The sequence below is a fragment of the Pseudomonas sp. E1MeOHC2 genome (assembly GCF_058745025.1).
Genome location: NZ_CP196675.1, coordinates 4,055,749 through 4,286,434, shown reverse-complemented (window position 1 = coordinate 4,286,434; position 230,686 = coordinate 4,055,749). Strand labels below are relative to the sequence as shown.

Annotated in this window: 192 protein-coding genes, 3 tRNA genes, 3 rRNA genes and 7 pseudogenes (2 of these 205 running past the window's edge); 101 read left to right on the top strand and 104 right to left on the bottom strand. The window is 61.9% G+C overall.

Annotated features, from left to right (window positions below):
• The 3 genes in view from ACSSU5_RS19410 to ACSSU5_RS19400 are tightly spaced (at most 49 nt apart) and all read right to left on the bottom strand, a layout consistent with a single transcriptional unit that may run on beyond the window.
• Nucleotides 1-869, bottom strand: the 5' portion of a protein-coding gene (locus ACSSU5_RS19410) for a PepSY-associated TM helix domain-containing protein (RefSeq protein WP_492559535.1). Its footprint begins 652 nt before the window's first position; only the first 869 of its 1,521 coding nucleotides appear in the window; the start codon lies at nt 867-869; its stop codon lies beyond the left edge, outside the window.
• Nucleotides 866-1,153, bottom strand: coding sequence for an iron transporter (locus ACSSU5_RS19405; RefSeq protein ID WP_264309414.1), 288 nt, complete (start codon nt 1,151-1,153; stop codon nt 866-868). The genes ACSSU5_RS19410 and ACSSU5_RS19405 overlap by 4 nt, the downstream gene beginning before the upstream one ends.
• A gap of 49 nt (nt 1,154-1,202) precedes the next feature.
• Complete coding sequence (locus tag ACSSU5_RS19400; RefSeq protein WP_492559534.1) at nt 1,203-3,443, bottom strand: TonB-dependent siderophore receptor; 2,241 nt, start codon at nt 3,441-3,443, stop codon at nt 1,203-1,205.
• A 239-nt stretch (nt 3,444-3,682) separates the two neighbouring features.
• On the opposite strand from ACSSU5_RS19400, the gene ACSSU5_RS19395 reads away from it, so the two are divergent.
• Complete coding sequence (locus tag ACSSU5_RS19395) at nt 3,683-4,966, top strand: arsenic transporter (RefSeq protein WP_264309416.1); 1,284 nt, start codon at nt 3,683-3,685, stop codon at nt 4,964-4,966.
• A 110-nt stretch (nt 4,967-5,076) separates the two neighbouring features.
• On the opposite strand, the pseudogene ACSSU5_RS19390 reads toward ACSSU5_RS19395, so the two are convergent.
• A pseudogene (locus tag ACSSU5_RS19390) lies at nt 5,077-5,990 on the bottom strand (DinB/UmuC family translesion DNA polymerase); the annotation flags it as partial.
• Between the two features lie 304 nt (nt 5,991-6,294).
• Here ACSSU5_RS19390 and antA point away from each other — a divergent pair.
• From antA to ACSSU5_RS19340, 10 genes and pseudogenes are all read left to right on the top strand, one after another.
• A complete protein-coding gene (antA, locus tag ACSSU5_RS19385; protein ID WP_264309418.1) occupies nt 6,295-7,698 on the top strand; it encodes an anthranilate 1,2-dioxygenase large subunit in 1,404 nt (467 codons plus the stop codon).
• Nucleotides 7,699-7,702: 4 nt separating this feature from the next.
• Nucleotides 7,703-8,193, top strand: a pseudogene (gene antB, locus ACSSU5_RS19380) (anthranilate 1,2-dioxygenase small subunit).
• A 19-nt stretch (nt 8,194-8,212) separates the two neighbouring features.
• Nucleotides 8,213-9,232: an anthranilate 1,2-dioxygenase electron transfer component AntC gene (gene antC, locus ACSSU5_RS19375; protein WP_264313946.1), complete on the top strand. Its 1,020-nt coding sequence runs from the start codon at nt 8,213-8,215 to the stop codon at nt 9,230-9,232.
• Between the two features lie 125 nt (nt 9,233-9,357).
• On the top strand, nt 9,358-10,302 hold the full coding sequence (locus ACSSU5_RS19370; protein ID WP_492559533.1) for a PDR/VanB family oxidoreductase: 945 nt from the start codon (nt 9,358-9,360) through the stop codon (nt 10,300-10,302).
• A gap of 21 nt (nt 10,303-10,323) precedes the next feature.
• Complete coding sequence (locus ACSSU5_RS19365; protein WP_492559532.1) at nt 10,324-11,670, top strand: aromatic ring-hydroxylating dioxygenase subunit alpha; 1,347 nt, start codon at nt 10,324-10,326, stop codon at nt 11,668-11,670.
• Nucleotides 11,660-12,193, top strand: coding sequence for an aromatic-ring-hydroxylating dioxygenase subunit beta (locus ACSSU5_RS19360; protein ID WP_492559531.1), 534 nt, complete (start codon nt 11,660-11,662; stop codon nt 12,191-12,193). Before ACSSU5_RS19365 ends, ACSSU5_RS19360 begins: the two co-directional genes overlap by 11 nt.
• Nucleotides 12,193-12,783 (top strand): cysteine hydrolase family protein, encoded by a 591-nt coding sequence (locus ACSSU5_RS19355; RefSeq protein ID WP_264309423.1) that lies wholly within the window; start codon nt 12,193-12,195, stop codon nt 12,781-12,783. Before ACSSU5_RS19360 ends, ACSSU5_RS19355 begins: the two co-directional genes overlap by 1 nt.
• Nucleotides 12,780-13,580, top strand: coding sequence for an SDR family oxidoreductase (locus ACSSU5_RS19350; protein ID WP_492559530.1), 801 nt, complete (start codon nt 12,780-12,782; stop codon nt 13,578-13,580). Before ACSSU5_RS19355 ends, ACSSU5_RS19350 begins: the two co-directional genes overlap by 4 nt.
• Before the next feature lie 15 nt (nt 13,581-13,595).
• On the top strand, nt 13,596-14,831 hold the full coding sequence (locus tag ACSSU5_RS19345; RefSeq protein WP_492559529.1) for a dienelactone hydrolase family protein: 1,236 nt from the start codon (nt 13,596-13,598) through the stop codon (nt 14,829-14,831).
• Between the two features lie 104 nt (nt 14,832-14,935).
• A complete protein-coding gene (locus ACSSU5_RS19340; protein WP_492559528.1) occupies nt 14,936-16,402 on the top strand; it encodes an aldehyde dehydrogenase family protein in 1,467 nt (488 codons plus the stop codon).
• Between the two features lie 50 nt (nt 16,403-16,452).
• On the opposite strand, the gene ACSSU5_RS19335 is transcribed toward ACSSU5_RS19340, so the two are convergent.
• Together ACSSU5_RS19335 and ACSSU5_RS19330 are read right to left on the bottom strand one after the other, a co-directional pair.
• A complete protein-coding gene (locus ACSSU5_RS19335; protein ID WP_413470136.1) occupies nt 16,453-17,208 on the bottom strand; it encodes a methyl-accepting chemotaxis protein in 756 nt (251 codons plus the stop codon).
• Between the two features lie 102 nt (nt 17,209-17,310).
• Nucleotides 17,311-17,733: pseudogene (locus ACSSU5_RS19330) on the bottom strand (HAMP domain-containing protein); the annotation flags it as partial.
• Nucleotides 17,734-19,517: 1,784 nt separating this feature from the next.
• On the opposite strand from ACSSU5_RS19330, the gene ACSSU5_RS19325 reads away from it, so the two are divergent.
• The 9 genes and pseudogenes from ACSSU5_RS19325 to ACSSU5_RS19285 all read left to right on the top strand — a co-directional run.
• Nucleotides 19,518-20,489, top strand: a complete 972-nt coding sequence (locus ACSSU5_RS19325) for a response regulator transcription factor (RefSeq protein WP_492559527.1) — start codon at nt 19,518-19,520, stop codon at nt 20,487-20,489.
• Nucleotides 20,490-20,618: 129 nt separating this feature from the next.
• A complete protein-coding gene (locus tag ACSSU5_RS19320) occupies nt 20,619-21,791 on the top strand; it encodes an MFS transporter (protein ID WP_492559526.1) in 1,173 nt (390 codons plus the stop codon).
• 223 nt (nt 21,792-22,014) lie between these two features.
• Entirely contained in the window at nt 22,015-22,890 is an 876-nt protein-coding gene (locus ACSSU5_RS19315) for a transporter (RefSeq protein WP_264309430.1), read from the top strand.
• Nucleotides 22,891-23,004: 114 nt separating this feature from the next.
• Nucleotides 23,005-24,117 carry a class II histone deacetylase gene (locus ACSSU5_RS19310; protein WP_492559525.1) on the top strand — a complete coding sequence of 371 codons (1,113 nt, stop codon included), beginning with the start codon at nt 23,005-23,007 and terminating at the stop codon, nt 24,115-24,117.
• Between the two features lie 179 nt (nt 24,118-24,296).
• A complete protein-coding gene (locus tag ACSSU5_RS19305; RefSeq protein ID WP_264309432.1) occupies nt 24,297-25,190 on the top strand; it encodes a LysR family transcriptional regulator in 894 nt (297 codons plus the stop codon).
• A 559-nt stretch (nt 25,191-25,749) separates the two neighbouring features.
• Complete coding sequence (locus ACSSU5_RS19300; RefSeq protein WP_492559524.1) at nt 25,750-27,159, top strand: APC family permease; 1,410 nt, start codon at nt 25,750-25,752, stop codon at nt 27,157-27,159.
• Nucleotides 27,160-27,256: 97 nt separating this feature from the next.
• The gene (locus ACSSU5_RS19295) at nt 27,257-28,603 is read left to right on the top strand and encodes an aspartate aminotransferase family protein (protein ID WP_264309434.1); all 1,347 of its coding nucleotides are present in this window, start codon (nt 27,257-27,259) and stop codon (nt 28,601-28,603) included.
• Nucleotides 28,604-29,126: 523 nt separating this feature from the next.
• Nucleotides 29,127-30,137: an AraC family transcriptional regulator gene (locus ACSSU5_RS19290; protein ID WP_492559523.1), complete on the top strand. Its 1,011-nt coding sequence runs from the start codon at nt 29,127-29,129 to the stop codon at nt 30,135-30,137.
• Between the two features lie 128 nt (nt 30,138-30,265).
• Nucleotides 30,266-30,346, top strand: a pseudogene (locus tag ACSSU5_RS19285) (sulfonate ABC transporter ATP-binding protein); the annotation flags it as partial.
• 70 nt (nt 30,347-30,416) lie between these two features.
• Here the strand turns inward: ACSSU5_RS19285 and ACSSU5_RS19280 are convergent.
• A pseudogene (locus ACSSU5_RS19280) lies at nt 30,417-30,534 on the bottom strand (Y-family DNA polymerase); the annotation flags it as partial.
• A gap of 136 nt (nt 30,535-30,670) precedes the next feature.
• Here ACSSU5_RS19280 and ACSSU5_RS19275 point away from each other — a divergent pair.
• Nucleotides 30,671-31,873 carry an MFS transporter gene (locus ACSSU5_RS19275; protein ID WP_492561341.1) on the top strand — a complete coding sequence of 401 codons (1,203 nt, stop codon included), beginning with the start codon at nt 30,671-30,673 and terminating at the stop codon, nt 31,871-31,873.
• Nucleotides 31,874-31,886: 13 nt separating this feature from the next.
• Here the strand turns inward: ACSSU5_RS19275 and ACSSU5_RS19270 are convergent, their stop codons facing one another.
• Nucleotides 31,887-32,315, bottom strand: a complete 429-nt coding sequence (locus tag ACSSU5_RS19270) for a LexA family protein (RefSeq protein ID WP_492559522.1) — start codon at nt 32,313-32,315, stop codon at nt 31,887-31,889.
• A 102-nt stretch (nt 32,316-32,417) separates the two neighbouring features.
• On the opposite strand from ACSSU5_RS19270, the gene ACSSU5_RS19265 reads away from it, so the two are divergent.
• Nucleotides 32,418-33,122 carry an SOS response-associated peptidase family protein gene (locus tag ACSSU5_RS19265; RefSeq protein ID WP_492559521.1) on the top strand — a complete coding sequence of 235 codons (705 nt, stop codon included), beginning with the start codon at nt 32,418-32,420 and terminating at the stop codon, nt 33,120-33,122.
• A 32-nt stretch (nt 33,123-33,154) separates the two neighbouring features.
• Here ACSSU5_RS19265 and ACSSU5_RS19260 read toward each other — a convergent pair whose 3' ends face one another.
• The 6 genes from ACSSU5_RS19260 to ACSSU5_RS19235 all read right to left on the bottom strand — a co-directional run bounded on the left by ACSSU5_RS19260 (nt 33,155) and on the right by ACSSU5_RS19235 (nt 40,480).
• Complete coding sequence (locus tag ACSSU5_RS19260; protein ID WP_492559520.1) at nt 33,155-34,969, bottom strand: ABC transporter ATP-binding protein/permease; 1,815 nt, start codon at nt 34,967-34,969, stop codon at nt 33,155-33,157.
• A 330-nt stretch (nt 34,970-35,299) separates the two neighbouring features.
• A 5S ribosomal RNA gene (gene rrf, locus ACSSU5_RS19255) occupies nt 35,300-35,415 on the bottom strand.
• A 135-nt stretch (nt 35,416-35,550) separates the two neighbouring features.
• Nucleotides 35,551-38,443 (bottom strand): 23S ribosomal RNA (locus ACSSU5_RS19250).
• 237 nt (nt 38,444-38,680) lie between these two features.
• Nucleotides 38,681-38,756 (bottom strand) — tRNA-Ala (locus tag ACSSU5_RS19245).
• A gap of 23 nt (nt 38,757-38,779) precedes the next feature.
• A tRNA-Ile gene (locus ACSSU5_RS19240) sits at nt 38,780-38,856 on the bottom strand.
• Between the two features lie 87 nt (nt 38,857-38,943).
• Nucleotides 38,944-40,480 (bottom strand): 16S ribosomal RNA (locus tag ACSSU5_RS19235).
• The 16S, 23S and 5S rRNA genes sit together here with 2 tRNA genes alongside, the layout of an rRNA operon.
• A 573-nt stretch (nt 40,481-41,053) precedes the next feature.
• Between ACSSU5_RS19235 and rhtA the strand changes: the two genes are divergently transcribed.
• Nucleotides 41,054-41,941, top strand: coding sequence for a threonine/homoserine exporter RhtA (gene rhtA, locus ACSSU5_RS19230; protein ID WP_264309440.1), 888 nt, complete (start codon nt 41,054-41,056; stop codon nt 41,939-41,941).
• A 190-nt stretch (nt 41,942-42,131) separates the two neighbouring features.
• Nucleotides 42,132-42,413 carry a hypothetical protein gene (locus tag ACSSU5_RS19225; protein WP_264309441.1) on the top strand — a complete coding sequence of 94 codons (282 nt, stop codon included), beginning with the start codon at nt 42,132-42,134 and terminating at the stop codon, nt 42,411-42,413.
• Nucleotides 42,414-42,471: 58 nt separating this feature from the next.
• Here the strand turns inward: ACSSU5_RS19225 and ACSSU5_RS19220 are convergent, their stop codons facing one another.
• Nucleotides 42,472-44,283 (bottom strand): aminopeptidase P family protein, encoded by a 1,812-nt coding sequence (locus ACSSU5_RS19220; RefSeq protein WP_492559519.1) that lies wholly within the window; start codon nt 44,281-44,283, stop codon nt 42,472-42,474.
• A 226-nt stretch (nt 44,284-44,509) separates the two neighbouring features.
• Between ACSSU5_RS19220 and ACSSU5_RS19215 the strand changes: the two genes are divergently transcribed.
• Together ACSSU5_RS19215 and ACSSU5_RS19210 are read left to right on the top strand one after the other, a co-directional pair.
• Nucleotides 44,510-45,622, top strand: a complete 1,113-nt coding sequence (locus ACSSU5_RS19215) for a DUF3182 family protein (protein WP_492559518.1) — start codon at nt 44,510-44,512, stop codon at nt 45,620-45,622.
• The gene (locus ACSSU5_RS19210) at nt 45,606-46,376 is read left to right on the top strand and encodes an alpha/beta hydrolase family protein (RefSeq protein WP_492559517.1); all 771 of its coding nucleotides are present in this window, start codon (nt 45,606-45,608) and stop codon (nt 46,374-46,376) included. The genes ACSSU5_RS19215 and ACSSU5_RS19210 overlap by 17 nt, the downstream gene beginning before the upstream one ends.
• Here the strand turns inward: ACSSU5_RS19210 and ACSSU5_RS19205 are convergent.
• Both ACSSU5_RS19205 and ACSSU5_RS19200 read right to left on the bottom strand, forming a co-directional pair.
• On the bottom strand, nt 46,355-46,735 hold the full coding sequence (locus tag ACSSU5_RS19205) for an antibiotic biosynthesis monooxygenase (protein ID WP_492559516.1): 381 nt from the start codon (nt 46,733-46,735) through the stop codon (nt 46,355-46,357). The two genes, ACSSU5_RS19210 and ACSSU5_RS19205, sit on opposite strands and share 22 nt — an antisense overlap.
• A gap of 110 nt (nt 46,736-46,845) precedes the next feature.
• Nucleotides 46,846-47,829 carry a GlxA family transcriptional regulator gene (locus ACSSU5_RS19200; protein WP_492559515.1) on the bottom strand — a complete coding sequence of 328 codons (984 nt, stop codon included), beginning with the start codon at nt 47,827-47,829 and terminating at the stop codon, nt 46,846-46,848.
• Nucleotides 47,830-47,911: 82 nt separating this feature from the next.
• Between ACSSU5_RS19200 and ACSSU5_RS19195 the strand changes: the two genes are divergently transcribed.
• Entirely contained in the window at nt 47,912-48,460 is a 549-nt protein-coding gene (locus ACSSU5_RS19195; protein WP_492559514.1) for a cysteine hydrolase family protein, read from the top strand.
• 23 nt (nt 48,461-48,483) lie between these two features.
• On the opposite strand, the gene ACSSU5_RS19190 is transcribed toward ACSSU5_RS19195, so the two are convergent.
• Entirely contained in the window at nt 48,484-49,047 is a 564-nt protein-coding gene (locus tag ACSSU5_RS19190) for a helix-turn-helix domain-containing protein (RefSeq protein ID WP_264309448.1), read from the bottom strand.
• 83 nt (nt 49,048-49,130) lie between these two features.
• Here ACSSU5_RS19190 and ACSSU5_RS19185 point away from each other — a divergent pair, with 83 nt between their 5' ends.
• The 7 genes from ACSSU5_RS19185 (at nt 49,131) to ACSSU5_RS19155 (ending at nt 56,289) form a co-directional block, all read left to right on the top strand.
• Entirely contained in the window at nt 49,131-50,081 is a 951-nt protein-coding gene (locus ACSSU5_RS19185; protein ID WP_492559513.1) for a DMT family transporter, read from the top strand.
• 150 nt (nt 50,082-50,231) lie between these two features.
• The gene (locus ACSSU5_RS19180) at nt 50,232-53,147 is read left to right on the top strand and encodes a monovalent cation/H+ antiporter subunit A (RefSeq protein WP_264309450.1); all 2,916 of its coding nucleotides are present in this window, start codon (nt 50,232-50,234) and stop codon (nt 53,145-53,147) included.
• Nucleotides 53,147-53,491, top strand: coding sequence for a Na+/H+ antiporter subunit C (locus ACSSU5_RS19175; protein WP_003250128.1), 345 nt, complete (start codon nt 53,147-53,149; stop codon nt 53,489-53,491). Before ACSSU5_RS19180 ends, ACSSU5_RS19175 begins: the two co-directional genes overlap by 1 nt.
• Complete coding sequence (locus ACSSU5_RS19170) at nt 53,488-55,167, top strand: monovalent cation/H+ antiporter subunit D (RefSeq protein ID WP_264309451.1); 1,680 nt, start codon at nt 53,488-53,490, stop codon at nt 55,165-55,167. The genes ACSSU5_RS19175 and ACSSU5_RS19170 overlap by 4 nt, the downstream gene beginning before the upstream one ends.
• The gene (locus ACSSU5_RS19165; RefSeq protein WP_492559512.1) at nt 55,164-55,652 is read left to right on the top strand and encodes a Na+/H+ antiporter subunit E; all 489 of its coding nucleotides are present in this window, start codon (nt 55,164-55,166) and stop codon (nt 55,650-55,652) included. The genes ACSSU5_RS19170 and ACSSU5_RS19165 overlap by 4 nt, the downstream gene beginning before the upstream one ends.
• On the top strand, nt 55,649-55,927 hold the full coding sequence (locus ACSSU5_RS19160; RefSeq protein ID WP_492559511.1) for a K+/H+ antiporter subunit F: 279 nt from the start codon (nt 55,649-55,651) through the stop codon (nt 55,925-55,927). Before ACSSU5_RS19165 ends, ACSSU5_RS19160 begins: the two co-directional genes overlap by 4 nt.
• Entirely contained in the window at nt 55,924-56,289 is a 366-nt protein-coding gene (locus ACSSU5_RS19155) for a Na+/H+ antiporter subunit G (RefSeq protein ID WP_264309453.1), read from the top strand. The genes ACSSU5_RS19160 and ACSSU5_RS19155 overlap by 4 nt, the downstream gene beginning before the upstream one ends.
• A gap of 12 nt (nt 56,290-56,301) precedes the next feature.
• On the opposite strand, the gene ACSSU5_RS19150 is transcribed toward ACSSU5_RS19155, so the two are convergent.
• The 13 genes from ACSSU5_RS19150 to ACSSU5_RS19090 form a co-directional block, all read right to left on the bottom strand.
• Nucleotides 56,302-56,514 (bottom strand): hypothetical protein, encoded by a 213-nt coding sequence (locus ACSSU5_RS19150; protein ID WP_264309454.1) that lies wholly within the window; start codon nt 56,512-56,514, stop codon nt 56,302-56,304.
• A complete protein-coding gene (locus tag ACSSU5_RS19145) occupies nt 56,511-56,981 on the bottom strand; it encodes a hypothetical protein (protein ID WP_033700299.1) in 471 nt (156 codons plus the stop codon). Before ACSSU5_RS19145 ends, ACSSU5_RS19150 begins: the two co-directional genes overlap by 4 nt.
• Nucleotides 56,982-57,355: 374 nt before the next feature.
• Complete coding sequence (locus ACSSU5_RS19140) at nt 57,356-57,550, bottom strand: hypothetical protein (RefSeq protein ID WP_033700301.1); 195 nt, start codon at nt 57,548-57,550, stop codon at nt 57,356-57,358.
• 184 nt (nt 57,551-57,734) lie between these two features.
• On the bottom strand, nt 57,735-58,139 hold the full coding sequence (locus ACSSU5_RS19135; protein WP_264309455.1) for a TraR/DksA family transcriptional regulator: 405 nt from the start codon (nt 58,137-58,139) through the stop codon (nt 57,735-57,737).
• A gap of 332 nt (nt 58,140-58,471) precedes the next feature.
• Nucleotides 58,472-59,245: an enoyl-CoA hydratase gene (locus ACSSU5_RS19130; protein WP_264309456.1), complete on the bottom strand. Its 774-nt coding sequence runs from the start codon at nt 59,243-59,245 to the stop codon at nt 58,472-58,474.
• Between the two features lie 13 nt (nt 59,246-59,258).
• Entirely contained in the window at nt 59,259-60,386 is a 1,128-nt protein-coding gene (locus ACSSU5_RS19125) for an acyl-CoA dehydrogenase (RefSeq protein WP_264309457.1), read from the bottom strand.
• 8 nt (nt 60,387-60,394) lie between these two features.
• Nucleotides 60,395-61,588, bottom strand: coding sequence for an acetyl-CoA C-acyltransferase (locus tag ACSSU5_RS19120; RefSeq protein ID WP_492559510.1), 1,194 nt, complete (start codon nt 61,586-61,588; stop codon nt 60,395-60,397).
• Between the two features lie 12 nt (nt 61,589-61,600).
• Complete coding sequence (locus ACSSU5_RS19115; RefSeq protein WP_264309459.1) at nt 61,601-62,368, bottom strand: SDR family NAD(P)-dependent oxidoreductase; 768 nt, start codon at nt 62,366-62,368, stop codon at nt 61,601-61,603.
• A gap of 12 nt (nt 62,369-62,380) precedes the next feature.
• Complete coding sequence (locus tag ACSSU5_RS19110; RefSeq protein WP_492559509.1) at nt 62,381-64,027, bottom strand: acyl-CoA synthetase; 1,647 nt, start codon at nt 64,025-64,027, stop codon at nt 62,381-62,383.
• A 122-nt stretch (nt 64,028-64,149) separates the two neighbouring features.
• Nucleotides 64,150-68,592 (bottom strand): NEL-type E3 ubiquitin ligase domain-containing protein, encoded by a 4,443-nt coding sequence (locus tag ACSSU5_RS19105; RefSeq protein WP_492559508.1) that lies wholly within the window; start codon nt 68,590-68,592, stop codon nt 64,150-64,152.
• An 83-nt stretch (nt 68,593-68,675) separates the two neighbouring features.
• The gene (locus tag ACSSU5_RS19100) at nt 68,676-73,172 is read right to left on the bottom strand and encodes an NEL-type E3 ubiquitin ligase domain-containing protein (protein ID WP_492559507.1); all 4,497 of its coding nucleotides are present in this window, start codon (nt 73,170-73,172) and stop codon (nt 68,676-68,678) included.
• An 80-nt stretch (nt 73,173-73,252) separates the two neighbouring features.
• Complete coding sequence (locus ACSSU5_RS19095; RefSeq protein WP_264309463.1) at nt 73,253-74,275, bottom strand: AraC family transcriptional regulator; 1,023 nt, start codon at nt 74,273-74,275, stop codon at nt 73,253-73,255.
• Between the two features lie 57 nt (nt 74,276-74,332).
• Nucleotides 74,333-75,196: a LysR substrate-binding domain-containing protein gene (locus ACSSU5_RS19090; RefSeq protein WP_264309464.1), complete on the bottom strand. Its 864-nt coding sequence runs from the start codon at nt 75,194-75,196 to the stop codon at nt 74,333-74,335.
• A 112-nt stretch (nt 75,197-75,308) separates the two neighbouring features.
• Here ACSSU5_RS19090 and ACSSU5_RS19085 point away from each other — a divergent pair, with 112 nt between their 5' ends.
• The 3 genes from ACSSU5_RS19085 (at nt 75,309) to panB (ending at nt 78,263) form a co-directional block, all read left to right on the top strand.
• On the top strand, nt 75,309-76,415 hold the full coding sequence (locus ACSSU5_RS19085) for a 2-aminoethylphosphonate--pyruvate transaminase (protein ID WP_492559506.1): 1,107 nt from the start codon (nt 75,309-75,311) through the stop codon (nt 76,413-76,415).
• A 34-nt stretch (nt 76,416-76,449) separates the two neighbouring features.
• A complete protein-coding gene (gene phnX, locus ACSSU5_RS19080; RefSeq protein WP_492559505.1) occupies nt 76,450-77,277 on the top strand; it encodes a phosphonoacetaldehyde hydrolase in 828 nt (275 codons plus the stop codon).
• 170 nt (nt 77,278-77,447) lie between these two features.
• Entirely contained in the window at nt 77,448-78,263 is an 816-nt protein-coding gene (gene panB / locus ACSSU5_RS19075) for a 3-methyl-2-oxobutanoate hydroxymethyltransferase (protein WP_264309467.1), read from the top strand.
• On the opposite strand, the gene ACSSU5_RS19070 is transcribed toward panB, so the two are convergent.
• Both ACSSU5_RS19070 and ACSSU5_RS19065 read right to left on the bottom strand, forming a co-directional pair.
• On the bottom strand, nt 78,251-79,660 hold the full coding sequence (locus tag ACSSU5_RS19070; RefSeq protein WP_492559504.1) for an aminotransferase-like domain-containing protein: 1,410 nt from the start codon (nt 79,658-79,660) through the stop codon (nt 78,251-78,253). The genes panB and ACSSU5_RS19070 overlap by 13 nt on opposite strands.
• Nucleotides 79,661-79,739: 79 nt before the next feature.
• Nucleotides 79,740-80,804 carry an AI-2E family transporter gene (locus ACSSU5_RS19065; RefSeq protein ID WP_264309469.1) on the bottom strand — a complete coding sequence of 355 codons (1,065 nt, stop codon included), beginning with the start codon at nt 80,802-80,804 and terminating at the stop codon, nt 79,740-79,742.
• A 131-nt stretch (nt 80,805-80,935) separates the two neighbouring features.
• On the opposite strand from ACSSU5_RS19065, the gene trhP reads away from it, so the two are divergent.
• From trhP to ACSSU5_RS19040, 5 genes are all read left to right on the top strand, one after another.
• Nucleotides 80,936-82,270, top strand: a complete 1,335-nt coding sequence (trhP, locus tag ACSSU5_RS19060; RefSeq protein WP_492559503.1) for a prephenate-dependent tRNA uridine(34) hydroxylase TrhP — start codon at nt 80,936-80,938, stop codon at nt 82,268-82,270.
• 81 nt (nt 82,271-82,351) lie between these two features.
• Entirely contained in the window at nt 82,352-84,040 is a 1,689-nt protein-coding gene (locus tag ACSSU5_RS19055; RefSeq protein WP_492561340.1) for a copper resistance system multicopper oxidase, read from the top strand.
• Entirely contained in the window at nt 84,033-84,902 is an 870-nt protein-coding gene (locus tag ACSSU5_RS19050; RefSeq protein ID WP_492559502.1) for a copper resistance protein B, read from the top strand. Before ACSSU5_RS19055 ends, ACSSU5_RS19050 begins: the two co-directional genes overlap by 8 nt.
• A gap of 14 nt (nt 84,903-84,916) precedes the next feature.
• Nucleotides 84,917-85,345 (top strand): DUF411 domain-containing protein, encoded by a 429-nt coding sequence (locus tag ACSSU5_RS19045; RefSeq protein ID WP_264309473.1) that lies wholly within the window; start codon nt 84,917-84,919, stop codon nt 85,343-85,345.
• On the top strand, nt 85,345-85,782 hold the full coding sequence (locus tag ACSSU5_RS19040; RefSeq protein WP_264309474.1) for a YqaA family protein: 438 nt from the start codon (nt 85,345-85,347) through the stop codon (nt 85,780-85,782). The genes ACSSU5_RS19045 and ACSSU5_RS19040 overlap by 1 nt, the downstream gene beginning before the upstream one ends.
• 42 nt (nt 85,783-85,824) lie before the next feature.
• On the opposite strand, the gene zapE is transcribed toward ACSSU5_RS19040, so the two are convergent.
• From zapE to ACSSU5_RS19020, 4 genes are all read right to left on the bottom strand, one after another.
• On the bottom strand, nt 85,825-86,931 hold the full coding sequence (zapE, locus tag ACSSU5_RS19035; RefSeq protein WP_492559501.1) for a cell division protein ZapE: 1,107 nt from the start codon (nt 86,929-86,931) through the stop codon (nt 85,825-85,827).
• A 58-nt stretch (nt 86,932-86,989) separates the two neighbouring features.
• On the bottom strand, nt 86,990-88,138 hold the full coding sequence (locus ACSSU5_RS19030) for a PQQ-dependent sugar dehydrogenase (RefSeq protein ID WP_492559500.1): 1,149 nt from the start codon (nt 88,136-88,138) through the stop codon (nt 86,990-86,992).
• A 22-nt stretch (nt 88,139-88,160) separates the two neighbouring features.
• Nucleotides 88,161-88,478: a hypothetical protein gene (locus ACSSU5_RS19025; protein ID WP_264309477.1), complete on the bottom strand. Its 318-nt coding sequence runs from the start codon at nt 88,476-88,478 to the stop codon at nt 88,161-88,163.
• Nucleotides 88,479-88,625: 147 nt separating this feature from the next.
• Complete coding sequence (locus ACSSU5_RS19020) at nt 88,626-89,705, bottom strand: extracellular solute-binding protein (protein WP_264309478.1); 1,080 nt, start codon at nt 89,703-89,705, stop codon at nt 88,626-88,628.
• 189 nt (nt 89,706-89,894) lie between these two features.
• Here ACSSU5_RS19020 and ACSSU5_RS19015 point away from each other — a divergent pair, with 189 nt between their 5' ends.
• Nucleotides 89,895-90,380: an LEA/WHy family protein gene (locus ACSSU5_RS19015; RefSeq protein ID WP_264309479.1), complete on the top strand. Its 486-nt coding sequence runs from the start codon at nt 89,895-89,897 to the stop codon at nt 90,378-90,380.
• A 9-nt stretch (nt 90,381-90,389) separates the two neighbouring features.
• Here ACSSU5_RS19015 and ACSSU5_RS19010 read toward each other — a convergent pair whose 3' ends face one another.
• Complete coding sequence (locus ACSSU5_RS19010) at nt 90,390-90,653, bottom strand: hypothetical protein (RefSeq protein WP_027596578.1); 264 nt, start codon at nt 90,651-90,653, stop codon at nt 90,390-90,392.
• A 126-nt stretch (nt 90,654-90,779) separates the two neighbouring features.
• Between ACSSU5_RS19010 and ACSSU5_RS19005 the strand changes: the two genes are divergently transcribed.
• Nucleotides 90,780-91,100: an ElaB/YgaM/YqjD family protein gene (locus ACSSU5_RS19005; RefSeq protein ID WP_264309480.1), complete on the top strand. Its 321-nt coding sequence runs from the start codon at nt 90,780-90,782 to the stop codon at nt 91,098-91,100.
• Nucleotides 91,101-91,135: 35 nt separating this feature from the next.
• Here ACSSU5_RS19005 and ACSSU5_RS19000 read toward each other — a convergent pair whose 3' ends face one another.
• On the bottom strand, nt 91,136-91,753 hold the full coding sequence (locus ACSSU5_RS19000; protein ID WP_027596580.1) for a MiaE family protein: 618 nt from the start codon (nt 91,751-91,753) through the stop codon (nt 91,136-91,138).
• A 154-nt stretch (nt 91,754-91,907) separates the two neighbouring features.
• On the opposite strand from ACSSU5_RS19000, the gene ACSSU5_RS18995 reads away from it, so the two are divergent.
• The gene (locus tag ACSSU5_RS18995) at nt 91,908-92,771 is read left to right on the top strand and encodes a universal stress protein (RefSeq protein WP_264309481.1); all 864 of its coding nucleotides are present in this window, start codon (nt 91,908-91,910) and stop codon (nt 92,769-92,771) included.
• Between the two features lie 95 nt (nt 92,772-92,866).
• Here the strand turns inward: ACSSU5_RS18995 and ACSSU5_RS18990 are convergent, their stop codons facing one another.
• The 7 genes from ACSSU5_RS18990 to fepB form a co-directional block, all read right to left on the bottom strand.
• Nucleotides 92,867-93,070: a formate dehydrogenase subunit delta gene (locus ACSSU5_RS18990; protein WP_264309482.1), complete on the bottom strand. Its 204-nt coding sequence runs from the start codon at nt 93,068-93,070 to the stop codon at nt 92,867-92,869.
• Nucleotides 93,067-95,946 carry a formate dehydrogenase subunit alpha gene (gene fdhF, locus ACSSU5_RS18985; RefSeq protein WP_492559499.1) on the bottom strand — a complete coding sequence of 960 codons (2,880 nt, stop codon included), beginning with the start codon at nt 95,944-95,946 and terminating at the stop codon, nt 93,067-93,069. The genes ACSSU5_RS18990 and fdhF overlap by 4 nt, the downstream gene beginning before the upstream one ends.
• On the bottom strand, nt 95,943-97,502 hold the full coding sequence (locus ACSSU5_RS18980) for a formate dehydrogenase beta subunit (RefSeq protein ID WP_492559498.1): 1,560 nt from the start codon (nt 97,500-97,502) through the stop codon (nt 95,943-95,945). The genes fdhF and ACSSU5_RS18980 overlap by 4 nt, the downstream gene beginning before the upstream one ends.
• Nucleotides 97,496-97,978 carry a formate dehydrogenase subunit gamma gene (locus tag ACSSU5_RS18975; RefSeq protein ID WP_264309485.1) on the bottom strand — a complete coding sequence of 161 codons (483 nt, stop codon included), beginning with the start codon at nt 97,976-97,978 and terminating at the stop codon, nt 97,496-97,498. The genes ACSSU5_RS18980 and ACSSU5_RS18975 overlap by 7 nt, the downstream gene beginning before the upstream one ends.
• 266 nt (nt 97,979-98,244) lie before the next feature.
• Nucleotides 98,245-99,291 (bottom strand): FecCD family ABC transporter permease, encoded by a 1,047-nt coding sequence (locus tag ACSSU5_RS18970; protein ID WP_492559497.1) that lies wholly within the window; start codon nt 99,289-99,291, stop codon nt 98,245-98,247.
• Nucleotides 99,279-100,271: a FecCD family ABC transporter permease gene (locus tag ACSSU5_RS18965; protein ID WP_264309487.1), complete on the bottom strand. Its 993-nt coding sequence runs from the start codon at nt 100,269-100,271 to the stop codon at nt 99,279-99,281. Before ACSSU5_RS18965 ends, ACSSU5_RS18970 begins: the two co-directional genes overlap by 13 nt.
• 53 nt (nt 100,272-100,324) lie before the next feature.
• The gene (gene fepB, locus ACSSU5_RS18960; protein ID WP_413470137.1) at nt 100,325-101,218 is read right to left on the bottom strand and encodes a Fe2+-enterobactin ABC transporter substrate-binding protein; all 894 of its coding nucleotides are present in this window, start codon (nt 101,216-101,218) and stop codon (nt 100,325-100,327) included.
• Nucleotides 101,219-101,329: 111 nt separating this feature from the next.
• Here fepB and ACSSU5_RS18955 point away from each other — a divergent pair, with 111 nt between their 5' ends.
• Nucleotides 101,330-102,127 carry an ABC transporter ATP-binding protein gene (locus ACSSU5_RS18955; RefSeq protein WP_264309488.1) on the top strand — a complete coding sequence of 266 codons (798 nt, stop codon included), beginning with the start codon at nt 101,330-101,332 and terminating at the stop codon, nt 102,125-102,127.
• 252 nt (nt 102,128-102,379) lie between these two features.
• Here the strand turns inward: ACSSU5_RS18955 and ACSSU5_RS18950 are convergent, their stop codons facing one another.
• A complete protein-coding gene (locus ACSSU5_RS18950; RefSeq protein WP_264309489.1) occupies nt 102,380-103,201 on the bottom strand; it encodes an IclR family transcriptional regulator in 822 nt (273 codons plus the stop codon).
• 220 nt (nt 103,202-103,421) lie between these two features.
• Here ACSSU5_RS18950 and ACSSU5_RS18945 point away from each other — a divergent pair, with 220 nt between their 5' ends.
• Entirely contained in the window at nt 103,422-105,506 is a 2,085-nt protein-coding gene (locus ACSSU5_RS18945) for a TonB-dependent receptor (protein WP_492559496.1), read from the top strand.
• Between the two features lie 64 nt (nt 105,507-105,570).
• Nucleotides 105,571-106,878 carry an NtaA/DmoA family FMN-dependent monooxygenase gene (locus tag ACSSU5_RS18940; RefSeq protein WP_492559495.1) on the top strand — a complete coding sequence of 436 codons (1,308 nt, stop codon included), beginning with the start codon at nt 105,571-105,573 and terminating at the stop codon, nt 106,876-106,878.
• 147 nt (nt 106,879-107,025) lie between these two features.
• On the opposite strand, the gene sfnG is transcribed toward ACSSU5_RS18940, so the two are convergent.
• Complete coding sequence (sfnG, locus tag ACSSU5_RS18935) at nt 107,026-108,120, bottom strand: dimethylsulfone monooxygenase SfnG (protein WP_264309492.1); 1,095 nt, start codon at nt 108,118-108,120, stop codon at nt 107,026-107,028.
• Nucleotides 108,121-108,374: 254 nt separating this feature from the next.
• Here sfnG and ACSSU5_RS18930 point away from each other — a divergent pair, with 254 nt between their 5' ends.
• The gene (locus ACSSU5_RS18930) at nt 108,375-110,324 is read left to right on the top strand and encodes an acetate--CoA ligase (protein ID WP_492561339.1); all 1,950 of its coding nucleotides are present in this window, start codon (nt 108,375-108,377) and stop codon (nt 110,322-110,324) included.
• A 79-nt stretch (nt 110,325-110,403) separates the two neighbouring features.
• On the opposite strand, the gene ACSSU5_RS18925 is transcribed toward ACSSU5_RS18930, so the two are convergent.
• From ACSSU5_RS18925 to fabG, 3 genes are read right to left on the bottom strand one after another with little or no spacing between them, the layout of a single operon-like run.
• A complete protein-coding gene (locus ACSSU5_RS18925; protein WP_492559494.1) occupies nt 110,404-111,714 on the bottom strand; it encodes an aspartate aminotransferase family protein in 1,311 nt (436 codons plus the stop codon).
• An 11-nt stretch (nt 111,715-111,725) separates the two neighbouring features.
• Nucleotides 111,726-113,276, bottom strand: a complete 1,551-nt coding sequence (locus ACSSU5_RS18920) for an APC family permease (RefSeq protein ID WP_264309494.1) — start codon at nt 113,274-113,276, stop codon at nt 111,726-111,728.
• Between the two features lie 40 nt (nt 113,277-113,316).
• Nucleotides 113,317-114,090, bottom strand: a complete 774-nt coding sequence (fabG, locus tag ACSSU5_RS18915; RefSeq protein ID WP_264309495.1) for a 3-oxoacyl-ACP reductase FabG — start codon at nt 114,088-114,090, stop codon at nt 113,317-113,319.
• Nucleotides 114,091-114,319: 229 nt separating this feature from the next.
• Between fabG and ACSSU5_RS18910 the strand changes: the two genes are divergently transcribed.
• Both ACSSU5_RS18910 and qhpR read left to right on the top strand, forming a co-directional pair.
• Nucleotides 114,320-115,330 (top strand): phosphotransferase enzyme family protein, encoded by a 1,011-nt coding sequence (locus ACSSU5_RS18910; RefSeq protein ID WP_492559493.1) that lies wholly within the window; start codon nt 114,320-114,322, stop codon nt 115,328-115,330.
• A 195-nt stretch (nt 115,331-115,525) separates the two neighbouring features.
• Entirely contained in the window at nt 115,526-116,608 is a 1,083-nt protein-coding gene (gene qhpR, locus ACSSU5_RS18905; RefSeq protein WP_264309497.1) for an AraC-like transcriptional regulator QhpR, read from the top strand.
• Nucleotides 116,609-116,635: 27 nt separating this feature from the next.
• On the opposite strand, the gene ACSSU5_RS18900 is transcribed toward qhpR, so the two are convergent.
• From ACSSU5_RS18900 to ACSSU5_RS18890, 3 genes are all read right to left on the bottom strand, one after another.
• Nucleotides 116,636-116,923 (bottom strand): DUF3077 domain-containing protein, encoded by a 288-nt coding sequence (locus ACSSU5_RS18900; RefSeq protein ID WP_264309498.1) that lies wholly within the window; start codon nt 116,921-116,923, stop codon nt 116,636-116,638.
• 224 nt (nt 116,924-117,147) lie between these two features.
• The gene (locus ACSSU5_RS18895) at nt 117,148-118,083 is read right to left on the bottom strand and encodes an IS110 family transposase (protein ID WP_492559492.1); all 936 of its coding nucleotides are present in this window, start codon (nt 118,081-118,083) and stop codon (nt 117,148-117,150) included.
• A 263-nt stretch (nt 118,084-118,346) separates the two neighbouring features.
• Nucleotides 118,347-118,604, bottom strand: a complete 258-nt coding sequence (locus ACSSU5_RS18890) for a hypothetical protein (protein WP_264309499.1) — start codon at nt 118,602-118,604, stop codon at nt 118,347-118,349.
• 417 nt (nt 118,605-119,021) lie between these two features.
• On the opposite strand from ACSSU5_RS18890, the gene ACSSU5_RS18885 reads away from it, so the two are divergent.
• The 9 genes from ACSSU5_RS18885 to ACSSU5_RS18845 all read left to right on the top strand — a co-directional run bounded on the left by ACSSU5_RS18885 (nt 119,022) and on the right by ACSSU5_RS18845 (nt 127,884).
• A complete protein-coding gene (locus tag ACSSU5_RS18885) occupies nt 119,022-119,369 on the top strand; it encodes a metalloregulator ArsR/SmtB family transcription factor (protein ID WP_492559491.1) in 348 nt (115 codons plus the stop codon).
• 26 nt (nt 119,370-119,395) lie between these two features.
• Nucleotides 119,396-119,866 (top strand): arsenate reductase ArsC, encoded by a 471-nt coding sequence (locus tag ACSSU5_RS18880; RefSeq protein ID WP_492559490.1) that lies wholly within the window; start codon nt 119,396-119,398, stop codon nt 119,864-119,866.
• A 194-nt stretch (nt 119,867-120,060) separates the two neighbouring features.
• Nucleotides 120,061-120,762 (top strand): arsenical resistance protein ArsH, encoded by a 702-nt coding sequence (gene arsH, locus ACSSU5_RS18875; RefSeq protein WP_027596595.1) that lies wholly within the window; start codon nt 120,061-120,063, stop codon nt 120,760-120,762.
• Nucleotides 120,763-120,977: 215 nt separating this feature from the next.
• Nucleotides 120,978-121,415, top strand: coding sequence for an acetyltransferase (locus ACSSU5_RS18870; RefSeq protein ID WP_492559489.1), 438 nt, complete (start codon nt 120,978-120,980; stop codon nt 121,413-121,415).
• A 418-nt stretch (nt 121,416-121,833) separates the two neighbouring features.
• Entirely contained in the window at nt 121,834-122,475 is a 642-nt protein-coding gene (locus ACSSU5_RS18865; RefSeq protein WP_492559488.1) for an ankyrin repeat domain-containing protein, read from the top strand.
• A 163-nt stretch (nt 122,476-122,638) separates the two neighbouring features.
• Nucleotides 122,639-123,400, top strand: a complete 762-nt coding sequence (locus tag ACSSU5_RS18860) for an SDR family NAD(P)-dependent oxidoreductase (protein WP_492559487.1) — start codon at nt 122,639-122,641, stop codon at nt 123,398-123,400.
• 276 nt (nt 123,401-123,676) lie between these two features.
• Complete coding sequence (gene dusA, locus ACSSU5_RS18855) at nt 123,677-124,687, top strand: tRNA dihydrouridine(20/20a) synthase DusA (protein ID WP_492559486.1); 1,011 nt, start codon at nt 123,677-123,679, stop codon at nt 124,685-124,687.
• 233 nt (nt 124,688-124,920) lie between these two features.
• Complete coding sequence (tal, locus tag ACSSU5_RS18850; RefSeq protein ID WP_492559485.1) at nt 124,921-125,847, top strand: transaldolase; 927 nt, start codon at nt 124,921-124,923, stop codon at nt 125,845-125,847.
• 171 nt (nt 125,848-126,018) lie between these two features.
• Nucleotides 126,019-127,884, top strand: a complete 1,866-nt coding sequence (locus ACSSU5_RS18845) for an alkaline phosphatase D family protein (protein WP_492559484.1) — start codon at nt 126,019-126,021, stop codon at nt 127,882-127,884.
• Between the two features lie 119 nt (nt 127,885-128,003).
• On the opposite strand, the gene rssC is transcribed toward ACSSU5_RS18845, so the two are convergent.
• Together rssC and rssB are read right to left on the bottom strand one after the other, a co-directional pair.
• A complete protein-coding gene (gene rssC / locus ACSSU5_RS18840; protein WP_016500715.1) occupies nt 128,004-128,486 on the bottom strand; it encodes an anti-sigma factor antagonist RssC in 483 nt (160 codons plus the stop codon).
• Nucleotides 128,483-129,667 carry a two-component system response regulator RssB gene (rssB, locus tag ACSSU5_RS18835; RefSeq protein WP_027596602.1) on the bottom strand — a complete coding sequence of 395 codons (1,185 nt, stop codon included), beginning with the start codon at nt 129,665-129,667 and terminating at the stop codon, nt 128,483-128,485. Before rssB ends, rssC begins: the two co-directional genes overlap by 4 nt.
• Before the next feature lie 270 nt (nt 129,668-129,937).
• On the opposite strand from rssB, the gene ACSSU5_RS18830 reads away from it, so the two are divergent.
• A complete protein-coding gene (locus tag ACSSU5_RS18830) occupies nt 129,938-130,237 on the top strand; it encodes a PilZ domain-containing protein (protein WP_492559483.1) in 300 nt (99 codons plus the stop codon).
• 36 nt (nt 130,238-130,273) lie between these two features.
• Here the strand turns inward: ACSSU5_RS18830 and ACSSU5_RS18825 are convergent, their stop codons facing one another.
• Nucleotides 130,274-130,981 (bottom strand): MlaA family lipoprotein, encoded by a 708-nt coding sequence (locus tag ACSSU5_RS18825; RefSeq protein WP_264309510.1) that lies wholly within the window; start codon nt 130,979-130,981, stop codon nt 130,274-130,276.
• Between the two features lie 190 nt (nt 130,982-131,171).
• Here ACSSU5_RS18825 and pcrP point away from each other — a divergent pair, with 190 nt between their 5' ends.
• Nucleotides 131,172-131,735: an HAD superfamily inactivated hydrolase PcrP gene (pcrP, locus tag ACSSU5_RS18820; protein ID WP_264309511.1), complete on the top strand. Its 564-nt coding sequence runs from the start codon at nt 131,172-131,174 to the stop codon at nt 131,733-131,735.
• Between the two features lie 122 nt (nt 131,736-131,857).
• Entirely contained in the window at nt 131,858-132,121 is a 264-nt protein-coding gene (locus ACSSU5_RS18815) for a DUF4404 family protein (protein ID WP_003248815.1), read from the top strand.
• Between the two features lie 139 nt (nt 132,122-132,260).
• Here ACSSU5_RS18815 and queF read toward each other — a convergent pair whose 3' ends face one another.
• Nucleotides 132,261-133,091 (bottom strand): NADPH-dependent 7-cyano-7-deazaguanine reductase QueF, encoded by an 831-nt coding sequence (gene queF / locus ACSSU5_RS18810; protein WP_264309512.1) that lies wholly within the window; start codon nt 133,089-133,091, stop codon nt 132,261-132,263.
• A 67-nt stretch (nt 133,092-133,158) separates the two neighbouring features.
• Nucleotides 133,159-133,665, bottom strand: a complete 507-nt coding sequence (locus ACSSU5_RS18805) for a cupredoxin domain-containing protein (protein ID WP_492559482.1) — start codon at nt 133,663-133,665, stop codon at nt 133,159-133,161.
• Between the two features lie 162 nt (nt 133,666-133,827).
• On the opposite strand from ACSSU5_RS18805, the gene cinR reads away from it, so the two are divergent.
• Together cinR and ACSSU5_RS18795 are read left to right on the top strand one after the other, a co-directional pair.
• Nucleotides 133,828-134,508: a two-component system response regulator CinR gene (gene cinR / locus ACSSU5_RS18800; protein WP_492559481.1), complete on the top strand. Its 681-nt coding sequence runs from the start codon at nt 133,828-133,830 to the stop codon at nt 134,506-134,508.
• Nucleotides 134,505-135,857 (top strand): heavy metal sensor histidine kinase, encoded by a 1,353-nt coding sequence (locus ACSSU5_RS18795; RefSeq protein ID WP_492559480.1) that lies wholly within the window; start codon nt 134,505-134,507, stop codon nt 135,855-135,857. Before cinR ends, ACSSU5_RS18795 begins: the two co-directional genes overlap by 4 nt.
• Before the next feature lie 38 nt (nt 135,858-135,895).
• Here the strand turns inward: ACSSU5_RS18795 and ACSSU5_RS18790 are convergent, their stop codons facing one another.
• From ACSSU5_RS18790 to ACSSU5_RS18780, 3 genes are read right to left on the bottom strand one after another with little or no spacing between them, the layout of a single operon-like run.
• Nucleotides 135,896-137,137, bottom strand: coding sequence for a lipoprotein-releasing ABC transporter permease subunit (locus ACSSU5_RS18790; protein WP_264309516.1), 1,242 nt, complete (start codon nt 137,135-137,137; stop codon nt 135,896-135,898).
• A 56-nt stretch (nt 137,138-137,193) separates the two neighbouring features.
• Nucleotides 137,194-137,877, bottom strand: coding sequence for a lipoprotein-releasing ABC transporter ATP-binding protein LolD (gene lolD / locus ACSSU5_RS18785; RefSeq protein ID WP_172960376.1), 684 nt, complete (start codon nt 137,875-137,877; stop codon nt 137,194-137,196).
• A gap of 7 nt (nt 137,878-137,884) precedes the next feature.
• Entirely contained in the window at nt 137,885-139,135 is a 1,251-nt protein-coding gene (locus tag ACSSU5_RS18780; protein WP_264309517.1) for a lipoprotein-releasing ABC transporter permease subunit, read from the bottom strand.
• Between the two features lie 93 nt (nt 139,136-139,228).
• Between ACSSU5_RS18780 and ACSSU5_RS18775 the strand changes: the two genes are divergently transcribed.
• On the top strand, nt 139,229-139,813 hold the full coding sequence (locus ACSSU5_RS18775) for a PilZ domain-containing protein (RefSeq protein ID WP_264309518.1): 585 nt from the start codon (nt 139,229-139,231) through the stop codon (nt 139,811-139,813).
• A 30-nt stretch (nt 139,814-139,843) separates the two neighbouring features.
• A complete protein-coding gene (locus tag ACSSU5_RS18770; protein WP_264309519.1) occupies nt 139,844-140,560 on the top strand; it encodes a glycerophosphodiester phosphodiesterase in 717 nt (238 codons plus the stop codon).
• Nucleotides 140,561-140,608: 48 nt separating this feature from the next.
• Here the strand turns inward: ACSSU5_RS18770 and sthA are convergent, their stop codons facing one another.
• From sthA to ACSSU5_RS18755, 3 genes are all read right to left on the bottom strand, one after another.
• Nucleotides 140,609-142,003 carry a Si-specific NAD(P)(+) transhydrogenase gene (gene sthA, locus ACSSU5_RS18765; protein ID WP_264309520.1) on the bottom strand — a complete coding sequence of 465 codons (1,395 nt, stop codon included), beginning with the start codon at nt 142,001-142,003 and terminating at the stop codon, nt 140,609-140,611.
• A 201-nt stretch (nt 142,004-142,204) separates the two neighbouring features.
• A complete protein-coding gene (locus ACSSU5_RS18760; protein WP_492559479.1) occupies nt 142,205-143,203 on the bottom strand; it encodes an FAD:protein FMN transferase in 999 nt (332 codons plus the stop codon).
• Nucleotides 143,204-143,400: 197 nt separating this feature from the next.
• Entirely contained in the window at nt 143,401-144,864 is a 1,464-nt protein-coding gene (locus tag ACSSU5_RS18755; RefSeq protein WP_492559478.1) for a glyceraldehyde-3-phosphate dehydrogenase, read from the bottom strand.
• A 167-nt stretch (nt 144,865-145,031) separates the two neighbouring features.
• Between ACSSU5_RS18755 and mfd the strand changes: the two genes are divergently transcribed.
• From mfd to ACSSU5_RS18740, 3 genes are read left to right on the top strand one after another with little or no spacing between them, the layout of a single operon-like run.
• The gene (mfd, locus tag ACSSU5_RS18750) at nt 145,032-148,481 is read left to right on the top strand and encodes a transcription-repair coupling factor (RefSeq protein WP_492559477.1); all 3,450 of its coding nucleotides are present in this window, start codon (nt 145,032-145,034) and stop codon (nt 148,479-148,481) included.
• A gap of 9 nt (nt 148,482-148,490) precedes the next feature.
• Complete coding sequence (locus ACSSU5_RS18745) at nt 148,491-149,063, top strand: peptidoglycan binding protein CsiV (RefSeq protein ID WP_264309524.1); 573 nt, start codon at nt 148,491-148,493, stop codon at nt 149,061-149,063.
• Between the two features lies 1 nt (nt 149,064).
• Nucleotides 149,065-152,412 carry a DEAD/DEAH box helicase gene (locus tag ACSSU5_RS18740; protein ID WP_492559476.1) on the top strand — a complete coding sequence of 1,116 codons (3,348 nt, stop codon included), beginning with the start codon at nt 149,065-149,067 and terminating at the stop codon, nt 152,410-152,412.
• A gap of 113 nt (nt 152,413-152,525) precedes the next feature.
• Here ACSSU5_RS18740 and nagZ read toward each other — a convergent pair whose 3' ends face one another.
• From nagZ to ACSSU5_RS18725, 3 genes are read right to left on the bottom strand one after another with little or no spacing between them, the layout of a single operon-like run.
• Nucleotides 152,526-153,524 (bottom strand): beta-N-acetylhexosaminidase, encoded by a 999-nt coding sequence (gene nagZ / locus ACSSU5_RS18735; RefSeq protein ID WP_264313949.1) that lies wholly within the window; start codon nt 153,522-153,524, stop codon nt 152,526-152,528.
• 22 nt (nt 153,525-153,546) lie between these two features.
• Nucleotides 153,547-154,071, bottom strand: coding sequence for a L,D-transpeptidase (locus ACSSU5_RS18730; protein WP_264309526.1), 525 nt, complete (start codon nt 154,069-154,071; stop codon nt 153,547-153,549).
• Between the two features lie 40 nt (nt 154,072-154,111).
• Nucleotides 154,112-154,825, bottom strand: a complete 714-nt coding sequence (locus ACSSU5_RS18725) for a TetR/AcrR family transcriptional regulator (protein ID WP_264309527.1) — start codon at nt 154,823-154,825, stop codon at nt 154,112-154,114.
• Between the two features lie 206 nt (nt 154,826-155,031).
• Here ACSSU5_RS18725 and lexA point away from each other — a divergent pair, with 206 nt between their 5' ends.
• On the top strand, nt 155,032-155,640 hold the full coding sequence (lexA, locus tag ACSSU5_RS18720) for a transcriptional repressor LexA (protein ID WP_264309528.1): 609 nt from the start codon (nt 155,032-155,034) through the stop codon (nt 155,638-155,640).
• 13 nt (nt 155,641-155,653) lie between these two features.
• Nucleotides 155,654-156,130: an SOS-induced cell division inhibitor SulA gene (sulA, locus tag ACSSU5_RS18715; RefSeq protein ID WP_264309529.1), complete on the top strand. Its 477-nt coding sequence runs from the start codon at nt 155,654-155,656 to the stop codon at nt 156,128-156,130.
• Nucleotides 156,131-156,180: 50 nt separating this feature from the next.
• On the opposite strand, the gene ACSSU5_RS18710 is transcribed toward sulA, so the two are convergent.
• The 7 genes from ACSSU5_RS18710 to ACSSU5_RS18680 form a co-directional block, all read right to left on the bottom strand.
• Nucleotides 156,181-156,414, bottom strand: a complete 234-nt coding sequence (locus ACSSU5_RS18710) for a hypothetical protein (RefSeq protein ID WP_004376430.1) — start codon at nt 156,412-156,414, stop codon at nt 156,181-156,183.
• Between the two features lie 50 nt (nt 156,415-156,464).
• Nucleotides 156,465-156,980 (bottom strand): DUF6586 family protein, encoded by a 516-nt coding sequence (locus ACSSU5_RS18705; RefSeq protein ID WP_492559475.1) that lies wholly within the window; start codon nt 156,978-156,980, stop codon nt 156,465-156,467.
• A gap of 204 nt (nt 156,981-157,184) precedes the next feature.
• Nucleotides 157,185-159,794 (bottom strand): type I DNA topoisomerase, encoded by a 2,610-nt coding sequence (gene topA / locus ACSSU5_RS18700; RefSeq protein ID WP_264309531.1) that lies wholly within the window; start codon nt 159,792-159,794, stop codon nt 157,185-157,187.
• 100 nt (nt 159,795-159,894) lie between these two features.
• On the bottom strand, nt 159,895-160,146 hold the full coding sequence (locus tag ACSSU5_RS18695) for a DUF1653 domain-containing protein (RefSeq protein WP_264309532.1): 252 nt from the start codon (nt 160,144-160,146) through the stop codon (nt 159,895-159,897).
• Nucleotides 160,147-160,224: 78 nt separating this feature from the next.
• Complete coding sequence (gene fadA, locus ACSSU5_RS18690; protein ID WP_492559474.1) at nt 160,225-161,400, bottom strand: acetyl-CoA C-acyltransferase FadA; 1,176 nt, start codon at nt 161,398-161,400, stop codon at nt 160,225-160,227.
• Between the two features lie 21 nt (nt 161,401-161,421).
• Complete coding sequence (gene fadB / locus ACSSU5_RS18685) at nt 161,422-163,569, bottom strand: fatty acid oxidation complex subunit alpha FadB (protein WP_264309534.1); 2,148 nt, start codon at nt 163,567-163,569, stop codon at nt 161,422-161,424.
• A 495-nt stretch (nt 163,570-164,064) separates the two neighbouring features.
• Nucleotides 164,065-164,502: a hypothetical protein gene (locus tag ACSSU5_RS18680; protein WP_264309535.1), complete on the bottom strand. Its 438-nt coding sequence runs from the start codon at nt 164,500-164,502 to the stop codon at nt 164,065-164,067.
• Nucleotides 164,503-164,612: 110 nt separating this feature from the next.
• On the opposite strand from ACSSU5_RS18680, the gene ACSSU5_RS18675 reads away from it, so the two are divergent.
• Nucleotides 164,613-165,053, top strand: coding sequence for a universal stress protein (locus tag ACSSU5_RS18675; RefSeq protein ID WP_264309536.1), 441 nt, complete (start codon nt 164,613-164,615; stop codon nt 165,051-165,053).
• A gap of 128 nt (nt 165,054-165,181) precedes the next feature.
• On the opposite strand, the gene ACSSU5_RS18670 is transcribed toward ACSSU5_RS18675, so the two are convergent.
• Nucleotides 165,182-167,110 (bottom strand): ATP-binding cassette domain-containing protein, encoded by a 1,929-nt coding sequence (locus ACSSU5_RS18670; RefSeq protein WP_264309537.1) that lies wholly within the window; start codon nt 167,108-167,110, stop codon nt 165,182-165,184.
• 221 nt (nt 167,111-167,331) lie between these two features.
• On the opposite strand from ACSSU5_RS18670, the gene ACSSU5_RS18665 reads away from it, so the two are divergent.
• Complete coding sequence (locus ACSSU5_RS18665; RefSeq protein ID WP_492559473.1) at nt 167,332-169,260, top strand: transglycosylase SLT domain-containing protein; 1,929 nt, start codon at nt 167,332-167,334, stop codon at nt 169,258-169,260.
• A gap of 124 nt (nt 169,261-169,384) precedes the next feature.
• Here the strand turns inward: ACSSU5_RS18665 and ACSSU5_RS18660 are convergent, their stop codons facing one another.
• Both ACSSU5_RS18660 and ACSSU5_RS18655 read right to left on the bottom strand, forming a co-directional pair.
• On the bottom strand, nt 169,385-170,185 hold the full coding sequence (locus ACSSU5_RS18660; protein ID WP_264309539.1) for an MOSC domain-containing protein: 801 nt from the start codon (nt 170,183-170,185) through the stop codon (nt 169,385-169,387).
• Nucleotides 170,186-170,240: 55 nt separating this feature from the next.
• Nucleotides 170,241-171,176: a chemotaxis protein CheV gene (locus ACSSU5_RS18655; RefSeq protein WP_264309540.1), complete on the bottom strand. Its 936-nt coding sequence runs from the start codon at nt 171,174-171,176 to the stop codon at nt 170,241-170,243.
• A gap of 349 nt (nt 171,177-171,525) precedes the next feature.
• On the opposite strand from ACSSU5_RS18655, the gene ACSSU5_RS18650 reads away from it, so the two are divergent.
• The 3 genes from ACSSU5_RS18650 (at nt 171,526) to ACSSU5_RS18640 (ending at nt 173,957) form a co-directional block, all read left to right on the top strand.
• Entirely contained in the window at nt 171,526-172,026 is a 501-nt protein-coding gene (locus tag ACSSU5_RS18650; RefSeq protein ID WP_492559472.1) for a histidine kinase, read from the top strand.
• A gap of 385 nt (nt 172,027-172,411) precedes the next feature.
• A complete protein-coding gene (locus tag ACSSU5_RS18645; RefSeq protein ID WP_264309542.1) occupies nt 172,412-173,308 on the top strand; it encodes a sensor histidine kinase in 897 nt (298 codons plus the stop codon).
• The gene (locus ACSSU5_RS18640; protein WP_264309543.1) at nt 173,298-173,957 is read left to right on the top strand and encodes a response regulator; all 660 of its coding nucleotides are present in this window, start codon (nt 173,298-173,300) and stop codon (nt 173,955-173,957) included. The genes ACSSU5_RS18645 and ACSSU5_RS18640 overlap by 11 nt, the downstream gene beginning before the upstream one ends.
• Here ACSSU5_RS18640 and yegS read toward each other — a convergent pair.
• Complete coding sequence (gene yegS / locus ACSSU5_RS18635; protein WP_492559471.1) at nt 173,941-174,828, bottom strand: lipid kinase YegS; 888 nt, start codon at nt 174,826-174,828, stop codon at nt 173,941-173,943. The genes ACSSU5_RS18640 and yegS overlap by 17 nt on opposite strands.
• 298 nt (nt 174,829-175,126) lie before the next feature.
• Here yegS and ACSSU5_RS18630 point away from each other — a divergent pair, with 298 nt between their 5' ends.
• Nucleotides 175,127-176,374 carry a glycosyltransferase family 4 protein gene (locus tag ACSSU5_RS18630; RefSeq protein ID WP_264309545.1) on the top strand — a complete coding sequence of 416 codons (1,248 nt, stop codon included), beginning with the start codon at nt 175,127-175,129 and terminating at the stop codon, nt 176,372-176,374.
• Here the strand turns inward: ACSSU5_RS18630 and ACSSU5_RS18625 are convergent.
• Nucleotides 176,363-177,550: a molybdopterin molybdotransferase MoeA gene (locus ACSSU5_RS18625; RefSeq protein ID WP_492561338.1), complete on the bottom strand. Its 1,188-nt coding sequence runs from the start codon at nt 177,548-177,550 to the stop codon at nt 176,363-176,365. The two genes, ACSSU5_RS18630 and ACSSU5_RS18625, sit on opposite strands and share 12 nt — an antisense overlap.
• A gap of 22 nt (nt 177,551-177,572) precedes the next feature.
• Nucleotides 177,573-178,112 carry a molybdenum cofactor biosynthesis protein B gene (gene moaB, locus ACSSU5_RS18620; protein WP_264309546.1) on the bottom strand — a complete coding sequence of 180 codons (540 nt, stop codon included), beginning with the start codon at nt 178,110-178,112 and terminating at the stop codon, nt 177,573-177,575.
• Nucleotides 178,113-178,300: 188 nt separating this feature from the next.
• Here moaB and ACSSU5_RS18615 point away from each other — a divergent pair, with 188 nt between their 5' ends.
• Nucleotides 178,301-178,522: a YgdI/YgdR family lipoprotein gene (locus ACSSU5_RS18615; RefSeq protein ID WP_027596642.1), complete on the top strand. Its 222-nt coding sequence runs from the start codon at nt 178,301-178,303 to the stop codon at nt 178,520-178,522.
• Between the two features lie 81 nt (nt 178,523-178,603).
• A tRNA-Pro gene (locus ACSSU5_RS18610) sits at nt 178,604-178,680 on the top strand.
• 58 nt (nt 178,681-178,738) lie between these two features.
• Here ACSSU5_RS18610 and mqo read toward each other — a convergent pair.
• The 4 genes and pseudogenes from mqo to ACSSU5_RS18590 all read right to left on the bottom strand — a co-directional run bounded on the left by mqo (nt 178,739) and on the right by ACSSU5_RS18590 (nt 184,158).
• Complete coding sequence (gene mqo / locus ACSSU5_RS18605; protein WP_492559470.1) at nt 178,739-180,307, bottom strand: malate dehydrogenase (quinone); 1,569 nt, start codon at nt 180,305-180,307, stop codon at nt 178,739-178,741.
• A 276-nt stretch (nt 180,308-180,583) separates the two neighbouring features.
• Nucleotides 180,584-181,297: a methyl-accepting chemotaxis protein gene (locus ACSSU5_RS18600; protein WP_492561337.1), complete on the bottom strand. Its 714-nt coding sequence runs from the start codon at nt 181,295-181,297 to the stop codon at nt 180,584-180,586.
• Between the two features lie 171 nt (nt 181,298-181,468).
• Nucleotides 181,469-181,627: pseudogene (locus ACSSU5_RS18595) on the bottom strand (HAMP domain-containing protein); the annotation flags it as partial.
• Nucleotides 181,628-182,394: 767 nt separating this feature from the next.
• Entirely contained in the window at nt 182,395-184,158 is a 1,764-nt protein-coding gene (locus tag ACSSU5_RS18590; RefSeq protein ID WP_492559469.1) for an ABC transporter transmembrane domain-containing protein, read from the bottom strand.
• 211 nt (nt 184,159-184,369) lie between these two features.
• Between ACSSU5_RS18590 and ACSSU5_RS18585 the strand changes: the two genes are divergently transcribed.
• Nucleotides 184,370-184,546: a PA1571 family protein gene (locus ACSSU5_RS18585; protein ID WP_264309550.1), complete on the top strand. Its 177-nt coding sequence runs from the start codon at nt 184,370-184,372 to the stop codon at nt 184,544-184,546.
• 289 nt (nt 184,547-184,835) lie between these two features.
• Nucleotides 184,836-185,770: pseudogene (locus tag ACSSU5_RS18580) on the top strand (IS110 family transposase).
• Between the two features lie 178 nt (nt 185,771-185,948).
• Here ACSSU5_RS18580 and pdxB read toward each other — a convergent pair.
• From pdxB to rlmM, 3 genes are all read right to left on the bottom strand, one after another.
• Nucleotides 185,949-187,091 carry a 4-phosphoerythronate dehydrogenase PdxB gene (gene pdxB / locus ACSSU5_RS18575; protein ID WP_264309551.1) on the bottom strand — a complete coding sequence of 381 codons (1,143 nt, stop codon included), beginning with the start codon at nt 187,089-187,091 and terminating at the stop codon, nt 185,949-185,951.
• A 60-nt stretch (nt 187,092-187,151) separates the two neighbouring features.
• Nucleotides 187,152-187,394, bottom strand: a complete 243-nt coding sequence (gene tusA, locus ACSSU5_RS18570) for a sulfurtransferase TusA (RefSeq protein WP_016500764.1) — start codon at nt 187,392-187,394, stop codon at nt 187,152-187,154.
• A 74-nt stretch (nt 187,395-187,468) separates the two neighbouring features.
• Nucleotides 187,469-188,533 carry a 23S rRNA (cytidine(2498)-2'-O)-methyltransferase RlmM gene (gene rlmM / locus ACSSU5_RS18565; RefSeq protein ID WP_492559468.1) on the bottom strand — a complete coding sequence of 355 codons (1,065 nt, stop codon included), beginning with the start codon at nt 188,531-188,533 and terminating at the stop codon, nt 187,469-187,471.
• A gap of 223 nt (nt 188,534-188,756) precedes the next feature.
• Here rlmM and acnA point away from each other — a divergent pair, with 223 nt between their 5' ends.
• Nucleotides 188,757-191,501, top strand: a complete 2,745-nt coding sequence (gene acnA / locus ACSSU5_RS18560; RefSeq protein WP_492559467.1) for an aconitate hydratase AcnA — start codon at nt 188,757-188,759, stop codon at nt 191,499-191,501.
• A gap of 301 nt (nt 191,502-191,802) precedes the next feature.
• Nucleotides 191,803-193,368, top strand: a complete 1,566-nt coding sequence (locus tag ACSSU5_RS18555) for a methyl-accepting chemotaxis protein (protein ID WP_264309554.1) — start codon at nt 191,803-191,805, stop codon at nt 193,366-193,368.
• Between the two features lie 79 nt (nt 193,369-193,447).
• Here the strand turns inward: ACSSU5_RS18555 and ACSSU5_RS18550 are convergent, their stop codons facing one another.
• The 5 genes from ACSSU5_RS18550 to ACSSU5_RS18530 form a co-directional block, all read right to left on the bottom strand.
• A complete protein-coding gene (locus ACSSU5_RS18550) occupies nt 193,448-194,332 on the bottom strand; it encodes a pseudouridine synthase (protein ID WP_264309555.1) in 885 nt (294 codons plus the stop codon).
• A gap of 51 nt (nt 194,333-194,383) precedes the next feature.
• Nucleotides 194,384-194,692 (bottom strand): transcriptional regulator, encoded by a 309-nt coding sequence (locus ACSSU5_RS18545; protein ID WP_264309556.1) that lies wholly within the window; start codon nt 194,690-194,692, stop codon nt 194,384-194,386.
• A gap of 72 nt (nt 194,693-194,764) precedes the next feature.
• Entirely contained in the window at nt 194,765-195,196 is a 432-nt protein-coding gene (locus ACSSU5_RS18540) for a D-Ala-D-Ala carboxypeptidase family metallohydrolase (protein ID WP_492559466.1), read from the bottom strand.
• Nucleotides 195,197-195,307: 111 nt separating this feature from the next.
• A complete protein-coding gene (locus ACSSU5_RS18535) occupies nt 195,308-195,544 on the bottom strand; it encodes a glutaredoxin family protein (RefSeq protein ID WP_264309558.1) in 237 nt (78 codons plus the stop codon).
• Nucleotides 195,545-195,616: 72 nt separating this feature from the next.
• Nucleotides 195,617-196,825 (bottom strand): ammonium transporter, encoded by a 1,209-nt coding sequence (locus ACSSU5_RS18530; RefSeq protein WP_492559465.1) that lies wholly within the window; start codon nt 196,823-196,825, stop codon nt 195,617-195,619.
• A gap of 312 nt (nt 196,826-197,137) precedes the next feature.
• On the opposite strand from ACSSU5_RS18530, the gene ACSSU5_RS18525 reads away from it, so the two are divergent.
• The 11 genes from ACSSU5_RS18525 (at nt 197,138) to dacB (ending at nt 210,325) form a co-directional block, all read left to right on the top strand.
• Nucleotides 197,138-197,452, top strand: a complete 315-nt coding sequence (locus ACSSU5_RS18525; protein ID WP_264309560.1) for an ElaB/YgaM/YqjD family protein — start codon at nt 197,138-197,140, stop codon at nt 197,450-197,452.
• A 9-nt stretch (nt 197,453-197,461) separates the two neighbouring features.
• Nucleotides 197,462-197,836, top strand: coding sequence for a phage holin family protein (locus ACSSU5_RS18520; protein ID WP_264309561.1), 375 nt, complete (start codon nt 197,462-197,464; stop codon nt 197,834-197,836).
• Nucleotides 197,833-198,162 (top strand): hypothetical protein, encoded by a 330-nt coding sequence (locus ACSSU5_RS18515; protein WP_264309562.1) that lies wholly within the window; start codon nt 197,833-197,835, stop codon nt 198,160-198,162. The genes ACSSU5_RS18520 and ACSSU5_RS18515 overlap by 4 nt, the downstream gene beginning before the upstream one ends.
• Nucleotides 198,163-198,267: 105 nt before the next feature.
• Entirely contained in the window at nt 198,268-199,599 is a 1,332-nt protein-coding gene (locus ACSSU5_RS18510) for a deoxyguanosinetriphosphate triphosphohydrolase (RefSeq protein ID WP_264309563.1), read from the top strand.
• 282 nt (nt 199,600-199,881) lie between these two features.
• The gene (locus ACSSU5_RS18505; protein ID WP_492559464.1) at nt 199,882-200,499 is read left to right on the top strand and encodes a response regulator; all 618 of its coding nucleotides are present in this window, start codon (nt 199,882-199,884) and stop codon (nt 200,497-200,499) included.
• An 8-nt stretch (nt 200,500-200,507) separates the two neighbouring features.
• A complete protein-coding gene (locus ACSSU5_RS18500; RefSeq protein WP_492559463.1) occupies nt 200,508-204,140 on the top strand; it encodes an ATP-binding protein in 3,633 nt (1,210 codons plus the stop codon).
• 81 nt (nt 204,141-204,221) lie between these two features.
• Nucleotides 204,222-204,719, top strand: coding sequence for a sigma-70 family RNA polymerase sigma factor (locus ACSSU5_RS18495; RefSeq protein ID WP_264309616.1), 498 nt, complete (start codon nt 204,222-204,224; stop codon nt 204,717-204,719).
• Nucleotides 204,716-205,693, top strand: coding sequence for a DUF4880 domain-containing protein (locus ACSSU5_RS18490; protein ID WP_264309617.1), 978 nt, complete (start codon nt 204,716-204,718; stop codon nt 205,691-205,693). Before ACSSU5_RS18495 ends, ACSSU5_RS18490 begins: the two co-directional genes overlap by 4 nt.
• A gap of 106 nt (nt 205,694-205,799) precedes the next feature.
• Nucleotides 205,800-208,244, top strand: coding sequence for a TonB-dependent siderophore receptor (locus tag ACSSU5_RS18485; protein ID WP_492559462.1), 2,445 nt, complete (start codon nt 205,800-205,802; stop codon nt 208,242-208,244).
• A 75-nt stretch (nt 208,245-208,319) separates the two neighbouring features.
• On the top strand, nt 208,320-208,664 hold the full coding sequence (locus ACSSU5_RS18480) for a YggL family protein (protein WP_492559461.1): 345 nt from the start codon (nt 208,320-208,322) through the stop codon (nt 208,662-208,664).
• Nucleotides 208,665-208,861: 197 nt separating this feature from the next.
• Nucleotides 208,862-210,325 (top strand): D-alanyl-D-alanine carboxypeptidase/D-alanyl-D-alanine endopeptidase, encoded by a 1,464-nt coding sequence (gene dacB / locus ACSSU5_RS18475; RefSeq protein WP_492559460.1) that lies wholly within the window; start codon nt 208,862-208,864, stop codon nt 210,323-210,325.
• Nucleotides 210,326-210,511: 186 nt separating this feature from the next.
• On the opposite strand, the gene ACSSU5_RS18470 is transcribed toward dacB, so the two are convergent.
• Both ACSSU5_RS18470 and rlmKL read right to left on the bottom strand, forming a co-directional pair.
• On the bottom strand, nt 210,512-212,917 hold the full coding sequence (locus tag ACSSU5_RS18470; RefSeq protein ID WP_492559459.1) for a sensor domain-containing diguanylate cyclase: 2,406 nt from the start codon (nt 212,915-212,917) through the stop codon (nt 210,512-210,514).
• A 94-nt stretch (nt 212,918-213,011) separates the two neighbouring features.
• Nucleotides 213,012-215,204, bottom strand: a complete 2,193-nt coding sequence (gene rlmKL, locus ACSSU5_RS18465; RefSeq protein WP_264309622.1) for a bifunctional 23S rRNA (guanine(2069)-N(7))-methyltransferase RlmK/23S rRNA (guanine(2445)-N(2))-methyltransferase RlmL — start codon at nt 215,202-215,204, stop codon at nt 213,012-213,014.
• Nucleotides 215,205-215,765: 561 nt separating this feature from the next.
• On the opposite strand from rlmKL, the gene rmf reads away from it, so the two are divergent.
• Complete coding sequence (rmf, locus tag ACSSU5_RS18460) at nt 215,766-215,981, top strand: ribosome modulation factor (RefSeq protein ID WP_003248687.1); 216 nt, start codon at nt 215,766-215,768, stop codon at nt 215,979-215,981.
• 94 nt (nt 215,982-216,075) lie between these two features.
• Here rmf and ACSSU5_RS18455 read toward each other — a convergent pair whose 3' ends face one another.
• On the bottom strand, nt 216,076-217,098 hold the full coding sequence (locus ACSSU5_RS18455; protein ID WP_492559458.1) for a quinone-dependent dihydroorotate dehydrogenase: 1,023 nt from the start codon (nt 217,096-217,098) through the stop codon (nt 216,076-216,078).
• Between the two features lie 139 nt (nt 217,099-217,237).
• Between ACSSU5_RS18455 and ACSSU5_RS18450 the strand changes: the two genes are divergently transcribed.
• From ACSSU5_RS18450 to cobA, 5 genes are all read left to right on the top strand, one after another.
• Nucleotides 217,238-218,452, top strand: coding sequence for a CmpA/NrtA family ABC transporter substrate-binding protein (locus ACSSU5_RS18450; protein ID WP_492559457.1), 1,215 nt, complete (start codon nt 217,238-217,240; stop codon nt 218,450-218,452).
• A gap of 11 nt (nt 218,453-218,463) precedes the next feature.
• Entirely contained in the window at nt 218,464-219,039 is a 576-nt protein-coding gene (locus ACSSU5_RS18445) for an ANTAR domain-containing response regulator (RefSeq protein WP_264309625.1), read from the top strand.
• A gap of 213 nt (nt 219,040-219,252) precedes the next feature.
• A complete protein-coding gene (locus ACSSU5_RS18440; RefSeq protein ID WP_492559456.1) occupies nt 219,253-220,464 on the top strand; it encodes a nitrate/nitrite transporter in 1,212 nt (403 codons plus the stop codon).
• 9 nt (nt 220,465-220,473) lie between these two features.
• A complete protein-coding gene (locus ACSSU5_RS18435; protein WP_264309627.1) occupies nt 220,474-222,144 on the top strand; it encodes a bifunctional protein-serine/threonine kinase/phosphatase in 1,671 nt (556 codons plus the stop codon).
• A gap of 27 nt (nt 222,145-222,171) precedes the next feature.
• Nucleotides 222,172-222,915 (top strand): uroporphyrinogen-III C-methyltransferase, encoded by a 744-nt coding sequence (gene cobA / locus ACSSU5_RS18430; protein WP_492559455.1) that lies wholly within the window; start codon nt 222,172-222,174, stop codon nt 222,913-222,915.
• A 69-nt stretch (nt 222,916-222,984) separates the two neighbouring features.
• On the opposite strand, the gene ACSSU5_RS18425 is transcribed toward cobA, so the two are convergent.
• The 8 genes from ACSSU5_RS18425 to ppsA all read right to left on the bottom strand — a co-directional run.
• Nucleotides 222,985-224,022 carry an OmpA family protein gene (locus tag ACSSU5_RS18425; RefSeq protein ID WP_264309629.1) on the bottom strand — a complete coding sequence of 346 codons (1,038 nt, stop codon included), beginning with the start codon at nt 224,020-224,022 and terminating at the stop codon, nt 222,985-222,987.
• A gap of 111 nt (nt 224,023-224,133) precedes the next feature.
• Entirely contained in the window at nt 224,134-224,700 is a 567-nt protein-coding gene (sigX, locus tag ACSSU5_RS18420) for an RNA polymerase sigma factor SigX (protein ID WP_264309630.1), read from the bottom strand.
• Between the two features lie 112 nt (nt 224,701-224,812).
• A complete protein-coding gene (locus ACSSU5_RS18415; RefSeq protein ID WP_264309631.1) occupies nt 224,813-225,637 on the bottom strand; it encodes a mechanosensitive ion channel family protein in 825 nt (274 codons plus the stop codon).
• A 2-nt stretch (nt 225,638-225,639) separates the two neighbouring features.
• Complete coding sequence (locus tag ACSSU5_RS18410; RefSeq protein ID WP_033700486.1) at nt 225,640-225,903, bottom strand: hypothetical protein; 264 nt, start codon at nt 225,901-225,903, stop codon at nt 225,640-225,642.
• A 205-nt stretch (nt 225,904-226,108) separates the two neighbouring features.
• Complete coding sequence (locus tag ACSSU5_RS18405; protein WP_492559454.1) at nt 226,109-227,104, bottom strand: zinc transporter ZntB; 996 nt, start codon at nt 227,102-227,104, stop codon at nt 226,109-226,111.
• Nucleotides 227,105-227,131: 27 nt separating this feature from the next.
• Nucleotides 227,132-227,623, bottom strand: coding sequence for a ribonuclease E activity regulator RraA (gene rraA / locus ACSSU5_RS18400; protein ID WP_264309633.1), 492 nt, complete (start codon nt 227,621-227,623; stop codon nt 227,132-227,134).
• 220 nt (nt 227,624-227,843) lie between these two features.
• The gene (locus ACSSU5_RS18395; protein ID WP_492559453.1) at nt 227,844-228,836 is read right to left on the bottom strand and encodes an alpha/beta fold hydrolase; all 993 of its coding nucleotides are present in this window, start codon (nt 228,834-228,836) and stop codon (nt 227,844-227,846) included.
• A 102-nt stretch (nt 228,837-228,938) separates the two neighbouring features.
• Nucleotides 228,939-230,686, bottom strand: partial view of a phosphoenolpyruvate synthase gene (gene ppsA / locus ACSSU5_RS18390; RefSeq protein WP_264309635.1) — the 3' portion only. Its footprint extends 628 nt past the window's final position; the window shows 1,748 of its 2,376 coding nt (coding positions 629-2,376); its start codon lies beyond the right edge, outside the window; its stop codon occupies nt 228,939-228,941.

Below are 230,686 nucleotides of genomic sequence, written 5' to 3'. Positions count from 1 at the left end.
GCGAGGGCGATACGGTTACCCAGCTCGGGGCGGATCTCGATGCGCGCACCGGCCGTGTTGGGGTTGCGGATGTTGAGGCCGCCAAGCGGCCCCAGCCGGGCCTCGGCCTGGGCCAGCAGCGGTGCCACATCCACCAGCTCGCCCGGTTGCCTGGCCTGGTGCCGTGGCTGCTCCAGGCGGGCATTGCCTTGCGCCTGGAAGTAAGCGCGGGTGTCGCCCTCGAACAACGCATCGACCCCTGCCGGGATGTAGATGAGCATGAAAATCACCAGCCCGGTGTAAGTGATCATCAGGTGGAACGGCAGCAACAGCACGGCGCTGGCATTGTGAAAGTCCAGCCACGAGCGCTGGCCCTTGTTGGGCCTGAAGGTAAAGAACTCCTTGAAGATCTTCTTGTGAATCACGATGCCGGTGACCAGTGCAGCCAGCATCACCAGCGCCAGCGCACCGACCACGAAGATGCCCCAGTTGCGCGGCAGGTCGAGGGTGAAATGGAAGCGGAAAAAGAAGTTGCCGCCGACGCTGTCACGCACCTCGATGGCCTCGCCGGTGCGTGGGTCGAGCTGCACGCCACCGCCATGGCGACGCTCGCCGGTGGACACGCGCAAGCCTGGCGAGCGCTCGGTGGGCAGGCTGATGCCCCAGTTGCCGGCCTGCGGTTCGTGGGCCTGCAGGTAGGCAACGGCCCGGCGCGCGGCATCGGCCTGAGACACCTCTGTTGCCGGGATCTCCGGCTGCATCCAGTGATCGAGTTCCTTGTCGAACACTGCCAGGGTACCGGTGACGAAGATGGCGAACAGCAGCCAGCCGAAAATCAGCCCGCCCCAGGTGTGCAGCCAGGACATCGATTGGGTGAAGGTGTTCTTCATGCCAGCCACCCCAGTGCCTGCGGCCAGAAGCCGATCAATGCCAGCGGTGCGGCGAGGGCCAGCGGCGCCCAGGCGCGCACGGCGTCTCGGCTGGCAAAGGCCCAGAGGATTGCGCCGGTGTAGAAGATGAAGGCTGGCAGGGTCGCGACGATCACCGCGTCGGCGGGCGACAGCGGCAACAGCCGCGCCAGGCAGGCACTGGCGGCGTAGCTGAACGCGTAGCCGCCGAGCAGTGCGGCCGTGCTGCGGGAGAGGATCTGCAGCCAGGCGGGGGCTTGGATCATCGGGTATCCCTCAAGGATCATGGTTGGGGCTGCTGTGCAGCCCCAAGACTCAGAAGGAAATGTTCAAGGAAGCAAACACCGCACGACCCGGCTGGTTGTAGGTGTTGGCCCCCGAGCTGCTGGCATTGCCACCGCGCAGGATCTGCTTGTCGAACACGTTGTTCACACCCACCCGCACGTCATAGTTGGCGTTGAACTTGTAGCCCGTGCTCACGTCCACCAGGCCGTAGGCTTCCACGTCCTGCTGCGCATCCTGGTCGTAGTTTTGCTGGGTGCGGTAGTTGTAGGTCGGCGACTTCTGCTTGCCGAAATAAGTGCCTGCCACCTGGAACGACAGCTTGTCGGTGGCGCGCCAATCGAGGGTGGTATTGACCGTGTACTCCGGGATCACCGACAGCGGCTCGCCTGTCTCGCGGCTGTCGTTGTCGAGCATCCAGGTCAGGTTGGTGTTCCAGTCCAGGGTTGGGGTCAGCTCGATGAAGAAGTTGCCCTCGATACCTTCCACGCGTGCTTCGCCGGCGTTCTCCCACTGGGTCACGCGGCGGCCGCTGTTGATGGTGTAGAGCACATCGGTGTCGCCGATGATCTTGTTCTTGTAATCGTTGCGGAAGTAGGTGGCGCTGGTACGCCAGGTGCCACGGTCGTACAGCAGCCCGATCTCTTTGTTGACGCTGATTTCAGGCTTGAGGTCGGCGTTGCCCTGCAGGTAGCAACCACCGGAGTTGCCCTGCTGCACGCTGCACCCGTTACCACGGCTGTAGAGCAGGTAATTGGGGTTGGACTGGTACAGGTTCGGCACCTTGTAGGCCCGAGCGATACCGCCCTTGACCGACAACGCATCGGTCAGCTTGTGCGACAGGTTCAAGCTAGGGCTGAAGTTGTCACCGAACGTCTCGTGGTGGTCAAAGCGCAGGCCCGGGGTGACAGTGGTGTCACCGACAATGATGTTGTCTTCGACGAACAGCGCGTAGCTCTTGGCGGTCATCTTCGAGTTGCTGCGGTCAAAGCCATTGATCGCGTCATTGCCACCGCCGCTCGGGTCGAAGCTCTGCGGGCGGAACGAGCCCTGATCATTGAGCGACTCGTACAGGTATTCACCGCCCAGGGTCAGCACATGTTCGGTGCTGCCCATGGCGAATGGCAGGTTCACTTCGCTGCTCAGGCGGGTATTGCGCAGCCGCGACATGGCCGCGCCGCTATCGTTGATCGCGCCTTCCGGGCCACCGGCCAGGCCCTCGTTAAGGCGCCAGTTGCGCACGTATTCATAGGCCAGCGTGGTCTTGCTGGTGCCCCAGGCGAAATCACCCAGGTGGGTCAGGTCGTAGGTGTTGCGCTGCATCACGTTGGTCTCGTGGCCATACAGGCTGGAGATCAGATCGACATTGCTGCCACCGTTGCTGTTCATGGTGTCGCCAGCATAAATGTTGCCTTGGCGGCTGTAGCCGGCGCTGGCTTCGAGGCGGTGCTCGTCATTGAGCTTCCAGCTCAACAGGCCGTTGATGTCCTTGTTGCGCACGCCTTCGCGGCCGGCCGACAGGGCACTGTTGGCATGGCTGGCGTTGATGTCCAGGTCGTCGGCGTCGGTCTTGGCCAGGCCACCGTACAAGCGGAACCCCAGGTTTTCGGTGAGGCCGCCGCCAAGGTTGAAGTTGGCACGGCGGCTGGCGCCCTCGGCGCTGTCTTCGGGCATCTGCGTGTACAGGCTGACGCTGCCTTTGAGTTCATCGGTCGGGCGCTTGGTGATGATGTTGACCACCCCCCCCATGGCACCTGAGCCGTAGCGTGCGGCGGCCGGGCCACGCAGGATCTCGATGCGCTCGACCGCTTCGGCCGGCACCCAGTTGGTTTCACCACGGGTGTCGCGGTCGCCGTTCCAGCCGTAGCGCACGGCGTTACGTGCGCTGGAGGGCTTGCCGTCGATGAGGATCAAGGTGTTTTCCGGCCCCATGCCGCGCAGGTCGATCTGCCGGTTGTTGCCGCGTGCGCCGCTGGCACTGTTGCCGGTCAGGTTGACCCCGGGCTCGCGACGGATCAGTTCAGACAGGTCATTGGCTGGGGGATGACGCTTGATGTCTTCTTCGGTGATGATCGACGAACCCAGGGCCTGCCGCGCTTCGCGCTCGGCGGTGACGAGGGTGTTCTGGATGACCAGGGCCTTTTCAGGCGCAGCCACTTCCAGCATTTCACCCGCGCGTGGCTCTTCGGCCTGAGCGGCGGTCGCGACCATGGCCGGCGACGCCAGCGCGACGAACGCCAGGGCCAGGCTGTTGGGTGAAGTTCTGGATTGCATCGGTACATCTCCTGCGATTCATGAGCAAAAAGGCACATCCCTGCCAGGAAGCCGGAGAGCCCTCGCCCACCGGCCTCACAAACACAAAGTGGGGCCAACAGGGTTGGTAAATATAGTGATTCTCAAATGAGTTTAAATCTTATTTACGAAACTTACATGTTTGTAACGGAACTTTGCTGAAACGCCCGCGCGTGCCCTACTCTGTCGCGGCTTGTTTGCCACTTCGAGACCCTGTGTTCATGCTCCCAGCCGCATTGATTTTCCTGTTTACCCTCACCCTGGTCATCTGGCAGCCCAAAGGCCTGGGCGTTGGCTGGAGCGCCACTTTCGGTGCTGTGCTCGCCCTGCTGTGCGGGGTGGTATCGCTGCACGACATCCCCACGGTCTGGGCCATCATCTGGAACGCCACGGCCACGTTCATAGCCCTCATCATCATCAGCCTGCTGCTGGACGAGGCCGGCTTCTTCGAGTGGGCGGCGCTGCATGTGGCGCGCTGGGCGCGGGGTGACGGGCGCCGCCTGTTCGCCTTCATGGTGTTACTGGGGGCAGCCGTGTCGGCGCTGTTCGCCAATGACGGTGCGGCATTGATCCTCACTCCGATCGTCATGTCGATGCTGCTGGCGCTGCGCTTCTCGCCTGCCGCGACCCTGGCCTTCGTCATGGGCGCGGGCTTCATCGCCGACACCGCCAGCCTGCCACTGGTGGTGTCGAACCTGGTGAACATTGTCTCGGCGGACTACTTCGACCTGGGTTTCAATGCCTATGCCTCGGTCATGGTGCCGGTGAACCTGGTGGCGGTAGCGGCCACGCTGTTGGTCTTGCGGCTGTACTTCGGCCGCGACATCCCGCTGCGCTACGCCACTGACGAGCTCAAGATGCCGGCCCTGGCGATCCGCGACCGCGCTACCTTCCGTGTCGGTTGGGTTGTGCTGTTGGCGTTACTGGCCAGCCTGTTCGTGCTCGAGCCTTTGGGCATCCCGGTCAGTGCCGTGGCTGCGGCCTGCGCGGCCGTTCTGTTCGCCGTCGCCGCCCGTGGTCATGTGATTTCCACACGCCGCGTGCTGCGTGAAGCGCCGTGGCAGATTGTGGTGTTTTCACTGGGGATGTACCTGGTGGTCTACGGGTTGCGCAATGCCGGCTTGACCGACTCGCTCGGCAGTGTGCTGAACTGGCTGGCCGGGCATGGCGTGTGGGCGGCTTCGCTGGGTACCGGCCTGATTGCCGCGCTGTTGTCGTCGGTGATGAACAACCTGCCCAGCGTGCTGATCGGTGCGCTGTCGATTCATGCCAGCGAGGCGCAGGGTGTAGTGCGCGAAGCGATGATCTATGCCAACGTCATTGGCTGTGACCTGGGGCCCAAGATCACCCCGATCGGTAGCCTGGCAACGCTGTTGTGGCTGCATGTGCTGGCGCGTAAAGGGGTCAGCATCGGCTGGGGGTACTACTTCAAGGTTGGGGTGCTGCTGACGGTGCCGGTGTTGCTGGTGACGTTGGCGGCTTTGGCGGTGCGGTTGAGTATCTAGGCGCGTCGGGCCTGTGGGGTTTACCTGCGATAATTTGGACACACCCTGCCAGGGCTACGCCCTGGTTCGTGGGTGAATCCGCCCCCACAAGAGGGGTGCTGTATGGCTGCTCAGCGATTGACCCGCCACAACCCGTCCATCTGCGTCGTAAAGCCTGCGCTCATCAACTCCCGGCGCATCGCCCATTGCGCTGCCGCCGGTACTGCCGCACTGCGTAGCGTGCCCCTGCCCCAGCGTGCATTCACACCGTCGATCACGGCCATCACCCGCTCGGCCTGCACCGTCTGCGACGGCGCAAACAAATCGCCAGTGAACTCCCCGCGCTGGCACAGTTCCAGCAGCAACACCTCCGCCTTGCTGTAGCGAAAACCCTGCCGATACACCCGCTCCACCGCCTCCAGGGCCATGCGTGTGAGCAGCCGCACGTCATCTGTCGGGTACGGCAACTGCACCACCACGCCATTGGCGTACTTGGCTTCGTCCGGGTTGAACATGCCGGTACGGATGCTGACACGCATCTTGCTCGCCAGTGAACGCTGGCCACGCAGCTTCTCCGCGGCACGCATCACGTAGGTGGCCACCGCTTCCTTGATCGGTGCCTGCTCGGTCAGGCGCTTGCCGAACATACGGCTGCAGCAGATTTCCTGGCGTGGCGGCTCGATGTCCTGCAGTTGCAGGTACGGGCTACCCGCCAGTTCGCGTGCGGTCTTTTCCACCACCACGCTGAACGCCTTGCGCAACAAGCCCGGTGCGGCGCGGGACAGGTCCCAGGCCGTGCGGATGCCCATGCCCTGCAGGTGCGCGGTGAGGCGTTTGCCGATGCCCAGACTTCGGACACGTCGCACTTCTTCAGCACCCACTCGCAATGCGACGCAACGCGCAGGTCGACCACCCCGCCGCTGTGAACGGCCCAGCGCTTGACCGCGTGGTTGGCCAGCTTGGCCAGGGTCTTGGTGCCGGCGATGCCGACGCCCACGGGGATGCCGGTGTGCTTGAGCACCCGTTCACGGATGCAGCGGCCCAGTTGAATCCACAGCCATTAGCTGCCATTCGTAAATAGCAGTTAATGCCCAAAGCGAACAAACAGCAGGGCGCTAAGGACCGCAACTGACTAACCTCGTACCGTCCACGCAGGGTCAGTGTCGAAGCCGTCGCCGAATACCTGCCTCTGTATCCTGCCGCTCCGCTTCGTATTCGTGTGTCTCCACTATACGAAGCCCCCTGTCCTTCCTAAGCGGACTTAACTCAGCAACAAACAGGATAGACCCGGATTCACCCTCTCCTTCTAAATAGACCCCATGCATAGCCACACAATGAGGATCATAAAAATGGGTCGCATGCGAGATATTGAGCAGTGGAAAGAATACGTCGAGAGCTGCCTGGATTTTCGAGGCGAGGAAGGTATCTATCGGGTAGCGCGTGACATGTTCACCGAGCCTGAACTGTTCGACCTCGAGATGGAGCTCATCTTTGAGAAGAACTGGATTTACGCGTGCCACGAAAGCGAAGTTGCGAATAAACATGACTTCGTAACGATGCGGGCAGGTCGCCAACCGTTGATCATCACCCGAGACGGCGAAGGGCAGTTAAATGCGCTGATCAACGCGTGTCAGCATCGCGGCACCACATTGACGCGGGTTGGCAAAGGTAATCAATCAACGTTCACCTGCCCCTTTCATGCTTGGTGTTACAAGAGTGACGGCAGACTGGTTAAAGTCAAAGCGCCCAATGAATATGGGGATGACTTCGACAAAGCCACTCGCGGTTTGAAAAAAGCACGAATTGAAAGCTACAAGGGCTTCATTTTCGTGAGTCTCGACGTGAACGGCACCGACACTTTGGAAGACTATCTGGGTGATGCGAAAGTCTTTTTCGACATGATGGTCGCTCAATCGCCAACGGGAGAGTTGGAAGTTCTGCCAGGTAAATCTGCCTACACCTACGACGGCAACTGGAAGTTGCAGAATGAAAACGGCCTTGACGGTTATCACGTCAGTACCGTGCATTACAACTATGTTTCAACCGTTCAACATCGCCAGCAAGTCAATGCATCGAAGGGACTTGCGTCGAGCGAAACGTTGGATTACAGCAAACTGGGCGCCGGCGATAAAGAAACGGACGATGGCTGGTTCGCATTCAACAATGGCCACAGTGTACTGTTCAGTGACATGCCCAACCCGGAAGTTCGCCCAGGTTACGCGACGATCATGCCACGCCTCGTCGAAGAGTACGGCCAAGACAAGGCCGAGTGGATGATGCACCGCCTCAGGAACTTGAACGTTTACCCCAGCATGTTCTTTCTTGACCAGATCAGTTCTCAACTCAGGATTATTCGACCTATCGCCTGGGACAAGACTGAAGTCAACAGCTTCTGTCTGGGCGTCAAGGGCGAGTCCGATGCGGATCGGGAAAACAGGATTCGACAATTCGAAGACTTCTTCAACGTTTCAGGAATGGGAACACCTGATGACCTGGTGGAGTTTCGTGAAGCCCAGCGCGGCTTTCAGGCCCGCCTGGAACGCTGGAGCGATATCTCGCGCGGACGTGACAAATGGGTCACAGGTCCGACCCGCAATACCGAAACCATTGGTATTTCACCAGCGATGATCGGGGCAGAGTTCACCCACGAAGGCCTGTATGTGAATCAACATGGCAACTGGCAGAAGTTTCTGCTCAATGGCCTTGCACGCAAGGCCGCCGAAGCCGAATCGCTCAAACTCAAAGAGGTCTAAGCAGATGAGTGCAGAACTTCAGTACCGGGTCGAACAATTCCTGTACAAAAATCAGAACTTTGCGATGCCCAGGAGTGGGATGCCTATCTGACGCTGTTCAGCGAAGAAAGCGAATTTCATTTGCCGCAGTGGGATTCGGAACACGTATTTACCCAAGACCCCAAAAGAGAAATGTCGCTGATTTATTACCCCAACCGCGGTGGCCTTGAAGACCGAGTCTTCCGACTGCGCACGGGCAAAGCGGCTTCAGCCACGCCGATGCCGCGCACGTTACATATGATCAGTAATGTTCGCATCAAAGCGTTGGGTGGCGGCGTCCTGGAAGTGCTGACGAACTGGCATACGCTCTATTATCGCCATGCCACCTCCGAGCAGTTCTACGGAAGAGCAACTTACACGTTACAACCGAACGGTGACAGTTGGTTGATCTCCAGAAAACATACCGTGTTGCTCAACGACACGATCAATTCGGTCCTGGATTTCTATCACCTCTGATTCATTGAACGAAAGGTTAATCATGTACAAGGTCGCGTTGAACTTCGCCGATGGCAAAACGCTTTTTTGCCCCGTTCTGCCTAACGAAATTTTATTGGACGCTGCATTGAAAAGCGGAATCAAGATCCCCCTTGATTGCCGCGAGGGCGTTTGCGCGACCTGTCAGGGACGCTGCGAGTCTGGCAGTTACACGCAAGACTACGTTGATGAGGAGGCGCTGTCTGAGCAGGACTTGGCAGAACGCAGGATTCTGTCGTGCCAGACCCGTGTCCAGTCAGACGCGTCTTTCTATTTCGATTTTGATTCGAGCCTGTGCAACAGCGAAGGAACCACGGAGATCATCACGACGGTCAAAGAAGTGGTTCACGTTTCGGCCGGCACTGCCATTCTGCGGACCACGGTTGAAGGCGACACTTCTCTGAACTACCTGCCCGGTCAATATGCAAGGTTGCAGATACCTGGCACGGAACATCGCCGTTCCTATTCTTTCGCCTGCGCACCCGGCACGCAAACACTTGAGTTTCTGGTGCGTCTGCTGCCGGACGGGGTGATGAGCAACTACCTGCGTGAGCACTGCAAGCCCGGCGACACAATCGCCATGGAAGCACCTTTGGGAGCGTTTTATCTCAGGCACATCGACCGCCCAATCGTGATGATGGCTGGAGGTACGGGCCTCTCAGCCTTCCTGGGCATGCTTGATCAACTGGCGGAAAAGGGAGGGGCCGGGTTTCCGGTCCACCTCTATTACGGCGTGCGAACAGAACAGGACCTGTGCGAACTGCCACGTCTGGCGGCCTATACACGCACCGTCGAGAAGTTTGAATTCACGCCTGTTCTCAGTGAGTCAGACGGCGACTGGCAGGGAAAGTGCGGGTTTATTACCGATCACCTCGCACTCTATGAAGCCACCGACATGCCATTCGATATGTACATTTGCGGTCCACCGCCAATGGTTGAATCGATTAAACAGTGGCATCAAAAGAGCGGCCAGACATCAGCACGCATCTACCTCGAAAAGTTCACGGAAAGTAATACGTAAACGCCAACCGGCGCCCTGGCGGGAGTGCCCTGTGTTTAGGCACGTCGCTCGATAAGAGCAATGAGCCGATATCAATTGCCTCGTTCAGACGCGCCGTTATTGTCATAAGCGTACAGAGTGTATCTATGTCTACCTTATCGTTGATTATCAAAGATCTGGAGCGTCTGACCCCGCGTATACGTCGGTTGGTACTGGCCGCACCTGATCAATCATCCTTGCCCACCTTCACGCCCGGCGCTCATCTGGAATTGCATATTCCAGGTGAAAAGAAACAAAAGCGGGCCTATTCGATCGTTAACGCGTCTGCCGAAGATCATTACGAGATCGCTGTGCAGCTGGATGAGCAGAGCACAGGCGGTTCAAAGTGGGTCCATGATTTGACCATTGGGCAAGTGGTTGAGGTCGAACGGCCTCGCAATCACTTTCCACTGGTCAGTGACGCAAAGCACTCTCTCTTGATTGCTGGCGGCATCGGTATTACGCCCATGCTGAGTATGGCTCGCGCTCTGGCGCAATCGAACCAGAACTTCACGTTGCACTACGCTGGCCGCGATGCCGCGCACATGGCCTACCTCGAAGAAGTGCAGTGTTTTGGCGATAGCCATTGCTGGATCAGTGGGGGTGACAGCAGCAAGCGCTTTCCCGCCGCTACCGTGCTGGCTCACCCCACCGAGGGGGCGCACTTATACATCTGCGGGCCGAACGCGATGATCACATCGGTGCTTCAAGTCGCGCGCGAGTCGGGATGGCCGGAAGAACAGCTTCATTACGAGTTGTTCTCGGGAGCCCTTCAGGAAGAAGGCGATCAAGGATTTGAAGTCGAACTGACCGTTAGCGGCGTATCACTTCAAGTCGCACCTGACCAAACCCTGCTTGACGCAATGATCGATGCGGGCCTGGACCCGCTCTTCGATTGCCGTAGAGGCGACTGCGGCGTTTGCGTCACTCAGGTGATTTCAGGCGAGGCCGACCATCGCGATATTTGTCTCTCGGCACGTGAGCACGCCGACGGAGCATTTTGTACGTGCGTATCTCGTGCCCGTTCTCAAAAACTGGTCCTAGAACTCTAATAACTATCAGGAGAGAAAGTGATGATTCCGACTAACGAACAAATCTCGGACCTGGTCCGGGACGACAGCGTGCACAAGAGTGTTTACACCGACCCTGTCTTGTTCAAACTCGAGATGGAGCGCATCTACGGCCATGCGTGGATTTACGTAGGTCATGAAAGTCAGGTCAAGAACCCGGGTGACTACCACACCACCCGAATTGGTGATCAGGATGTCGTCATGGTTCGTGCGGCCGACGGCAAGATAAACGTGCATTACAACCGTTGCCCTCACAAAGGCGCAAAACTCGTCGCAGACGGCGACGGTAACGTAGGCAAGTTTTTCCGGTGCCCCTATCACGCCTGGACATTCAAGCTCGACGGCAAGCATTTGTCCGCGCCCTTGAAGAGTGGCTTCGAAGGCACTTGTTACGACCCCAAGCACCCTGACTTTTCCATGGTGAGCGTGGCGCGTGTCGACAGTTACAGGGGGTTTGTTTTCGCCAGCCAGGCCTCTTACGGGGAAGATCTGAAAACCTTTCTCGGTGGTGTGGTCAGTTCGATAGATAACATGTGTGATCGCTCACCGGTCGGTGAACTTGAAGTGGCTGGCGGCATATTCCGCGTCCAGCAACGTTCCAACTGGAAGGTTTTCTACGAAAATCTCCACGACACCATGCACGCCCGAGTCACGCATGAATCGTCTGTGGATGCCGCTCGCGGTGAAGCAGAGGCCATCGGGGAAATGCCGTTCGAACTGTTAATCATGGACGGCAACGGCGAGCCCTACGATTTCTGGGAAAAGCTGGAACTGAGGGCCTATCACAACGGCCACGGCTACATGGAGGCGATCTTCGATCCGGGTGCGGCAGAGCGGGACGAAGTGTCACGCGCACATTTCGAATGCCTGAGCGAAGCGTACGGCGCTGATCGTGCTCGCGAAATCATGGGCATGAACCGGCATAACACCGTGATCTACGGCAGCGGTTCTCCGCACACCGTGTTCATGCAGTTCCGGGTGATCCGGCCGTTGTCGGTGAATAAAACCATGGTCGAAATTCAGACGTTCCGATGCAAGGGCGCACCCGATGTGGTCTTTGATCGCGCACTGACCTACGCCAACGTCATTAACTCGCCGTCCTCGAATGTGATGCCTGACGATGTGGAAGTGTATGCCCGTTGCCAGGAAGGGAACATGACTCGCGGCGGAGACTGGATCAGCATGCATCGCTACGCCGGCACCGACACCCTCCTTGAAGACGGCGCAGTCTCCATCAACGGAACCAGCGAACTTCCGATGCGCAATCAGTTTGCCGCGTGGAAAAAGTTCATGACCGGAACCCTCATCGCCAAGGAGAGCAACTATAAGGAGAACAACCATGTTGCTTGATCGCACATTCAATGTGAACACCACCCAACTGACGTCGATCATCGTTGATGAAGCCTCCGTGCGGTCTATCGAACAATTCATTTACAAGGAAGCTCGGCTGCTGGATTCCTGGCGTTTCTGGGAGTGGGACAAATTGTTCACCGATGACGGCATGTACTGGGTGCCTCATAAACACCATCAGGAAAATCCCTTCGACCATATTTCGCTGTTTTGGGAAAACCGCATGCTTCGGGAAACCCGTATTCGTCGGGTCGAGAATGCGCGTAACTGGTCTCAGCAGCCGCAAACTCAAACGGCACATCTGGTGGGGAATGTGTGCATTGAAGGGCGGGATGAAGATCAGGCTCTGGTCGTCAGTGCGAGTTTCCAAGCCACCGAATGGCGCCTGGATCAACGCCAACTCGCGGGACGTTACACCTACAAACTGATGGGCAATAAGGATGAAGGCTGGAAAATCAAACTCAAGCGAGTCGACCTGGTGAACTGCAATGACGTGTTCGCTAACCTAGAGGTATTCATCTGATGGACCGGCCAGTGGTCATGGCGCTCCATTATCAAAATGACGTACTTCATGATGATGGGCGCATCAAGGTCGGCCTGGATGATTGCGAAGACAGAGACCGGCTGATCAAAGCAGCGAGCGCGTTACTTCGTGCGGCCCGCAAGAACGACTGGCCGATCATTCATGTACGCGTTGCCTACCGGGGGAATTATTCCGACCTGATTGCCAACGCGCCCATTCTGGAAAACGTCAAACGCATAGGCGCCGTCATCGAAGGGGCGTGGGGCGCCGAGTTTTACGATGCTCTCGCCCCTTTTGAGAATGGCAAGGAATATGTGATCACCCACAAGCGCATCAGTGCCCTCCATGGCACCCATGCCGAAGTGCTGTTGCACGCGTTGAATGCTCGGACGCTGATCATCGCAGGTGTCGCCACACACTCTGTTGTGGAAAGCACTGTCCGGCACGCCGTCGACTGCGGCTTCAACGTCATTGTGCCGAGCGACGCTTGCTCGGCCGCTGACCCAGACGCTCATCAGGCCTCGTTAAAGAGCATGGCACTGATCGCCACCATCACACGCGTCGCTGAACTGACAGAGGTCATGAAATGAGCCTTGAAGGCAAAGTCGCAATCGTAACGGGCAGCACACAAGGGCTGGGACTCGATATCGCCCGGGTCATGATTGCCCAGGGTGCGGAAGTCATGCTTGTCGGTCGCAGCGGCGTCGCGGGTCGCCAACTTGCCGAATCACTCGGTCCATTGGCTGCGTTTACCCAATGTGACGTCGAAAACGACGAGGACATCGATGCCTGCATCGACAACACGCTCCGCCTGTTCGGAAAGATAGACATTCTGGTCAACAACGCCTGCATCTACGACGATCAAGGTCTCCAGTCCACGCGTGAGGCGTGGCACAAGAGCCTAAATGTCAACGTTGTGTCCGCCGCCATGTTCGTTCAGAAAGTGGCGCCTCTGCTCCCGCCAGGTAGCACGATCATCAATATCACCAGCACCGGCGGGAAGTTCGGGGCAGCCGGAAGAGCGCTTTACCCAGCGTCCAAAGCAGCCATGTTACAGCTGACGAAAAACTTCGCCGTCAGCCTGGCCGACCTGGGGATTCGTGTGCTCAGCGTCTCGCCTGCCTGGACATGGTCACCCAGTGTCGCCCTGCTGACAGATAACGATATCACGCTGGCAGACAAGGTCGGTGCCGAGTTCCATCCGCTCGGGCGCGTAGGCCGTGGAGATGAAGTTGGCAATGTGGTGGCGTTTCTATGCTCGGTCGGCGCTTCCTGGATGACGGGTGTCGATGTCCCGGTCGACGGCGGCTTCTCGATTCTCGGCCCTGATAGGGGGCTTTCTCCGCGTGTCTGGTTCCAGCGTCATACCGATTCCAAATCAGCCTAACAAGAGGAATAAACAATGGGCGAATTTATCGATGTTCAAACGCGGGACAACGCGCAGACATTTCGCGCATACCTGGCGGTTCCAGCGAGTGGCAGCGGCCCCGGTCTGGTGATGGGGCAGGAGATCTTCGGCATCAACGCAAACATGCGCGCCGTCGCAGACCACTATGCAGAAGAAGGCTACGTCGTTCTGGTCCCTGATCTGTTCTGGAGAATGGAGCGGAACGTGGACCTAGGCTACACCCAGGAAGACTTCGCGAAAGCCATCGACCTGTTCCAGCGCATGGACGTGGACCTGGCCGTCAACGATATCGCCGCCTGCTTCGCCCGGCTCGAAACGATGAGTCAGGTCAAAGGTAACGGCCTGGGCTACGTCGGGTTCTGCATGGGCGGAAAGCTGGCCTACCTGACGGCAACACGGACCAACGCTGCCTGCTCCGTGGGCTACTACGGCATGGGGATTGAAAACTATCTGGATGAGGTCGCCCAGATCGAAGGTCGTCTCGTGCTGCACTTCGCTGAAAACGATGATTACTGTGATGTGAACGCGCGTGATCAGATCTCGGCCGCCCTGAAAGGCAACACCAGCGCCGAGATGTACGTCTACCCCGGTGTCGGTCATGCGTTCGCCAGGGCCGGAAGCAACCACTTCGACAAGCCCGCTGCACTGATGGCTCACGAGCGAACCATTGCGGCCTTGAAGCGCGAGATCGGTCCGCATTTCAATCTTTCAGACCTGTGGGACGAGCACGTCAAGCACGAGTTCGAAACCCGCGACGTCCCCGCGACAATGGCCACGATGGTCGCTGAACCCTATGTCAATCACATCCCGACCATGACCGGGGGCGTCGGAAGCAAGCAGCTCAGCCGCTTCTATCAACATCACTTCGTTCACGGCAATCCACCTGACATGAAGCTCACTCCGCTCTCGCGCACGGTGGGTGCCCTTCAGATTGTCGATGAATTCATCATGAGTTTTACCCACACCACCGAAATCGACTGGCTGCTCCCGAACGTCGCCCCGACCGGCAAATATGTTGAGATACCCATGCTGGGCGTCGTGAGATTTCGTGGTGACAAGCTCTACCACGAACACATCTACTGGGACCAGGCCAGCATACTGGTTCAGGTCGGTCTGTTGAACCCTGAGGGGCTGCCTGTCGCCGGCGTCGTTACCGCTCAGAAGCTGCTCGACGAAACGCTTCCTTCCAACACGATGATGAACAACTGGAAGAACAGCGAACCGGTCTGACCTGACCGGTTACGCTCCGCCGCCTCATCGACCTTGATAACAAGAACACCGTGGCTTATGCCCGGCATTAAAAACAGGCACTTTAAAAACATAGGTAGCGTGCAATGAGTGACTTGACCACGAGCAACCTGAAAACCTACTACCCGTACATCAATGGCAAGTCTTGGGAAAGCGACAATCAACCCGAGCAGATCGTACTTAACCCCTACAACCAGTCAGCGATTGCGCGCGTCAAGCTGGCAACGGCTGCCGACATCGACGCTGCGATTGCCGTCGCGCAAGAAGCTCAGAAAGCCTGGGGCAAAACGCTCGCCAAAGAGCGTGAAGCCATTCTGTGCCGTGCGGCAGACATCATTGAACGGCGCCGTAGCGACATCGCAAAAATCCTCATCGAAGAAGGCGGCAATGTCTTCGGCAAGGCCATGTTCGAATGCGATTACATGATCAGTACCTTCCGCATCGCTGCCGGCCAGGCGCGTGATGTTCGTGGGGAAACGATGCCGGCAGACGCACCTGGCCGCATCTCGATGTCTTTCCGTCAGCCGCTCGGCGTCATCGCAGGCGTAGGCCCGTTCAACGCTCCACTGCTGTTGAACGGGAAAAAGCTCGCCCCGGCATTGGCAGCCGGTAACGCCTTCCTGCTCAAACCGGCTCCGCAGACGCCACTCATCGGGCTTCTGTTCGCCGAAATTCTGGAAGAAGCAGGTGTACCACCCGGCGTGTTCAACGTGCTGCCTACCACCAACGAAGCGCTCGGGGATAAGTTCTTTTCCGATAAACGCGTCAAGATGGTCACGTTCACCGGCTCAGCGAAAGTCGGGCAATACCTGTCCGAACTTGCTGGGAAATTCCAGAAGCGCATCGTGCTGGAGTTGGGCGGCAAGAGCCCGATCGTGGTGCTTCAGGACGCTGATCTGGAATACGCCGTGCGTGCGGCAGCCTTTGGCATTTTCTTCAACCAGGGCCAGGTCTGCATGGCCAACTCGCGCATCATCGTCGAAGCACCTTTGTATGACCGTTTTTGCACGGCGTTCGCCGAGAAAGTTCGTGGCATCCGCACCGGCGATCCAACGGATGTCTCGACCATCGTTGGGCCGCTCATCAACCCTCGCCAGTGCGAATTCATACGTGGCCAGATCGACGACGCGCTGAGCAAAGGCGCGAAGCTTTTGACCGGCGGCGATTACCAAGGCAATGTTTTCCAGCCCTCGGTGCTCACGGATGTCACCCCGACAATGAATGTCTACAACGAGGAAACCTTCGGTCCTCTGGTGTCCATCTACAAAGCCAGGGATTACGAACACGCGGTCGAGCTGGCGAACGATACGTCCTATGGTCTTTCATCGGGCATCGTGACCAACGACTTGCAGAAGGCGTTCGACTTCGCGCTGCGCATAGAAGCGGGGTCGGTTCACATCAACGACAACTCGTTTGACGACGATCCCAATGCCCCTTTCGGTGGCTTCAAGGACAGCGGTTATGGCAAGGAGAACGGTCGATACTCCGTGCATGACATGACCGAACTCAAATGGGTCACGCTCCAACTGGGCGAGCGGGCATTCCCTATTTGATACCGGACAGTTTTCAACGCCCCATCAGCCATTGGTGGGGCGTTGATCCATCAGACCCTGAATTGCTGCATGACCCCACCTTGATAATCGGCCAGCTCATTGAGCTGTTCACTCACTTGTGCCGACTGCTGTGCCTGCCCTGACAGTGACTCGGTCACGTCACGAATCGCCTCGACGTTGCGATTGATCTCCGCCGCTACACTGCTTTGTTCTTCAGCGGCGCTGGCGATCTGCAGGTTCATTTCAGTGATGAGAATGACCGCCTCACCGATACGCTCCAGCGCGTTTGCGGCTTGTTGGGCTTGAACCACATTGTGCTGCGCAAGGTCATGACTGCTGTGCATGGCCTGACTGACATCACGGGTTCCCGATTGCAGGTTTTCGATCACCTGACGGATTTCTTCGACAGAGTCCTGGGTGCGGCGTGCGAGGTTGCGGACCTCATCGGCGACAACGGCAAAACCGCGCCCCGCTTCACCGGCACGCGCAGCCTCGATGGCCGCGTTGAGGGCTAGCAGATTGGTCTGCCCGGCGATGGCGCAAATCACTTCGAGCACCGAGCCGATCTGGTCGCTGCTCTTTGCCAGATTCTCCAATTTCTGCATCGCCAGATTCAGATCCTCAGCCAAGGCATCGATCGCAGTTGTGGTCTGGAAGATCACTTCCAGGCCCTGCTTGCTGGCCTGATCGGCATACCCCGCCGCCTCGCAGGCCTGGGCTGCACTATTCGCGGACGCACTCGCCGCAGCGGACATCTCATGCAGAGCGGTCGCGACCTGGTCGATCCTGCCGAACTGCTGCTGCATCCCTTCACTGGTCAGTCGAGCGATCTGCGCTGACTGATCGGCGGTCTGGCGAGCGTCCTGTACCGAGCCCTGAACTTGTGCGATGACGGGCTGCAACTTGTCGAGAAAGCGATTAAACGCATGGGCCAGGCGCCCTAACTCATCACGGCGCGAATAGCTCAGTCGACGGGTCAGATCGCCCTCACCCTCAGCGATGTCTTCAAGCATGGCGGCCAGACTGAGCAAGGGCCGGGTCACGCCACGTGCGGTCAGCCAGATCAAAAGTATCCCGAAGACAGCGGCCAGGGTGCCTGATCCGAGTTCCAGCACAGAACCGCGCAAACGTGCGGCGTCCAGTTCCGCTCGCAACACATCGACGGGGGCCAGAAGCACTTTTTGCGGCACACTCAGCAACACCCCCCACGCCTTGCTGCCTGCAATCGGCTCCAACGGTTCGAGCACTGTGATATGCCGACTGTCCTTGAATGTGTGGGACTGGGTCTGACCCAGCCTCTGGAGAATCTCCTGAGCCTTGTCAGGTTGCATCTGTTGCAACGCGTTACCCAGCTTGCTCGCGTCCTGACTGTTGCCCGCGATCAGCCCCGACGGACTGAGGATGCTGATTTGGCCTTCCCCGCCATACAGCTTACGGCTATCGGCCACCGCATTTCTCTGCAAACTGTTGAGGCTCACATCCAAGCCGAGTACTGCGATGATGTGGCCGTTCTCGATCAGCGGAAAAGTGATGCTGGTGACCAACTCTCGATCGTCTGTAGTGCCGTCGAAGTAAGGGTCCAGCACACATAACTTGTGGCTGACACGAGAACAGGTGAAGAACGTATTGAACGGGCTGCTACCGGGGCCAGGCGAAATGTCGGCGAGCAGTTTTTCGTCCCCCAGCATCGCCTGCAGCGTGCCGTTTTTTTGATGGACCCAATACTGCGCAAAACGGCCCAGTTCGTTGCTGCCCATTGCCTCTTGGCCGACAAAATCAATATCGTGGCCGTCCAGTGCATTAGGCTCGAAAATGACAAACAGCCCGTGCAACTCGGGCCTTTTTTCCAGAGACGTGCGCAGGACCGCGGAGAGCTGGGTGCGTAACGCACTGTGCGTTATCTCTCCTCGGGCTGCGCGCTCTCGCAGGTCGAGCAGAAAACGCGCGACCCCCTCGCCATACTCATAGGTGCGCATGAACGACTTCTGGATCTGCAACGCCTGAAACTTGCCCTCGGCCTGCAATTTTTGCTCTGCGGCCTCGGCCAGCATCTGGCTGCTCGACGCCATGACATCTGCCGTGCTGAGATCACTACGGTAGAGGGACAGGCTGACCAATAAAGCTACGACGGCTATCAAACAGAGGCTGGCGAGCAATGTGATTTTGCTTTTTATAGTCATAGAACTGATGCGCATGGGCACGCCCTTCTGTCAGTTGGCGTTAGGAGGAGGCGGGTGGCGCTCGCCACCCGCCGAAGATCAGAACATCGTGGTGAGGATCAACTGTGCGCAGAGGTTTCTGTCGTTATTACCGACCGAGTACCACCGCTCTCCGCATTTTTATCCGGCAGAAGCGTGCTCTCATGACACTTTGGACCACACGTCGAGACGGCCTGCAAGTGAACATAAGAGACTTGATACATTGAAACGAGAACAGTCACCCATAGGCATACGCGAGAACGGGTTGCACACGTCTCAGGCGTGCAACCCAAACCCTTGAATGATTCAGATGAGAACTGTTCGAAGCGACAACGCCTGCCAATAAATTCAACAACACAACTTCTTCTTATCGCACACCGATTCAATATGACCCCACCATCTCTGTCTATCCACTTTGTAGTTGAATCTAGTCCTTATAGTCAGTCTGGCTTGTCTTGTTACACATATAAACAATAGCCATTTTATGGAACGTGCTTTATTGGAGCAGCAACAGGTGTGACTGACGCAATCATTTGCCAAGCCTCTACCAGACTTTATGTCTGCGATATCTAAACTTTTCGGATACTGCAAATATTGCAAAAGTTAATGAGTTCATCAAACGAATTGCATTCGGTTCGTTTAGCGCCATAAAGGTGCATGCTTCGCTTCAAGGGCGTCTGGCACAGCGTCTGATCGTGCGGCTCCAGGAGGACGATCTGGAATACGCCGTGTGTGAAAAACGAAATGTCGATGTACGCTCCGAACATGAAGCGCTGGCGCCACATCCTGCATCTGTAGGATGGTAATTCGCCCATTCTGGCGACCATAATCCGATCAGGCCCTGCCCCGTTCATCGAATACCCGGCCTGAATAACCTGTGACGAAAAATAATAAGAACGTCCCACAGAGGAATCCCCATGAACCGCGATGAACACGTTGGCCTGTTGCAGGCTTTCAGCAGCCTGACTCTGGATTTTCAGCGCCTGGCGCAGCACGAGGATATAGAGCACTTCCACCAACGCGCCCTGGAACGGATCAGCCAACTGATTGCTTTCGACAGCGCATGGTGGGGGCGCGCAGCGATGATCGATGGTTTGCCGGAAGAGCACAGCCCCCATTTCTACAACTTGCCACCGAGCTACCTGTCGGATTGGCATTCTATCCGCCACCTCGACGTGACAGTGGAACGGGTCCACAAGACGCCAGGTCAGGCCGTGATTGTGGACATGCGCGATCCCTCCAATGGCCCGGGCCTAAACTGGCTGGGCGAGCGCTATGGCATTGGTCAATGGATGTGCGTGGTGTACGTTGACCCACAAACCAATCTCAGCGATCACCTTGCCCTTTACCGCAGCCCCAACGCACCTCGGTTCAACGAACTGGACTGCCAAATCCTCAACAACTTGATGTTGCATCTGGTAGCCGCCGTGTCGGCAAATCAGATCCGCACTTTAGTGGCCATGCGCGAGACCTTGACCAGCCCGCGCAACCTGGCCCTGGCAGTGTGTGACCCGCGCGGGGTATTGCAATGTGCCGAAGGCGGATTCGTCGACCTGCTACTCAAGGAATGGCCGCGTTGGAGCGGCCCCACCCTCCCCGTTACGCTGGATGAGTGTGGCCATGTAGGTAAGCTGGTGCATATCGAAGCGTTGCCCGTGGGCAACCAGTTCCTGCTGGCTGCGCGAATCAACCGTGGGCTTCCTCAGCTCAGCCCCAGAGAAAACGACGTCGCCCAAGGGTTTGGCGAAGGCAGGACCTATAAAGAAATCGCCCGGGATCTAGGTTTATCACCCAATACCGTGCGCCACCATATTCGGGCCATCTACGGCAAGCTCGGGGTAAAGGACAAGGCGCGCATCGCGCACTTGTTACATGCCCCTCCTGACTGATCACCTCTCTTTATTCAGCTTCTTTTTGTGCTGTCACTTTGACGGCCACGGGCGCGTATTGCCCATTTTTTAACCGCTGCATACAGGCGATCCAATCGCCTAAACAAAAACTTGTCCCGGAGCAGCTTCATGACCTCTTCAATCAACACCGTGCACCCACAGCAAACCACTCATACCCGCCACTGGTCTCTGCTGGCCGCTATCGTCCTGGTTGCGGCCCTCACACCGTCCATACTGCTGACCGCCCCTGCAGTGGCCGCGCAACTTGCCAGTCAGTGGGGTCTGAATCCAGCCCAGATTGGCAACCTCTTCATGGCAGAACTGGGGGCCATGGGCCTTGCCGGGGTGCCCGCATTTTGGTGGCTCAAGCGCGTTGACTTGCGCAAAGCCGCTTTCATTTCAGGCCTGGTGTTCATCATCGGTAATCTAATTTCCGCAGTCATCGCGGATTACAACACATTGATGGCATTGCGATTCTTCACCGCACTCGGCGGTGGCTCGTTGATGATCATATGCATGTCCACCGCGGCTTCACTGCCCAATGCGAACAGGGTCTACGGGCTCTGGTTGCTGGGTCAGCTGATGGTGGGCGCTATTGGCTTGCAGGTTCTTCCAATACTGTTCCAGCACTATGGCCTGGCGGCGTGTTACATCGCTCTGGCTGCTTTGATGGCGGTGGTATTGCCTCTGGTACGCGCCTTCCCTGCCAGCATTTCCAGCACCAAGATAATCTCCACTCCCGAATTGAACAAAAGCAAGGTCACCCTGGGGTTGCTGGCCATTTTCTGTTTCTACCTCAGCTTGAGCGGCGTATGGACGTTCATTGGCTCGATCGGCTCTTCGGCTTCGCTCAACGCTCAGGACACCGGAGAAATTCTGGCCATCGCCACCGTGATGGGCATCATTGGCGCCGGCTGTGCCGCAGTGATCGGCGACCGGTTACCGCGATCGTTGTTGCTGATCATCGGCTATGCAGTAATGGCCGCAGCGGTTTTGATGTTGCAGGGGCAACCCGACCTGCTCCGCTTCACCATCGCAGCCCTCGCATTCAAGTTCACCTGGACATTCGTCGTGCCACTGCTACTTGCCCGCATCAACGAACTGGCACCCAGCGGTAGCTTGATGAACGCAGCCAACCTGGTGATCGCCAGTGCCGTTGCCATTGGTCCAGGCATTGCCGGACATCTGATACAAAACAGTGGCGGTTACTACTCGACGCTCGTCAGCGCGACCGTTCTGACGCTGTTTTCGCTTGCGCTGATTCTCATCAGCCGCTCGAAAAAAGGTCAGGATAATGCGTGATTCTGCCCATGACACGGGCCTGACCGATAACGAAATCGCTCGCGACCCGGGTTCATCGCTCCATACCGTGCGGCACGCGCCTCCCGACTGACTCCTTCTCTTTCTTCACGTTCTTTTTGTGCTGTCGCTCTGACGGTCACGGGCGCGTATTGCCCATTTTTCAACTGCCGAGTACAGGCGATGCCATCACCGAAACAACAACTAAAACACGAGAGGCCTTTATATGAAGCACAAAAGCTTGCGCAACCTGACCCTGGTTTTAGGAGGCGCCCTGCTCTGCCTGGACAGCCAGGCTGCTGAACTCAACGCCCGGGATTTCTTCGGCGCGCCGTCTGGCACGATGCTGAGCGCGCTGTATTTTCCTGCCATCCGCAACAATGAGTTCCATGGTAAGGCTGACAGCACCGGCAAGGCCGATCTGAACATCAACGCCGTGGTCTATCGCCAGGTGCTATACACCGACGCCTGCGGCATGTTGTGCACTCCGCAATTCATTCTTCCGTTCGTTGATATCAATGCGCGCTTGCCAGGCGCCAGCGACCATACAAGCGAAAGGGGTTTTGGCGATCCACAGTTTGGTGGCACGTTGTTTTTCATCAACGATCCGGCTTCCCGGACTTACAGCGGCCTGCTGACGTTGATCACTTTGCCTGTGGGCGAGTACCACAGCCAGAACCCGGATGTTTCGCCCGGCGCCAATCGGTGGGGGACCACCTTCCTTTACAACTACACCCAAGGCGTTGGTGAAAAGTGGGTATTGGAAGCCAACCTCGAAGCCCAGATCTACGGCAAGAATGACGACTACTACGGCAGTGATCTTGAACAGCGTCCGCTGTATCGCCTGCAAGCCTTCGCATCCTATGACTTCACCCAGAGCACCTATGGCGCGGTTCGGCTGATACAGGCCGATGGCGGCGAGTTGCGCATCAACAATCAGCGCATCGACGGCACCCACAGGCGCTACACCCAGGTCGGTTTTGAAGTCGGGCACTGGCTCGACCGGCAGAACCAGGTGATGTTCAGCCTTTCGCAAAATGTGGCGGCAACCAACAACTACGCGGGCACCGAAGGCCTGTTACGTCTGGTTCATGTGTTTTGAATCAGCGTCCTGAAGTGCGGGCATGAGCACTCGAACACGCGACTTCCTGCACTGACTTCATTGATATCCACGCATTGATTCACTCACTTTTGCCTCGTTTAACTGGAGAGTCCGATGAAACGAAATACCGCGTTTTTTTCTGATGAATTGAGCTTTTGGCACACTCAGAGCGCTCATGTTCTGTGTGTGCCTGTTGGCGGCTGGATTCAGCCATCGGCAAGCACTGCTCATGCCGAATCGCCGGAAAGCAAGCGGCGCCTGAAAAGCCTGGTGGATGTGTCCGGGCTCGGCCAGCACTTGCTCCAGCGCAGTGCAGCCCCGGCCAGTGAGGAGGATCTGTTACGGGTCCATACCGCCGAGTATCTGCAGCGCTTCAAAGCCATGAGCGACGCCGGTGGCGGCTACCTTGGACCTGAAGCGCCTATCGGGCCGGGGAGTTACGAAATCGCTAAACTTTCCGCCGGCTTGGCAATGGCTGCGGTGGACGCCGTGCTGAGCGGCGAGGTGGACAACGCCTACTCGCTGTCGCGACCACCGGGGCATCATGCTCTCGCGGATGGCGACATGGGCGTTTGCTTTTTGGCCAATATCGCCATCGCCATCGAGGCTGCAAAGGCTCACCGAGGATTGGGCAGAGTGGCTGTGATCGACTGGGACGTGCACCACGGTAATGGCACCCAATCGATTTTCGAAAACCGTGGTGACGTGCTGACCATTTCACTGCATCAAGACGGCTGCTTCCCGCATGGGTACAGCGGCGAGGAGGATCGCGGTCTTGGAGAAGGTTTGGGAGCGAACATCAACATTCCCCTGCCAGCGGGCAGTGGTCACGGCGCTTACATGCACGCGATGGAACGCATCGTTCTCCCGGCTCTGGAGCGCTTCAAGCCCGAGCTGATCATCGTTGCCTGCGGCTTCGACGCCAGCGCTGTCGATCCCATGGCGCGCATGTTGCTGCACAGTGAATCGTTCCGCCTGATGACCCGAGCAGTCCGTCAAGCCGCCGAGCACCTATGCGATGGCCGGATGGTCCTGGTGCATGAGGGGGGTTATGCCGAAGTCTACGTACCGTTTTGTGGGCTGGCGACGATTGAAGAGATGTCAGGCGTGCGCACTGAAGTCGACGACCCCATGTTGGAGGCTATTGAGTTGCAGCAACCCAGGAAGGTAACGTTGACCTTTCAGCGTCAATGGATAGACCAACTGGCGCAGGCTGTTTTAGCGTAAACCGGCGGCGCCGCCAGTCTCGGTCGCCAAGTCCCGAAAGCGGATGATACCGGTACCGACTGAGCGGCACCCGTTGCAAACCAACGCCACGAACTCAGCGACGCGCAGTCGCTGGGTAACGTGCCGGTGCGATTCTCGCTTGGAGAACAAGCGACTCCCATAGGTGCGAAGCACAGACCATGGACACAAAGAAATTACTGCTTGCGGTCAGACTGGCCGAAACCCTGCACTTCGGCAAAGCGGCAGAAATTGAAAACATGGCGCAGTCAGGACTGAGCGCGCAGATCGCCAAACTCGAAAGTGAACTGGGGTTCCGACTGTTCGAGCGGGCCAATCGCCGGGTGACGCTTACACAAGCCGGTGAGATTTTCCTAGATAAGGCGCGCGTGATCATTGCGGATATGCACCACTCGATTGAGGCGTGCAAAGCACTGGCGGACAAAAAACGGGCCGTTCTCAAAGTCGGTTTGTTCAGCGATCAAGCAGCAGAATACACACACCCCATGTTTGCACTTTTCCAACGACTCAATCCGGACGTTCGGTTGGTGTTTGTCGAATTGCAAATGACCAATCAGGTTCAATCCTTGGTGAGCGGCAATGTTGATGTGGTGTTGATGCGCATTCCAATGTATGACGACAGGCTGGAATATATCGAGCTGTTCAAGGAACCGAGAGTGGCCGTAGTGCCCTCTACACACGACCTTGCGACCGCCCAGTCACTCAAGGTCTCAGACCTGCTCGACAAACCGTTCGCGATTCCCGCCGAGGGCGCGCCTGCGGATCTGATTTCATACTGGAGCTTTGCCGACATCAGAAACAGCCCGAGCGAGGTGGCTGCCAACGTCAAAACCATTTCCGAGGTCATCTTCGCAGTGGCCTACGGAGGCGCGTTCGATACGTTCCCCTCATCGTTAACCAAGGCTTACAACCATCCCGGCATTCGGTACGTCCCGATTGAAGACGCCTCCTACAGTACGATGTCGCTTGCCACGCTTGAAGGCAACCGCAGCCCCGGGATCAGAGCGTTACGGTACTGCGCCTCTCAGGTCTTCAACATCGTCTCGCTTGCCTGAAGCGTTAGGCGTCTTCAACCCTCTGGTTGCCCCTGCCAGCACCAGACCTGACCCGCGTTTTTTTGATCTGAATTCGTGATTGATCGATCAGGGTTTGTGCGTTGAACCCCTATTCAGGCAGTCACATACTCAACCTGCCAGTTAACAAAATCTCCGTGTAAGTGCTGAAACGTTAGCGACGCCCACCCTGTCGATGCAAGGTGCACTCAGGATTTACGTTGCGTCGAATGCCGAACCTATTGACGAACACACGCAGGCGCTCAAATAAAAATAATAGGTAGCGAAACATGAAAAAATCCAAATTCTTTCCTTCTGCCGTAGACCCACTACCGAACGCACTTTACCTATTGATCCTGTCACCTGAACGATGACCGGCATCGCCGGTAGTTGGCGTCAGGCATCGTAGCAGTGAACTCAAATATCCCGCTATAGAGTGCCTGCTGTCGTTCATGCCCAGCGTTTTAAGGTCAAGCAATAGCGCTACTTAAAAGGCGTACTCAGGAACACTTCTAGTGATCGAGTGATCTTGAGGTCCTCGCTCATTCGCCAGGAGAAAGACATGCAAAACCATGAACAGACGCAGCACCTGAAAACAGGTTCTCTGGGAGTATCCGACATTGTATTTTTTGTGGTCGCCGCGGCTGCGCCACTTGGCGCCACGCTCGGCGGTTCACCCGCAGTCTTTGTCATAGCCGGCCGAAGCGCGCCAAGTCTTTACTTGTGCGCATCCGTCATATTGATTCTTTTCGCCATCGGCTTTGCCGCTATGAGCCGTTACATCGTCAGCGCGGGCGGATTTGCCAAACTGGTCGAAGTGGGCATCGGCCAACGAGCCGGATACGCAGGGTCCGGCATCGCGATCCTTGCTTATGTCTGCATGCTCAGCGGGATCTACGGCGCCTTTGCTGCCTTCAATTCAGACTTGATAAAAAATTTCCTGGCCATTGAGGTGAGTTGGCAAATCAGTGCGTTTTTTGCCATTGTCATCGTCGCAGCATTTGGCTACTTGGATGTCAACGTATCCGCCAGAATTCTGGGTTGCCTGATGATTCTGGAAGTGTTGATACTTGTTGTGTTCGATATCGCGGTCTTGCTTAAAGCCCCGTCAGCGGACATGACCTTCTCGAACTTTATCCCGCAAGATTTCAGCACACCCGGACTGGGCGTTGCACTGATGTTCGCGTTTGCCTGTTTTGTCGGTTTCGAGTCCACCACCATTTACGGGGAAGAAGCTAAAAACCCGAACCGAACGATCCCAATTGCAACCTACATCGCCATCGCGCTGATCGGCATTTTCTACACGCTGACCACCTGGTGTCTGGGCATCGCTTACACGGGCAGCGATATACAAGCGGCAGCCACAGGTGATCTGGTCAACTTTGTTTTCAACATGAACACACGCTATGTCGGCCTGTGGTCCACTGAGTGGATGCAAGTGCTGGCCGTGACCAGCCTGTTTGCGGTTCTGCTCTCCTTTCACAACGCGCTGTGCCGCTATCTCTACTCACTGGCGCGCTCGAAATTCCTGTTTCGGTCGCTGGGCCGGGTTCATCCAAAACACTGCAGTCCTTACTACGCAAGTTTGGCGGTTAGCCTGGTCTCTCTGGCCATCGTGCTCGCCTTCATGCTGACCGGCGCAGACCCGATGAGCAATCTCTACATGTGGATGGTTGCCCTTGGCACGCTGGCGATCCTTGTCTTGCAGGCCATGGGGGCCATTGCAGTCCTTGCCTACTTTAAAAAGAAACAGGTCGGCTTTTTCTGGCAAGGATTCGTTGCGCCTGTAGTGGGAGGAGCCGGCCTGATTGTTGTGGTGGTGCTCGCACTGACCAACTTCAAGGAATTGAGCGGCTCTCAATCCGAGATGGTCAGCTTCTTGCCATGGCTGGTGCCCGTCGCAGCCATCCTCGGGATCATCAACGGGAAATGGCAAGCAGACCAGGCAATGCCCAATGAAAGCCCGGCATGACATGCACAGGCCTACCTCTTGATTAACCTAAGTGCTGGCGCCGTTAAACGCCAGCACGCTACACAGACTGTTGTCTGATTTCAATGCGGGAGTCACCATGAAACTTGACTATCAACAATCCATCAAAAATTTTTCAGAAGCCTTCTATCGGTCAAAAGCAGAAACCACAAAAGGCAAAGATGTTATTCCAGGGGGGTTCAGCCGGCGTACATTCGCTTTCGGCCCGCATGCCATCTTCGTGGAGAAAGGTGAGAAACAATACATCCACACCATTGACGGAAGAAAACTGCTAGACCTTAACAACAACTTTTCAACCAACGTGTTGGGCCATAACCATCCCGACATCATCAAAGCAATTGTCGACATGCTGCCCAACGGTTTTTCTTTCGGCAACCCTAGCGATCATGAGCTGGAGCTGGCCAAACTGATTTGCGACAGGATTGAATCCATCGAGCAGGTTAAGTTCTCGTGTTCGGCTAGCGAGTCATGCCTGAGCGCTGTGCGAATCGCCAGGGGTTATACAGGCCGTCGAAAAATCGCCAAGTTCGAGGGCGGCTATCATGGTTTTACTGATGACCTTGCGATTTCGGCGCACCCCAATCCAGATAACTTCCCGGGCCCGGATTTCAATCCAAAGGCATTGCCGGATTCGGACGGCATTCCCAATCACGTCAGTGACAATGTCATTGTGTTGATTCAAAACAACTTCGAAGCCTGCGAGAAAATCCTTCGTGGCAATTCGGAAGACATTGCCTGCGTCATCATGGAGCTTCAAGCCTGCGCGGGGGGGATCATCGAACTGGACAAAACCTTTGTACAGAAAATCCGCGCACTGACCAAAGAGCTGGGTATATTGCTCATCGTCGATGAAACGGTCACGTTGCGCGCCGCCTACAACGGCCTGCAAAGCGTGTACGAAATCAAGCCCGACTTGACGGTCCTGGGCAAGATGATTGGCGGTGGTCTGCCCATTGGCGCAGTCGGTGGCAGCCGGGAAGTCTTCCAGGTTCTCGAAAACAATCAGGTCATGATTTCAGGCACTCACCATGGCCATCCATTGGCCTGTGCTGCGGGCATTGCTTGCATGAAAGCCATGGACCAGAAAGCCTATGCCAAGCTGAACGAGATGGCTTACAAAATCAAAACCGAACTCAATACCTGGGCGGCAGAACACCGCTACCCCTTCAGCATTTTTGGTTCGTTTTCGGTGTTCGCCTTTGCATTTACCCACGCGCTGGGCCAGACCATCACGACGCATCGTGATTACTGGCACAAGATTGACGATAACAACATGGGTATTTACGCCTTGGAAATGGCCACGCGTGGATACTTTCCGGTGCACAGAGGCCAGGTCGGGCTGACATTGCCGATGACGGAAGACGATGTTGTTGGTTACATCGAAACGACAAAGGAAGTTGTGCGTCTTATCTACAGCGCTGAGTAATACTGCCTGGGTCAACGTTGCACTCAGGCTCACCTTGAAATACTTGGGTGCAACGCGTTGAAAAACCCCGGAAGAAAACGTGTCCGAACGCGCAAGCGTGTCTGAACGCACCCGAAGGACAGTCTAGCGTGTCGCGCATATGTCAAAGTTCATTGTGAGGCATCTGAAAATACCCACATCAATTAAACGCCTCATCATTACTTCAAAGCGCTCTTATAAGCAGAGCGACCTTGGAAACGAACCGCCGCTTAAGAGAGGCCCTGGTTATGAGTAGCATTGTGGCGAGGACGGTTTTCATGGGTTTTTAAGTAACGTTTTTGATGCGCGCTGTTCTTTCGCGCTAACGATGGGTGCAGCTCACATGCACGTTTTGTCACTTAATATCTTTAAATATCCGAAAAATCAGTTGTACATATCCGAATAATTTGGAGTGCCCGCGCCGCGAGTGTTTGGCGCGGTTATTGAGTGAATCCGTATAGGCGCCGAAGAGCGCCACTGTGCTACGCAACCGTGGAGCCTTGCTATGAATCCTCATTCCGCTGTCCCGAGGGACATCAGAATCAGCAGCTATGACATCGCTGGCGCACATGCCTGGATGGAAGAAATGTGTGGCCCTCACACGCTCAACAGCTCTCAGCCTTGCCGGGTTTCGTTCCGCCACAGTGCGCGCGTGTTTGGTTCTTGTTCCACGACCGTTGGGACCATGGAGTACGGCGCCGACGTCTGCGTTGGTCTTGAAGGGGCTAAGCACTTGGACAGCTATAGCCTGAGCCTGCCTCTGGTTGGCGAACAGGAACTGCTTCATCTGGGGGGGCGTGTTCAGTCCAATCCAAATGTCGGCTTGATTGTTGACCCTTTTCACCGTCAAGAGCTGTCGATGACCGGCAACTGCAAGAAACTGTCGGTCGTCATTCCTCGTGTGACCATGAGGCAGGCGCTCGAAGACATTTTGTCGCATCCCGTTCAGGCTCCGATCAGTTTTGATCCCGTGATGGACGCGCAGGCAGGGGCGAGTGCTTCTTGGTGGCGTCTTATTGGGCATTTCGTGACTGAGCTGGAGCAAGGCGGCGCATTATTCGATCAGACCCTGTTCTCGCAAAATATTGAACTGGCGTTGGTCAGAGGGCTGATACTTGCACAGCAGAGTAATTACAGCGATGAAATACAACAGAGTTTGATTGGCCGGTTGCCGTCCTACTTAGTGCACGCCAGAGACTTCATACATACCCATGCACGGGAAGATTTCAGGCTAGAGCATATTGAAAAAGTAGCCGGCGTATCACGCTTCAAGCTCTTCGATGGATTTAAAAAACACATGGGTATGTCGCCCATGGCCTATCTTAAAAAATACCGCTTGGCTGAAGTTCGCAAGCAGATTCTGAAAGGCGGTCATGGAAGCAGCATTTCCGGCTTGGCTACCGAATGGGGATTCGGTCATTTGGGCCGTTTCTCGAGCGAATACCGAAAACTCTTCAATGAAACCCCAAGCGCGACGATGCACCGCAATGAGCACAACAGGGCGCATATGAGTTGAGTAGTCGGTGATGCCACTAACACTACGAGGTGCCATGTTCACTATCGTGGAGGCATTCGCTTCCATCGGTCGATTACATTGAAACTGTGCAACTAATTCATCCGCGAGTGGAGACGTCAGAGGCCGGCACCACTTTGCTACGCAGCCTGGCCGGACTTGACAGCATAGACAGCGGGCAGTTGCTGGTGCCGAAGGCGCGGGCGGCCGTATCATTACTATTGGCCCCCTAAGAAAAGCGTGCGGACTGTAAACGATTTACTAACGAATGGAATCCCTCTGATCGTTGTTGCTGAGCACGACGATGGGCGTACGCAACAGGTCGGGGCGGAACACACGCTCACAACTGGCGTAAAAAACTGTTGCAATCGATCAGGGCGAAAACGGGAGAAGGGTTCATCGGCCGGCATCATGGATGCTGTATTTATGTACAGTTAATCACGCCGATACGCCGCTGCCGCTACCCGCTCATCCGATTTGCATCCTGGGCCCAGGCTCCTACAGTTTCGAACGTAGCCACCATGCCGAGGCCAGCGATGCGCAGCGCCGAAAAAACCCAGCACATAGCCACCGCCAAGGCCTTGCAGAAGATCCCCCGCAGTGTATGGGCGCTGGGCTTCGTGTCGATGTTCATGGACATTTCCTCGGAGATGATCCACGCCCTGCTGCCGCTGTACATGGTCACCGTGCTCGGTACTTCGATGATGGCGGTGGGCGTGATCGAAGGCATCGCCGAGGCGACGGCATCGATCACCAAGGTATTTTCCGGCGCGCTGAGTGACCGGCTGGGCAAGCGCAAGCTGCTGACAGTACTGGGTTATGGCCTGAGCGCGCTGACCAAGCCGGTGTTCCCCTTGGCCTCGGGCCTGGACGGGTTGATCGCGGCGCGTTTCGTCGACCGCATGGGCAAGGGCATCCGGGGTGCGCCGCGGGATGCGCTGGTGGCCGATGTGACACCGCCCGAGTTGCGCGGCGCAGCGTTTGGCCTGCGCCAGGCACTGGACACGGTCGGTGCCTTTATTGGGCCGTTGCTGGCGATCCTGTTGATGTGGCTCACGGCCAGCCATTTCCAGACGGTGTTCTGGGTTGCGGTGATCCCTGCATGCCTGGCGGTCGTCACCCTCGTGGCGTTTGTCCGCGAGCCCGAAGCCACGCCGGCGACACGACCTGTGCGCTCACCGCTGGCAATGGGTGAACTGATGCGGCTTGGCGCTGGCTACTGGCGACTGATCGCCCTGGCCATGGTATTTACCCTGGCGCGCTTCAGTGAGGCCTTCCTGCTGCTACGTGCCCAGGACATGGGCCTGGCCGCAGTATGGGCACCGGCCGTGCTGGTGGTGATGGCCCTGGCCTATTCGCTGTCGGCCTACCCCGCCGGGGTGCTGTCGGACAGGCTCGGTCGGCGTGGCGTGCTGATGACCGGGCTGGGGCTGCTGGTGGTGGCTGACCTGCTGTTGGCCCTGTGGCCGAGCTGGGCCGGGCTGGCGCTGGGGGTGGTGGCCTGGGGGCTGCACCTGGGTTTCACCCAGGGCGTGTTTGCCGCGTTGATCGCCGACAGCGCCCCGGCCAACCTGCGCGGTACCGCGTTTGGCCTGTTCCACCTGCTAACCGGCGTTGCGCTGCTGGCCGCGAGTGTGGTGGCGGGGCTGTTGTGGGATGGGGTCGGGTTCCAGGCTACGTTCTTGCTCGGCGCGGCGTTCGCAGGGGCCACCCTTGTCGGGGTTGGCCTGCTGCGCTGAACGGCCCTAGTGACTATTTCAGATCATGACTGCGCACGCTGAAAGTCACCACGCCCCAGATCGTCAACTCGTCGCCTTCCAGGATGTATCGTGGGGGGTAACGCGGATTCTCCGAGCGCAACGCCACCTGCCCGCCAAAGCGGTGCAGCCGCTTGCACAGCGGTTCGCCATTGACCGCAGCGATCACGATCTGGCCATGCCGCGCTTCGAGGGAGCGGTCCACCAGCACCAGGTCGCCATCGAAGATCCCGGCACCCTGCATGCTGTCACCGTCTATCCTGACCAGATACATGTGCGGGGCCCTCAGGTTGAACAGTTCATCCAGTGAGATGGGCTGCTCCATGTGGTCCGCCGCCGGCGACGGGAAGCCTGCCGGAATACGGAACAGATAACGCGGCACAGCGCCGCTACCGAAGGTGATGGGGCCCAGAATGGAAGTCATGGCACGGCCTTGAATTTAACTGTATATAGATACAGTATCGGTCCGCTGAGTATCAGGTCAATTTCGGCGTAGGTTATTTCGACAAGTGGGGGGGTACATGCCATGTGTGGACGCTTCGCCCAGTACCAGGGTCTGGCCGTTTACCTGCGTGAACTGAACGCCGAACAGGACGTGATCAGCGGCTACGACAACCTGCCGATCGGCCGCTACAACGTTGCCCCTGGTAGCCAGGTATTGATCTTGCACACTGCCGACGACGGCCTGCGCATCGACCCCTGCCACTGGGGCTGGGCACCTTTCTGGGCCACGCGCAAACACCCGGCGCCAATCAACGCGCGGGTCGAGACAGTGACCACAGGCAAGTTCTTCAAGGCCCTTTGGCCTCAGGGACGGGCGTTGGTAATGGCAGATGGCTGGTACGAATGGGTGGCCGACCCACACGATGCCAAGCGCAAGCAGCCGTACTTCATCCGCTTGAAAAGCCAGGCGCCGATGTTCATGGCCGCGTTGGCCGAGGTGCACACGGGGATGGCGCCTAACGAGGGCGATGGCTTCGTGATCATCACTGCGGCCAGCGACCAGGGCATGGTCGACATCCATGACCGCCGGCCTATGGTGCTGGGGCCGGTGGATGCTCGCGAATGGATTGACGCTGATGTACCTGCCGAACACGCCGAACGCCTCGCGCGGGAGCGATGCCTGCCGGTGGAGGCGTTCGAGTGGTTTGCGGTGGGCAAGGAGGTAGGAAATGTGCGCAACGATGGGGCCGAGTTGATCCTGATGCAGGATCCCGAGCATCAGCCTTGACGTTGTATCGCCATTCCCCGCCCCCCCAGCCGCTAAACCGGAACGTGCACCGGTTGCTGCTCCATCACTGACCAGCCGCCATGCCCGTCCACCTCCAGCCGATGAGTATGGAACGCTGCCAACGTACTGCGGTGGCCGACGCTGACCAGCAAGGTGTTTGGCATCTCACTGCGCAACAGCGCATACAGCGTATGCTCCAACCCTTCGTCCATAGCCGAGGTGGACTCGTCGAGAAACACCACCTGGGGCTGGTTGAACAGCACGCGGGCAAACGCCAGGCGTTGTTGCTCACCGACCGAGAGTATGTGCGACCAGTCACAACTGACATCCAGGCGCTCGGCAAGGTGGGCCAGGTTGACCTGGCGCAAGGCCTGCTGCATGCGCGCTTGGTCCTCTGGCACGCTTGCCGAGGGGTAGGCGATGACGGTGCACAGATCGCCCAACGGCAGATACGGCCGCTGCGACAGGAACAGCGCCTGGTGCCCAATGGGCCGCCTGACCTCACCTTCAGCATAGGGCCACAGCCCCGCCAGCGCACGCAACAAGGTGGTCTTACCGCTCCCCGAGGGCCCTTTGATCAACAACGCCTGACCGGCTCGCAAGCTTAGGGCGAGGTCGGCGATAAGGGGGTGGCCATCGGGGCGCAGTACCTGCAAACGGGTGATATCCAAAGCGTGTGCCTGCTCCTCGGTCGTGACGCGCGGTAGCGAACTGGCCTGTTCATTGGCATCAAGGAAGCCAGTCAAACGATCGAGGGTGGCACGGTATTGGGCGAACGCGTCGTAAGACTCGCGGAAGAAAGACAACGAATCCTGCACTTGGCCAAACGCCTGGGAAGTCTGCATGACGTCGCCAAGCTTGATAGCGCCGCTGAAGAAACGCGGCGCCTGGAGGATGAAAGGGAAGACCACGGCGACCTGGCTGATGCCAAGGTTGAAGCCGCTGAACTTCAGGTTCCGGAAGACCAGTGCCCAGGCGTTGACGATCAGTGCGCCAAAGCGGCCCATCAACGTGCCCCGCTCGACCTCGGCCCCCTGGTAGAAGGCAATGTTCTCGGCATTTTCGCGCAGACGCATCAGGGCGTAACGGAAGTTAGCGGTGAGTTTTTCGTTGAGGAAGTTCAGGCGAATCAATGGGCGCCCGAGCCGAAAGGCGATCCAGGTCGCGACGATCACATACAGGTACACGGCAAAGACCATCGCCCGTGGAATCTCGAACCCAGCCACTGCCAGCGGTGCCGACAACCCCCAAAGGATGCCCGTGAAGGCCACCAGCGACACCAGCGCGCTGACCGCGCCAAGCGCAAGCGACACAGAGTTGGTGACAAAAGCGTTTACGTCCAGCTCGATGCGCTGGTCGGGGTTATCCACCGGTTCGGCGAGGAACTGGCCACGGTAATAGGCATCGCCATGCATCCAGTCGCGGGTCAGGCGCTCGGTGAGCCAGACTCGCCAGCGAATGCTGAAGGCCTGTGTCACGTAGAACGTAAACAACGAGCGCAACACATGAAGGGTGGCCAACACCGCAAACACCCCGAGCAAGTACCAGAAGGCGGTCTGGTCGAGACCTTGCAGGGCGCTGTAGAAGCCGTTGTACCAGAACGAAAACAGCACGTTCATGCGCACCGAGAACAGCGTCATCACCAGTAACAGGGTAAATACCAACAACGGCCGCCAGCTACGCCTGAAGCTGAAGTACGACCCGGCCAGTTGCCAGAATTGGCTGCCCCAGCGTGTAAAACGTACGGCCAGTGTCGCGGCTGCTGCGAAGCAGGCCAAGGTGATGAACGAGGCGATTGCCAGCCAACTCAGGCTCTCTTGCAAAGCCTGGTGCCAGTTCATTTCCATGATGGATATCCATGCTGAGTATTTCCACGAGGGTAGCATTGCCCCGTGATTCATCAGGCATAGATGACGCATCTTTCATTAGGCTCTGTACGAAAAGTTTTGTGGGAGCGGGCTTGCCCCGCGATGGAGTGCGAAGCGCTCCTGTACCCGATATCAAATAGTGTCAAAGACGCCGCGAATTCAGGCTTTGCTGCCGCGTTGCGGCAGATCGCGGGGCAAGCCCGCTCCCACAACGATGGATGAATGCCGCCCGGTGGCGCGATTGCTATCGCACGCCAGAAAAGACAAAACCCCTACCTGCTCGCGCAGATAGGGGTTTTGCGAAATGAATCTTGACGATGACCTACTCTCACATGGGGAAACCCCACACTACCATCGGCGATGCATCGTTTCACTACTGAGTTCGGGATGGGATCAGGTGGTTCCAATGCTCTATGGTCGTCAAGAAATTCTGTAGCCAGAATGTCCAGATGGACAGCCCAGCGAATTCGGATATGCGATATTTGTGGTTACGAACTTTCGGTTATTTCGTCTTCACCACCACAATTCGGCGTCTTACGCTCAAATTGCTTGGGTGTTATATGGTCAAGCCTCACGGGCAATTAGTATTGGTTAGCTCAACGCCTCACAGCGCTTACACACCCAACCTATCAACGTCGTAGTCTTCGACGGCCCTTTAGGGGATTCAAGATCCCAGTGAGATCTCATCTTGAGGCAAGTTTCCCGCTTAGATGCTTTCAGCGGTTATCTCTTCCGAACATAGCTACCCGGCAATGCCACTGGCGTGACAACCGGAACACCAGAGGTTCGTCCACTCCGGTCCTCTCGTACTAGGAGCAGCCCCTCTCAAATCTCAAACGTCCACGGCAGATAGGGACCGAACTGTCTCACGACGTTCTAAACCCAGCTCGCGTACCACTTTAAATGGCGAACAGCCATACCCTTGGGACCGGCTTCAGCCCCAGGATGTGATGAGCCGACATCGAGGTGCCAAACACCGCCGTCGATATGAACTCTTGGGCGGTATCAGCCTGTTATCCCCGGAGTACCTTTTATCCGTTGAGCGATGGCCCTTCCATACAGAACCACCGGATCACTAAGACCTACTTTCGTACCTGCTCGACGTGTTTGTCTCGCAGTCAAGCGCGCTTTTGCCTTTATACTCTACGACCGATTTCCGACCGGTCTGAGCGCACCTTCGTACTCCTCCGTTACTCTTTGGGAGGAGACCGCCCCAGTCAAACTACCCACCATACACTGTCCTCGATCCGGATAACGGACCTGAGTTAGAACCTCAAAGTTGCCAGGGTGGTATTTCAAGGATGGCTCCATGAGAACTGGCGTCCCCACTTCAAAGCCTCCCACCTATCCTACACAAGCAAATTCAAAGTCCAGTGCAAAGCTATAGTAAAGGTTCACGGGGTCTTTCCGTCTAGCCGCGGATACACTGCATCTTCACAGCGATTTCAATTTCACTGAGTCTCGGGTGGAGACAGCGCCGCCATCGTTACGCCATTCGTGCAGGTCGGAACTTACCCGACAAGGAATTTCGCTACCTTAGGACCGTTATAGTTACGGCCGCCGTTTACCGGGGCTTCGATCAAGAGCTTCGCTTGCGCTAACCCCATCAATTAACCTTCCGGCACCGGGCAGGCGTCACACCCTATACGTCCACTTTCGTGTTTGCAGAGTGCTGTGTTTTTAATAAACAGTCGCAGCGGCCTGGTATCTTCGACCGGCATGGGCTTACGGAGCAAGTCCTTAACCCTCGCCGGCGCACCTTCTCCCGAAGTTACGGTGCCATTTTGCCTAGTTCCTTCACCCGAGTTCTCTCAAGCGCCTTGGTATTCTCTACCTAACCACCTGTGTCGGTTTGGGGTACGGTTCCCAGTTATCTGAAGCTTAGGAGCTTTTCTTGGAAGCATGGCATCAACCACTTCGTCGCCTAAAGGCAACTCGTCATCAGCTCTCGGCCTTGAGATCCCGGATTTGCCTAAGATCTCAGCCTACCACCTTAAACTTGGACAACCAACGCCAAGCTGGCCTAGCCTTCTCCGTCCCTCCATCGCAATAACTGGAAGTACAGGAATATTAACCTGTTTTCCATCGACTACGCTTTTCAGCCTCGCCTTAGGGACCGACTAACCCTGCGTCGATTAACGTTGCGCAGGAAACCTTGGTCTTTCGGCGTGGGAGTTTTTCACTCCCATTGTCGTTACTCATGTCAGCATTCGCACTTCTGATACCTCCAGCAAGCTTCTCAACTCACCTTCACAGGCTTACAGAACGCTCCTCTACCGCATCACCAAAAGGTGATACCCGTAGCTTCGGTGCATGGTTTGAGCCCCGTTACATCTTCCGCGCAGGCCGACTCGACTAGTGAGCTATTACGCTTTCTTTAAAGGGTGGCTGCTTCTAAGCCAACCTCCTAGCTGTCTAAGCCTTCCCACATCGTTTCCCACTTAACCATGACTTTGGGACCTTAGCTGACGGTCTGGGTTGTTTCCCTTTTCACGACGGACGTTAGCACCCGCCGTGTGTCTCCCATGCTCGGCACTTGTAGGTATTCGGAGTTTGCATCGGTTTGGTAAGTCGGGATGACCCCCTAGCCGAAACAGTGCTCTACCCCCTACAGTGATACATGAGGCGCTACCTAAATAGCTTTCGAGGAGAACCAGCTATCTCCGAGCTTGATTAGCCTTTCACTCCGATCCACAGGTCATCCGCTAACTTTTCAACGGTAGTCGGTTCGGTCCTCCAGTCAGTGTTACCTAACCTTCAACCTGCCCATGGATAGATCGCCCGGTTTCGGGTCTATACCCAGCGACTAAACGCCCTATTAAGACTCGCTTTCGCTACGCCTCCCCTATTCGGTTAAGCTCGCCACTGAATATAAGTCGCTGACCCATTATACAAAAGGTACGCAGTCACCTAACAAAGTAGGCTCCCACTGCTTGTACGCATACGGTTTCAGGATCTATTTCACTCCCCTCTCCGGGGTTCTTTTCGCCTTTCCCTCACGGTACTAGTTCACTATCGGTCAGTCAGTAGTATTTAGCCTTGGAGGATGGTCCCCCCATATTCAGACAAAGTTTCTCGTGCTCCGTCCTACTCGATTTCATTGATAAGAGATTTTCGTGTACGGGGCTATCACCCACTATGGCCGCACTTTCCAGAGCGTTCCACTAATCTCAAACCAACTTAAGGGCTGGTCCCCGTTCGCTCGCCACTACTAAGGGAATCTCGGTTGATTTCTTTTCCTCAGGGTACTTAGATGTTTCAGTTCCCCTGGTTCGCCTCTTGCACCTATGTATTCAGTACAAGATACTCAGCTTATGCTGAGTGGGTTCCCCCATTCAGAGATCTCTGGATCACAGTCTGTTTGCCGACTCCCCAAAGCTTATCGCAGGCTACCACGTCTTTCATCGCCTCTGACTGCCAAGGCATCCACCGTATGCGCTTCTTCACTTGACCATATAACCCCAAGCAATCTGGTTATACTGTGAAGACGACATTCGCCGAAAATTCGTTTTGCTCTTTCGAGCCCACAAATTTTACCTTAGCCTGATCCACTACCAGTGAAAGTAGTGTTCAGTCTATTTCTATCACATATCCGAATTTTTAAAGAACGATCTGACAAAAGTCAGAAATCAACATTCATCACCGAATGTTCATTTCTAAGTTCTGACAAGCTACTGCATACTGCGGAAGTGGTGGAGCCAAGCGGGATCGAACCGCTGACCTCCTGCGTGCAAGGCAGGCGCTCTCCCAGCTGAGCTATGGCCCCGTAGTCTAGGCTGCACCATGTAATGGTAGGTCTGGGCAGATTTGAACTGCCGACCTCACCCTTATCAGGGGTGCGCTCTAACCAACTGAGCTACAGACCTATAACAGGGTCGCGTTACAGCATCGTCTTTATACAAGTGAATCAAGCAATTCGTGTGGGAGCTCATCAGCAGGCTGATGTCGTCGATTAAGGAGGTGATCCAGCCGCAGGTTCCCCTACGGCTACCTTGTTACGACTTCACCCCAGTCATGAATCACACCGTGGTAACCGTCCTCCCGAAGGTTAGACTAGCTACTTCTGGTGCAACCCACTCCCATGGTGTGACGGGCGGTGTGTACAAGGCCCGGGAACGTATTCACCGCGACATTCTGATTCGCGATTACTAGCGATTCCGACTTCACGCAGTCGAGTTGCAGACTGCGATCCGGACTACGATCGGTTTTGTGAGATTAGCTCCACCTCGCGGCTTGGCAACCCTCTGTACCGACCATTGTAGCACGTGTGTAGCCCAGGCCGTAAGGGCCATGATGACTTGACGTCATCCCCACCTTCCTCCGGTTTGTCACCGGCAGTCTCCTTAGAGTGCCCACCATAACGTGCTGGTAACTAAGGACAAGGGTTGCGCTCGTTACGGGACTTAACCCAACATCTCACGACACGAGCTGACGACAGCCATGCAGCACCTGTGTCAGAGTTCCCGAAGGCACCAATCTATCTCTAGAAAGTTCTCTGCATGTCAAGGCCTGGTAAGGTTCTTCGCGTTGCTTCGAATTAAACCACATGCTCCACCGCTTGTGCGGGCCCCCGTCAATTCATTTGAGTTTTAACCTTGCGGCCGTACTCCCCAGGCGGTCAACTTAATGCGTTAGCTGCGCCACTAAAATCTCAAGGATTCCAACGGCTAGTTGACATCGTTTACGGCGTGGACTACCAGGGTATCTAATCCTGTTTGCTCCCCACGCTTTCGCACCTCAGTGTCAGTATCAGTCCAGGTGGTCGCCTTCGCCACTGGTGTTCCTTCCTATATCTACGCATTTCACCGCTACACAGGAAATTCCACCACCCTCTACCGTACTCTAGCTTGCCAGTTTTGGATGCAGTTCCCAGGTTGAGCCCGGGGCTTTCACATTCAACTTAACAAACCACCTACGCGCGCTTTACGCCCAGTAATTCCGATTAACGCTTGCACCCTCTGTATTACCGCGGCTGCTGGCACAGAGTTAGCCGGTGCTTATTCTGTCGGTAACGTCAAAACAGCAAGGTATTCGCTTACTGCCCTTCCTCCCAACTTAAAGTGCTTTACAATCCGAAGACCTTCTTCACACACGCGGCATGGCTGGATCAGGCTTTCGCCCATTGTCCAATATTCCCCACTGCTGCCTCCCGTAGGAGTCTGGACCGTGTCTCAGTTCCAGTGTGACTGATCATCCTCTCAGACCAGTTACGGATCGTCGCCTTGGTGAGCCATTACCCCACCAACTAGCTAATCCGACCTAGGCTCATCTGATAGCGCAAGGCCCGAAGGTCCCCTGCTTTCTCCCGTAGGACGTATGCGGTATTAGCGTTCCTTTCGAAACGTTGTCCCCCACTACCAGGCAGATTCCTAGGCATTACTCACCCGTCCGCCGCTGAATCGAAGAGCAAGCTCTTCTCATCCGCTCGACTTGCATGTGTTAGGCCTGCCGCCAGCGTTCAATCTGAGCCATGATCAAACTCTTCAGTTCAATACTGCTTGGGTTTTTAAGAAACCCTAAACTTGGCTCAGCAATCTCAAATGACTATGTGATTTCTCGCATGGTCACTTGTGATGCTGATAATCTTTGTGACTATCAGCCCATACTCACAAGCACCCACACGAATTGCTTGATTCAATTTGTTAAAGAGCGTTTGGTTAAGAGCTTTTCGTCTCAACCGAGGCGCGCATTCTACGCTTTCCTCAGAGCCTGTCAAGCGTTTATTTTGAAGTTTTTCGCGAGAATCTCGTTTAGCTTCAAACACTTAACTCGCTGCGATCTCTCGTAGCGGGAGGCGAATTCTACAGCGTTTAGAAGCGCTGTCAACCACCATTTCAACCGCTGACGATCTTTCGATCGAAGCACTTCCATCATCACCTGAATCGATTAACTCTTTGATACTCAAGGAGTTTCTCGTTCCAAACACGCTGGAAGTGGGGCGCATTATAAGGGGATTCGAAACCCCGTCAACCTTTAATTTAAAGAAAGTGACACCTTGCCCTCCACCCCCGCAATTGCGCACTATAGTGCACACCAAGCCCGTTCAAGGATCGCCGCCCAGAAATGAACACCCAACCCCGCAGCCTGGCCGCCACCCTCTTCCCCATTGGCCTGCTGCTCATCGCCATGGCATCTATACAGTCCGGTGCGTCACTGGCCAAAAGCATGTTCCCCATCATCGGCGCCCAGGGTACTACCGCGCTGCGCCTGATCTTCGCCAGCATTATCATGCTACTGATCCTGCGCCCATGGCGTGTCCGTATGACCGCCAACACCCTGCGCAATGTCGTCATCTATGGCATGGCACTCGGCGGCATGAACTTCCTCTTCTATATGTCGCTGCAGACAGTGCCTATCGGCATTGCCGTGGCACTGGAGTTCACTGGCCCTCTCGCCGTGGCGATCTGCTCCTCTCGCCGCCCCATCGACTTTGTCTGGATCGCCCTGGCGATTGCCGGCTTGCTGCTGTTGCTGCCGGCAGGCCATGGCGGGCAAGCGCTCGACCCGGTAGGCGCCGCCTATGCCTTGGGTGCAGGCGTGTGCTGGGCGCTCTACATCCTGTTCGGCCAACGCGCCGGAGCCGAGCACGGCATCCAGAGCGCCGCACTCGGGGTAGTGGTCGCCGCACTCTTCGTAGCGCCTATCGGCGTGATCCACGCCGGCAGCGCATTGCTCACCCCCGCCGTGATCCCATTGGCCCTGGCTGTCGCGGTACTCTCCACCGCCCTGCCCTACAGCCTGGAAATGGTTGCCCTGACACGCATGCCAGCGCGCACCTTCGGTACGCTGATGAGTATCGAACCGGCGTTTGGCGCGCTCTCTGGCCTGCTGTTCCTCGGCGAGGTACTGAGTGCCACCCAATGGCTGGCGATTCTGGCCATCATCGTCGCGTCAGTGGGCACCACACTGTCCATGCGCCAAGCGCCCACCCCAGCAGTCGCCGCCGACTGATATGAGAAATATTTTCATTTGAGACGGGAATAGTGATTGTAGCGGCCCGCCTCGCTGATTAAGCTGTCACAGAATCAACATCTTTACGCTATCTACTGGACCGAACACGGACGCTGGGGAAACTTCAGGACGAACCGAAGCGATAACGACAGGGCCAGACAGCTGATCCGCCCTGCATTTAAGGACAGGAATGAAACGTATTTTGCTCATCCTGGCCATCTTGGCTATTGCTGGATGTGCCGCCACGGCCAAGACTGAGGTCAAAAGGGGTAAGAAAGGCCTGCATATCAGTTGCTCTGGCCTTTCCTCGTCGTGGGACAACTGCTACAGCAAGGCCAAGACGTCCTGCAGCACACGTGGCTACAAGGTCATTGCGCGCTCGGGCGACACAGATGAAGAAGCAGGCGACTATCTGTTCGGCATCAATCCGGCTGGCTACACCAGCCGCAGCATGATCGTCATCTGCAAGTGATGACCTCACGCAACTGAAAAAGGGCAGCGCGAACGCTGCCCTTTTTGTTTGCTGACAATCACAAAGGCGCGGTACGTGCCTGCAACCAGGTCAGGGCTTCGCCTTTCAGCAAAGGCGCAAGACGCTCACGCACCATAGCGTGGTAACCGTTCAGCCAGTCCAGTTCCTCCTTGGCGAGCAACTCGGGCAGCAGGCAGCGCGTGTCGATCGGGCAAAGGGTCAAGGTCTCGAAGTTCAGGAAATCACCGAAAGCACTCTTGCCCGCCTCGCGGCTAACCACCAGGTTCTCGATACGAACGCCCCACTCCCGTGGCCGGTAAGTGCCCGGCTCGATCGAACTGATCATGCCTGCCTGCATCGCAGTCTGCGGCGTGGGCGCCGCTTGATAGGCGATCACCTGCGGCCCCTCATGCACGTTCATGAAGTAGCCCACCCCATGACCGGTACCGTGCCCATAATCCACCTGATCCGCCCAGATCGGCGCCCGGGCAATGGCATCGAGCAGTGGCGAGAGAATCCCGCGCGGGAAGGTGGCGCGCGACAGCGCAATCATGCCCTTGAGCACGCGCGTGCAATCCTGCTTCTGCGCATACGTCGGGTTACCGACCGGCACCATCCGGGTAATGTCCGTGGTGCCCCCCAGGTACTGCCCACCCGAATCAATCAGCAGCAAACCGTCACCTTCGATGGTCGCATGCGACTGCTCGGTGGCGCGGTAGTGAGGCATCGCACCGTTGCCGTTGAAGGCCGCAATGGTCGAGAAGCTTAGCGACACGAAGTCTGGACGACGCGCACGCGCTGCGCTGAGTTGCTCATCGACCGTCAACTCGGTGATGGTCTCTCGGCCCAGGCTTGCTTCAAACCAGGCGAAGAACTCGCACAAGGCGGCGCCATCCTGCTCCATGGCCCGGCGAATGTGCACAAGATCTTCCACACGCTTGCACGACTTGCTCAGGGTGGTGGGGTTGACCCCCTCGACCAGTTCGACGCCAGGGCCCAGGTTTTCCAGCAGGCCGCAGGTAACCCGCGCGGGGTCAACCAGCAGCCGGGCTCCTGACGGCACCGCACCCAGGGCGCTGCCTATCTCGGCATAGTCACGCACCTCGATGCCGTCAACCGCAAGCACGTGACGCAGATGATCATCGACCTTGTCCCGCCCCACGAACACCGTCGCCTGCTGCTGACTGATCAGGGCGAAGGAAACAAAGACCGGGTTGTAGGACACGTCGCTGCCGCGCAGATTGAACAGCCAGGCGATGTCATCCAGGGTGGCGATGAAGTGCCAGTCGGCGCCCTTGGCCTGCAAGCTTTCGCGTAGCTGGGCGAGCTTGTCTGCCCGGTTCTGCGTGGCATGCGGTGGCAAGTGTTGATAAACCGGGTTGCTCGGCAGCGACGGGCGGCCCTCCCCCCAAACCTCGCCAAGCAAGTCCTTGTCGGTAATCAGCCTCACCTCCCGGGCCTTCAGGCGCTCCCCCAGCAGTCGCGCCGACGCCAAGGCCATGACCGCACCGTCTACCGCAACAGCGCCCTTGGGTTCGATGTGCTCACCCAGCCACTCCAGCGCGCCCGGCTTGCCGGGCAGCAGCTTCATCAGTTGGATGCCACTGCCTGCCAGCTCGTTCTCGGCCTGCTCCCAGTAGCGGCTGTCGACCCAGAGCCCGGCAAAGCCTGCCGTGACCACCAAGGTGCCGACCGACCCGTAGAAACCGGACAGCCATTGACGCCCCTGCCAGAAGCCGGGCAGGTATTCGGAAAGATGCGGGTCTGCCGATGGCACCAGCAGCGCGTCGATGCCCTCTGCGGCCATTGCCTGGCGCACGCGCGCCAGGCGCTCCGGCACACGTTGCTCAATCGAGGTCTGAACGTTCATGCGCACTCCTGCGAAAACATCTCTGCTAATCCAGACTGTGGATAATGGAACAGCCATCAGAGCCCTGCAATCGCGGCGACCGGCTAGCCGCAGCCAATGCCCGGCACGCCCTCTGCAATCAAGACATTTCCTACAGCAGAACCAGGACCACCGATCACATCCTGATGAACTTCCACAAAGCGCTGGCTTCACACACAGTACATTCATAGCAGACAGGCCAACCAACATGCCCGCTGCCTGCGACTCGAAAACCGGCGTGGTGCTGCTTGACACCCGCGAACACACACCTGACCACGAACATGCCGTTCACCTCAAGCTCGCCGATGGCCTGGCTCAGTTGCTCGGCTGCCCACACATAGAACCTGCCCAGCCTGCCACGGCTACAGACCGCTACTACTATTTACCGACCGAAACGCTAGTCGACCCACAGCGCCATGCCGCCATGGGCATTCGTACCGAGCAAGACCTGTTCGGCGGACTGGTCGCTTACCCCTACATGGCAACCAAGGCGATCTCCCATCCGCTGCCGGCCGACGCCAGCTTCCCGCCAGGCTGGACCGACGCCTTCGCCCTGCAGGCCAGCGATGCGCTGCTGCGTGGCTACACCGTGTTCAGCAAAACCGATGCCCGCAACGCCGCACGCTTGCTGCTGCGCGATGGCCCGCTGCGCGTCAAGCCCGTGCTGGCTTGTGCCGGTCGCGGACAACAGGTCATCGACACGGCGGATGCGCTGGAGCCTTTGCTCGCCGACATGGATGACCAGGCCCTGGCCGTCTGGGGGCTGGTGCTCGAAGAAGACCTGAGCGAGGTACAGACCTTCAGCGTCGGTCAGGTCCGGGTCGCCGGCCTGACCTGCAGCTATCACGGCACCCAGCAGCTGACGCACGACCACCAGGGCACGGAAGTCTACGGCGGCTCAGACCTGGTCGTGGTACGCGGTGATTACCAGGCACTGCTGCAGTTGCCGATGGAAGACCACCTGCGCCTGGCGATCAACCAGGCAATGGCCTACGAACGGGCGGCCGAGCAGCACTTCCCGGGCTTTGTGGCATCACGGCGCAACTATGACATCGCTCGCGGCACGACCGCTCAAGGCCACCTGCGCAGCGGCGTGCTTGAGCAATCCTGGCGCCTGGGGGGCGCCAGCAGTGCAGAACTCCTTGCCCTGCAAGCCTTCGCCGATGAGCCAACGCTGCAACGGGTTCGCGCTTCCACCCATGAAGTGTTCGGTACGCCCGACTTGCCCACTGACGCCACCCTCTTCTACCAAGGAATCGACAGTGAACTCGGACAATTCAGCAAATTTGCGCGGATTCGCGAACATGACCATTCAGAGTGAGACCATAGAGCTGCACGTCGAAAATGACAGCATCGTCGGCACCCTGGTCAGCCCTGGCAGCAAGATGCCAGGCATGCTCTTCGTCCACGGCTGGGGCGGCAGCCAGCAGCGCGATCTGGCCCGTGCCCGGCATATCACCGGGCTTGGCTGCGTGTGCATGACCTTCGACCTGCGCGGGCACGAGAAAACCGAGAGCCAACGCCTTACCGTCACGCGCGCACAGAACCTCAATGATTTGCTGGCAGCCTATGACCGCCTGGCCAGCCATCCGTCCGTGGACAGCAGTGCCATTGCCATCATCGGCAGCAGTTACGGTGGCTACCTTGCCACCTTGCTGACCCGGCTGCGGCCCGTGAAGTGGCTGGCACTGCGGGTGCCGGCCATGTATTGGGACGACGAGTGGGACAGGCCCAAGCAAACCCTCGACCGGCAGCGGCTGAACGCCTATCGCCAGCGCCAGCTTGGCCCGGCGGACAACCGCGCCCTGGCCGCCTGCGCCGAATTCGGCGGCGATGTGTTACTGGTGGAGTCCGAACACGACGATTATGTGCCCCACAGCACACTGATGAGCTACCGCTCGGCATTCATCAGCGCCCACTCGCTGACCCATCGCATCGTCGACGGCGCCGACCACGCGCTGTCCAGCGAAGAAAACCAAAAAGCCTACAGTTCAATCCTCGCCGCCTGGATCAGCGAGATGGTCGTCGGTGCACGCCTGGACCGCTACCCGCACTACGCGCCCTGGTATGCCTGAGGCTCGCCGACCTGGCAGTGCAAGCCGCCATCGGCACCGCGCACGAGGCTGCGCAGTGCTTGGTAGGCGGCAAAGTTGACGCCACGTGCCTGGTGCTGGCACAGCAGGTCGAGGAAGGGTTCCTCGACGAAGCTCGCCGCCGCCGCCGCCCATGCCTGGCGCGATTGCCATTGCAGACACTGCAATACCCGGCTGCCATCGTCGCTGGCCTGGATACTCACGCCCTGCAAGCCTTCACAGCGCGCTGCCAATTGCTCGCTGCGCGCCACCAGCGCCTGGGCCAACGCCACTTGGCGCATGGCCGGCACTTCATACTCGATCATCTGGGTAAACCACAGAGAATGAGGCATTGCCCTCATGAACAGTCTCCTTGCTCTGGACGCTATCTGCGTGATGGTGAGCAGGGTAAGACCTCAAGTTAAGTCAAGGTCAAGTGGTTTTTCCGCCACCCGACACGCCCAGCCTTGGCCTAAGCTGAAACCGCGAAGCGGCGTCGGTAGTCACTGGGGGTCATACCGGTGATGCGCTGAAACACCTTTCGAAACGCTCCCGGGTCCTGATAGCCGACACCCCAGGCAATCTGCTCGACACTGCGCCGGGTAAATTCCAGCAACCGACAGGCGCGCCCTACCCTGACTTGCTGGCAATACTCAGTCGGCCGCAAACCGGTGGCAGCGCGAAAGCGCCGCAGAAAGGTCCGCTCTTCCAGACCTGCACACGAAGCCATGGCTGCCAGGTCCGCGTCCTGCCCACCGCTGCCCTGCAACCAGTGCTGCACCTTGAGCACCGCCTCGTCGCCATGGTCGAGGCGGGGGTGGAACAACGCCCCAGGCAACGGCGCTATTACCGGCTCGACCGCCAGGTAACGAGCGGTCTCGCGGGCCACTGTCGCCCCCAGAAACCGCTCAAGCAGGCGTAACCCCAAGTCGGTCCAGGCCATCAACCCGGCTGAGGTCATGATGTCACCGTCGTCCAGTAGCGGTTGGTTGGTCTCCACCCGCACCTTGGGGAACCGCTGCGCAAGTGCTTGTACGTAGTTCCAGTGGGTACAGGCCGGGCGCCCGTCGAGCAGCCCGCTGGCCGCGATGAAAAACACGCCGATGCACACCGACGCCAGCACCGTGCCGCGCCCATGTAACTGGCTTAACGACGCGCGATGGCGCGCGAGCAGTTCCGCGTGCGGTGCCGCCTCCAGGCTCGGCGGAATGATCAGCACACGCAACTCAGGGGCGACATCGGCTTGGCTATCCTCAACCCGCTGCAGCAACCCGGCATCATCGAGCTGCCAGTGGCTGACGCGAATCTGCGGCAACTCGACAGCGCCCAGCTCGGCGGCAACCCGGTTGGCCACCGTGAACAGGTCGGCCAGGCCATGCACGGCCGCACGCTGCGCCCCAGGGTAGAGCAGCAGGCCGATGTCCAGGCTGGAAGGGTTGTCAGTTTTTGCCCTCATTGTGTCGGTCGTGCCAATCCTCAGGTCGATGCGCACAGCCTATAACTATCGTCAGCCAACGACTACTGCCGCAGGAGGCAACATGAGCAAGCAAGCGCTGATCATCATCGACATCCAGAATGACTATTTCCCAGGCGGCAAATGGGCCCTCGACGGCGCAGACCAGGCAGCCGACAACGCCGCCCGGCTATTGGCTGCCGCCCGCGAACGAGGCGATCTGGTGGTGCATGTACGGCATGAATTCGAAAGCGCCGATGCGCCGTTCTTCGCACCGAACTCACCCGGCGCGGCCATCCATGCCAAGGTCGAACCCCGGGCCGGCGAGCCGGTGGTGCTCAAGCACAAGGTCAATGCGTTTCTCGGCACCGACCTCAAGCAGACGCTGGACCAGCAGGGCGTTCAAGCCCTGACCATCGTCGGCAGCATGAGCCACATGTGCATCGACGCGGCCACCCGCGCCGCCGCCGATTATGGCTACGAGGTGACCGTGGCTCACGATGCCTGCGCGACCTTGCCCCTGGAATTCGCTGGCAAACAGGTGCCAGCGGCCCATGTGCACGACTCGGCGATGGCCGCCCTGGCGTTTGCCTATGCCAAGGTGGTCAAGACCGATGAGCTGCTGGGCGGCTGATTGAAGCAGCCCCTGGCAGGCGATCAGATCACCACGTTGCGAACAAAGCGCACAGCCACGGCGCCATCGTTGCGATAGGCATAGCGGCAGTTGCTCGGAAACACATGGAACTGGCCGACCTGCAGGCGATGCTCGGCCTCTTCGATGACCAGCGTGAGCTGGCCTTCGGCGACGTAGATCTGCTCGCTCCAGCCATCTGCATCGGCCTCGCTGACATAACACTCGCCCGGTGCCAAGGTCCATTCCCAAAGCTCGACCTCACGCCGGGCGGTGCTGCTCCCCAGCAGCACCGCCCGGCTTTGCGGATGTTCACCGGCCCAGGCCAGCTCATCGATGCGGCTCGGGTCGCGTTGCTCGGGTGCCTGGATCAAGGTACTGAATGCCACGCCCAAGGCTTCTGCAATCAGGTCGAGGGTGGTGAGGCTGACATTCTTCTCACCCGCCTCAATCGCCACCAGCATCCGCCGGCTGACACCAGAGCGCTCGGCCAAGGCTGACTGGCTCATACCCGCAGCGTGACGCAGGCTGCGCACATTAAGGCTGACATGCTGCAACACCGATGCTCGGTGTGTGGAATTTTTGTGCACTCTATTGCTCGCTGGTCGTGGCTGCGCAGTATACTGCCCACTTTGCGCAGATTGTGCGCCGCCCCTTCCGAGTGTGCAAGACCATGAGCCAACCCATCAGCAAGCCAAGCACCGCCGTTTCCTTTCGCCTGAGCAAGGCCGAACTGGTACTGGTCTTCATTACCATGCTGTGGGGCGGCACCTTTTTGCTGGTGCATAACGTGATGACGGTAAGCGGCCCGATGTTCTTCGTCGGCCTGCGCTTCGCTGCGGCGGCGTTGTTCGTGGGGGTGGTCTCGGCGCGTGCGCTGCCTGGGCTGACACTCACCGAGCTCAAGGCCGGTGTGCTGATCGGCGTATCGATCATGCTGGGCTACGGGTTGCAAACCATGGGCCTGCAGACCATCAGCAGCAGCCAGTCAGCGTTCATCACCGCCTTGTATGTGCCCTTCGTACCGGTGCTGCAATGGCTGGTGCTCGGCCGACGCCCCGGCCTGATGCCGAGCATTGGCATCTGCCTGGCATTCCTTGGCCTGATGCTGCTGGCAGGGCCAGAGGGTGGCACCTTGCACTTCAGCGAAGGCGAGCTGGTGACCTTGGTCTGCGCCATCGCCATCGCTGGCGAAATCATCCTGATCAGCCGTTATGCCGGACAGGTCGACGTTCGCCGCGTAACCGTGGTGCAGCTGGCGACCGCCTCGTTGCTGTCATTCCTGATGATCGTACCAACCCAGGAACGCATTCCCGATTTTTCCTGGCTGCTGCTGGCTAGCGCCCTGGGGCTTGGCGCCATGAGCGCAGTGATCCAGGTGGCAATGAACTGGGCACAGAAGTCGGTTTCACCCACCCGTGCCACCCTGATCTACGCCGGTGAGCCTGTGTGGGCCGGGATCGTCGGGCGCCTCGCCGGCGAGCGCCTGCCTGGCGTCGCGCTGATCGGCGGGCTGCTGATCGTCATCGCCGTGGTGGTCAGCGAACTGAAGGTGCGCCGCCTGCGCGAAAACACCGAAGCGCACGAAGCGCTGGACGAACGCGAGCAGCAGGCCGGGCTGTAAAGCGGCCAACTGCAGCTATGCTTTGTAAAAAACTGTTATAAAAAAATACCTTGTCACACCGTATTTGTACGATTCTGCGACAGCTTGCGTGTTGGTGATCAACTGCTCGGCACGTATGATCCTTGGCAAACCTCTCCAGAATAGAACGCTATGTCCTTGATAGTGCTATTGCTTCTGCCGTTCGTGGGCAGTTGCCTGGCAGCCGTGCTGCCGCACAACGCACGAAACGCCGAGTCCATACTCGCCGGGCTTGTCGCCCTGGTCGGTACGGTCCAGGTAGCACTCCTGTACCCCCAAGTCGCCCACGGTGGCGTGATTCGCGAGGAATTCCTCTGGCTGCCCAGCCTGGGGTTGAACCTCGTATTACGCATGGACGGCTTCGCCTGGCTGTTCTCACTGCTGGTACTGGGCATCGGCACACTGGTGTCGCTGTATGCGCGCTACTACATGTCGCCCCAGGACCCGGTGCCGCGCTTCTTCGCCTTTTTCCTGGCGTTCATGGGCGCCATGCTGGGCCTGGTGATCTCTGGCAACCTGATCCAGCTGGTGTTCTTCTGGGAGCTGACCAGCGTGTTCTCCTTCCTGCTGATCGGTTACTGGCACCACCGCGCCGACGCCCGTCGCGGCGCTTACATGGCGCTGATGGTCACCGGTGCCGGTGGCCTGTGCCTGCTGGTCGGTGCCCTGCTGCTGGGCCACGTGGTCGGCAGCTACGACCTGGACAAGGTCCTGGCCGCTGGCGACCTTGTTCGCCAGCACGCGCTGTATCCGGTGCTGTTGCCCCTGATCCTGGTGGGCGCCCTGAGCAAGAGTGCGCAGTTTCCCTTCCAGTTCTGGCTGCCCCACGCGATGGCGGCGCCGACCCCGGTGTCCGCCTACCTGCACTCGGCAACCATGGTCAAGGCGGGGGTGTTCCTGCTGGCGCGGCTTTGGCCGGTGCTGTCTGGCAGTGAGGAGTGGTTCTGGATCGTGGGGGGCGCTGGCGCTATCACGCTGCTGCTCGGCGCTTTTGCCGCGATGTTCCAGAACGACCTCAAAGGCCTGCTGGCCTACTCCACCATCAGCCACCTGGGCCTGATCACCTTGCTGCTGGGCCTGAACAGCCCGCTGGCGGCTGTGGCCGCCGTGTTCCACATCCTCAACCATGCCACCTTCAAGGCCTCGCTGTTCATGGCCGCCGGCATCATCGACCACGAAAGCGGTACGCGCGATATCCGCCGACTTAGCGGCCTGATCCGCCTGGTGCCCTACACCGCCACCCTGGCCATGGTGGCCAGTGCCTCGATGGCGGGCGTGCCATTGATGAACGGTTTCCTGTCCAAGGAGATGTTCTTCGCCGAAACAGTGTTCATCAGCTCTACGGCCTGGGTCGAAGCCGCCCTCCCGGTGATCGCCACGCTGGCCGGTACCTTCAGCGTGGCCTACGCCCTGCGCTTCACCGTCGATGTCTTCTTCGGGCCAACCGCCCAAGACCTGCCCCACACACCTCACGAACCACCCCGCTGGATGCGCGCACCGGTCGAACTGCTGGTGCTCACCTGCCTGGTGGTCGGCATCTTCCCCGCCCAGTCGGTCGGCCCGTTGCTGGCCGCTGCGGCCTTGCCGGTGGTAGGCGGTACGCTCCCGGAATACAGCCTGGCCATCTGGCACGGCTGGAACGCGCCGCTGATCATGAGCCTGGTGGCCATGAGCGGCGGGATCGTGCTGTACCTGCTGCTGCGCAAGCAACTGCGCATGGGCCGCTTCCCCTACCCGCCGCTGATCGAGCGGTTCAACGGCAAGCGCCTGTTCGAGCATGGCCTGGTTCGCCTGATGTTGCTGGCCCGGCGCACCGAAGGCTGGCTGACCACGCGCCGTCTGCAATCGCAACTGTTCATGCTGGTGCTGGCGGCCTTCCTGGCTGGCCTCACCCCCATGCTGTACAGCGGCCTGACCTGGGGAGAGCGCCCGAAAATCCCAGGCTCCGGCGTGTTCGTCGCACTCTGGCTGATCGCGATCGCCTGCGCCATCGGCGCCGCCTACCAAGCCAAGTACCACCGCCTGGCTGCCTTGATCATGGTCAGCGTCTGCGGCCTGATGACCTGCATCACCTTCGTCTGGTTCTCGGCGCCCGACCTGGCGCTGACCCAACTGGTCGTGGAGGTGGTCACCACCGTACTGATCCTCCTCGGCCTGCGCTGGCTGCCACGCCGTATCGAAGGTGTATCACCGCTGCCGGGTAGCCTGGAGCGCGCCCGCATGCGCCGCCTGCGCGACCTGTTGCTGGCAGTTCTGGTGGGCGGTGGCATGGCCGTGCTGTCCTACGCCATGCTCACCCGGCCGACCCCCAACGTCATTTCCTCGTTCTACCTGAGCCGCGCTCTGCCTCAGGGGGGTGGCACCAATGTGGTCAATGTGATGCTGGTCGACTTCCGTGGCTTCGACACCCTCGGTGAAATCACCGTGCTGGTCGCCGTGGCCCTGACCGTATTCGCCCTGCTGCGACGCTTCCGCCCGCCCAAGGAGAGCATGCAACTGCCCGCCCAGCAGCGCCAGCTGGCGCCCGACGTGGTCACTGACCTGATCAACCCGCGCCATGCCACAGACACTGCCCTGGGCTTCATGATGGTGCCCGCGGTGCTGGTGCGGCTGTTGCTGCCGATCGCCCTGCTGGTATCGATGTACCTGTTCATGCGCGGCCACAACCAGCCTGGCGGCGGCTTTGTCGCCGGCCTGGTGATGTCGGTGGCGTTCATCCTGCAGTACATGGTGGCCGGCACCCAATGGGTCGAAGCACAAATGAGCCTGCGGCCGCTGCGCTGGATGGGCACCGGCCTGCTGTGCGCGACCCTGACCGGGGTAGGCGCCATGCTGCTGGGTTACCCCTTCCTGACCACGCACACAGCGCACCTGCACGTGCCCGTGCTCGGGGATGTGCACGTGGCCAGCGCGCTGTTCTTCGATATCGGCGTGTACACCGTGGTGGTCGGTTCGACCCTGCTGATCCTCACCGCCCTGGCGCACCAGTCGGTGCGCGCCTACCGCCCGGGCAACCCGGCGAAATCCAGCCAAGCAGGAGCCGCCTGATGGAAGAAGTCATTGCAGTCGCCATCGGTGTACTGGCCGCCTCCGGGGTCTGGTTGATCCTGCGCCCACGGACCTACCAGGTGATCATGGGCCTGTGCCTGCTGTCCTATGGGGTCAACCTGTTCATCTTCAGCATGGGCAGCCTGTTCATCGGCAAGGAGCCCATCATCAAGGACGGCGTGACCCAGGACCTGCTGCACTACACCGACCCGCTGCCCCAGGCCCTGGTACTGACCGCCATCGTCATCAGTTTCGCCATGACCGCACTGTTCCTGGTGGTGCTGCTGGCCTCACGGGGGCTGACCGGTACCGACCACGTGGATGGCCGGGAGCGTGACGAATGAGTGGTATGAGTCAACTGATCGTCGCCCCCATCCTGCTGCCACTCATCACGGCGGCAATCATGCTGTTGCTGGGCGAGAAACACCGGCGGATCAAGGCGCAGCTGAACCTGCTGTCCACCTTTGCCGGCCTGGCCATCGCGGTCAGCCTGCTGCTGTGGGTCCGCACCCAGGGCCAGGCCGAATCGATCGGCGTCTATTTGCCGGGTAACTGGCCTGCACCGTTCGGCATCGTGCTGGTGGTAGACCACCTGTCTGCGTTACTGCTGACCCTGACCGGCATCATCGGCTTCAGTGCCCTGCTGTTTGCCCGGGCCCGCTGGGACAGCGCCGGCGCCAGCTTCCACGCGCTGTTCCAAATCCAGTTGATGGGCCTGTACGGTGCATTCCTGACTGCCGACCTGTTCAACCTGTTCGTGTTCTTCGAGGTACTGCTGGCAGCGTCCTACGGCTTGCTGCTGCATGGCTCGGGCCGGGCAAGGGTCAAGGCAGGCCTGCACTACATTGCCATCAACCTGTTCGCTTCGTCGTTGTTCCTGGTGGGCGCGGCGATGCTCTATGGCGTGACGGGCACCTTGAACATGGCCGACCTTGCGCTGAAGATCCCGCTGGTGCCGGAGGCCGACCGTGGCTTGCTGCATGCGGGCGCCGCGATACTGGCCATGGCGTTTCTGGCCAAGGCCGGTATATGGCCGCTCAACTTCTGGCTGGTACCGGCGTACGCGTCGGCCAGTGCACCGGTTGCCGCGCTTTTTGCCATCATGACCAAGGTCGGCCTGTATGCCGTGCTGCGCCTGTGGACGCTGCTGTTCTCCGGGCAAGCCGGCGCCTCGGCACACTTCGGTGGCGAGTGGCTGGTTTACGGCGGCCTGGTCACACTGGCCGTGGCAGCGGTGTCGATACTGGCCGCACAGCGCCTGGAGCGCATGGCTGCCCTGAGCATTCTGGTTTCCGCCGGCACCCTGCTCGCGGCCGTCGGTTTTGCCCAGCCAGCGCTGACCGGCGCGGCATTGTTCTACCTGGTCAACTCGACGCTGGCGTTGTGTGCCCTGTTCCTGCTCGCCGAGCTGATCGAGCGCTCGCGCTCGGCCAACGAAGCGCCGCTGGACGATGAAGAAGATGCCATGCCTTCGCCGCTAGAGTCACTGCACCCGCCCAAAGGCATCAACCTCGATGACGAGCAAAAGGCCGTGATCGGCCAGATCATCCCATGGACCATGGCCTTCCTTGGCCTGAGCTTCATCGCCTGTGCGTTGCTGATCATTGGCATGCCGCCGCTTTCGGGCTTTGTCGGTAAACTCAACCTGATCAGTGCGCTGCTCAACCCGCTGGGGCTGGGTATAGCGCCAGAGCAACCGCTGACAGCTGCAGGCTGGGGCCTGGTGGCACTGCTTATCCTGTCCGGCATGGCGTCGCTGATCGCGTTCGGCCGCGTGGGCATCCAGCGTTTCTGGAAGCCCGAAGAGCGCCCCTCGCCGCTACTGCGTCGCTATGAGTGCCTGCCGATCGTCATCCTGCTTGGCCTGTGCATTATGCTCAGCCTCAAGGCCGAGCCGTTGCTGCGCTACACCCAGGACACGGCCGCCAGCCTGCAGGTGCCCGACACCTACATCAAGGCGGTGATGGCCGCCCGGCCGATCCCTGGCCCGACCTCCCTCGCGGTGGAGGCGCTGCCATGAACCGTCTGTTTCCCGCCCCACTGCTGTCGGTCTCGCTGTTCGGCCTGTGGTTGCTGTTGAACCTCTCGGTCAGCCCCGGCAACCTGCTGCTCGGTGCCATCCTCGGCATCTTTGCGCCACTGCTGATGGCACCGCTGCGCCCCCAGCACGCCTATGTGCGGCGCCCCTGGGTGGTTGCCAAGCTCATTGCCCGGGTAGGTCTCGATGTGATCGTGTCCAACCTGCTGGTAGCCCGTGGCGTTCTGCGTGCCGGCAAGCAGCCGCCGCGCTCGGCGTTCGTGCACATTCCGCTGACGCTGCGCGATGCCCATGGTTTGGCCGCGCTGTCGATGATCACTACCGTTGTACCGGGTACGGTCTGGTCGGAACTGGCCCTGGACCGCAGCGTGCTGCTGCTGCATGTGTTCGACCTGGAGGATGAAGCCGCCTTCATCGAGCACTTCAAGGACACCTATGAACGCCCGCTGATGGAGATTTTCCAATGACAGGCCTGCTCGCCAACGCTGTACTCGCCAGCCTGTTCATCTTCGCCCTGGCAATAGCCCTGGCGCTGATCCGGCTGTTCCGCGGCCCATCCGCCCAGGACCGGGTCCTGGCGCTGGACTACCTGTACATCCTGGCCATGCTGACGATGCTGGTGCTGGGGATCCGCTATGCCAGCGACACTTACTTCGAAGGTGCGCTGCTGATTGCGTTGTTCGGCTTTGTCGGCTCGTTCGCCTTGGCCAAGTTCCTGCTACGTGGTGAGGTGATCGAATGACCGAAACGCTAGAACTGCCCTTCTGGCTGGAGCTGGTCACCGCCGCGCTGCTGCTGATCGGCAGCCTGTTCGCCTTGATAGGTGCCGTGGGCCTGCTGCGCCTGAAAGACTACTTCCAGCGCATGCACCCACCCGCGCTGGCTTCGACCATTGGCGCATGGTGTGTTGCCCTGGCCTCGATCATTTACTTTTCGTGGCTCAAGGACGCCCCCATCCTGCACGCCTGGCTGATCCCGATTCTGCTGTCGATCACGGTACCGGTCACCACGCTGTTGCTGGCCAGGGCTGCGCTGTTTCGCAAGCGGATGTCAAAAGAGGCGGTTCCCGACGAAGTCAGCAGCGGCGGAGATCGCGGCCACTGACCGCTTGCAGCTTCAACCTTGGCTGAGGCGCTGCAACTCGCGCCGAACCATGGCGGCGTACGGTGGCGGGCTGAGTTGATACAGCTCACCTGCCACCCAGGTCAGCCAAGCCCCTTGCAAGTCTTCACGCCGAGCCAACAGCCGCCCGGCTTGCGCTACAGCATCCGCCTGGTGCTGCTGATGGAACTCGGCACGCGAAACCGGCGTTTTGCTGCAGTCCGTCATTCACTGGCCTTGAACGTGGTCAGCTCACCCTTGCGCCATTTCGCGACTTTGCCGGTCACTGCCTTGAGCAGCTTGCCCAGCCCTTCCTGTACTTGCTGTTGCGCGGCAAACACCAACATCACGCCATGGCCTTCACGCAACACGATGCCCTCGCCTTCTGGCACCGAAACAAAGGCATAGTCGCCTACGCCGTAGACGTTGAGCTTGATATCACGAAAGCGCATTTCAAGCTTGCCACCTTCGCGGCTAGGCAATACTGCGGCGCGAAAGTGATCGCCTACCTTCAGTTCCAAACGTTGTTTGTCATCGACCACCAATGCGCTCTCGGTGTCGATTTCGGCCATGTACAAGCCTTCTGGACTCTGTTCGGTAACATAGATAAAGCGGCCCTGGAACAGCTGGGCCAATTTACCGCGCAGATCGCCAAGGGCGAACAGGGCGTGGGTATCAAGTGTGCTGACTGCCAATGAAGTGATCCTCAACCGGTTACATCCCGCCCCCACACACGCTCGGTGAGGCACGGCCATTACGTATCGATAGGCGAAAAGAATATTAAAGCGATGCGCTGATGTCTGTGCAGGCTGGCGATGCAGCATGCAGGATTCTTTACTCTGGCTTGCCAGATCTGGCTTCAATACAGGTTTTCGGCAAACACCCACACGGGAAGCGTAATGCCTGACAACAAACCCGCCAGAAAAGATGCGAGAGGCAGTTGCAGAGCGCTCGACAGAACGGGCTCTGAAATCCATCAGCGCATTTCTGGGGAAGGAATATGCACGAAAACACCGAAATCCGTCGAGAGGCAAAAAACATTTCTTACCTTGCCAACGCCAGTGCGCCGTCAGGCGGCCAGCCCTTTCCTGAGTTGCTGCAACCAAGCCGCCTGGCACTCCACGGCCTCATCACGCGTGGCGAACGCAGTGCCACGGCGCTCGCCATTGACCAGCACCACCCAGCAAATACGCTTGCCCAGCGCCTGCAAGGTGGCAGGAACACCAGAGCCAATCATCACGGCTACATCGACTCGGCTATTCATCACTCCCTCCGGAATTTAATTAGCACCCTAACGATAAAGCCATGATACGCCTGCCCGCTGGCAGGAAACAGCGCATCTCGGTACAGCAGTGTTACGCCACAAGCAACAAATTCCGGAGCGTACTCAGCAAAAAACGCAAAAAGCCCCTGGGATTTCTCCGTGGGGCTTGGCGTACTGCGCTCGGTCAGATCTGCCGCTGGTGGCGGTCGAGCTGCTCGTGGCGTTCCTGGGCTTCGATGCAGTACTTGGTGGTCGGGCTGATCAGCAAACGCTTCAGGCCAATCGGCTCACCACTGTCATCGCACCAGCCGAAGCTTTCGTCGGTGATACGGTCCAGCGCCATTTCCAGCTGTGGCAGCAAACGCTGATCGCGGTCGATGGCATTGACCAACCAGCTACGCTCTTCTTCTACCGAAGCCACGTCAGCAGGGTCCGACGGAGTGTCCAGGCCCTCGATGGTGGCACGGCTCAACTCGATGCGCTCATGGGTTTCGACTTTCATCGACTGCAGCAGGCCGGAGAAGAAGGCGAGCTGATCAGCGTTCATGTAGTCATCGGCCGACATGGCCAGCAACTGTTCCTTGGTCATCGATTTCTCTATGAAAAATGTGCATTTGGGCGATTCGGGTGCCGCCGACGCCAGTGCATCGGCAGCGGAATTCTTCAAGCGCCAACCGGCACTCTTTTACAGGGGGCGGCAGTCTAAGGCGCCACGTCGCGTGGAGCAACTGCAATCGGATGCGAATTTGATTCACTTTGCCCAGAATCCGCTGGTCGGTGCTCTGGTGGCAGGACTTGGGGTTGCGTCTGGGCTGACAGGTGCATGTCTTGGGTTATGCAGCGCCTATGAGATCGAGCGCCGCGCGGGCGGCGCTCGATCTCATAGGCGCCATCCAGCTCACGCCATACCTACAGCCGGGATCAACGATCCTTGAACTGCGCCTCACGCTTGGCGATAAAGGCGCTCATGCCTTCCTTCTGGTCTTCAGTAGCAAAGGCCGCATGGAACACCCGACGCTCAAAGCGCACCCCCTCGCTGAGGGTAACCTCAAAGGCCCGATTGACACTCTCCTTGACCATCATGCTCACCGGAATCGACTTGCTGGCAATGGTCGCCGCCACCTTCAGCGCCTCTTCAACCAGCTCAGCCTGCGGCACCACACGCGCCACCAGCCCAGCCCGCTCGGCCTCCTCGGCCCCCATCAAGCGGCCCGTCAGGCACAGTTCCATCGCCTTGGCCTTGCCCACGGCACGGGTCAGCCGCTGGGTACCACCCATGCCCGGCAATACCCCAAGGTTGATCTCAGGCTGGCCAAACCTGGCATTGTCAGCCGCCAGAATGAAGTCGCACATCATCGCCAACTCACACCCCCCACCCAGGGCAAAACCCGACACCGCAGCAATGATCGGTTTGCGTCGATTGGCAATCCGGTCAGCGTCACTGAACAGGTCGTCAACGTAGATTTGAGGGTACTTGAGATCGGCCATTTCCTTGATATCAGCACCTGCGGCAAAGGCCTTGGCCGAGCCGGTCAGTACCACGCAGCCGATATTCGGGTCGCGTTCGAGCTGGTCCAGGGCCTGGTTGATCTCGCCGACAATCTGCGCGTTGAGCGCATTGAGTGCCTGAGGCCGGTTAAGGGTGATCAGGCCGACCTTGCCGTGGATGTCCAACAGGATGGTTTCGAATGCCATGCAGACTGCTCCTTCAAAGATTGCGCGCAATGACCATGCGCTGAATGTCGCTGGTGCCTTCGTAAATCTGGCAGACCCGAACGTCGCGGTAGATCCGCTCCAGCGGGAAGTCACTCAGATAGCCATAACCACCTAGGGTCTGCAAGGCGTCCGAACAGACCTTTTCGGCCATTTCCGAGGCGAACAGCTTGGCCATCGACGCCTCCGTCAAGGCCGGCCGCCCGGCATCACGCAGCGCAGCAGCGTGCAACACCATCTGCCGGGCCACGGCAATACGCGTGGCCATGTCGGCCAGGCGGAAGGCAACGGCCTGGTGCTCGATCAACGGCTTGCCAAAGCTCTGCCGCTCCTTGGCATAGTCGCGGGCCACCTCGAAGGCCGCACGCGCCATACCGACCGACTGCGACGCAATACCGATGCGGCCACCTTCGAGGTTGGCCAGGGCGATCTTGTAACCCTGCCCTTCTTCGCCCAGGCGATTGGCAACAGGCACCCGCACATTGTCGAAGACGATCTGGCAGGTGTCCGAGGCATGCTGCCCGAGTTTGTCCTCGACCCTGGCTACCTGATAGCCCGGCGAGTCGGTCGGCACGATGAACGCCGTGATGCCCCGCTTGCCGGCCTGCGGGTCGGTGACGGCAAAGACAATGACCACGCCGGCATTCTGCCCGGAGGTGATGAACTGCTTGCTGCCGTTGAGCACATAGTGGTCGCCATCCAGACGCGCGCGGGTCTTCAGGCTGCTGGCATCGGAGCCGGCCTGCGGCTCGGTCAGGGCAAAGGCCCCGATCATCGAACCGCTGGCCAGCGGGGCAAGAAACTGCTGCTTCTGCTGCTCGGTGCCAAACTTCAGGATGGGCACGCAACCCACCGAGTTGTGCACGCTCATGATGGTCGAACAAGCACCATCGCCTGCGGCAATTTCTTCCAGGGCCATGGCGTACGCCACATAGCCCGTGTCGCTGCCACCGTACTGTTCCGGCACCAGCATGCCGAACAGGCCCAGGGCGGCCATCTCGTCAATGGCTTCCCGCGGGAACCGGTGTTCCTTGTCCCACTGCTCGGCGAACGGGCGCAGGCGCTCCTGGGCAAAGTCACGCACGGCGTCGGCGATCTGTTGTTGCTCATCAGTTACCAGCATGGCTCACCTCAGTACAGGCATTCGACGGCCATGGCCGTAGCCTCGCCACCGCCAATGCAGATGGCCGCCACGCCGCGGCGCAGGTTGTTCTGGCGCAGGGCCGACAGCAAAGTCACCAAAATGCGTGCGCCCGAGGCGCCGATCGGGTGGCCCAAGGCACAGGCACCGCCATGGATATTGACCTTGTCGTGTGGCAGGTCGAGGTGCTTCATGGCTGCCAGGGTCACCACGGCAAACGCTTCGTTGATCTCGAACAAGTCCACCTCGGCCAGGTTCCAGCCGGTACGTTTCATCAGTTTGTCGATGGCCCCGATCGGCGCCGTGGGGAACAGCGCGGGCGCATCGGCGAAGGCGGCGTGCCCATGGATCACGGCCAAAGGTTTCAAACCGCGCTTTTCGGCTTCGCTGCGGCGCATCAGCACCAGCGCAGCAGCGCCGTCGGAAATAGAGCTAGCGTTGGCGGCCGTCACCGTACCGCCTTCACGGAAGGCCGGTTTAAGCTGCGGGATCTTGTCCAGGCGCGCCTTGGGCGGTTGTTCATCATCCTTGATAACGCGTTTTTCCTTGCCTTCAGTGACCTCTACCGGAACGATCTCGGCACTGAAGCGGCCCTGCTTGATAGCGTCCTGAGCACGCGTCAGCGAGCTGATGGCAAAGGCATCCTGGGCTTCGCGGCTAAAGGCGCCAGCCTGCGCACAATCCTCGGCAAAGGTGCCCATCAGGCGGCCCTTGTCGTAAGCGTCCTCAAGGCCGTCCATGAACATGTGATCAATGATCTTGCCGTGCCCCATGCGGTAGCCGCCGCGGGCCTTGTCCAGCAGGTAGGGCGCGTTGGTCATGCTCTCCATGCCACCCGCCACCACCACGTCGGCGCTGCCGGCCAGCAGCAGGTCATGGGCCATGATTGCGGCCTGCATGCCCGAGCCACACATCTTGTTCAAGGTGGTGCAGGTGGTGTGTTTGTCCAGGCCTGCGCCCAGCGCTGCCTGGCGCGCAGGGGCCTGGCCCAGGCCTGCCGGCAGCACGCAACCGAACAGTACCTGTTCGACGCAGGTAGCTTCGATGCCAGCGCGCTCGACGGCGGCGCGGATTGCCGCGGCACCCAGCTGCGGCGCGGTGAGGCTCTTGAGGTCGCCCTGCAGGCCGCCCATGGGCGTGCGCACGGCGCTGACGATGACAATCGGGTCGTTGGCGAGGGTCATGTTCATTACTCCTTACTTGGCAGCCATGCGCAGCGCGCCGTCGAGGCGGATCACCTCGCCGTTGAGCATGCTGTTCTCGATGATGTGGCGGGCCAGTGCGGCGTATTCCTGAGGGCGGCCCAGGCGCGGCGGGAATGGCACCCCGGCGGCCAGCGAGTCACGCACTTCCTGAGTCATGCCGGCCATCATCGGGGTCTCGAAAATACCCGGGGCGATGGTCATCACGCGGATGCCGAAACGCGCCAGCTCACGGGCGGTTGGCAGCGTGAGGCTGGCAATGGCGCCCTTGGACGCCGCGTAGGCGGCCTGGCCGATCTGCCCGTCATAGGCGGCAATGGACGCGGTATTGATGATTACCCCCCGCTCACCGCCCTCGTCCGCCGGCCCCTCGGCCATCGCCGCCGCTGTCAGGCGCAGCAGGTTGAAGCTGCCGATCAGGTTGACGTTGATGACTTTGGCGAAACTGGCGAGGCCATGCGGGCCTTGCTTGCCCAGGACTTTCTCGGCGCCGACGATACCGGCGCAGTTGACCAAGCCATGCAGGCTGCCAAAAGCGCTGACGGCGGCGTCGACCGCAGCCTTGGCGGCCTGCTCGTCGCTGATGTCGGCGACCGCGAAGCGGGCGTTTTCGCCCAGTTCACGTGCCTTGGCTTCGACCGCCTGGGCATTGAGGTCGACCAGCATGACCTTGGCACCGGCCTCGATCAGCATCTGTGCGGTGGCGGCACCCAGCCCGGATGCGGCGCCACTGACGATAAAGTGTTTGTTGGCTATTTGCATGGTGTCGTTCCTTTAGGCACTGGCGTGAGCGGCCAGTTGCGCCTGTTGTTTGGCGATTTCCTGGTTGCGCAGGATGAAGCGTTGCAGCTTGCCGCTCGGGGTCTTGGGCAGCTCGCTGACGAATTCGATTTCGCGGGGGTAGGCATGCGCGTACAAGCGCTTGCGCACATGCTGGCGCAGGGTTTCTTCCAGCTCGGGGGTGCCCTCCACGCCTTTGGCCAGTACGACGAACGCTTTGATCAGCTCGGTGCGCTCAGGGTCGGGCTTGCCAACCACGGCCGCCTCGATCACCGCCGGATGCTCGATCAGCGCGCTCTCCACATCGAAGGGGCCAACGCGGTAACCGGAGGTGGTGATCACATCATCGCTGCGGCCGACAAAGCTGATGCTGCCGTCGGCATTGAGCTCAACGGTGTCGCCACTGAGGTAGTACTTGCCCACAAAAGCTTTGGTAGGCACACCGTGGTAACCGCCAAACCAGCACAGCGGCGATTGCTCGCGGTCCACGGCCAGGATGCCGGGTTGCCCGGCCGGCAATTCCGCGCCTTGTTCATCCAGCACGACGATGCGGTGACCGGGAATGGCGAACCCGGCCGAGCCCAGGTGTACCGGGTGCTTGAGGCCATGGTGATTGCACAGCACCATGCCCAGCTCGGTCTGGCCGTAATGGTCGTGAATGGTCACACCCAGCTCGTCCGCGAACCAGCGAATCACCTCTGGGTTGAGGGGTTCGCCCGCGCTGCTGACGACCCGCAGGCGGCCTTTGATCGGCGCGGAGAACTCACTGCCAGCCGCGATCAACAGGCGGTAGGCGGTCGGTGAGCCGGCCAGGTTGGTGATCCCCAGCTTGTCGATGACCCGCGCGCAGCTTTCGACACTGAACGGGCCATCATAGAACGTCGTGGCATGGCCCAGCGACAGCGGGCCAGTAACGGCGTAATAGAGGCCATAAGCCCAGCCCGGGTCGGCCAGGTTCCAGAAGTTGTCCTCAGGAAGCAGGTCGATGGCATCGCGCATGTAGCCCTGGAAGGCGACAATGGCGCGCAGCGGCACTTCGAGGGGTTTGGCCGGGCCGGTGGTACCGGAGGTGAACATCAGCAGGAAGGGGTCATCGCCCGTGCGCATGACCGGCGGGCACTGCTCGTCGGCATTGTCCAGGCTCCGCTGGAAGTCCAGCTCGCCGGCGCGGGCCTGCACGCTGATGATCGTCGGGCAGCCCTGCACTTCATCCAGCTTGGCGCGGTTCTGGCTGTCGGTGACCACCACCTTGGCCCCGGACTGTTCCAGGCGATGTTCGATGGCCTTGGGCCCGAACGCAGTAAACAGCGGCTGATAGACAGCACCCAGGCGCCAGGTGGCGAGAATAGTCACCAGTAATTCGGGCGTGCGCGGCATCAGGCCTGCGACCCGGTCTCCCGCGCCCACGCCCTGTGCCTTGAGTACACAGGCAAAACGGACAGCCTGGGCCTTGAGCTGATCGAAGCTGTAACGCGTGTCGTTGCCATCGCGGTCCACATGGATCAGCGCCAGCGTGTCATTACCGGCGTGCCGATCGCAGCATTCGACACAAGCATTGAGGGCGGCAAGGTTGCCGAGCAGCGCCGTGCTAGCGGCCTGGGCAGGGTCGAACGCTCGAATGGTCTCGGCGTAATCGTGCATCGTCGGACTCCTGGTTTCTTGTTTTTGGAGTTGAGCCATCAGTCCGACGATGTTCGCGCCGCTCAAGCGCGGCGGCAATGGCCAAAGCTGTCAATCTGGATGACCGGTTTGGCCGCCCTTGCTCACCCATCCGCGCGCTCGGCTGCACGCAAGTAGGACTGGGTCAGTCCGTTGATCAGGCGCTCCACATCACTGCCTTGCTGTTCGTGCAGGCGGCTTAGCTGCTCGGCGAGCGCTGTCGGCGACAAGCCAGGCCGTTGAGCCTGTAGCCCAAGCGTACGCTGAGCGTAATCCGCACTGATCGCATCGAACATCCGGCCATGCTGCTGACGCAGAAAACGCCGCCAGAACTCGCGTTGGCCTAGGCTCTCGGTAAGGTTTTCGACAGTCTGCGCGCGGGTAACCCGTCGGAACGCTTCCTCTATCCCGGCCTGCGTCACTTCGCCAGCCTCGGGGTAGCGCATGGCAAAGGGCTGGTTGGGCAGCGTCAAGCGGCTGCGAAGCTGCACCCGGTAAGCCAACCCCAGTGCCAGCTGATCGAAATGCTCACCTGCGGCCATGCGCCGGAGACAGTCCTGATAAGCCACCCTTTCAAGCTGATCCAGGCGGAACAACTGTCGGCCCAGTTCCAACAACTCGCCCCTGCTTTGCGGGTTCACCGCGCGGGCTTCAGCCTGCGCCTCCCTTACCACTACTTGCAGATCACTGAAGCGACTGGCAACCGAGTCCAGGCATGACAACGGCAAGCCGGCCTGCTCAAAGGCTCGTCGGCAGAGCACCGGATCGCCGTCCAGCGCTTCGAGCAACGACCATACGCCTTCCACCAGTGCCGCACGCCCCTCACCGCCCTCAATGTAGTCAGCAGTGCGTTCCAAGCGCGCCAGTATCGTGAACAATCCGCTACTACCGGGTTGCTCCAGCAACCGTAGCCACAGCGCCTCCCGCGTCAACTGGGCCGCAGCATCCGCATGCCCGACCCAGAGCGCCCGAACCCTGGGCAGGTCAAGGAGCGCCGCAGTCTCAGGCAGGTGCCTGTGCTCTTCGATGACATCGAGTGCATACATCCTCTGTAGCTGCATGGCCGACAGTGGGTTGCGCTCAATCAGAATGGCGCGTCGAAACGCATAGGGCATCTGCTGGATCTCGCGCGGCACAGTGCGCAGTTGGTTATCGCGCAGGTCAGCACGTTCCAGCAAGCCACAAAGCTCCAAGCGTTGCGGCCAGGCCCCCAATCGGCAATGACGCAGGTTCAGGCTGCTCAGCCGAGAAAGCTGATGGAACCTCAATTCAAGCGCCTCCAATCGGTTGTAACTGAGGTCAAGATGGACAAGGTTGGGCAGGCTGTGCAGCATTCCGACTGCCTGGGCATCGAGGCGGATCTGATTATGTGACAGCACAAGCGCTTGTACATTCGGTAGATGTGCAATGCCCGCTGGCAGGCGCAGCAACTGATTCTGGCTTAGGTTCAAGCGTGTCAGGGCTGTGAATGGGCGTAAAAAATCGGCCGGAATATCTGTGACCCGCGTATCCATCACGTTCAGCACCGTGATGCGATGAAAATCGATATGCGGCGGTAACGACGGCAGCGTGCGCAGGTGCACGCCGCTCAGCGACAAGGTCCGCTGCCCTGCCCGCCCGTCGACTGCTAGGGCGGTTTCGCCTTGCAACTGCCATGCGCGCAGGATGCTGTCTGCCGTCAACCTGCGCGCGGCTTGCCGCCCATCCTGCAGCTCGGCACCGACCCAGCGGTTCAGGTGCTGCACCAGCTGGTCAAGATCGTCCTGCAACTCCGCCAATTGCTCAAACACTGGTCGCGGTTCTTGCCGCAAACGCGCCTGTTCTTCATCGAGCCCCTGCTCATCCAGGCCCGGGTAGAGCGCACGCAGCTGGTCGCGAATGATCGTCTGCTCATCCCTGGAAGTGCCCGCAGGGTGGTCACTGAGTGGGTACCCAACGCGCCCGTCATCCAGGCGACGCCCTGGATTGAACCAGGCCCCCTGCTCTGGCCATCCAAGCAAACGCGCGATCCCCCAATGAGAACCAGGTAACCGTTGCACGAGTTGCACGCGTAGCTGGTTCGCCGAAGCGCGCTCTGCCAGTTGCATCGCTGCCAGTTGCTTTGACGTCAGCACGGCAAGGATTGCCTCGAATATGCAGCCAGGGTCGCCAAGCGTAACTGCTTGCTGTTCACCCAGCCCGTTGTAGACCTTGAACTCGCCCTCGTGGCGGACCAGTATCCTTTCCGCCTCACTTTGCCCACCGCTGCCGAGGTGTTTGATCGAACGCCCCTCCCACGCGCCGTCGCGCAAATCGATATCGAGCTGTTCCAGTTCGAAGCTATCCAGCAATGCAAGGGCCAACTCGCCTGTCACCTCGCTGTAAGCCGTACTCAGGTAAAGCCCAGCGAGCGCTCGGTTCAAACGCGCCAGGCGCAAGAGCGATCGCGCGTTCTTTGCACACGGCAATGGCAGGCGTTGTTCGACCTGCGCCCGCTCGCGCTCAAGCTCACTCGCCTGGCCGACAACTTCGTTCACGTAGGCCGAAGGCAGGCCAGGAAAGTCGCGCTTGACCAATAGGCTCAGCGGGTCTTCGGCAAGCGGCTGTTCTGTCAGCTGGGTAAACAACTGCGGGCGTAACTCAGCCTCATGCGCCAGTATTTGTGCCAGACCCTTGCCAACCCCTGGGCAGCCTTCACTCCAGGCCAACAGTTCACTGTCGGTAGGCATCAATGTCTTCAAACGGACACGTTTGAAGAACGTTTCGATACGTGCATGGGCCTGGAACGCACGCAGGGTTTGCCCCAGGCTCACCGGGGCCGGTCGATTCTCAACCAGAACACCGCGCAGCTCGTCCTCATCGACGCCGGCCACCTGCAGTATCTGCGCGGCCTGACGCGCGTCGATGGGGGGATGCTGCGGCCATAGCACATCGAGCATACGCTCAGGCGCTTTCCAAGCCTGCGGTTGCTCGCGCATCAATCGCCAGCCGCGCTCGCCGTTGTGCAGCACGACGGGGCCATATCCACCCCCCGCTGCGCGGCGCAGCCGGTAGGGGCCATCAGGGCCTGATCGATGCACTTCGTGGTAGCGCCCGTCCAAACGGATCCAGCGACGATCAGCTACACCATAACGACCATCCTCGAGCAGATCGATGGCGCCTGGCAAGGATCGATAATGCTCTGCATCGTAGTGCCAAAGACGACTGCGCCCGCGTCCCAGGCTCACAGGCTCCAGGCCTGCGACAAACGTGCTGCGCAGTACGCTGACCCCAACCACCACCGCCGCGGTGGCAGCCAGGGTCTCGGCCACCCCAAGCAAATGCTCCAGTGCTTCGTGCTGGTGCCCCCTGGACCAGTCGCTGATCCCTTCGAACACATCCGAGCAGGTCTGGACAACCAACTGACCCAATAACAAGGCCCCCACCACCGGAATAAAAAACCCGGCCAGGTTCACCAAGTCCAGGCCTGCAGCCTTCCACGCTGCGTGCCTGGCGCGCACGGCCTGGGTATCGGCCTCGGCAGTGGGTACCAACAACAAGCGGGCATCATCTTTGACCCGTTGCACTTGCTGGGTTGCCAGCGCCTTAAAAATACCCGCTTGCGGTGTTGCACCTTGGAATTCAAGGTCCGCTTGCTTGTCCTGCAGACGCTTGCCAAGGGTAGTGACGAAAGCTGCGCGGTGCTCAAGGCTGATCAGCTGGGTGAAGTACTGGCGGTAAGCCGCGCCTCGCAGCAGCAACGCCATGGCCCTGTTCATGGCTGCAGCAGTGTCGAACACTCGCAGTGCCTGCTGGGGATCACTGGGCAGGTAAAGTACCAGCCCTCGGTCTTTCCCGGCCGTGTCGCGCAACTGGACCAGCACGCCATCGGCCACCGGTTGCCCAAGGGCCTTGAGCGGCCTGGGTTCACCCTTGAGGCCTAATTGTCGATGCGCTTGACCGTGGTCTGCCACCTCACGCAAGGCAATCTGTACATCAACGTTGATGTTGCCCTGCAACGCGGCCACCTCAGTCGCCAGTTTCAGCCCTGAACGTTTGTCCTCCGCCAGCATCGCCAGGGTGGCGGGCTGGAAGATCCGCTCCAGCTCATCCTGATAGCCCTGGCCAACATCCAGCCTGCGGCAGGCCTTGATCAACACCTCAAGCGACGCATTCAACGGTTGATCGCTGCCTGGCAACACCAGCCCCGAGCCCTGGTAGTAGCTTGCGCCTTCGGCAAAGTTGCGCATTAGCCGCAACAGCCCGTTTTCACGGGTCTGGCTGTACTCGTAGGTCTGCTGCAAGGTGCCTGGCAATGTGCCGATGCGCGGTGCCACCTGCAGCCATTCGAGCTGGGCAAAGGCCTGCCCGTCAGGCACGGGTGCATCCAGTAACTGCTCCAGATGCTTTTCGGCAAACTGCTGGAGCGGCAGCAGTTCAAGCGTGAGCCCACGCAAGCGCGCCTGGCTGGCATGGTGCGCGTTGAGGCTGGTACGCAGGGTGTTGATCTGGCCCTTTGAAGCTCGTTTTAGCCATTGAGGCAAACGGGCGCCGATGAATGCGTCGTGGTCAGTTGTGACAGTAGGCATGGAGGGCTCTTTGGATATCCGATTGAGCCAACCATGTTGCAGACGCGCCAAGTCCAGGCGCAGAGGGAACTGGACCACGCGGCCTAGGGACGACCTTGCAACGGCAGGCTCAACTCATCCTCGGTAAGCCGTAACGCAAGTGCTTCGAAGGCTTGCTCGGTTTCCCGCTTAAGCGCCTCGCAGCGTTGTACATACGCGCCACTGCCAAGGGATTCCTTCTCTTGGTCAAGGGCATCCAACTGCCTGTCGAAGGTGTCGGAAATGCTCGCGTATGGCTCGGGATACCTGGCACGCAGGTACGGCATCCAGAAGTCTCGCTGACTGATGTAGCGAGCCCGCTCATCACCCGCTTCGACGGTCAGGACTGCTGTGTATACCCGATCGAGGTCACCTTGCGAGACGCCGGCAAGCGGACGGAACTGCATGGCCCGGGGCTGGCCAAGCAAGTTCAGGCGGCCCGCCAGGCCCGTACGGTAAGCCAGACTGACCTCGACTTCGTCTACGTCACGCCCCTCGACCGACCGGCCCAGGAAGTCGGCACGGGCGAAGCGCTCCACTTCGTCAAGACGGAACATGCGTTGCGCCAATAACAAGCGGGCGTCACGGGTGGCGATCGGGTCGCCCCCGAACGTCACCTGCAACACCCTCATGCGGACTTCGAGCTGGCTGAAACAATGCGCCACACTGTCAACGCAGGTCCGCGGGTCAGCCGCCCGCTCAAACAGTTCTTCACGAATCTGAGTACTGTTGGTGGCAGCGTCCAGCATCTCCCACACCCTTCGCGACAGGTCTTCGCGCACCAGACGAAAATCGGCGCTGTTGGTCAGTTCTGCCAATAGCAGGAAGAACTGCGTATGGTCAGGCTCTTGCCTCAAGGCATCCCACTGAGCCGATCTGTGTGGCTGATGCTGTTCATCCAGTGCCCCCAGCCAGGTGGCCCTGGCGCGGAGGATATCGGCCTCTTCCCCCTGCAGATGGGCACTAACCGGCTGAACCGCATACAAGCGCTCGCGCTCGGCCACCGTCAGCGGATTACCCTCGACAAGCACCACCTGACGCAAAGCCTGCGGTGCATCGAGCAATGCCTGGGGCAAACTGGAAATCTGGTTGTTTCGCAAGTCGGCATGCTCCAGCAGGCCGCACCACTCAAGGCCCTCCGGCACTGTTTGCAGGCCTGCACGGTACAGCTGGATTTCGCGCAGGTGGGGCAGCCGGTTAAAGCGCAAGCTGATCGAGCCCAAAGGGTTGCCACTCAAATCCAGCGTGTGCAGGTTGGTAAGCTCGGTCAAGGCGCTCGCAGAAGGCTCGGACATGCGGATCTGGTTGCCGGCCAGGTGCAAATGGCGCAACCGTGGCAAGCTGCTGAGTGCTTGCGGCAACGCACGCAAGGCATTTCTGCTCAAGTCCAGGCGCAGCAACCGCGCAAAACAGTTCAAAAACCCTTCCGGCAGGGTTTGCAGGCGCAACCCCACCAGCACCAAGTCCGTGATATGACCAAAATCAGTACCTGGCGGTATAGAAGGCAGGCTGCCTGCTGGCACGTTCAGAATGTTCAGCTGTAAGCCACCTTGCTCCCCATTTTGATGAACGACCCGTTCACCCTCGAGGCGCCAGGCACGTCGAAACGCATTGGCCACCGCCCGCCTGTGCCCACGTTCAGCATCGGCAACAGCCTCTGTCCAGCGCCCCAGGTTTTCGTCAAGCCGACGGTATTCTTGCTCCTGATACAGCAGGTTGGCATAGGCGGAGTCCGAATTGTTCACCAGCACCTGCAGGAAACGCTCGACCGCATGCTCATCGAATGAGGGATACAAACTGCGAATCCGTCGCCGCAGCATCTGCCTCTGCGCCCCCGCGGAAGCACCCCGGCCACTGAGCAAGTAGCCCACTCGCCCATCGGGCAACCGGTGCAAGGGCGAACCGACTGGCTTGGCTTCACGCCGGCCAAGCAGGCGTAACAATTTCAGCCGATCGCGGGGCAGCCAGCCCTGTATGGACGTACGGATGCGCGCGATCGCACCTTCACCTGTCCATCCCTGTTGCTGCAGGAATGCGGGCGGCAGGCAGGCAGCCAGTACCTCGAACACTCCCTGCGGGTGCGCGACTTCGGTCTCACTGGCACGGCCCATATCGTCGAAAAGTTCAAACCCACCTTCGCGCCAGACCATCACCGTGGCAAGCGGCCCGTCACCTTGATCAGGAAACAGCCGGTCCAGCACCGGCCCGTGGCTTGAGCCATCACGCAGGACCAGGTTCACCTCGCCCGGCGCCAAGCCTCGGCGGCGTAATAGGGCGAACGCCAGGGTAACCGCGTCGGCATGGTAGCTGCTGCGCAGGTAAAGTGCCTCACGCGCCCGGACCAATCGGGCCTCCTGCAGCAGCCCGCGCGCCTGCTCGGCCAATGCCAGCGGCACGCGAGACTCATTTAGCATGCGCTGGCGTGTTTCAGCGCTGGCCATGTTGAGCAGGTCCAGTGCATAGGCGTCCGGCAGCCCTGTAAAACTCTTTTTCAGCGTGGCCAACAGCGGATCATGCGCCAGGTAGCGCTTTGCAAAATGCTCCAGCATCGGCCCTCTTAACTGCTCGGCCGCGGCCTGAATCGTCGGCGTCTGCGCCGAGACGTTCTGCCCTTGCAGGGCTAGCTTGTCTACACACCACTGAAAGGCTTCAGTATCGTCGCTCCCGGCCCCGAGCTGGGCGAAGAACACCTCGATTCTGTCGTCGATGGCAAAACGCTGCAGGGTGTCGCGCAGCCTGACAGGCAGCGGGCGACCTTCTACCAGCAGGCCACGCAGGTGCGCCCCATCGACGCCCGCAACCGTCAGGATGTGCGTGATCCGTTCTGCGCCCAGTGTTGCCGCGTCAGGCCACAAACGTTTGAGCAGCACGTCCGTATCCTGCCACTCCAATGGCCGCTCGTAGCTGAGCCGCCAGGCACGCTCCGCGTTGTTTTCAAGCGAAGGGCCAAATACGCCCGGTCCGTCACGGTGCAGCAACCGCCAAGTACCCGCCGCATCACGCCTGACCCGGTAAAGCTGCCCCTCGCACCGCCACCCATATTCCTGACCATCACTGAGCAGCCCATTGTCGAGTTCGGTCATCGGCGGCACGGTTGAGCGCAGCAGGTACGGCTGCAAGTCGTAGCGCCATAAACGTTGCGTGCCCGCCTCGGTAGTGACCGGTTCCAGTGCTTCGACAAACGCGCTGCGCAGTGCCTGCATGCCCGCCGCAACCGCAGCGCCACCCGCCAGTGTCGAGGCGACCTGAAGCAGGTGCTCCAGCGCCTCGTGCTGGTGCCCCTGCGCCCAGTCGCTGGCGCCCTCGAATACCTGGCCCAGCATTTGCCGGGCCAGATCAGCCAACAGCAGTGTGCCAACGACCGGCACAAAGAGCCCCGCCAAATTCAGCAGCCCCAGCCCAGCCGACGCCAGCGTACGCAACCGCTCGGCGGCGAACCCGGCGTCCGCCTGCGCCGTCGGCACAGCCAGGAACGCCGCATCGGCCTTGATGCGCTGCACATGACCGGCCGCCAAGTGGGCAAATACCTCACCGGTCGTAGTGGTCCGCTCGGGTTCGAGGTCCGGTTGGTCGTCCTGCAGGCGTTTGCCCAGTTTCACCTGATAAACCGCTTGCCCGTCGAGCGCAATGCGACGGGCAAGCGCCTGGCGAAACGGTGCATGGTCCATGGCGGCGGCCAGGGCTTGGTTCGCCGCTGGCCAATCAGCGAAACGGCGCAACGGCTGCTGTGACTCATCGGGTAGGTACAGCAGCACGGCCAACAAGCGTTTCGGGTTGAAGATCAGCCCGGAGATACCCCATGGCGTTCCAACCAGCTCGAATGCGATCGCCCCGTCCACCCGCTGCCCCAGTATCTGCAGAGCCCCCATGTTCAGCTCGTGGTCAGAAGGCAACTCCGGGCGCTTGCCTTGGCCAACCTGACGCAGCATCCGCAGGTCGCTGGCTGAAAGCTGTCCCTTGATGCCCGCCATTTCGACTGCGACCGCCAGTTCCAGGCGCTTGTCTGTGGCCAACTTACGCTGGAAGGCAGACGTCAAAGCCTGGTCAAGATGAGCCTGGTACGCTTTGCCGACGTCAGTACTGCGGCACAGGTTCACGACAGCATCGATTTGCTGGGTAAGGACCTGCTCGGGTTCGCCAGGCGCCGTTGTAGCGTCGATCAACGCGGTGCCTGCAAAGTACGGCTCACCTTTCTTGAAGTTCTGTAACAGCTTCTGCAAGGCCGGCACCGTCACAAAATAGGACTCGAACTCACGCACCTGTCCCTGAACCACCTTCAAGCGTCGTCGCTCTTCACGCCAGTTGACCTTGGGCAAATCGAGATCCAGCGCCAGCTGCTTTTTAATCGCTTGCTCAAGGTGCTGCGCAGCAAACCGCTCAAGCGGCATCAATTGTTGCCAAGCCGCGTTCATGTGCTTCTGGCTCTGTAAATGCGCCGTCATGCAAACGCGCAAGGCGTCCAGCGGCTTTCGTCCGGCACGCTTCAACCAGGTGGGCAATTGCTCGGCAATGAAGTCATTGGCTGGGTGCAGCAGTTTTGGGTGGATCGTCGCTTCGGGCACGGTCGAAGTCCTCAAGGCCTGTTCTGGCCTGCCACCCTGCGCCAGTGCCGTGCGGCCCGGCAGCCGGAAGCGCTCGCCCCTCAGTGCCCCGAACCGCGCGACTGAATCAATGCCCGGTAGTGCCCTGGGTTACAGCCGAACCACTTGCGAAACGCCTTGTAGAACGAACTGCTGTCGGCGAACCCCAGGCGCTCGGCGATTTCGCCCATGGCCGCCTCGTGCTGGCTTAACCAGGTAATTGCCAGCTCACGGCGCACGCTGTCCTTCAACCCTTGGTAGTTCTGCCCTTCTTCGGCCAGACGCCGGCGCAGGGTCGAGGGCGACAGGCACAACTGCCGCGCCAGGTTGTCAGCATCTGGCCAATGCCCCGGGGCCAATTGCATCAGATCAGTGCGGATACGCCGCCCCAAACTGGCAGGGTCGCGGTACTTGACCAGGATGTTGCCCGGTGCCTCGGCAAGGAAGCGCTGTAGTTCCTCTTCGCTGCGCCGCAGCGGCAGCTCCAGGCATTCGGCGGCGATGATCATGCGCGTACGCGGGCGCTCGAACTGCAGGTTTTCCGAAAACATCACCCGGTAGTCGTCGCAGAACGGTGGCTCGGCACAGCGCAGGTCGATGGCCAGAATCGGAATACGCCGCCCGGCCAGCCAGCAGGCCACACCATGCACGATCATCCAGAAGGTGAAATAGGTAAACGCGCGACGCGGTTCGTCACGCGGCTCGTTGATGACGATCTCGGCCAAACCTTCCTGGCGCACCAGGGCCGGTTGCAAGTCTTCGAGCATCAGTGCCAGAAACGTCAACGCGGTTTCCAGGCCCGTGCCCAAGCTTGGCTGGCCCATGCTTGCCCGGCACATGAACGCCAGGCTGCCGCTGCGCAGGCCGCGCGGGTCCATGGCGAAGAACTCGTCGTTGCAGCGCCGCGCCAGCAAACGCCAGAGCCGGGCATAGGACTCGGCGCTCACACGTGCAGCAGGCAGGTGCAACTGGTCGGCGGCAATGCCAGCGCGCGCCAGCAAGCCGTTATCGGGCTCACCAGCAGGGCACGTCTGCAACAGCGCTTCGCGCACCAGCTGCATGGAAATGGTGTCTTTTTCGCTCATCGACGGTCCTGTCGGCTTGGTGTCGGCCATCATAGGTCGCCCTGTTCAAAACAGCCATCACAGCCCCGCCGCCAGGCTCAGGAATGCCTGGATCAACCGCAGTTCGCGACGGCGCTCCAGGCAGCCGATCATGTGCTGGTTGACCAGGCCAGCGCCAGCCAGTGGCCGTGCGACCACCCTGGGGTCATTGGCAACTTCAGTGGACGAAACAACGCCAATGCCCAGCTCCGAGGCTACCGCTTCAGTCACCGCCTCACGGCTGTCCAGCTCCAACAACACCCGGGGTTGCACGCCCGCCGTGGCACAGGCCGTGTCAAACGTACGCCGGGTGGTGGAACTCGGCTCACGCAGCACCATGATGTGCTGGTGCAACTCGGCCAGCGGCAAGTCGCCTTCGCCACTGGCCCAGGCATGCCCCGCCGGCAGTAATGCGCATAAACGCGACTCGCAGAGGTTTTGCAAATGCAGGCCCTTGCGCGGTTCGATCTCGGTCAGTACAGCCACATCGGCATGTTCGCTGAGCAGCGCAGCCAAGGTTTCCTGGGCATTGCCCAAACGCAAGTTGACGGTAATGCCCGGGTAGCGCTCGCGTAACTGGGCGAGCATCGGCATGACCCGGTGCGGGCCGTCGGCGGCCACCTCCAGGCGCCCGGTCAGCAACTGCCGGTTGGCCTCAAGCATCGCCTGGGCTTCTTCGGCCAGGCCGAACATCGCCCGGGTAATAGCTGCCAGGCGGGTGCCCTCCTCGGTCAGCTCGACCCGCCGTGCGGTGCGCCGCAGCAAGGTGATCTGGTAGTGCTCCTCCAGCGCCTTCACGTGCCCGGTCACTGCGGGCTGGCTGATGAACAGGCGCTCGGCCGCCCGCGTGAAGCTGCCCTCACGGGCGACAGCATCGAAAGCACGTAACTGGAACAGGTTCATATGTATCGGCCTGACTTATAGCTCAGATAACAACAAACAATTTGATTGATGACAGCGCCAATTGCAACCTAGGCCCCGTAGTTTCACTCCACCGCTTGTGAGGAACCACGGAATGAGCAACGCGCCTATCCTGCTGACCCCCGGCCCCCTGACCACATCAATCCGCACCCGCCAAGCCATGCTGGTGGACTGGGGCTCCTGGGACCGCGATTTCAACCAACTCACTGCCAGCGTTTGCGAACAACTGCTGGCCATCCTCGACGCCAGCGCCAGCCACCACTGCGTGCCCCTGCAAGGCAGCGGCACCTTCGCCGTGGAAGCGGCCATCGGCACCTTGGTACCGCGTGACGGCAAGGTGCTGGTGCTGATCAACGGCGCCTATGGCCAACGACTGGCGAAAATCTGCAAGGTGCTGGGCCGCACCTACAGCACCTTTGAAACCGCCGAGGACCAGCCGACCACCGCCGCCGACGTGGACCGGCTGCTGGCGGCCAACCCTGCCGTCACCCACGTGGCGCTGATCCACTGCGAAACCAGTACGGGCATCCTCAACCCGCTGCCTGAGATCGCCCAGGTGATCAAGCGCCATGGCAAGCGCCTGATCATCGATGCCATGAGCTCGTTCGGCGCACTGCCGATCGACGCCCGCGAGGTGCCCTTCGAGGCGCTGATCGCCGCCTCCGGCAAATGCCTGGAAGGCGTCCCCGGCATGGGCTTCGTCTTCGCCGAAAAAACCGCGCTGGCCGCCGCCGAAGGCAACGCCCATTCGTTGGCCATGGACCTGCACGACCAGCACGCCTACATGGCCAAGACCGGCCAATGGCGCTTCACCCCGCCCACCCACGTGGTCGCGGCGCTGCACGAAGCACTGCAGCAGTACAACGAGGAAGGTGGCCTGCCTGCCCGCCACCAGCGCTATGCCGACAACTGCAAGACCCTGCTCGATGGCATGGCCGCCATCGGCCTGCGCAGCTTCCTGCCCGCCGAAATCCAGGCGCCGATCATCGTCACCTTCCATGCCCCGGACGATGCCCGCTACCAGTTCAAGGACTTCTACGAACGGGTCAAGGCCAAGGGGTTCATCCTCTACCCAGGCAAGCTGACCCAGGTCGAGACTTTCCGCGTCGGCTGCATCGGTGTGGTCGGGCCAGACGGCATGCAGGCCGCTGTGAATGCCGTGGCCGACGTGCTGCGGGAAATGGAAGTGCTGGACATCTGACCCTTTGCCCACCCGACTTCAGGAAATAGCGCACATGAACTACAGCAACCCTACCCAGCTGCAAGCCGCCATCCTTGACTGGGCCGGCACCGTGGTCGACTTCGGCTCGTTCGCCCCGACGCAGATCTTCGTCGAGGCCTTCGCCGAGTTCGACGTCCAGGTTTCCATCGAAGAAGCCCGCGGCCCGATGGGCATGGGCAAGTGGGACCACATCCGCACCCTGTGCGACGTGCCGGAAATCGCCGAGCGCTACCGCAAGGTGTTCGGCCGCACCCCGACCGACGATGACGTCACCGCCCTCTACAACCGCTTCATGCCCCTGCAGATCGAGAAGATCGCTGTGCATTCGGCGCTGATCCCTGGCGCCCTGGACACCCTCACCGGCCTGCGCCAGGGCGGCCTGAAGATTGGTTCGTGCTCGGGCTACCCGAAGGTGGTGATGGACAAGGTGGTGGAACTGGCAGCGCAAAACGGCTATGTCGCCGACCATGTGGTGGCCACCGACGAAACCCCGAATGGCCGCCCGTGGCCGGCCCAGGCCTTGGCCAACGTCATTGCCCTGGGCATCGATGACGTGGCCGCCTGCGTGAAGGTCGACGACACCGTACCGGGCATCCTCGAAGGCCGCCGCGCGGGCATGTGGACCGTTGCCCTGGTGTGTTCCGGCAATGCCCTGGGGCTGACCTGGGAAGGTTACCGGGCGCTCAGTGCCGAGAAGCTGGAGAGCGAGCGCAAGCGCATTCATACGCTGTTCGCCAGCTCACGCCCGCATTACCTGATCGACACCATCAACGAATTGCCCGAGGTGATTGCCGACATCAACCGGCGCCTGGCCAGGGGCGAGATGCCGCAAGCCTGCTGACCGTCGCGTTTGTTTCCGGGGGCTGCATTGCAGCCCCATCGTCGCTATATGCCCTGCGCAAAGCTCATCTGGGTTGCTTTTCAGCGCCCTTCTGTACATTGAGTTGTGCCTGCGAAACTCAATAATCGGCCCTCCCCTTTCCTGACGGTTCCACCTCCAAGGAAACACCGATGAGCACGCATACCCGCAACAAACGACTGACGGTGCCACAGCTGGTGGCAATGAAAGGCCGGCAGAAGATTGTTTCCCTGACCGCCTATTCCAGCGCTATCGCCAAGGTGATCGACCCCCTGGTCGATTTCATGCTGGTCGGTGACTCCACTGCCATGGTCGGCTACGGCCGCCCTTCCACCCTGGGCATGCGCCTGGACGAGACCATTGCCCATACCCGTGCCGTGGTCGACAGCACGCGCCTGGCCTGCGTGATCGCTGACATGCCGTTCGGCAGCTACCAGGAGTCCCATGAACAGGCCTTTCGCAACTGCGCCCAGGTGCTCGCCAGTACCGGCTGCGACGCCGTAAAGCTGGAAGCCAACCAGGCGTTGGCGAGTACCGTGGCGTTTCTGGTCGCACGCGGCATACCGGTCATGGCGCACATCGGCCTGATGCCGCAGTTCGTCAATGTCATGGGCGGCTACAAGGCCCAAGGGCTGAGCCCGGACAGTGGCGCTGCATTGCGTGCCGATGCCCGCGCCAACCTCGAAGCCGGCGCTTTCAGCCTGGTACTGGAAGGCGTGGCCGAGCCCGTGGCCCGGGCCATCACCGAGGCCAGCGACAAGCCGACCATCGGCATTGGTGCCTCACCCGCTTGCGATGGCCAGGTGCTGGTCACCGAAGACCTGCTTGGGCTGGGCGGCGAACATGTGCCTCGCTTCGTCAAGCAGTATGCCGACGTCGGCCAGGTGATCCGCGAGGCCTGCGCCCGCTATGCAGAGGACGTGCGCAGCGGCAGCTTCCCCGAGATGCACCACTGCTACGGGGCCTGAGCCTCATCCTGAATCGCCTTGACCAGGCGTTGCAGCGCCTGGCCAATGTCCTTGCTCCAGTCCAGCGTGTAGCACAGCCGCAGGTGGTTACGCCAAAGGCCGTGCTGGCTGAAGATTTCCCCCGGCGCGATGACGATACGCTGCGCCAACAGCCGCTCGAAGACCCGGCGCATGTCCACCGGTCGGGTCGCCTCCAGCCACAGGCTCGCCCCACCCTGCGGCTCGACCACGCGCAAGCTGCCCTGGCCGTGGGCCTCCAGCAACGCTTTCATCTGCAGCATGCGATTGCTCAGCAAGGGGCGCAGCAGCTGAAGGTGCTGCTCGACCCGCCGCGAAGTGAACAACTTGGCGATTGCCTTCTGGCGAATCGGTGACAACCGAAAGCCACGCTCCAGAAACAGCTGTTGCAAACGTTCGGTGTGACGCCTGCACAGCAGGTAGCCATAGGGCGCTTCAGCACCGATCACCTTGTCGAAGGTGGAAAACACCAGCAACCGGTCGAGCTCGGCGAAATCCCGATAGCGCGGCGCCGCCGCGTGGAAGCAGAACTCGCCATAGCCATCGTTCTCGAACAACCACACCGCGTGCTCGGCCAGCCAGCGGCAGATCTGTTGTTTGTCCTCAGCGGGCATCAAGCCGCCCTGAGGCACGTTGGCCGCCGAAGACAGCACCGCCAGGCGAACCGGCTCGTCGCAGAGCACCTGATGCAGCTGCTGCAGGTCGAACCGGCCGTCGTCACCCAAGGGCACTTCGATGATGGTCATGCGCGCGGCCTGCAACTGCCTCAGAACCGCCCAACTGCAGGGCGACTCGACCAGCGCGACCTGGCCTTCGAGGTCCAGCGCACGCAAAGACAGCTCAAGGACGCTACGCAGATCCGAACCGATGAACACGTGCTCGGCTTGCCAGCAACGCTGCGCCGAGCGGGTGTAACGGCCTGCCAGCACGCTGCGCAACTCAGGCTCACCGAACGGCTGGTACAGCGGCGCAGGTGCACGCGGGTATTGGCGCGCCAGCTCCCGTTCGAGCATCAGCAACGGCTGCTCCAGCGACAACAGCATCGCCGGTGCATCGCTGCCAAGGGCCAACATCCCAGGCTGGCGCGCACTGGAAAACACGGTGTCGAGCAAGCTCGACGCGCACTCCCTGCGCAAGGGAGCGCTACGGATGACGGTGAAGTAACCCAGTTTCGGCCGCGCACGCACCCGCCCTTCATCCTCGAGCAGCGCATACGCATACTTGGTGCTGGATACCGAAACGCCCAACTGCCGGGCCAGCTGGCGTAGCGACGGCATGCGCTGCTCGACGTTCGAAGGCGCCGCCTCGATGCAGCCAAGCAGGTAGCGGTAGACCGCCTGGTAAGTGAAGCCGGGTTTGTCGGTCTTGCGGGTATCCATACTCAGGCATCGTCGGCAGAAAACTGCCACAGGGTAAACGAAAGCCCCGGTACAGCGTCCAGCAAGAACGACCCAGGCGCTATTGCGGCAACTGTACCTGCGGCTTGGTGTCGGCAAAGATCGCCCAGCTCGACACGAACAACGCCGCGATCAACGGCCCGATCACGAACCCGTTGAGCCCGAACACCGCCAACCCGCCCAAGGTGGAAACCAGGATCAGGTAGTCTGGCATGCGCGTGTCCTTGCCCACCAGAATCGGCCGCAGCACGTTGTCCACCAGGCCGATCACCAGCACCCCGAACGCGGTCAGGATCACCCCCGGCAAAATGGCCCCGGTCAGCAGGAAGTACGCCGCCACCGGCGCCCAGATAATCCCCGCCCCTACCGCCGGCAACAGCGACAGAAACGCCATCAACACCGACCACACCAACGCGCTCGGAATATCCAGCACCCAGAAGATCAAGCCGCCGAGCGCGCCCTGGGTAATGGCAACCAGTACGTTGCCCTTGACCGTCGCCCGGACCACACGGTTGAACTTCAATTGCAACCGGCGCTTCTGGTGCTCGGGCAATGGCACGGCCAGCCGGACTTTGCGGGCAACCTCCGCGCCTTCGCGCAAAAAGAAAAACAGCAGGTACATCATGATGCCGAAGCTGATCAGGAACTCGAACGTGCCCTGGCCAAAATTGAAGGCCTGGCTGGCCAGCACCTGGCTGCCCTGCGTGGCCCACTTGGTGATCTTGTCGCGCAGCCCGTCCAGGTTGCCCATGCCCATGTTGTCCAGGCTGTGTTGCGCGAAAGCCGGCAGCATGTCCTTGCCGCGCTCGACGTAGCCGGCGATGTCCAGTTGCCCACTCTCGATGCGCTGGTACAGCGTGGCGCCCTCCTGCACCAGCAAGGCACTGGTGATGATCACCGGCAGCACTGCCACCAGCAGGCAGATCAGCAACGTGGTGAACGCCGCCAGATTGCGCCGCCGTCCGAAGCGGATCAGCAAATCGCGCTGCAAAGGGGCAAAGAGGATGCCCAGTATCACCGCCCAGAAGATCGCACCGTAATACGGCAGCAGGATCCAGACGAAAGCGATGGTCACCAGCGTCAGCAATGCTGCCAGGGCTTTGTTCTGGAGGGCGGTTTGGTTCATGGCGTTTCCTCGCGGGTTCTTGGACATTAGTGCCCGCCGCTTCGCCAAAAGTGCCGCGCCTGCGTTGATTCAGATCAATACGGTACTCCCGGCGCGTGCTTAGCATCCGTGCCTTTTGCCCCGGTGCGCTCATGAACCTTCCCGCCAAGCCCGAACTGCTGGCCCCTGCCGGCTCCCTGAAGAGCATGCGTTATGCCTTTGCCTATGGCGCCGACGCGGTCTACGCCGGCCAGCCGCGCTACAGCTTGCGGGTGCGCAACAATGAATTCGACCACGCCAACCTGGCGCTGGGCATCCAGGAGGCGCATGCCCTGGGCAAGCATTTTTACGTGGTGGTCAACATCGCCCCGCACAATGCCAAGCTCAAGACCTTCCTCAAAGACCTCGCCCCGGTGATCGAGATGGCACCGGATGCACTGATCATGTCCGACCCCGGCCTGATCATGCTGGTGCGCCAGCACTATCCGCACATGCCAGTGCACCTGTCGGTGCAGGCCAACACGGTCAACTGGGCCAGCGTGCAGTTCTGGCAACAGCAGGGGCTGAGCCGGGTGATCCTGTCGCGCGAACTGTCGCTGGAGGAGATCGAAGAAATCCGCCAGCAGGTGCCGGACATGGAGCTGGAAGTGTTCGTCCATGGCGCCCTGTGCATGGCCTACTCTGGCCGCTGCCTGCTCTCGGGCTACCTCAACAAGCGCGACGCCAACCAAGGCAGCTGCACCAATGCCTGCCGCTGGAAGTACGACGCCACGCCGGCCAGCGAGAATGCCACCGGCGACATCGTGCGCGAAGTGCAGCCGACCCTGGGCCTTGGCGCCCCTACCGAGCAAGTCTTTCTACTGCAGGAAAGCAACCGTCCAGACCAAGCGATGCCGGCGTTCGAGGACGAGCACGGCACCTACATCATGAATGCCAAGGACCTGCGCGCCATCCAGCACGTCGAGCGCCTGGCCAGCATGGGTGTGCACTCGCTGAAGATCGAAGGCCGCACCAAGTCGCACTTCTACTGCGCCCGCGCGGTGCAATCCTACCGCCAGGCCATCGATGACGCCGTGGCGGGTCGGCCTTTCGACCGTGCCCTGATGGACAACCTCGAATCCCTGGCCCAGCGCGGTTATACCGAAGGCTTCCTGCGCCGGCATGTGCACGACGAATACCAGAATTACCAGCGTGGCAACTCGCAGTCCGAGCGCCAGCAGTTCGTCGGCGAGCTGACCGGCGCGCGCGTGGATGGCCTGGCCGAGGTCAAGGTGAAGAACCGCTTCGCCGTGGGCGACCACCTGGAGCTGATGACCCCGCGCGGTAATTACCATTTCGACCTGCACCGCCTGTGCGGTCGCCAGCAGCAAGCCATCGAAGTGGCGCCGGGGGATGGCCATGTGGTGTACCTGCCCATCCCTGAACAGGTCCCCCTGGAGTACGGCCTGCTGATGCGCGACCTGGGCCACGACGAGGCCGCTGCCTGACAACGCTGTAATGCGCACCTCAGCTGGCTGACAGCCAGCAAAGCCCAACATCGTGGTTCTCTCGCATGAGGCCACGCCATGTTGCGCAACCCCTCCCGTCGTACCTTCGTCAAAGGCCTGGGCGCCGCCACCACGCTGGTGGGCCTGGGGCTGTGGCGGCCATTGGCCCAGGCCGCCGATGGCCGCGACCTGGTCGGCCAGCACTTCGAGCTGTTCATCGGCCAGACCCCCGTGAACATCACCGGCCGCCCGCGCACCGCGCTGACCGTCAACAACAGCCTGCCCGGCCCGCTGCTGCGTTGGCGCGAAGGCGACACCGTGACCCTGCGCGTGCGCAATCACCTGGCGCAGGCCACCTCGATCCATTGGCACGGGATCATCCTGCCCGCCAACATGGACGGCGTGCCGGGCCTGAGCTTCGCCGGTATCGAGCCCGGTGGGGATTATCTGTACCAGTTCACCCTGCGCCAGAGCGGCACCTACTGGTACCACAGCCACTCCGGGCTGCAGGAACAGGCCGGGGTGTATGGGGCGATTGTCATTGAGCCCCGCGTACCCGAGGCGCATACGTATCAGCGTGACCATGTGCTGTTACTTAGCGACTGGTCGGACCAGACCCCTGAACAGCTGCTGGCGACCCTGAAGAAGCAGTCTGACGCCTTCAATTACCACAAGCGCACGCTCGGTGACTTCATCGACGACGTGGCCGACAACGGCTGGGGCACTACCGTCGCCGAGCGCATGCGCTGGGCACGCATGCGCATGAGCCCCACGGACCTGGCCGATGTCAGCGCAGCCAGCTACACCTACCTGCTCAACGGCCAGCCGCCGGACGGCAACTTCACTTGCCTGTTCCAGCCGGGCGAAACCGTGCGCCTGCGGCTGATCAATGCCTCAGCCATGACCTATTTCGACTTTCGCATCCCCGGCCTGAAACTGACGGTGATCGCCGCCGACGGCCTGCCGGTAACAGCCGTGACCGTGGACGAACTGCGCATCGCCGTGGCCGAAACCTACGACGTGCTGGTGACCGTCGGCGACCTGCCCGCCTACACCCTGTATGCCCAGAGCATGGACCGCAGCGGCTACGCGCGCGGCACCCTGGCCCGCGCCAACGGCTTGCGGGCGCCCGTGCCGCAACCTGACCCTCGGCCCGTGCTGAGCATGGCCGACATGGGCCACGGCGCCATGGCGGGCATGGACCACGGCAACATGGCCGGCATGGATCATTCCGCCATGGCGGCCATGCAACAACACCCGCCCAGCGAAACCGACAACCCGCTGGTGGACATGCAGACCATGGCGCCACGCCCCAACATCGCCGACCCTGGCATCGGCCTGCGTGACAACGGCAGGCGGGTGCTGACCTACGCCGACCTGCGCAGCCCCTACCCCGACCCCGATGGCCGCGAGCCCTCGCGCGACATCGAGCTGCACCTCACCGGCCACATGGAGCGCTTTGCCTGGTCGTTCGACGGGGTCAAGTTCAGCGATGCCGAACCACTGCGCCTGGCCTACGGCGAGCGGGTGCGCATCACCCTGGTCAACGACACCATGATGACCCACCCCATCCATCTGCATGGCATGTGGAGCGACCTGGAAGACGAGCACGGGCGTTTTCTGGTGCGCAAACACACCGTCGACATCCCGCCTGGCAGCCGCCGCACCTACCGGGTCACTGCCGACGCCCTGGGCCGCTGGGCCTACCACTGCCATTTGCTCTACCACATGGAGACCGGCATGTTCCGCGAGGTACGCGTCGATGAATGAGCTCAACAACCGCCGCCTCCTCACCGGCGTGGCCCTGCTGGCGCTGCTCGCCAGTGAGCGTGCCATGGCCGCCGGCATGCAGCACATGGGCCACGGCGCCATGCCCATGGACCACAGCCAGATGAACCACAGCACGCCGCCTGCGCAGCAACCGCGCACGCCACTGCCGGTGATCAGCGACGCCGACCGCCGCGCAGCCTTCCCGCCGCTGCCAGGGCACCAGGTGCACGACCGTGCGCTGAACGGCGCGGTGATCGTCGACCAGCTGGAATACCAGCACTTCGACGGCAGCAGCGCGATGAACTGGAACGCCAGCGCCTGGGTGGGCGGCGATATCGACCGCCTGTGGCTGCGCAGCGAAGGTGAACGCGAGCAGGGCAAGACGCACAAGGCCGAACTGCAGGCGCTCTGGGGCCACGCCATCAGCCCCTGGTGGGAACTGGTCGGCGGCCTGCGCCAGGACTTCAAGCCGGCCAGCGGGCAGGCCTGGGCAGCCTTCGGCATCCAGGGCACGCCGCTGTATGGCGTTGAGCTGGAGGCCACCGCCTATGTCGGCGAGCGGCAACAGACCGCGCTGCGCCTGGAAGCCGCTTACGCTATGCTGCTGACCAACCGCTGGATACTCGAACCCACCCTGGAAGCCAACCTGTTCGGCCGCAACGATGCGCGTCGTGAGCAAGGCACGGGGCTGGCCGACAGCGAGATCGGCCTGCGCCTGCGCTATGAGATCAGCCGTGGTTTTGCGCCCTACGTCGGGGTCAGCTTCAACCGCTTGCACGGCGTGCGCGCCGACCAGGCCCGCGAAGACGGCGATGACACCCGCCAGACCCGCCTGGTGGCCGGTATCCGCCTGCGATTTTAAAGGAGTGTTTCACCATGCTGCGCAAACACCTGCTCACCTTCGGCCTGCTGGCCGTCACCGGCCTGGCCCAGGCCGCCGAGACCATCGACGTCTACCGCGACCCCAATTGCGGCTGCTGCAAGGCCTGGATCAGCCACTTGCGCGACAATGGCTTTACCGTCAACGACCACGTCGAACCCAACATGAGCGCCGTCAAGCAACGCCTGGGCGTGGCGCCACGCCTGGCCTCGTGCCACACCGGGGTCATCGACGGCAAGTTCGTCGAAGGCCACGTGCCGGCCGAACAGGTCCGCTTGCTGGCCAAGCGCGATGACCTCAAGGGCCTGGCCGTACCCGGCATGCCCATGGGCTCGCCGGGCATGGAAATGGGTGACCACAAAGACGCCTATCAGGTCATCGGAGTGACCCAGGATGGCAAGGACACCGTGGTCGCCAACTACTGATGCTCAGCGAATGGGCGCTGTTCCTCAGCGCCTTCGGCGCCGCCACCCTGCTGCCACTGCAATCGGAGGCCGTACTGGTCGGCTTGCTGCTGCGCCAGCCCGACGCCTGGGCCACCTTGTTGCTGGTGGCCACCCTGGGCAATGTGCTCGGTTCGGTGGTCAACTGGCTATTGGGCCGGGCCATCGAGCACCTGCGTGACAAGCGTTGGTTCCCGTTCAGCGCCAGCCAGCTCGAACGCGCCCAGCAGCGCTACCAGCGCTGGGGGCAGTGGTCGCTGCTATTGAGCTGGATGCCCGTGATCGGCGACCCGCTGACCCTGATCGCGGGGATCATGCGGGAGCCGTTCTGGCGCTTCTTGCTGCTGGTGACCCTGGCCAAGGCAGGCCGTTACGCCGTGGTGGCGATGATCACCCTGGGCTGGTTTCACGCCTGGTAACACCTCTGCCGTTTCAGGGGCTCAACTCAGATCACTGTGGGGCTAACCGAAGCGCTGCAACTGCATCTCGCGCAAGCGGCTCAGGGTGCGTTGGTACGGGAACGCCAGGTACCCTTGGGTATAAAGCGCGTCAAGCGGCACCTGCGCCTCCAGGTACAACGCCACCCGCCGGTCGTAGCACTCGTCGACCAGGGCGATGAACCGGCGCACGGCATCGTCCTTGGGCGACAGCGCCGGCAGTTCACGGTCCCCAGCCGCGACCCGCGCCGCACCATCCTCGGTACCACGGGCGATGCGGCCGGCCCGTTGTTCGCCGCCCAGCGCAGGCACGCCCTCCAGCAGAATCGACGGGAAACGGTCACACAGGGCCATGAACTCCATCGCCGCCAGGGGCTGCTCGCAGAGGTCGGCAAAACGGCACCAGATGGCCTGTTCACTACGCCGGATGACCGCTATCTGCCGTGAGCCAATGGCCAATGGCTGATCGCTACCGGGGTCCGCCGGGCTGAGTTGGCGGAACACCTCACCAAGTGCCCCTTGCGCACCGGGTTCAGCCACCCAGTACCGCTGCCGCTCAGCGCCCGGGTGCAGGCGATGGTCCTGCTCGCCAGCCACGGGCAGCACCTGCATGTGCCGTTCGATGGCGCCAATCGCGGGCAGGAAGCGGTCACGGTTGAAGCCATCGCGGTAGAGCTGGTCTGGCGGCTGGTTGGAGGTGGCGACGATCACCACGCCCTGATCGAACAGCACCTGGAACAGGCGGCCGAGGATGATCGCATCACCGATGTCATTGACGAACAATTCGTCGAAGCACAGCACGCGTATCTCCCGGGCCAGCTCACGGGCCAGGGCCAGCAGCGGGTCAGCGGTGCCGTTGAGCTGGAACAGCCGCTGGTGCACCCAAGCCATGAAATGGTGAAAGTGCTGGCGCCGGCTGGGGTGCTGCAGGCAGCGGTGGAACTGGTCCATCAGCCAGGTCTTGCCCCGGCCGACCGGGCCCCACAGGTAGATGCCCTGGGCTGGGCGGCCATGTTCAATCGCCTCGAAACAGGCCTGCAACGCGTTGACTGCGCGGGCCTGAGCGGGGTCATGGACATAGCCGTGGTCGGCCAGGGCTTGTTGGTAGAGGGTTTGCGGGTCTGAGGTCATGCGGCATTATCGGTAGCGGCTCTAGCGCCGGCAAGCCGACCCTGCCCCGGTCGGTGCATCAATCTGCGCCCAGCCCCACTTTCAACACCGCCCCGTCCTTGTCATCGGTCAACACGTACAGATACCCATCCGGCCCCACCCGCACATCACGGATACGGGCCTTGAGGTCCCCCAGCAAGCGCTCTTCGTGCACGACCTTGTCGCCATCGAGCTGCAGACGGATCAACTCCTGGGTAGCCAGTGCACCAATGAACAGGTTGTGGTCCCAGCCCTTGAATGTCGGGCTGTCGTAGAACGCCATGCCGCTGATGCCGGGGGACTTTTCCCAGACATGGTGCGGGTCGACCATGCCGTCCACATGCTTGCCCTTGGCCTCCGGGATCGGCAACAACGAGTAGTTGATGCCGTGGGTGGCGACCGGCCAGCCGTAGTTCTTGCCGGGCTGTGGAATGTTGATCTCGTCGCCGCCACGCGGGCCGTGTTCGTGGGTCCAGAGCTTGCCGGTCCAAGGGTTGAGCGCCGCACCCTGCTGATTGCGGTGGCCAAATGACCAGATCTCGGGCCGCACGTTGTCCTTGCCGACAAAGGGGTTGTCCTTGGGCACTTCGCCGTCGGGCAGGATACGCACGATCTTGCCTTGCAGCTTGTCGAGATCCTGGGCAGTCGGGCGCTGGTTGTTCTCGCCCAGGGCGACGAACAGATAACCGTCCCGGTCGAACACCAGGCGCGAACCGAAGTGGTTGCCCACCGACAGCTTGGGCTGTTGGCGGAAGATCACGGTGAAGTTTTCCAGCCGCGCACGGTCCTCGGACAACTGGCCGCGACCGACCGCCGTGCCGGCCTTGCCGTCATTGCCCGCCTCGGCATAAGACAGGTAAACAGTACGATCCTGGCCGAACTCCGGCGACAACACCACGTCCAGCAAACCGCCCTGCCCTTCGGCCCAGACCTGAGGTACACCACTGATGGGCGGGCCGACCTTACCTTCGGCGTTCACCACCCGCAGGTTGCCGGGGCGCTCGGTGACCAGCATGTCCTTGCCGCCCGGCAGAAAAGCCAGTGCCCAAGGGTTGCGCAAGCCATCGGCTACGGTGCTGACGGTCAACTGCCCCTGCTCGCTGGGGAACTGCTGTTCGGAGGCCGCGTGCGCCAACAAAGGCAGCAGCGCGGCAGCGGTCAGGGTGGTCAGCCAGGTAGCTCTGGTCATGCAGGATTCCTTTCGAGGGGGCTCATGGCGCGCGTGGGTTATCGCGCGGTGGCCGGGTGGGTTCCAGATGGGGGGCTTGCTGTTGGCGACGCAGATTGTCGCCGTTGCCAATGCCGCGGTTGTCCAGCGTCGGCGTGCGCTGGTAGGGGTCGGTCGAAGGCCCCCGCACCGGCGGTGTGGCCGGCATGCTGCCTTGGCGGCTATTGGGGTTGGCACGCTGGATCGGGCTGTTGTACGGGTTGTTGTTGCTGGCAGCGAGCTGCAATGGCGCAACAGGCGCGGCGTGCGCGGGCAGGCACAACGCCAGGCCGATGGCCAGGATTGGTAGGGTCAGGTTCATGCTTCACCTCCTGTACGAAATGCCGCGCCTTGTGCGTTGGATAGCCTAAGGCGCGAGGGGTTCGCGGCAAAAGTGTGAAAGCGGCTGGAGATAATTCCTGATGTTTCAGTATGGACCCTAGGGGGCTGCTACGCAGCCCCGGCAGGCTCACTGGCCGCTGCGAAAAGCCATCCACAGACGGTTGCGTTGGCGCAGGTCGGCCAGCGCCATGCTGCGGTCGGCATACAGGCGTTCACGCACCTGGGCGGGGGGATAGATGTCCGGGTCGTTGCGCACAGCATCGTCCACCAAGGGAGTGGCCGCTTCGTTGGCATTGGCGAAGAACAGCGTGTTGGTCAGTGCGGCGACCGAGTCCGGCCTGAGCATGAAGGCGATGAACGCCCGGGCCGCTTCGGGGTGCGGCGCATCCTTGGGGATGACCAGGTTGTCCTGCCAGACCAGGGTGCCTTCCTGGGGAATGCGGTAGATCAGCTCGAAGGGTTTGCCAGCCCGGCGGGCCTGATCGGCGGCCATGGCCGCATCGCCGTTGTACGTCAACGCCAGGCACACACTGCCATTGGCCAGGTCACTGATCTGGCGGCCGTTGGCGACGTAGCGGATGGAAGGCTGCAGCTGGTTCAGCAGCTTTTGCGCCGCGTCCAGGTCGGCCTTGTTTTGGCTGTAAGGGTCTTTGCCCAGGTAGTTCAAGGTCAGGCCGATCACTTCCTGTGGCGAGTCAGGCATGGCGATGCCGCAGTCCTTCAGGCGGCTGGCGTATTCCGGTTTGAACAACAGGTCGAGGCTATCGAGCGGCACATCCCCCAGGCGCTGGCGTACTGCCTCAACGTTCACCCCAAGGCCCAGGGTGCCCCAGGTATAAGGCACTGCGTAGCGGTTGCCAGGGTCGGCTTCGGCGAGTTTGGCCAGCAGGTCCTTGTCGAGGTTGGCATAGCCCGGCATGGCCTGGGCATCGAGCGGCTGCAGGGCATTGGCCTTGAGTGCCCGGGCCAGAACGGTCGATGACGGCACCACCACGTCATAGCCGCTACCCCCGGTCAGCAGCTTGGTTTCCAGCACCTCGGTGGTGTCGAAGGTGTCGTAGCGTACCTTGTAGCCGGTTTCCCGTTGAAAACGCTGAAGGGTTTGCGGGGCGACATAGTCGGCCCAACTGTAGAGGTTGACGACCTTTTCCTCGGCTTGCAGCGGCAAGGCCAGAAACACGGACAGCAGGCACAGCGATCGACGCATGACGAACACCTCGACAAGGGGAGCTGTCCGTCACTGTAGCCCAAGGGTTTCAGGATGCGGCAATCCGTAAGCCATGCTCCAGGTCAGTGTGTAGGTGCGCCCTTGATAGCCATACCGATACGGCCACTTTCAACGCCGGTGAGCATTTGCCACACTGGTCGTTGAATTCTCCTGCCAAGGTTGCACCCCATGACTGCCTGTTTGCGCCGCTGTACCCGCTGGTTCCTGGTACTGCTGATGGCTTACGGCCTCAGTGCCTGCGCGTTGTTCCAGGCACGCGACCCACTCAACATCAGCGTGATTGGCATCGAGCCGCTGCCTGGGCAGGAGCTGGAACTGCGCATGGCGGTGAAAATACGCGTGCAAAACCCCAACGAAACCCCGATCGACTACAACGGCATTGCGCTCGACCTGCAGGTGAATGGCCAGCCGCTGGCCGCCGGTGTGAGTGATCAGCAGGGCCATATAGGCCGTTTCGACGAGGCGGTGCTCGTGGTGCCGGTGAGCGTTACCGCGTTCTCCTTCCTGCGCCAGGCCTATGGCCTGGGCCAGCGCAATTCGCTGCAAGGGCTACCCTATGTACTGCGCGGCAAACTGGCCGGTGGGTTACTGGGCACCGTACGCTTCACCGATGAGGGTACGCTGGACCTGCCCAAGGCAGCCGGCACTTACTGATAGAGGGCCTCAGCGATTGCTGTTGGCGGCGGCCATCATCTTGTTGACTTCACTGCGCACCATGCTGGCGTATTCAGGCGGCGACATGGCCTCAAGCTCAGCCCGTACCCATTCCGCCCACTTGCCTTTGCGCCGTGGCTTTTCGGAGATAAGGCGGGCGGCTTCGCCCTTGGCCTTGCCCAGGTTGCTCTGCCACAGTTCGAACAACCGCGCCTTCTCTGCCTCGATCTGCGCCCGTTCCTCGAAGCTCTTGTTGGCCAGATTGAAACTCATGAAGGTACCTGCCTGTTGAAAATGGCCGCTATCTTACACCGTAGCGACGCGTCTTCGGAAAGCCGGCGCAACTTTCCCGACGCAGCGGCATCCATTGTTCACCCCCCCATTGACGAGGATGAGTTCATGGCCCGAAAAAACGCCGCACAAGCTGCCAGCGATCAGATCAAGGATCAGGTCTTCAGCGAACTGCAGTCTTTGATCGAAGAATCCGAGAAGCTGCTCAACGACAGCGCTGCCCTGGTGGGCGAAGAGGCTGAAACACTACGCGCGCAAGTCGGCCTCAAGCTGCGCCAGGCGCGCGAGGCTGCGAGCAACGTGCGTAGCAAGGCGCAACCCGTGGTGGAAGCCACCCAGGAGTACATCGGCGGCCACCCTTGGCAGACCGTGGCAGTGTCCGCAGGCTTCGGCCTGGTGATTGGTCTGTTGCTGGGCCGCCGTTACTAGGTACGGCTAACGGCTGTAGTGCCGCCTGATACGTTTCAGGCGGCCTGCGCCATTGGAATGCCACTGTGAAAGCGCAGTTCCTGGTCCGGTGACTGGATCAGTTCGGCTTCTGCCTCGCGTACCAGTTCAACCCTGCGGGCGATGTCCGCTTCTTCGCCATACTGATGGGCCAGCTTCAGATAGCCCTGGTAGTGGCGCGCCTCACTCTTCAACAGCCCGTGGTAGAAAGTGCCCAGCTCTTCATCCAGGTGCGGCACCAATGCGGCAAAACGCTCGCAACTGCGTGCTTCGATGAACGCCCCCACCACCAAGGTATCGACCAGCTTGACCGGCTCGTGGGCGCGCACCAGGCGGCGCAGCCCGGAGGCATAACGCCCCGCCGACACCGGCCGCAGCGGTACGCCCCGGCGCTTCATCAGGCGCAGCACCTGCTCATGGTGCACCAGCTCTTCACGGGCCAGGCGCGACATCATGTTGATCAGGTCCAGGTGCGTGTTGTACTTGGCGATCAGGCTCAGGGCGGTGCTGGCGGCCTTGAACTCGCAGTTCTTGTGGTCGATCAGCAGGGTTTCCTGGTCGGCAAGTGCCGCTTCGATCCAGGCATCTGGGGTCGGGCAGCCAAGAAAGGCGTCGATTTCGGGGATCAAGGACATAAGCGTGCAACCAGACAGAACAGGCAGGGCCGGCGATTATACCGGCGGCAACCGGCAGCGCCAGTGACTATGCTTGATGTACATCAAGCGGCGACGGGTGAGACGCCGACTATAGTCAGGCATTGGTCGCCATCTTTGAAGGGAGCTCACGCCCATGCAAGACGTCCGCAGCATCCTCGTCGTCCTCGACCCCGCACATGCCCACAGCCGGGCCTTGACCCGTGCCAAGCTGATCGCGGGCGTGACCGGCGCGCGCCTGCACCTGTTGATGTGTGACAAAAAGCAGGATCACAGTGCGTTGCTCAGCCTGCTGAGCAGCCAGTTGCACGATGACGGATACGACAACGTCACCCATGAGGCAGCCTGGCGTGACAACCTGCACGACACCATCATCTATGTGCAGCAGGCCGAGGGCTGCGAGCTGGTGATCAAAGAGCATCGGCCGGACAACCCGCTGAAAAAGGCCCTGCTGACGCCCAGCGACTGGAAGCTGTTGCGCTTGTGCCCCAGCGCCGTACTCATGGTGAAAAGCGAGCGGCCGTGGACGGGTGGGGTGATTCTGGCGGCCGTGGATGTCGGCAACCAGGATGACGACCACCGCCTGTTGCACGCGAGCATCATCGACCATGGCTATGCCATTGCGGGGCTGGCCAAAGGTGAGCTGCATGTCATCAGTGCACACCCCTCCCCCATGCTGTCGGCGTCGGACCCGGCCTACCAGCTCAGCGAAACCATCGCCGAGCGCTACCGCGAAGCCTGCAACGCGTTCAAGGCCGAGTACGACATCAGCGATGAGCGCCTGCATGTCGCCGAGGGCCCGGCAGATGTGCTGATTCCGTTTACCGAGAAAAAATACGACGCGGTGGTGACGGTGATCGGCACAGTGGCTCGCACGGGTATTTCCGGGGCCTTGATTGGCAATACCGCAGAAGTGGTGCTCGATTCGCTCGAAGGTGATGTGCTGGTGCTCAAGAGCGACCAAGCGATTGCCCACCTGACGGAGCTGGCCCGGGGTTAGATGTAGCACAGCATCGCCATGTACCTGTAGAAGCGGCCTTGCCGGGGCCCCGGCAAGGCCGCTCCTACAGGTTCAGCGCCAAGCTACACGTCACCTCAAGCCAGCGCTTCGCGCACCTTCGGGTCCAACCCCTCCCCTGCATTGGCCTCGATCCATTCCAGCAACTGCCGGCGCATCGCCGGCGTCCAGAAGCTTTGCATGTGCTGCCTCACCCCTTGCACCGCCAACTGCCGGTTCGGTTCGCTGTCAAAATAGTGGGCAATCTGGTTGGCCATCTTGACCAGGTTGTCACTGCTCATCGGCGCACCTCGGCTTTCTCTTGCTGTTCGGCAGTACGGCGCTCCTTGAGCAGGCGGCGCTGTTCGTCACTGAAGTCCTGGTAGCGTTTCTGCCATTCAGACGGGTGGAACACTTTCACCACTTCCACCGCCGTGACCTTGTACTCAGGGCAGTTGGTGGCCCAGTCGGAGTTGTCGGTGGTGATCACGTTGGCCCCCGACTCGGGGAAGTGGAACGTGGTATACACCACCCCCGGCGCCACCCGTGCACTGACCTTGGCACGCAGCACCGTCTGCCCGGCGCGGCTGCCGATACCCACCCAGTCGCCATCGCGGATACCACGGCTTTCAGCATCGGTCGGGTGCAGCTCCAGGCGGTCGGCGTCATGCCAGGCGACGTTGCCGGTGCGGCGGGTCTGGGCGCCGACGTTGTACTGACTGAGGATACGCCCGGTGGTCAGCAGCAGCGGGTAGCGGCTGTTGACCTTCTCGTCGGTGGGCACGTAGCCGGTGAGCATGAAGCGCCCCTTGCCGCGCACGAACTGATCGATATGCATGGTCGGCGTGCCATCGGGCGCTGCATCGTTGCACGGCCACTGCAGGCTGCCATGGCGGTCGAGTTCGGCGTAGCTGACGCGGTGGAAGGTCGGTGTCAAGCGCGCGATCTCGTCCATGATCTCGGCCGGGTGGCGGTACTGCATCGGGTAGCCCAAGGCGTTGGCCAAGGCCACTGTCGCTTCCCAGTCCGCCTTGCCGGCCAACGGTTCCATGACCTTGCGCACCCGCGAGATCCGGCGCTCGGCGTTGGTGAAGGTGCCGTCCTTTTCAAGGAACGAGCTGCCCGGCAGGAACACATGGGCGAACTTGGCCGTCTCGTTAAGGAAGATGTCCTGCACCACCACACACTCCATGGCCAGCAAGGCGGCCGTAACGTGCTGGGTGTTGGGGTCGCTCTGGGCGATGTCCTCGCCTTGGCAGTACAGCGCCTTGAAGCTGCCATCCAGGGCCGCCTCGAACATGTTGGGAATACGCAGGCCCGGATCAGGCTGCAAGGTCACGCCCCAGGCTCGCTCGAACTCGGCGCGCACGCCTTCATTGGAGATATGCCGGTAGCCGGGCAGCTCATGCGGGAACGAGCCCATGTCGCACGAGCCCTGCACGTTGTTCTGCCCACGCAGCGGGTTCACCCCTACCCCTTCACGGCCAATGTTGCCGGTGGCCATGGCCAGGTTGGCGATGCCCATCACGGCGGTGCTGCCCTGGCTGTGCTCGGTGACACCCAGGCCGTAGTAGATGGCCGCGTTGCCACCGGTGGCGTACAGCCGCGCTGCTGCGCGGATCTGCTCGGCAGGCACGCCACAGACTGGGCCGAGCACTTCTGGTGCGTTTTCTGGCAGGCTGACGAAGTCGCGCCAGCGGGCGAAGTCCTCGGTCTCGCAGCGGGCGTCGATAAAGCGCTGGGCCAGCAAACCCTCGTTGACGATCACATGGGCCAAGGCGTTGAGCATGGCCACGTTGGTGCCTGGGCGCAGTTGCAGGTGCAGTTCGGCACGGGCGTGGGGCGAGTCAACCAGGTCGATGCGCCGTGGGTCGATGACAATCAACCGCGCACCCTGGCGCAGGCGGCGCTTGAGCTGCGAGCCAAACACCGGGTGGGCATCGGTGGGGTTGGCACCGATCACCAGAACCACATCGGCCTGCATCACCGAATCGAAGCTCTGCGTGCCCGCCGACTCCCCGAGGGTCTGCTTGAGGCCATAGCCCGTGGGCGAATGGCACACCCGTGCGCAGGTGTCGACGTTGTTGTTGCCAAACGCCGTGCGCACCAGTTTCTGCACCAGGTAGGCTTCTTCGTTGGTGCAGCGGCTGGAGGTGATGCCGCCGATCGAATCACGCCCGTACTTGAGCTGGATGCGGCGGAACTCGCTGGCAGCGTAGGTCACCGCTTCGTCCCAGCTGACTTCCTGCCACGGGTCTTCGAGGCGCTTGCGGATCATGGGTTTGGTGATGCGGTCCGGGTGGGTGGCATAGCCCCAGGCGAAGCGGCCTTTGACGCAGGCGTGGCCGTGGTTGGCGCCGCCGTTCTTGTCCGGGACCATGCGCACCAGCTGGTCGCCCTTCATTTCGGCGCGGAACGAGCAACCGACACCACAGTAGGCGCAGGTGGTAATGACCGCACGTTCGGGTTGGCCGAGCTGCACCAGGCTTTTTTCGGTCAGGGTCGCGGTCGGGCAGGCCTGCACGCAAGCGCCGCACGACACGCACTCCGAGGCCAGGAAGTTGTCCCCCCCGGCGGCCGCTACCCGCGAGTCGAAGCCGCGCCCGGTGATGGTCAGGGCGAAGGTGCCCTGGATGTCTTCACAGGCGCGCACGCAGCGGCTGCAGACGATGCACTTGCTCGGCTCATAGTCAAAATACGGGTTGGAAACGTCTTTCTTCTCGGCCAGGTGATTGGCGCCGTCGTAGCCGTAGCGGACCTCGCGCAGGCCAACCTGGCCGGCGACGGTCTGCAGCTCGCAGTTGCCGTTGGCCGAGCAGGTCAGGCAGTCGAGCGGGTGATCGGAGATGTACAGTTCCATTACATTGCGCCGCAGCCCCGCCAAGCGCGGGGTTTCGGTACGCACCACCATGCCTTCGCTGACCGGGGTGGTGCACGACGCGGGGTAGCCGCGCATGCCTTCGATTTCCACCATGCACATGCGGCACGAGCCGAACGCTTCAAGGCTGTCGGTGGCGCACAGTTTGGGAATACTGGTGCCGAGCATGGCGGCGGCGCGCATGACCGAGGTACCGGCAGGCACGCTGATGGCTCGGCCATCGATGTTCAGGCTGACCTGCACCTCACTGTCGCGTGCAGGGGTGCCAAGGTCGATCTCGGGGTCGAAGAAATTGATCACTGCGCGGCCTCCGTGTGGGTCAGCCCGAAATCGGCGGGGAAGTACTTGAGCGCGCTGGCCACCGGATAGGCGGTCATCCCGCCCATGGCGCACAGCGAGCCGTACTGCATCGTGTCGCACAGGTCGCGCAGCAGCAGGGCCTGGTCGTGGCGTTCGGTGAAATCGGTGGTGGCGATCAGCCGGTCCACTACCTCCATGCCACGGGTCGAGCCGATGCGGCACGGGGTGCATTTGCCGCAGGATTCCTCGGCGCAGAACTGCAGGGCAAAGCGCGCCATGCTGGCCATGTTCAGGGTGTCGTCGGCCACCACTACACCGCCGTGGCCGAGCATCGCGCCGATGGCGGCGAAGGCTTCATAGTCCAGCGGCGTGTCGAAGTGGCTGGGCGGCACCCAGGCGCCGAGCGGGCCACCGACTTGCGCGGCCTTCAGCGTTCGGCCGCTGGCGGTACCGCCACCGTAGCCTTCCACCAGCTCGCGCAGGGTCAAGCCGAACGCACGCTCCACCAGGCCACCGTGGCGGACATTGCCCGCCAGCTGGAAGGGCATGGTGCCCAGCGAACGGCCCATGCCGAAATCGCGGTAGAACGCCGCGCCCTTGGCCAAAATGATCGGCACCGAAGCCAGGGTGAGCACGTTGTGCACCAGGGTCGGCAAGCCAAACAGGCCCTGCAGGGCCGGCAGTGGTGGCTTGGCACGGACGATCCCGCGCTTGCCTTCGATGGACTCCAGCAGCGCGGTTTCTTCGCCACAGATATAAGCGCCAGCGCCGACCCGGACTTCCAGGTCGAACGCCTTGCCGCTGCCGACCACGTTCACACCGAGGTAACCGGCGTCACGGGCAATGGCAAAGGCCTGGTCGAGCACGCGAATGGCGTCCGGGTATTCCGAGCGCACGTAGATGTAGCCTTTGTCGGCCCCCACGGCGAGGCCGGCGATGATCATGCCTTCGATGAGCAGGAAGGGGTCACCCTCCATCAGCATGCGGTCGGCGAACGTACCGGAGTCGCCTTCGTCGGCGTTGCAAACCACGTACTTCTGCCCGCCCCCGGCATCGCGCACGGTGCGCCACTTGATACCCGCCGGGAACGCAGCACCACCCCGGCCACGCAGGCCAGAATCGAGTACCGCAGCGACCACCTCGGCACCGTCCAGCGCCACGGCGTGCTCCAGCCCTGCAAACCCGCCGTGGGCGCGGTAGTCGTCCAGCGACAACGGCCGGGTCACGCCAGCGCGGGCGAACAGCAGGCGTTGCTGGGACTTCAGATAAGGGATCTCTTCAACCGGCCCCAAGGCCAGCGGATGGTCGTGGGGTTGGGCTGCCAACGCATCGAGCAGCGCCGGCACATCGTCCGGGCTGACCGGGCCGAAACCCTGGCGCCCTTGTGCGCTTTCGCATTCGATCAGCGGCTCCAGCCAGTACAGGCCACGCGAACTGGTGCGCTGGATATCGACCGCCAACTGCCGGCGCTCGGCCTCGCGCTGCACGGCCTCGGCAACCTGGTCGGCACCCACGGCACGGGCCACCGAATCGCAGGGGATGTACACCTTCAGCATGCTTCGCCCTCCAAACAACCGTTCACCAGGGCACGCAGGCGCTCAGGGGTGAGGCGCGCGTGCAGTTGGCCGTCCAGTTCCAGCGCGGGCGAGCAGGCGCAGGCGCCCAGGCAATACACCGGGCGCAGGCTGATGGCGCCGTCGGCGCTGGTACCATGGTCGTCCAGCGCCAGCTGATCACGCAGTTGCGCGGCCAGGGCTTCGGCGCCACGGCTCTGGCACGACTCGGCCCGGCACAGGCGCAGGGTATGGCGTGCCGGCGCCGTGGTGCGGAAATCGTGGTAGAAGCTGATCACCCCGCGCACCTCGGCCAGGCTGAGGTTCAGGGCATGGGCAATTTCGGGGACAGCGGCATCGGGGACGAAGCCGATGGCTTGCTGGATAGCGTGAAGGATCGGCAGCAACGCGCCGGGGGTGTCCTTTTCACGGGCCAGGATGCTGTGGATCAAAGGCAGGTGGAGCAGTTCATCAGGCATACAGCGGACCTCGGCATCACGGACCCTGCCTGCGCTGTGGTTGGGGCAGGTGTCCGGCGTGTTCTGCTGCGGCGTGCCGGCCACGTCACGGTTGCGTGGTGTCGGCAGCCTCCTTGCCCAGGGCCGTGCGTCTACGCGCACTGGTCCGAGAGCATCCTGCAAGCATGGCACTTGTGGCGCCGGAGGGTTGCATGCGAACGACCAGGCGCATCCTGAAACCGACCAGCTGGCGATTCATGATTGCCAGAGGTGATCGGGGGCCGCGCCTACACTGACCGCTTACGTTGAGCAGTGATCAACCATAGCAGGTACCCACCACCCAGCACCCCAGTCACCAGCCCGACCGGCAACTGCGCCGTGGCCGCCAGGCGCTGGCTCAGCCAGTCGGCGACCAACAGCAAGGCCGCCCCCATCAAGGCGGCGCACACCAGCGGCGCGCCTGCCGTACGCGTCAGCCGCCGGGCCAATTGCGGCCCCGCCAGGGCAATGAACGCAATCGGCCCGGCAGCGGCAGTGGCAATGGCCGTCAGCCCCACAGCGGCGAGCACCAGCACCAGGCGCGAACGCCCCACCGCTACCCCCAGCTGGCTGGCCGTGTTATCGCCCATTTCCAGCAGCGCCAGTTCACGGCCATGCAGCAGTGCTAACGGCAGTATCAGCACCAGGCCCAATGCTGCAGGGACGACATGCGCCCAGGTCCGGGTGTTGAGCGAGCCGGCCAGCCACAACTGGGCAAACAGCGCCTGATCAAGGTCGCCTGTAACTAACAACAGTTGGTTCAAGCCGGACAGCGTGGCGCCCATGCCAATCCCCACCAGCACCAACCGGTAGCCCTCGCTGCCATGCCCCCGGCGCGCCAGGAGTAAAACCAGCAGCGCCGTGAGCATGCCCGCCGCCACCGCCGCCAACGCCGTGGCCAACGGGCCTGCGTCGAACAAGATGATCTGCACGATGGCACCGCTCGCCGCGCCGGTGGTAAAGCCGATGACATCGGGCGAGCCCAGGGCATTGCGGGCAATCGACTGGAAGATCGCCCCGGCCATGCCCAGCGCCGCACCCACCAACAGGCCGGTGAGCACCCGTGGCAGGCGCACCCGCGTGACGATGCGCTGGGTCATGTCGTTGTCCCCCTGCCCCAGCAGGCTGGCCAGCACCTGCCCGGCGCCTATCGGCAGGCTGCCAGTACCCAGCAGCACAATCGCCAACCCCAGCACCAACAGCAACAACGCACTGCCGACCAGCACCGCCCGGGGGCTGAAACGCACACTGCACGGCCCACACCTGAGCACCCGTGGAGTAGTCAGAGCTGACATAAACGAAACCTGCTTATCAACACGATGAATGCCGGCCCACCCAGCAACAACGCCAGGGTCCCGGCCGCCAGTTCTGCCGGCGCGACGAGCACGCGGCCCAGCAGGTCGGCGCCCAGCAGCAGCAATGCTGCAATCAGCGCCGCATAGGGCAGCATGCGCCGGTAGTCCGGGCCGACCAACAAGCGCGCAAGGTGCGGGGCGACCAAGCCGATGAAACCAATCGGCCCCGCGATAGCCGTAGCGCTGCCGGCCAACAGCATCAGCGCGACGCAGGCAAGCGCCCAGGTCAGGCGCACGTTCACCCCCAACGCCCGGCCCAGGTCCCGGCCCAGTGCCAGGGCGTTGAGCTGCGGCATGAGCGCCGCCGCCAGGACCAATCCCAGGGCAATGGCCAGGGTTGGCCACAACAATGCAGCGGTACTGCTGCCGGCCAGCGAGCCTGCGGCCCAATGGCGGAAGTGGTCATAGACTTGCGGTGGGGTGTTGAGCACGACGATACCGGTCAGCGACGCCAGCAGCATCGTCAGCCCGGCCCCGGCCAGTACCAGGCGCACGGGGTTGCTGTCATTGGCGCCGGCCTGGCCCAGCAGGAACACCGCGATGCCGGCAACACCGGCGCCCAGGAAGGCCAGCAAGATGTACTGCCCGACCTGCGTCAGGCCAAACAGCGCGACCCCCAGGATGACCGCCAGCGCAGCGCCAGCATTGACGCCCAACAACCCTGGCTCGGCCAGCGGGTTGCGCGTCAGGGCCTGCATCAAGGTGCCCGCCGCCCCCAGTGCCAGCCCCGCCAACAGGGCCACCAAGGTACGCGGCACCCGCAACTCACGCACGATCAGGTGCTGATCATTCTGCAGGTCGGGCTGGTACAGGGCGTCGAACACCACATTCATGGCAATCGGGTGCGAGCCGATCAACAAGCTGGCCAACGCTGCCACAAGCAACACCAGCACGCCCACCAGCAGGCCCTGGCGCGGCATGCCACGCACCCAGCCAGCAGCCCCTACGGGTTGGGTCGTCAGGTTATGCATGATCAGCGGAAGTAGCCGGCGACGGTATCGAGCATCTGCCGCCCGGAGTAGTAGTCGATGCGAAACGAGCTAGGCCCCAGCGGGTAAACCCGCTGATGCTGCACCGCCGGCAGGTTGGCCAACACCGGGTCGCTGCGAAACGCCTGGGCATCGCTGTCATCGGCACTCAGCAGGAACACGTCGGCATCGCCAATCGCGGCGGCGAGGTTCTCGCGGGAAATGAACTGGAACTCGGTGGAGCGGATCACCTGCCCGGCCATCGCCTCGGGCAGCTCGCGCACCTGGAAACCGAGCGCCGTGAGCAGCCGCGCCTGCGGGCTGATGGCACGCCCAATGGAGTAACTGCCCCCGATGTTGTAGCCGACCAGCATCACTGGCCGCGGCGAAGGGTGCAGGCGCGCAGCGGTTTCACGGGTGTAGTCATCGAAACGCTGGATCACCTCCTGCGCTTGGCGTTGCAGCCCGGTTTGCGCGCCCAGCTCGGTGGCCAGCGCCTGCCAGGACTGATTGGAATAGTTCACGACCAGCGTGGCGATGCCCTGGGCGCGGAGCTCGGCCAGGTGTGGCGCGGCACTGTCGGCCCCGGTGGCGGATACCACCAGCAGGTCTGGCGCACTGGCCACCACCGCTTCGATGTCGAACTGCAGGTTGCGGTACAGCACCTGCACATCGCGCTGGTCCGCCACCGTCGCCCATTGCGAGAAGTAGCCCTTGCCATCGGTCAGGCGGCTGGGCGTGGCCGCCGCGCTGGCCACCAGCGGCGCATTCATCGCCAAAAGGATGCCGGTAACACTCGGCGTGGTGGACACAATGCGCGTGGGCGCGGCCGCCACCCAAGGGCCAAACAGCATCAGGGCAACTGCGGTCAGTGCTGCGCAAACACGTAAAGGCTTCATCGACTGGCTTCGCTCGAAGGGAATCAAGGTGCGCATGATAATACTTCTCATGCAGTTAATTCCATCATGTAGAATCCATTCCGCAAATTACAGACTTGCCAAGGACCTTCGATGAGCTCTCGCCTGCATGCCCGTGCATTGACCCTGCGCCGCGACACCCGAACGCTGTCGCACGACCTGTCGCTGGAAATCGAGGATGGCGCCTTTACCGTCATCGTCGGCCCCAACGCATGCGGTAAATCGACCCTGCTGGCGGCACTGGCGCGGTTGCTGGCCCCCAGCTGCGGCCACGTATTGCTCGATGGCCAGGACATCCAGCAACGCCCCGCCAAAGACGTCGCCCGGCGCCTGGCCTTGCTGCCCCAGAGCGCCACAGCGCCCGATGGCATCAGTGTCGCCGAGCTGGTCGCACGCGGCCGCTACCCCCATCAGAGCCTGTGGCGGCAGTGGTCGAAGGCCGATGAATACGCCGTGCAGCAGGCGATGCGCGCGACGGGTATCGAAGCGCTTGCCGAACGCCCGCTACAGGCATTGTCGGGCGGCCAGCGCCAGCGTGTGTGGATTGCCATGGTGTTGGCCCAGGACACGCCGATCCTGCTGCTCGACGAGCCCACCACCTACCTGGACATCGCGCACCAGTTCGAGCTGCTGGAGCTGCTGCGCGAACTGAACCAACAAGGCCGCACCATCGTGGCCGTATTGCACGACCTCAACCAGGCCTGCCGCTACGCAAGCCACCTGGTAGCCATGCGCGACGGCGCGATCGTGGCACAGGGTGCGCCAAACGAAATCTTCACTGAAGCGCTGGTGCAGCGCGTGTTCGGGCTTTCGGCGCTGATCATCGAAGACCCGGTCAGCGGCACCCCGCTGCTAGTGCCGCGCGGGCGGAGTGAGCCTGCGTTGGCATAAGCGGTGCCTGTAGGAGTTCACTGGCATTGTGGGAGCAACCGTCTTGTTCGAATCTCTAAAGACGGCACGACCCTGTGGGAGCGGGCTTGCCCCGCGAACACCGGCGAAGCCGGTGCCATGCACCGCGTAGCCCCATTCGCGGGACAAGCCCGCTCCCACAATGCCCCATGTCAATGCCCCATGGCTTTAGAACATTGAGCAAGGCAGTTGCTCCTACACGACCCCCGCTAAATCAATAAATGATGGTGTGCTCTAAGCAGGCGGCAGCACCGGCGCCGGGGCGCCGAGCATGCGGCCACCGGTGGCCTGGTTGACCAGCCCGGCCTCATGGAACAGCGCCTGGCGGTCTTCAGGCGCGCGCAACTGCCCAAGGTCAGTGACCGTGGTCATCGCGCAGACGATTTCCTGCTGCGCATCGAACACCGGTGCGGCCTGCCCGGTCACGCTCGACAGCAAGTGGCTGGTCAGCTCGGCCCAGCAATGCTGACGAATCTGCTCCAGCACCTTGGCACTGGGTGGGGTGCCGCGAAAATGCGCCGGCTGCAACTTGCGCGCGGCATCGATCGTGGCCTTGGGCAGAAATGCCTGGAACACCAAGCCGCACGCCGTATTGTCGATCGGCAGGATGTCGCCCAGGGCCAAGGGGTTGATCGAGAAATACGCACTGCGGTACCAGCGCACCAGGGTCGGGCCACGATCAGTCCAGATCGCCACCCCGCCGCTGGCCGCATGCCGTTGCGCCAGGGCCTTCATGTGCTGGGCGGCGATGTCCACCGCATCCACCCGTTTCAGGGCGCCAATGCCGATACTCAGGGCCGCCGGGCCGAGGTCGTACAGCGCGCTGGCCGGGTCCTGCCTGGCCAGCCCTTCTTTGACCAGGCTCTGCAGATAGCGATGCGCCGTGGAACCACCGGTGCCGGTACGGCGGGCGACCTCGCCCAGGCTCAATTCACTCTCGGCATTGGCCAGCACATTCAGAAACCGCGCAGCAATCGACACCGACTGGATGGTGCCAGATCGCTTCTCGCCGGGGCTCTCCGGCTCCGCATCGGCAGGGGACTGCAAAGTGTTCAACGGGGCTATCTCCTCATTTCTGATTATCTGGCCAGACGGCGGCGCCGCGCCCGGCAAGCGCGGCTGCCCATCATACCGTCAGCGGCCCTTGGCAGGTGCGAATGCACGCGCAGGGTGACGCCACCATACCACTTCGAGGAATAGATTCTTTATTGCGGAACGAGATGGCACCGTGATACCTTCCATCGCAAACGAGGATCGTTCTCATTTGGAGGTTGTCTTGAAGTACCCCGCGCAACGCTCGATCAGCCATGGATTCGGTGTGCTGACCCTGTCTACCCTACTCGCCGCCCCACCCGTCCTGGCCGAACAGACGCCAACCGCCGCCAACCCGCAGCTGGTACTGGCCCCGGTGCTGGTGAGTGGCGAGAAGGTCGAACGCGACCTCAAGAACACCGCCTCGTCGGTATCGGTGAAAAACGCCAACGAGATCGACACCCTCAAGACCGGCAGCGCCTCGGTGCACGAAGTGCTCAACGATGTGCCCAACGTGATCTACACCGACTCGGTCGGCGCGCCGATTATCCGGGGCCAGGACAGCCAGGGCCCGAACAACGGCGCCAACGTGTTCTGGGGCGGCACGGTACCGCGGGCCACCATCAACCTCGACGGGCACTACCTGAACTACAACGAGATGTACTTCGGCGCCCCGTCGGTATGGGATGTCGACAGCATCGAGGTCTACCGGGGCCCACAGACCACCAGCCAGGGCGCCAACGCCATTGCCGGGGCCATCGTGGTCAAGACCAAAGACCCGACCTTCAGCCCCGAAGCGGCCTACCAGGCGGAGCTCGGCAGCTACCACGCCCGGCGCAGCTCGCTGGCGGTCTCCGGGCCGTTGACCGACAACCTGGCCGGCCGCCTGGCCCTGGATTACTCCGCCCGCGACACCTTCATCGACTACACCAACCCGTCCTTTGCCAGCCACGGCACCGACCAGGACTTCCGCTCGCTGAACCTGCGCGGCAAATTGCTGTGGCTGCCCGAAGCGGTACCCGGCCTGGGCCTGAAGTACACCTTCGCCCACGGTGATTCCAACCGCCCCACCCAGGAAGCCGCCTCGTACCCGTTTCACAAGCTGAACCACACCGGCGCCACCATGCCCAGCTGGCATCAGCAGACCAACACGCACATCGTTGATGTCGACTACGAACTGGACAACGGCATGAAGCTGTTCAACCAGACCCAATACTCGCTGTCCAACGTGCACCGCGTGCTAGGCGTGGCCAACAGCGGCGATGCCGATGTCCGCCAAAAGAACTTCTCCAACGAAACCCGCGTCACCTTCGGCGAGCAGCAAGACACCCTCAGCGGCATCGCCGGCCTGTACCTGGCTCGCACTGACTCTGATGAAATCCTGTACTACGGCGGCATCTCCGACTTCGACGACACCAAACGCAACCTGGGCGTATTCGGCGAACTCAGCTACCGCCTGAGCGACCGCTGGACCCTGACCACGGCCTTGCGCTTCCAGCAAGACCAGGTCCAGCGCAAGGGCACCTCGCCTTTCGCCACCGATGGCCTGGACTACGACAAAACCTTCAACGCCTTCCTGCCCAAGGTATCTCTGGCCTACGCCCTGACCCCGGAATGGACCGTGGGCGGCATGGTCAGCCGCGGCTACAACCCCGGTGGCGTGTCGCTGAACATGAGCAGCAAGCGCTTCGAGCAGTTCGACGACGAACGCATGTGGAACTACGAGCTGTTCGCCCGCGCCAGCCTGCTGGACGACCGCCTGCACCTGAACGGCAACCTGTTCTACATGGACATGCAGGACGCGCAATACAACATCCCCGTGGTGCTGGCTTCGGGCCTGACCCAGTCCTACACCATCAACGCCGAAAAGGCCCACGCTTACGGGGTCGAGCTGTCGGCAGACTACCGGGTACTGGAAAACCTGACCCTCAAGGCCAGCGCCGGCGCCCTGCAAACCCGCATCGACGATATCGACGCCAACAGCCGCTACGCGCACAACGAGTTTGCCCGCTCGCCCGGCTACACCGTCAGCTTCGGCCCGAGCTGGGACATTACCGACCGCCTCAACTTCAACGCCCAAGTGCGCCACATCGATGGCTACTACTCGGATATCGCCAACACCAAAAGCTATGCAATCGACGGCTACACCGTGGCCGATGCTCGCATGAGCTACCGCTTCAACGACCAGTTCCAGGTGTACACCTACGTCAAGAACGTCTTCGACGAGCGCACCGCGACCTACATGCAGACCAACCGGGGCATCGGCGGGATCGAAGCCAGCATGACCGAGCCACGCACCCTTGGCGTCGGCGTCAAAGGCGCGTTCTAAGCCCCCCGCTGGCCGGCAGAGGCCGGCCAGCGCTTATTTGCCAGCCACTGGAGAACTGACCCTGATGACTCACCAACAAGGCCTGCACATCGGCATGTCGCTGGCCCCGACCTGGCTCAGCGGCGAGGGCTGGCGGCGCCCGGACAGCCGCGTCGAAAGCCTGTTCAGCAGCGATTTCGCCCTCGACATCGCGCGCCGCTCGGAGGCCGCACACCTGGACTTCGTATTCCGCCCCGACGTCAGTTGCGTGGTGGCCGACGCGCTGGAAAGCGGCTCGGGCTTTACCAGCCTCGACCCCACCGTGCTGCTGGCCGCGCTCACCCGCGAGACCCGCCGCATCGGCCTGGTGTCAACGGTTTCGACCACGTTTTTCCCACCGTACTTGGTCGCTCGCCAACTGCAATCACTGAACTGGCTGAGCAACGGCCGCGTGGGCTGGAACATCGTCACCGCGCTGCAAGGCCACGAAAACTTCGGCCTGCCCGCCATGCCCAGTGCCGAAGAGCGCTACGCCCGTGCGGCGGAGTTTACCGAGGTGGTGCAGCGGCTATGGCGCAGCTTTCCCAATCAGGCGCTGTTGATCGACCGCGAGCACGGCCGCTATGCCGACCCGGCGCAGGTCCAGCCGATCGCTCACCACGGCGACTTCCTGCAGGTGCAGGGGCCGCTGAACATTCCGGAACAGGGCGCGCGCATTCCGCTGATCCAGGCGGGCGCATCCGACAGTGGCCGCGACTTTGCCGCCCGGGTCGCCGACATCGTCTTCGCCCCTACGCCCGACCAGGCCGCCGCCGCCGAGCTGCGCCGTGACCTTTCGCAACGCGCTGAGCGCCACGGCCGCAACGCAGCGGACGTCCGCCTGCTGCCGGGGCTCAGCCTGTTTCTGGCGCCTACCCGCAAGGAGGCGCGCGAACTGTTCATGGACACCCATGCGCGGGTCGACAAGGCGCGCAAATATGCCGCCATCGAGAAGATGATCGGCATCGACCTGGCGGCCTGGCCAAGCGACCGGCGCATCCACGCCACCGACCTGCCACCGCTGCAACTGCTGCCCGGTGCCAGCCGCACGCATGTGAGCTTGTTGCGGCGCTTGATCGAACGCGAATCGCTGCTGCCCAGCGAACTGCTGATGCGCCCGGAAGTGCTCTCGGCTGCGCACTGGCAGGTGATTGGCACGGTCGATGACGCCGTCGAGGAAATTGCCGACTGGGCCGAGGCGGGTGTGATGGATGGGTTTATTGCGGCACCGGGGGGATCGTTCGGCTCGGTGTACTGCTTCCTCGATGAAGTGGTGCCGAGGCTGGTGGAGCGTGGGCTGTTCCGCGCGCAGTACCAGGGCACGACCTTTGCCGAGCACCTTCAGCGCTATTAAACCGCCCCTCCCGAATAGGAGCAGCACATAACCTATTGATTTAGCCGGGCTGTGTGGGAGCGGGCTTGCCCCGCGAACACCGGCGAAGCCGGTGCCATGCACCGCGTGTTCGCATTCGCGGGGCAAGCCCGCTCCCACACAACAGCCTCAAGCCACCGCTTTTTCCACCCGGCGCCCGGCCTCAAGCTCACGTACCAACGGCAACACATGCTCGCCAAAGTACGCCACCTCCTCCTGGAAATGCAGGAACCCTGAGAGGATCAAATCCACCCCCACGGCCTTGAGCGCAACGATGCGCTCGGCAATCTGCTGCGGTGTGCCGATCAAGTTGGTCTTGAATCCATCGTTGTACTGCACCAGGTCCTCGAAGCTGGACTTGGCCCAGTTGCCCTCGCCTTCCGGGCTGGCCGCCCCGGCGTTCTTGACTTCATGCCCGAACGCCTTGACCGCCTCGGGGTTGGCTTTGTCGATGATCTCCTGCAGCACCGCCCGCGCCTCTTCCTCGGTGTCACGGGCAATGATGAAGGCATTCACGCCCACCTTCACCGAATGGCCGTTGGCTGCTGCCTTGGCACGCAGATCATCGACCTGGGCCTTGATCCCCTCCACGCTGTTGCCATTGGTGAAGTACCAGTCCGACACCCGCGCCGCCATGTCGCGCGCCGCACGCGAACTGCCACCCTGGAAGATTTCCGGGTGCGGCTGCTGCAAGGGCTTGGGTTTGAGGGTGTAGTCCCGGAAGCGATAGAAGTCGCCGTTGAAGGTGAAGTTGTCCTGGGTCCAGATGCCCTTCAGCGCACGAATGAACTCCTCGGAACGGCGATAGCGCTCGTCATGGTCCAGCCACGGCTCGCCGATGGCGTGGAACTCGCCCTTGAACCAGCCCGACACCAGGTTGATGGCGATCCGGCCATTGGTGAACTGGTCGATGGTTGCCAACTGCTTGGCCGCCAGCGCCGGGTTCCACGGGCCTGGAAGGATGGCAGCGATGACCTTGAGCTTCTCGGTGGCGGCCAACAGTGCGTGGCTGATGGTGACCGACTCATGTTGGTTATCGGCGCCGTAGCCTGCGGTGAAACGGATTTGCGACAGGGCGTAATCAAAGCCCGATTTTTCGGCGATCTGCGCCAGTTTGCGGTTGTAGTCGATGTCCCAGCTGGTGCGTTGCTCGATGGTGCTCACCACCAGGCCACCGCTGACGTTGGGGACCCAGTAGGCGAACTTGATTGGGGCTTGGCTCATGGGGAGGCTCCTTGGCTGTCCTCGAAGGGTTGAAGGAGACAACGCAGCAACTGTGCCAAACGAAAATAGCCTTGAGCCTCAAGGGGATAGCCAACAACGCAGGCGGGCCGCAGTGAACCCTGGACAGCAGACTGTCGAAACGCTGTTGCAGGTGCAACAGCCAGCGTTCGGCGGTCAAGTAATTGTGCCCGGTGGTCAAGCGATTACCGGCAGCGACTGGGAGGATTGAAGCAGGCCCGAGGGCCATCAAAACAATAACAGCAACAAGGAGAACGCCGATGACTTCCTACCTGCAGGCTTACACCCGCGCCACCGAAGACCCCGAGGGATTCTGGGGTGAACAGGCTGCCGAGCTGGACTGGTTCCGCGCCCCCCGCCAGGTCTTCACCGACCACCCTGGCACAGGCGGCCGCTGGTTTGCCGACGGCCAGCTCAATACCTGCCACCTGGCGGTCGACCGGCACGTCGCCAACGGTGCCGGCGAGCGCTGCGCGATTATCTACGATTCACCGGCCAGCGGCGTGCAGGAGCGCATCAGCTATCGCCAGTTGCAGGACCGCGTGGCCCGTTGCGCCGGTATGCTGCGGGCATTGGGTGTAGCGCGCGGCGACCGGGTGATCATCTACATGCCGATGATCCCCCAGGCGGTGGTCGGCATGCTGGCCTGCGCCAGGCTCGGCGCCGTGCATTCGGTGGTATTTGGCGGTTTTTCCGCAGCCGAACTGGCCGTGCGCATCAACGATGCCTGCCCCAAGGTGCTGCTCAGCGCCAGCTGTGGCATCGAGTACGACCGTGTGGTGCCCTACAAGCCATTGCTGGACCAGGCCCTGCAGCTGGCCGCCCAGCACACGCCACACGTGGTGATCGAACAACGCGAACAGGCCCGCGCCCTGCTGCGCGGCCCCCGCGAGCACGATTGGCAGGCACTGCTCGCCCAGGCCGAAGCCGTGCCAGCAGTCCCGGTCAATGCCACCGACCCGCTGTACATCCTGTACACCTCCGGCACCACCGGCAGGCCCAAAGGCGTCGTGCGCGACCATGGCGGCCATGCCGTGGCGCTCAACTACAGCATGCAAGCGCTGTACGACGCACACCCCGGCGAAGTGTTCTGGGCCGCGTCGGACATCGGCTGGGTCGTGGGGCACTCCTACATCGTCTACGCCCCACTCATTCGCGGGTGCACCACCTTGCTCTACGAGGGCAAGCCGGTGCGTACACCCGATGCCGGGGCCTTCTGGCGCGTGATCGCCGAACACCGGGTGAATGTGTTCTTCACCGCGCCCACCGCGTTCCGCGCCATCAAACGCGAAGACCCACAGGTGCGCCTGGCCGCCGGGCGCGACCTGTCCTGCCTCAAAGCGGTGTACGTCGCTGGCGAACGCCTCGATCCACCGACGTACGAGTGGCTGCATGGTTTTCTGCCGTGCCCGGTGGTCGACCACTGGTGGCAGACCGAGACCGGCTGGGCGATTGCCGGCAGCCCGCGCGGGCTTGACGACTTGCCGATGAAGCCTGGTTCAGCGAGCCTGCCCCTGCCCGGCTATCGCCTGGAAATACTCGATGATGAAGGCCAGCCATTGCCCCGCAACCAGCCTGGCAACATTGCCCTGCGCCTGCCATTGCCACCCGGCACGCTGACCACGCTGTGGGGCGACCCGCAGCGCTTTGCCGAAAGCTATCTGAGCGCCTTCCCCGGCTACTACTGCAGTGGCGACGGTGGCTACCTGGACGAAGACGGCTACCTGTTCGTCATGGGCCGCGTGGACGATGTGATCAACGTCGCCGGGCACCGCCTGTCCAGCGGCAGCCTCGAAGAAGCTTTGGGCGACCACCCGGCCATCGCCGAATGCGCCGTGGTGGCACTGGCAGAAGCGCTCAAGGGCGAAGTACCGGTCGGGTTCGTGGTGCTCAAGCAGGGGCTGCAGCCAGACCCGGCGCAACTTGAACGCGAACTGGTGGCGCGGGTACGCGATGCGGTCGGTGCCATCGCCTCACTGCGCCGGGTGTTCATCCTCAAGCGCCTGCCCAAGACCCGCTCCGGCAAGATCCTGCGCAAAACCCTGCGCAGCCTGGCGTCGAACCCCGAGGTGACAACACCTGCGACCATCGAAGACCCCACCGTACTCGATGAAGTGCGGGCCGTATTCGAGCAGGCCGGTTGCTATGACCCGGTGCAAGGGCGCAAGGCGGCAACCGGGCACTAAGCGCGCGTGGCCTGCAAATAGAAAACCCCGCCAGGGCAAGCGCTGGCGGGGTGGTTTATGTGCAGCGTTCGCTAGCCCATCACAGCTGGCGCAACACGCGCTGCAGGGCAGCGAGAAACTGCTCGACGTTCTCGGCCGAGAAGCACAACTGTGGCCGGATCTTCAGCGCATTGTTCTGCGCCCCCGACACACCAATCAGCATGCCTTCATCACGCAACAAATTAGTGATGCGCCGCGCCGTCGGGCCATCGGCAATGCCCTGCCCGTCCACCACATCGACACCGATGAACAGCCCCGCCCCACGCACCTGCCCAAGGCAGGCATGCTCACGGGCGAGGCCTTCGAGGCCCTCCTTGAGCTGAGCCCCCACGCGCCGGGCATTCTCCTGCAGGCCCTCGTCTTCGATCACTTGCAGCACGGCGAGCCCCACTGCCGCCGACACCGGGTTGCCACCAAAGGTGTTGAAGTAGCTGGCGTTGCGGCCGAAACGTTCGAGGATCTGCGGGCGCACCGTCAGCCCCGCCAAGGGGTGGCCATTGCCCATTGGCTTGCCCAGGGTCACCAGGTCGGGTACCAGGCCATGGCGCTCGAAGCCCCACATGTGTGTGCCGGTGCGGCCGAACCCCGGCTGCACCTCGTCAGCGATGAACAGGCCGCCGGCAGCGCGCACCGCCTCCACCGCCTCACGCAGAAAGCCCGGCGGGTCGGCGAACACGCCATCGCTGGTGAACAGGGTATCGACCAGCAACGCTGCCGGGCGAATGCCATGGCGCTGCATGTCGGCCAGCGCGGCACGCACCTGGGCGGCGAACAATTGGCCTACCCGTTGCGGGTCTTCAGGCAGGTGCAAGGGTGCATCGACCACGCGGATATCACGGCCTAACGGTACGTAGTCACCCACCGAAGGCGACAGCTCGGCGATGGCCGACGTCATCCCGTGGTAGGCATAACGGGTGACGATAACCCCGGTTCCGCCGGTGTAGTCACGGGCAATGCGCAAGGCCAGGTCATTGGCCTCGCTGCCGGTGCAGGTGAACATCACGTTGCCCAGCGCTGCCGGCATGGTCGCCAGCAGTTTTTCGGCGTAGTCGAGCACCCCTTCGTGCAGGTAGCGGGTATGGGTGTTGAGCTCACCCGCCTGCCGGGCCAGGGCCTCGACCACCCGCGGGTGGCTGTGGCCGACCGAGGCGACGTTGTTGTACAGGTCCAGATAGGCGCGGCCTGCGCGGTCGTAGAGCCAGGTGCCAGCACCTCGCACCAGGTGCAGCGGGTTGTCGTAGAACAGCTGGTAAGCCGGGCCGAGCAGGCGCTGGCGGCGCTCGATCAGGCTACGCTCGGCGGCGTTCAGGGCCTCGGCCTGTTCAGGCTGGAAGGCATTCACTTTCAACATGGTCGGTCTCCTCAGGTGTCCTGGCGCGCGTCGTCCATGACGATGCTGCCGATGATGTGGTACTTGCGGCGGTCGAAATAGCGGAAGTACAGGGCAATCGAACCCCCCAGCGCGAAGCTTGCCGCGACGATCCATGGGATCAGCCGGAACAGCAGCGATTCGGCCGCGCTGCCTGCGGCAAAACTGAGGTTGGCGAACAGCAGGTAAACCACGTAGAGCATGCCGATGCCGCCCAGCAGGGGCGCGAGGAAGGTCTTGAACCAGTGCGCCTGGGCACGCCGTTGAGTGCCCACATGGAAGTAGCAGACCACGGCAAAGGCGCACAGCGCCTGCACGATGAGAATGCCCATGGTGCCCAGGATCGCCAGCAGCGCGTAGAGGTCGGCGTACGGGTCCTTGCCGGTAAACAGAAACGCCAGGACGATCGCCGTGGCGATCAGGCTTTGCACGGTCGAAGCCACGTGCGGCGAACCATGGCGCTCATGGGTGCGGCCCACGGTGCGGCCAAGGAACACGAACAGGTTTTCCCGGCCCAGGGCATAGATGTAGCGTGCCGCGCAATTATGGAAGGCCATGCCACAGGCGAACGAGCCCGTCACCACCAGCAGCTTGAACAGGCTCACCGCCCACTCGCCCAAGTAGAGGCGGGTGGGCCCGTAGAACACCTCGGCGGCAGTGGCAGGGTCTTGCGCCAGGCGAATAGCCTCGGCAGGCCCGGAGCCGGCGATGGCCATCCACGACACGAACACATAGAACACCCCGATGCCGATCACCGCGATCAGTGTCGCCAACGGGATGATCTTTTTCGGGTTGCGCGACTCCTCGCCATACATCGCCGAGGACTCGAAGCCGACCCAGGACCAGAACGCGAAGAACAGGCCTATGCCGGCATTCGCGCCAATCACCCCTTCGGCAGGTTTGAACGCATTCAGCGGGTTGATCGACGCCGTCGCCATGCCCTGCGGGCCACCGCCATGCAGCAGCACGGCAAAGGCCATCAGCCCCAGCATCAGGATCTCCAGCACCAGGCACAGCCCGAGCACCTTGGCGGCCAGGGAAATATCAAAGTAGCTGAGCACGCCATTGGCCAGCAGCATGGCCAGGGCGAACACGATCCAGGGCACGTGCACGCCGAAGACGCTGGCCAGCAGGTCTTCGCAGAAGAAGGCGAAGATGCCCACCAGCGCCGCTTCGAAGACGATGTAGGTGAGCGTGACCGCAATCCCTGAGGCCATCCCCACTACCCGCCCGAGCCCATGGGAAATGAACCCGTAGAAAGCGCCGGTGGCCGTGATGTACTTGGCCATCTGCGCATAACCGATGGCAAACAGCGCCAGGATGATCGTCGCCACCAGGTAGCCTGCGGGGGCGTACTGGCCATTGCCGCTACCAATGGCGATCGGCACGTTGCCCAGCATCGCGGTGATCGGCGCTGCCGTGGCCACCGTCATGAACAGCACGCCCATCAGGCCCACCGCGTTCTTGCGCAGGCGCTGCACCTCGTGGGGCTGCGCCTGGCCGGCCTGCGTGAGTTTCAGCTCAGCACTGTAGGTCTCGCTCATCAGGATGCACTCCGTTCTTATAGGGTTATGGTGCAAGGCGTCAGGCGAGTGCCTGCAGCGACTCGGGCAAGATTTGCCCGCCGTCGACGATCAGGCTCTGCCCGGTGATGTAGCCGGCCTCTTTCGAGGCGAAAAACAGCGCGGCATTGGCAATGTCCTCGACCTTGCCGAGGCATTTGAGTGGAATGGACGCGGCCATGCTGGCCTGGTACGCCTCGCCCATGCCCTGCAGGCCTTCGGTGAGGATGTTGCCGGGCAGCACGGCATTGATGGTGATGCCATCGCGCGCCAGCTCGATGGCCGCGGTACGCATGAAGCCCAGTTGCGCCGCCTTGCTCGCGCCGTAGTGCGCCCAGCCGGGGAAGCCGGTGACTGGCCCTGTGATCGAAGACGTGAGCACCACCCGGCCATACGCCGCCCGGCGCAGGTGCGGCAGCGCCGCCTGCACGCAAAGGAAGGTGCCTTTGGCGTTGGTGTCGAGCACCAGGTCCCAGTCGGCGTCGGTCATCTGCTCCAGCGGCGCCGACGGGAACACCCCCGCGTTGGCGCACAGTACGTCGAGCCCACCTTGGGCCTGCACCACCTGCTCGACCAATTGGCGCACCTGCTCGCGCTGCGCCACATCAGCGACCAGCCCGGTCACTGCCAGGCCCTGGTCGCGCAGGCGGCTGGCCACAGCCTCGACCTTGTCCCGCTGGCGCCCGCTGATGGCCACTTTGGCGCCCTGGCGGGCAAAGCCGACGGCGATGCCCAGGCCGATGCCGCTGGTGCCGCCGGTGACCAATACGCTTTTACCTTGTAGTGAAGTCAGCATGTTCAAGCCCTCGATCCAATGACCTAGCCGGTGATGTGGACCGATGGTGGGCCGACCTGCGGTGGCCGACTTGACCGCAGGGCACAAGTTGCGGGCCGCAGAATCAAATTCTCGATCTGGCCCAGGCGCCTTGTGGCGAGCGGTCAAGATTTCGCGGTTTGCGGTCAAGCCAGTGGCGCGGGGCTCGACTCATGCTGGCAGCCAGACCCCTGCCAACGGAGCGTGCCTGATGACCACTGATATCTCCTCCCACACCAGCCCTGCCGTGCTCGACCGCTTTGCCCTGCATGCGCTGTCGGCTTACGCCGAGGCCTACCAGGGCCAGATCGCGCTACTGGTGCACTCGGAAAACGCCACCTATCAGGTCCAGGGGCAGCGGCAACGTTTTGTCATGCGGGTGCACCGCGCCGGCTACCACCAGCAGGCCGACATCGCCAGCGAACTGGCCTGGCTCGCGGCACTGCAAAGCGCTGGCCTGGAAGTGCCTGTGCCCATTACGGGGCTCGATGGCGAAGCGATCCAGGTTGTCGAACTGCCCGGCCACGGCCGCCGGTTTGTCGTGCTGTTCCACTGGATCGACGGGGGCGAGCCCGACCAGCAACAGCTCAATGCCTCCTTTCGCCGGCTGGGTGCGATCAACGCCCACCTGCACCGCCATGCCCGCACCTGGCAACGCCCGGGCAACTTCCAGCGGCTGACGTGGAACCATCAGACCATGCTGGGTGAACAGGGCCATTGGGGCAGTTGGCGTGCGGCGCCCTACCTGGATGCACGCGGCAGTGCATTGATCAGCGAAGCCGTGGGCGTGATTGGTGAGCGCCTGTGCGGGTATGGCGAGGACCCGTCGCGTTTTGGCCTGATCCACGCCGACCTGCGCCTGACCAACCTGTTGGTGCAAGGGGATCGCACACGCATCATCGACTTCGACGACTGCGGCATGGGCTGGTACCTGCATGACCTGGCGGCGGCCCTGAGCTTTTTCGAACACCACCGCGACCTGGCGCAGTGGATAGACAACTGGCTGGAGGGTTACAGCACCGTGGCCAGCCTGGATGCCCACGACATCGCCCTGCTACCGACGCTGATCATGCAACGGCGCCTGCAACTGCTGGCATGGACCGGCACCCACCGCGGCACACCGCAGGTCGAGTGCCTGGGCCCGGTGTGGGTCGAACAGACGGTCGAGCTGTGCCAGCGCTATTTGCAGGAGCGCCCGGTGGGCGCACTCGCACGGGCATGAACGAAACAGTTTTGTAACCAAAGGCTACGCACCATACGGGTGCGTAGCCCACGCCAGGCGTGGCCCAGCCCAGCGCGCAAAGACCTGCCCTTGAGCGGCCACATGGCGTCATTACAGCGTTTCGCGCGGCGTGGAATGAAAATTGCTCCCACAGTTACCCAGCAGCAGCCGGTAAACGATCGAGGAGGATTCTACGTGCACGTTGTCCATCCAGGTCAGCTCCCCCACGCGGGGGCCCTGCCCGGCAACTCGATAGGTATTCTGGCCTCGGCGGCGACCGGCCTGGTCAGCTTCATCGGCCAGCAAGGTGGTGACGCCGAGCGCATCCTCGGGCGCGCCGGCATCGACTCCGAGCGCCTTGAGCACCCAACCCTGAGCCTGGACCTGAACCAGTATTGCCAAGTGTTCGAAGAGGCCGCCCGGCAAACCGGCAACGACAACTTCGGCCTGCGTTTCGGCCAACAGTTCAGGCCCGACGCGCTGGGTTTGCTCGGCTACGTGGGCATGTGCTCGGCCACCCTGGGCGATGCCCTGCGCAATGTGGTCAGCACCTTCCCGGTGCATCAGCAAAGCAGCCTGTTGAGCATGGAAGCCATGGGCGAATTCTACCGCCTCGACTACCAGGTGCAGTACGGCGCCATCCTGCGCAAACGCCAGGATGCCGAGCTGTCGCTGGGTATGTTCTTCAACCTGATGCGCCACGCGCTAGGCCAGAACTGGGCGCCGGAAAAGGTGCTGTTCGAGCACCCGCAACCCGAGGCTTGGCACGAGCACTGCAAAGTGTTCGACGCCCCGGTGCTGTTTGGCCAGCCGCGCAATTCGCTGGTGTTCCGCCGCAGCGTGCTTGACCGGCCGATGCCCGGCCGCGACCCACGGCTGCTGGCCATCGTCATCGAAAGCATGCGCATGCTCGGCGGCCAGGCCGGCACGCCCAACCGGCCGGGCATTGTCGATGACGTCAAGACGCAAGTCAGGGCCATGCTCGGCGACGGCTACCCGAGCCTGGAGCAAGTCGCCGAGCAGTTGCGCCTGCCCAGCTGGACGGTGCAACGCCGCCTGCAGGAGCAAGGGTTAAGTTTTTCGACCCTGATCGACACCGTGCGCCAAGAGCTGGCGACCTACTACCTGCAACAGTCCGCGCTGCCAATCTCCGAGCTGGCCTTGCTGCTTGGGTATTCGGAGATCAGCGCGTTTTCGCGCGCGTTCCGCCGCTGGTTCGATGTCAGCCCCAAGCAGTGGCGCCAGGCGCATAAGGGGCAGGCGGTGACGGCGCAGTAGAAACTGCTACCGACTGAGGCTGACGCATCAGCGGTGCTTACGCATGCCCATGTGCGCATCGTCCATCAGCGCCTTGGCCATTTCGCAAAGAAAGTGCGAGGCCCAGACCAGCACAGGTTCGTCGTCCATCACGCCGATGAACGAGGCTCGCCTTGAGCAGTCCATCAGCACCGACGCCTGCTCGATGGCATGGTCGCAGCAGTTGCCGGGTTCTACGCGAAACAGGCGCTTGCCCTGTATCACGCCGTCCAGGCACGACGCGGAGCCTATAGTCAAACCCAGCGTGCCGGTGCCTTCTGGTAGTGCCTTGTCCATTTCAAATCCCCCTGGCGCGGCCGCGCCCCTGTGAGTGCAACTGTCTAGCTCAATTTTCTAAAGCCGGAACGATCCCTGTGGGAGCAACTGTCTTGTTCGAATCTCTAAAGACGGCACGATCTCGGTGGGAGCAACTGTCTTCTTGTGGAAGCTGGCCTTGCCGGCGATGGGGCGCGTAGCGCCCCAGGCCCGGCTGTGCCGGGCATCGCCAGCAAGGCTTGCTCCTACGAATGAGCTATTTGCTCCTTCCAGGGCGTTCCGGTCTTGAGCATCGCATTTAGCCTCACTATCAATACTCGCATACACGCCACCACCGATACTTTCGCGCACTTCCCTTGGGCTCGCAGTGCTTTGTAGCGCTCGCAGAAGTCCTTGTTGTGCCGTATCACCACCCAGCAGGCCATATAGAGCGCCCGCCTGACTTGTGAGCGCCCCCCCCAGATTGAACGCTTGCCCGACTGCTTGCCGCTGTCCTGGTTGAACGGCGCAACACCGACCAAGGCGGCAATTTCCTTCTTATCCACCTGGCCCAGCTCTGGCAGCAAGGCCATCAGCTTTCCGGCAGTAATCAGACCAATTCCTTTGACTTGAGTGAGCTGTTTAACCCGGTCATCAGGCAAAGCTGCTGCCTGCTGTGCGATCTCTTGTTCCAGCGCTCGAATTTCACCCTTCAGATAGGCGATGTGTTGTTCCAACCGCAAACAAACACTGGGAGCCCGCGCCTGCTTCAGGCACCGCTTGTCATCGTCGCGCTGTTGGACGAAGCGATCCCGCTGCATAAGCAGTTCGCGCAGCAAGGCCCGCTCGGGTGTCATCACCTGGCAAGGCCGTGGGGGCATAACTTCAGCCAGGTGAGCCAAAACCGCTGCGTCAATGGGATCGGTCTTGGCGCGTTTACCCATCGACTTGGCAAAGTCCCGGGCACGACTGGGATTGATCCGGCAAACCGGAAAATCGGCATCCTGCAGCGCTTTGAGGACATTGCACTCGTAGCCACCGGTAGCTTCGAGCAAGACCATTGAAACTGCATACCCGCCAAGCTTTTCGACGAGCAGTTGGAATCCCTTCAAGTCATTGGAAACACTGAAGTTCACCCCCTCAGGGCGGATGTGAACAGCAAGTGTGGCACTGGAAACATCGATGCCGACAGAGGAAGACATGGCCAAACCCTCTTAAACTCAAGGAGTGAGAGCGCTTTGGCTTGGCCCACGCTTGTGATTCGAGATTACGCCCCTCATCCAACTGTTCGGGCTCTCGCCAAAGTGGAACGGTGAATGGCAGCTTTTGCTCCCACACGTGCTCTGGGCACCTCGGGCTATCAGCTTGCCATTCACCGCTCTCACTTCAGATTCTATTCCCTCTCCAAGACACAAGCGGGCTTGCCCCGCGAAGGGCTGCACAGCAGCCCCGGCATACGCTGAAGTCAATGCAAGGTATGCATCTGCGGCCTGTCCGTGAGCTGCACCTGCGCAACCGCCGATTCCAGCAATGTGCGCACAGCTTCCATTTCGTGCATGACGGCCAGGGTCATGATCGAGGCAGGCGACTTGGGGAGCGTGGAGACGGCGTGGTGAGCGACGGCCAAGGCGCAGAGTACGTACTCCGTGGCCTGGATCAGGGTGTCTTCGAGGTAATGAGGGGAATCGGGGGAGCAAGGTGGATCGGGGACGATCTTGAGCATGACAACCTCCAGACAAAATCTAAGTCGGACCGTCGCCAAATCACTTGCAGATGAATAGGTGGCGGCTACGTGCGGGCCTGCAAGACCGGACTTGGAGGTCAATTGCCCGGCTGGCCAAAAGGCCACCCGCACGCAGCCACCATTGAACAAAGCCAATAGCAAACTGAGACCAATCCAAGCTACGGGCTTGCAGACCCGGTCGTTGAATTTGCAACGACCCAGCGAGACTAGGGGGCTCAGCTTTCCATCGCAATGACGCAATGGCCTGCAAAGAGTTATTCAGAAACGCCCTACAAGGAAGAGCCAAAATCTGATCATTTCCGCTAGCTCTGTATCAATTTCGTGCCGCATTTTCCCGCTTGCCAAATACATATGGAAATCCGTATATTCGATTATCCACATATAAAGAGCACCTCCATGATCACCCCACCCGAGGTCTTCAAGAACCTGGCCGACGAGACCCGCGCTCGCGCCACCCTGCTCATCGCCAACCTGGGCGAGCTCTGCGTTTGCGAGTTGATGTGCGCGCTCGACGACAGCCAGCCGAAAATCAGCCGCCATCTCGCCCAACTGCGAAGCAGCGGCCTGCTGCTGGATCGCCGCCAGGGCCAGTGGGTGTATTACCGCCTCAACCCGGACCTACCCACGTGGGTGCACGACATGCTGCAGGTGACGTTGCAGGCCAACACCATATGGCTGCAGTCGAACACAGCACGCCTGCAGCACATGGCCGACCGCCCCGTCCGCGCAGCCGCCTGCTGCTGAAGCCGCCAACCCGCGAGAGAGCCTCCATGCAAGTCCTGTTCATGTGCACCGCCAACAGCTGCCGCAGCATCCTCAGCGAAGCGCTGTTCAATCACCTGGCACCGCCAGGTTTCAAAGCCGTCAGCGCCGGCAGTTTTCCCAAAGGCCAGGTGCTGCCGCGCAGCCTCACCACCCTGCAGCAGGCCGGCATTTCCACTGAAGGCCTTAGCAGCAAAGGTAACGATGCCTTCGCCGCCAACCCGCCAGACATCGTCATCACCGTCTGCGACAAGGCCGCCGGCGAAACCTGCCCCGTGTACTTCGGCCCAGCGCTGAAAGCCCACTGGGGCCTGCAAGACCCTTCCGAAGCGGAGGGTGACGAGGCCGCAATCGACGCCGCGTTCAAGGCCACGCTGGCAATCATCGAGCGACGTTGCAAAGCCCTCTTCGCCCTCCCCTTCAATACCCTCGACCGCGACGAACTCCAGCGCGAGTTGGACCGCATCGGAACGCTCTAGGGTTTGTACGAAAAGTAGGGTCATCCATCGTTGTGGGAGCGGGCTTGCCCCGCGATCTGCCGCAACGCGGCAGCAAAGCCTGAGTTCGCGGCGTCTTTGACACTATTTGATATCGGGTGCAGGAGCGCTTCGCACTCCATCGCGGGGCAAGCCCGCTCCCACAAAACTTCTCGTACGGAGCCTAAGGAGGCCCCATGTCAGAACAACTGCCCAACCTCGACCTGTCCCTGTTTGACGCAGCCCCGGCCGCGCCCCGTGCCAGCGAGCACAAACCGCGCATCCTGCTGTTGTACGGGTCGACCCGCGAACGCTCCTTCAGCCGCTTGCTGACCGAAGAGGCTGCCCGCCTCCTGCAGCACTTTGGTGCAGAGACGCGCATCTTCGACCCCTCCGGCCTGCCGTTGCCTGACGACGTGCCGGTAGAGCACCCCAAAGTGCAAGAACTGCGTGACCTGGTGCTGTGGTCCGAAGGCCAGGTCTGGTGCTCGCCCGAACGCCATGGCGCCCTGTCGGCCGTGTTCAAGGCGCAGATCGACTGGGTCCCCCTGGCCCTCGGCGCCGTACGCCCCACCCAAGGCAAGACCCTGGCCGTGATGCAGGTGTGCGGGGGGTCGCAGTCGTTCAACGTGGTCAACCAACTGCGGGTGCTGGGCCGCTGGATGCGCATGTTCACCATCCCCAACCAGTCCTCGGTGCCCAAGGCGTACCTGGAATTCGACGATGCAGGCCGCATGAAGCCATCGCCCTACTACGACCGGGTTGTCGATGTGATGGAAGAGCTGGTGAAGTTCACCCTGTTGCTGCGCGACCGCACCGAGTTTTTGGTGGACCGCTATTCCGAGCGCAAAGAAAGCGCCGAGCAGCTTACGGCGCGGGTGAACCAGCGTTCGATCTGAATCGATTGCAGGGGACAGCGCATTTTCGAGCCCGTCCCCCTGACCTTGACGCACCCTGCGGCGATGAGTACTTTTTCAGCCCCTTCCTTTTCGGCCCCCTCTGCTGTGTACCGCCCAGGCGTTAATTCGCGAAGCGGGCATTCAAGATGCCGACACTTATACGGTCGCCCAATGGCGTGCCGCTACTTCGTTATCAAGTGAACAAGGTTGATTACATGATCATTCGTCAGGCTAACGCCGCAGACCACCCGCTGCTGCTCGACATTTGGCTGCGTGCCGTTCGCGCCACTCACCATTTTTTGCAGGCATCCGACATAGACGCGCTGCTGCCGCAGTTGCGCGACGTTTACCTACACGCTGTCGAGTTGTGGGTTGCGGTCGATGCTGAAGATTGCCCGTTAGGCTTCATGGGGCTGAATCAGGAGCATGTGGAAATGCTCTTTATCGATCCCGACCTGCACGGGCGTGGGGTTGGCCGTGCGCTGCTGGATTACGCACGGGGTTCACGGAGCACGCTGAGTGTGGATGTGAACGAGCAGAACCCTGAGGCGGTGGGGTTTTATCTGCATTACGGGTTTGTGCAAACGGGGCGTTCTGAGGTGGATGGCGAGGGGCGGCCGTTTCCGTTGTTGCATATGAGTTTGCCTGCATAAGCCGTTAGATGAGTCGTTCCTGAGCTACGCCCAGGGACGATTTCCATTTAGTGTGGCGGAATCAAGAACTAACTCAGCCCCGTACTAAAGCCGCGTTAAGCGCGATCTGAGGCTAGTCTCAAGGTTTTGGTACCCATTGCGTATCAATTCATTTTCTTTCTTACCTAACCATCCGACACTTACAGATTACCTCGTTGGTGCTGCCAGCCGCCCGCGCTTAGTGATACGCCTTCATCACGCACATGCGGTGATTCGGGAGCACTAGCAGAGGGCTGGGGTTCTGGATTTTAATGTGCGGTGATAGCATCTAGCCACCTATTTCAGCACTGAGTGCATGATGGCAAGTGTTTTCGTTATACGAATCCCTGGGTGGAGAACGTTCGTTTTCACTGTTCCAGAAAACTGGAATTCTTACCATTTGAACCATTGGTTTCGCCGAACCATTCGTTCTCGACTGTTTCAAGAAATCGAACTTGGCAATGACCAAGCCGCATTGCAATTGGCGCGGCCGTGGAGGTTGCGTTATCTGCGTGGCGAATGGGGAGAAACCGCTCTCAGTTGTGCCATCGGCTACAAGCAATCCGCCTTGGCTGTGGAGCTAGTGCGACGTGGCGGCATGTATGCCGAGGATGACACGCTGGCGCAAGCGGCGATGAACGGTGACCTGATGGTGGTCGACGCGCTGTTATCGGCGGGGAAGCATCCGGACGAGACCATCAAGGACCCGCTTTTTCTTGGGCTGACGCCCTTGATGTGGGCGACCAACAGACGTCACCCACAGATCATGGAGCGCCTGTTGCAGGCCGGTGCCGATATTCACGCTGTCGACCGTCAAGGGTGTACGGTGGCAGGCCATGTGACCAATCTTGGTGGTACTTCTCTGGAGGCACTGAAAGTGTTGCTGCACCACAAACCCGAAATCCTATGGACCGAGATGTGGAGCGGAATCGATGTCCTGAATGCCGTACGACGTTATCGGGACAGCCGGGACCCTGATGCGCTGCAATTCATGACGCGCAAGTTTCCGGAGCTGAATATGGATGAGTACCTGGAGACTTAAGGCGCAGGATTATACTTAGCGGGCTGCATGCTGTCGCATTGCCTAGACGCAATGACTACCACCCGCTATGTGTCGGATCCGACCTTCCTCTGTCTTCAACGCAGCATGATCGTCGCGCAGGCACTTCTCGTACAAAGCCTAGCAACCAACTCGAGATTTCAGTATGAAACCCAACCCGGCAATCGATAACGCACTACGCGTTGCGTTGGTTACAGGATCCACTTCCGGTATCGGCGCAGCCATTGCACGTGCATTAAGCCGGGCAGGCTATGCCGTGATCCTTCATTCGCGAAGTTCTGCAAATACGGGGCGCGCTATGGCTGCCGAAATGGAGCAAGCTATTTACGTGCAAGCTGATCTTGCTTTGGAAGCTGATAGGGTCAGACTGATTGAAGAAGCGATCGCCGCGTGGGGCCAGCTCGACGTATTAGTCAATAACGCCGGCATCAGCAGAGTCATTCCGCACAGCGACCTAGCCTCTGCCACTTCGGATGTGTGGCACGAGCTCAACGAGATTAATGTCGTGGCGCCGTTCCACCTGGTCGCATTGGCCGAGTCGGCATTACGCGATGCCGCCCGTTACCGTCGAGCAGGTAGCGTCGTAAACATCAGCTCGCATGCCGGTGTCCGTCCCAAGGGCGCATCCATTCCCTACGCGGTGAGCAAAGCTGCTCTCAATCACATGACCCGCTTGCTTGCGGTGTCGCTCGGGCCGGACATTCGCGTAAATGCTGTAGCGCCTGGCTTGGTCGACACACCCCTGACCGCAGAGTGGACAGAGGCTCAAGCGTTGTGGCGCGTTCGCGCACCTATGCGCAGGGCCGCTAGCCCAGACGACATCGCAAACGCTGTTGCAATGTTGGTTGATTCTGACTACTTAACTGGCGAGATACTCCTGTCAGACGGCGGATTGAATCTGACTTAGGTTTAGCGCGCTCCCAAGCCAGTCTCTCATCGCTTCGCCCTGGCCTGGGCCGACTGCTTACGGGCGAATGTCTAGGCTTCTTGATAGACTAGGGCACCCTTTTTCTTAAGGCGGATGTGGACGGTATAGCTAACCGCTCCATCGGCCTTTCGTTGCTCTAGACCGTTGCCATGGTTTTCGGTGGTAAAAAGCGTTTTTGATGTTGGTACACCGTACCGCTGTCACACCAGAAATGCTCAAAACGCCCAAGAGTGGCACAAATATGCGTAGACCAGAATGCCCCTAGAATCAGCCTCAAAGCCACAAACCACGCGCCCTGAGCCGTCACGCCGCTTCAGCGTTGCACCCATGATGGATTGGACAGACCGCCACTGCCGCTTCTTCCTGCGCCTGCTCTCCAAGCACACCCTGCTCTACACCGAAATGGTCACCACCGGTGCCCTGCTGCACAACGACGCCCACCGTTTCCTGCGCCACGACGTGTCCGAGCACCCGTTAGCCCTGCAATTGGGCGGCAGTGTGCCGGCCGACCTGGCCGCCTGCGCGCGCCTGGCCGAGGACGCGGGCTACGACGAGGTCAACCTCAACGTCGGCTGCCCGAGCGACCGGGTGCAGAACAACATGATCGGCGCCTGCCTGATGGCTCGCCCGGCGCTGGTGGCTGATTGCGTGAAGGCCATGCGCGATGCGGTTTCAACACCGGTGACGGTCAAGCACCGTATCGGCATCAATGGCCGTGACAGCTATGCCGAGCTGTGCGATTTCGTCGGCCAGGTGCGCGAGGCCGGGTGCCGGAGTTTTACCGTGCATGCGCGGATTGCGATTCTTGAGGGGCTTTCGCCTAAAGAGAACCGTGAGGTGCCACCTTTGCGCTACGACGTAGCAGCGCAGTTGAAAGCGGACTTCCCGGACCTGGAGATCGTGCTCAACGGGGGGATCAAGACGTTGGCGGAATGCCACGCGCACCTTGAGACGTTCGATGGGGTGATGCTGGGGCGTGAGGCGTATCACAACCCTTACCTGCTGGCCGACGTGGACCAGCAGTTGTTCGGCGGCCAGGCGGCGGTGGTCAGCCGCAGCGAGGCGCTGGCGTTGTTGCGGCCTTATATCGTGGCGCACATCGAGAGCGGCGGAGCCATGCATCACGTCACCCGGCATATTCTGGGGCTGGCCCAGGGTTTCAAGGGGGCGCGGCGCTTCCGGCAGTTGTTGTCGGCGGATATTCACAAGGCGCCGGAACCGTTGGTGGTGTTCGACCAGGCCGCGGAGTTGATGCAGGGGCATTGAGTGTTGCAGCAGCCTTGGGAACCTTGGGGGTGTTGGTGAATCGAATCATCACCGTTCGTAGATCCCCAAGGCGTTTTACCCCGTGCTGGGCTGAAACCTTGGGGCGGCTACGCAGCCCTTTTCGCGACGCAAGGCCGCGCCCACACGCGGTTTGCCCACGCGGCTTCGACGGGCCTTGAGCGGCCGCCGGGGCTCGGGTAATGTCGAGTCATTGCACAGGAAAGAGCACGCCCATGACCTCCAAGCTGGAACAACTCAAGCAGTTCACCACCGTGGTCGCCGACACCGGGGACCTGGACGCCATCACCCGCCTGAAACCGGTCGATGCCACCACCAACCCGTCGCTGCTGCTCAAGGCCGCCGCCATCTCCGGCTATGCCGACCTGCTCAAGCAGGTAAAAAGCGATGCCAAGGGCGATGTGGACCTGGCCTGCGACAAGTTCGCAGTCGCGGTTGGCTCGGGCATTCTCAAGGTCATCCCTGGCCGTATCTCCACCGAAGTGGATGCGCGCCTGTCGTTCGATGAGCCGGCACTGCTGGCCAAGGCGCGCAAGCTGATCGAGCTGTACGATGCCGCCGGCGTCGGCAAAGACCGCGTGCTGATCAAGCTCGCCTCGACCTGGGAAGGCATCCGCGCCGCAGAGAAGCTGGAGAAGGAAGGCATCCAGACCAACCTGACCTTGCTGTTCTCCTTCGCCCAGGCCCAAGCCTGCGCCGATGCAGGGGTGTTCCTAATCTCCCCGTTCGTGGGCCGTATCTACGACTGGTACAAGAAGAGCACCGGCAAAGAGTACGTGGGCGCAGAAGACCCGGGCGTGCAGTCGGTCACGCGGATCTACGACTATTACAAGGCCAATGGCTACAAGACCGTGGTCATGGGTGCCAGCTTCCGTAACATCGGCCAGATCGAGCAACTGGCTGGCTGCGACCGCCTGACCATCAGCCCCGAGCTGCTGCAGCAGTTGAGCGATGACCAGGGTGATCTGCCGCGTGTACTCACGCCAGGCAACGCAGGTGAAGCCAAGCAGGTACTGAGCGAGAGCCAGTTCCGCTGGGCGATGAACGAAGATGCCATGGGTACCGAAAAGCTGGCCGAGGGTATTCGCCAGTTCGCGCGGGATCAGGAGAAGCTGGAGAAGTTGATGACTGAAAAGGCCTGATACATTTTAGGTTTGCCTGACGGGCGGGAAATGTTCAGCATTTTCCGCCCGTTTTTGGTTTGGCGCTCAGTTGCGCCGGGCTTTAGAGGTATTTTGAATTCGATGGCCTATTCGCGGGCAAGCCCGCTCCCACGGATGCGTGAATGGGCTGTCTAGCCACCAGAGCTGTTGATGACCTCATCCCTACCCCTCGTTCTAGCCGGCCCGGTATTGCGCCGGCTGGAGCCGCAGCGCCTGGCCATCTGGCTGGTCGCCACGCAACCTTTGCAACCCGAGTTCGCCCTGGATGGCGCAGCGCATCCGGTTAATGTCGCTTGCCAGGTCATCCCGATAGGCCAGCACGCGTTTATCCATTTGCTGGATATCCGCTTCGCCCTGCCGCTCCCTTGCAACCAGACGCTGGGCTACGACCTGCTCATCGATGGCCAAGGCATTGCCGAGTGGGCAGCGCACCTGCTCTACCCCGGCGAAACACGGCCAAACTTCGTGCTGCGTGATCGCCTTGATCATGTGCTGCATGGCTCTTGCCGCAAGCCGCATCACCCCGCCGCCGACGGCCTGCTGTGCGCCGACCGTTTGCTGCAACAGTGCCAAGACCCCGAACAGCGCCCTGCCGTGCTGCTGATGACCGGCGACCAGGTGTATGCCGATGATGTCGCCGGGCCCATGCTGCGCGCCATCCACGCCCTGATCGAACGCTTGGGGCTGTTTGACGAACAGCTGGACGGTGCTGTCGTCGCCGACAGCGCTGCGCTCTATCGACACCCTGCCAGTTACTACCATCGCGCCGACCTGCTGCCAGCGCAGGAACGTAACGAAAGCCTGCGCGAGCGCTTTTTTGGCGGCAAACGCAAGCCGATCTTCTCGTCCAGCAACGCCGATAACCACCTGGTGACCTTCGCCGAAGTCATGGCCATGTACCTGCTGGTGTGGTCACCCGAACCCTGGCGCCTGGTCAACCTGGACATGCCTGTGGGGCTCACCAATGAACGCCAGGCGCGTTATCGGCACGAGCTACCACTGATTGAGGCGTTCGCCGGCAACCTGGGCCAGGTGGCGCGGGTGATGGCGCACCTGCCGTGCCTGATGATTTTCGATGATCATGACATCACCGATGACTGGAACCTCTCAGCCCAGTGGGAAGAAACCGCCTACGGCCACCCGTTCTCGCGGCGGATCATCGGCAATGCGCTGCTGGGCTACCTGCTGTGCCAGGCCTGGGGCAACGACCCGGAGGGCTGCGGGCCACTGGTCGAACGCTGCCAGGTGCTGACGGGTAAGACACTGAACAACCAGGCGCAGGATGATCTGATCGGCGAAGTGCTGCGTTTCCAGGGCTGGCAGTTCAGCCTGCCCAGCAACCCACCGCTGCTCGTGCTCGACACCCGCACGCGCCGATGGCGTAGCGAAAGCAGCCTGGCCAAGCCATCGGGCCTGCTCGACTGGGAGGCGCTGAGCGAACTGCAACAGGCGCTGCTCGATCACCCTTCGGCGATTATCGTGTCGCCCGCGCCGATCTTCGGGGTAAAGCTGATCGAGACCGTGCAAAAGGTGTTCAGCTGGATGGGCTACCCGTTACTGGTGGATGCCGAGAATTGGATGGCTCACCGGGGCGCGGCGCAGGTGATCCTGAACATTTTCCGCCACTCGCGCACGCCGGGGCATTACGTGGTGCTGTCAGGGGATGTGCATTATTCGTTCGTTTATGAAGTGCTGATTCGCCATCGCCAGCGCAGCCCGCACCTGTGGCAGATCACCAGCAGCGGGATCAAGAACGAGTTCCCCCGGCGATTACTGGATGTGCTCGACCGGCTTAACCGCTGGCTGTATTCACCGCGCTCGCCGCTTAACTGGTTTACCAAGCGGCGCGAGATGGAAGTGGTGCCGCGTACGCCCAGCGGTAGCAAGGCGGGTGAGCGGTTATGGAATGGTGCGGGGTTGGGGCAGGTGTTTTTTGATGAGCAGGGGCGGCCCGCGCGGGTGTTTCAGCTGGATGCCGGTGGGCGGGATGTGACGGAGTTTGTCGGGCCGGAATGAGGGAGGTTTTTAGCCTGTACCGGCCTCTTCGCGGGGCAAGCCCGCTCCCACAGTTGAGATGTAGTGAAGAACCTGTGGGAGCGGGCTTGCCCCGCGAAGAGGCCAGCACAGGCAATAAATCAGGTCCGCTCCAGCGCATTCACCAGGTCATGAAACGCTTCGCGGTTGGAGTCGTTCAACCCCATGAGGATCTTGTGCGCTTCCAGCACCTTGGACCGCACCACTTCCTCGTTCTGGTCCTGTGATGGCAAATCGGTCAGGCACTCCGGGCACGGTATCGGGCGATCGACGATGTTGAACACCTGATCGAAACCCATCGACTGCAGCAACCGGGAAATATCCGGGTTGGTGGTGACGACGGTCGGCAGCAGCCCCACTTTCTGGCGCGACAGGATCGACAGTTTGGCCAGCAGGCCCAAGGTGGTGCTGTCGATGCTCTCGGTTTCAGTCAAGTCGATGACGATGGCCGAGAAGTTCAGCGCGGTAAAGATCTTCTCGATCGTCGCGTCCAGCGCCGAACACAAGGTCAGGCGCACTTCACCGACGAATTTCAGTACAAAGGTACCGCTTTGCTCGGCGAACTGAATTCTACCGGTACTCATTGAAGGTTCCTGCTCAACACCAATAGGGCGATATCATCCGGCATCTCCCCAAGCGTAGCCAATCCAAATCGTTGGCGCAGCCCATCCAGGCTGCCACCCGCTGCCTTGACGATTTCTGGCAAGGCGGCTTCTTTATCTTTGAGCGTGTCACCTGGCAAAAGGTCCAAAATGCCATCGGACATCAAGCTGAGGCTGAACACCGGCGGCAGCTCCACAACCAGGTCCTGGTAACTGGCTTCGTCGAACAACCCCACCGGCAGGCCGCGGCCTTCCAGGTAGCGGGTATTGCCCGGGGTGTACAACACCGGCAGCGGCAGATGGCCGCCCACGGCATAGGTCAACAGCCCAGTGTCTTCGTCGATCACGCCGCCCACCATGGTCACATGCTTGCCCAACTTGCAGTTGATCAGCCCGCGGTTGATGTGGCTGAGCACTTGCGAGGGCTTGAACTCACGCATCTTGCTGCCGCGCTTGAATTCGAACAACAGGCGCGTGGTCATGAACTTCAACAGCACCGTGACGAACGCCGACGAGGCACCGTGCCCAGAGACGTCGGCCAGGTAGAAGGCGATACGGCGATCATCAACGCGGAAGTAGTCGGCAAAATCGCCCGACAGGTACAGCGACGGAATGATCTGGTGCTCGAAGGCGAACTCACCGGCCACCCAGGGGCTTTCTGGCAGCATGTTCATCTGCACCTGCCGACCGGCGGTCTGGTCTTCCTGCAACAGGTGCAGGCTGGCTTCAAGCTCACGGTTGGCGGCTTCGAGCTTGTCACGGTAGCGCTGGTTTTCCAGCACCAGGCGCGAACGGTCGAGGGCTCGGCGCACCGAGTGCTCAAGCACGGCAAGGTCTTCCAGCGGCTTGATCAGGTAATCGGCAGCGCCCAGGCGCAAGGCCTCGACCGCATCGCTCATGACGCCGGCACCGGACACCACGATCACCGGCAATTGCGGCGCGCGCTCGCTGATCTGGCGGATCAGTTCGAGCCCGCCCATCTGCGGCATGCGCAGATCGCAGATCACGAGGTCGGGCTGGTGTTCTTCGAAGACCTGAAGCCCCTGCTGGCCATTACCGGCCTGGAGGACGCTGAAACCACTGTCTTCAAGATAGGCGGCGAGGCTCGCACGGACCACGTCGTCGTCATCGATGATCAGCAGCGTTGCACTGGTTTTCTGCATGTGGGCGAACGGCGCCGATTTGGGTTGGTGCAGCGGTGTCGGCAAGGCTGACGGCCAGCTACGGGAATACTCTGTGGTAACACTCTACTTGAGTTGTAGGACAAGAAGTCCGGCCCGGCAACTGTCAGAGGAACCTTGTAAGGCGCAGACGGTACTCCCATCCGCCAGGCGTTTCAAGGGTACGAGGGTCGACCTCGCCGCTCTTTACAGGGCAAATCACCGGGAGTTATAAGAAAGCCGACCAGTGCAACCCAATGGGAAGGACGCAGCATGCCCCAGACGCCCTCCAACCACGCCGAAAAACGCGATTTCATCCGCATGCGTATCGATACCGAGGTGAGCCTGTTGCACGAAGGCCAGGTGATCGCGGCGGTGTGTCTGGACCTGTCCAGCGGGGGCATGCAGGTGCAGGCGCCGCAACGTTTTCAGGTAGGGGAGACGCTTGAGGTGCGGATCGATTCCGATCACCCGGCGCTCAAGGGGTTGCACGCCAGCACCGAGGTGGTGTGGATCGCCGATCAGCCCGGTGGGCAGCAGAAGTTCGGCTTGCGCATTCTGGCCATGCATTGATGCAAGGGGCTGCACGGCAGCCCCCCTGTGCACGTATCAGAAGTCGTCTTCGACTTCGCCGTCCTTGACCTTGAACTCGCGGTTCTGCAGGTAGGCGTTGCGAATGAAGATGTACTTGTCGCCTTGTATCAGTTTTTCGGCCGACAACAGGCTGGCACGGGTATCGACAACGTCCACCGCGAAGGTCGTGTTCCGCGTCGGTACGTGGTTGATGTAGCGGTAGGGTTCGGTGTAGCTGTCCGGGTACTTGGCCAGGCCGTCACGCACCGTGCTTGGGCCCAGCAACGGGATGACCACGTAAGGGCCGCTGCCCACGCCCCAGTAACCCAGGGTCTGGCCGAAATCTTCGTCGTTGCGTTGCAGGCCCATTTTGGTACCGACGTCGAAGAAGCCGCCAATGCCGAACGTGGTGTTGACGATCAAGCGTGCAGTATCCACCCCGGCCGCATGGGGCTTGAGCTGCAGCACGTCGTTGACCAGGTTGGTCACGTCGCCCAGGTTGCGGAAGACATTGTGGATGCCATCTTCGAGGAATTGCGGGGTCACCGCCTGGTAGCCCTTGGCCAATGGCTTGAGGGCATAGGTGTCGACGGTATCGTTGAACCTGAAGATCGGGCGGTTGACCGTCTCCCAAGGGTCCTCCTCGGTGGCCGCCTGGGTAGCCGCCACGGGCGCCAGCAGCAAGCTGGCGCAGACACAGGCCTGGGTGACTCGCTCGATCACACCGGCACCGATCCTACGCATAGATGTCTCTCCATCGAATTTCTTGGCCGCAGCCGCACCGGGCGCGCTGCTGTAAGGCGCAAGTATAAGGGCTTGCGGGCTGATCACCAGCATTACACATTTTTGCTCAAGATTTTGTGAACGTATGTTGCGTCGTCATCGACCGGTAACAATAGCGGCCTAGCCTGCGGAGTATTTCAGGGAAGTTGCCATGCACGATGCGTCCGCCTTCACTGCTGTGCTGTTCGGCCTGCGTGGCTGCCTGGTCCAGGGTGCGAACGGCCACCCGCTGCCCGCGCCCGGCGCCCTGGCAACACTCGCCAGCCTGCGCCAGCGCCAGGTGCCCTGCATTTGGCTGGACGACCTGAGTGCCACACACGCCAAACGCCTGGCCAACGTGCTGCCCGACTGGCTGCCGGGCCATGCGGTGAACGGCGTGCGCTGGCCCGCACCGAATGCCTGCTGGCAGGCGCTGATGGCACTGGACAGCGCGCGCCTGGATGGCTGCGTACTGGTCAGCGGCGAACCTGCGTTGCTGCAATCAGGCTTGAACGCTGGGTTGTGGACCGTGGGCCTGGCCGCCTGCAGCCCTTACTGCGACCTCAGCTCCCAGCACTGGCAAGCCATGAGCCAGCAGGAACAAGACCTGGCCCGCGGCAAGGCCACCCTCGAGCTGTTCAGCCTGGGCGTGCACTCGGTGATCGACCACCTGGAAGCGCTGGACACCTGCCTGCAAGACATCGCCCTGCGGCGGCGCAAGGGTGAAAAACCCTGATACAGCACCTTTGACGCGGATCATGCAAAGCGGCTGCGAGTGGATTACAGTGAAAGCAGGCCAGAACCTTTGCCGCTTCGCCGAGGTCCATGCCTTGCCAAGCCATTGATGGAGAAAAGCCAATGCCTGCCCGCGAATTGCAAGAGCGACTGAACAGCTTGCGCGAGCAACTGGACCGCAACGTGCCACTTTCGGAAGAAGAGCTGGCCGCCCTGCATGAGGAAGCCAGACAGATAGAGGCGCAGCTGAAGCTTGAAGAAGCCACGCCGGACAACAACCTGGTGGATGGGGTTAATCTGGCGATCGAGCGCTTCGAAGCCGATCACCCGGACCTGACCGCCACCCTGCGCAGCATTGCCAACTCGCTGCACAGCATGGGTATCTGAATAGCTGGGGGCACTTCGCACCCCTTTCGCGGGCAAGCCCGCTCCCACAGGTTTCAGCGCTGCCCTGTGGGAGCGGGCTTGCCCGCGAATGGGGCGCGAAGCGCCCCCAAAATCTCACTGCAACGACACAACCAGGCGCTTACTGCCGAACCAGCCGACCATTCACCGGGCTGATCGCCCCCATGCTGCGGTACGGGTTGATATCCAGCCCACCCCGGCGCACATACCGCGCATACACCGTCAAATGCTCCGGCTGCAGCAGGTTCTTCAAATCCAGGTAGATGCGCTCCACGCACTGCTCATGGAAGTCGGCATGCTGACGGAAGCTGATCAGGTAAGTCAGCAGGCTGGCATGATCCAGCGCCCTGCCCTTGTACTCGACCACCACGCTCCCCCAATCCGGCTGGCCGGTGACTGGGCAGTTGGACTTGAGCAAATGGCTGTGCAAGGTCTCTTCAACCACCCGCTGTGCATCGCAGCGCAGTAACTCGGGTTGCGGCTGTTCATAGTTGCTGATGGCCACATCCAGCCCATCGATGCACTGCCCCGGCAAGGCCACAACGCCCTGAGCCTCCACCTCGGCCAAGGTGCGCACCTTGACGCTGACCGGCTTGCCGGCCGCTGCGGACAAGTCCTTCTCCAGGCAGGCTTGCAGCTCGCCAATCGAGGCAAAAACAGTCTGGTTCAGCGAGTTCAGGTACAACTTGAACGACTTGGACTCGATGATATTCGGCGAGTCCGCAGGAATGGCAAACTCACCGATGGCCACCACCGGCTTACCCGACGGCAGCAACCACGACAGCTCGAAGCAGTTCCAGTAGTCCACGCCCTGCCACGGCAGGGTCTGGGCAGTGACGCCCAGCTCGGCCCACTTGGCGGTACGCGGGATCGGGAACAGCTGCTCAGGGGAGTAGGTAGCGATGTATTCGCTGGACTTGCCCAGCGGGGAGTGTTCGGCGGCGGGATGCATGGAAACTGACCTGAAGGTTCGAAATGCCCCTAGTCTACCGTTTTTGCGCCCCGCCTTGGGCCTGATGTCACTCGATGGTCAATGGCCCAACCATCCCCGCCTGGTAATGCCCGGGCACGTTGCAGGCAAATTCGATGGGCGCCGACTTGCGGAACGTCCAGGTCAGCTCGGCACGCTGGCCGGGCTGCACCAGCACGGTATTGCCCGCGCCGTGGCCGTGACCTTCGGCGTGGTTCATCTGGCCGTGATCCATGCCCTCATGGTTCATGCCTGCGGTGAACAGTTTGCCTTGCATCGCGATCATTTCTTTCTGGTGCTCGGCGTGCATAGCCTTGTCACCCAGGTTGAATTCGTGGGGCAACTTGCCTTCATTGATCAGCACGAAGCGCACCGTCTCGCCCGCCTTGGCTTCCAGGCGTTTCGGCTCGAAGGAAATGTCCTTGAGCACCACCTCGACCGTGCGGGTGGCCTTGCCGGCCGGGGCGGGCTCGCCGAAGGCGAAACCGTTGGCACTGCCGGCAACGGCAGGCAGGCTTGCCAGGGCAAGGGCGGTGGCGATGAACAGGCGTTTCATGATGACTCCAAACTACATAACAGGATGAGAACACCTTAATAAGGTGGGGCTGGCAGCTACCTGACGGGAAGATTACAACTTTGTCAGTTTGGGCGAGCACCCACATCGTCACGTATCATTTCCCGATAGACGCCGCGCCCCCTCCCGAACTGTGGACACCGCATGAAACTGTTGATCGTCGAAGACCAGGCCCGCACCGGCCAATACCTGAGCCAAGGCCTCAGCGAAGCAGGCTTTGCCACAGAACTGGCGGCCGATGGCGAAACCGGCCAACACCTGGCACTCAGCGGCGATCACGACTTGTTGATCCTCGACGTGATGCTGCCAGGCCGTGACGGCTGGCAGATTTTGCAAGCGGTGCGCCAGGCCGGCCTGGACACCCCCGTGCTGTTCCTGACCGCCCGCGATGCCGTCGAGGATCGGGTGCATGGCCTGGAGCTGGGCGCTGACGATTACCTGGTCAAGCCGTTCGCCTTCTCCGAACTGCTGGCCCGGGTGCGCAGCCTGCTGCGTCGCGGCGCCAGCCCGAGCCAGGACACCACCTTGAGCCTGGCCGACCTGCGCCTGGACCTGATCCGTCGCCGCGCCGAGCGTGCCGGCCAGCGCATCGACCTCACTGCCAAAGAGTTCGCCCTGCTCGAATTGCTGCTGCGCCGCCAAGGCGAGGTGCTGCCCAAGTCGCTGATTGCCTCGCAGGTCTGGGACATGAATTTCGACAGCGACACCAACGTCATCGAAGTGGCGATCCGCCGCCTGCGTCTGAAGATCGACGACCCGCACAGCAACAAGCTGATCCACACCGTACGGGGCATGGGCTATGTGCTGGAGGAGCGTCAGGATTGATGCGCCGACGCTCTCTCGGCAGCCGCCTGGCGCTGCTGTTCGCGGCCTGTACGGCTGCTGTCTCGCTGGGTGCCGGCGTGCTGTTCAGCCGTGCCAGCGAGCAACACTTCATCGAGCTCGACCAACAACTGCTCGAATCACGCCTGTCGCTGTTTCGCACGCAACTGGCCGGCGTCGCCACCCCCGCCGAGCTGGACACCCGCCTCCCTGCCCTGCGCGATGAGCTCAGCCACCAGGCTGACCTGGCCCTGCGCATCAGCGGTCACGACGGCGCGCCGTGGTTCGACAGCCGCACGCAATTGCCCGACACCACACCCCCCTCGGGGCTTGCGACCCTGCATACCGACGGCGCCGATTACCGCAGCCTGGCAATGCCGCTGAACCCGGCCGAACCACAGTCCGCGCAGCTGACGCTGTACCTCGACATCACCCACCATCAGCATTTCCTGCAGGGCATGCAGCGCCTGATCTGGTTCACCGTCGGCCTCTCGGCCCTGGCCACTGCGCTGCTCGGCGCCTGGGCCGTACGCAGGGGGCTGCGGCCACTGCGGCAGATGGGCCAGGTCGCGGCCAGCGTGTCGGCCCGCTCGCTGACCACCCGCCTGCCTGTGGCGCAGATGCCGGAAGAGCTGGCCGAACTGGCCACCACCGTGAACGCCATGCTGCAACGCCTGGACGATGCTTTCCAGCGCCTGTCGGCATTCTCCGCCGACATCGCCCACGAACTGCGCACGCCGCTATCCAACCTGCTGACCCACACCCAGGTCACCCTCACCCGCCCGCGCAGCCTGGAAGAATACCGCGAGGCCTTGCATGGCAACCTGGAGGAGCTGCAGTGGATGGCGCAGATGATCAACGACATGCTGTACCTGGCCAAGGCCGATCATGGCTTGCTGGTGCCGGGGCAGGTTGCGCTGGCGTTGCATGAGGATGTGGATGCGTTGCTGGAGTACTACGCGCCCCTGGCCGAAGACCGCAACGTGACGCTGCTGCGCGAAGGCCAGATGCGGCTGCAGGGGGACCGCCCCATGCTGCGTCGCGCGTTGTCGAACCTGCTCGACAATGCCTTGCGCTTCACCCCGCCCGGTGGGCAGGTACGCGTGACGCTGGAGCCTGGGTTACGGGTTTGCGTGGCCAATACCGGGGCGGCAATAGAACCCGCTGCATTGCCACGCTTGTTCGATCGGTTCTACCGGGTGGACCCGGCACGGCGCGAAGGCAGCACGGAGCACGCCGGGTTGGGGCTGGCGATTACCCGGTCGATCGTGCAGGCGCATGGCGGGACTATTCGGGCAGAGTGCGAGGGTGGCTGGACGCGATTTGTGATCGAGTTACCTGATCACGCCTGATTGGGGCCGCTGCGCGGCCCCAAAATCTCAGACAATACTCAAACCGCCAGGCCAATCGCCGGCTGCACCTGCGATGCCCGATACGCCGGGTAAATGGTCGCCAAGAAGCTCATCACCAACCCCGCCGCACAGATGATCGCCACATCCCCCCACTGCAGCTCCGACGGCAGGCTGCTGATGAAGTACACATCCGAGGTGAAGATGTGCTGGCCACTGACCCGCTCCAGCCAGCCAACGATCTGGCTGACATTGAACGCGGCAATCACCCCCAGCACACCGCCGATCAAGGTGCCCACGATGCCGATCAGGCTGCCCTGAACCATGAACGTACCCATGATCTGCGCAGGCGTGGCGCCCAGGGTGCGCAGGATGGCGATGTCCGGCCCCTTGTCGTTCACCACCATGACCAGCGTGGCGATGATATTGAACGCCGCCACCGCGATGATCATCATCAGCAGCAGGCCGATCATGGTCTTTTCCATCTTCATGGCGCTGAACAAGCTGCCCTGGGTGTGCGACCAGTCATCGGCGTGGTAGGCATCGCCCAGCCCGGCAGCGATGGCCTTGGACACCTGCGGCGCCGCATACAGGTCATGCAGCTTGAGCCGCACACCTTGCACCTGGCCCGGCGCCCAGCGCTGCATTTCGCCTGCATCGGCTACGTGAATGTAGGCCTGCGAGCCATCCAGCTCGGCGCCGACCTTGAAGATACCGACCACGGTCAGGCGCTGCATGCGCGGTGTGATGCCACCCGGCGCCTTGCTGATTTCCGGCACGATCAGGGTCAGTTTGTCGCCCGTGTTCAAGCGAAAACGCCGGGCGCTCAGCTCCCCGATGACCACGCCGAACTCACCCGGTTTCAGGTCCTGCAAACGGCCCTGGACAATATGCTGGCCGACAATCGAGACCTTGCCTTCCTCGGCCGGGTCGATGCCGCTGACCTGAATCGGCTGCATCGCCCCCTTGTACGAGAGCATGCCCTCCATCTCGGTGATCGGCGCCGCGGCCATCACCGCCGGGTCTTTCAATGCGGCATCGGCGACCGTGCGCCAGTCATCCAGCGGCTGCACGCCCAGGATGCTGGCATGGGGCACCAGGCCGAGAATGCGCGAGCTCATCTCACGCTGGAAGCCGTTCATTACCGACAGCACCACGATCATCGCCAGCACGCCCAGCGACAGGCCGATCATCGAGGTCATCGAGATGAACGAGATGAAATGGTTGCGGCGCTTGGCACGGGTGTAGCGAGCACCAATGAACAAGGGCAAGGGTCTGAACATGTAAAACACCCAATGAAAGAGTTGCGGGGCGGCTCAGGCCACCCCGTGCAAGCGGCTCAGATCGCCACCAGGTGACCGTCGTCGAGTTTCAGTACACGGTCCATCTGGCGCGCCAGGTTGAGGTCGTGGGTCACCACCAGGAACGCGGTACGCGAAGCGCTGGACAGCTCCTGCATCAGTTCCTGGATGCCCTGGGCAGTGTGGTGGTCGAGGTTGCCGGTCGGTTCGTCGAGCATCACCAGGCCCGGGCGGTTGACCAGGGCGCGGGCAATCGCCACACGCTGACGCTCACCGCCGGACAACTCGGCAGGCTTGTGGTGCAGGCGGTGGCCAAGGCCGACGCGCTTGAGCAGTGCCTCGGCGCGCTCGCGGGCCTCAGGGATCGCGGTGCGGCCGATCAACAGCGGCATGCACACGTTCTCCATGGCAGTGAATTCGGGCAGCAGGTGGTGGAACTGGTAGACGAAACCCAGTGCCCGGTTGCGCAACAGCCCACGCGCGCGCTCACCCAGTGCCGACAGCTCCTCGCCCGCCAGCCAGACACTGCCTTGGGTGGGCGTGTCGAGGCCGCCGAGCAGGTTGAGCAAGGTGCTCTTGCCCGAGCCCGAACTGCCGACGATGGCCACGCGCTCACCCGGGTGCAGCTCCAGCTGCAGGCCAGACAGCACCTGTACCGACTCCGGGCCTTCGTCGTAGGACTTGCCCAGGTTGCGGCAACTCAGAACGGCTTTATCACTCATGCGCGACTCACTCATAACGTAGCGCCTCTGCAGGCTGGGTGCGGGCCGCACGCCAGGCCGGGTACAGGGTGGCGAAGAAACTCAGGACCAGCGCCGCGGCGCAGACCATGTACACGTCATTGGCCATGATCTGCGACGGCAGGTAATCGATGAAATAGACGTCGGCGTTGAGGAACTTGTGCCCGATCAGCGTCTCGATGCCGGCAATCGCCGCGCTCACATTCAGCGCGGCAAGGATGCCGACGCCGGCGCCGATCAAGGTGCCAATCACCCCGATCACCGTGCCCTGAACCATGAAGATGGCCATGATCTGCCCAGGCGTGGCGCCGAGGGTGCGCAGGATCGCGATATCGCCGCGCTTGTCATTGACCACCATCACCAGGGTGGAAATGATATTGAACGCCGCCACTGCCACAATCAGCAGCAACAGCAGGCCGATCATGGCCTTTTCCATGCGGATCGCCTGGTACAGGTTGCCATGGGTGCGGGTCCAGTCACGGCTGTAGAACTCCTGGTCGCCCAGGTGCTGGGCGATGTCCCACGCCACGCGCGGCGCCTGGAACAGGTCGTCGAACTTCAGGCGCAGGCCCTGCACCTGGTTCGGCTTCCAGCGGTGCAGCCGGGACAGGTCGTTGATGTTGGTCAGGCCCAGGTAACCGTCGATTTCGCCGGCGCCCACGTGGAAGGTACCCACCACGGTGAAGCGCTTCATGCGTGGGAACATGCCGGCCGGGGTCACACTGACCTCGGGGGCGACGAAGGTCAGCTTGTCGCCGACGGCCACACCCAGCTTGGCTGCAGCCTTGTCGCCGATCATGATGCCCCACTCGCCCGGTGCCAGCTGGTCGAGGCGGCCTTGCTGGACGAAGTTGTCGATGATCGACACCTCGCGCTCGCGTGCCGGATCGATGCCGTTGAGCAGCACCTTCTGCACCTTGCCATCATGGGTCAGCAGGCCCTGCATCTGGGTGAAGGGCGCAACCGCCACCACCTGCGGATTCTGCTTTACTTGTTGGGCAAGCGCTGACCAGTCGTCAAGCGGCTGGCCGCTCTCGAGCGTGGCATGGGGAATCATGCCCAGCACGCGGGTGCGCATCTCGTGGTCGAAACCGTTCATGACCGAGAGCACCACGATCATCACCACCACGCCCAGGGCGAGGCCGATCATCGAGGTCAGGGAAATGAACGAGACGAAGTGATTGCGGCGTTTGGCACGGGTATAACGCGTGCCGATAAATGCGAAAAGAGGTCTGAACATGTCGGGGCTTGTTCGGATGAAAGGGAACGTCCTTGTGGCGAGGCGCATACGGCGGCTTTACACTCGGACCACCGCCGCTACCATGGGTTCGCCATGACGACATTAGACGAAGAAGATCGCCGCGAATACTACCGCATCGAAGATCAGATCGCACTTCAAATCAACCCCTTGAGTGCGTCCGAAGCCCTTGAGCCAGAAGTGTTGCAGGATGATTCACCGCTATTCAACCTGCTCAGCGAGCTGCACCTGTCCGACTTCGAAGCCCAGCACTTGCTGCGCCAGTTGAGTGACAAGGACCGTACACTCGCGGCCTTTCTGCGGGCGCAAAGCAAACGCCTCGACCTGCTCAGCGCTGTGGTCGCGCAAACGCTCATCGGCGAAATCGGCCAGCCGCAGGCAGTGGTCATTTCCGAAGGCGGCATCGAGTTCACCCAGGCCCGGCCCATCGCCCCCGACACCCGCGTCAAGGTGAAGATGGTGCTGATGCCCCGCGCCCACGGCCTGCTGCTGCGCGGCAAGGTTACCCACTGCGACCCGCGCCCGGACGGCAGTTTCGAGGTCGGCACCGAATTCACCGACATGACCGACGCCCAGCGCCAACTGCTGGCCCGTTACATCCTGCAGCGCCAGCAACAGCAACGGCGCCAGCAGCTGGAACAGAACGACCCTGCTTCCTAAGCCTTTTCCCTTTGAATTGAAGGAACGAACGTGACCCTGATCTACGGCCATCGCGGCGCCAAGGGCGAAGCGCCCGAAAATACCCTGAACAGCTTCCGCCAATGCCTGTCCCACGGCGTCAACCGCTGCGAGCTGGACCTGCACCTGTCGGCCGACAACGAACTGATGGTGATCCACGACTCGACCCTCAAACGCACCACCGGCCGACGCGGCAAAGTGGTCGAGCACCCGGCCGCCGACCTGGCCAGGATCGATGCGCGCAAGGGTGGACCGGGCTGGGTACAGCCCTGCCCCATCCCGAAACTGGAAGAGCTGTTCGAAAAATGCGACTTCGAGCACTGGCAACTGGAGGTCAAGAGCGCCTCGCGCACCCGCGCCGCCAGCACCGTGCTGGCCATTCGTGAACTGGCCCAGCAATACGGCCTGCTGGACAAGGTCACCATCACCTCAAGCTCACGCGAAGTGCTGGGCGCCGCCCTGGAGCTGGTGCCGGACGTGGCGCGTGGGCTGGTGGCCGAATACGCCTGGCTCGACCCGCTGAAGGTCGCGCAGAACTATGGCTGCGAGCTGCTGGCATTGAACTGGACACTGTGCACCCCCGAGCGCCTGCTCAAAGCCCAGGGCCAGGGGTTGCACGTGTCGGTGTGGACGGTCAACGAACCGGCACTGATGCGCCGGCTCGCTGATTTTGGCGTGGACAGCCTGATTACAGACTTTCCCGGTTTGGCCAAGACCACCCTCGGGTAGGGCTGAAATCGGTCTCCCCGACCGGCTCAGGCCACCGGCCGGAGCCGCTTAAAAAAGCCGGTTCAGGCCGTCGTAGGCAGCTACCCGATAGGCCTCGGCCATGGTCGGGTAGTTGAACGTGGTGTTGACGAAGTACTTCAGGTTATTCAGCTCGCCAGGCTGGTTCATGATCGCCTGGCCGATGTGGACGATTTCCGAAGCCTGGTAGCCGAAGCAGTGCACACCGAGGATTTCCAGGGTTTCGCGGTGGAACAGAATCTTCAGCATGCCTTGTGGCTCGCCGGCGATCTGCGCGCGCGCCATGCCCTTGAAGAAGGCCTTGCCCACTTCGTACGGCACCTTGGCCTGGGTCAGCTCCTGCTCGTTCTTGCCGATCGAGCTGATCTCCGGAATGGTGTAGATGCCGGTCGGTACGTCATTGACGAAGCGCCAGCTGCCATTGTCGACGATGCTGCCGGCCGCCGAACGGCCCTGGTCGTGGGCGGCACTGGCCAGGCTCGGCCAGCCGATCACGTCACCGGCACCGTAGATGTTCGACACGGTGGTGCGGTAGGCCTCGTCGACCTCGATCTGGCCACGGCTGTTGACCTTGATACCGATGTTTTCCAGGCCCAGCTTGTCGGTGTTGCCGGTACGGCCGTTGCACCACAGCAAGGCATCGGCCTTGATCTTCTTGCCCGACTTCAGGTGCAGGACCACACCGTTGTCCAGGCCTTCGACCCGCTCGTACTCCTCGTTATGGCGTACGGTGATGTTGTTGTTGCTGAAGTGGTAGCTCAGCGCCTGGGAAATTTCCGAATCCAGGAAGCTCAGCAACTGGCCACGGTTGTCGACCAGCTCGACCAGCACACCCAGGCCGCTGAAGATCGATGCGTATTCGCAACCGATCACGCCGGCGCCGTAGACGATCAGTTTGCGCGGGGTGTGGCTGAGGCTGAGGATGGTGTCGCTGTCGTAGACGCGCGGGTGATGGAAGTCGATATCGGCTGGGCGATACGGGCGCGAGCCGGTGGCGATGATGATCTGCTTGGCGTTGAGCTTTTCCACCACACCATTGGGGCACACCACTTCGATGGTCTGCTCGTCAGCGAAGCTACCGGTACCGAAGAACAGGTCGACACGGTTGCGTGCGTAGTAGCCGGTGCGCGAGGCGACTTGCTTGGCAATGACCTTCTCGGCGCTCTTGAGCACGTCCGGGAAGGAGAACCAGCGCGGCTCGCCAATGGCGCGGAACATCGGGTTGGTGTTGAACTGCATGATCTGCCGCACCGAATGACGCAGTGCCTTGGACGGGATGGTGCCCAAGTGGGTGCAGTTGCCGCCGACCTGGCGACGGCTGTCGACCATCGCCACCTTGCGCCCTGCTTTGGCGGCGTTCATTGCCGCGCCTTCTCCGGCCGGGCCGGAACCCAGCACCACTACGTCGTAGTTGTAGACAGCCATGCGTACTCCTTCAGAACTGGCCCGCGAGTCACGGTGGCTCGCGGGGCGCGATCATGTCGCCGGGGCGCCATGAGAAAATTCGGTTGCAGTCTAATCAAGCGTGAACGCCGCGCACATTAACCCTTGGTCGCGTCGTAGGCCAATTTTGCCTGCACTACATGTGGTTCACCGATTCCCTGGCGATCTTCCATCCTTGCGCTTTCACTTGCCTTTCATTGCCCGCGCAAACGCAGGGGTCGCTCGGGAGACGAAGCCACCCTCGGCCCGAGTCACCAGCACGGCGGCCAGGTTGTGGCTGATGGCGAAATCCCAGCCGCGCTCCGGCCCGAGGATCAGCAGCAAGGTCGAGTAGCCGTCGGCCCGCAGCGCCGAGGCATCGAGCACGGTGACGGCGGCCAGATCGTGTTCGACCGGGCGCCCGAGACGGGCATCGAAGGTGTGCGAATAGCGCCGGCCATTCTGCTCGAAATAGTGGCGATAGTCACCCGAGGTCGATACCGATAGGCCATCTACCGAGATGACCTGGCGGGCGATCTGGCGGTCTTCACGGGGCAGCTCCAGGGCGATGCGCCAAGCGCTGCCATCAGGCTTGCGGCCAACGGCCTTGAGCTCGCCGGTGGCTTCGGCGATGAAGCTTGAGATACCCATGCCACGCAGGCGCTCGGCGATCAGGTCGACGGCGTGGCCGGCGGCGATGCTGTTGAAATCCAGCTCCACGGGGGCATCCTTGCACAGAGCCTGGCCCTCGATGCGCAGGTGCTGGTAGCCCACGCGCAGGCGTGCCTGGGCCAGCGCTTGCGGGTCGGGCACCTGCTCGTGACGCGCCTGGGGGCCGAAGCCCCAGAGGTCGAGCAACGGCTCCACAGTGAGGTCGAAGGCGCCGGCACTTTGTGCGGCCAGGTGCTGGCCGAAGCGGACCAGTTCGAGCATGTCGCGCGGGAGCGCCAGGCACTGGTTGGCCGGCAGCTGGTTGAACTGGCTGACGGTGGAGTCGCCACGATAGGTCGAGTAGTGCTGATCGATGTCCTGCAGGATGGCCTCGACGGCGGCCTGCACCTGGGCAGGGCCTGGGCCGGCGGGTTCGCGGACGTACTGGATGCTGTAGCTGCTGCCCATGGTCGGGCCGCCCAGGCGTTCCAGGGTCGGGCCTTGGTTGCAGGCGGTGAGAAGCATCAGGAGGAGTAGCAGGGTTGCGCGCAAATTGAAGTTCTCAGCTGCCTGAACTGGCCTCTTCGCGGGGCAAGCCCGCTCCCACAGAATCACCTCAATCTAGAAGATGTCAGTTCTTCTGTGGGAGTGGGCTTGCCCCGCGAAGAGGCCGGTACCGACACTTTAAATACCGGGCAAAAAAAACGGGAACCCGAAGGTTCCCGTTTTTTCATTGCCTTACAAGCGAATCAGCGTGGAAACGCTGGCGGGTTCACACCGGCCATGTCTTCCATCACACGAACCACCTGGCAGCTGTAACCGAATTCGTTGTCGTACCAGACGTACAGTACAACGCGGTTATCGTTAGCAATGGTGGCTTCGGCATCAACCACACCGGCGTGGCGCGAACCAACGAAGTCGGTCGAAACCACTTCCTGGGAGCTGACGAAGTCGATCTGCTTGTGCAGTTCCGAGTGCATGGCCGTCTGGCGCAGGTACTCGTTGATCTCTTCGCGGGTGGTGGCCTTTTCCAGGTTCAGGTTAAGGATGGCCATCGAAACGTTCGGCGTCGGCACGCGAATGGCGTTACCGGTCAGCTTGCCCTTGAGCACTGGCAGCGCCTTGGCGGCAGCAGTGGCGGCACCGGTCTCGGTGATGACCATGTTCAGCGGCGCGGCGCGGCCACGGCGGCTGCCCTTGTGGAAGTTGTCGATCAGGTTCTGGTCGTTGGTGAACGAGTGAACGGTTTCGACGTGACCATTGATGATGCCGTACTGGTCGTTGACAGCCTTCAGCACCGGCACGATGGCGTTGGTGGTGCAGGAAGCGGCCGAGATGATCTTGTCATCGACAGTGATGTCACCGTGGTTGATGCCGTGCACGATGTTCTTCAGCGCGCCCTTGCCAGGTGCGGTGAGGATCACGCGGGCAGCGCCCGGGCAGGCCAGGTGCTGGCCCAGGCCGTCGGCGTCACGCCATACACCGGTGTTGTCGACGATCAGCGCGTTGTCGATGCCGTACTGGGTGTAGTCGACTTCGCTCGGGCTCTTGGCGTAGATAACCTGGATCAGGTTGCCGTTGGCGGTGATGGTGTTGTTGGCTTCGTCGATGGTGATGGTGCCATCGAACGGGCCGTGCACCGAGTCACGGCGCAGCAGGCTGGCACGCTTGACCAGATCGTTCTCGGCGCCTTTGCGCACGACGATGGCACGCAGGCGCAGGCCGTCGCCACCACCGGTCTTCTCGATCAGGATGCGCGCCAGCAGGCGGCCGATGCGGCCGAAGCCATACAGGACGACGTCGGTGCCTTTACGGGCCGAAACGTTCTGTTGGCCAACCACGTCGGCCAGCTCTTCACGCACGAACTGCTCGGCGCTGCGGCCGTTGCCTTCCTGCTTGAACTTGTTGGCCAGCTTGCCCAGGTCGACCGAAGCGGCGCCCAGTTTCAGCTCGCTCATGGCCTTGAGCAGGGGGAACGTCTCGTGGACAGACAGTTCGGTCTCGTCGGCCTGACGATGACGCGCAAAGCGGTGTGCTTTGAGGATCGAGATAACCGAACGGTTGATCAGGCTGCGGCCATAAATCGAGCTCACCACGTTGTTGTTGCGGTAGAGCTGACCGATAAGCGGGATCATCGCTTCAGCCAATGCTTCACGATCAATCCACTCACCAAGACACTGGTCGGGCTTCTGAGTCACGGGAACCTTCCACATGTAGGGACAGAAAAAAGGGGCTACATTATGACGCCCCAACGCGGAACGGGCAATGAGCGCCTGTCGCGGCAGTCAGAGCCAGTGTTCATGGCCTTTGGAGCCTGACAGCAGGCACCGGCACCGGTACAATCGATCTCTTTGCCGCAACGCTTGGAGTGCAATCTCCCGTGTCAGTTCTGCGCCTACCGCAACTGTCGGCCACGGCCGGCAAACAAACCTGGGGCAACCTGCCCGGTGCCGCCCTCAGCCTTGCCATTGCCGAAGCCGCCAGCAGCGCTGGCCGCTTTACCTTGCTGCTGACAGCCGACAGCCAGGCCGCCGACCGCCTGGAGCAGGAGCTGCGCTTCTTTGCCCCGGACCTGCCGGTGCTGCCCTTCCCAGACTGGGAAACCCTGCCCTACGACCTGTTCTCGCCGCACCAGGACATCATCTCCCAGCGCATTGCCAGCCTGTACCGGCTGCCGGAGCTGAGCCACGGCATTCTCGTCGTACCGATCACCACCGCCCTGCACCGCCTGGCGCCAACCCGCTTTTTGCTGGGCAGCAGCCTGGTGCTGGACATCGGCCAGACCATCGACGTCGAGCAGATGCGCACACGCCTCGAAGCCAGCGGCTACCGCTGCGTCGACACGGTGTACGAGCATGGCGAATTCGCCGTGCGCGGCGCCCTGATCGACCTGTACCCCATGGGCAGCAAACTGCCCTACCGCATCGACCTGTTCGATGACGAAATCGAAACGCTGCGCACGTTCGACCCCGAGACCCAGCGTTCCATCGACAAGGTCGATTCGGTACGCCTGCTGCCGGCGCGCGAGTTCCCGATGCAAAAAGAGGAAGTGACCCGCTTCAAGGCACGCTTTCGCGAGCGCTTCGACGTGGACTTCCGCCGCAGCGCGATCTTCCAGGACCTGGCGAGCGGCATCATCCCCGCCGGCATCGAGTACTACCTGCCGCTGTTCTTCGAAGAAACCTCGACCCTGTTCGACTACCTGCCCAGCGACACCCAGGTGTTTTCCCTGCCGGGCGTCGAACAGGCCGCCGAGCACTTCTGGAACGACGTGCGCGGGCGCTACGAAGACCGCCGTGGCGACCTGAGCCGGCCGCTGCTGCCGCCTGCCGAGCTGTTCCTGCCGGTGGAAGACTGTTTCGCCCAGCTCAAGCAATGGCCCCGGGTGGTGGTCAGCGCCGAAGACCTCGACCCTGGCGCCGGCCGTGAACGCTTCCCGGCACGCCCCCTGCCAGAGCTTGCCATCGAAGCCAAGGCCAACCAGCCGCTGGCAGCGCTGGCAAGCTTCCTCGACCAGTTCCCCGGCCGCGTACTGTTCACCGCAGAATCTGCGGGCCGTCGCGAAGTGCTGCTGGAGCTGCTCGAACGCCTGAAGCTGCGCCCGCACACCGTCGAAGGCTGGACCGACTTCATCACCGACTCTGAGCGCCTGGCGATCACCATCGCCCCGCTCGACGAAGGCCTGGTGCTGGACGACCCGGCCATTGCCCTGATCGCCGAGAGCCCGTTGTTCGGCCAGCGCGTGATGCAGCGCCGGCGCCGCGACAAACGCGGCGAGGCGGCCAACGACGCCGTGATCAAGAACCTCACCGAGCTGCGCGAAGGCGCGCCGGTGGTGCACATCGACCATGGCGTGGGCCGCTACCTGGGCCTGGCCACCCTGGAGATCGACGGCCAGGCCGCCGAGTTCCTCACCCTGGAATACGCCGAGGGCGCCAAGCTTTACGTGCCGGTGGCCAACCTGCACCTGATCGCCCGCTACACCGGCAGCGATGACGCCCTGGCGCCGCTGCACCGGCTTGGCTCCGAGGCTTGGCAGAAGGCCAAGCGCAAGGCCGCCGAACAGGTGCGCGATGTTGCCGCCGAATTGCTCGATATCTACGCCCGCCGCGCCGCGCGCAAGGGCTACGCTTTCGCCGACCCGGCCGCCGACTACGCCACCTTCAGCGCCGGCTTCCCCTTCGAGGAAACCCCCGACCAGCAGAACGCCATCGAAGCGGTGCGCGCCGACATGCTCGCGGCCAAGCCGATGGACCGCCTGGTGTGTGGCGATGTTGGCTTCGGCAAGACCGAAGTGGCCATGCGCGCCGCGTTCATCGCCGTGCACAGTGGCCGCCAGGTGGCCGTGCTGGTGCCGACTACCCTGCTCGCCCAGCAGCACTACAACAGCTTCCGCGACCGCTTCGCCGACTGGCCGGTGACGGTCGAGGTGATGAGCCGCTTCAAATCCGCCAAGGAAGTAGCCAGCGCGGCGGCGGACCTGGCCGAAGGCAAGATCGACATCCTCATCGGCACCCACAAGCTGCTGCAGGACGATGTGCGTTTCAAAGACCTGGGCCTCGTGGTAATCGACGAAGAGCACCGTTTTGGCGTGCGCCAGAAAGAGCAGCTCAAGGCGCTGCGCAGCGAAGTGGATATTCTCACCCTGACCGCCACGCCGATTCCGCGCACGCTGAACATGGCCGTGGCCGGCATGCGCGACCTGTCGATCATCGCCACGCCGCCCGCGCGGCGCCTGTCGGTGCGCACTTTCGTCATGGAGCATAACAACAGCACGGTCAAAGAAGCCCTGCTGCGTGAACTGCTGCGCGGCGGCCAGGTGTACTACCTGCACAACGACGTGAAAACCATCGAGAAGTGCGCCGCAGACCTCGCCGAACTGGTCCCGGAAGCGCGCATCGGCATCGGCCACGGCCAGATGCGCGAGCGCGAGCTGGAACAGGTGATGAGCGACTTCTACCACAAGCGCTTCAACGTGCTGATCGCCTCGACCATCATCGAGACCGGCATCGACGTGCCCAGCGCCAACACCATCGTCATCGAACGCGCCGACAAGTTCGGCCTGGCCCAGTTGCACCAGTTGCGTGGCCGGGTCGGTCGTAGCCACCACCAGGCCTACGCCTACCTGCTGACACCCGCGCGTCAAAAGGTCAGCAGCGACGCCGAGAAACGCCTGGAGGCCATCGCCAACACCCAGGACCTGGGCGCCGGCTTTGTCCTGGCCACCAACGACCTGGAAATCCGCGGCGCCGGCGAACTGCTGGGCGAAGGCCAGAGCGGGCAGATCCAGGCCGTGGGCTTTACCCTCTACATGGAAATGCTCGAACGCGCGGTCAAGGCCATCCGCAAGGGTGCCCAGCCAAACCTTGAGCAGCCGCTGGGTGGCGGCCCGGAGATCAACCTGCGCCTGCCGGCCCTGATCCCCGAGGACTACCTGCCCGATGTGCATGCACGCCTGATCCTCTACAAACGCATTGCCTCGGCCGCCGACGAAGAAGGCCTCAAGGACCTGCAGGTAGAGATGATCGACCGCTTCGGCCTGTTGCCGGAGCCGACCAAGAACCTGATGCGCCTGACCTCGCTCAAGTTGCAGGCGGAAAAGCTCGGCATCAAGAAAGTCGATGCCGGCCCCAATGGCGGCAAGCTCGAGTTCGAGGGCGAAACCCCGGTCGATCCGCTGACCTTGATCAAGCTGATCCAGGGCCAGCCCAAACGCTACAAGTTCGAAGGCGCCACCCAGTTCCGTTTCCTGATACCGATGGAACGCCCCGACGAACGTTTCAACACCCTTGAGGCGCTGTTCGAGCGCCTGACCCCACAGTCTGCCTAAGGAAGATCCATGCGTGCCATCCGTTGCCTGACCCTGCTGCTGGCGCTGTTCGCGCCAGCCGCCTTCGCCGAAGGCCTGTATCAGGTAGAAATGCTCCTGGTGCGGCAAAACAGCGTCCCCGCCTTCACCAGCCCGTTCGCGCCCGAAGACTGGAGCGCCGGCGCCCCGCGCCTGGACAAGGGCGCCGAGCGCCCGCTGGGGCTGGACGATGAAACCACCCGCCTGCAGGCCACCGCCGACTACACCGTGCTGATGCACAAGGCCTGGCAGCAGCAGGTCGGCAGCGAGCCCAGCCGCATCGCCCTGGGCGAGGGTGAAGAGCAGTTCGGCCACTTCCCCATCGAAGGCAACCTGAGCATCGCCGAAGGCCGCTTCATCGCCGTGGAAGCCAACTTCTGGGTCAACCAGCTCGATGGCAACGGCAGTGTGCTGCGCAGCGAGCAGTTCAAGCAGAGCAACAGCAACGTCAAGGGCGGCCAGTTGACCTTCCTCGACGGCGGGCACCTGGCGGTGCTGCTGAAGGTGACACCGGCAGGGATGCGCAAACTGCCGCAGATGGACCCGGAGATGATGGAGCAGTGATGTGAGCGAGAGCGATGCGCAGTTTTTTGTCCGGGAACATAACGGATGGACGTTCACGTTTGATCGCAAAACCCTGCAACGCGGCCTCGACTATGCCGAGGAAGGCAGGAGCGAAATCGTATCGATTCTGGACCTGACCATCCGCGCTCAATGCCTGGGCTCTGGAGGCCGCGCCTACTACCAACGCATCACGCTGGACATGACCGAGGACGGCCTTCAATGCGAGGGGACGTGCTCGTGCCCGGTGGGTGGCAATTGCAAACACTGTGCGGCAGCGCTCTATGTACTGCAACGCGGCCCGGACTATGCCGAGGGCACGCCTGACGAGCCCCTTGCCGCCCCCCAATCAGCGCAGCACTCACTTGAACTGCCCCCCGAACTTGCGCACTGGGTCGAGGCACTGGAAGTACCGGCGCCCCCCGCCACGGAACCTGCCAAGCGTAAGGGGCCTGCACTCTACTACGTGGTGAGCAACCACCATGGCCGCTGCATGCTCAGCGTGTTCAAAGGTTCCCGGCAGGCCGATGACACCCTGAAGCTGGGCCGCCCCAACTCGATGCCCGAGCTCATCTACTACACGCCCAAGTACGTGACCGATGAGGACTTGCGCGCCCTGCGGCTGATCGACGCCCTCAGCAAGGATTACAGCCTGCCCATTGCACGCCTGGAAGGCAAAAAGGGCGCCGAGCTCTACGAATATGCGCTCGCCACTGGCCGCTTGCTGTACGACCAACAAGAGACACCCTTGGCCGAAGGCCCCGACCTGCAGGCTGAGTTTCGCTGGATGCGGCTGGACAACGGCAGCTATCGCGGCGCCTGGCACCATGATGACAGCGCCCACACACTGGCACTGCCGCTCGACCCGCTCTACTACGTGGACACCCAAACCAGGCAGACAGGCAAGCTTTTGCATGACCTTGACCCGTTCATTGCCAGCCAACTGGCCAGCGCACCAACGGTCCCCGAACACCTGATCATCCCCTTGAGCCATCGCTTGAACGCATTGAATCGTCAGGTCCCGACCCCTACCACCGTGCGTAGCGAACAGATCGACAACATCGAGCCTCGCCCTCACCTGACCCTGGGCAGCTTAGAGTTCAGCGCCTACACGCCCAAGACCGGCCGCATGCAACGCCAGATGCAGCACCGCGCTGCGCTCTCGTTCGACTACGATGGCCTGCGTGCCAGCGGCAACGACGACAAACCACTGACCCGCCTGGTGGACGCCACCAGCCAGCGCATTCGTCGCCAGCCCAAGACCGAGCAGGCGTTGCGTAAGACGCTACGCGACCTGGGCTTCAAGGCCGCCACCCGGCAAAGCAAGGCCCTGCCCGACAGCGCCGGCGAAATGCACCAGCTGCCCGATGACGAGGCCTGGCTGCACTTCGCCCGCAACGGCCTGGCGCGCCTGCGTGAAGCCGGCTGGGTAATCGACATCCACCGCGATTTTGCCTTCAACCTGCAAGAGGTGGACGACTGGTACGCCAGCATCGACGAAGCCCCTGGGCATGAATGGTTCGACCTGGAACTGGGCATCGTGGTCGATGGCCAGCGCCACAGCCTGCTGCCGATCGTGCTGCAGCTGCTGCGCAGCAGCCCGGAACTGCTGCGCCCCAACGAACTGGCCCGGCGCAGCGACGACGAACACTTGCTGATCGACCTTAACCGTGGCCGCCTCGACAGCCCCGCACTGCGCGTTGCCCTGCCCTACGGCCGGATCAAGGCGGTGATGGGCACCCTTGGTGAACTCTACCTGCATGAAGACGCCGCGGGCCCGGCGCTGCGCCTGGACCGGGCCGATGCCGCGCGCCTGAACGAACTCGATCATTTACCCCTGCACTGGGAAGGCGGCGCGCATGTGCGCGACCTGGGCAAACGCCTGCGCGATGCGCGCGACCTGCAGGTCGAACCGCCCGAGCAACTGAATGCCACCCTGCGCCCTTATCAGCAACAAGGCCTGAACTGGATGCAGGCCCTGCGCGAAATGGGCACCGGCGGTATCCTCGGCGACGACATGGGCCTGGGCAAGACCCTGCAGACCCTGGCCCATCTGTTGCTCGAAAAACAGTCCGGGCGCCTGACCACCCCTGCCCTGGCCGTGATGCCGACCAGCCTGGTACCGAACTGGCTCGACGAGGCTGAACGCTTTGCCCCCGACCTGCGCGTCCTGGCACTGCATGGCCCAGGGCGCAGCAAGCATTTCGCCACGCTGCACGATTACGACCTGGTGCTCACCACCTACGCCCTCGCCCCCCGCGACCTCGAACACTTGCGTACGCAGCACTGGCACGTACTGGTGCTCGATGAGGCGCAGAACATCAAAAGCAGCACCAGCAAGGCCGCCCTCGCCGTCTGCGAGCTGCAGGCCGAGCAACGCCTGTGCCTGACCGGCACGCCCATGGAAAACAACCTCGGCGAGCTGTGGTCGATCTTCCACTTCCTGATGCCCGGCTGGCTGGGCGACCTTAAGCGGTTCAACCAGGATTACCGCACCCCCATCGAACGTCATGGCGACGCTGAGCGCCTGGCCCACCTGGCCAACCGCATCCGCCCGTTCCTGCTGCGCCGCACCAAGGAACAGGTGGCCACCGAACTGCCCGCCAAGACCGAGATGGTCCACTGGGTCGAGCTCAGCGATGCCCAGCGCGATACCTACGAGGCCGTGCGCGTGGCCATGGACAAGAAGGTGCGCGACGAGATCGCCCGCAACGGCGCCTCCCGCAGCCAGATCGTCATCCTCGACGCCCTGCTCAAGTTGCGCCAGGTGTGCTGCGACCTGCGCCTGGTGAAGGGCGTGGAAACCAAAGGCAACCAGGCCGACAAAGGCAAGCTCGGCGCTTTGCTGGAAATGCTCGAAGAATTGCTCAGCGAAGGCCGCCGGGTACTGTTGTTCTCCCAGTTCACCTCGATGCTGGCACTGATCGAGCAAGAGCTGCAGAAGCGCAACGTCCGTTACAGCCTGCTGACCGGCGACACCCGTGACCGTCGCACACCGGTGCAGGAATTCCAGCGCGGGGACAGCGAGGTGTTCCTGATCAGCCTCAAGGCGGGCGGTACCGGGCTGAACCTGACTGCCGCGGACACGGTGATCCACTTCGACCCCTGGTGGAACCCGGCCAGCGAGAACCAGGCCACCGACCGCGCCTACCGCATAGGCCAGGACAAGCCGGTGTTCGTGTTCAAACTGATTACCCGCGGCACGGTGGAAGAGAAGATCCAGCAGTTGCAGCAGGAGAAGGCCGCGCTGGCGGCAAGCCTGCTCGATGGCGGGCAGGCGGGGCAGTGGCGGTTGGGGGATGATGAGATCGAGGCACTGTTTGCCCCCTTGCCCGGGAAGCGCGGCCGCTAGCAGTCAGTGCCGGCCTCTTCGCGGGGCAAGCCCGCTCCCACAAAAAATGTACAGCCCTCAAGAGCAGTGCAGTCCTGTGGGAGCGGGCTTGCCCCGCGAAGAGGCCAGATCAGTCAATCGACCAGCTGAGCCTCGCGCAACGCCCCCAGCGCCTCCAGCCAACGCGGCTGCTGACGATAATCGGTACGCGCAAAGCCCTGCCCTCGCATCCGCGCAATGCGCGGTGAAGGCTTGACCTTCAGCCGCTGCGCCGCACTCAGCGCCAGTTCCGCCGCCGCCCGGTCATTGCACACCAGGCCCATGTCGCAACCAGCACTCAAGGCCGCCTCGATCCGGTTGGCCGCATCCCCGACCACGTGCGCACCGGCCATGGACAGGTCGTCACTGAAGATCACCCCGTCAAAGCCCAGCTCACCCCGCAGGATGTCCTGCAGCCAACGCCGCGAGAAACCGGCCGGCTGGTTGTCGACCTGCGGATAGATCACATGGGCCGGCATGACGGCTGCCAACTGCCCGCTGAGCCGGGTGAACGGCACCAGGTCCGCCTGACGCAACTGCTCAAGGCTGCGCTCGTCTGTGGGGATGGCCACGTGCGAGTCGGCCTCAGCCCAACCATGCCCCGGGAAGTGCTTGCCGCAGGCCGCCATACCCGCAGCGTTCATGCCACGGATGAAGGCCGCCGCAAGCTGGGTGGCACGCTGCGGGTCACCTTCAAAGGCGCGGCTGCCGACCACCGCGCTACGCTGGTGATCCAGGTCGAGCACCGGCGCAAAGCTCAGGTCCAGGCCTACCGCCAACACCTCGGTGGCCATCAACCAACCACAGTGCTCCGCCAGAGACTCGGCGTTGTCATTGTCGGCCAGCGCACGCATGGCCGGCAGGCGCACGAACCCTTGGCGCAGCCGCTGAACCCGGCCACCTTCCTGATCGACCGCCAGGATCAAGTCAGGGCGAATCGCACGAATGGATGCACACAGTTCGCGCACCTGGCGCGGGCTGTCGATATTGCGGGCAAAGATGATCAGGCCGGCTACTTCTGGTTGGCGCAGCAGGTGACGGTCTTCGGCGGTCAGCCATTTACCGGCGATGTCCACCATCAGGGAGCCTTGCAGGCTGACGGTCATGGGAAATCCTTCATAGAAGACTTAAAGAAGCCCACTGGGGGCAAGCGGCCTGTTCGATACGCACCCGGCAATGGGCCGGCACCCGGTCGAACAGGTCAAGTAGATCGGTACTGTGCAGGCGTATGCAGCCATGGGACAGCGGCACGCCCAAAGGTTCGCTCAGAGGGGTGCCATGCAGGTAGATATAGCGACGGAACGTGTCAACGGCGCCCAAGCGGTTGACGCCCGGCTCGCAGCCGCTGAGCCAAAGGATACGGGTGAGGATCCAGTCACGCCCAGGGAACTGCGCATGCAGCTCGGGCGACCACACCTCACCGGTCCAGCGCCGCCCACGCAACACAGCGTTCAGCGGCAGGCCCGCGCCAATTTTCGCCCGTACCTGATGCAGACCTCGCGGGGTGCAGCCCGAGCCGTTGCGTTCGCCAGCCCCGTTGCGCGCCGTGGAGACAGCCAGGCGCAGGCACAACCGGCCCTGGGAGAACCCATAGAGGCATTGGTCGGCAAGGGAGATGTGCAAAAGATCGAGATCGGGCATGGGCGCTAGCTTAGCCGAAGCGCCCTGCCCCGCCCAGCCTTCAGGCCTTGGCGGTGGTTGCGCTGCTGCTGGCCTTGCTGCGTGGGCGCAGCTGGGCCGCCGCCATCGCTTCGTCGGTGACCCCGCTGTCGGCGCGCATGCCTGCAGCCAGGAACGGCACCATCAGGCGCATGACCTGCTCAATCGAGGTATTGATGCCGAAATCGGTCTCGGCGATAGCGCGCAAGGCCTTGATCCCGGACATGCTGAACGCCGCGGCGCCGAGCATGAAATGCACGCGCCAGAACAGCTCCAGTGGCGGAACCCGTGGCGCAGCCTCGTTGACCAGCAGCATGTAGCGGCGGAACACCTTGCCGTACATGTCTTCCAGGTAACGACGCAGGTGCCCCTGGCTCTGGCTGAAGGCCAGCCCCAAGAGGCGCATGAAGATGGACAGGTCGTTGTTACTGCGCGGCTGCACGGCCAGCGCCTGCTCGACGAGCATTTCGAGCAGTTCTTCGAGGCTAGGCTTTTGCTCCGGGCGCGCCTGACGGCGCTCCAGCTCACGCTCCAGGCTGGCACAGAACGGCCCGAGGAAACGCGAGAATACCGCCTGGATAAGGGCCTTTTTGGAACCGAAGTGGTAGTTGACCGCTGCCAGGTTCACCCCGGCCTTGCTGGTAATCAGCCGCAACGACGTTTCTGCGAACCCTCTTTCTGCGAACAACTGCTCGGCAGCATCGAGAATGCGTTCAACGGTTTCGGATTGGGCCATGATTATTCCGCCAGACAAACAGGTGTTTGAAACATACGTTTCAAGCCTGCTTCTGTCAAGGCTCGGTGACTGGGCGGTCGCCATTTAAAAACGCCCACGAGCAAGCTGCAAGCGCCATTCTGGTTGTTTCTTCGTGCAGGGTGCTTGCAGCCCATCCAGTACTGTATATAATTCCAGTCACTGTATAAAAAGACAGAGCGCTCACCATGTTGAAACTGACGCCACGCCAAGCTGAAATTCTCGCGTTCATCAAACGTTGCCTTGAAGACAACGGCTTTCCACCGACACGCGCTGAAATCGCTCAGGAGCTGGGCTTCAAATCGCCCAACGCCGCCGAAGAGCACCTGAAGGCCCTTGCTCGCAAAGGCGCCATCGAGATGACCCCTGGCGCATCCCGCGGCATCCGTATCCCGGGGTTCGAGGCCAAGGCCGAAGAAAGCGGCCTGCCGATCATCGGCCGGGTCGCGGCCGGTGCGCCAATTCTCGCCGAGCAGCACATCGAGCAATCCTGCAACATCAACCCTGCCTTCTTCCACCCTCGCGCCGATTATTTGCTACGCGTGCACGGCATGAGCATGAAGGATGTCGGCATCTTCGACGGTGACCTGCTGGCGGTGCACACCTGCCGCGAGGCCCGTAATGGCCAGATCGTCGTCGCCCGCATCGGTGACGAAGTGACCGTCAAGCGCTTCAAGCGCGAAGGTACCAAGGTCTGGCTGGTTGCCGAAAACCCCGAATTCGCCCCCATCGAAATCAACCTGAAAGAACAGGAGTTGGTGATCGAGGGCTTGAGCGTCGGCGTCATTCGCCGCTGATCCAGGAGGCGCCATGCAGCAGTTCATTCACGCACCCGAGCAAGCCCAGTTGCCATTGTTCGAAGCATTCCTTGCCCAGCCCATTCTGCCGGGCCTGAAAGCCAGCGAGCAGGAACGCAAGAGCAGCCAGCCCGAGCTGTTCAGCGAGCTGTCGCTACGCGGCGCTGCCGGGCAGTGCCAGAGCCTGTTGGCGCCGGTCCTGCGCGAACTGAGCGAAGAGGACGATGCCCGCTGGTTGACCCTGATCGCCCCACCCACGAGCCTGACCCAGGCCTGGCTGCGCGATGCCGGCCTCAACCGCGAGCGCATCCTGCTGCTGCACCCTCGTGGCAACCAAAGCCCACTGCAACTGACCTGCGAAGCGCTGCGCCTGGGCCGCAGCCACACCGTGGTCAGCTGGCTTGGCAGCGTCAATGCCAGCGCGCGTCAACTGCTGCTGCGCTCTGCCAGTGCCGGAAACGCACAAAGCCTGAACATCCGCCTCGGCTGATGTTCAGGCTTTGCCTGTCATTCAGAAACCGCTGATGCCATGCACCGGGGTCAATGCAGAACGCGAGGGCCTTCGTCGCGTTCGAGCTCGCCATCCATCAGCCGGCCCGCCATCTGCACACCGACACTGAGCATGGCCTTGGCCACTTCCACATGCTGACCCTGCAGGAACGCCTTGGCGTCTTCCGAGAAATCCAGGGTTACCAGAGAGCCCTCATCCTCCGCACGACGCAGTTCGATCCGGCCATCAGGCAACTCGACAATTTCCAGAAAAGACGTAGACATAAAAGGCTGTTCTCCACGAAAGGCCAGCATTGTATCAGCCGCGGCGGCTATCAGCACTCACTCAACGCGTCACGGAAACGTCTCACCAAGCTTTTAAGGTTGCTCCGCCAGCTTTCCAGCGTTTCTCGCGACAGTGCTGGCTGCTCGGGTTCATCGAGATTGACGGCCTGGATCAGCGGCTGAGTGACATCGGTTTTAGGCGTTTTCTTCGCGACCGGTGGTCGGAACAAATCGGCATAAGCACTGAGCAGTTGCGCCAGCCAGGTTTCGCGTTGACGCGCCAATTCCAACAGTTCGGCCACCTCGGGGATGGCGATGCCATTCAGCGCATCGTCGGCAAGCAGTTGCTCGACACTTGGCCCTGCCGGCAGGCGATAGAAGCCACCGATCTCATGGCACAGGCCCAGAAGCGCGCCGTACAGGTGGAACAGTGCCGATTCGCGCTCAGCCTGGACCAGGCCCTGGGCGTTCATGGCCTGACCCTGTTCGGCTTTGGCCATGGACTCGAGCGCGAGGCCGGCGAAGAACAATTTCTGGTTGGTGCGGGTGTAGAGTTCCTGGGCCATCTCGAGTGACCTCCCTGAAGGCTGGTAAGCGATTAGGATCAGTTTCAGGGATGGTCTGGCTGGCCGCAAGCTGAATGTCGCTTAAACAACTGGGGCCGCTTCGCACCCCTTCGCGGGCAAGCCCGCTCCCACAGGAGCTGTGCTGAGCCTGTGGGAGCGGGCTTGCCCGCGAAGGGGCGCGAAGCGGCCCCAGTTCAGCGCCTATCAGCGCTTGTCTTCAACCTTCCACGCGTTACCGTCGTAGAACGCCTTCCACCCCGTCGGCTTGCCATCGACCTCGGACTGCACATACTGCTCCTTGGTCTTGCGGCTGTAGCGAATCACCGTCGGGCGGCCTTCCGGGTCCTTCTGCGGTGCATCGCAGAGGAAGTGGTACTTCGGATCGATCTCATGCTTGTGCGGGACGATTTCCATCACCAGCGGTGCACGTGTCTCGCGGTTTTTCGGGAACTGGCTGGCCGCCAGGAACAACCCCGAAGCACCATCGCGCAGCACGTAGGTGTCATCGACTTTCTCGCACTTGAGTTCCGGCATGTCCACCTTGTCCATCTTCGGTGGCGCCGCCTCACCGCTCTTGAGCAGCTTGCGGGTGTTCTTGCACGCAGGGTTGGTGCAACCGAAGAACTTGCCAAAGCGGCCGGTCTTCAGTTGCATCTCGCTGCCACACTTGTCGCACTCCAGGCTCGGCCCTTCGTAGCCCTTGATGCGGTAGCTGCCTTCTTCGATCTCGTAGCCAACGCAATCCGGGTTGTTACCACAGATGTGCAGCTTGTGCTTCTCGTCCAGCAGGTAAGCGTCCATTGCCGTGGCGCAAATCGGGCAACGGTGCTTGCCCAGCAACACACGGGACTCCGACTCACCCTCGTCATCCGCCGCGATCTCGTCACCTGGCACCAGGTTGACGGTTGCCTTGCAACGCTCCTTGGGTGGCAGGCTGTAGCCCGAGCAACCCAGGAACACGCCGGTCGAGGCGGTACGAATCATCATCGGGCGACCACATTCCTTGCACGAAATGTTGGTCATGGTCGGCTGGTTGGCACGCATGCCGTTTTCCGCCGACTCGGCCGTCTGCAGCTTCTTGCTGAAGTCGCCGTAGAACTCGTCGAGCACGTTCTTCCAGTCACGCTCGCCCTGGGCCACGTCGTCGAGGTTCTCTTCCATGCCGGCCGTGAAGCCGTAGTCCATCAGGTTGGAGAAGCTCTCGGACAAGCGCTCAGTGACGATGTCGCCCATCTTCTCGGAGTAGAAGCGGCGGTTGTGCAGGGTCACATAGCCACGGTCCTGGATGGTCGAGATGATGGCGGCATAGGTCGACGGGCGGCCGATGCCGCGCTTTTCCATTTCCTTGACCAGGCTGGCCTCGGTGAAGCGCGCCGGCGGCTTGGTGAAGTGCTGGCTCGGGTCGATCTGGATCAGCTTGAGCGCCTCACCCTGGACCATTTCCGGCAGCACATCGTCTTCGCCAGGCTTGCTCTGTTGCGGCAACACGCGGGTGTAACCGTCGAACTTGAGGATACGGCCCTTGGCACGCAGCTCGAAGTCGCCAGCGGCCACCGTGACGCTGGTGGACAGGTACTGCGCCGGCGGCATCTGGCAGGCCAGGAACTGGCGCCAGATCAGCTCGTACAGGCGCTCTGCATCGCGCTCCATGCCACTGAGCTTGGTCGGATGGGTGTTGACGTCGGAAGGACGAATCGCTTCGTGCGCCTCCTGGGCGCCTTCCTTGCTGCCATACACCAGCGGGTTTTCCGGCAGGTACTCTTTGCCGAACTCACGCTCGATGTAGCTGCGTGCCATGTCCAGGGCGTCTGCCGAGAGGTTGGTCGAGTCGGTACGCATGTAGGTGATGTAGCCCGCTTCGTACAGACGCTGGGCCATCATCATGGTTTTCTTCACCCCGAAGCCCAGGCGATTGCTCGCCGCCTGTTGCAAGGTGGAGGTAATGAATGGCGCCGATGGCTTGCTGCTGGTCGGGCGGTCTTCACGCTTGACCACGCTGTAGCTGGAAGCCTTCAGCTTCTCCAGCGCGGCCATGGCCTGTGCTTCGTTGAGCGGCTTGAAGGCCTCGCCCTTCTCGCGCGCCACTTCGAAACGCACCTTGGCGTTCTTGGCGGTGCCCAGGTCGGCGTGGATCTCCCAGTACTCTTCGGGGATGAAGGCACGGATCTCGCGCTCGCGCTCGACCACCAGCTTCACCGCGACCGACTGTACCCGGCCTGCGGACAGGCCACGGGCGATCTTGGCCCACAACAGCGGCGAAACCATGTAGCCCACCACGCGATCGAGGAAGCGCCGCGCCTGCTGGGCATTGACGCGGTCGATATCCAGCTCGCCCGGTTGCGAGAAGGCCTCTTGAATGGCCTTCTTGGTAATTTCGTTGAACACCACGCGCTTGTAGCGGGTGTCGTCACCCCCGATGGCTTCGCGCAGGTGCCATGCGATGGCCTCCCCTTCGCGGTCCAAGTCGGTTGCGAGATAGATGGTGTCAGCATCCTTGGCCAGGCGGCGCAGCTCTTCTATCACCTTTTCCTTGCCAGGCAGGATCTCGTACTTGGCCTTCCAGCCGTGGTCCGGGTCGACACCCATGCGTGCCACCAGTTGGCGGCGTGCCTTTTCTTTCGGCGAAAGGGCCGGCGCCTCACCCGCTGCCTTACCACGCTTGGCGGCCGGCTCTTTGCTCGCGCTGGCCGAACCGCTGGTGGGGAGGTCTCGGATATGGCCGATACTCGACTTCACCACGTACTGGTTGCCCAGGTACTTGTTGATGGTCTTGGCCTTGGCCGGGGATTCCACAATGACCAGCGATTTGCCCATGGATCGGAGTATTCCTGAATCTGAAGATAAAAAACGCGTCAGGTGCCAGACGCGGCACCGCTATATATAGTGGCAAAAGAGTGAGGTCAAGCGCGGTCGATCACTCGTGCGACTTGCCAAGCAACCCTGGCAGCCCTTCTTCGGCCTTGACCAAAGCAAAGCGTGGCACCTGCTCGCCGTCAACCTCGACGGACTCCAGGAACATCGAAAGGGGTCGTACCCAAAACCCATATTCACCATACAGGCATTGGTAGAAGACCATCCACTCTTCGGTCTCGGAGTGCTGTGCAACACTGAAGACACGGTACTCAGGCCCCTTGTAGTGCCGGTATACGCCTGGCTGTATCTGCATGTCGCTCACCCTCTTGAATAAAACTTGTAAAAAACAAAAACCGGGGCACAAGGCCCCGGCTGCTGTCCCGCAACGCGATCAGACGCGCTCGAACACAGTGGTGATGCCCTGGCCGAGGCCCACGCACATGGTCGCCACCCCCAGAGTACCGCCATTTTGCTTCATGACGTTGAGCAGGGTGCCGGAAATCCGTGCCCCAGAGCAACCGAACGGGTGGCCCAAAGCAATGGCGCCGCCGTGCAGGTTAACCTTCTCATCCATCTTGTCGAGCACTTTCAAATCTTTGAGCACTGGCAAGGCCTGTGCAGCGAAGGCTTCGTTAAGCTCGAAGAAGTCGATATCGGTAATGGCCAAGCCGGCACGCTTGAGGGCTTTTTGGGTCGCCGGCACCGGTCCGTAGCCCATGATCGCCGGGTCGACACCGGCCACGGCCATGGAGCGAATCACCGCCAATGGCTGGATGCCCAGGTCCATGGCGCGCTGGCCAGACATGACGATCATGCACGAAGCACCGTCGGTGATCTGCGACGAAGTACCCGCGGTGACGGTGCCACCTTTGGGGTTGAACGCAGGTTTCAGCGACGCCAGCCCTTCGAGGGTGGTTTCCGGGCGAATGGTCTCGTCAAAATCGAAGACCTTCAGGAAGCCGTTCTCGTCATAGCCCTGCATCGGGATGATCTCGTCCTTGAACTTGCCTTCGACCGTCGCCTTGTGCGCAAGCTGGTGCGAACGCACGCCGAACAAATCCTGCTGTTCGCGGGTGATGCTGTGCATTTTGCCGAGCATCTCTGCAGTCAGGCCCATCATCCCGGATGCCTTGGCAGCATGCAAGGACAGGTGCGGGTTAGGGTCGACGCCGTGCATCATGCTGACGTGGCCCATGTGCTCGACACCACCGACCACGAACACATCGCCGTTGCCGGTCATGATCGCCTGGGCGGCGGTGTGCAGCGCACTCATCGACGAGCCGCACAGACGGCTGACGGTCTGCGCCGCCGAGGTGTGCGGGATCGGCGTCATCAGCGATGCCATACGGGCAACGTTCCAGCCCTGCTCCAGGGTCTGGTTGACGCAGCCCCAGATCACGTCTTCGACTTCTTTGGGGTCAACCTTGCCGTTGCGCTCCAGCAGCTGGGTGATCAGGTGCGCGGACATGTCTTCGGCGCGGGTGTTGCGGTGCATGCCACCCTTGGAGCGGCCCATTGGCGTGCGACCGAAGTCGACAATCACCACGTCTCTTGGATTAAGGCTCATATCAAATCTCTCGCTCTACGCTCAGTTGAAGAAGCGCTGGCCGTTCTTGGCCATTTCGCGCAGCTTCGCGGTCGGGTGGTACAGCGGCCCCAGGTCGGCATACTGATCGGCCAGGGCGACGAATTCGGCGACACCGATCGCGTCGATGTAGCGCAGCGCACCCCCGCGGAAGGGAGGGAAACCAATGCCGTAGACCAGGCCCATATCGGCTTCGGCGGCGGTTTCGACGATGCCGTCTTCCAGGCAGCGCACGGTCTCCAGGCACAGTGGGACCATCATCCAGTTGATGATGTCTTCGTCAGTGACTTCACGCTGCTCGAACACGATCGGCTTGAGCACATCGAGTACGGCGGCATCGAACACTTTCTTCGGCTTGCCGCGCTTGTCGGTCTCGTAGGCATAGAAGCCCTTGCCGTTCTTCTGGCCCAGGCGGTTGGCCTCGTACAGGGCGTCTACCGCCGAGCGGCGCTCGTCTTTCATGCGGTCAGGGAAGCCTTCGGCCATGACGTCACGACCATGGTGACCGGTGTCGATGCCGACTACGTCCATCAGGTACGCAGGGCCCATGGGCCAGCCGAATTTCTCCATGACCTTGTCGATACGCACGAAGTCGACGCCAGCGCTGACCAGCTTGGCGAAGCCGCCGAAGTACGGGAACAGCACGCGGTTGACCAAAAAGCCCGGGCAGTCGTTGACCACGATCGGGTTCTTGCCCATCTTCTTGGCGTAGGCCACGGTGGTGGCAACTGCCACATCACTGGACTTCTCGCCACGAATGACTTCGACCAGCGGCATCATGTGCACCGGGTTGAAGAAGTGCATGCCGACGAAATTCTCGGGGCGCTTGAGCGCCTTGGCCAGCAGGTTGATGGAGATGGTCGAGGTGTTGGACGCAAGGATGGCATCCTCTTTCACCTGGCCTTCGACTTCTGCCAGTACAGCTTGCTTGACCTTCGGGTTCTCGACCACGGCCTCGACGACGATATCGACGTTGGCGAAATCACCGTAGGACAGGGTCGGACGGATGGCGTTGAGCGCTTCAGCCATCTTCGCCGGGGTCAGGCGGCCCTTCTCGACGCGATTGCCGAGCAGCTTGGAGGCCTCGTTCAGGCCCAGCTGGATGGCGTCCTCGCGGATATCCTTCATCAGGATCGGCGTGCCCTTGACCGCCGACTGGTAGGCGATGCCGCCACCCATGATGCCGGCGCCGAGCACGGCAGCCTGCTTCACGTCGTGGGCGATTTCGTCATGGGCCTTGGCCTTGCGCTTGAGCTCCTGATCGTTCAGGAACAGGCCGATCAGGCTCTCGGCAACCGAGGTCTTGGCCAGCTTGGCAAAGCCTGCCGCCTCAATTTCCAGGGCCTTGTCACGGCCGAAGTTGGCGGCTTTCTGAATGGTCTTGATGGCTTCGACCGGGGCTGGGTAGTTCGGGCCAGCCTGGCCGGCGACGAAGCCTTTGGCTGTCTCGAACGCCATCATCTGCTCGATGGCGTTGAGCTTGAGCTTTTCCAGTTTCGGCTGGCGCTTGGCCTTGTAATCCAGCTCGCCGCTGATGGCGCGCTTGATCAGGTCCAGGGCCCCGGCCTTGAGCAGGTCAGGGGCGACCACAGCGTCCACGGCACCTACCTTCAGGGCCTCTTCGGCACGGTTTTCCTTGCCGGCGGCAATCCACTCGACCGCGTTGTCCGAACCGATCAGACGCGGCAGGCGCACGGTGCCGCCGAAGCCTGGGTAGATACCCAGTTTGACTTCAGGCAGGCCAATCTTGGCGCTGCTGGACATGACCCGATAGTCGGCCGCCAGGCACATTTCCAGGCCACCGCCCAGGGCGATGCCATTGATGGCGGCAACGGTCGGCACGTCGAGGTCTTCGAAGGCACTGAAGATGCGGTTGGCTTCCAGGTTGCCGGCTACCAGCTCGGCCTCGGGCAGCTTGAAGTTGTCGACGAATTCGGTGATGTCGGCGCCGACAATGAACACGTCCTTGCCACTGCTGACGATCACGCCCTTGACCGAAGCGTCGGCCTTGATGGCATCGACCGCTTCGCGAAGCTCGTTCAGGGTCAGGCGGTTGAATTTGTTGACGGACTCACCCTTGAGGTCGAACTTGAGTTCGACGATGCCACTTTCAAGAGCCTTAACCGTGATGGCTTTACCTTCGTAAATCATCAACTGATCTCCACGATATGGAAGCTAACTGTACACGCCGGTCGCTGCTGCATAGGCAGGCCATGCCGCCCTGCCCCAGGCACACCCGTCAGCGCGCTAGTCGGGACTATGAACGAGCCGTGTGACATACAAACGCTCAATTCATACGCCCGTTTGATTTGGGTGTGCACACATTCTCCGAAAAGATCAGCGTTGTCAAATGCTCACGCACAGGTCGAAAACACGACTTTCCGGTCATTTTGTAGTGTCTGGGTACAAAGCATGACGTCAGTGATCACTGGTCATTCATGTCAGCGATTGACCATGAGACGAGGGCGTCGTCCTGCACGGGAAACTTTTTCGAGCACATCGTCGGCGGCCGACTACACTGCCAATGGCTTCAAGCATTCCCGGCCTGCCTGGCCTTTTTCTGCGCAGCAGAACGCAAAGCGGCGACTTGGCACCCCACCCCTTCAGGGGCTCTGCCAAGCCGCCGCTTTGTCGTTAAACGATGTGTCAGGCGAGGGTGTCGAGGACGTGCGCAATATCCTGCAATACAGATTTATCGCCCCGCTCGGTCCAGTACAAGGCAATCATGCGGGGGTCGGCTTCAACCTTGTAAACGCTTGCCGGCAAGCGCGCAAAGGCCTCGGCAAGACGCGGCTCTTCACACGGCTCACGCCACTGGTTCAACCACACGCCTGGCGTGATCTGCCAGTAGCAGAAGCTGTCCTCGCGCCCTCGGCTGCGCCCCCGATGGTACTGCGGGCAAGGGCTTGGCGGCTCCCTTTCAAGCCAATGCGGCCACTGCTGGGGCGCCAGCTGCATGGCCAGGCCCATGCGCCGCGCTTCCAGGCGCAGGCTCATCTGCTCACTCTGCTTGCGCGAGGTGCGCAACCAGGAAAGCGGGCTGAGAATCAGCGCAAGGATTGACACCACCAGCAATACCGTCATATCAGTAGACCCCATAAAGCGTTGCAAATGAGCTGGTTAGCCATTTTTCACGGAAGACCCGCCCGAAAGCGACCATACTTCTTCTATCGCGATTGTCAGGAGTACCACTCATGTCCTACGAACATATTCTGGTCGCCGTCGACCTGACCGAGGAATGCGACCCGGTGATCAAGCGCGCCATGACATTGGCAGCGCCCTCCAACGCCAAGGTCTCGCTGGTGCACATCGTCGAACCGATGGCCATGGCGTTTGGTGGTGACGTGCCCATGGACCTGTCGCAACTGCAACAGCAGCAGTTCGACCAGGCCAAGGAGCGCATGGACCGCCTGTTCAACAAATACCCGGACATCAAACGTGGTGATTCTCACCTGACCTACGGCCAGCCACGCCAGGAAATCCACCAACTGGCCAAGGACCAGAAGTGCGACCTGATCGTGGTCGGCAGCCATGGCCGACATGGCCTGGCGTTGCTGCTGGGCTCCACAGCCAACGATGTGCTGCATGGCGCGCCATGCGATGTGCTGGCGGTGCGGCTATTGAAGAAAGAATGATTTAACCCTTACCGGCCTCTTCGCGGGGCAAGCCCGCTCCCACAGGATTACCACTGCTCTTGCGAACTGTGGCGATCCTGTGGGAGCGGGCTTGCCCCGCGAAGAGGCCGGCTCAGGTCAACCGCTGATCAGCCTTCGAGCTCAGCCCAGCGCTCTACCAGCACATCCAGCTCGCCCTGCAGCTTCTCGATCTGCGCCAGCACCGCCGACGTCTCGCCGATCGGCCGCTGATAGAAGCCCGCCGCATTCACTTCTTCCTGCGCCTCGGCCATACGCTGTTCGACCGCGTCGATCTGCCCAGGCAACATCTCCAGCTCACGCTGCAGCTTGTAGCTGAGTTTCTTCTTCGAGGCATCGGCTACGGCTGCCACCGGCGCCGCTTCAGCCTGCACGTCCTGCTTCTCGACCACCGCACTGTTGAGCTCGGACTTGCCGCCCTTGCTTTCGGTCACGCCCAGCAGCTTGGGCGAGCCGCCCTGACGGATCCAGTCCTCATAGCCACCGACATACTCGCGCACCTTGCCCTCGCCTTCGAACACCAGGGTGCTGGTGACGACGTTGTCGAGGAAGGCCCGGTCGTGGCTGACCATCAGCACGGTACCCTTGTAGTTGGACAGCACCTCTTCCAGCAATTCGAGGGTTTCCACGTCCAAGTCGTTGGTCGGTTCGTCCAGCACCAGCAGGTTGGCCGGCTTGCTGAACAGCTTGGCCAGCAGCAAACGCGCACGCTCACCACCCGACAGCGCCTTGACCGGCGTGCGGGCACGCTGAGGGCTGAACAGGAAGTCGCCCAGGTAGCTCAGCACATGGCGGTTCTGGCCATCGATCTCGATGAAGTCACGGCCTTCAGCCAGGTTGTCGATGACGGTCTTTTCCAGATCGAGCTGATGACGCATCTGGTCGAAGTAAGCCACTTCCAGCTTGGTGCCACGCTCGACCTTGCCCGAGATGGGCTCCAGGTCGCCGAGCATCATCTTCAGCAACGTGGTCTTGCCGGTACCGTTGGCACCCAGCAGGCCGATACGGTCCTGGCGCTGCAGAACCATGGAGAAGTCCTTGACCAGCATCGGGCCGTCGGCATGGGCGAAGCTGATGTTCTCCAGCACCATGACCTGCTTGCCGGACTTGTCCGCCGACTCGATCTGGATGTTCGCCTTGCCCTGACGCTCACGGCGCTCGCCGCGTTCGACGCGCAAGGCCTTGAGGGCTCGCACACGCCCTTCGTTACGGGTACGCCGGGCCTTGATGCCCTGACGGATCCACACTTCTTCCTGGGCCAGGCGCTTGTCGAACAGCGCGTTAGCGGTTTCTTCGGCGGCCAGCGCGGCTTCCTTGTGCACCAGGAAGCTGGCGTAGTCGCCGTTCCAGTCGATCAGCCCACCACGGTCCAGTTCGAGGATGCGGGTGGCCAGGTTTTGCAGGAAGGAGCGGTCGTGGGTGATGAACAGCACCGCGCCATTGAAGCCGCGCAGGGCCTCTTCAAGCCAGGCGATCGCACCGATGTCCAGGTGGTTGGTCGGCTCGTCGAGCAGCAGCAGATCGGGCTCCGACACCAACGCCTGGGCCAGCAGCACGCGACGGCGCCAACCACCAGACAGCTCGGCCAGGGTCTTGTCGGCAGGCAGTTGCAGGCGGCTCAGGGTGCTTTCCACCACCTGCTGCAGGCGCCAGCCGTCGCGGGCTTCGAGCTCGTGCTGAACGTGCATGAGTTTTTCCAGGTCTTCGTCGCCCTGGATGTTCTGGCTCAGGTGGTGGAACTCGGCCAGCAACGCGCCAACGCCATCAAGGCCCTCGGCCACCACATCGAACACGCTGCGCTCGTCGGCCAGCGGCAACTCCTGTGGCAGCTCGCCGATCTTCAGGCCGGGTGCGCGCCAGATCTCGCCGTCGTCGCCTTTCTGCTCGCCCTTGACCAGGCGCAGCATGCTCGACTTGCCGGTGCCGTTGCGGCCGATGATGCACACCCGCTCGCCACGAGCGATCTGCCAGGACACTTTGTCCAGCAGCGGCATGGCGCCGAATGCGAGGGACACATCGCTGAATTTGAGCAGGGTCATGTTGGTCTCCATAAATCGGGCGCGCATTCTACCTGACTTGGGCCCCCACGGCATTAAGTTGACCACCCTGCGTGGGCTTTACGACATCTGGTCGAACTTAATGTCTTGATACAAGCACTGCGCTTTCATCTGCCGTCGGCAAACGGCTAAGCTAAGGCCATAGCTTCCAACAGTGCTGGCTTCGCCGTCACTTCCCCATGGTTCAACTGCCCGGACGTATCATGCGCAGCCGCCTGTTACAGATTGCATCCTGCCTGCTGCTTACCGCCGCCACCGCCAGCGCGGCGCAGGCCCTCGACCTCACACAACAGCGCCAGTACTACGACGAGGCCAAGCGCGCCCTGGCCAAGGGCGACAAAGGCCCTTACCTGCGCTATGCCCAGCAGCTGCGCGACTACCCACTGACGCCCTACCTCACCTACGACGAGCTCACCGCACGCCTGAAAAGCGCCAGCAACGAGGAAATCGAAGGGTTCCTGGCCAAACACGGCGACCTGCCCCAAGCCAACTGGATGAAACTGCGCTGGTTGCGCTGGCTGGCCGAGCGCGGCGAATGGAACACCTTCGTCAAGTACTACGACCCTAAGCTCAACTTCACCGAGTTGGACTGCCTCAACGGCCAGTACCAGCTCAGCCACGGCCTGCGCGCCGAAGGCTATGCCACGGCCGATAAACTGTGGAACGTCGGCAAGTCGCAACCTGCAGCCTGCGACACGCTGTTCGGCATGTGGGCCGCCGAGGGTCAACTGACCGAGGCCAAGCGCTGGGACCGCACCAAGCTGGCGGCGCAGGCGCGCAACTACGGTTTGGCCAACAACCTGGTCAAGACGCTGAACACCCTCGGCCCGCAGGGCCGCCTGCTGATCGACGTGGCGCAGAAGCCCGAGCTGCTCAACCAGCCATCGCGCTTCACCCCGGTCAACGAAGCCATGTCCGACGTGGTCAGCCTTGGCCTGCGCCGTCTGGCCCGGCAGGACCCGGAGCGGGCCATGGCGCTGCTCGATGACTACGCCCGCCGCATGCACTTCTCCCGCGATGAAAAGGTCGCCATCGCCCGCGAGATCGGCCTGACCCTGGCTCGCCGCTACGACCCGCGCGCGCTCGACCTGATGACCCGCTACGATCCCGAGCTGCGTGACAACACCGTCAGCGAATGGCGCATGCGCCTGTTGCTGCGCCTGGGCCGCTGGGAAGATGCCTACGAGCTGACCAAGCGTCTGCCCCAGGACCTGGCCAGCAGCAACCGCTGGAAGTACTGGCAGGCGCGCAGCCTTGAGCTGGCCCAGCCGAACAACCCGCAAATTCCGCTGCTCTACAACACCGTGGCACGCGAGCGCGATTTCTATGGCTTCCTTGCAGCCGACCGGGCACAGACCCCTTACCAGTTGAACAACAAGCCCCTGGTAATGAGCCAGCAGTTGGTCAACAAGGTACGCAATACCCCTGGTATCCGCCGCGCCCTGGAGTTCCATGCCCGCGGGCAGATCGTCGAAGGGCGCCGCGAGTGGTACCACGTCAGCCGCCATTTCACCCGCGACGAGATGGTCGCCCAGGCACGCCTGGCCTACGAACTGCGCTGGTACTTCCCGGCCATCCGGACCATCAGCCAGGCCCAGTACTGGGATGACCTGGACATCCGCTTCCCGATGGCCCACCGCGACACCCTGGTGCGCGAGGCCAAGGTGCGTGGCCTGCATTCAAGCTGGGTGTTCGCCATTACCCGCCAGGAAAGCGCCTTCATGGAAGATGCGCGGTCCAGCGTGGGCGCCAGCGGCTTGATGCAGCTGATGCCGGCTACTGCCAAGGAAACGGCGCGCAAGTTCAGTATTCCGCTGGCATCGCCTGCGCAGGTGTTCAACCCGGACAAGAACATCCAGTTGGGTGCAGCGTATCTGAGCCAGGTGCACAGCCAGTTCAATGGCAACCGGGTGCTCGCTTCGGCGGCCTACAACGCAGGCCCTGGGCGGGTACGTCAGTGGCTCAAAGGCGCCAAGCACCTGAGCTTCGATGTGTGGGTTGAGTCGATCCCGTTCGACGAGACACGCCAGTACGTGCAGAACGTGCTGTCGTATTCGGTGATCTACGGGCAGAAGCTCAACTCGCCGCAGCCGCTGGTGGATTGGCACGAGCGGTACTTTGACGATATGTGAACCGCCCTTAATTCAAGAACACATGACGTATTGATTCAGCAGTCCACCGTGTGGGAGGGGCTTGCCCCGGGCAAGCCCGCTCCCACACGATTGCTATCTCGCTGTGATGTTGTTCTCTGCGCCCCTACAACACCTCGACCTGCATCCCCACCTCAAGCACGCCACTGCCATCCACCGCCAGGTTCTGCCCGAACAACACATCCCCCTCCTTCTCGCGGAAGGTCTTGAGTGTGGTCATGGGCTCGCGGTCCGGGCTGCGTTCGCCGGTCAGTGGGTCAATCGTGGTGAAAATGCACCGCACGCTGGGCTTGAGCACGCGAAACTCCAAGGTACCGATACGAATCCGCTTCCAGCCGTCCTCGGCGAACGGCGCTGCGCCCTGCACCACCAGGTTGGGCCTGAACCGCAGCATCTCCATGGGCCGACCAACGCGCCGATTAAGCTCGTCCAGCGAACCCTGGCCGATCAACAGCAGCGGAAAACCATCCGGAAAAGCCGCACGGTCACTGTTGAAGCCATAACCATTGGGCAAATAACGCGCCCGCTGTTCCGGGCAATACACCAGCCGCACATCCTTGCCGAGCAGCGCCGACAGCCAGGCCGCCGCCACGTCGCCGGCATCGGGCACCCGCAGGGTATCGCGCCAGATCGTCACGCCTCGCAAGTCATCGTCGGCAAGAGGTACAGGCACCTGCAGTGGCAGCTGCCCAGGCGCCTCCAGCAGCAACTGCCCGGCATCGTCGTAGCTCGCCCTGAGCTGGCCGAGCTGTGGCCAGGCACGTTGGGTGAGGAAGCGGCCATTCTCCGCTTCCACCACCATCCAGCGGCGGTCACCCAGCAACCCCAGCTGGCCGACCGGCGAAACCTGCAGACTTTGCGCCTGCCCCGACTTCACCGGGTACCGATACAACTCACTCAGAAACATCCCTGCCGCCTCGCGTCATTCGAAACGCCAAGCTTATACCCGGCAAGGTCAGGTATCACCCACTCGTGGTATCGAGCAGCAGGCGCTGCTTGACCACCTCGACCAGACGGTCTGGCTGGAACTTGGACAGGAAATTGTCGCAGCCAACCTTCTTGACCATCGATTCGTTGAAGCTGCCCGACAACGAGGTGTGCAGCACCACGTAAAGCTGACGCAGGCGGGCATCACTGCGGATTTCGGTGGTCAACCGATAGCCGTCCATCTCTGGCATTTCGGCGTCGGTGAACACCATCAGCAGCTTCTCGCACACATCCTCACCGGCATCGGCCCAGCTCTTGAGCAGGCGCAACGCTTTCAGGCCATCACTGGCCACGTGCAGTTTCATGCCCAATTGCGACAGGGTGTCCCGCAACTGCGCCAAGGCTACGCTGGAGTCGTCCACCAGCAGTACTTCACGCCCTCTGGCACGGGCCAGCACCGGGTCGGCGAGCCTTTCACCGGAGACCTTGGCGTTGTAGGGCACGATCTCGGCCAGGACCTTCTCCACATCAATCACTTCGACCAGCTTCTCATCAACCTTGGTGATGGCGGTGAGGTAATGCTGGCGCCCGGCACTGGTAGGCGGAGGCATGATCGCTTCCCAGTTCATGTTGACGATGCGGTCGACGCCACCCACCAGGAAGGCCTGCACCGAACGGTTGTACTCGGTCACGATGATGGTGCTGTCCGGCCCTGGTTGCAGTGGACGCATGCCGATCGCCTGGGACAGGTCGATCACCGGCAAGGTCTGCCCACGCAGGTTGACCACCCCGCAGACAAACGCATGGCGCTGCGGCATCAGCGTCAGCTTGGGCAGCTGCAGCACTTCCTGCACCTTGAAGACGTTGATCGCGAACAGCTGCCGACCTGCCAGGCGAAACATCAGAATTTCCAGGCGGTTCTCACCCACCAATTGCGTGCGTTGGTCTACCGTGTCGAGAATGCCAGCCATTGGAAGCCCCCAGGCTTGAGTCGAAAAGTTGAATTCTTCACCCTGTATCGGCGGATTCACGCGCACCTTGACCCTTGCTGGAAAATGCCGCCACGGCAATTGATATCACTTTACCATCATGCTTTACTGCGGACGCCTCCTCGGGGCTGCTGCCGGTTTGCACCTTGTTGCACCCTAGTCACCTATCAGGGAAACCCTTAGAGGCAATCGGGTGCAACCTGATGTTCGCGATATCCATTAGCCATTAATGTGACACCATTCTCATTGCATGAATGGAGTTCAGGCTTTTGTTCGCTATCGTATCGCCGTGTCCACCCCTTGCTCCCGCCCTACGCGCCGGAGCGTACTGATGGACAGTGCCTTATCGTTCGAAGGTGCCGTGCAGGCGTTTCTGCTGGATGCGCAAGCCTTGCTGACCCAGTCCCAGGAATGCCTGCAGCACCTGGAGCTGATCGACAACGACGCAGACGCCTGCAATTGCCTGAACACCTCCCTCGACACCCTGGCCCGACGCGCCAGCCGCCTGGACTTGCTTGAGCTTGCCCACTACGTCACCGTTTTGCAGCAGCTGCTCGCACCCGCCTGCCAGCAGCAACGCCTGCTGCGTGAAGCCCTGCCAGCGACGGACGCCTGCCTGACCCTGCTGGCCTGGCAGCTGGAGCTGACAGACCCCCGCACCGGTCAACTGAACCTTGATACCTGCGAGCAGGTGTCGCTGCTCACCGAACTGGCCAGCGCCTTGGAACAACCCTTACCGCAAACCTGTGCATCGTGCGAAGAGCATGGCAGCCACTGCACTCACCCACACTTGCCCGCTGCCTCCAATACGCGCCCCCGTGTTTCGCACTAACACACCCTAAGAGCAACTAAGGGCCTTGTTCACGCCCACCCGGGTCGAACTTGGAAGTTTCTGCAAATGTTGCCAGCGATACAGACAGCAGTAACCCGCTAGTTACTCTGGAAGTGAATGCCAGCCCAATAATGGATGGCATTTTGCTATTTAGCGCAATTGAACGGACGTGCCGAAATACCCCGTAAACCATGAGGTTTCAAAGCGTTGCCCAGCAGCGACCAATGCCGCGCGAAGTGTTACCATGCCCGCCGGCGAATACCTGCAGTCGGTAAAAAGGCTGATTGAGGACGTGCCCGGCAAAACATCGAAAGTACTGCGCCAAAGCCTCTGGTAAGACTTGTGCAAGGCCTCCATCAGCAATACTTCAGTGGCTTCTCTATCTATGTTCCCACGCTTGAAGACTTCTCTGCGCTGCTGCTCCCGCACTGCCCTGCTGCGCTGGACGACGATAGTGTTGTGCGTGGCCTCCGTGGTCGCCAACCTGCTGCTGTACATGGCCGGCCAACCAATGCCGGCCAGCCTGTTGCTGCTGCAATCGGCGGCGATGCTCGGCGTAGGCCTGCATGTGAGCCTGGGGGCCGGGTCAATCCGCCTGCACCCGGCAGAACTGGCCAAGCGCATGCTCAAGGTTCAGGAAAGCGAGCGCCAGCACCTCGGCCGCGAGCTGCATGACGACATCGGGCAACTGCTCACGGCCGCCAAGCTTCAACTGCAATGGCTGCAACGGCGAGTGCCCAACGAACTTCACAGCCACTGCGACACCCTGCGCGCCACGCTCGACGACGCGCTGAGCAATGTGCGCGATGTTTCTGCCCTGCTCAACCCGCGGCAACTGGCCAGCCTTGGGCTTGAAGCCAGCCTGCGCGCGCACCTGCTGCGCACGCTGGAAAACACCGACGTGCACTGGAGCCTGGCCTGCAATCAGCGGCTCTGGGGCATTGACGAAGCCGTAGCGATGGCCGTGTTTCGCATCACCCAGGAGGCCGTGACCAACATGCTGCGCCATGCCCAGGCGCGCAACCTGTCGGTACGCCTGCAGCGCAGCCCCGCCGGGCTTGCCTTGACGATCCAGGACGATGGCCGCGGTTTTCTCCCCGCAAGAGACCCGGCCGAGTCGGGCCAACGCGGCCTGGCCGGCATGCAGGAACGGGTAACCGCCTTGCAAGGCCGCCTGGACATCACCAGCCAGCTTGGCCTCGGCACGCAGATCGAAGCCCTGTTCCCGTGGCCGCCGCGCACCCAGGAACGCGCCAGGACCTTTACAGCCCATGACTTGTAGACTGCTGCTGGTGGACGACCACTCACTGATCCGTGCCGGGGTGCGGGCGCTGGTCTGCGACATCCCTGGCTACTGCGTGGTCGGGGAGGCCGACGACGGTTGCCTGCTGCTCGAGCACGTCCGTAACCTGGCGCCTGACATCGTCCTGCTGGACATTTCCATGCGTTCGACCAGCGGCCTCGATGCCTTGACCCAATTGCGCGCCAGCGGCAGCACCTGCAAGGTGCTGATCCTGTCGATGCACACCGACCCAGACCTGATCATGCGGGCGCTGGAAAGCGGCGCCCACGGTTACCTGCTCAAGGACACCAGCGCCACCGAACTGGAACAGGCCCTGTGCGCCTTGCGCAACGGCGAGCGCTATCTCAGCCCGGCCATCGCCCACACGGTCATCAACCAGGCATTGCTCAATACGCAGCATCGCACGCAAGCGAGCGGCGAGCGTCATAACCTGACCGCACGCCAACTGGAAATCCTGCGCCTGATCGTGCGGGGCAAATCGACCCGGGAGATCGCCTGCGGCCTGGGGCTTTCGATCAAGACCGTGGAAACCCACCGCTCGCAGATCATGAAACGCCTGCAGATTCACGATGTGGCAGGCCTGGTGCTGTACGCAGTGCGCGAAAAGATCATCAGCCTGGACGACTGAGCAACGGCGACCCGCTCGGCAAGTGCAGGCGCAGGGCTGCGGGCCTGGCCTCGAAGCGCAGGCTGTCGGCCTGCAGTGGTTCGCCATCGAGGTTGATGTCCAGGCCCTGCGAACTCTTGATTTCAACCCAGGGCAGCCTGGCCCGGACGAACAGCCCGTCACCGGCCAACAGATCACGCAATGCCCCCACCACCTCCTGCGGCGCCGGCAGTATGGCGATGTCGAGCAGGCCATCGTCCGCCAGCGCATCCGGGCACAGTAGCTGGCCCCCGCCGGCCTGCCGGCCATTGCCGATACCCAAGGCCAGCAAATCACCTTGCCAGTGAAAATCCGGCCCTTGCAGCTCTACGGATGCTGCCTGCAACTCACTGAAACGCGACAGCCCGGTGAACAGATAGGCGGCAGCCCCCAGCACCTTTTTCAGGTCCTCGGAGGTGTTGGCCGTAACCTGGCTGCCGAAGCCGCCGGTGGCCATGTTGAGGAACAGCTGATCACCAACCTGGCCCATGTCGATGGGCTGCGGCGGCGTGTTCAGCAGTGCCAATGCCGCGTCTGGCTCCAATGGCACGCCCGCGGCCTTGGCGAAATCGTTGGCGGTGCCCAGGGGCATCAGCGCGAGGCTGGCCTTGGCCGCCGCCAGGCCCATGGCTTCGGCGACATCGCGCAATGTGCCATCGCCGCCGCCCGCGACAATATGGGTGTAGCCGGCCGCCAGCGCCTCGCTGACCAGGCGTTGGGCGTCCCCGGCCTCCCAGGTTACCCGCACATCCAGCACCCAGCCGGTCTCGCGCAGCGCCAGCACGGCAGTGCGCAGCGCTTCGTTCATCGCCTGCTTGCCGTGCAGGATCAACATTGCCTTGCGCCCTTGCATCGCGCCTCTCCTTGAAAAATGGCTAACCCAGATCTCGACCGCCAACACGCGCCAATCGTTGCATGACCATCGCAATAATGGTGGGATTCCTCCCATTTACCACACAGTCGCCAATGCCCGGCTATGCTCAGCAGATGCACCGTTGACAAGTATTTGACCCAGGCGCTGAAATTTAGCCTGCGAGTCAGCATATTGACTCGAATTACCGATAGCCATGGACGCGCCCCGGCAGCAGTGATCGGCTGACTGCCGATGGGCGCGTCTTTTCATCCGCAATCTGTAGCGAGGATTCCGGGACATGCGCATTCTCTGGACACTGCCCTACCTACCCTGGCCGACCACCAGCGGCAGCAAGACCCGGCAATATCACCTGATGCGCGCACTCGCCCAACGAGGCCACCGGATTACCCTGCTGGTGCAATCGAAGATCCCCTTGAGCGATACTGCCCGCGAAGCCCTCGAACCCCTGGTCGAACGCCTGATCGTACTGCCCAGGCGCGCGCTGCACAGCCCGCTCAACCTGCTGGCCTCACCGATCATCGACTACCCCATGCGAGCCATCATCAATGGCTTGGCGCCCTGTCTGAGACACCGCTTCGAGCAATTGCTGGACGAGCCCTGGGACGTCATCCAGATCGAGCACAGTTACAGCTTCCAACCTTTCGAGAAGGCTCTGCAGGCGCGCGGCCTGCCCTTCATGCTCAGCGAGCACACCCTCGAATCGGTCATGGGCGGCGCCTGCCATGACCGCCTACCCCTTTGGCTGCGTCCGCTCAACGCGTTCGATCGCTGGCGCTACCGGCGCTGGGAACACCGGGTACTGCGCCAACCCACTGAACTGGTGGCGGTCAGCAGCCACGACGCCGAGCTCATCGCCCAGGTCAGCGGGCGCCCGGTGAACGTGGTAGTCAGTGGCGTGGATTGCGACTTCTATCAGCAGGTGCAACCCTCGCTGCACAGCCAGCGCCTGCTGTTTGTCGGCAATTTCGAGTACGGCTCAAACCTTGAGGCCATCGAATGGGCGCTGGAAGAGATCATGCCGCAGGTGTGGATGAGCAACCCTGCGGTGCGCCTGGCCATTGCCGGCCACGCCCTGCCCGCCAGCTGGAAGCTGCACTGGAACGACCCACGCATCGAGTGGATCGGCTACCGCCCTGACCTGCGCGAGGTGCAGCGGCGCTCGGCACTGTTCTTCGCCCCGCTGCGGTATAGCGGGGGCCCCAAGGTGAAGCTGCTTGAAGCGATGGCCGCCGGGCTGCCGGTCATCACCACCAGCAAGGGTGTTTCAGGGCTGGCCGTGAACAACGGCGAGCACTACCTGGGCAGTGACGATGGCGACCAGTTGGCGCTACTGATCACCCAACTGCTCAACCAACCCTGGCGCATGGCCCAGTTGAGCGAGGCCGGGCGGCAATTCGCCCGTCAGCGCCACGACTGGAACATCGCCGCCCAGCAACTGGAAAACGTGCACATGCGCCTCAACCAGGCACAGCCCGCCGAGGCTACTCAATTGGCGGGCGGCTGGTTCGGTCGGTCAGCCAAGTAGCTCGCTGAACGGGATGAACGGCACGCTGTCGCCCTGCTTCGGCGTGCTGCCTTCGCGCACCTCCACCAACCCTTCGGCCCAGGCTGCACTGCGCAGTACACCCGAGCTCTGGTTCTTGTAGATGCGCACCTGGCCCTGCTCGATCCGCGCACGCAGGTACTCGCGCCGCTTACCTGCCTTGGGCCAGTCGAAGCCTGCCGGCATGTCGAAGCGCAGCGGCGTGACATCAGCCACGCCCTGGCGCCGCAACAGGTATGGCCGGGTCAGCAGACCGAACGTGACCAACGTGGAGGCTGGGTTGCCCGGCAGGCCGATCACCGGCACACCGCAAAAATGCCCGAAGGTCAGCGGCTTGCCCGGCTTGATCGCCAACTTCCACAAGGCCAGTTCGCCGGCTTCGCGCAGGGCGGCCCCGAGGTAATCGGCCTCGCCGACGGAGACGCCGCCGGTGGACAGGATCAGGTCGACATCGCCCAGCGCCGCCAAGCATTCGCGGGTGCGCGCCAGGTCATCGGGCAAAATCCCCGCATCCCGAACTTCGCACCCCAAGCGCTGCAACCAGCTGACCAGCAAGCGGCGGTTGCTGTTGTAGATCTGCCCTGGCCCCAAAGGCAGGCCAGGCTCGATCAGTTCGTCACCGGTAGACAGCACCGCCACACGCACCTTGCGCACCACGTCCAGGCGAGCCTGACCGAGGGTCGCGGCCAAACCCAGCTCGATCGGCCCCAGGCGTGTGCCGGCGCTCATCACCTGCTCGCCCTGACGCGTTTCCTGGCCTTGCGGACGAATGTTCTGATCGACCTTGAGCGGCTCACGGAAACGCACCCGGCCGTCGTCCAACACGTCGGCGTTCTCCTGCATTTCAACGCAGTCGGCGCCAGCCGGCACCGGCGCGCCGGTGAAGATGCGTGCGCACGTACCCGGCTGCAGCGGCTGCGGCGCATGGCCGGCAAAGATCCGCTGGCTGACCGGCAAGGGCTCACCGTGCCAGTCCGCCAGGCGCAGGGCATAACCGTCCATGGCGCTGTTCGGCCAGGGCGGCAGGTCGAGCGAAGCCACCAGGTCGCTGGCCAGCACGCGCCCGTCAGCTTCGGCCAGCGGTACATGCTCGGTTTCCCGGATCGGTGCGGCCTCTGCCAGCGCAAGCAACCGCTGCAGTGCGTCTTCCACCGGCATCAGTGGCCGGGCCTGGTTAGCCTCAGCCACGGCTTTCACAGGCCGCTGCCTGCTTCAGGTGGGGCACGAAATTGCACGGACGATGGCGGGCATCGAGCTGCTCGGCGAGGATGCCGTCCCAGCCGGTGCGCACCGCATTGGTCGAGCCCGGCAGGCAGCAAACCAGGGTGCCATTGGCCAGGCCCGCGAGGGCCCGCGACTGTACGGTGGAGGTGCCGATGTCGGCCACGGAGATCTGGCGGAACAGCTCACCGAAACCATCCACCTGCTTGTCCAGCAGGCAGGCCACGGCCTCGGGCGTGCTGTCCCGCCCGGTGAAACCGGTGCCGCCGGTAATCAGCACGACCTGCACCTCATCGTCTGCGATCCAGGTAGCGACCTGGGCGCGAATCTTGTACAGGTCGTCCTTGAGCAAAACCCGCGCCGCCAGGTGGTGACCGGCCGCCGTCAGGCGATCGACGAACAGCTGGCCGGAGGTATCGTTGTCGAGGGTACGCGTGTCGCTGACCGTGAGCACGGCGATGTTCAGCGGTACGAAGGGGGTATCTGCCTTGGCTTTCATGGGTGTCCGTCACAAGAAGATGGGATGGCGCATTTATAACACAGCACACCCCCGCCACAGCGGCGCGCCCCTGCGCCCTTGCCCTTGGTCAATACTTAGGTTTTGCCGCTATGCTGCACTGGAAAGGAACTTGCGTGGACGCCCTGCGTCTTAAAAGTCATCTAGCACCATCGCACTGGAGAAACACGATGATTCAACGGACCCTTCCCGCTTTTCTGCTTGCCTTGGGCCTGGGCGCCCTCGCCGGCTGCGCATCGCCAACCGTCATTACCCTGAACGATGGCCGCGAGATCCAGGCAGTGGACACTCCCTCGTTTGACGAGGACTCCGGTTTCTACGAGTTCGAACAACTCGATGGCAAGCGTACGCGCCTGAACAAAGACCAGATCCGTACCGTCAAAGAGCTGTGATCTGGCTACCCTTTTTGGCAAACGCCCTTTTAACAACAAGGGCTTGCGTGCAAAAAAGGGATGCAGTAGGATTTCGTTCATCGGAGTGTAGCGCAGCCAGGTAGCGCGTCTCGTTCGGGACGAGAAGGCCGCAGGTTCGAATCCTGTCTCTCCGACCAAATCCTGCTCAAAAAGCCCGCCTTGCGCGGGCTTTTTGTTGTCCGCCTGAAAGGCTATTTACTGCTCAGCCTGCACCGGCACATACAGCAGTTGCAGACGCTCGCTGCTCCACGCCCGGGTCTGGTTGGTCAGCTCAAGGTTGTTGTTCAGCTTCTGCCCATAGCTGGGCACGATCTGCTTGAGTTTGGCCTGCCATTCAGGTGTCTTGAGGCGGTCCTTGAAGGTCTTCTCCAGCACCGTCAGCATGATCGGCGCGGCAGTCGAGGCGCCCGGGGAAGCACCCAGCAGCGCGGCGATACTGCCGTCCTGGGCGGCCACCACTTCGGTGCCGAACTGCAGCACACCACCCAGCACCGGGTCCTTCTTGATCACTTGCACGCGCTGGCCAGCCTGCAGCAGCTTCCAGTCTTCGTTCTTGGCGTTGGGGAAGTACTCGCGCAGGGCATTCATGCGGTCATCGAAGCTGAGCATCAATTGCCCCATCAGGTAGGTGCTCAGGTCGATGTTGTCGATGCCGGCGTTCACCATCGGCAGCACGTTGTGGCTGTTCAGCGAGGCGAACATATCCAGCAGCGAGCCCTGCTTGAGGTACTTGGTGGAGAAGGTGGCGAAGGGGCCGAACAGCAGCACTTGCTTGCCGTCGATCATCCGCGTGTCTAGGTGCGGGACCGACATCGGCGGTGCGCCGACCGAAGCCTTGCCATACAGCTTGGCCTGATGGCGCGCGACCACATCCGGGTTGTCGGTCATCAGGAACTGGCCACCCACCGGGAACCCAGCATAGCCTTCAGCTTCCGGGATAGCCGACTTCTGCAACAGCTTGAGCGCGCCACCACCGGCCCCAATGAAGACGAACCGGGCGTTGACCGCCACCTCGTTGCCGCCCTTGGCCAGGTCAGCCACCACCACACGCCAGGTGCCATCATCGTTGCGCACGATGTCACGCACTTCATGGCTGAGGTTCAGGGTGACGTTGGGGTTGCGGGTCATCGAGGCGAACAGCTGACGGGTGATCTCGCCAAAGTTCACGTCGGTGCCGATCGCCATGCGCGTGGCGGCGATCTTCTGCCCAGGGTCGCGGCCTTCCATCACCAGCGGTGCCCATTGGCGGATCTGCTCGTGGTCTTCGCTGATCTGCATGCCACGGAACAGCGAACTGTGCTGCAGGGCATCGACGCGCTTGTGTAGGAAGGCGATGTTGTCGTCACCCCACACAAAGCTCATGTGCGGCACGTTGTTGATGAACGATTTCGGGTTGCTCAGCACGCCCTGCTCGACCTGGTAGGCCCAGAACTGCTTGGAGATCTCGAATTGCTCGTTGACCCCCACCGCCTTGCTGATGTCGATGCTGCCATCCTTGCCAACACTGGTGTAGTTCAGCTCGCAGAACGCGGAGTGACCGGTGCCGGCGTTGTTCCAGGCATTGGAGCTTTCTTCGGCAACCTGGTCCAGGCGCTCATAGATGTCGACCTTCCAGTTCGGCTCCAGCTCGGTGAGGTAGGTGCCCAGGCTGGCACTCATGATGCCACCCCCAATCAGCAGGACGTCGACGGTCTTTTCCGGCTCCGTGGGTTTGGAGCAGCCGATGACGCTCAGGCAAAGGAGCGCCAGCAGGATTTTTTTCATTAGCTCAATCCAATTGATGTGAAGGATTGGCAGTCGTTGCCCCCGGCATGCACGCCCGGATGTTGTTGTGGTTTGGAGGGGTATTTCGCTGGATCGGGGCACGATCGCCTCGGGCATAGGCCCGGACGCGCTTAAGCAGGGAGTGTGCCAACTGAACTTAGACCAATGTCTAAGGGGTGAGACAGTGGGTCGCATGGCGACAATCCGCCACAGTTGAGCCAAGTTCACCCCGTTTATGGCGGATTTCCCCTTGGGGGAGCGGCCCTGACCAACAGGTCAGGCCGTCAACCGCGAAGTCACCTCCCCTAACTGCCCCGACAACCCGTGCAAGCGCTGCCCGGCCTGTTCGGTCTGCTGCACCGCCTCCTGGTTGGTGGTGGCGATGCGGGTGATTTCGATCAGATTACGCGAGATGTCCTCGGCCACGCTGGTCTGCTCTTCAGCCGCCGTCGCGATCTGCCGGTTCATGTCGCGGATCGCCTCCACCGCCGAGGTGATGCGTTGCAGCATCTGCCCCGCTTGCTGAACCTGCTCGGCCCCCTCCTCGCTGCGCTGCTGCCCGCTTTCGATGGCCTTCACCGCCTCTACCGCCCCCGACTGCACCGCCTCGATGATCTGGTGGATTTCGGCGATCGAAGCGGCGGTGCGCTGGGCCAGGCTGCGCACCTCGTCAGCGACCACCGCAAAGCCACGCCCGGCCTCGCCCGCGCGGGCCGCCTCGATGGCTGCATTGAGCGCCAGCAGGTTGGTCTGCTCGGCAATGCCGCGAATCACTTCGAGCACCTTGCCAATGCGCGTACTGTCATGCTCCAGGTAGCGTATCACTGCTGCCGTGCCGGCGATCTCACGGTTGACCACGCCAATGATGTCAATGGTCTGCTGCATCACTTGCTCGCCAGCCTGGGCGCTGTGGTCGGCATCGTCGGCAGCGCGGGCGGCGTCGGCGGCGTGGCGGGCCACTTCCTGGGCGGTGGCGGACATCTCATGCATGGCTGTGGCCACCTGGTCGGTGCGCTGGAACTGGTCCTGCGTGCCCTGGGCCATGTCTGCGGCGATGCTGCGCAACTGGCCACTGGCGCCTTCCAACTCCTGGGCGTTGTCCTTGAGCCGGCCGACCGTCTCGGCAAGAAAGTCACGCAAGGTATTGGCCGCACGCGCCAAGCGCCCCAGTTCATCTTCGCGGCGGCTGTCCACGCGGGCGGCGAAGCGGCCTTGGCTCAACTGCGCGACATACTCGATCAACTGGCGGATCGGTTCGATCAGGCTGCGATTGACCAGCCACAGGCTGAACAGGCCAACCAGCAGCGCCGAGGCCAGCATGACCAGCAAGCCCAGCCACACGGTACGCTCGGCGTTGGCACTGATGCTCGCGGCACGCGCGCGGGCATCGGCACGCAGCTGTTCGACCAGCTCGCTCATCTGCTCGCTGGCAGCACGGTCCACGCCCTTGACCGCCAGGTCGCCCGCAACCGGGTCGCCACCTGCAGCGATAAACGCCTGACGCCCTTGCGCATAGGCCTGGCCCAGCTGCCGATGGCTGTCACGCAGCTGTTGCAAGGGGGCTTTGAGCCGGGCATCACTGTTGTCGATCAGTTGCCCCAGCAACTGCTGGACCTGCTGCTCGCGGGCCTGAAACTGCTGCCAGTATTTGTCCAACTCGGCGGGCTGGCGACCGCGCAGCAGCACGTTCTTCCATTCCTGCACCTGGATCTTGAACTGTAAGTTGGCTTCATCGATCAATTGCGAAGCCCGCAGCGGCCCATCGACCAACTCGGCATAGCCGCGCACGCTGGACGACAGAAACTGAAAACACACCAGCGCGATCAGCAGCATCGCTGCCAGGCTGCCGCCGAGCAGGGAGAGAATTTGCACTCTGAGGGACTTACGCAACATCGCGGCTCTCAACACCAGAAGGAAGGGAACGGCGCGCGTCTGCGGCGCCGGGCAAGACATTCCATGTCCTCGTAGGCTGGCTCGCAAAAAAAAGGCTGCCATCGTTCGATAGCAGCCAACTTGAGCACTTGCACAACAGTTGAAGCCAATAGTGTCAGGCAATTCCTACAGAAATGTTACAGAACCAAGACAGGCTAGCCTGTGGTGAACTGCAACGAGGCCAACCTGGCGTACAGTGGGCTTTCCTCGATCAGTTGGCGATGCGTTCCGACTGCCACCACGCGCCCCTTATCGATCACCGCGATGCGGTCGGCGTGCTGCACCGTGGCCAGGCGGTGGGCGATCACCAGGGTGGTGCGACCCGCCATCAAGCTGGGCAGCGCCTGCTGAATCAGGTGCTCGCTTTGCGCATCGAGGGCGCTGGTCGCCTCGTCCAGCAACAGGATCGGCGCATCGACCAGCAGCGCACGGGCAATCGCCAGCCGCTGCCGTTGCCCGCCAGACAGGCCAATGCCGCCCTCGCCCAGCGGCGTCTGGTAGCCCTGCGGCAGCTGCTGGATGAATTCGTCGGCATGGGCACCGCGCGCTGCCGCCTCGACCTCGGCCAGCGTCGCCTCTGGCCGGCCATAGCGAATGTTGGCCTCGACAGTGCCGCGAAACAGCGACGGGTTCTGCGCCACAATGGCGAACTGCCGGCGCAACTCGTCAGGGTCGAGTTCGCTGATGGCTTGGCCATCGAGCAGGATGGCGCCCTGCTGAGGATCGTAAAAACGCAGCAGCAGGTCGAACAGGGTCGACTTGCCTGCACCCGAGGGCCCGACCAGTGCCACGGTCTGCCCCGGCTCGATTGCCAGGCTCAGACCGTCGATGGCCGCAACCGAGGGCCGTGACGGGTAGGCAAAGTGCACCTGCTGCAATTCGATAAGCCCGGTTGCACGGCGCTGAGGCAGCGAGGCCGTTACGTCAGGCGCCAGGATCGCACTGCGCGCCGCCAACAGCTCGGCAATCCGCTCGGCCGCGCCCGCTGCACGCTGCAGCTCGCCAATCACCTCGCTGAGCGTGCCAAAGGCACTGCCCACGATCAGGCTGTAGAACACAAAGGCAGCCAATTCGCCTGCCGAGATACGCCCGGCGATCACATCCATGCCACCGACCCAGAGCATAATGCCCACCGCGCCGAGCACCAGTACGATAACCAGGGTGATCAGCCACGCGCGCTGGGCAATACGCTGCCTGGCCACAATAAAGGCCGCCTCGACAGTACCGGCGAACAGCTCGCGGTCGAGCGGCTGATGGTTATAGGCCTGGACGGTCTTAATCTGCCCCAGGGTCTCGGCCACATAGCTACCGACATCCGCCACCCGGTCCAGGCTCTGGCGCGACAGGCGGCGCACTCGCCGGCCAAACAGCAGGATTGGCGCCAACACCAGCGGCAAGGCGACGACCACGATGCTGGTGAGCTTGGGGTTGGTGATAAACAGCAGCACCACGCCCCCCACCACCATCAGCGCATTGCGCAGGAACATCGACAGCGAGGAGCCGATTACCGATTGCAGCAAGGTCGTGTCAGCGGTGAGCCGGGACTGGATCTCGGAACTACGGTTGTCCTCGAAGAACCCTGGGTGCAGCCCGATCAGGTGATCGAACACTGCACGGCGGATATCAGCCACGCAGCGTTCGCCGATCCACGACACCAGGTAAAAGCGGCTGAAAGTACCCACTGCCAGTGCGAGCACCAACAGCAGAAACAGGCCAATGGTCTGGTTGAGCTGGTGCGCGGAACGGGTCATGAAACCCTGGTCCACCAGCAGGCGGATGCCCTGCCCCATGGACAAGGTGATTGCAGCGGTGACCACCAGCGCCAGCAATGCAAAGAGCATTTGCCGGCGATAGGGGCGAACGAACTGCCAACCCAGGCGCAATGCGCGACGTTGGTCAGGGGAAACGGATTCGGGCATGGCGGCGACCAAAACGGCGAGGAAGCAGCAGACTACCACTCATCGGCGCGCGAGGAACGCCAGTGGGTGGCTATAGCCTTTCGATCTAACCGGCCTCTGGAGCTTTAACGTCGTTTCTGTTGGACTGTTTGTGCCGTGACGCCTGAGGTGCTGTCACTGGCCAGTCATCGCACAGGGTTACCCTGAGTTTGAACCTGATGAGGAGACCGCTATGAGTGTGCAGCATGGCAGCGATACCCCGAAGCTGCCCCAGAACAACCCGCAACCCCAGGCCTGCGGTTCGATCATCGACGCCCAAGGGCGCGAGGTTCCGATCACCGAACAGATGATCCAGAAAGCCTGCAAGGAACTGGAAGAAAGCCGGGTCGCAAAAGCCCGCAAGGGCTGATCGGCGAATTCATTGCAACCCGGCGCTTGCGCCGGGTTTTTATTGCCTGCGCCGGCCTCTTCGCGGGCAAGCCCGCTTGTGTCTTGGAGAGGGAATAGAATCTGAAGTGAGAGCGGTGAATGGCAAGCTGATAGCCCGAGGTGCCCAGAGCACGTGTGGGAGCAAAAGCTGCCATTCACCGTTCCACTTTGGCGAGAGCCCGAACAGTTGGATGAGGGGCGTAATCTCGAATCACAAGCGTGGGCCAAGCCAAAGCGCTCTCACTCCTTGAGTTTAAGAGGGTTTGGCCATGTCTTCCTCTGTCGGCATCGATGTTTCCAGTGCCACACTTGCTGTTCACATCCGCCCTGAGGGGGTGAACTTCAGTGTTTCCAATGACTTGAAGGGATTCCAACTGCTCGTCGAAAAGCTTGGCGGGTATGCAGTTTCAATGGTCTTGCTCGAAGCTACCGGTGGCTACGAGTGCAATGTCCTCAAAGCGCTGCGGGATGCCGATTTTCCGGTTTGCCGGATCAATCCCAGTCGTGCCCGGGACTTTGCCAAGTCGATGGGTAAACGCGCCAAGACCGATCCCATTGACGCAGCGGTTTTGGCTCACCTGGCTGAAGTTATGCCCCCACGGCCTTGCCAGGTGATGACACCCGAGCGGGCCTTGCTGCGCGAACTGCTTATGCAGCGGGATCGCTTCGTCCAACAGCGCGACGATGACAAGCGGCGCCTGAAGCAGGCGCGGGCTCCCAGTGTTTGTTTGCGGTTGGAACAACACATCGCCTATCTGAAGGGTGAAATTCGAGCGCTGGAACAAGAGATCGCACAGCAGGCAGCAGCTTTGCCTGATGACCGGGTTAAACAGCTCACTCAAGTCAAAGGAATTGGTCTGATTACTGCCGGAAAGCTGATGGCCTTGCTGCCAGAGCTGGGCCAGGTGGATAAGAAGGAAATTGCCGCCTTGGTCGGTGTTGCGCCGTTCAACCAGGACAGCGGCAAGCAGTCGGGCAAGCGTTCAATCTGGGGGGGCGCTCACAAGTCAGGCGGGCGCTCTATATGGCCTGCTGGGTGGTGATACGGCACAACAAGGACTTCTGCGAGCGCTACAAAGCACTGCGAGCCCAAGGGAAGTGCGCGAAAGTATCGGTGGTGGCGTGTATGCGAGTATTGATAGTGAGGCTAAATGCGATGCTCAAGACCGGAACGCCCTGGAAGGAGCAAATAGCTCATTCGTAGGAGCAAGCCTTGCTGGCGATGCCCGGCACAGCCGGGCCTGGGGCGCTACGCGCCCCATCGCCGGCAAGGCCAGCTTCCACAAGAAGACAGTTGCTCCCACAAGTACCTCACCAACTAGAAAGCAGCGGTAACCTGTGGGAGCGGGCTTGCCCCGCGAAGAGGCCGGCACAGGTATAGCTCAGACCAACACACCCCCCAACGCACTGACCAACTGCGCCAACTGCGGCGACTCGCCACGAATCCGCACCGCCAGCCCCTCGACCTCACGCCGAGGCGGATACTGCTTGCGCAATTGATCGAATGCCGCACGCTGCTCGGCCGGGTCGTCGCTCAAGCTGCGGCGAAAATCTGCATCGTCGCGGCGCGGGTCGTACACGGCGCGGCACAGCGTGGCCAAGGCCCAGGCCGGGTCGGTACTGGCATCGAGTTCGATCTGTGCCAAGGGCGGTTTGGGCAGCAGGTCGGCCAGGCGTACTTGCTCAGCCTCATCCAGGAAACGGCACAAGGCCTGATAGATCTGCGCCGTGCCACGCTGCCGGCCATCCAGGCTGTAGCCAGCGATGTGCGGCGAAGCCAATGTGCACAAGTCGGCCAGCTGCAGGTCCACCTGCGGCTCGCCTTCCCATACATCGAGCACGGCATGCACGTCTTCACGGTCCAGCAGTAGCTCGCGCAAGGCCGCGTTGTCCACCACCGGGCCGCGGCTGGCGTTGATCAGCCACGCGCCTGGGCGTAACCGCGCCAGTTGCGCCTGGCCCAACAGGTGCCAGGTAGGGTGCTCGCCGCTGCGCTGCAAGGGGGTGTGCAGGCTGATGACATCGCACTGCTCAAGCACCGTTTCGAGGCTGACGTAATCGCCGCCCTCGGCAGCCTGACGCAGCGGGTCACACACCAGCACCTTCCAGCCCAGGCCATGCAGCACACGCACCAGGCGGCCACCGACCTCCCCTGCGCCCACCACGCCATAGGTGCGCGTGGGCAGCGCCACACCGTCCAGCTCAGCCAGGGTCAGCAGGCTGCCCAACACATAGTCCACCACACCACGGGCATTGCAACCCGGCGCGCTGCTCCAGTGGATGCCAGCCTCGGCAAAATAGTCCAGGTCCAGGTGGTCAGTACCGATGGTGCACGTGCCGACAAAACGCACCCGGCTGCCTTCGAGCAGTTGGCGGTCGACCTTGGTCACCGAGCGCACCAGCAGCACGTCGGCGTCCTTGACACTGGCGGCATCGAGGCTTCGCCCCGGATAGCGGCGGATCTGGCCGAAACCTTCAAAGAAGGCATCGAGCAGCGGAATGTTCTCGTCGGCAACTATCAGCATGGCGCTCTCCTGTCAGGGGAACGCAGTGTAGGCGCTACGCGCGGCGTGTTCCAGAGCGGCTCAGTCGGCTTTCTTACGGATCCAGTACAGGAAGGTGCCCGCGTCCTCTTGCTGCTGCAGCAGTTCGTGGCCGAGGAAGTTGCAGAACTTGGGGATGTCGCGCCGGGTCGACGGGTCGGTGGCAATGACCTTGAGCAGGCCACCGGCCGCCAGGTCACGCACGTGCTGGTGCAACATCATCACAGGCTCCGGGCAGTTCAGGCCGGTGGCATCGAGGATGGCGTCGGGGGTGAAGTCAGTCATGGGTGGCTCCGAATATGATCGTCATTGTCGCGCATCGGGCGGCGCGGACCAAGGGCCACGCGCCGCGCCTGCACTCAACGCGGCTTCAGGTCGAGCCTGCGCAGATGGCAGGTCACTTCCTCACGGTCGTGATACAGCTGCTTGCAGGCGATCGAAACCCGGATCTTGCGCGCCTTGAACGTGGCTTCCATGCGGTCGAGCAGGCGCCGCACTTCGGCGTAACGCTGCTTCATCGGCAGCTTGAGGTTGACCACCGCCTCGCGGCACAGCCCTTCCCCCAGCCAGGTTTCGATCAACGAGGTGGTCCGTGCCGGCTTCTCGACGATGTCGCAGACCATCCAGTCCACCGGTTGCTTGGGCTGCCAGGTGAAACCATCCGCCATCAGGTGCTGGACCAGCCCGGTGTCCATCAGGCTCTCGGCCATCGGGCCGTTGTCGATGGCGGTGACCAGCATCCCCCGGCGCACCAGCTGGTAGGTCCAGCCGCCAGGCGAAGCGCCCAGGTCGACACCGGTCATGTCATCACCCAGGCGCTGTTCCCACTGCTCGCGGGGGATGAACTGATGCCACGCCTCTTCCAGCTTGAGGGTCGAGCGGCTGGGTGCTTCACGGGGGAATTTCAGGCGCGGGATGCCCATTGGCCACAATGCACTGTTGTTGGCCGCAGCCAGGCCGACAAATACCCGCCGGCCGGTGATGAAGCTCAGCAACAAGCGTGGACGGCTGGCGTCTTCGACCAGGCGCCCGGCCTTTTCCAGGGCCTTGCGCAGCGGCAGTTCGAACTTGCGGCAAAACGTCGACAGCTCCTTGCCCTCGTTGCTGTCGAGCACTTCCAGCCACAGGCTGCCGAACACGGGCAGGTCGGCCAGGTGTTCCAGCAACACGCTGATGCGATCGCTTTCCGGCAATTCGACATAACCGCCACGGGCCCACTGACGCGGGAAGATCAGCTCAGCGAAGCGCAGTTCCCCCATCAGTCGCTCGGCGCCGCTGGCCTCGGTACAGACAAACTCGGCGCTGGCGCTCTGCGGTTTGCCTTTGGCATAGCCGGCAACCCCCAGGCGGGCAGCATGTTCGCTGATCTCGGCGCAGACCTCGCCCTCGAAACCGGGCCGGCAATGCATGAACAGGGTACTCATCTCTCACTCCACTACGGCGGGCGCGCAACAGGCGCCGGCAGGGCGGCGATAATAAAGGAAGTTCGGAACCTGCGACACGCCCCGCCGGTCCAGAAAAGGGTCAGATAAGCCAAACCGGTCTAACCTGACCATTCAGCCAGGTCCGTACCGTGCGGATCGAAACAGAGCGGTGACACCGGCAAACACCCCGATTTGCCGGGCACCGGCGCAGAAGGAGTTGGCAATGCCCTCGCTCGATAGCCTGAACACGCTCAAAACCCTCAAGGTCGCCGACCTGACGTACCACTATTACAGCCTTACCGAAGCCGCCCGCCAATTGGGCGACCTGCAACGCTTACCCATGTCGCTGAAAGTGTTGCTGGAGAACCTGCTGCGCTGGGAGGACGGCAAGACCGTCACCGGCGACGACCTGCGCGCCATTGCCCAATGGCTTGTAGAGCGCCGCTCCGACCGGGAAATACAGTACCGGCCCGCCAGGGTGTTGATGCAGGACTTCACCGGCGTACCCGCCGTGGTCGACCTGGCGGCCATGCGTGCGGCCATGGCCAAGGCCGGTGGCGACCCGCAGCGGATCAACCCGCTGTCGCCGGTCGACCTGGTGATCGACCACTCGGTGATGGTCGACCGCTACGCCACGCCACAGGCCTTCACCCAGAACGTCGACATCGAGATGCAACGCAATGGCGAACGCTACGCCTTCCTGCGCTGGGGCCAGAGCGCCTTCGACAACTTCCGGGTAGTGCCGCCAGGCACCGGCATCTGTCACCAGGTCAACCTGGAGTACCTCGGCCGCACCGTCTGGACCCGTGAAGAAGACGGCCGCGTCTACGCCTTCCCCGACACCCTGGTCGGCACCGATTCGCACACCACCATGATCAACGGCCTGGGCGTGCTGGGCTGGGGCGTTGGCGGCATCGAGGCCGAGGCGGCCATGCTCGGCCAGCCAGTGTCGATGCTGATTCCGGAAGTGATCGGCTTCAAACTCACCGGCAAGCTGCGTGAAGGCATCACCGCCACCGACCTGGTGCTGACGGTGACGCAGATGCTGCGCAAAAAGGGCGTAGTGGGCAAGTTCGTCGAATTCTATGGCGACGGGCTGGCCGACCTGCCCCTGGCCGACCGTGCCACCATCGCCAACATGGCCCCCGAATATGGCGCCACCTGTGGCTTCTTCCCGGTCGATGAGGTGACCCTCGATTACCTGCGCCTGTCAGGCCGCCCGAGCGCAACGGTGCAACTGGTCGAGCAGTACTGCAAAGCACAGGGCCTGTGGCGCCTGCCGGGCCAGGAGCCGCTGTTCAGCGACACGCTTGCGCTGGATATGCACGAGGTCGAAGCCAGCCTGGCCGGGCCCAAGCGCCCTCAGGACCGCGTTGCCCTGAGCCAGGTCAGCCAGGCGTTCGACCACTTCATCGAACTGCAGCCCAAGCCGCTGGCCAAGGAAGTCGGCCGCCTGGAGAGCGAAGGCGGCGGCGGTGTGGCGGTGGGCAACGCCGACCAGGCTGGCGAAATCGACTACAGCCATGCAGGCCAGACCCACACCCTGCGTGACGGCGCGGTGGTGATTGCCGCGATCACCTCCTGCACCAACACCTCCAACCCAAGCGTGATGATGGCGGCCGGCCTGGTGGCGCAGAAGGCCCTGGAGAAAGGCCTGCAGCGCAAACCCTGGGTCAAGAGCTCACTGGCGCCTGGTTCCAAAGTGGTCACCGACTACTTCGAGGCTGCCGGGCTGACACCGTATCTGAATGAGCTCGGCTTTGACCTGGTCGGCTACGGCTGCACCACCTGCATCGGCAACTCCGGCCCACTGGATGAAGCGATCGAGAGAGCCATCGGCAGCGCCGACCTGACCGTGGCCTCGGTGCTTTCGGGTAACCGTAACTTCGAGGGCCGCGTGCACCCGCTGGTCAAGACCAACTGGTTGGCGTCACCGCCGCTGGTGGTGGCGTATGCCCTGGCCGGCAGCGTGCGCGTGGACCTCACCCGCGACCCGCTGGGTACCGGCAAGGATGGCCAGCCGGTGTATCTGCGTGACATCTGGCCCAGCCAGCAGGAAATCGCCGCAGCCGTGGCCAAGGTCGACACGGCGATGTTCCACAAGGAGTACGCCGAGGTCTTCCAAGGTGATGCCCAGTGGCAAGCCATCGAGGTGCCGCAAGCGGCCACCTATGTGTGGCAGGAGGCGTCCACCTACATCCAGCATCCGCCGTTCTTCGACGACATCGGCGGGCCACCGCCGCAGATCAAGGATATCGAGGGAGCACGCATCCTGGCCCTGCTCGGCGATTCGGTCACCACCGACCACATCTCCCCTGCCGGCAACATCAAGGCCGACAGCCCCGCCGGGCGCTACCTGCGTGAACAGGGGGTGGAACCACGCGACTTCAACTCCTACGGCTCGCGGCGTGGCAACCATGAAGTGATGATGCGCGGCACCTTCGCCAACATCCGTATCCGCAACGAAATGCTGGGGGGTGAAGAAGGCGGCAACACCTTGCACGTGCCCACTGGCGAGAAGCTGTCGATCTACGACGCGGCCATGCGTTACCAGCAGGAGGGCACCCCACTGGTGGTAATCGCCGGCCAGGAATACGGCACAGGTTCCAGCCGCGACTGGGCAGCCAAGGGTACCAACCTGCTGGGGGTCAAGGCGGTGTTGGCGGAAAGCTTCGAGCGCATTCACCGCTCCAACCTGGTGGGTATGGGCGTGCTGCCGCTACAGTTCAAGGCCGGCGACGACCGCAAGCAACTGGGGCTGACCGGCAAGGAGCGGATCGATGTGCTGGGTTTGAACGGTGCACACATCCGCCCGGGTATGAGCCTGCCTTTGCGCATTACCCGCGAGGACGGGCAACAGGAACAGATCGAGGTGCTGTGCCGGATCGATACCCTGAATGAGGTGGAGTACTTCAAGGCGGGGGGGATCTTGCATTACGTGCTGCGGCAGCTGATTGCCGGCGGGTAGGTTTACCGGTGGTTTTGCGGCGCTCTCGATCTCGAGAGCGCCAACGCCCTGATGGCGTACCCCCCTCCAAACACACATCCCTAGGGTACTGGCTCTTTGCCGCCCATTAAGTCATCATCCGACCCACTCGTCATAATTTAGCAATAATGCCGCTATCTTCATCGAATTCAGCCCCTAGCTAGCTAAAACCAGAAGATGGCTCATTGCCACAAATCAAGCACATTAAATATCCATTCAATAAAACCAGTGGCTTGCCGATACCTCACAAAAGCCTTGCGGATTCTTTGCGGATTACCCACTCATGCGTAACAACCAGCCGATTACCCAGAGAGAACGGACTTTCCCTGCCCAGCAGCGGTTGATCTCCACCACCAACGCCAAGGGCGTGATCAGCTACTGCAATGATGCGTTCATCGACATCAGTGGGTTCACGCGCGAAGAGCTGACCGGCGCGCCGCACAACCTGGTGCGCCACCCGGATGTGCCCGCGGCCGTGTTTGCCCACATGTGGCAAACCCTCAAGCAGGGCCAGCCGTGGATGGGCATCGTCAAGAACCGCTGCAAAAACGGTGACCATTACTGGGTCAACGCCTATGTCACGCCGATCTTCGACAACAACCAGGTGGTCGGTTTCGAATCGGTGCGGGTCAAGCCCACCGCCGAACAGATTCGCCGTGCCGAAGGCCTTTACCAGCGCCTCAACCAGGGCAAATCGGCGGTCCCGCGTCGCGATCAATGGCTGCCGGTACTGCAGGATTGGCTGCCATTTATCCTGGTCAGCCAAGTCGGCTTCCTGATCGGCAACTGGCTCGGCCATTCCTGGGGCTTCGGTTTGGCTGCTGCCCTTTCGGTACCGCTCGGCCTGCTCGGCCTGACCTGGCAGCAACGTGGCCTCAAACGCCTGCTGCGCCTGGCCGAACAAACCACGTCCGACCCCCTCATCGCGCAGATGTACACCGATAGCCGTGGTGTGCAGGCACGCCTGGAAATGGCCATGCTCAGCCAGGATGCGCGCATGAAGACCTGCCTGACACGCCTGCAGGACAGCGCCGAACACCTCAGCGAACAGGCACGGCAATCCGACGCGCTGGCCCACCAGAGCTCATCGGGGCTGGAGCGCCAGCGCGTGGAAACCGAACAAGTGGCGGCTGCCGTCAACCAGATGGCCGCCACCACCCAGGAAGTGGCCAACCACGTGCAGCGCACCGCTGACGCCACTCAGGAAGCCAATCGCCTGACCAGCCAGGGCCGGCAGATTGCCGGTGAAACGCGCGAGGCCATCGAACGCTTGTCGGCAGCGGTAGGTGAAACCGGTGAGACGGTGACGCAACTGGCCAAGGACAGTGACGAAATCGGCGGTGTGGTCGATGTGATCAAGGGCATCGCCGACCAGACCAACCTGCTGGCGTTGAACGCCGCCATCGAAGCAGCCCGCGCCGGTGAAATGGGCCGTGGCTTTGCGGTCGTGGCCGACGAAGTACGCCAGTTGGCTCAGCGCACCGCTGAGTCCACCGGGCAAATCCACAGCCTCATCGCCAAGCTGCAGCAGACCGCCAGCAACGCCGTGCTGACCATGGAAACCGGCCATCGCCAGGCGCAGGAAGGGGTCGACCGGGTGATGCAGGCCGATGAGGCCTTGGTCGGCATCAGCGAAGCGGTGGCCAATATCACCGACATGGCGACCCAGATTGCGGCCGCTACCGAAGAGCAGACCGCCGTTGCCGACGAGATCAGCCGCAACATCAGCACCATCGCCACACTGGCCGACCAGACCGCCGAACAGGCCCAGCACTCGGCGCTGCTCAGCGAGGAACTGACCAGCACGGCGGGGAGCCAGTATTCGCTGGTGGAGCGCTTCAACCGCTGAGGCGCTGGGCGTTTGTAGGAGCGGCCTTGCGTCGCGAAAGGGCCGCTCCTACAGAGACCGCGCATGGCAGGTTGAAGCGCTACCAGTCCAGCCGCAAGCGGCTCTCGAAATACCGCTCCTCACCCGTCAACGGGTCATCGAAACGCAGGCTCTGCGCCAACAGCTTCAACGGCTTCTGGTAATCGTCTTCGACCTGCAGCAGGTCGGGGTAGAACGGGTCATTGCAGATCGCCGCGCCCAATGCCGCCATGTGCACACGCAATTGATGGGTCTTGCCAGTCACCGGCGACAGGCCGTAGCGCCATAACTCGCCCTGCGTTTCCAGCACTTGAGCAAAGGTTTCACTGTTGTCCGCGCCTTCAACCTCATGCATGCGAAAGAACGGCTCGCCATGCACCAGGCGGCTTCTGTGCACCAGCGGGAAATCATGCTGGGGCATGGCTGCAGCGATGGCCTGATAGCGTTTGTCGATCCGCCGCTCGGGGAACAAGCGCTGATAGGCACTGCGCGTCTGTGGGTTGGCGGAGAACAGGACCAGCCCTGCGGTATGCCGGTCGATGCGGTGCAAAGGCACCAGGTGCGGATTGTCCAGGCGCCGGATCAGCCGGCGCAGCAGGGTCTGCTCGACATATTCACCGGTAGGCGTGACCGGCAGAAAATGCGGCTTGTCGGCGACCACCAAATGCTCATCCACGTGCAGCACGGCCTCCTGCACAGGGATCGGCCGTTCGTTCGGCACTTCGCGAAAGTAATGCAGGCGCATGCCACGTCGATAAGCCAGCTCGGCGGAAACTGCCCGCCCCTCGGCATCGAGCACACGACCACGAGCAAAGCGGTCAAGCCACTGCGCCCTGTCGATGGCTTTGAAATGGTCACACAGGCAATCGAGCACCGTCGCCCAGTTGCCGGGCGGCAGGCATACCGTGCTGGCTTGCTGGTGGGCGGGGTCGAAAGACGAGGTCATGGCAGCGCTCAATAGGTACAAGGCCGCGCATTATCCCCCAAGCCCACCCCCTCAACCAGCCTGAACCATCGCCTCGCTACGCGCCTTCAACCAGCGCAGCACTTGCACGGCCTCCCATCGACCGGGGTCATACAGGGCATACAACAACCCCTGGTAACCCACCACATCCAGCCCACGGTGGTAACCGGCACGCTGGAACAATGCCTCGATCTCGGCAAAGCAGGTATTGAAATGGACCTTGCCGAACGGTGTGCGGTCTTCTGTCACCAGCCCTTCGAGGCGCAGTTCCAGAACGGCGTCAGCCACGCGCTCGACGGGCATGCGGTTGACGCTGTACTTGAGTTGCTCGACGTTGAGCATGGCTTTACCCCGAATACTGTATTTATATACAGCATACGGACATAGCCTCGCTCGCGTCAATTCGCCATCGGATCATTGCAGCCCCGGCAGGTAGCCCGTGCCTTTGCGGATGGTCAGTACTTCGCGCCTGACCGCGCCATGGGCAACGGACACGTGCACCCACCGGTCGAACTCCAGAATCAGTTGGTCAAATGCCAGGTCGCTGTCATTAATTCTGCGTACTGTATCCCGCGGGCTGACGTCTATTACCGTGAAGTCGGCCGCCAACCCCTGCACATGCTGGCTCGTCGCGGAACCGCCGATACGCCGATTGAGCGCACGGCTGCGGTATCCGCTACTGACGATGATCGGCGCACCGAACAGCGCCCGTATCGTTTCGAGCGCGCCACACAGTACCTGCAAATTGGCCAGCGCCTCAGGTGTAGGGGTGTTGTCGAGCCCTTCCCTTGCGGCGATCTGTGAAACAGTCATTTCATCCAAGGTGAAATGAGGGGTGATGAACATGGTTGAATTCTCGATGACGGGGTTAGGACACCGGCCACAGTGTGCCGGCCCCCAATCATCAACCTGTCAGCTCAACCAAGGCGCGAGGAAACCATTCCCCTAGAGCCCTTGTTACGCGAGAAACGCCACCACTTGCTCGGCATCGAACGGCCAGTACAGTTCCGCGCCGTTGTCACAGCGGCGCAGCACGGGAATGATCAGGCCATAACGCTCGAACATGGCCTCGTTGTCGGCAATGTCGACAAGCTCCACCAACAGACCATGATCGACAAAAGGCATCAACACGGCCTCGGCCACTTCGCACAAGTGGCAGCCGAGGGTGCCGAACAGTTGGCATTCAGGCAGCATGGGACGGGTCTCGGTTTGGCTTTGGAAAAGCCTATTCTAGGTCCGTCCCGCCGACTGCGCACCTGACATAACTCAATCCTGGCTGGTTGCACCAATGCGGTGCAGCGACAAGTCAGCGCCCTGAAACTCCTGCTCGTGGCTCAAACGCAAGCCATGCAGCGCGCGGATCACTCCATAGACCGCAAAGCCACCGAGCAACGCCACCAGCACACCCATCAGGCTGCCCAGCAATTGGCTGACCAGGCTGACCCCACCCATTCCGCCAAGGGCCGCCTGGCCGAATACGCCGCAGGCGATACCGCCCCATACGCCACACAGGCCGTGCAACGGCCATACGCCCAGCACATCGTCGATTTTCCAGCGGTTTTGCGCCGCAGTGAAGCTCCAGACGAACAGCACGCCAGCCACCAGGCCAGTGGTAAGCGCGCCAATCGGGTGCATCAGGTCGGAACCGGCACAGATCGCCACCAGCCCGGCCAGCGGCCCGTTGTGCAAAAAGCCTGGGTCGTTGCGCCCAGCCAGCAAGGCAGCCAAGGTGCCCCCGACCATGGCCAGCAGCGAGTTGATGGCCACCAGGCCACTGACGCCCTGTAAAGTCTGAGCGCTCATGACATTGAAGCCGAACCAGCCAATGATCAGGATCCACGAACCCAGCGCCAGAAACGGAATGCTCGAAGGGGCAAACGCCACCAAGCGGCCCTCGCGGTAACGCCCGCGTCTGGGTCCCAGCAAGACCACCGCCGCCAGCGCCAGCCAGCCGCCCATGGCATGCACCACGACGGAGCCGGCAAAGTCATGGAACGGCGCGCCAAAGCGTGCTTGCAACCATGCCTGCACGCCCAGGTTGCCGTTCCACACCACGCCCTCGAAGAACGGGTAGACAAACGCCACGATCAAGGCGGTGGCGCAGAGCTGCGGGACGAAACGCGCCCGCTCGGCAATCCCCCCAGAAATGATCGCCGGGATCGCCGCCGCGAACGTCAGCAGGAAGAAGCATTTGACCAGCGCATAGCCATGGTCGGCAGCCAGTTCCGGCGCCGGTTGGAAAAAGCTCACGCCGTAGGCGATCCAGTAGCCGATGAAGAAGTACACCAGCGCCGAAATGGCAAAGTCGCTGAGAATCTTCGACAAGGCATTGACCTGGTTCTTGTGCCGCACGGTGCCCACTTCGAGAAAGGCGAAGCCGGCATGCATCGCCAGCACCAGAATGGCGCCCATGAGAATGAACAGGGTATTCGAACCGTGGACCAGGGAGTCCATCGCGCTGTGCATGTGTTCCATGAAATAGGCAGACCTGCTGAAAAGGCACCAGGACAGTTCAAGAACCTGCATCCCTGCACCGAATCGGTGCCAGCCCCCTGCCCTGCTTGGTGACCTGGGCGAGGCCTGCGTGGTTTTTTCTTGGGTTTGTCGTGGATTGGGTTAAGGTTTAACGGTATTCGTCACGCCGGGCGCCCTGAATCGGCGCAGTGCTGGCCAGCGACGCCCCGCAACGTGGCAAAGCCTTAGCAAGGCCCATACCAGCACATGCACTTGAACCTTCCGCGTGTGCTATCACTCGAACTACCAACACTCATCGACAGGGAGAGACCCATGGCCAGCAAATCGGCAAAGACTGCTCAAGAGATATTGATGGCTGACTTCCAGGCCTTGGTCCGCGATACCGAGAGACTGCTCGCCGACACCGCCAACCTGGCAGGCGATCAGGCCGACGAGTTGCGCGAACAGATCCATGACCGCCTGACCCAGGCACGCGAAACCCTGCAACTGACCCAGGAATCGGTGCGTGACCGTGGCCAGGCAGCCCTCGGCAGCGCCGAGCAGTACGTGCAGGAAAACCCATGGCAGGCCATCGGTATTGCGGCGGGCGTCGGGCTGCTGATCGGCCTGCTGGCCAATCGGCGCTGAGGGGTTCCCATGGAGAATGACGCCATCGGCGCCAGCGCCTCGGGCAAACGCCTCGGCGCGGCCATGCTCGGGCTGCTGCACAGCCACATCGAACTGTTCGGTATCGAGCTGCAGGAGCAAAAGGGTCGCACCTTGAGCTTGCTGCTGTTCGCAGGCCTGGCACTGGTGTTCGCTCTGCTTCTGCTGACAGCGCTGTCAGGGCTGCTGTTGGTGCTGCTGTGGGACAGCTATCGCCTGGCGGGCATCATCGGCCTGTGCGTGTTCTACGGCGTGGCCGCACTGTACTGCGGGTTGCGTTTGAAGGCTGCGGTATTCGACGAGTCATCGCCATTCGGCGCGACCCTCGAAGAACTCGCCAAGGACCGGGAGCGCCTGTTGCCATGAGCCTGCCAGAACTCCCCAACACCCGTAACCCACGCGAACTGCGCAAAGCCCTGCTGCGCCTGCGCCTGGAGATGCATCGCCAGGAAATCCGCCACGAGTCCGGGCAACTGCTCGAGCCGCTGCAGCGCATGCGCGGCATGGGCAGTTCGCTGCACGAAGGGCTTGGCATCAAGCACGCCCCGTTGTGGGGGATCGGTGCGGTGGTCGCGCTGGGCTTCCTCACCGGCAAGGGCGTGCGCACTGGCAACCTGACACGGCTGGTGCGCTTGGGCGGGAGCCTGCTGCCGCTGATCCGGCTGTATCTGCAAAATGGCCGACGGCACTGACGTTTAGCCCCCGACGCGATCCGAACAGGATCGCGTCAACCTTCAGCTTGCATGGTACCTCTGGACACAGGAAGCTATGCCCATCGACCGACAGGAGATCGAGCCTTGGACTGGCATACCCTGCTGACCCGCGAACGCCTGGGCAAAGCCCTGTACAGCCCCGAAGAGCTCGGGCGCAGCCCCTTCCACAAAGACCACGACCGAATCATCTTTTCCGGTGCCTTCCGCCGGCTTGGGCGCAAGACCCAGGTGCACCCGGTTTCCAGCAACGACCATATCCACACGCGCCTGACCCACTCTTTGGAAGTCAGCTGCGTCGGGCGGTCGCTCGGCATGCGGGTTGGCGAAACCTTGCGTGACAGCTTGCCCGACTGGTGCGAGCCCAGTGACCTGGGGATGATCGTGCAATCGGCCTGCCTGGCCCACGATATTGGCAACCCACCGTTCGGCCATTCTGGCGAAGACGCCATCCGCCACTGGTTCCAGCAGGCGGCGGGGCGTGGCTGGCTGGACGCCATGAGCGACGACGAGCGCGCCGACTTCCTCAACTTTGAAGGCAATGCCCAAGGCTTTCGCGTCCTCACCCAACTGGAGTATCACCAGTTCGACGGGGGCACCCGGTTGACCTACGCCACCCTCGGCACCTACCTCAAGTACCCCTGGAGCGCTCGCCATGCCGATGCCCTGGGCTACAAGAAACACAAATTCGGCAGCTACCAGAGCGAACTGCCCCTGCTCGAACAGATCGCCCGCAAACTCGGCCTGCCGCAACTGGAGGACCAGCGCTGGGCCCGCCATCCGCTGGTCTACTTGATGGAAGCCGCGGATGACATCTGTTACGCGCTGATCGATCTGGAAGACGGCGTGGAAATGGAGTTGCTGGAGTATGGGGAGGTCGAGGCGCTGCTGCTCGACCTGGTGGGCGATGACTTGCCGGAGACTTATCGTCAACTCGGCCCCCGCGACTCGCGGCGACGCAAGCTGGCGATCCTGCGCGGCAAGGCCATCGAACACCTGACCAACGCCGCCGCCCGCGCCTTCGTCGAGCAGCAGAAGGCGCTGCTCGCCGGGCACCTGGGCGGCGATCTGGTCGAGCACATGCACGGCCCGGCCAAACACTGCGTACTGCAAGCCAAGGACATGGCGCGCAACAAGATCTTCCAGGACAAACGCAAGACCCTGCATGAGATTGGCGCCTACACCACGCTCGAAATCCTCTTGAACACCTTCTGTGGCGCGGCCCTCGAACAACATGGCGGCCGCACGCCCTCGTTCAAGAGCCGGCGTGTACTCGACCTGATCGGCAACAATGCACCGGACCCTCATGGTTCATTGCACAGCGCCTTCCTGCGCATGATCGACTTCATCGCTGGGATGACCGACAGCTATGCCAGCGAGATGGCAAGCGAAATGACGGGGCGCTCAAGCCCGACCTGAGCCAGGCAGGTGCAGCCCGAATGGAGACGCGGCTGCACCCGTTTACCTGGGAAACTTCCTACTTGCCTGACCATTCGATTAAACACAACGAATAACAATCAATGAAAAGTTACCAAAGAAGGTTTGACACCAAGCCCTACACGCTAATTTCGTAGCCCGATTTGTTTTATCCTGTAAGCCATTTCCCATATAGGGTGAATAGCCCATCCTCGCATGCCCGATGACTTCCAACTGGGATAAGGTGCCACCCGTCACCCTCACTCGCCCGCAGGGAAGTTGAACATGCACTCCGTATTTATTGTCGACGACCATCCCGTTATCCGCCTGGCCGTCCGTATGTTGCTGGAAAATCAGAACTACAAAATCGTCGGCGAATCGGACAATGGCGTGGACGCCATGCAACTGATTCGCGAGACCGTCCCCGACCTGGTGATCCTCGACATCAGCATCCCCAAGCTAGACGGGCTGGAGGTGCTTTCCCGCTTCCAGGCCATGTCCCTGCCGCTGAAGGTTCTGGTGCTGACCGCCCAGTCCCCGGCGTTGTTCGCCGTACGCTGCATGCACTCGGGCGCTGCGGGCTATGTGTGCAAACAGGAAGACCTGAGCGAACTGCTCAGTGCGATCAAGGCAGTGCTTGCCGGTTACAACTATTTCCCAAGCCAGGCAATCAAACACAATCAATCGGCAGATACCGACCTGCAACTTTTCCGCCAGGTCAATGACCGTGAACTTATGGTTCTGCAATTATTCGCGCAAGGCCGAAGCAACAAGGAAATCGCCAAAGGCATGTTCCTCAGCAACAAGACTGTGAGCACCTACAAGAAGCGCCTGATGCACAAACTCCAGGTCGAGACTTTGGTGGACCTGATTGAAATGGCCAAACGCAACGCACTGGTCTGAGGGCTTTCATGGCTCGCCATATCGCCCCACTGCTACTCGCTCTGGCACTGGTCAGCGGCGGGGTACAGGCCAACCACCACGGGGTCAGCGCCTATGCCCTGCTGGCGCGTTCACCGGCAACGCCCGCACAGCCTCCACTCACCCCTCCGCAACGTCAATGGCTCGAAGGCCGTCACGAACTGGTGCTGGGTACTTCTGCGCCCGACTACCCGCCCTTCGACATCACCAGTGGCGGGCGCGACTATCAAGGCCTCACCGCCGAGTACGCCAACCTCATCGGCCTTGCCTTGCAGTTACCTGTAAGGGTGCTGCGTTTTTCCAGCCGACAGACGGCGGTGGAGGCACTCAAACGCGGCGACATCGACCTGCTCGGCAGTGCCAATGGCTATGAAGCCACAACAACCGGCCTGGCACTGTCGCACCCCTATGCCATTGACCAGCCGGTGCTTGTCACCCGTGAAGACGAACGCCGGCCTCTGGACATGGGCCTGGAGAACATGCGGCTGGGCATGCTCTACCATTACCTGCCAAAACAGGAGGTCGCCATTGTCTACCCCAAGGCCCAACTGCTGACCTTCCGTTCCTCTTCCCAAGCCTTGAACGCCGTTGCGTTTGGCCAGGCCGACGTGTTCATCGGCGATACCATCTCCACCCACTACCAGCTCAATCGCGGCCACCTGCCTGGCCTGCGCATTGCCAATTTCAGCAAGCACGAAGCCATTGGGTTCAGTTTCGCCCTGCGCCAGGAGGACACGCAGCTCATGGCGCTGGTGAACGCTATCCTCGACAACCAGCCTGCAGCGCTGCGCACCAGTATTTTCAAGCGCTGGAGTGCAGGCAGCGACCTGCTTCTGACCGACCGCAAGCTGCAACTGACGGACGCTGAGGAATTTTGGTTACAACACCACCCGGTCATGCGCGTGGCCATCGACGATACCGCTGCCCCTGTGTCCTTTTTCGATGGCTCGGGCTATTTCAGGGGTATCACCGCTGACTTGCTGGAGCTCATCCGCCTGCGTACCGGCCTGCGTTTCGAGGTGCAACGCGCCAGCGGCATCGCCGACATGATCGCCCGCCTCAAAGACGGCCGGGCCGATGTGATTGCGGCGCTCACCACCGAGGGTATGGCCGAGCAGGCCCTGCAAATCAGCCGCCCGTACCTTGAGAGTGCCTATGTGTTGGTCAGCCGAGCGGATAAAGGGCAATTCGCCTCCCTGGAACAACTGAAAGACCGACGCATCGCAGTTACCCGATACAGCGCGATGGACGACATGCTCGCCACGCGCTATCCGCACATTGGCTGGATCGAGACCGAGAGCTCTTTCTACTCCATGACACTCCTCAGAAGCGGTGCCGTCGATGCCGTGATCACCACCTTGATCGACGCCAACCATGCGGTGGCAGCCCACCCCGACCTGGTCATACGCACCACGGTCGGCAGCGAGCCCGCCAGCTACGCCATGGCTGCCGCCGGCCAGTCGCAGACGCTCGTGTCGATCCTCGACAAGGCGCTGTTGAGCATTTCGCCCGAAGAACTGGGGGTGATCAATAACCGATGGCGTGGCTACGGCGTGCATGACGACAGCACTTGGCAAAACTTTCGCCGGCTTGCCTGGCAGGTGCTGCTAGGTACGGGGGCGCTGCTGCTGCTGGCACTGATCTGGAATGCCCGCCTGCGCCTGCAGATCAGGCAGCGGCAAAGCGCCGAACGGGCCTTGGGCGACCAATTGGCGTTCATGCGCGCGCTGCTCAACGGTACACCTCACCCGATGTATGTGCGTGATCGCGAGGGTTGCCTGCAAAGCTGCAACGACAGTTATCTGGAATCCGTACAGGCCTGTCACGATGAGGTCATGGGCAAGCGCCTGGAAGAAAGCCTGTTCGCTGACGGTGAGCATACCCGGCAAATCCAGGCCGATTACCTGAAGGTCATGGCGGCAGGAACCCCGTTGATCATCGATCGACCGCTGCGGGTCAAAGGCCGGGAAATGACCATCTACCACTGGATACTGCCGTACCGCGACTCGCTAGGCGAGGTACAAGGCATCATCGGCGGCTGGATCGATATCAGCGAGCGCCGCCAACTGGTCCTGCAGCTGCGTCAGGCCAAGCAGCAAGCCGAGGATGCGAACCGTGCCAAGAGCACATTCCTGGCGACCATCAGCCATGAAATCCGCACCCCGATGAACGCGGTCATCGGCATGCTGGAGCTTGCCGTCAAACGCGCCGACCAGGGACGGGTGGACCGCTCGGCCCTTGAGCTGGCCCATCATTCGGCCAAAGACCTGCTGGGGTTGATGGGCGATATCCTCGACATTGTGCGCATCGAATCCGGGCAGCTGTCACTCGCGCCGGAGCCGGTCGACCTGGCGGCATTGGTCGAGTCGGTGGGCCGTATCTTCGATGGCCAGGCGCGGCAGAAAGGCCTGGCCCTGGAGGTGATCATCGAGCCGTCGGCCCGCTGCCACGCATTGCTCGATCCGCTGCGCTTCAAGCAGGTGCTGTCCAATCTGGTCAGCAACGCCATCAAGTTTACCGAGCATGGCCAGGTACGCATCTGCGTTTGTCTGCAGGAAGACGCCACCTCCCCCGCCCCGACCCTGGAGCTGGAAGTGCGTGACAGCGGCATCGGCATTCACGCCGATGACCTGCAACGCCTGTTCCACCCTTTCATCCAGGCCAACCCGCACAGCCAGGGCGCCCGCGCGGGTACCGGCCTTGGCCTGGCCATCTGCCGGAGCCTGTGCGAAATGATGGGCGGCACCCTGACGATCAAGAGCCTGGAAGATGTCGGCACCCAAGTTCGCCTGAGAATGCCCTTACAACCTGTCAGCGCCGCCTCTGCCGAGGCCCCGGTCATCGAGAACGTCAAAGTGCCCGATCCACGCCTGAACGTCCTGGTGATCGACGACCATCCAGCCAACCTGCAGTTAATGGCGCAGCAGCTTGGCTACCTGGGCCTGGGCCACACCTGCGCCAGGGATGGCCGTGAAGGTTTGAGCACGTGGCGTGCAGGCACCTTCGATGTCGTGGTTCTCGACTGCAACATGCCGCACATGAACGGCTATCAGCTGGCCAGCGCCGTGCGTGCCGAAGAACGGCAACACGGGCGATCGCGCTGCACCATCCTCGGCTACACCGCCAACGCGCAACCCGAGGTCATGCGCAAGTGCCTGGATGCCGGCATGGATGACTGCCTGCTCAAACCCATCAGCCTGAGTACACTCAGCCAGCGCCTGGCCGGCATCGACCCGCAGGGCCGGCAGCCGTGGCGGCGTAAACCGTTCGACCTGAATGGCCTGGGCGCAATCGTCGGCCAGGACCCGAACGACCGCTCGCGTTTCCTGGCGGCCTTGCACCAGAGCCTGCGTACCGACCTCGTGATCTTGATGGGCCTGCCCCCGGAAGACGGGGCAGCAGTTGCCGACCAGGCGCACAAGATCCTCAGCGCCGCGCGCCTGCTGGAGGCAACCGCGTTGATGGCCGCGTGCGACGCACTGGAGAATACCGGGTTGCCCCCACAGCAACGGCGGTTACGGCGCCAAGCGCTGGCACGGCACATGCGCCGCGTGGAGAAAGCGCTGGTCGATGAAGTTGGCCTGAGCGACGCAGAAACAGACAACCCCGCCAGCAGGCCGTGACAGGCATCGAACATCGCGGGTTGCTTTTTTAATGAGAAGCATTAGCATGCTGGCACTTTCACCCCTCGTGAGTACCCGCACATGCCCCGCCCACACGACATCGGTGAGCTCTATGTCCAGCACCATGGCTGGGTGGTCGGCATGCTCCGGCGCAAGCTGGGCAACCGTGAACAGGCGCTGGACATGGCCCAGGATACCTTCGTCAGGTTGTTGCGCAGCGAGTTGCCCTCACTGTTGCACGAACCCAGAGCTTACCTGGGCACGGTGGCAAACCGGCTGTGCATTCAGTATTTTCGTCGACAAGCACTGGAACGGGCCTACCTTGGCAGCCTGGCCCTGCTGGAACCGCAGCATCAGCCCGACGAGGAAACCCGTCTGCTGGTACTCGAAGCCCTCGACGCCGTGGGCCAGGTGCTGGATGGCCTCGGCAGCAAGGTGCGGGACATTTTCCTGCTCTCCCAGCTCGATGGCTGGACCTACCCGCAGATCGCCGAACACCTGGGGCTGACCGTCAATGTCGTGCAGAAAGCCATGCTCAAGGCTTATCGACACTGTTACGCCGCAGTGTACGACCAATGACCCCACCCCCCAGCGATGCCCAAAAGCTCGACCCCGAAGTGGTCGAGCAAGCCATGCTGTGGATGGTGCGTCTGCAGTCTGGCCTGAGCACCGACAGCGAGCGCACGGCCTGCCTGCACTGGCGCCAGGAGAACACCGAGCACGAGAGGGCCTGGCAACGCTTGAGCGGTATTGGCCAGGGCCTGCGCGAAAGCACCGGCGCACTGTCAGCGCCTGACGCACGGCAGTTGCTACAGGCGCGTACCCGGATGTCCAGACGCGGTGTGCTCAAGGGCATGGCCGGGGTCGCAGTGGTCGTGGCCAGCAGCCACGCGATACACCAGCGCAGCCTGCTGCCAACACTGCTCAGCGACTACGGCACTGGCACCGGCGAACGGCGCAGTTGGGCGCTCGGTGAGGGGCTGGACGTGCAACTCGACACGCGCACTGCGCTGGACAGCGATGCCGTCGCCAATGGTCGCTTGTTGACCCTCAACAGTGGGCGCGTACTGGTGGAACTTAGCGCCCCGACGCACGTACGCATCCGTACAGCCGAAGCACATGTACTTCCTTCGGCAGGGTCACGACTGATCGTCAGCCACGGCCTGCCCGGCACACCCGGCACCCGCGTCCAGTTGCTTAGCGGCGCGGCCCTGGTTGAACAGGTACACGGTGAACGTTTCGAGCTCAGCGGCGGCTGGCAGCAAGCCTTCGATGCAATCCAGGCTGGCCCTCTGCTGCCGCTTCCGGCAGCAGCCAGCGCCTGGACGCAGGGCTTGCTGATTGCCGAGCGCATGCCCCTTGGCAAACTGCTGGCCGAGCTCGACCGTTACCGCACAGGCTTTCTGCGCTGCGACCCCGCCATCGCAGCGTTGCAGGTCAGCGGCGCATTCTCGATCGATCAGCCAGACGCCAGCCTGAGCCTGCTGACCAAGGTGCTGCCGGTGCGGGTGCACAAGGTCTTCGGCTACTGGGCCAATGTACTGCCTGCATGATTTTTTCACGGCTACAGGCAGCTTTTGCTCCCTCACGCATCAAGACAAGAGTAAGGCGCTGACTGCACAGCGTGAAGCCAAACTCTAGCCGCCAAGGATTGTCCCGATGCAAAGCCACCTCACCCCACTCGCCGCTGCCCTGCGCCCTTTGCTGCTCGGGTTCGCACTGGCCGCCGTCACGCCCGCGCTTTTGGCTGCCGAACCCACGGCCGAGCACAGTGCGGCACGTGCCTTCGATATCCCGGCCGGCAGGCTGGACAGCGCACTGGGGCAGTTTGGCCAGCAGGCCGGGGTCATGGTCGCGGTCGACTCGCAGCTGTCGCAGGGCTTGCGCAGCCCAGGCCTGCAAGGCACCTACCCCGTCACCCAGGGCCTGTCGCTACTGCTGCACGGCACAGGCCTCGAAGCCATCATGACGGGCGCAGGGCGTTATCGGCTGCTGGCCCGCACGGGCAACAGCGGTGCACTCGAACTCGATGCCACCAGCATCCAAGCCAATGATTACCGCGATGATCCGCTTGGGCCGGGCGACGGCTACGTTGCACGACGCACCAGCACCGCAACCAAGACCGACAGCGACTTCCTCGAAGCACCCCAGGCCATCTCCGTGGTCACCCGCGAACGCCTCGACGACATGGGCGTGCAACGCCTGGACGAAGCCTTGCGCTATACCTCGGGGGTACGCTCCGACTCAGGTGGCGCCAACAATGCCGCTGACAATATCTTCCTGCGCGGCTATGCGGTGTCCTTTACCTACAAGGATGGCCTGCGCCTGCGCCCGCTGGGCTTTTTCGGCATGTTTGCCGAAGAACCCTACGGCCTGGAACGCGTGGAAGTGCTCAAGGGGCCATCATCGATCCTCTACGGCCAGAGCGAACCCGGCGGGCTGGTCAACACGGTGTCCAAGCGTCCGACCGACCATGCCCGCGGTGAAGTCGGTGCGTCAATCGGCAGCGGCCATCGCCGCCAGCTGACATTCGACAGCAGCGGCCCGCTGAACGACACCCTGAGCTACCGCTTCGTCGCCCTCGGCCGCGAAGCAGACGGGGTATACGACCACACCGACGACGACCGCACCTACGTCGCGCCCAGCCTGACCTGGAAACCCGACGAGGCCACCAGCCTGACCCTGCTGGCGGCCTATCAGAAGAACAAGGCCCTGGCACCCAGCAACATCCCATGGGCGGCGGTCAATGGCAGCAGCCCCTACGGACGGGTGCCCATGGAGCGTTTTATCGGTGAACCGTCCTTCGACTTCGAAGAGGTCGAGAGCAGCTCGCTGGGTTACGAGTTCAGGCATGACTTCGACGAGGTCTGGACGTTCCGCCAGAACGCCCGCTACAGCACCTACGACAACCAGGAAAACTACCTGGCGCGGGTCAGTGGCCTGGTGACCGGCAGCGATGGCGTGCCCAACGCCTCGATCAACCGCAACTACCAGCTTCGCCACGCCTACGGTGACCACCTGGCATTGGACAACCAGGTGCAGGCCCGTTTTAGCACCGGCCCGGTGGAGCACACGGCTTTGCTTGGCATGGACTACAGCTGGAGCAAATCGACGCGCAACGAAAAATGGGGCGCCGCCACCCCGATCAACGTGTTCGACCCGGTCTACGGCGCGCCGGTGGACACCTCGGCCTATACGGCGTGGGTCAACACCCGGCAGCGCACCACCCAACTGGGCTATTACTTCCAGGACCAGATCAAGTACCAGCAATGGGTGCTGACCCTCGGTGGCCGTCAGGACCGGGCCAGAACCCGAACTACCGATCGCTGGACCGGCCAGGAAACTGCCGACCAGGACTGGGATGCCTTCACTGGCCGGGCCGGCCTGGTCTATCTGTTCGATAACGGCCTGGCGCCCTATGTCAGCTACTCCGAGTCGTTCAACCCGGTGAGCGGTAGCACCTCACCCGCACGCGGCAGCAAACCGTTCGATCCGGAAACCGCCAAACAGTACGAGGCAGGCGTGCGCTACCAACCGCCCGGCAGCGACACCCAGGTCACCCTGTCGGTCTATGACCTGCGCAAGCAGAACGCCACCACTCCCGATGCGCAAAACCTCAACTACAGCATCCAGACTGGCGAAACCCGCTCGCGTGGGGTCGAACTCGAAGCCATCACCACGGTTGCCGAACAGCTCAAGTTGACGGCTTCACTTTCCTACAGCGATGTGGAAGTCACCCAGAGCAATGCCGGCGATGAAGGCAAGCACCCGTTCAAGATACCTGCCCGGTTGGCCTCGGCCTGGGCCGACTACAGTGTGCCCTTCGACCCGCTACAGGGCCTGAGCATTGGCGTGGGGGTGCGTTACACCGGGTTCAGTTATGGCGACAGCATGAACACCTTCAAGGTGCCCTCGTACACCCTCTACGATGCCGCCGTACGCTATGACCTGGGCCACCTCGATGCCAGCCTGCGGGGGGTGAAGGCCAGCCTTAACCTGAAGAACCTCACCGACAAGTACTACGTGGCGTCGTGCTTCTTCTCGCTGGCCTGCAACATGGGCGAGGGGCGCTCGGCCGTGGCCGAAGTCAGCTACAGCTGGTAAAAGCGCGACACAGGCAGGCAGCCAAACGCCGAAGCTGGTAGACTGCGCGGCGATATTACCTAAGAGGATTGTTTCATGGCCACTAACCGCTCCCGTCGCCTGCGCAAAAAGCTGTGTGTCGACGAGTTCCAGGAATTGGGCTTCGAGCTGAACCTGGACTTCAAGGAAGATCTGGATGACCAGGCAATCGATGCATTCCTCGATGCCTTCCTGGAAGAAGCCATGGACGCCAACGGCCTCGACTACGTCGGCGGTGACGATTTCGGCCTGGTGTGCTCGGCCCAACGCGGTTCGGTCAGCGAAGAACAACGTGCTGCCGTCGAAGCCTGGCTCAAGGGCCGTGGCGAACTGACCAAGATCGAAGTCAGCCCGCTGCTCGACGCCTGGTATCCGAACAAGCCGATCAACGCGGCTGAGTGATACCTGCGCGGTACCCAGCGGATTGAACGCTGAAAAGGCCACCCTTTGGGGTGGCCTTTTTTGTTGGCGGCGTTTTCCGTCGAACGTGGCCCATCGTGGCTGCGCTTGGGGCATAATGCGCGTTCTATTTCGTTCTGGGGCCATCATCTCTTACAGCCCCAATGTCCTTTTCCCTCGCCGCAGGGTACTTACTGAATATGATCAAAACGCTCCGTCCCCTCGTTCTCGCCGGCCTGCTCCTGCCCTTCGCCCTGCCCAGCCAGGCCGCCGCCGTCAGTACCAGCCTGCCCCCCAAGGTGCAGCAGGCACTCAAAGCCAACAAGCTGCAGGACACCGCGCTGTCGCTGGTGATGCTGCCGCTGGATGGGCCAGGCGCGGCGACCGTGTTCAACGCCGATGTCTCGGTGAACCCCGCCTCGACCATGAAGCTGGTCACCACGTACGCCGCCCTTGAGCTGCTCGGCCCGACATTCCAGTGGAAAACCGAGTTTTACACCGACGGCACCCTGAGCAACGGTGTGCTCAACGGCAACCTGTACCTCAAAGGTGGCGGCGACCCGAAACTGAACATGGAAAAACTGTGGTTGCTGATGCGTGACCTGCGCGCCAACGGCGTGCGCACCATCACCGGCGACCTGGTGCTGGACCGCAGCCACTTCGTGCAGCCCAACCTGCCGCAGTTCAACGATGACGGCGGCGACGTCAACAAGCCGTTCCTGGTCAAGCCCGATTCGCTGCTGGTCAACCTCAAGGCACTGCGCTTCGTTGCCCGCAACGATGGCGGCAAGGTGACCATCGCGGTCGAACCGCCGATTGCCAACATCCGCATCGACAACCAGGTCAAGGCCGTGGCGTCCAAGCAGTGCACCGGTGACGTACGCTACAACCCTGTGCAACAGGCCGATGGTGTCAGCGTGGTGGTCAGCGGCCAGCTCGGTGATGGCTGCAACTCGCAAACCTACCTGTCGCTGCTTGATCACCCGACCTACGCCGCCGGTGCCGTGCGGGCGATCTGGAACGAGCTCGGTGGCAGCATCCAAGGCAGCGACCGCATCGAAAACGTGCCCAAGCGCGCACGCCTGCTGGCAAGGGCTTTCTCGCCCGACCTGGTGGAAGTGATCCGCGACATCAACAAGTACAGCAACAACACCATGGCCCAGCAGCTGTTCCTCAGCCTGGGTGCGCAGTTCCGTACCGATGCCGATGGCGATGATGCCCGTGCGGCGCAACGCGTCGTTCGGCAGTGGTTGGCGAAAAAGGGCATCACGGCGCCTCACCTGGTGATGGAAAACGGCTCCGGCCTGTCGCGCGCCGAGCGCGTCAGCACCCGTGAGATGGCGGCGCTGCTCCAGGCAGCCTGGAAGAGCCCCTACTCCGCCGAGTTCATCAGCTCCATGCCGCTGGTGGGCATGGACGGCACCATGCGCAAGCGCCTGAAACGCACGGCCATGACCGGTGAAGGGCACATCAAGACCGGCACCCTGAACACCGTGCGGGCCATCGCCGGCTTCAGCCGCGACAGCAACGGGCATACCTGGGCAGTAGCGGCGATTCTCAACGACCCGAAACCGTGGGGGGCATCGCAGGTGCTTGACCAGGTGTTGCTGGACCTGTACCGCCAGCCGAAACTGGGCGCGAGCACTGCGGCCGCGGCACAGTGATTGCTGTGCAGGCTGAGAGTTTCAGCACACTTACTGTGGGACCAACTGTCTCGCCAGCTTCTAAAAACTGACGCAATTTTTGTGGGAGCGGGCTTGCCCGCGAACACGGGCGAAGCCCGTGCCAGCCACCGCGGCGCCTGCTTCGCGGGCAAGCCCGCTCCCACAAGGTTCGTGCCGAATTGGCGCTCAGGTCAACTCGGCCTCGACGCGGTCCCGTCCTGCCTGCTTGGCCGCATACACCCCAGCATCCGCCCGCAGCAGCAACGCATCGGCCCCCTCCCCTGGCCGCCAGCCCGCCACACCAAAGCTCGCCGTCACCTCGCCTACGCCCTCGATCGGGACGTTGCGCACGCTTTGCCACAGCTCAAGCGCCAGCAATCGCGCCTGTTCGGCATCGCTCCCCGGGCACAGCACCATGAACTCCTCCCCGCCCAATCGGCAGAACACGTCGGTTCGCCTCAGGCGATGGCCGATGCGCTGGCACAGGCTACGCAGCACCAGGTCACCCACCGCATGGCCGAACTGGTCGTTGATGCGCTTGAAATGATCGATATCGAGCATGATCACGGCCAGTGCCAGGCCTTCGCGCTGGGCGCGATCCAGCTCGACCTTGAGCCGTTCCTGGAAATAGCGCCGGTTATGGATGCCGGTAAGGGCGTCGGTCACCGACAGGGCGCGCAACTCCTCCTCCACCCCCTTGAGGTCGGAGATGTCGGTCAGATAACCATGCCACAGGGTACATCCCGCCTCGCCGACCTCCGGCGTCGCCTCGCCGCGCACCCAGCGCAAGCCCGCACGCGGCAGGCAGACCCGATACTCCTCGCGCCAGGGCGTGAGGTGTTCGGCCGAGTAGCGCACAGAGCGGCGTACGCGGTCCAGGTCATCAGCATGGATACGCTCGAACACCACCGTGGCGTCCTCGCGCAACTGCTGCAGGTCGACCTCGTAGATGTCATAAAGCCCTTTGCTGGCATACGGGAAGCATGAGTCACCATTGGCATCCAGACGGTACTGATAGATGCCACCCGGGACCTCGGCACTGAGTTTCTCCAGCAGCCGGTCACGCGCCGCCAGCGCCTCATGCACCCGCCGCCGTTCAGTGACATCAATGCAGATGGCCAGGTAGCCAACCCACAAGCCTTGTTCATCGAGCATGGCCGTGACCAGCATGTTGGCCACCAGGTGGCTGCCATCGGTGCGCAGCAAGGTCCACTCGCCAGGTTCGGCACCGCTTTCCTGCACCGTTTCGGCAAACATCGCCTGGCCACCGGCAATGTGACGACCGTAACGCAGGCTCAGGGCATGGGCGCGCTGGCTGAGCTCCTGGGGCAGTACCAGGTCCTCAAGGCGCAAATGGCCGATCGCCTCGCTGGCCGAGTAGCCGAGCATGCGCTCGGCACCGGTATTGAAAGTGCTGACGACCCCCTTGAGGTTGGTGGCGATGATAGCCACCTGGGTCGCGGCCTCAAGCACGCTGCGCAACTGGTTGTGGGTGCCACGCAGGGTTTGCTCGCTGACCAGCAGCTCGGCAGTGCGCTGCTCGACCAGGGTCAAAGCGCGCTGGCGCTGGCTGAACAGGCTGTAGAGCAAGGCACTGAGCAGCAGGCTCAACAGCCCGCCCAACAGCGCGACCACCCGTGCCGCCGAGGACCGGTTGGCCTTCACGAAGGCCAGGCTCGGCCTGACAAGCAACTGGAAAGGGTGGTCGGCCAGGTGCAGCAACTGACTGCGGGCCAGCGCCAGGGGGGCGGCGTCGTTCTGTGACGCGAACACGACTTCAGGCCCATTCAGCCCGGACGGGTCTTCGATACGCACGACCAGATTGTCGTCGGCCGGCGCCGGCAAGCCGTCGCTGATGAGCTCGCGCAGGTTGAGCAACGCCATCACATAGCCCACCGCAGCGCCGTGGGGGGCGGCGTCGGAGAACACCGGCGCCACCATCAGCAGGCCGCGCCCGTCAGCGGCCGGCCGCCCAGCCCTGTCGCCGATCATGTCCAGCGGTTCGGACACCGCCATGCTGCCAGGCTCCAACGCCCGCGCCAGGGTCGCTTGCAGCGCACGCTGGCCAGCCAGGTCAAGCCCGTAAGGTAGCGCCGGCTGTTCGTCCGACTGGGTGTAGAGCACTGGAAAGTAATGATCACGCGGCGGTGCCGGCTGCCAATTGCCCTGCGCATCCTGATCACCGATCACATAGTCCTGGCCCCGCCAGGCCGTGGTGCGGTGCTCGAACTCGGCCCGCTGCGCAGCCTCTACACGCGGCGCCCAGGCATAAGCCAGGGTGCGGTGCAGCAGCGGCCGTGCATAGCCATCGAATTCGTGGGGAGTCACTTCGTTGGAAAAGCTGAAAAACCGCCGCAGCCCTTCCAGGCGCTGCTGCTGATCGTCAAAACGCTCTGCGATGCGGCTGTAGCGCTCGCTGGCCAACAGCTCGAAGCGCTGGCGCAGTTGCTGCTTGTGGAGCGAATGCGCGGCCAGGGCCAGGACGGCCGACAGCAGTCCACCGGCCACCAGGGCCACCAGCGCCACGGCCCAGGCGGACACCCCTTCCGGGCACAGGCCAAGAAACCTCGCACGTACGCCAAACTTGGACATAACACCATCTCGTCACGTCAGCGTCCTGCGGATTATCTTGCCCTGGCCTCAGTTATAGCTATTGGCCATTAGCCGCGCAATGCACCTCGTCGCTTCAGCGCAATTGCAGGCGCCATGCGCGGTGGATGCGGTTGTTGCGGGCAAAGTCCGGGTCCAGTGTCTGGGCGGTGATTTCCTCCACCGCGTAACGCGCCATCAGGTGCTCATCGAGCTGGAACTTACGGAAGTTGTTGGAGAAATACAGCACGCCACCTGGCTCCAGGCGCGCCATCGCCAGGTCGAGCAACTGCACATGGTCACGCTGCACATCGAACACACCTTCCATACGCTTGGAGTTGGAGAAGGTCGGCGGGTCGATGAAGATCATGTCGTAGCTGTCACGGTTGGCTTCCAGCCAGGCCATCACATCGCCCTGCTCCAGGCGGTTACGCTCAGAAAAACCGTTGAGCGACAGGTTGCGCCGCGCCCAGTCCAGGTAGGTTTTCGACAAGTCGACGCTGGTGGTGCTGCGCGCACCGCCCTTGGCCGCATGCACGGTGGCGGTGGCGGTGTAGCAGAACAGGTTGAGGAAGCGCTTGCCGGCGGCCTCGCGCTGGATGCGCATGCGCATCGGGCGATGGTCGAGGAACAGGCCGGTGTCCAGATAGTCGGTGAGGTTGACCAGCAGCTTGACGCCGCCTTCGTTGACTTCCTGGAAGCGCCCTTCGGTGGCCTGGCGCTCATACTGGCGGGTGCCGCTCTGGCGCTCACGGCGTTTGAGCACCACACGCTGAGGCGAAATGCCCAGGGCCTGTGGAATCGCTGCCAATGCATCGAGCAGACGCGCCTGGGCCTTTTCCGGGTCGATCGTACGGGGCGCCGCGTATTCCTGCACATGCACCCAGTCGTGGTAGAGGTCTACCGCCAGGGCGTACTCAGGCATGTCGGCATCGTACAGACGGTAGCAATCGACCTGCTCGCGACGCGCCCACTTGCCCAGCTGCTTGAGATTTTTTTGCAGACGATTGGCGAACATCTGCGCACCCTCCGACAGACGCGCGGGTTCGCTTGCCTGCGGCTCCTGGCGACGGGCATCGGTGTTTTCAGACTGCGCATCGCGACGCTCGCCGGTGACGAACTGGTCGGGCTGCACCTTGAACAACAGCAGCTTGCACGGCAGCGCACCGTTCCAGAAAGCGTATTGCTTGTGGCTACGAATGCCCATGCGCTTGCCCAGCTCCGGCGCCCCGGTGAACACCGCCGCTTCCCAGCCCATGCACGCCTGGCGCAGACGCTCGCCAAGGTTCTGGTAGAGGTACAGCAGGCTGGCTTCGTCGCCCAGACGCTCGCCGTAAGGCGGGTTGCTGATGACCAGGCCTTTCTGGTTCTGGTCAGGCCGTGGCTCGAAGGTGCTGACTTCGCCCTGGTAAATCTTCACCCAGTCGCTCAGGCCGGCACGCTCGACGTTGTTGCGCCCCGGCTGGATCAGCCGTGGGTCGGCCTCGTAGCCGCGAATCCACAGCGGTGGCTTGGCCAGGCCGGCCTGCGCGCGTGCTTGCCCCTCGTCATGAACCTTGCGCCACAGTGCCGGCACATGGCCAAGCCAGGCGCTGAAGCCCCAGCGCTCGCGCTTGAGGTTGGGCGCGATATCCGCGGCAATCATCGCGGCTTCGACCAGGAAGGTACCCACACCGCACATCGGGTCAGCCAGCGCGCCGCCTTCGGCAGCGATGCGTGGCCATCCGGCGCGAATCAATACGGCTGCCGCGAGGTTTTCCTTGAGCGGCGCGGCGCCTTGCTGCAAGCGGTAGCCGCGTTGGTGCAGGCTGTGGCCGGAGAGGTCGAGCGAGAGAATCGCCTCGCCACGGTCCAGGCGCAGGTGCACGCGTACGTCCGGGTCGATCTTCTCCACCGACGGGCGCAGGCCTTCACGGTTGCGCAGCTTGTCGACAATGGCGTCCTTGACCTTGAGCGCACCGAAATGGGTGTTGTCGATGCCCGAGCCGTGGCCGCTGAACTCTACCGCGAGGGTGCCGTCGGCAGCCAGGTGGTCAGCCCAGTCAACCGCGTTCACGCCGTCGTAGAGGTCGTCGGCGTTCTTCATGTTGAAGCGCTTGAGCACCAGCAGCACCCGGTTGGCCAGGCGCGACCAGAGGCACAGGCGGTAGGCGGTTTCCATGTCGGCGGCGCCGCGAATGGCCGAGGTGTGCTCGCGCACCTCATCGAGGCCGAGGCCCTTGGCCTCTTCGGCGAGCAGGCCTTCCAGGCCTTTGGGGCAGGTAAGATAAAGTTCGAAACGGTCCGACATGAGTATTCCAGAGCCTTGGGCTATTTGACTGACGAGGCGACGCATCACCCCGCGATGTTTGCCCGAACACCCTTCCAGCAGGCGTCCGAGTGGCCATCCCCTGCGCGCAACCGCGTAGCAGAACGACCGGGCCGCCTGACCGATCAGCACTTCGCCAGGGGCAAAGACAGCTTAGATCATCAGGCAGTATTAAAAATTCGAGCGATTCAGGAACCGATGTGACCCTTCGTCGCATTTCAAAATATTTCTGTCACGGCTCAGCAACGCTGGCGAAATGACGTCAATGATCGGCAAACCCCGATCATAGCGGGCTCAAGGCAAAATAAGGTTGAGTCGCATTTATTTACTTATCACTACACCCTTGGAAAGGTTACGTGCTTATGACAAATCGATCATTCACACCGTGACTTGCATTCGTTAGAACTGGTCTCAGGCCGCTTCGCAACGAGGCGGCACCTTCAGCTCGCGACGCCGGCAGCGAGCGCAAACCGGCAGAATGACTCTGCCCGGCCTCGGAGAGGCCGACGGGACATTACAGTCAACAAGTGAGGGCAACACCCTATGAGAAGACTTAAGCGTGATCCGTTGGAAAGAGCATATTCACGTGGCTACCAATACGGGGTCACCGGCAAATCCCGCGAACTTTGCCCCTTCAATCTTCCTTCTGTTCGCCAAGCCTGGATCAACGGCTGGCGTGAAGGTCGCGGTGATAACTGGGACGGCATGACTGGCACCGCTGGCATCCATAGACTCAACGAAAATCACGCCGTTGGCTGATCGAGGACACTGAATTCGATTTACCATGCACGCCCCATCCGGGCGGCGGGCGAAGGCCCAGGGGCCCCTTGATGGGGCCCTTTTTTATGGCCGGTTACCTTGGCATCGCGGCGATGGCATCCACTGCCTCGCGGATCAGCGCAGGGCCCTTATAGATGAAGCCGGAGTAAATCTGCACCAGGCTGGCACCCGCAGCGATTTTTTCGGCGGCGTGGCGGCCCTCGGTGATGCCACCGGCAGCAATGATCGGCAGCTTGCCACCCAGCTCACCTGCCAGCACCTTCACGGTGTGCGTGCTCTTTTCCAGCACCGGCGCGCCCGACAAACCACCGGCTTCGCCCCCATAAGGCAAGCCTTCGACGCCTTCACGGCTCAGCGTGGTGTTAGTGGCGATCACCGCGTCCATGCCCGATTCCATCAGCGCAGCAGCCACCAGCGCGGTTTCCTCGTCGTTCATGTCCGGGGCGATCTTGATCGCCAACGGCACGCGCTTGCCATGCGTCACCGCCAACTGCTCACGGCGCTCGGCCAAGGCATCGAGCAACTGCTTCAGCGAGTCGCCAAACTGCAGGCTGCGCAAGCCCGGCGTGTTCGGCGAGCTGACGTTGACGGTGATGTAGGTGGCATCGGTATAGACCTTGTCCAGGCAGATCAGGTAGTCATCGACCGCACGCTCGACCGGTGTGTCGAAGTTCTTGCCGATGTTGATGCCCAGCACGCCGTTGTAGCGCGAAGCACGCACGCGCTTGAGCAGATGATCGACACCCAGGTTGTTGAACCCCATGCGGTTGATGATCGCCGTCGCCTCAGGCAGACGGAAAATCCGCGGTTTGGGATTGCCCGGTTGCGGGCGTGGGGTGACGGTACCGATCTCGACGAAGCCGAAGCCCAGTTGCGCAAAGCCGTCGATTGCCGCGCCATTCTTGTCCAGGCCGGCGGCAAGGCCCACCGGGTTGGCGAAGTTCAAGCCCATGACCGACACCGGCAAGGCCGCCGGCTGCTTGCACAGCATGCCATTGAGGCCAAGACGGCCACCGGCACCAATCAGGTCCAGCGACAGGTCGTGGGAGGTTTCCGGAGAAAGCTTGAACAGCAGCTGGCGGGCCAGGGTATACATGGGCGGGCAAGGCTCGGGGTGAATGAGCTGGCGATTATAGCCAGCGCACGGCTGGCATGACAGTAAATCCTGGGGCTGCTTGGCACATGCGTTGCTTCGCTCACCGCACACTGCCTTTTCAGTACGGGCGAGGAACCTTGTGAACACAGCACCCCGAACAACGCCCCTGGCCTGGGTCAACGGCAGCGATGCGCCGGAGAAACCCAGCCTGAACATTGGCTTCATGGCCCTCACCGACTGCGCCTCGGTCGTGGTCGCCGCCACCCAGGGCTTTGCCCAGCAGTACGGTCTTACCCTCAACCTCAGTCGCCAAGGCGCCTGGGCGGGTCTGCGCGACAAACTGGTCAGCGGCGAACTGGATGCCGCGCACTGCCTGTACGGCCTGGCCTATGCCGTGCATCTGGGCATCGGCGGTGTGCCGGCCAGTGACATGGCCGTACTCATGGGGCTGAACCAAAATGCCCAGGCCATCAACCTTTCCCCTGCCCTGCAACGCAAGGGCGTGACCAGCCCTGAGGCACTGGCGCGCCTGGTGCACCAGCATGGCGCACGCCTGACCTTTGCCCAGACCTTCCCCACAGGCACCCACGCCATGTGGTTGTACTACTGGCTGGCGAGCCAAGGCATCCACCCGCAGCGCGATGTTGACAGCGTGGTAGTGCCGCCCGCGCAGATGGCCGCGCATATCCAGGCCGGCCGCATCGATGGCTTTTGTGTGGGCGAACCCTGGGCGGCCGATGCCGTCGCCAACGGCCAGGGCTTTACCCTGGCGACCAGCCAGTCGATCTGGCCAGACCACCCGGAGAAGGTCCTCGCTTGCGCCCGCGCCTTCGCCGAGCAATACCCCAACAGTGCCCGCGCCCTGATCAAGACGATCCTGGCGGCCAGCCGCTTCATTGAACAAAACCCGCAGAACCGCCGCAGCACCGCGCAGCTGCTCAGCGGCAGCGCCTATCTGGACACGCCGGTGGGCAACATCGAGCCACGCTTGCTCGGTGACTACCAGGATGGGCTGGGCAACCAGTGGCAAGACCCCCATGCCCTGCGCCTGTTCGATCAGGGCCAGGCGAACATGCCGTACCTGTCCGATGGCATGTGGTTCATGACCCAGTTCCGCCGCTGGGGCCTGCTGCGTGACGACCCCGACTACCTTGGCGTGGCCAGCCAGATCCAGCAACTGGCGCTGTATCGCGAAGCAGCGGATGCCCTCGGCATTCCTTGCCACCACCCGTCGATGCGCAGCAGCCTGCTGATCGACGGCACACGCTGGGACGGCAGCGACCCCTACGGCTATGCCCGCAGCTTCCGCCTGCACGCCCTGGGCGACACACCCGAAGCCCGCGTTGGCCTGTGAGGGGGATGAACATGCTGCGTATCCTGCTGATCGACGACACACAAAACAAGCTGGGCCGGCTCAAGGCCGCCCTGAGCGAGGCAGGCTTTGACGTGATTGAAGCCCCGAGCCTGACCATCGACCTGCCCGCCTGCGTCGAAACGGTGCATCCGGATGTCGTGTTGATCGATACCGACTCACCGGACCGTGACGTGATGGAACAAGTGGTGCTGGTCAGCCGCGACCGCCCCCGGCCCATCGTGCTGTTTACCGACGAGCATGACCCGGGGGTGATGCGCCAGGCTATCCAGGCGGGGGTCAGTGCCTACATCGTCGAGGGCATCCATGCCGCGCGGCTGCAGCCGATCCTGGATGTGGCCATGGCCCGCTTCGAAAGCGACCAGGCGCTCAAGGCGCAGCTGGTGGCGCGCGACCAGCAACTGGCCGAGCGCAAGCGCATCGAACAGGCCAAAGGCCTGCTGATGAAGATGAAGGACTGCAACGAAGAGCAGGCCTACACCCTGATGCGCCGCCAGGCCATGAGCCGCCAACAGAAGCTGATCCAGGTGGCCGAGCAGATCATCGCCATGCACGAGATGCTGGGGTGAAGCTCTAGGGAAAGTCTAAAAGGCTGTCGCAATCCATGTGGGAGCGAGTTAACCCATACCCCGAGTTGGCCCAGCTCTTGCTGAAGAAACCACACCGGTAGCCAACGGCGGTTGCCCACATAACCCCGACAAAGACGTCGCTCACCCCTCCACAGCCGTGGACCGGGTAGCGGCGTCTTTTTCGTTCCGTTGCATTGCCGAGTGAGGTGTTCGATGAGTACCAGCTTCTGGAAATCCGGGCATGTGCCCACGCTGTTCGCCGCGTTCCTGTATTTCGACCTGAGCTTCATGGTCTGGTACCTGCTCGGCCCGCTGGCGGTGCAAATCGCGGCCGACCTGCAGTTGAGTGCACAGCAACGGGGCCTGATGGTGGCCACGCCGATTCTGGCCGGTGCGATATTGCGCTTCGCCATGGGCCTGCTGGTCGATCGCCTTTCGCCAAAGACTGCCGGCCTGATCGGCCAGGTCGTGGTCATCATTGCCCTTGCTGGCGCCTGGTACCTGGGCGTGCACAGCTACGAGCAGGCCCTGCTGCTGGGCGTGTTCCTGGGCTTCGCTGGTGCCTCGTTCGCGGTCTCGCTGCCGCTGGCTTCGCAGTGGTACCCGCCGCAGCACCAAGGCAAGGCCATGGGCATCGCCGGTGCCGGTAACTCCGGCACCGTGTTCGCGGCATTGCTGGCACCCGCCCTGGCTGCGGGCTTTGGCTGGAACAACGTGTTCGGTTTTGCCCTGATCCCGCTGTCGCTGACCCTGGTAGTGTTCGCCCTGCTGGCGCGCAATGCGCCCGAGCGGCCCAAGCGCAAGGCCATGGCCGACTACCTCAAGGCCCTCGGTGACCGCGACAGCTGGTGGTTCATGTTCTTCTACAGCGTTACCTTCGGCGGATTCATCGGCCTGGCCAGCGCCCTGCCCGGCTACTTCAGCGACCAGTATGGCCTGAGCCCGGTCACCGCCGGCTACTACACCGCCGCCTGCGTTTTTGCCGGTAGCCTGATGCGCCCGCTCGGCGGCGCCCTGGCCGACCGCTTTGGCGGCATCCGCACCCTGCTGGGCATGTACAGCGTGGCCGCCATTTGTATCGCCGCGGTCGGCTTCAACTTGCCCAGCGCGGCGGCTGCGCTGGCGCTGTTCGTCAGCGCCATGCTCGGCCTGGGTGCCGGCAACGGCGCCGTGTTCCAACTGGTACCGCAACGCTTTCGCCAGGAAATCGGCGTGATGACAGGGCTGATCGGCATGGCCGGTGGTATCGGCGGCTTCCTGCTGGCTGCCGGGCTTGGCACCATCAAGCAGCACACCGGCGACTACCAGTTGGGCTTGTGGCTGTTCGCCAGCCTCGGCTTGCTGGCCTGGTTCGGCCTGCACGGCGTCAAGCAGCGCTGGCGCACCACCTGGGGCTCGGCCGCCGTCACTGCGGCGCGGGTCTGAGGCACGCCAATGAGCCTGCAACTGAACTTTGCCCACGCCAGCGCCACCGGGCCGCGCGCAGAAAACCAGGATGCCCTGCGCCTGGTTACCCCTGCGCCGGAACTGGCCGCCAGCAAAGGCTACCTGTTCGCCCTCGCCGACGGCGTCAGCCAATGTGCCGATGGCGGCCTGGCAGCACGGGCCAGCTTGCAGGCACTGGCCCTGGACTACTACGCCACCCCCGCCACCTGGAGCGTGGCGCAGGCGCTGGATCGCCTGCTGCTGGCGCAGAACCGTTGGCTACGCGCCCAGGGCAGTGGCCAGCCGCTGTTGACCACCCTCAGCGCACTGGTGCTGCGCGGTAGGCGTTTTACCCTGGCGCATGTTGGCGACTGCCGCGTCTACCGCTGGCACAAGGGCCGTCTGCAGTGCCTGAGCGAAGACCATGTCTGGGACCAACCTGGCATGCAGCATGTACTCAAGCGCGCACTGGGCCTGGATCAGCACCTGCTGGTGGATTACCTGGACGGCGAGCTGCAGGCGGGCGAGTGTTTCGTGCTCTTGAGCGACGGCGTCTGGGCCAGCCTGGGTGACCGGCATATCGAGTCGGTCTTGCGAGAGCAGCCCGACCTGCAGCTGGCCGCCGATACCTTGGTCGCCAGCGCCCATCTCAATGGCAGCCAGGACAACGCCAGCGCATTGCTGGTGCAGGTGGAACAACTGGGGCCGGCCAACCTGGGCGATACCCTGGCGCAGCTGCAACAATGGCCTGTGCCCGGCCCCCTGCGCGAAGGCCAGGCGATTGATGGCTGGCAGGTCGAAACGCTGCTCTCCAACAGTCGCCAATCCCTGCTGTACCGGGTACGCGATGGCCAAGGCCAGGCGTGGCTGCTCAAGACCCTGCCCGCCGCGCGCGAACAGGAACCGGGGGCGGCACAAGCGTTGCTGATGGAGGAATGGTACCTGCGCAGGGTCGCAGGGCGGCACTTCCCCGAGCTGCACGTCGCCAGAGAGCGCCAGCATCTGTACTACGTGATGCGCGAATACCCTGGTCAGAGCCTTGCAACGCTGCTCGCAGAGCATGGGCCGCTAACCCTGGCGCAGTGGCTGGAAATGGCCCGGCAACTGCTGCAGGCGGTCGGCGCCCTGCATCGGCGCAACTTGCTGCACCGGGACATCAAACCCCAAAACCTGCACGTGGGCACCGATGGCCAATTGCGGCTGCTGGACTTTGGCCTGGCTTACTGCCCAGGTCTGTCCGAAGACCCGCAGCACGAGCTGCCCGGCACGCCGTCGTTCATCGCCCCGGAAGCCTTCGACGGCCAGCCCCCAAGCCCGCGGCAAGACCTCTATGCTGTCGGCGTGACGCTCTACCACCTGCTGACCGGCCACTACCCCTATGGCGAAGTCGAGCCGTTTCAGCGACCGCGCTTCGGCCAGCCGGTCAATGCTTCGCGGTATCGCCCCGACCTGCCGGAATGGCTGCAACGCAATCTGCAGCAAGCGGTGGCGGCCGACCCTGCGCAACGCTTTGAAACCGCCGAACACTGGTTGCTGCTGCTCGAACGCGGCGACCGCCAGGACCTGCCCCACCGCCCCCGGCCCCTGCTCGAACGCGAACCCCTGAAAGTCTGGCGCACGCTGGCCCTGCTGTCGCTGCTGTGCAATCTGATCCTGCTGCTCACCCTGCTCAAAGGCTGAGCACACCTTGCCGATGAGGAAACAACGATGAATGCAAAAGTCTGGCTGGTCGGTGCCGGCCCTGGTGACCCCGAACTGCTGACCCTCAAGGCCGTGCGGGCACTGCAGCAAGCCCAGGTGGTGATGATCGACGACCTGGTCAACCCCGCCGTGCTGGAGCATTGCCCACAGGCGCGGGTCATTGCCGTGGGCAAGCGCGGCGGCTGTCGCTCCACGCCCCAAGCCTTTATCCAGCGCCTGATGTTGCGCCATGCGCGTCAGGGGCGCTGCGTGGTAAGGCTCAAAGGCGGCGATCCATGCATCTTCGGTCGAGGAGGCGAAGAGACCGCCTGGTTGCAAGGGCACGGTATCGAGGTTGAACTGGTCAACGGCATCACTGCAGGCCTGGCAGGGGCGACGCAATGCGGTATATCACTGACCTCGCGCGGGGTGAGCCGCGGGGTGACGCTGGTCACGGCACATACCCAGGATGACAGCGAACTGAACTGGGCGGCGCTGGCCCAGGGGGGCACGACGTTGGTGGTGTACATGGGCGTGGCGCGGCTGGAGCAGATTCGCCAAGGGCTGCTGCAAGGTGGCATGGCGCCAGATGTGCCGGTGGCGATGATCGAGAATGCATCATTGGCGCAGCAGCGCGAATGCCGCAGCGATGTACTGGGGATGGTAGAGGATGCGCGGGCGTTCGGGCTATGCAGCCCGGCGATTCTGGTGATTGGTGAGGTGGTTGGAGCCTCTGTTGAAACAATGTGCGGCCTGACGCAGGTGGCATGACATCCCGGTTGAAAACCAGGCAAAGAAAAACCCGGCCGAGGCCGGGTTTTTCATGAAGCATCAAACCAATTACTTGGCCTGGGCTTCTACTTGCGCTTCAACGCGACGGTTAACAGCGCGACCTTCTTCGGTGGCGTTGTCAGCAACCGGACGGGTCTCACCGTAGCCAACCGAGTCAACACGGCTGGATTCTACGCCGTACTGCTGGGTCAGGACTTGCTTGACAGCGCTGGCACGACGCTCGGACAGCTTCTGGTTGTAAGCGTCTGGACCCACGGAGTCAGTGTGACCTTCCACGGTGGTGGTGGTCTGTGGGTACTGCTTCATGAAGTCAGCCAGGTTCTTGATGTCGCCGTAGCTGTTAGGCTTGACGACCGACTTGTCGAAGTCGAACTTGACGTCCAGCTCAACGCGAACGACTTCGGCAACAGCCGGGCAGCCGTCGGCGTCAACGGTAACGTTGGCCGGGGTGTCAGGGCACTTGTCGACGTTGTCGCAAACGCCATCGTTGTCGCTGTCGGAGCAGACTTCGGCAACTGGAGCCGGAGCAACTTCAGCTTGCTTCGGGCTACCGCCGAAGTTCAGACCAACACCAACGGATGGGCCCCACTCGGTGTTGCCGTTGTCGATGTTGTACATGGCTTCAACGCCAGCACGGGCGAAGAACATGTCGGTGATGTACCACTTGGCGCCAGCGCCAACGTTGGCGAAGGTGGAGTGGTCACGGCCGCTACGGGTAGCTTGGCCCAGGCTCTCGTGAGCGAAACCAGCGGAAACGTACGGACGCAGAGCATCGCCAACGGTACCGAAGTGGTAGGTAGCGTCGAGCTTGGCTTTGGAACCTTTGATGTCTTTGTTGAAGACATCACCACGAGCGTTGTGAGTCTCGTTGTAGCCCAGGTCCAGGGAAACGTCGTCGGTCAGGAAGTAACCGAGGCGAACACCAGGATTGGTGCCGTCGTTCTTGAAGTTACGCTCGCTGTCGTAGTACTGCTTGGTAACGTTACCTTCGATTTCGACAGCGCCTTGGCCTTGAGCCAGAACGCCGAACGAAGTAGCAGCTACGAGCGAGCCAATGGCCAAGCCCAAGGTGTTTTTCAATTTCATCCGTTAAATCCCCATCTGGTGATAGTTAAGCAGTCCCACCAACAACAAGGGGGACAACTCGACGGCAAGTCTAGCAGAACTCGCCGATTCGTTAGAGCTATTTGCACGGGGTTAAGTTTCCTCTACCCCGTGAAATTTCTCCCTAAGCTTGTCTAGCGCGCGCTTGTAACGCATTTTCGTCGCGCTCAGGCCCATGTGCATGATATCGGCGATTTCCTGAAATTCCAGTTCTGCGACAAAACGCAGCACCAGGATTTCCCGGTCGATCGGGTTCACATGCACCAGCCATTTGTCCAGCCCGCCTTTTTCTTCGGGTTTTGGAGCCTTGTCCTCGGACGCCTCTTCAACAGGGTCCAGACTCAAGGCATCCATCAACCGACGTTTACGGCGCTCCTTGCGGTACTGGGTAATGCACTCGTTGTAGGTGATGCTGTAGAGCCAGGTCTTGAACTTCGACTTACCCTCGAAGTTTTTCAGCCCGTAAAGCACTTTGAGCATCACTTCCTGACAGACATCGTCGGCATCCCGGTCGTTCCCTAAATAACGTGCACACACGTTGAACAGGGTCCGCTGGTAGCGCCGCATGAGCTCCTCATAGGCGCGGGTAACGTGGTACAGCTCCTCATGCGAACGCGCCACCAACTCTTCGTCGGTGAGCTCGCGGGGGTCATAACGCATGGGCGGCGAATGAACTTTATTCAAAACGGATCTGGCCGACAGTCAGGTCAATGTCGCCGCGCGACCCCGTGGGTCGATTTCGCGGCGGCATACATTAACAGCTTTTGTGCGGTTAGCGGCTATTCACGCGCTGCTCAAGCAGCTCACGGTTAGACAGCGACACCAGTTCGCCATCATCGGTCAACAGCGTTGTCTTGACCGTGCCGATTTCCTCGATATGCCCTTCGACCTCTCCAATCCGCACCTGCTGGCCGACCTGGTACAGTTCACGCACGTAGATTCCGGCCAGGATCTGCCCGGCGATTTCGCGGCTGCCCAGGCCCATGGCCAAGGCAACGGCCAGACCAACGGTAATCAGCCCGATGACGATAACGTGGTTTAGCAGGTCGGTCTTGACCTCAAGCTGGCTGATGGCCACCGAGATGCTGATGATGATCACCAGGCCTTGGGTGATACGCCCAAGACCTGCGGAATACTCAAGGCCAATGCCTTCGGCTGCACCGCGTACCAGGCCATTTGCCACTTGTGCCAATAGCACGCCGGCCAGCAGCACCAGCGCCGCGCCAAACACTTTAGGCAGGTACAGGGCGAGCATGTCGAGGGTCGCCGACACCCGCTCAAGGCCCAGCGATTCAGCGGCCGAGACGAGGAAAATCAGCAACACGAACCAGTAGACGATCTTGCCAATCAGGGTCGAAATCGGCACCTGGATGCCAGCCCGACTCAGCATCTTGGTCAGCCCGGTACCGGCCATCAGGCGGTCCAGGCCGAGCTTGGCCAGCAGCTTGGACAGCAGCGCGTCGAGCAGCTTGGCCACCACGAAACCGAGCAGCACCACGACCAGCGCGCCGAACAGGTTAGGGATGAAGTTCGCCACCTTGGTCCAAAGGGCAGTCATGGCGGTGACCAGGCTTTGGGTCCAGAGATCCAGTTCCATATTCAATCGGCCTTATCTGCTTTGCTGCCGGTGGCAGCGTTGCGGGTAGAGTTTCTACGCACGGGCGCAACATGCGCCGAGCCATTGTTGACGGCAATCAGCAGCGCCTGGCTCCAACGGCCAAGCAGGCTGAACAGATCACCCGCACCGACCTGGCGGTTGGCGGTTTTCAGCACACGACCCAGGCATGCAGCGTCGTCTCGGTCCTGGCCGGACGGCGACGCCTTGAGCAGGTCGCGCAGGGATTCTTCAAACGGATCGTGCATGGGCACCTCGCGCAGTATCAGCAAGAGACGAGATGGCACAGCGATGGGTCACACATCGCATTGGGACGAATGTTTCAAAATGAACAGGCGGTGGGTTCTTCGCGGGCAAGCCCGCTCCCACAGGGAGCGCACTGCGAGATAAATCAGTGCAATACCTGTGGGTGCGGGCTTGCCCGCGAAGAGGCCGGGACAGGTCAATAGCCATTCATACCCACCGCAACCGGCGGAACAACCACCACTGCCCCACCGCCAGGCCCAGCACCAGCAGGCTGGCGAACAGGAAACCATACGGGCTGCTCGACCCCGGAATACCGCCGACATTGATGCCGAGCAGCCCGGTGACAAAGCTCATGGGCAGAAAAATGCAGGTGATGATGCCGAAGCGATACATGGTCCGGTTCATCCGCTCGCTGCGCCGCCGATCCTCGCTCTCAAGCACCAGCGCGGCCCGCTCGCGGGTCAACTCCAGCTCTTCGAGGTAGCGAATCAGGCTGTTGTTCAATTCGTTCCAGTAGTCGGCATCGGCATCGGCAAACCAGCTCCACTTGCTGCGTGACAGCTGCGCGTAGATTTCACGCTGCGGCGCCAGAAAACGCCGCAAGCCGGCGGCGCGGCGACGGATCTGCTGCAGGCTGCCCTGCTCGGGGGTATACCGTTCGTCGGATTCGACCTTTTCTTCTTCGATATCGACCAGCTCGGACAGGTCGCTGACAAGACCCTGGACCTTTTCAGTCAGCAGCTCACCCATCAGCAACAGCAATTCGGAAGCCGACTTCGGCCCCCTGCCCTCGCTGAGCAACTGGAGAATCTCGTCACTGGCCCTGAGCGGCCTCAGGCGCAGCGAAATGACCCGCTGGGCCTCGGCGAAGATGCGCACCGAGACCATGTCCTCAGGCTCGGCGCCTGGGTTGAGGTTGACCCCGCGCAAGAACAGCAACAACTGTTCATCTGCCAACGGCAGCAAGCGCGGCCGGGTGTTTTCTTCCAGCAGCAGCTCGCAGGCAAACTCGCTCAGGCCGCTGTCTCGCAGCAGCCAGGTGCGGGTTTGTGGATGGCTGCGGTCCCAGTGCAGCCAAAGGCTTTCCTGGGGGTGCAGCTGCAGGTCGTCCAGTTCGGTACGGGCAATCGAGCGCGCGCCGCCTTTGCCATCGAGCACCAGGGCATGCACCAGCCCCCACTGCGCGTTGTCTTCCTCGAACATCAAAGCTCCATCAGCGCGTGCGGCGCATCACTCCGGCATTTTCAGCGGGCTTGGCGAGACCACTACGCCATTGTTGTCGGCATACACATACTCACCCGGGCGGAAGGTCACACCGGCGAAGGTCACCGGCACGTTTAGCTCGCCAATGCCCTGCTTGTTGCTTTTTTTCGGGTGGCTGGCCAGGGCCTGCACGCCGACGTCGGTCTGGATCAGGATGTCCACGTCGCGTACGCAGCCGTAGACCACCAGGCCTTCCCAGCCGTTCTTGGCGGCTTTCTCGGCCAGCATGTCGCCCAGCAGCGCACAGCGCAGCGAACCGCCACCGTCGACCACCAGCACCTTGCCCTTGCCGTCGAGCTCGACCTGCTCCTTGACCCGCGAGTTGTCTTCAAAGCACTTGAGGGTGACGATCTGGCCACCGAACGAATCGCGGCCACCGAAGTTGCTGAACATTGGTTCGAGGACCTGGACCAGGTCCGGGTAGGCGTCGCACAGGTCGGGCGTTACGTAATGCTGCATGGGAAGCTCCTGTCAGTCACAACGAAAGCGGATATGGGCCAAGGCTACACCGGAGAGGCTGTTGACGTCATCCGGGACTGAGCAGTCAGTTGCATTCCTTCTACACTGACCTCTTCGCGGGGCAAGCCCGCTCCCACAGGATCACTGCAGCCCTTAGGCCAGTGGTATTCCTGTGGGAGCGGGCTTGCCCCGCGAAGAGGCCAGTAAAGGCCGCACAGAATCAGCTGGCCAACACAGGCTCCGCCGCCACAATCGACGCATGCACCGGCACCATCGGGTCTTTCAACCAGCGCTCCACCAACGGCCAGACCTGCGCCTGGGCCGCCTTGCTGACCAGCATGTCGACATGCCCGAATGCCTCGAAACCTTCCTCGCGCCCCAACCGCAGAAACTGCTTGCGCGCCCCGCCCAGCTGCTCGAACAGCTTGCGGCAAGCCCATACAGGGTCCTGGAAGTCCCCTGCACCGGCCACTGCCAGCACCGGCACATCAATCTGCGAAAGCCCTGCCCACCAGTCATTGTCCTTGTCGCCAAAGCGTCCGAACAGGCCGTGCCAGCGCATGCTTTCGAGTGCCAGGCCAATCGGCTCGTCCTCGGGGCCACGCTTTAACCGCTGCCCCGGAATCTGCCTCCAGCGCTTGAGCAGCAACTTCGCCCCCCACACCACCGGCGGCACTTTCAAGGGCCAGTACACCCGGCTGACCTGGGTGCCGAAGAACGCGGCGCTGGCAACCTGCTCAGGGGGCAAGAAACCACCACCCAGCGCCGCAGCCAGGGTTGTCCCGCCCAGGGAATGGCCAATCCAGTGCGGCGCCTGGCCGGCCTGCTCCTGAACGAAAGCGGCGATCAAGGGCAAGTCATCGCGGGCGTAGTCGGCGACACGGTTGTGCTGCCACTGACGGTTGCGCGGCGACAGGCCATGGCCACGCATCTCCGGGATCCACACATCGAAACCTGCGCGGGCCAGAAACGCGCCCAGGCCGATGCCTTTGGGCGAATACCAGAAACGGCGGTTGGAAAAGCTGCCGTGCAGAAGAATGACCGGTACGCCTTGGGCGCCCGGCTGGTCGGCCAGCCCAAGGCGGGTCACGGCCAGCTCGACGCTTGGGTCGGGGCTGTTGCCGGCCTTGATCCGGTACACGTCCTCGCTCAGATCGCCTCGGCGTTCAGCGCTGAGCAAGGCCACGGGAAATAAAGTGCTGCTGCTATGCATAAGGTTGCTTGGTGCACAAAAAAGGGCGGGAACCATTGCTGGAACTCGCCCTGGATCAAACCAGGCGGGGGCACGCCAGACGCACCCCCGCAATTCACTGGATCAGGCTGCGCCCTGGCCCTCGGCCAGGAAGAACCAGGTCTCGAGCACCGAGTCCGGGTTCAGCGACACGCTCTCGATACCCTGCTCCATCAGCCATTTGGCCAGGTCCGGGTGGTCCGATGGGCCCTGGCCGCAGATGCCGATGTACTTGCCAGCCTTGTTGCACGCCTGGATGGCGTTGGCCAGCAGCTTCTTGACGGCCGGGTTACGCTCATCGAACAGGTGCGCAATGATGCCCGAGTCACGGTCCAGGCCCAGGGTCAGCTGGGTCAGGTCGTTGGAGCCGATCGAGAAGCCGTCGAAGTACTCAAGGAACTCTTCGGCCAGAATCGCGTTGGACGGCAGCTCGCACATCATGATCACGCGCAGGCCGTTGTCGCCACGGGCCAGGCCGTTTTCGGCCAACAGGTCGATGACCTGGCTGGCTTCGCCCAGGGTGCGCACGAACGGCACCATGATCTCGACGTTGGTCAGGCCCATTTCGTTGCGCACGCGCTTCAGGGCGCGGCATTCGAGCTCGAAGCAGTCACGGAACGATTCGCTGATGTAACGCGAAGCGCCGCGGAAGCCCAGCATCGGGTTCTCTTCTTCTGGCTCGTACAGCTTGCCGCCGATCAGGTTGGCGTACTCGTTGGACTTGAAGTCCGACAGGCGCACGATGACCTTTTTCGGGTAGAAGGCGGCCGCCAGGGTGCTGATGCCTTCGACCAGTTTCTCGACATAGAAACCGACCGGGTCGTCGTAACCGGCGATACGCTTGTCGACGCTGTCCTTGAGCTCTGCCGGCAGGCCAGCGTAGTTCAGCAGCGCCTTGGGGTGCACACCGATCATGCGGTTGATGATGAATTCCAGGCGCGCCAGGCCGACACCGGCGTTGGGCAGCTGGGCGAAATCGAAGGCACGGTCCGGGTTGCCGACGTTCATCATGATCTTGAACGGCAGGTCCGGCATGGCATCAACCGAGTTCTGCTTGATGTCAAAGCCCAACTCACCTTCGAAGATGAAGCCGGTATCGCCTTCGGCGCACGACACGGTCACGCCCTGGCCGTCTTTGAGCAGTTGGGTGGCGTTGCCGCAACCAACCACTGCCGGAATACCCAGTTCACGGGCAATGATCGCCGCATGGCAGGTACGCCCACCACGGTTGGTGACGATGGCGCTGGCACGCTTCATGACCGGCTCCCAGTCCGGGTCGGTCATGTCGGAGACCAGTACGTCGCCTGGCTGAACCTTGTCCATCTCGGACACGTCGTTGATCACGCGGACCTTGCCAGCGCCGATACGTTGGCCGATTGCGCGGCCTTCGACCAGTACGGTGCCCTTCTCTTTGAGCAGGTAGCGTTCCATGACATTGGCGCTGGAACGGCTTTTTACCGTTTCAGGGCGCGCCTGAACGATGTACAGCTTGCCGTCGTCACCGTCTTTGGCCCACTCGATGTCCATCGGGCGCTGATAGTGCTGCTCGATGATCATGGCCTGCTTGGCCAGTTCGTTGACTTCGGCATCGCTCAGGCAGAAGCGCGCACGCTCGGCACGGTCGACTTCGACGGTCTTGACCGAACGACCGGCCTTGGCCTCGTCGCCGTAGATCATCTTGATCGCCTTGCTGCCCAGGTTGCGGCGCAGGATCGCCGGGCGGCCTGCCTGCAGGGTGTTCTTGTGCACGTAGAATTCGTCAGGGTTGACCGCACCCTGCACCACGGTTTCACCCAGGCCGTAGGCGCCGGTGATGAACACCACGTCACGGA

Bases quoted from the DNA above. Each gene is read 5' to 3' on its own strand.
- ACSSU5_RS18815 (WP_003248815.1), top strand. From the start codon at position 131,858: ATGCCTGCCCGCGAATTGCAAGAGCGACTGAACAGCTTGCGCGAGCAA.
- ACSSU5_RS18425 (WP_264309629.1), bottom strand. From the start codon at position 224,022: ATGAAATTGAAAAACACCTTGGGCTTGGCCATTGGCTCGCTCGTAGCT.
- ACSSU5_RS19295 (WP_264309434.1), top strand. From the start codon at position 27,257: ATGAAACTTGACTATCAACAATCCATCAAAAATTTTTCAGAAGCCTTC.
- ACSSU5_RS19020 (WP_264309478.1), bottom strand. From the start codon at position 89,705: ATGCGTCGATCGCTGTGCCTGCTGTCCGTGTTTCTGGCCTTGCCGCTG.
- ACSSU5_RS18955 (WP_264309488.1), top strand. From the start codon at position 101,330: ATGAGCTCTCGCCTGCATGCCCGTGCATTGACCCTGCGCCGCGACACC.
- phnX (WP_492559505.1), top strand. From the start codon at position 76,450: ATGAACTACAGCAACCCTACCCAGCTGCAAGCCGCCATCCTTGACTGG.
- ACSSU5_RS19110 (WP_492559509.1), bottom strand. From the start codon at position 64,027: ATGCACGATTACGCCGAGACCATTCGAGCGTTCGACCCTGCCCAGGCC.
- ACSSU5_RS19220 (WP_492559519.1), bottom strand. From the start codon at position 44,283: ATGAACGTTCAGACCTCGATTGAGCAACGTGTGCCGGAGCGCCTGGCG.
- ACSSU5_RS18975 (WP_264309485.1), bottom strand. From the start codon at position 97,978: ATGCCTGATGAACTGCTCCACCTGCCTTTGATCCACAGCATCCTGGCC.
- ACSSU5_RS19335 (WP_413470136.1), bottom strand. From the start codon at position 17,208: ATGCAGCAGCAGTTCGGCAGGATCGACCAGGTCGCGACCGCTCTGCAT.
- ACSSU5_RS19000 (WP_027596580.1), bottom strand. From the start codon at position 91,753: ATGTCCTTGATCCCCGAAATCGACGCCTTTCTTGGCTGCCCGACCCCA.
- ACSSU5_RS19005 (WP_264309480.1), top strand. From the start codon at position 90,780: ATGGCCCGAAAAAACGCCGCACAAGCTGCCAGCGATCAGATCAAGGAT.
- sigX (WP_264309630.1), bottom strand. From the start codon at position 224,700: ATGCGTTATGACCCCCGCGAGCTCACCGACGAAGAGTTGGTGGCGCGT.
- ACSSU5_RS19065 (WP_264309469.1), bottom strand. From the start codon at position 80,804: ATGAACCAAACCGCCCTCCAGAACAAAGCCCTGGCAGCATTGCTGACG.
- ACSSU5_RS18625 (WP_492561338.1), bottom strand. From the start codon at position 177,550: ATGCCGGTGGAAGACGCACTGCAGCGGTTGCTTGCGCTGGCAGAGGCC.
- panB (WP_264309467.1), top strand. From the start codon at position 77,448: ATGAGCACGCATACCCGCAACAAACGACTGACGGTGCCACAGCTGGTG.
- ACSSU5_RS19320 (WP_492559526.1), top strand. From the start codon at position 20,619: ATGACCTCTTCAATCAACACCGTGCACCCACAGCAAACCACTCATACC.
- ACSSU5_RS19010 (WP_027596578.1), bottom strand. From the start codon at position 90,653: ATGAGTTTCAATCTGGCCAACAAGAGCTTCGAGGAACGGGCGCAGATC.
- ACSSU5_RS19070 (WP_492559504.1), bottom strand. From the start codon at position 79,660: ATGGATACCCGCAAGACCGACAAACCCGGCTTCACTTACCAGGCGGTC.
- ACSSU5_RS19325 (WP_492559527.1), top strand. From the start codon at position 19,518: ATGAACCGCGATGAACACGTTGGCCTGTTGCAGGCTTTCAGCAGCCTG.
- ACSSU5_RS18535 (WP_264309558.1), bottom strand. From the start codon at position 195,544: ATGCTGCCTGAATGCCAACTGTTCGGCACCCTCGGCTGCCACTTGTGC.
- ACSSU5_RS19135 (WP_264309455.1), bottom strand. From the start codon at position 58,139: ATGACCAAGGAACAGTTGCTGGCCATGTCGGCCGATGACTACATGAAC.
- ACSSU5_RS19225 (WP_264309441.1), top strand. From the start codon at position 42,132: ATGAAACGTATTTTGCTCATCCTGGCCATCTTGGCTATTGCTGGATGT.
- ACSSU5_RS18615 (WP_027596642.1), top strand. From the start codon at position 178,301: ATGATTCAACGGACCCTTCCCGCTTTTCTGCTTGCCTTGGGCCTGGGC.
- ACSSU5_RS18435 (WP_264309627.1), top strand. From the start codon at position 220,474: ATGAGCCTGCAACTGAACTTTGCCCACGCCAGCGCCACCGGGCCGCGC.
- ACSSU5_RS19050 (WP_492559502.1), top strand. From the start codon at position 84,033: ATGAATGAGCTCAACAACCGCCGCCTCCTCACCGGCGTGGCCCTGCTG.
- queF (WP_264309512.1), bottom strand. From the start codon at position 133,091: ATGCATCCCGCCGCCGAACACTCCCCGCTGGGCAAGTCCAGCGAATAC.
- ACSSU5_RS19360 (WP_492559531.1), top strand. From the start codon at position 11,660: ATGTTGCTTGATCGCACATTCAATGTGAACACCACCCAACTGACGTCG.
- ACSSU5_RS18895 (WP_492559492.1), bottom strand. From the start codon at position 118,083: ATGTCTTCCTCTGTCGGCATCGATGTTTCCAGTGCCACACTTGCTGTT.
- ACSSU5_RS18485 (WP_492559462.1), top strand. From the start codon at position 205,800: ATGCAAAGCCACCTCACCCCACTCGCCGCTGCCCTGCGCCCTTTGCTG.
- topA (WP_264309531.1), bottom strand. From the start codon at position 159,794: ATGGGCAAATCGCTGGTCATTGTGGAATCCCCGGCCAAGGCCAAGACC.
- ACSSU5_RS19200 (WP_492559515.1), bottom strand. From the start codon at position 47,829: ATGAGGGCAAAAACTGACAACCCTTCCAGCCTGGACATCGGCCTGCTG.
- rmf (WP_003248687.1), top strand. From the start codon at position 215,766: ATGAGAAGACTTAAGCGTGATCCGTTGGAAAGAGCATATTCACGTGGC.
- ACSSU5_RS18545 (WP_264309556.1), bottom strand. From the start codon at position 194,692: ATGCTCAACGTCGAGCAACTCAAGTACAGCGTCAACCGCATGCCCGTC.
- ACSSU5_RS18775 (WP_264309518.1), top strand. From the start codon at position 139,229: ATGACGACATTAGACGAAGAAGATCGCCGCGAATACTACCGCATCGAA.
- lolD (WP_172960376.1), bottom strand. From the start codon at position 137,877: ATGAGTGATAAAGCCGTTCTGAGTTGCCGCAACCTGGGCAAGTCCTAC.
- ACSSU5_RS19085 (WP_492559506.1), top strand. From the start codon at position 75,309: ATGAGCAACGCGCCTATCCTGCTGACCCCCGGCCCCCTGACCACATCA.
- ACSSU5_RS19210 (WP_492559517.1), top strand. From the start codon at position 45,606: ATGACCATTCAGAGTGAGACCATAGAGCTGCACGTCGAAAATGACAGC.
- tusA (WP_016500764.1), bottom strand. From the start codon at position 187,394: ATGACTGACTTCACCCCCGACGCCATCCTCGATGCCACCGGCCTGAAC.
- ACSSU5_RS18405 (WP_492559454.1), bottom strand. From the start codon at position 227,104: ATGTTCGAGGAAGACAACGCGCAGTGGGGGCTGGTGCATGCCCTGGTG.
- ACSSU5_RS19400 (WP_492559534.1), bottom strand. From the start codon at position 3,443: ATGCAATCCAGAACTTCACCCAACAGCCTGGCCCTGGCGTTCGTCGCG.
- ACSSU5_RS19175 (WP_003250128.1), top strand. From the start codon at position 53,147: ATGGAAGAAGTCATTGCAGTCGCCATCGGTGTACTGGCCGCCTCCGGG.
- rssB (WP_027596602.1), bottom strand. From the start codon at position 129,667: ATGCAGAAAACCAGTGCAACGCTGCTGATCATCGATGACGACGACGTG.
- ACSSU5_RS19350 (WP_492559530.1), top strand. From the start codon at position 12,780: ATGAGCCTTGAAGGCAAAGTCGCAATCGTAACGGGCAGCACACAAGGG.
- ACSSU5_RS19115 (WP_264309459.1), bottom strand. From the start codon at position 62,368: ATGCAAATAGCCAACAAACACTTTATCGTCAGTGGCGCCGCATCCGGG.
- ACSSU5_RS18470 (WP_492559459.1), bottom strand. From the start codon at position 212,917: ATGTCCAAGTTTGGCGTACGTGCGAGGTTTCTTGGCCTGTGCCCGGAA.
- ACSSU5_RS19185 (WP_492559513.1), top strand. From the start codon at position 49,131: ATGAGCCAACCCATCAGCAAGCCAAGCACCGCCGTTTCCTTTCGCCTG.
- ACSSU5_RS19125 (WP_264309457.1), bottom strand. From the start codon at position 60,386: ATGCTGGTAACTGATGAGCAACAACAGATCGCCGACGCCGTGCGTGAC.
- ACSSU5_RS18440 (WP_492559456.1), top strand. From the start codon at position 219,253: ATGAGTACCAGCTTCTGGAAATCCGGGCATGTGCCCACGCTGTTCGCC.
- ACSSU5_RS18900 (WP_264309498.1), bottom strand. From the start codon at position 116,923: ATGGACAAGGCACTACCAGAAGGCACCGGCACGCTGGGTTTGACTATA.
- ACSSU5_RS18655 (WP_264309540.1), bottom strand. From the start codon at position 171,176: ATGGCTGGCATTCTCGACACGGTAGACCAACGCACGCAATTGGTGGGT.
- ACSSU5_RS19095 (WP_264309463.1), bottom strand. From the start codon at position 74,275: ATGAGCGAAAAAGACACCATTTCCATGCAGCTGGTGCGCGAAGCGCTG.
- lexA (WP_264309528.1), top strand. From the start codon at position 155,032: ATGTTGAAACTGACGCCACGCCAAGCTGAAATTCTCGCGTTCATCAAA.
- ACSSU5_RS19270 (WP_492559522.1), bottom strand. From the start codon at position 32,315: ATGACTTCCATTCTGGGCCCCATCACCTTCGGTAGCGGCGCTGTGCCG.
- ACSSU5_RS18480 (WP_492559461.1), top strand. From the start codon at position 208,320: ATGGCCACTAACCGCTCCCGTCGCCTGCGCAAAAAGCTGTGTGTCGAC.
- ACSSU5_RS18650 (WP_492559472.1), top strand. From the start codon at position 171,526: ATGGACAGTGCCTTATCGTTCGAAGGTGCCGTGCAGGCGTTTCTGCTG.
- ACSSU5_RS18530 (WP_492559465.1), bottom strand. From the start codon at position 196,825: ATGGAACACATGCACAGCGCGATGGACTCCCTGGTCCACGGTTCGAAT.
- ACSSU5_RS19165 (WP_492559512.1), top strand. From the start codon at position 55,164: ATGAACCGTCTGTTTCCCGCCCCACTGCTGTCGGTCTCGCTGTTCGGC.
- mqo (WP_492559470.1), bottom strand. From the start codon at position 180,307: ATGAAAAAAATCCTGCTGGCGCTCCTTTGCCTGAGCGTCATCGGCTGC.
- ACSSU5_RS19365 (WP_492559532.1), top strand. From the start codon at position 10,324: ATGATTCCGACTAACGAACAAATCTCGGACCTGGTCCGGGACGACAGC.
- moaB (WP_264309546.1), bottom strand. From the start codon at position 178,112: ATGAAAGCCAAGGCAGATACCCCCTTCGTACCGCTGAACATCGCCGTG.
- dacB (WP_492559460.1), top strand. From the start codon at position 208,862: ATGATCAAAACGCTCCGTCCCCTCGTTCTCGCCGGCCTGCTCCTGCCC.
- ACSSU5_RS18845 (WP_492559484.1), top strand. From the start codon at position 126,019: ATGACCTCATCCCTACCCCTCGTTCTAGCCGGCCCGGTATTGCGCCGG.
- rhtA (WP_264309440.1), top strand. From the start codon at position 41,054: ATGAACACCCAACCCCGCAGCCTGGCCGCCACCCTCTTCCCCATTGGC.
- ACSSU5_RS18805 (WP_492559482.1), bottom strand. From the start codon at position 133,665: ATGAAACGCCTGTTCATCGCCACCGCCCTTGCCCTGGCAAGCCTGCCT.
- ACSSU5_RS18540 (WP_492559466.1), bottom strand. From the start codon at position 195,196: ATGTTCATCACCCCTCATTTCACCTTGGATGAAATGACTGTTTCACAG.
- ACSSU5_RS19275 (WP_492561341.1), top strand. From the start codon at position 30,671: ATGCGCAGCGCCGAAAAAACCCAGCACATAGCCACCGCCAAGGCCTTG.
- zapE (WP_492559501.1), bottom strand. From the start codon at position 86,931: ATGACCTCAGACCCGCAAACCCTCTACCAACAAGCCCTGGCCGACCAC.
- ACSSU5_RS19300 (WP_492559524.1), top strand. From the start codon at position 25,750: ATGCAAAACCATGAACAGACGCAGCACCTGAAAACAGGTTCTCTGGGA.
- ACSSU5_RS19015 (WP_264309479.1), top strand. From the start codon at position 89,895: ATGACTGCCTGTTTGCGCCGCTGTACCCGCTGGTTCCTGGTACTGCTG.
- ACSSU5_RS19045 (WP_264309473.1), top strand. From the start codon at position 84,917: ATGCTGCGCAAACACCTGCTCACCTTCGGCCTGCTGGCCGTCACCGGC.
- fadA (WP_492559474.1), bottom strand. From the start codon at position 161,400: ATGAGCCTTAATCCAAGAGACGTGGTGATTGTCGACTTCGGTCGCACG.
- ACSSU5_RS18555 (WP_264309554.1), top strand. From the start codon at position 191,803: ATGCGTAACAACCAGCCGATTACCCAGAGAGAACGGACTTTCCCTGCC.
- ACSSU5_RS19155 (WP_264309453.1), top strand. From the start codon at position 55,924: ATGACCGAAACGCTAGAACTGCCCTTCTGGCTGGAGCTGGTCACCGCC.
- cobA (WP_492559455.1), top strand. From the start codon at position 222,172: ATGAATGCAAAAGTCTGGCTGGTCGGTGCCGGCCCTGGTGACCCCGAA.
- sfnG (WP_264309492.1), bottom strand. From the start codon at position 108,120: ATGAGCCAAGCCCCAATCAAGTTCGCCTACTGGGTCCCCAACGTCAGC.
- sthA (WP_264309520.1), bottom strand. From the start codon at position 142,003: ATGGCTGTCTACAACTACGACGTAGTGGTGCTGGGTTCCGGCCCGGCC.
- ACSSU5_RS18705 (WP_492559475.1), bottom strand. From the start codon at position 156,980: ATGGCCCAGGAACTCTACACCCGCACCAACCAGAAATTGTTCTTCGCC.
- ACSSU5_RS19030 (WP_492559500.1), bottom strand. From the start codon at position 88,138: ATGACCAGAGCTACCTGGCTGACCACCCTGACCGCTGCCGCGCTGCTG.
- ACSSU5_RS19260 (WP_492559520.1), bottom strand. From the start codon at position 34,969: ATGGAAATGAACTGGCACCAGGCTTTGCAAGAGAGCCTGAGTTGGCTG.
- ACSSU5_RS18630 (WP_264309545.1), top strand. From the start codon at position 175,127: ATGCGCATTCTCTGGACACTGCCCTACCTACCCTGGCCGACCACCAGC.
- trhP (WP_492559503.1), top strand. From the start codon at position 80,936: ATGAACCTTCCCGCCAAGCCCGAACTGCTGGCCCCTGCCGGCTCCCTG.
- ACSSU5_RS18890 (WP_264309499.1), bottom strand. From the start codon at position 118,604: ATGCTCAAGATCGTCCCCGATCCACCTTGCTCCCCCGATTCCCCTCAT.
- yegS (WP_492559471.1), bottom strand. From the start codon at position 174,828: ATGCAAGGGCGCAAGGCAATGTTGATCCTGCACGGCAAGCAGGCGATG.
- pcrP (WP_264309511.1), top strand. From the start codon at position 131,172: ATGCACGATGCGTCCGCCTTCACTGCTGTGCTGTTCGGCCTGCGTGGC.
- ACSSU5_RS19150 (WP_264309454.1), bottom strand. From the start codon at position 56,514: ATGACGGACTGCAGCAAAACGCCGGTTTCGCGTGCCGAGTTCCATCAG.
- ACSSU5_RS19345 (WP_492559529.1), top strand. From the start codon at position 13,596: ATGGGCGAATTTATCGATGTTCAAACGCGGGACAACGCGCAGACATTT.
- acnA (WP_492559467.1), top strand. From the start codon at position 188,757: ATGCCCTCGCTCGATAGCCTGAACACGCTCAAAACCCTCAAGGTCGCC.
- ACSSU5_RS19205 (WP_492559516.1), bottom strand. From the start codon at position 46,735: ATGAGGGCAATGCCTCATTCTCTGTGGTTTACCCAGATGATCGAGTAT.
- rraA (WP_264309633.1), bottom strand. From the start codon at position 227,623: ATGCAGCATTACGTAACGCCCGACCTGTGCGACGCCTACCCGGACCTG.
- ACSSU5_RS18490 (WP_264309617.1), top strand. From the start codon at position 204,716: ATGACCCCACCCCCCAGCGATGCCCAAAAGCTCGACCCCGAAGTGGTC.
- ACSSU5_RS18520 (WP_264309561.1), top strand. From the start codon at position 197,462: ATGGAGAATGACGCCATCGGCGCCAGCGCCTCGGGCAAACGCCTCGGC.
- ACSSU5_RS19355 (WP_264309423.1), top strand. From the start codon at position 12,193: ATGGACCGGCCAGTGGTCATGGCGCTCCATTATCAAAATGACGTACTT.
- ACSSU5_RS19370 (WP_492559533.1), top strand. From the start codon at position 9,358: ATGTCTACCTTATCGTTGATTATCAAAGATCTGGAGCGTCTGACCCCG.
- ACSSU5_RS18525 (WP_264309560.1), top strand. From the start codon at position 197,138: ATGGCCAGCAAATCGGCAAAGACTGCTCAAGAGATATTGATGGCTGAC.
- ACSSU5_RS18925 (WP_492559494.1), bottom strand. From the start codon at position 111,714: ATGTTGAAAGTGAATGCCTTCCAGCCTGAACAGGCCGAGGCCCTGAAC.
- ACSSU5_RS18965 (WP_264309487.1), bottom strand. From the start codon at position 100,271: ATGCCGCGCCAGGGCCTGCTGGTGGGCGTGCTGGTGTTGCTTGTGGCA.
- ACSSU5_RS18665 (WP_492559473.1), top strand. From the start codon at position 167,332: ATGCGCAGCCGCCTGTTACAGATTGCATCCTGCCTGCTGCTTACCGCC.
- ACSSU5_RS19040 (WP_264309474.1), top strand. From the start codon at position 85,345: ATGCTCAGCGAATGGGCGCTGTTCCTCAGCGCCTTCGGCGCCGCCACC.
- ACSSU5_RS19215 (WP_492559518.1), top strand. From the start codon at position 44,510: ATGCCCGCTGCCTGCGACTCGAAAACCGGCGTGGTGCTGCTTGACACC.
- ACSSU5_RS18970 (WP_492559497.1), bottom strand. From the start codon at position 99,291: ATGTCAGCTCTGACTACTCCACGGGTGCTCAGGTGTGGGCCGTGCAGT.
- ACSSU5_RS18515 (WP_264309562.1), top strand. From the start codon at position 197,833: ATGAGCCTGCCAGAACTCCCCAACACCCGTAACCCACGCGAACTGCGC.
- rssC (WP_016500715.1), bottom strand. From the start codon at position 128,486: ATGAGTACCGGTAGAATTCAGTTCGCCGAGCAAAGCGGTACCTTTGTA.
- ACSSU5_RS19265 (WP_492559521.1), top strand. From the start codon at position 32,418: ATGTGTGGACGCTTCGCCCAGTACCAGGGTCTGGCCGTTTACCTGCGT.
- ACSSU5_RS19195 (WP_492559514.1), top strand. From the start codon at position 47,912: ATGAGCAAGCAAGCGCTGATCATCATCGACATCCAGAATGACTATTTC.
- ACSSU5_RS18680 (WP_264309535.1), bottom strand. From the start codon at position 164,502: ATGACGGTATTGCTGGTGGTGTCAATCCTTGCGCTGATTCTCAGCCCG.
- ACSSU5_RS18550 (WP_264309555.1), bottom strand. From the start codon at position 194,332: ATGACCTCGTCTTTCGACCCCGCCCACCAGCAAGCCAGCACGGTATGC.
- ACSSU5_RS18880 (WP_492559490.1), top strand. From the start codon at position 119,396: ATGCAAGTCCTGTTCATGTGCACCGCCAACAGCTGCCGCAGCATCCTC.
- ACSSU5_RS19340 (WP_492559528.1), top strand. From the start codon at position 14,936: ATGAGTGACTTGACCACGAGCAACCTGAAAACCTACTACCCGTACATC.
- ACSSU5_RS18825 (WP_264309510.1), bottom strand. From the start codon at position 130,981: ATGCGTAGGATCGGTGCCGGTGTGATCGAGCGAGTCACCCAGGCCTGT.
- cinR (WP_492559481.1), top strand. From the start codon at position 133,828: ATGAAACTGTTGATCGTCGAAGACCAGGCCCGCACCGGCCAATACCTG.
- ACSSU5_RS18500 (WP_492559463.1), top strand. From the start codon at position 200,508: ATGGCTCGCCATATCGCCCCACTGCTACTCGCTCTGGCACTGGTCAGC.
- ACSSU5_RS19310 (WP_492559525.1), top strand. From the start codon at position 23,005: ATGAAACGAAATACCGCGTTTTTTTCTGATGAATTGAGCTTTTGGCAC.
- ACSSU5_RS18415 (WP_264309631.1), bottom strand. From the start codon at position 225,637: ATGGAACTGGATCTCTGGACCCAAAGCCTGGTCACCGCCATGACTGCC.
- ACSSU5_RS18645 (WP_264309542.1), top strand. From the start codon at position 172,412: ATGTTCCCACGCTTGAAGACTTCTCTGCGCTGCTGCTCCCGCACTGCC.
- ACSSU5_RS19290 (WP_492559523.1), top strand. From the start codon at position 29,127: ATGAATCCTCATTCCGCTGTCCCGAGGGACATCAGAATCAGCAGCTAT.
- ACSSU5_RS18505 (WP_492559464.1), top strand. From the start codon at position 199,882: ATGCACTCCGTATTTATTGTCGACGACCATCCCGTTATCCGCCTGGCC.
- ACSSU5_RS18990 (WP_264309482.1), bottom strand. From the start codon at position 93,070: ATGAGCAGTGACAACCTGGTCAAGATGGCCAACCAGATTGCCCACTAT.
- ACSSU5_RS19305 (WP_264309432.1), top strand. From the start codon at position 24,297: ATGGACACAAAGAAATTACTGCTTGCGGTCAGACTGGCCGAAACCCTG.
- ACSSU5_RS19160 (WP_492559511.1), top strand. From the start codon at position 55,649: ATGACAGGCCTGCTCGCCAACGCTGTACTCGCCAGCCTGTTCATCTTC.
- tal (WP_492559485.1), top strand. From the start codon at position 124,921: ATGACCTCCAAGCTGGAACAACTCAAGCAGTTCACCACCGTGGTCGCC.
- ACSSU5_RS18600 (WP_492561337.1), bottom strand. From the start codon at position 181,297: ATGCATGAGATGTCCGCCACCGCCCAGGAAGTGGCCCGCCACGCCGCC.
- ACSSU5_RS18940 (WP_492559495.1), top strand. From the start codon at position 105,571: ATGACTCACCAACAAGGCCTGCACATCGGCATGTCGCTGGCCCCGACC.
- ACSSU5_RS18660 (WP_264309539.1), bottom strand. From the start codon at position 170,185: ATGTTTCTGAGTGAGTTGTATCGGTACCCGGTGAAGTCGGGGCAGGCG.
- ACSSU5_RS18640 (WP_264309543.1), top strand. From the start codon at position 173,298: ATGACTTGTAGACTGCTGCTGGTGGACGACCACTCACTGATCCGTGCC.
- ACSSU5_RS19120 (WP_492559510.1), bottom strand. From the start codon at position 61,588: ATGACCCTCGCCAACGACCCGATTGTCATCGTCAGCGCCGTGCGCACG.
- ACSSU5_RS18745 (WP_264309524.1), top strand. From the start codon at position 148,491: ATGCGTGCCATCCGTTGCCTGACCCTGCTGCTGGCGCTGTTCGCGCCA.
- ACSSU5_RS18670 (WP_264309537.1), bottom strand. From the start codon at position 167,110: ATGACCCTGCTCAAATTCAGCGATGTGTCCCTCGCATTCGGCGCCATG.
- pdxB (WP_264309551.1), bottom strand. From the start codon at position 187,091: ATGCTGATAGTTGCCGACGAGAACATTCCGCTGCTCGATGCCTTCTTT.
- ACSSU5_RS18395 (WP_492559453.1), bottom strand. From the start codon at position 228,836: ATGCATAGCAGCAGCACTTTATTTCCCGTGGCCTTGCTCAGCGCTGAA.
- ACSSU5_RS18780 (WP_264309517.1), bottom strand. From the start codon at position 139,135: ATGTTCAGACCTCTTTTCGCATTTATCGGCACGCGTTATACCCGTGCC.
- ACSSU5_RS18980 (WP_492559498.1), bottom strand. From the start codon at position 97,502: ATGCTGAAGGTGTACATCCCCTGCGATTCGGTGGCCCGTGCCGTGGGT.
- ACSSU5_RS18870 (WP_492559489.1), top strand. From the start codon at position 120,978: ATGATCATTCGTCAGGCTAACGCCGCAGACCACCCGCTGCTGCTCGAC.
- ACSSU5_RS18755 (WP_492559478.1), bottom strand. From the start codon at position 144,864: ATGTGGAAGGTTCCCGTGACTCAGAAGCCCGACCAGTGTCTTGGTGAG.
- ACSSU5_RS19025 (WP_264309477.1), bottom strand. From the start codon at position 88,478: ATGAACCTGACCCTACCAATCCTGGCCATCGGCCTGGCGTTGTGCCTG.
- ACSSU5_RS18995 (WP_264309481.1), top strand. From the start codon at position 91,908: ATGCAAGACGTCCGCAGCATCCTCGTCGTCCTCGACCCCGCACATGCC.
- fabG (WP_264309495.1), bottom strand. From the start codon at position 114,090: ATGCTGACTTCACTACAAGGTAAAAGCGTATTGGTCACCGGCGGCACC.
- ACSSU5_RS18790 (WP_264309516.1), bottom strand. From the start codon at position 137,137: ATGTTCAGACCCTTGCCCTTGTTCATTGGTGCTCGCTACACCCGTGCC.
- ACSSU5_RS19315 (WP_264309430.1), top strand. From the start codon at position 22,015: ATGAAGCACAAAAGCTTGCGCAACCTGACCCTGGTTTTAGGAGGCGCC.
- ACSSU5_RS19180 (WP_264309450.1), top strand. From the start codon at position 50,232: ATGTCCTTGATAGTGCTATTGCTTCTGCCGTTCGTGGGCAGTTGCCTG.
- ACSSU5_RS18695 (WP_264309532.1), bottom strand. From the start codon at position 160,146: ATGCAGATACAGCCAGGCGTATACCGGCACTACAAGGGGCCTGAGTAC.
- ACSSU5_RS18455 (WP_492559458.1), bottom strand. From the start codon at position 217,098: ATGTATACCCTGGCCCGCCAGCTGCTGTTCAAGCTTTCTCCGGAAACC.
- antA (WP_264309418.1), top strand. From the start codon at position 6,295: ATGGGTCGCATGCGAGATATTGAGCAGTGGAAAGAATACGTCGAGAGC.
- ACSSU5_RS18730 (WP_264309526.1), bottom strand. From the start codon at position 154,071: ATGCCCGATCTCGATCTTTTGCACATCTCCCTTGCCGACCAATGCCTC.
- ACSSU5_RS19130 (WP_264309456.1), bottom strand. From the start codon at position 59,245: ATGGCATTCGAAACCATCCTGTTGGACATCCACGGCAAGGTCGGCCTG.
- rlmM (WP_492559468.1), bottom strand. From the start codon at position 188,533: ATGAGTACCCTGTTCATGCATTGCCGGCCCGGTTTCGAGGGCGAGGTC.
- rlmKL (WP_264309622.1), bottom strand. From the start codon at position 215,204: ATGTCGGACCGTTTCGAACTTTATCTTACCTGCCCCAAAGGCCTGGAA.
- ACSSU5_RS19170 (WP_264309451.1), top strand. From the start codon at position 53,488: ATGAGTGGTATGAGTCAACTGATCGTCGCCCCCATCCTGCTGCCACTC.
- ACSSU5_RS19090 (WP_264309464.1), bottom strand. From the start codon at position 75,196: ATGAACCTGTTCCAGTTACGTGCTTTCGATGCTGTCGCCCGTGAGGGC.
- ACSSU5_RS18675 (WP_264309536.1), top strand. From the start codon at position 164,613: ATGTCCTACGAACATATTCTGGTCGCCGTCGACCTGACCGAGGAATGC.
- ACSSU5_RS18860 (WP_492559487.1), top strand. From the start codon at position 122,639: ATGAAACCCAACCCGGCAATCGATAACGCACTACGCGTTGCGTTGGTT.
- ACSSU5_RS18495 (WP_264309616.1), top strand. From the start codon at position 204,222: ATGCCCCGCCCACACGACATCGGTGAGCTCTATGTCCAGCACCATGGC.
- fadB (WP_264309534.1), bottom strand. From the start codon at position 163,569: ATGATTTACGAAGGTAAAGCCATCACGGTTAAGGCTCTTGAAAGTGGC.
- ACSSU5_RS18410 (WP_033700486.1), bottom strand. From the start codon at position 225,903: ATGCACGATCCGTTTGAAGAATCCCTGCGCGACCTGCTCAAGGCGTCG.
- ACSSU5_RS18910 (WP_492559493.1), top strand. From the start codon at position 114,320: ATGACCACTGATATCTCCTCCCACACCAGCCCTGCCGTGCTCGACCGC.
- ACSSU5_RS18445 (WP_264309625.1), top strand. From the start codon at position 218,464: ATGCTGCGTATCCTGCTGATCGACGACACACAAAACAAGCTGGGCCGG.
- ACSSU5_RS19105 (WP_492559508.1), bottom strand. From the start codon at position 68,592: ATGCCTACTGTCACAACTGACCACGACGCATTCATCGGCGCCCGTTTG.
- ACSSU5_RS18885 (WP_492559491.1), top strand. From the start codon at position 119,022: ATGATCACCCCACCCGAGGTCTTCAAGAACCTGGCCGACGAGACCCGC.
- ACSSU5_RS18710 (WP_004376430.1), bottom strand. From the start codon at position 156,414: ATGTCTACGTCTTTTCTGGAAATTGTCGAGTTGCCTGATGGCCGGATC.
- dusA (WP_492559486.1), top strand. From the start codon at position 123,677: ATGCCCCTAGAATCAGCCTCAAAGCCACAAACCACGCGCCCTGAGCCG.
- ACSSU5_RS19140 (WP_033700301.1), bottom strand. From the start codon at position 57,550: ATGAATAGCCGAGTCGATGTAGCCGTGATGATTGGCTCTGGTGTTCCT.
- ACSSU5_RS18830 (WP_492559483.1), top strand. From the start codon at position 129,938: ATGCCCCAGACGCCCTCCAACCACGCCGAAAAACGCGATTTCATCCGC.
- ACSSU5_RS19405 (WP_264309414.1), bottom strand. From the start codon at position 1,153: ATGATCCAAGCCCCCGCCTGGCTGCAGATCCTCTCCCGCAGCACGGCC.
- sulA (WP_264309529.1), top strand. From the start codon at position 155,654: ATGCAGCAGTTCATTCACGCACCCGAGCAAGCCCAGTTGCCATTGTTC.
- ACSSU5_RS18920 (WP_264309494.1), bottom strand. From the start codon at position 113,276: ATGAGCGAGACCTACAGTGCTGAGCTGAAACTCACGCAGGCCGGCCAG.
- ACSSU5_RS18725 (WP_264309527.1), bottom strand. From the start codon at position 154,825: ATGGCCCAATCCGAAACCGTTGAACGCATTCTCGATGCTGCCGAGCAG.
- ACSSU5_RS19395 (WP_264309416.1), top strand. From the start codon at position 3,683: ATGCTCCCAGCCGCATTGATTTTCCTGTTTACCCTCACCCTGGTCATC.
- fepB (WP_413470137.1), bottom strand. From the start codon at position 101,218: ATGAAGCCTTTACGTGTTTGCGCAGCACTGACCGCAGTTGCCCTGATG.
- ACSSU5_RS18590 (WP_492559469.1), bottom strand. From the start codon at position 184,158: ATGCCCGAATCCGTTTCCCCTGACCAACGTCGCGCATTGCGCCTGGGT.
- ACSSU5_RS18585 (WP_264309550.1), top strand. From the start codon at position 184,370: ATGAGTGTGCAGCATGGCAGCGATACCCCGAAGCTGCCCCAGAACAAC.
- arsH (WP_027596595.1), top strand. From the start codon at position 120,061: ATGTCAGAACAACTGCCCAACCTCGACCTGTCCCTGTTTGACGCAGCC.